This window comes from Bacillus sp. SW14, from assembly GCF_047608225.1.
Lineage (GTDB): Bacteria > Bacillota > Bacilli > Bacillales > Bacillaceae > Bacillus > Bacillus subtilis_G.
This window is the reverse complement of record NZ_JBLKRW010000001.1, coordinates 1157501-1388186: the sequence shown is the minus strand read 5'-3', so window position 1 is coordinate 1388186 and position 230686 is coordinate 1157501. Positions and strand designations below refer to the sequence as shown.

Below are 230686 nucleotides of genomic sequence, written 5' to 3'. Positions count from 1 at the left end.
CATTGTGACAGCAAATCCCGGCTGCCTGCTGCAGATGAAGCTAGGCATTGAACGTGAAGGACTAAACGGTAAAGTCAAAGCCGTTCACCTGGCTGATTTGCTGCTGGAAGCAGCTGGACACCAAACATCATAAGAAAGCCCAAAACAGAAATTGTTTTGGGCTTTTGTGCATTATTCCATCGGACTGCAAATTTCAATATAATGTCCATCTGGGTCGGAGATATAGGCAACCGTCTGCCCCCATGGCTTCACTTTCGGCTCCCCAATAATTGTGACACCCTGTTCTCTTACCCTTTTGATAACCGCTTCTACATTTTCAGTGACAAAACCAATTTCAAATGTGTTCGAAGCAGATGTATCTGGAATGTCTAGCGGCGTGATTTCTCTGGCGCTTTGTCGCGTATTAAGCGCCAATATCGCAGAGCCTGTTTCAAATTCAATATACGTGCCGTGCTCAGCACGAATCGGCAGTCCTAAAATATTCTGATAAAAATGAATAGCCCGCTTGCTGTCCGAAACGTATAGAATCAGATATTTCATTGATAATTTCATCGCCAATCCTCCTCAACATTTCATTAGTCCTTCTATCCCGGTATAGATGCTTCCATCCTTAAGCCCGGATCTCTCCACATCTGCGCCCATTTTTTCACAGCCGCCACGATAATGATGAAGCCTAACAGCAGCATGATGATCGATAGTACGCCATTCAATACACTGTAGCCTGCTGCTTCAGGATTGAGATACACATTGCGCACCATCCAATAGCCCGCATAATTGACAGTGACATATAAATAGGCAAGCGGGATAAGGCAGGTCAGAATGTAACGGCGTTTATCGGCGATTTTCAGCACGATGGTCGCTCCAATAATCAGCCCCACTGAAGCCATCAGCTGATTGGACACGCCAAACAGCGCCCAAATGGAACCGATATCCCCTGAATACAGCAGATAGCCCCACATCAGGCAGGCGAGCGCGCTGGCAAATACAGATCCCGGAATCCAGTCTGTTTTCTTCAGCGGTTTATACACCTCTCCGAAGAAATCCTGAATCAGATAACGAGCAACACGTGTGCCGGCGTCAATCGCTGTTAAAATAAATACGGCTTCAAACATAATGACAAATTGGAAAAAGTATGAGGCCAAATGGCTGAAAAACGGCATTCCGGTAAAAATATAAGTCATTCCCACCGCAAGCGTAACGGCTCCCCCTGTTCTTCCTTCTAAGTCCAAACCGATTTCCCTGCTCAATTCAGGCAAATGGACGACATTCATGCCGAGCGTACGGAAAACCTCAGGCGTGCTGTTAATCGCAAAGTAATCAGCAGGCTGCAAGGCGGTCGCTGCAATCAGCGCCATAATGCCGACAAGACACTCGACAAGCATTGCCCCAAACGCAACCGGCTTCATATCACTCCATTTATTCAGCATTTTCGGGGTCGTACCTGAACCGACAAAGGCGTGAAATCCCGAGATCGCACCGCAGGCGATAGTGATTGAAATGAACGGCCAGACGGGTCCTGCCAGCACCGGCCCGCCCCCTTTTACGAATTCTGTAAACGCAGGAAACGGGATGGACGGATTGACGACAAATACCCCGGCAATCAAAGCGATAAAAACACCGATTTTCATAAAGCTGCTTAAATAATCACGCGGTGCGAGAAGCAGCCAAACGGGAAGCGCCGCTGCAAAAAATGCATAAATAGGAAGTGCGATTGCAAGCGTTTTCGTATCTAGCGATAAAAAGTCACCGAGCGCGGTAGTCTGCACCCATGGGCCAATAAAGACTCCTGCCATTAAAAAGAGAAAGCCGATCGTTGACGCAAGCTTTAAATTTCCCGTTTTCTTATAAAATAAGCCCACGCCCATCGCAATCGGAATTGTAATTCCTACCGCAAATGTGCCCCACGGATTGCGTTCAAGCGCGTGCAGCACAACCATCGACAGCCCCGCCATCGTAATCGTGATAATAAACAGCATGGACAGTCCCGTGCAAAATCCGGCAACAGGGCCAAGCTCATCCTTCGCCACTTCTGACAGCGACTTTCCATTTTTGCGCATTGATGCAAACAGCACAACAAGATCATGGACGGCTCCCCCGATTACCGCCCCGATTAACAGCCATAATAACCCCGGCAAATAGCCGAACTGCGCCGCCAAAATCGGTCCGACCAGCGGCCCGGCCGCTGCGATCGCTGCAAAATGGTGGCCGAAAGAGACCCATTTATTTGTAGGCACATAGTCTTTTCCATCCTCAAACGCGTGGGCAGGTGTCGGCTTGTCATCGTTCACTTTGAGGACCTTCACCATCATAAATGTTCCGTATAAACGATAGGCGATAGCCAAAATACACATTGACGCTATCACAATTGTAACCGCATTCATTTTCTCTCATCCCCTTTGCTGTTTTTCATAAATATATCATAATTTCATGGTGATAAGCGGTCATTTTTTCCTATACAGAAAAGCCGGCTGGAATTGGCCGGCTCGTCGCAGTTAGTTTAGTTCAATGTCTCCAGAGGTTGTGCGAATGTTTAAATGATTAGAGGTTTCGCTATCACCTATATATCCTGTAATGCGCTTCTCTGATTTTTCTTGATACATAATTTGATCTAGGTTAACTGACGTCTCACCTGAGTCAGTCTGACAATCCATTGCTAAGGCTGCAGGTTCTTTCTGATATTCTACGGACACACTTCCGCTCGTTGTGACGATGTCAATTTCTTTGTTCTGACTCTCCTGTAGAAGGTCAATATCTCCGGAGGTTGTCTTATAATTCACCTTTCCAGCTGTTGTGCGGCTGCTTTCTATTAATCCACTTGTTGTCTTTACCACACCTTGGCCGAATGAATTTTGGTTTTCTTGAATATCTCCGCTCGTTGTTTTTAGCGTCAACTCGTTTTCGATGCGTGCATGCTTCAGCTCAATATTTCCTGATGTAGAGTCAACAGCAGTTTGATCCGCGTGCACATTTTCAATGAGAATATCCCCAGAGGTTGTCGTTACCGTTAACTCACCATACTTCTTTTCCGGAATAATGATTGTGATTTTCATATCCTTTTCGCTGTCCCACGGTATAAAAGAGATGATATTCTCGCGTGCTATTTGATTGATTTTTAATGACTTGCCATCTTGGCTCACATCGAACAGCTTTTTGCTTTTATCACTGACTTTCCCTTCAGCCGCTACCTGAATATCATCCGTTTGCCCAATTTTGACCTCTGCATTCATCGAGCTCGTTGTTACCTCAATTTTTTTAATATCTGTGGCAGAATATGTTTCAGCAGCTGTCACCTCGTCTCTTGTAAAATCAGAAGCAGCTGCAGTGATGACAGCTCCGATGACCCCGACTGCAAATACTGCGATTAATCCTATTATGATTTTTTTCATGTCCGCGCCCCCGTCACCAGCTTTAGATTATATCTGATATATCGTAAACCCATGCCATACAGCAGCTTTCCTAAATGCGACAGCCCTATACAAGATAGTAGCCCCAGACTGCCAAACACGAGTGATAAAAAGAACTCCAGCATCATGTGCGTATTCGTTTGAAACATCAACATGCCGATAAAAATAATCGGTGACACAGAAAGTGCAAGCGCCGCCCCGCATAACCCCACGTACACTCCTAAAATGCCAATAGCCGGTCCCAGCACGAAAATCATATTTAAGAAGCTTATCGCTGCTGCTGAACATGCCATGTGAAAAAGATTCTTTTTAGGGCGTTGCTCTGCTGGAGCAGTTTCCGTGACATCTTGCATCAATTCCTTTGCAATTTGTTTTGGAGAGCCGAGTTCCCTGATGATGTCCGCTTCCAGCCGGCCTTCTTTCATCCCTTCGGTCATATGTTCTTCAAAATCAAATAAGATCTCATTCCGCTCTTCTTCTGAAAGCGGCATTAATGCTTTACTTAACTCCTGCAAAAACAGTTCTTGATTCATTGTTCTCCTCCCCTTGCCACGTCGATGATTTGATTGACAGATGCTGTGAACTGTTCCCATTCTGCCAGCAGCAGTTTCATTCGCATGGAACCAAGCTTTGACATCGTGTAATATTTTCTGGCAGGACCTTCGGTAGACGGCGCCATATATGTTTCTAAATACTCTTCTTTCGTCAGTCTTCTTAGAAGAGGATATAAGGTGCCTTCAGCAATCGCCATGTGCCTGGAAATGTTTTGAGAAAGCTCATATCCGTATTGGTCTTTTTCAGATATGAATACAAGCACACATAGCTCTAATGCTCCCTTTTTGAATTGAGCATTCATCATAAAATCCTCCCCGAAGCTCGTTAATTTTGTTTATATTTTCCACTATTTATTCATATAGTAACATCCACTACTGAACATTACAAGGTACTGAATCATATCTACCTCCAAAAAAAGAAAAACCGGAGAGCGATCTCCGGCTAATGTTTCACTTTATGACTGTTTTTTCAAGCGGATCACATTCCAGGAAAGCGGCGTGAAATGCGCGGTTAAGCCGTTTTCGCTGACAGATGATGTTCCGTTGGAATGCGGGACGACATTTTTTCTGTTTTGCTGGTTTGTCGCTTTGATATCCTGATGCTCGAGTACAATGTGCTCTGCGATTTGGAAGGATTCAAAGCCTCTGAGCGAAATCTCCGTCTCCATCTGATCTTCAGCTTTGTTTACCGCAAAAATCGTGAGTGTTTCTTCCTCTTCGGCATACACAACAGCGGCATCAACATATGGCACATCCGTAAAATCTGAGCAGTCGTACTTCGGAGAAGAAATAAGCGGCTTCAGTGACTCGCCTCTTCCGTAAACAGAAGCATGCATGTATGGATAGAAGATTGGCTGTCTCCATGCTTCCCCGCCTTTTTCCGTCATGATCGGCGCGATGACATTTACAAGCTGTGCAAGGCACGCGATTTTCACACGGTCTGCGTGCTGCAGCATCGTAATAAGCAGAGAGCCGACCAATAAAGCATCTTCAAAATTATAAATATCCTCTAAAATCGGACGCGCAGTAATCCAAGGCTCGACTTTTTTATCCGCCTCATTTGAGTGATACCAGACATTCCATTCATCCAGAGAGAGATTGATTGTTTTCTTGCTGCGGGTTTTTGCTTTTACATAGTCACAGGTTGCAGCGACAGATTTAATAAAATGATCAAGATCCATGGAACGGGCCAAGTAGTTTGGCAGATTGTTATCCCGGTTTCCGTAATACGTATGGAGAGAGATATAGTCGACATGCTCGTACGTATGCTCCAGCACCTTCGCTTCCCAATCGATAAAGGTCGGCATGCCGCTGTTTGAACTGCCGCAGGCAACAAGTTCAATTGTTGGATCAACCCACTTCATGACCTTTGCAGTCTCTGCGGCAAGCCGTCCGTATTCGTCAGCTGTTTTATGGCCGATCTGCCACGGGCCATCCATTTCGTTTCCTAAGCACCATGTCTTGATGCCGTACGGCTGTTCATAGCCATGCGATCTTCTTAAATCACTCCAGTAAGAGCCTTTCGGGTGGTTACAGTATTCAACGAGATTGCGGGCGGCATCTATGCCTCTTGTGCCAAGGTTGACTGCCATGTTGACCTCAGTGTTCACCTTTTTTGCCCAAGATAAAAATTCATTTGTCCCCACTTCATTCGTTTCTGTCGTTTGCCATGCCAAGTCAAGCCGTCTTGGGCGATTTTCAACAGGTCCGACACCGTCCTCCCAGTTGTATCCGGATAAAAAGTTTCCGCCCGGATAGCGGATGAGCGGAACCTGCAATTCTTTGATCAGCGACTGGACATCCTTTCTAAATCCGTCTTCATCCGCTTGAGGGTGATCAGGCTCATATATGCCTTCATAAACCGCACGCCCCATATGTTCGATAAACGAGCCGTAAATCCGCTTGTCTACTTCACCGATTTTATATTCTTTGTCTACAATCACTCGCGCTTTTTTCATCACACGTTTCCTCCTTCATTAACCTTTGACTCCCCCTACCGTTAGGCCGGAGATAAAGTATTTTTGGAAAAACAAGAAAATGATAATGACCGGCAAAATCGCAAATACTGAGCCGGATATGAGCATGTCATAGTTGTTTCCGTAAGGGCTCAGCAAGCTGGACAGCCCAATTGGAAGCGTAAACATTTCTTTCGAACGAAGCACAATCAATGGCCATAAGAAGTTGTTCCAGCTGTTCAAGGACTGGAGGATAATCATCGCGCCGAAAGCCGGTTTCATCAGCGGCGCCATAATCCGGAAAAAGATCCCGAATTCCGTACAGCCGTCCATCCTTGCAGAGTCCAGCAGATCTCTTGGAAGACCGAGGGCATACTGCCTGAAAAAGAAAACAGCTACCGGCGAAACGATGAACGGCAAAATGACACCGGTATATGAATCAATCAAGTGCAGTCCTACGGTCAGCTTAAACAACGGAAGCATCATCACTTCAAGCGGAACCATCATAATAATCAGCACAAGAACAAAGATGATATTCCTGCCCTTAAACTCGTAAACCGCAAGTCCGTACCCAATCATCGAAGAAAAAAACAGAGTGAGCACGGTCGTGAAAATCCCAAGCACAAGACTGTTAAAAAACCATTTGAAATAAATGCTGCCGCCATTAAACAGAAATGTGTAGTTATCTAAACTCATCACTTTTGGATCAATATCAACATTCAGCCCTACACGCAAAAGCTCAGATGACGGCTTTAATGACCCTAAAAGCAAACAGAAAATCGGAAAAATATACAATAGGCTCAGCATGATAAAAAACAGGGTAAGCGCGATTTTGTAAACGCTGTACTGAGGACTGTGCCGCAACATTTATCCCTCCCCCTTAAACGAGCCTGACAGCTTTAACGAAATCAGGCTGACAACAAGTATCACAATCAAAAGCACAATGCCGATGGCCGCTCCGTATCCCATTTCGTTGTAGGCAAGCCCCTGCTGATACAAATATCCGACAAGCGTCAAGCCGATATTACCCGGGGAATTATTTTGCCAAAGGACGTAGCTTTCCTCAAACATCCTGAATCCGCCGATGATACTGATGGTTAGCACATAAACCGTTACAGGCTTGAGAAACGGCAGCGTAATGTGCCGGAATTTTTTCATCGTATTCGCGCCGTCAATATCGGCGGCTTCGTACAGCTCTTTCGGCACATTTTGCAAACCGGCCAAAAAGTAAAGGATGTTGATTCCCATCCATCTCCACGAAGCAAGCAGCACCATTAAAAACATGCCGGTATGTTCATTGTTCATCCAGTTCTGAGGTGAAAAGCCGAGTTTGAGTAAGATGGAATTGGCCAGCGACGTTTCCATTTCTCCGAAGATCAGCCGAAAAATGATCCCCGCCACAATGGTGGAAGTCAATGCCGGAATAAATAGCGCTGATTTGAATATATTTCTGAATTTGACCAGCTTTGAATTCAGGAATATGGCCAGCAGCAATGGGACAGGAATCAGCACAATCAGTGTCCAAAAGGTGTATTCCAGTGTATTCCAAAGGGCGGTATAGAACGTCGGATTGTTTAGTGCAGTGTAATTCGACAATCCGACAAACGTCACCTCTCCCGGCAATATTCTTTGAAAGCTCATGATGAAGACGCTAATGATGGGGTATAAAAAAAATACGAGAAAGGATAAAACGAATGGCGCTGTAAACAGATAGGGCGCCGCTTTTTTCGAATAAAATAGATCTCGCCAGCCTGATTGTTTCGCAGCTGAGGGAACGGGACGAACCGTTCCCGTTTTCACAGGTTTCATGAGAACCTCCCCGCTTTCACTTTTTGAATGGGATTCTATTTCTGTTTCAGTTCACCTGCCGCTCTGTCCAAGGCTTGCTTAGGCGTTTTTTGCTGAGATTTAAGTGCGTCGAACAATACGCTTCTGTTGACAAGGTCTGAAGCCTTGGCAAAATCCTCGTGTAAATAAATCGGATTGATTTCGTCCTTGATATCGAGCAGCATTGAAAAAATGCCTGTTCCGTTTTGGAAGTAATCCGTGTATTTGTTTTTCTCCTTCAATTCCTGAGAACTCCAGACATCCCAGCGAAGCGGGTCAAACCCGAGTACGCTCCAAAGCTTTTTGTTTCCTTCTTTAGAGCCCTTCGCAAAGGCCAAAAACTCTTTTGCTAACTCAACATGCTTGGATTGCTTCGGCACAACAGTTGCCGTACCGCCCAAACCTGCCGAACGGTCGCCCCCCTCTTTCCACGCCGGAAGCGGCCGGATGGCAATCTTCCCTTTCAGATCAGGCATATAATCTATGAATCTTCCCATATACCAAATCGGCATCAGAACCGACGCTGCTCCGCCTTGGTTCATAAAGCCGTAATATTCTTCACTGTGATGCCCGCCGCCCGGTGCGGCAATCATCGATTTATCATTAATCATGTCCTTTAAAAATTGAATTGTTTTTACATTGGTGTCATTATTAAGGATCAACTTGCCGTTTTTATCAAAATAACCTGATTTTTGCTGTGAAATCATGGATAAGAACGTTGCGGAATCATTTGTTTCCACCGTTCCCATCGGCTTTCCGGTCACTTTGCGCACTTTCTGCCCGGCTTTATGGTAATCATCCCATGTTTTGATATCATCAGGATTGACGCCGGCTTTTTTCATCACATCCATGTTATAAAACATCACTGTCGTTCCTACATGCGTATCCAGCCCGTAAAGCTTGCCGTTTTTGCTGTACAAGGTAAGCCGCGCCTCAACGAATTTATCGCGGTCCTTTTCAATCAGCGGAGTCAGGTCGGCAAGCGGTATGTCAGAGCCCTTTAAAAAGTTTGAAAAACGGGCCAATTCGACATCGGCAATATCAGGGACGCCTTCTCCCGCAATTAAGGAGATAGACAAATTATCGTGCATTTGCCCATATGGATAAACGACCGTATTCAGTTTAATTTTGCGGTCAGGATATTTTTTGTTCCATTCCTTCACCATTTCCACATAAAACTGCTCATGAAGTCCATTAAATGTCCAAAAGGTCAGTTCGGTTTCACCCGATTTCCCGGATGATCTTTCTGCTGAACACCCAGCAATGAATAATGTCAGCAGCATCATGAGCACAAGAAAACAGGCAGTCATTTTTTTCATTTGCGTTACCCCTTCCATTCGAGGTGCGGGCTATTCATATAGACCATGATTGATCAGCGTTTTGTTTTCATTGATGATTCTTAATCCGGTGCAGCGGTCTCTTAAGGTGTGCGCGTGTCTGAAGGCATTCTTGACGGAATCCTGCCCGACACCGATTTCGTCAAAAAACGCAGGGCCTCCTGCTGATCTCAGCCAATCGGCAAGCACTTCTCCTTCCGGGAGCGTTTCATAAGCCGATTGAATGGCTTGCCGCCGGCGCGGAGAAAATTCGTTCAGTCCGTCATCCTGGGCGAGCTTTCTGTATGTGTCAGTTAATAACACAGCGGCACAGCCCACCTTTGTCCCATGGAGAATTTGAGGCCGGTTTTTCTTCATTAATTCCATCTCAATCCAATGAGAAATATGATGTTCTCCGCCTGATGCCGGGCGGGAATGATCTAAAGCCAGCATGACAAGACCTGATACAATTAAAGATTCCATTAAAACCTGTATGCCTGTTTCCGTTTTCATCGCAATGTCTTCTGTGTGTGCGATACAGGCTTCCAGCGCCTCCTGAACGATCTTAGCCCCCGTTGGAGAATAAGGCTCGCCGGCAAGGTGGCGGGATATTTCCCAATCAGCTAAAGATGTGATTTTCCCGAGCATGTCGCCAAATCCAGCCGCAACCATTGACTGGGGTGCCGCTTTTAATAGATCCAGATCAGCGAACAGCGCGGACGGAGCCTTCGTTTGGATGGTTGTTTTCGTACCGTATAAAATAAGCGGCGCCCCGGCTGACGTAAATCCGTCTACAGATGGAGCAGTCGGATAGGAAATAAACGGAAAATCCCTCTGAAACGCTGCGAAGCGCACGATATCATGAATCGTGCCCGAACCGACCGCGATCATAACATCTGTTGTTTTTTTCGTATGGATCAGCGCATGAATGAGCGAGCGTTCATCAGCTGTCACATCTCCGGCTTCATTTCCCGGAATGATCAGGCACTCAGCCTGAAACCCTTCTTGATGCAGGCGTTTTTCCAAATCAATTCCCACAATGCGATGTGTATTCGAGTCGCAGACAAGGACAATCTGTTTGTTGTTTTTTCTTTTTACATAATCCAATAGCGAATCAGCTGCTTGTTTGCCGATAACAATTTCTTCAACTTCTATAGGAAGTGTCTTTTCTCCGGCGAGTTCAAAAGCTTGCTCAACGTCAGCTGCGATACGATTCATAACAGAATCCCCTCCTCAGCCAATTTGGTTATATCCTTAATGGATTCCAGCACATAATCAGGCGTGTACAAACGCTGCTCACCCGGTTTCGCAGAACCAGTAAGCACTAAGGCGCTTTTCATGCCATAAAGCTTTCCCATCGCAATGTCAGATTCAATACTGTCTCCGATAATCAGGCATTCATGTGCGGACAGCCCCATTGCTGTACAGGCAGCCTCCGCCATCAGCCATGACGGCTTTCCGACAACAAGCTCTGTTTTTGCTTGAGCGGAAGCCTCTATCGCTCCGATCATACCGGCCACATCGATCGCATTGCCGTCTTCATTCGGAAAGGAGCGGTCTTTGTTCGTAGCCATGATACGAGCGCCGCCGGCGGCAGCTTGAAAGGCCAGATTTAAATCTTCGTACGTGAGTGTTTCATGAAGGGAGATCACCAGCCAATCCGCTTCCTTCGGTTCGTTCGCGTGCTCTACACCGGCCAGTCTCAGCTCGTCTGCCAAGCCTTGTTCTCCAAGCACCCACACTTTTGAAAAACGATAATGTTTCTTCAGAAAATCTGCTGTGACGCTTGACGACAGAACAATGTCGTTTACATCAGCTTCAATCCCCGCGCCGAGAAGTTTTTTTCTGCACATGGCACGGGAAATATTCCCCCGATTGCTCAAAAAGACGATTTTCTTCCCCATTCCCCGAAGCGTACTGATCGCTTCTCTTGCCCCTTCAATCAATTCATTTCCTCTGAATACAGTACCGTCCAAGTCAATCAGAATGCCGGCCGGTGACACAGCGGAATCATGACTGGCCATAATACGCATTTGCTCCGTGTTTTCGATAAAAATGCTTTTCGTGAAGGACTGTATTGATTGGGTTTACATCCTTGTTCAGCATAACGGAGTGATAGGCCATTTCCGCAACTGTTTCTAATACAACTGCGTTATGGATGGCATTTAAAGCGTCCGTGCCCCAGCAGAACGGGCCGTGGTTATTCACGAGCACGCCCGGCACCTGTTCGTAGTTATGGTGCTGAAAGGTTTCAGCTATGACTTTTCCTGTATTCAGTTCGTAGTCATGAATGATTTCTTCATCGTACATTTCTCTTGTACATGGAATCGCACTGTCAAAATAATCAGCATGTGTCGTGCCTAAAGGCGGTATGTCTCTGCCCGATTGCGCCCAGCTTGTCGCCCATTGAGAATGGGTATGGACAATTCCCCCGATGTTCGGAAAGGCTTTGTACAAATAAACATGAGTAGGTGTATCTGAAGAAGGCTTGAGCGAGCCTTCGACGACCTCTCCTTCAAGGTTCAAAACAACCAAGTCATCAGCTGTCAGGTCGCTGTATTCGACTCCGCTAGGTTTGATGACAATTCTTTCTTTCTCACGGTCAATGCCGCTGACATTTCCCCACGTAAAGGTTACCAGCTGATGCTCTTGAAGCTTCAGGTTGGCTGCCAGCACTTCTTTTTTTAATGTTTCAAGCATGCTCCATCACCCTTTATGAATTCTTTTTGGCGGCAGATGAAAATTGAAGATTTTTGATTGTTTTCAGACGCTTCATCACATGATTTTCTTTTCCAAAGTAGTGAACCAGTTCTTTATATTCAGCGTACAATTTTTCATACACCGCGGCGTTTTCGGCGTTTGGCGTATAAGATATATCTTTCAGTTTCCCCATGTGCGCCGCTGCCTCTTTGATGTCATTGTATCCGCCGTTTTCTTTACCTGCGGCAAGCGCGCCGAAAATGGCAGATCCTAGGGCTGGCGCTTGCGGGGAACCAGAGATTTTAATGTCCATATTTGTCACATCCGCATAAACCTGCATGACAAACGGGTTTTTCTCAGCAATTCCGCCGGCTGCGTACAGCTCCTCAATCGGAACCCCGCTTTCTTTGAACGTTTCGATAATCATCCGGGTTCCGTAAGCTGTCGCTTCAACTAAAGCTCTATACATCTCTTCAGGCTTTGTCAGCAGCGTCATCCCAAGCAGCATTCCTGTTAAATCAGCATCAACAAGGGTTGAACGGTTTCCATTCCACCAATCCAAAGCAAGCAATCCGCTTTCACCCGGCGCTTGAAGGTTTGCTTTTTCACTCAGCAGCTCATGAATGCCAATGTTTTTTTCCTCTGCTTCCTTTTGATACGCTTGCGGGACACATGTCTTCACAAACCAGTCAAAATGATCGCCGACACAGGACTGCCCGGCTTCATAGCCCGCGTAGCCCGGAAGAATTCCGTTGTCCACAACACCGCACATACCGGGCACGATATGTACGTCTTCGCCTAGAAGTACATGGCACGTCGAGGTTCCCATAATCATCAGCATTTTCCCTGGCTCTGTGATGCCGACCGCTGGTACTGAAACATGAGCGTCCACATTGGCAACCGCAACAGCTGTCCCTGGAAGAAGGCCTGTCAGCTGTGCCATTTTTTCAGTCAGTCCACCGGCTCTTTCCCCTACTGAGTGAATAGAACCTGCTAATTTGTCCTTTGTAATCGTTTTCATTAAAGGATTTAATTTGTTAAAGAAATCATCCGACGGATAGCCCGCTTTTTCACTCCAAATCGCTTTATATCCTGCTGTACAATTACTTCGCTTGAGCGAGCCGCACAGCTGGTACACGATCCAGTCTGCAGCCTCGATGATCCGGTCAGCCGCTTCATAAATGTGAGGCGCTTCTTCGGCAATCTGCATGACCTTCGGAATCATCCATTCTGATGAAATTTTTCCTCCGTACCGCTGTAAAAAAGCTTCTCCTTCTTGTTCCGCGATTTGATTGAGCCGATCAGCATGTTTTTGAGCCGCATGATGCTTCCAGAGCTTCACATAGCTGTGCGGCTCCTCTTCATATTCCGGCAGCATGCATAACGGCTGTCCTGTACTGTCAACAGGCAGGATCGTACATGCCGTAAAATCAATGCCGATCCCGATAATGTCTTTCGGCTCAACACCCGTCTGTTCGAGTAAAGACGGAATGGTTGTTTCCAAGACTTCGAGGTAATCAGCCGGATCCTGCAGCGCCCAGTCCCGCGGCAGCTTATGACCCGTTTTTGGAAGGACTGTATCGATGACAGCATGCCTGTATTCTTTTACAGCAGCCGCCAGTTCCTCCCCTGTTTCGACATGAACGAGCACCGCTCTTCCTGATAAAGTTCCAAAATCAACTCCTATAGTGTAAGCCAAGTGGCATCCCCCTTCCTACTTTTGAAGCCGGTAAAGCGCCTCGTTCCATTTTAATTCGTGTTTCAGCTTGTGAATTGTCGTATCACGGGAAATGAGAACACTTTCGATTCCCGCCATTTCTGCCCAATCGAGCATTTGCTCCACTGTCAGTTCATAAGACAAGCAGGTATGGTGTGCGCCGCCGGCTAAAATCCATGCCTCCGCCGCTGTTTTCAATGATGGCTCCGGCTTCCAGAGAACACGGGCCACTGGCAGATGCGGCATATCTTTTTCAATTTCTTGTCCGTTAACTTCATTCAAAACAAGGCGGAAACGCCCGCCGATATCAACAAGGCTTGCTTGAATAGCTGAACCGCTGATGCCGTTAAATACAAAACGTGCAGGGTCCTCTTTTCCCCCGATAGAAAGCGGATGAACCTCAATTTTCGGTTGATCCAAAGCGACAGTCGGACACACTTCAAGCATGTGCGAACCTAGTATCATTTCATTACCCGGTTCAAAATGGTACGTATAATCTTCCATGAAGGACGTTCTTTTTCCTTCAGCCATGATTTTCATCATTCGTACAAGGGCCGCCGTCTTCCAATCTCCCTCACCGGCGAATCCGTAGCCCTTCTCCATCAGGCGCTGAACGGCAAGCCCCGGCAGCTGTTTCATTCCGTGCAGCACTTCAAACGATGTCGTAAACGCCGTGTATCCGCCTTGTTCAAGAAAAGCGGTTAATCCAAGTTCAATTTTCGCCTGTTCTTTAATGGACGCTACCTTTGCTTCGTCACGTTTTGTTTCCTCGCTGATCACATAGAGCCTGTCATACTCCGCATAGAGCGTGTCAACCTCGTCGTCGGTGATGCGGTTCATCACCTCTACAAGGTCTCCGATGCCATACCCGTCAACCTGCCAGCCAAATTGAATATGCGCCCCCACCTTGTCTCCGTCCGTTACTGCGACGTGACGCATGTTATCTCCGAATCTGGCAACCTTAATATGTCTGCTTTCATTTAATGCAGCCGCCGTATCCATCCACTGGGAAATCTCTTTCTTCACTTCTTCATCATCCCAGTAGCCTGCAACGACTTTCCGGCTCAGACCCATTCGCGAGTTGATGTAACCGTACTCACGATCGCCATGTGCGGATTGGTTGCTGTTCATAAAATCCATGTCAATCGTCCCCCAAGGGATATCGCGATTATATTGAGTATGCAGATGCATGAGCGGTTTTTGATAAGAAGAAAGACCTTCTATCCACATTTTTGCGGGAGAGAATGTATGCATCCATGTAATGATGCCGGCGCATGTCTCACTGTACTCCGCTTCTCTTAACAGCTGTCTGATGGTTTCCGATGAAGTGACGACAGGCTTGTGAGTGATTTTATATCTGGAAGAAACCCCGCTGAGCCCCTCGCAAATGCTTTTCGCATGCTGATCCACCAGTTCCAGTGTCTCTTCCCCGTATAGATGCTGGCTTCCTGTTACAAACCAGAATTCATAATCCTTTGTCTGAAGCATGTAATCTGCCCCTTTCTTCCTATAGTAAAACGCTTTCAATTACCCAAACAGATACGGACTAATAACAAAAAATAAACTATTAACAATTAATTTGTACGAACAACTTCATTATATTAGTAGGTTTATTTACTGTCAATCATTTTTGTATTCTTTTACAAAAAGAAATGATTTGTTACTAGGTTTTTAGGTGAAAAAATGCGTTCTTAAAACTATGATTTTTCTGTCAATTAATCTTCCGATTCCTCTTTCCATTAGAAAAAGCCCTGATGTATCAGGGCTAAACAAAGAGAATCAGATGTGAACGATTGGCTTTATCTTAATAAGAGGGCCAGCCTGAGCTCCAATTCAAATCATTGATTAACATCTTTGGAGTTCCGTTGTCTTTTGCATCATAAGCATGGCGCACGAGTATGTTCCCGTTTACGATATCCTGTCCGCCCGGCCCTCTCCACTGTTCATTGCCGGCATCAAGAATCGTACCTCCTCCATTCATCATGCTTCTACCGTTTCTGTCTACATAAGGACCTGTAATATTTTTCGATCTGCCATAAGCAATTTTGTACGTACTATTTACGCCTTCACAGCATTTATCGAATGAAACCATTAAGTAATAGTAGCCATTATTGTATGTTAATGTAGGGGCTTCCAGAGCGCCGCCGTTATTTGGTCTGGCCGCTATTGAATATAATGAACCGGTTGGTTTCATCGTATCTTTGTTTAATTTCGTTAACTTAATTCCGCCCCAAAATGAACCGAATGCAAGCCAAGGGTTTCCATCTTTGTCAATGGTTAATTCAGGATCAATGGCATTATAATTATTGGCACTTGTTGTCCGAGTAACAAGCCCTTCATCCTTCCAGCTGCCCGAACTGAGATTAGTTGCTGAAGCAAGCCCAATTAAAGAGGTATTGCTTCCAAACGAAGAAACCGAATAGTAAAGCCAGTACTTTCCGTTGTAGTATGTCACATCCGGCGCCCATTGGTTTCGTTCGAAATTAGGCACATATTGACGCCACCACGATAAAGGACTGGTAAAAATTGATTTTTGAACTCTCCATACCCCGTTGCTGTCCGCTTTCAGTACACGAAGTCCGTTTTCCTCTGCAAGCCCAGTCCCGAAAGCATACCAAGTATTTCCTTCCTTTGCCATCGTCGGATCATGCAGAAGCTCGTTCGATGCTCCCCAAAAAGCGGCTGATGCCGGTAAAGCGGACAACATTAAAGCACCAGCTGTTAAAGCTGCGCAAGAAAAACGCAATAATCCAGAAAACGCTTTCTTTTTCATATTCATTAAATCCTCCTTTTTTTGAGATATAGAAAACTTGCTTATCAACCAGACTAGCACATATTTTCTATATATATCCTTATTGTAGAGTTACTTATTGAATTTGTACAGACAAATAAATAGAATCCGCCTTTTATAGCGGATTCAAATGATTTTTATTCATATGTGATTTGGTCAACTGTCTTTCGGTCTAATTTCTTAATCACTTCTGTAATTAATTTGACCGCATTTTCATAATCGTCACGATGCAGCATAGCCGCGTGTGTATGAATGTAGCGGGTTGCAATGGTAATGGACAGCGCGGGAACACCATTTGCCGTCAAATGGATGGCTCCCGAATCAGTTCCGCCGCCGGCAATGGCATCAAATTGGTACGGAATGCCCGCTTCCTCCGCCGTAGCGACAACGACATCTCGCAAACCTTTGTGAGAAACCATGGATGCATCGTACACGATAATCTGGGGCCCTTCGCCCATTTTACTTTGCGCTTCTTTCTCAGAAATCCCAGGCGTGTCTCCTGCTATCCCTACATCAACACCAAACGCAATATCAGGCTGAATGGTGTATGCTGCTGTTTTCGCTCCTCTCAGGCCGACTTCCTCCTGCACAGTTCCCACGCCATACACAATGTTTGGATGAGCTGTGTTTTGTAAATTTCTTAACACATCAATGGCAATCGCACAGCCGATGCGGTTGTCCCACGCCTTCGCCAAGAGGAATTTTTCATTGTTCATGACTGTAAATTCAAAATGAGGAACGATCATATCTCCCGGAAGCACACCCCATTCCAAGGCTTCTTCTCGGCTTGAAGCTCCAATATCAATAAACATCTCTTTTATTTCCACTGATTTTTTTCTCGCTTCAGGAGATAAAATATGAGGCGGCTTTGAGCCGATAACCCCTGTGATTTCCCCTTTTTTCGTCACGATGGTTACACGCTGGGCCAGCATCACCTGAGCCCACCAGCCGCCAACGGTTTGAAAACGGATAAAGCCTTTATCAGTGATTTGCGTCACCATAAAACCGACTTCGTCCAAATGCCCGGCAATCATAATTTTCGGGCCGTTTTCCGCACCTGTTTTTTTGGCGATTAAACTGCCCAGACGATCTGTTGTCACTTCATCAGCAAATGGTTCTATGTATGATTTCATCACTTGCCTTACTTCTCTTTCATTGCCCGGTATGCCTTTTGCATCTGTTAAATCTTTCAGCATGGTCAATGTTTCATCTAATTTTGCCATGTTCCATAACCTCCTTCATCAGTCCTGCATTCTTATTATACAAAACCTGACGCTAACCATACGACTATTTCACTTGAAAATCGGGTATATGTTTTTAGAACTTTTTTTTAAAAAAAGTGAAACCTTTTTCTATGCTCTTCGTATTACATCAGATCATCACAATAAGGGAGGTGCCTTCACACAATGTTTGTCATGGTTCTAAGGATTATATTACTTGCACTTTTTGCTTATTGTATTTATGCCGCGGTCAAATATGTCGCCAGTCCAAAGAGAAGGCTCAAACTGGCCCAATCAAAAGAACATTTTTATATTATTGATGAACAGAACAATGCCCGTAAGAACTTTCAACTGACGTATAAAGGCGTGCTTTTTGAAGGAGAAAAGCATATTCCTTCCAAAGATCATCCGCTGTTTATCCATACCATTTTTGTCTGGACAGAATCTCCTCAGAAGCTGAAGCATTTGTCTGCAAAAGATTTTGAGAACATTGAAGAAAAAGTGCTGGAACGCTATCCGAATTGTAAGATTGACTGGGACCAGCCCATTAAACTCGCCAAAAAAGCAGAAGAGCGCTAAAACGCTTTTCTGCTTTTTATAAATCAAACGGGCTGTAATAAATGCCAATCAAGACCGCTTCAATCAATAAAAGAAGCGGCACTCCATACTTAAAAGAGGCGTGCTTCGTTTTATGTCTGAAGGTTTGCATGCCAAGCCAGACACCGAGCGCTCCAAACACGATCGCTATCAGCCACAGCCGGTCTTCAGAAATTCTCCATTTGTGCTGCTGCGCTTTTCGTTTGTCAGCCCCCATCACCCAAAAACCGCACAGATTCATCAGCACCAAATAAACAGCAATAACCATGTTGCCCCCATCCTTTATATAAAAAAGCCGCTCTGCTGGAGAGCGGCTCTATGTGATTACTTGTTTAATTGAGTTTTAGCAGTATCAGCAAGCTGATTGAATGCAGTAAGATCGTTTACAGCAAGATCAGCAAGCATTTTACGGTTTACTTCGATACCAGAAAGCTTAAGACCGTGCATTAAACGGCTGTAAGAAAGACCGTTCATGCGAGCAGCTGCGTTGATACGAGTGATCCAAAGCTTACGGAAATCACGTTTTTTCTGACGACGGTCACGGAAAGCGTAGTTTCCAGATTTCATGACCTGCTGGTTTGCTACTTTGTATAATCTATGTTTTGAACCGAAATAACCTTTTGCTAATTTAAGAACTTTTTTACGACGCTGACGCGACACAGTTCCGCCTTTTACTCTTGGCATTAAATTTCCCTCCTAATTGTTCCTTGTCCGATTACTTGATGTTAGCAAGCTGTTGTTTGATGCGTTTGAAGTCTCCTGCGCTTACAACAGCACTCTTGCGAAGCTTACGCTTTTGCTTTTGAGATTTGTTGGCGAATAAGTGACTTGTATATGCGTGAGAACGTTTTAACTTCCCAGAACCTGTCTTTTTAAAACGTTTAGCAGATCCGCGGTGAGTTTTCATTTTTGGCATGGGATTTCCTCCTTATTGCTTTTCGTTTTTCGGCGCGAGCATTAAGAACATGCTGCGGCCGTCCATTTTTGGTTTTGTTTCGACAGTCGCAACGTCAGCACAAGCTTCAGAAAAACGGTCTAACACACGCTGGCCGATTTCTTTATGAGTGATTGCGCGTCCTTTAAAGCGGATAGAAGCTTTCACTTTATCGCCTTTTTCAAGGAATTTAATCGCATTTCGCAATTTCGTGTTAAAGTCATGCTCATCGATTGTCGGACTTAACCGAACTTCTTTTAAGTTAATGATTTTTTGATTTTTGCGTGCTTCTTTTTCCTTTTTCTGCTGCTCAAATCGGAACTTACCGTAGTCCATGATTCGGCAGACAGGCGGTTTTGCATTCGCTGCAACTAACACAAGGTCAAGATTTGCGCGGCCGGCGATTTCAAGTGCTTCCTGACGGGACTTGATTCCAAGCTGGTCGCCATTTTGTCCGATTAGACGGACCTCACGTGCACGGATACCCTCATTAACCAATTGATCTTTGCTAATAATGAGCCACCTCCATAGTTTCTTCGAATTGATTCACAACTCATTTTGACTGCATTCTGCAGGCAAACAAAAAGTGCGGGCATTATAAAACACCCACACTACGAACATCTGTATCAATAAAAATGTACGGTCAACCTGCCAACTACATGCATGTGTCAATCAGGTGAGAAGCGGGTGCTTCTGCTTGTGATTTATATTCAATTCAATAACTATTCTACACAATGCCGGATCTTTAGTCAAGGATGACTTCTCCGGAACAACTTTCTCATTGTAACATGGGTTTTCTATGAGTGCAAGAAAGAAAAAGAAAATCTTTGCATTCTCATCCAGAATGTAAAGTGTCCGAACAGTCAGCTACACATCAAGTGTTTTGTTGAATAACATCGATTCAGCCAGCGAATACTCCATGGCCGATCCCCCGAAATGCTGAAAATAGCTGATTTGCTGTACCGCAACCAGCCGCTGATACCCCCGCCATGAATAAAGACCGTGAGCCGAGGGTGGTGCACACCTGATTCTGTTAGATGAAGAACCAATAGTCTCCCCCATCCTTCTCCTTATTTCGCAATTTACCACGCAACCACTGACAGGAAAAAATGTAAAACAAAGTTAATCTCTAACCGATATAAGAAGCAGAAGGGAGTCTGATGTATGAACAAACTGATACAGCTTGCTTTATTTTTCACATTGATATTGACCGGTTGCTCGAATAGCAAAAGCACACCTTCCGAACCAAAAGCTGAAACTGTTAAAACAGCCGCAGCATTTCATCAAAAGGAACTGGAGAAAGAGCTGAAAAAACTAAAACCCGTTTCAATGAAAATAAAGTTTGAAAATCCGCTCACTGCTGAATTAGGAAAGCTGAAAGCAAAAGAAGAAGCAGAGAAACAAAGACAAATCGCCGCCGCAAAAAAACGAGAAAAAGAGCGAGAGGCGAAACGAAAGAAACAGCAGGAGGAAGAAGCGGAGAGACAGCGATTGGCAGAAGCTGAAAGACAAGCTGAACTTGAAAGACAGCGGCAGGCAGCAATCCAAAAAGAGCAGGAAGCAAATGCTGAAAAAAAGCGGCACTCGCAGGCACAACGACAGCAGACCGAGGCACCCTCATCTAATAGCCAACATTCACCGTCATCCTCGAACCAGACAGATGGTACCGTTCAACAGCCGGCTTCAGAGCTTCCTGATGACGACGGCTATGGTTATGAAGAACGAAAAAAGTGGCATGATGACCAAGTCGAATGGGGCATTAAACAAGGATATATCGATCCCGAAGACGCACCATAAAATAGACAAATCCAAGGCTATCAGCCTTGGCTTATCCTCCGATCAGCTGCACGAACACAGGGATGACCAGAACCGTTACAACTCCTACTACGACAACAGCAATACTTGCCATCGCCGCTTCGACCTCTCCCATCTCGATCCCGACAGCTACACCGAGTGCATGCCCGGACGTTCCGAGAGCCAATCCTTTAGAGATGGGATCCTTTACTTTAAACACCTTCAAGAACAACGCTCCGAGCGCATATACAATGACAGCGTTAAAGATAACCGCAAAAGCTGTGATGTTGCTGATGCCTCCGATGTCTTTTGATAAAGGTAGCGCAATTGCCGTTGTAGCCGCCTGCGGAAGCATGCTTTTCATCACTGACGCATCGAGGTGAATGCCTTTTGCGAGCAAATAAACAATCGTGACAGAGCAAATAGAGCCAACGATAATAGAGGACATGATTTGCCACCAGTATTTTTTCAGCTTATCTCTTTGTTTGTACAAAGGAATGGCAAAAGCGATCGTCGCCGGTTCAAGAAAAAACTTAATGATTTCTCCCCCGTTATTATAGTCCGCGTAGGAAAAACCGCCGATTTTTAAAAATGCGATCCCAAGCACCATGGCAACAAACAAAGGAGTGAAAAGGAAGAAGCCTTTCGTTTTCTTAAATAAAAAAGTGCCGATGCCGAATGCAGCCAGTGATACGACAATTCCGAAATAAGGACTCATTGTGCTTTCCATCTGTTGAACCTCCTGTTTCCTTAATGGTGAACGAGTTCGTTATTGTTCTGCGGGCTTTGCACTGTTTTTGTTTTCATGTCCGCTGCGGATTTGCGTTTTCCGCTTAGCGAAAGAATCAGCTGAGAAAACAATCCTGTAGCCCCCAGCAATATAATCGTTGCGAGCAGAATGACAAGAACAATTTGCAGGCCGTATTGCTGCATCACACCAAGCGAATTCATAACAGATATACCTGACGGGACAAATAAAAATCCGATCAGAGAGGTTAAAGACGCTCCGAGCGTTTCTACTTGTTCCAGTTTAATCACTTTTAAACATAATAGGAGAAATAATAAGACTAACCCTACAACCGATGCCGGGATAGGAATTGGGACAATAGCGGCAATCATATTGGAAACCAGCATAATGACGGCAAAAATAAATGCTTGTGTTAAAAACCCGTACACTTTTTTAGCACTCATTTTCTTCACCTCTTTCTCTTTGGTACTCCCATTATAAATAACAATCCTCTGTTATGAAGCGCTTACAAGATAACATGCCGAATAGCGGGACTGAGTTGCAGAATGAAATGGCTGAAATGCAAAAAGCCGCCCATCAAATATGGAGCAGCTTTTTCAATTCCTTCGCATATGTCCGGCTGACCGGTATTTTCGATCCGTCTTTCATGATCAGATTATATGTAGAATTAAACCATGGCTGAATTTCTTTAATATATTCGGTATTGACGACAAAGCTCCGATGGACGCGGATAAAATCAGCATCAGGCAGCTTTTTCTCAATGACAACGAGCGTATCGCTGACTGTATAAGAATTCTCGAAGGTTTTTACATTGACATGACCATCTTCCGTTCCGGCATAGACAATGTCCTTCGTATCTACGATCACAATTGATTCACCAACAGATAACGCCAGTTTGTGCTGGCCGGCATGGCTGCTCTGATCTGTTTCAACAATATCCCGATTGACTTTTTTATATTTTTTTAACGTTTGCTGAATTCTTTCCTCATCGAAAGGCTTGGTTAAATAATCTAAAGCGTCCACCTCAAACGCTTTGAGCGCATATTGGTCATACGCCGTCGCAAACACAACAGCAGGAGGATGCTTCATTTTCTTCAATCGCTTAGCGATATCAAAACCGTTTTCTCCCGATAAATCAACGTCTAAAAACAGCAAGTCAGGTTTTTGATCCATCATTTGGTCAAAAGCAGATTCGATATTTTCCGCTTCATTGATTTCCATTTCCTCATTGGTCCGCTTGAGCAAGTAAGCCAATTCATCCCTCGCCAGCATCTCATCATCAACTATTAACACCCTGAGCATGTTCTTCTCCCTCTTTCATCTGTTGCGTTGGGACTTGAAAGGACACCTCTGTCCCTTTTTGAACCTCACTCCTGATATTCAGCGCGGCCTGCTGTCCGAATAAACCGATCAGCCGCTGATTCAGGTTATAAAGCGCTGTACCGGTACCCTCCTTAGACGGAAACGGTTTCTTTCCGAGTTTCGGCAGGACGTCCGGCGGAATTCCACGTCCGTTATCCGTCACCTTCATATAGACGGAAGTATCATCAGATAAGACACAAACCGTAACTTTGCACATGTCTTGTTTTTTTGGAAATGCGTGCCGAAGCGCATTCTCCACAAGCACCTGTAAAACAAACGGAGGGATTTCAACCTGCTCCAGTTTGCTGTCGATATTGAGCTCAATCTTATATTTCCCGGGAAAACGCGCCTGTTCTAATGACAAATAGGCGTGAAGGTGGTTCAGCTCCTTTGAGAGCGGAATCAGCAGCTGTCTCGCTCCTTGAAGGTTTGAACGAAAATAAACACTGAGCTGCAATAAGAGCTTACGGGTTTTTTCAACATCCGTGCGGCATAACGCAGAAATCGTATTGATCGCGTTAAATAAAAAATGCGGATTCACCTGCGCCTGAAGCGCTTTGATTTCAGCATCTTTGAGAAGCTTGCTTTGCAGCTCTGCTTCCCCAAGCTCCAGCTGTGTCGAAAACAGCATGGCCAGCCCCTCAGCAAGCTCCTCCTCTACCTGACTCAGGCCTGCCGGGCTTTTAAAGTACATTTTTAAGGTGCCGATTGTATTGCCGTTTGATGTCAGCGGCAGGACAATCGCCGCGTGCAAGGGACATTCAGCATGCGTGCATTCAATCTCTTCCTGAGTAACCGCCTTCATGATTTCTCCTGTTTTGATCACCTTTTTGGACAGGCCGGTGATCAAGCTTTTTGATGGAATGTGATGATCTATTCCCGCGCCGACATGCGCAAGGATCTTCTCATTATCAGTGAGAGAAACAGCATCTGTTCCGGTCAGCTTATGGATAATAGCCGCCACACTTTTACAGGAGCTTTCATTTAATCCTTGGCGAAAAAACGGAAGCGTCTGGTCAGCAATCGTCAGCACTCTGTGCGTTTCAAGCGCCCTTGCCTGCTCTTCCTTGCGAATGATCGCTTGAATGATGGATAGGAAAATAAAACTGCCTGTTCCATTGATGAGTATCATCGGAATCCCGATCATGCTGACAAGCTCCCAAGCGTCACTGAACGGCTTCGCCATCAGCAAAATAATCACCATCTGCAGTGACTCCATACCGATTCCCACAAGAGCGGCGATTCGAGGTGTCGGCATTCGGTAGCGCTTCGTAAAATACCGTCCGATCAAACCTGCTAGAACACCCGCTAAAACCGATGATACCGCACAGCTTATGGCCGTGCTGCCGCCGAGCGAAAAACGGTGAAGGCCCGCCAGTACACCGATTCCCGCCCCTACAAGCGGACCTCCGAGAAGGCCTCCGATTTCCACGCCTAAAATACGGGTATTCGCGATAGAGCCCGACGGATCTATCGCAAACACCCAGTCATTGTTTACAATCATATTTTTTTGAATTTCGATGCCTGTATAATTGCTGATGATGCTGAAGAGAGAAAAAATAGAGATTAAAACCGCTTTTCCTTTATAGCCGTCCTGATTTTGCAAAGCTTGTCTGAAAAGCTTCGTATGGGCGAGAATAAACCCCAAAATCACAATAATCCCTACCCTTTCAAGCATCATAATCATTAAATGAATCATGCGTGTCACCTATTCTTTCCGTTTTCATTCTAGCATGTTTTCAGTCAATGAGCTTTACGGCTGACTGTTTTTTTAAAATCATCTGAAAACATATTTCACAAGGCTTTTATCTATTGTAAAATAAAACATGAGCCTTTTGGCTGAAAGATTTGAATCTGAAGCAGAGGAGAAGATCATGAAAGCCGTATTTTTTGATTTAGACGATACACTACTTTGGGATGAAAAAAGTGTCAGAACAACATTTGCAGAAACTTGTTTACAGGCGGAAAAAAAATATGGCCTTGACCCGCAGGCATTTGAAGAAGCTGTTCGCGAAGCGGCGAGAGAATTGTACATGTCATATGAGACGTATCCATATACAGTGATGATCGGCATTAATCCGTTTGAAGGACTATGGTCCAATTTCTCAGAACCGATCAGTGAAGGCTTTCAGAAGCTGAACAAGATTGTGCCGGAGTACAGAAGAAACGCATGGACAAACGGACTAAAGGCGCTTGGCATTGATGATCCCGCATATGGCGAATACTTGGGAGAGTTTTTCGCGGCAGAGCGCAGAAAACGCCCATTTGTATATGATGAAACATTTGCTGTACTCGATCAATTAAAAGGCAAGTATGAACTCCTGCTTTTGACAAACGGCGATCCGAGCCTGCAAAAAGAGAAGCTCGCCGGCGTGCCAGAACTCGCCCCTTATTTCAATGAAATCGTCATCTCGGGCGCTTTTGGCAAAGGGAAACCGGATGTTTCCATTTTTGAACATTGCCTTGAGCTGATGAATATTGAAAAAGACGATGCAATAATGGTCGGCGATAACTTGAATACCGATATTTTGGGCGCTTCAAGGGCCGGCATCAAAACCGCTTGGGTCAACCGCACGGATAAGAAAAATGAAACCGATGTGACGCCTGATTACATCATCAGCAGCCTTCATGATTTGTTTCCTATAATAGAGAAATAAAAAAAAGCATGATCTCTTCAACGAGATCATGCTTTTTTAGCTTATTTTTTCGCTTCAGCTACTGCTTTTTTCACAAAATCATCGAGCGAAATGGTTGCAGAGTTCTGCTCTCCGTACTTACGGACGTTTACCGCTCCGTTTTCTGCTTCTTGATCACCGACCACAAGCATGTACGGGATTTTTTGCATTTGCGCTTCACGGATTTTGTAGCCGATTTTTTCATCACGGATGTCGACTTCTACACGAAGGCCTTCACGCTGCAGACGTTCCTGCACTTTTTTCGCGTAGTCTAAATGCACAGCAGGAGAAACCGGGATGACTTGGAATTGAACCGGTGCAAGCCATGTTGGCAGCGCGCCTTTATGTTCTTCAATTAAGAAGGCAACAAAGCGTTCCATAGTTGATACGACACCTCTGTGAATCACAACCGGACGGTGCTGCTTGCCGTCTTCACCGATATAAGTCAGATCGAAACGTTCAGGCAATAAGAAATCAAGCTGAACCGTAGACAATGTTTCTTCTTTGCCGATCGCTGTTTTTACCTGAACATCAAGTTTAGGGCCATAGAATGCCGCTTCACCTTCTGCTTCGTAATAGTCATGGCCGATTTCATCCATTGCCTCTTTCAGCATGGATTGCGCCTTGTTCCACATTTCATCGTCATCAAAATATTTCTCCGTGTCTTCAGGATCACGGTAAGACAGACGGAATGTGTAATCACTTAAGCCAAAGTCTTCATATACGTCCTGAATTAAACGGACTGTACGGATAAACTCGTCCTTAATTTGATCCGGGCGCACAAAGATATGTGCATCGTTTAATGTCATGCCGCGCACGCGCTGAAGGCCTGACAGCGCACCTGACATTTCATAACGGTGCATCGTTCCCAGCTCCGCAATCCGAATCGGAAGTTCACGGTAGCTGTGAATGTCTTGTTTGTAAATCATCATATGGTGCGGACAGTTCATTGGACGCAGCACAAGGGTTTCGTTGTCCATTTCCATCGGAGGGAACATGCCTTCCTGATAATGCTCCCAGTGCCCTGATGTTTCATACAGTTCTTTGCTTCCAAGCACTGGTGTGTATACGTGCTCATAGCCGAGACTGATTTCTTTATCGACAATGTAGCGCTCGATGACGCGGCGGATTGTCGCCCCTTTTGGCAGCCAAAGCGGCAAGCCTTGTCCGACTTTTTGAGAATTCGCAAACAGCTTTAACTCTTTGCCGAGCTTTCTATGGTCACGCTCTTTCGCTTCTTCAAGCATGCGAAGATGCTCTTCCAGATCCGCTTTTTTGAAGAAAGCTGTGCCGTATACGCGCTGAAGCATTTGGTTATTGCTGTCACCGCGCCAGTATGCGCCTGCAAGGCTTAACAGTTTAAACTCTTTGATTTTTCCTGTTGAAGGAACGTGTACGCCGCGGCACAGGTCAAAGAATTCACCTTGCTCATAGATCGAAACGGTTTCTCCTTCCGGAATCGCATCCAATAATTCAAGCTTCAGGTCATCGCCGATTTCAGCAAAACGGGCTTTCGCTTCTTCGCGGCTGACCTCTTTTCGAACGATCGGGAGGTTCGCATTAACGATTTTTTTCATTTCTTTTTCAATTTTCGGCAGATCCTCCGGCGTAATCGCTTCTTCCATTTCTACATCGTAGTAAAAACCGTTTTCGATGACCGGACCGACACCGAATTTGACATCTTTGTAAATGCGTTTAATCGCTTGAGCCAGCAAGTGAGCCGTACTGTGGCGCATTATTTGAAGGCCTTCTTCGGAACCTTCTGTAATGATTTCCACTTTACCGTCTTCATTGATCGGCATTTTCAAATCGATTTCTTCTCCGTTCAGTTTTCCGGCTAATGATTTTTTCTTTAATCCCGGACTGATGGATGCCGCGATATCCTCTGTTGTTGTTCCTTTCGCAAACTCCTTGACTGCTCCATCAGGAAATGTGATTTTTACCATATCTGACATCTATGTCACTCCTTTTTTTGCATATAAAAACCCCGCCCCCTATGAAAGGGACGAGGTTGAATAAACGGAATCGTGGTTCCACCCTTTTTTCCGCAAAGCCAATATTCCGGCACTTGCGGCTCTAATCTCTGTAACGGGAGTTCCCGTCAGCCATTACTGCTCCTTAACAAGGAGGGGTTCACAGCTGAAGTTCAAAGGCGGTAAAGCGAATGGTCCTTAGCTAGGAAGCTTGCAGCCGGGGCTTCCCTCTCTTTGAGCCGGTATCATTCCTTCATGTCCTTATCAATACGTGTGTCTTTCTTAATCTCCTATGTATTATAAATTGTTCATTCCAAAAAATCAACACGATCGCATTTCCTTTTTTCCAAACCGACAGCCCTATATATACAGGCTGCCGGCCCTTATCCTTCTGAGTGCTCTACCGGTATTTCTGCGTCTGAAAAAGCATGCAGCGGAAGCAGTTCCAGTCGTTCTTGAAATACGTTTTGAATGGTCCTTGCCATCATATGCTCGGGCTGGTCGGTATAAAGCACCACTTCATCAGGCGCGATGGAGATCAGCGGCGCGAGCAAATGAGAATCAATGTACATAGGATGATCCCGGACAAATCGCCTGTCTATGTATTTCATTTTTTCCCGTTCCTGCACATAACGCAGCTCCCAAATTGTAAATGAACCGTCATGGACAATATGCACCTTTTTGATTCGCGGCTGTTTGGCCATTACATATTCTCTGAGTGTTTGAATAAAGTTTTGATATTCCTGTTCCATTTTATATTCATCTATCGCCGCTTCCGTAATGTCTCTCAGCTGCTTGTAGTATTGTCCGAGCCGGAAGGTCTGAAAGGAACGAATGGAAAATAAGCCTTCCTCTAAACGAATCGTTTGGAGTTCATCCAAAATTGATTGTTTCCGCGAAAGCTTTAGCGGCTCAAACGGAAGATCGTCCGCTTCTCCTTCAATAATACTATGGGCAAGCTGAAGGATTTGCTGCTGTTCATCCTGGTCCGTGAAGCAGTATGTTTCCTCAATCAATGACAGCATATGTTCGTCTTCTTTGCACTCTAAAAAAAACTTGACCAGAATCGGCTCCATAAAACGCTGAATAGAGATAGCCGGCTTAGCTTTTTCAATCCCGATTTTTCGTATGCCTTCCCGGACAATGATATAGTTCCGATCGTCCGAATGCTGAATGAGATGTAAAAAAGCGGCTGCATCATGGTCATCTTCAAAGATTATTTCAAGCATGTTTGTCCCCCCTTACGGCATCTGTTACAAGTATATGGGGGATGTTTTTAAAATAGACGTAAAGGTCATTGGCAAATGTTAATTTGACTCTTGGAACAAGTTTTGCATTTTCTTTCTGAAGATAAACGGCAGCGAGATAAAAACGCTATACAAAGCGAGCACCATAAAGAAAGCGGGCAGATTTCCAGTTGAAAAGCTCGCTCCCAGCACATTCAGCGCGATGGTCCCAGGAATGATTCCCGCGGCCGTCGCCGCAAAATACGGCAGCGCTTTGACATTGGAAAGGCCTGCCGCATAGCTGATGAAATCAAAATTGATCGGCATGATTCTTAAAAGAAAGATATAAAAAAATCCGTTATCTTCCATCTGCTTCTGAATGGCTTCAAGCTTTTCGTAATGGCCGTTCTTTTTCGCCGCAAACAAACCTGCGGCAAAAAACGAAACAGCTGAAGCGCACATTGAACCGAATAACGTGTAAAGCGTGCCGAGAAGCGGGCCAAATGCGAGTCCTCCCGCTATAGAAACAACAGATACGGGAAATAAAATAAGAGGCCTGACGATGGATATCCCGATAAACATCAGCGGTGCAAAGGCCCCGAATGACAATACCCATATCCTGATCTCTTTCGGCGATAAATTCAAATACGTTTTATTTCCCCAAAAGATTACACCTGCACCTGCAAGCACTGCCAGCCATTTAACAGCTGTTTTTCGTTTCATACCCTCAGTTCCTTCCCCTTTGAACCGCAGCAGTTACGGATGTCGGCGGTTTTCTCCGTCCAGGCGGATTGGAGCAGCTAAATATAAAATTCGCTCCATAAGTCTTGCCGCTTTTACTTCTTCCTTTTCTCCCCTTTGCGAATACGTAAAATGATGCTTCAGCTCATCAGGTGAGAAATTAGACGAAAAGAAAGTCGGCAGCTGCTGGGACATTCTGTGCTGGAGCACTGTTCCGATGACTTCATCCCTAACCCAGCTCGTCATTGATTCCGCTCCGATGTCATCAAGCATCAATACGGGTGTTGATTTTACCATATTGAGTTTCTCTTCCAATGACTTGTCTTGCAGCGAATTCTTAAGCTCTCTCACAAATTCGGGCACATAGACGATCATCGAGGAATACTCTTTTTCCGCCAGCTCATTGGCAATCGCAGCGAGCATAAACGTTTTTCCTACCCCGAATTTCCCGTGTAAATACAGCCCTTTCCCTTTTCCCGTCTCATTATAGCTTTTCAGAAAATCCGTCACATGCTGGAACATCGCGAGCCTGCTCGGGTCACTGATATCAACTTGCTGGAAAGTCGCTCCGAGAAGATCCTGCTGGATATACATGCTTTTCATAAGGGACTTCTGTTTTTTCTGCTTATCGAGTTTCCGTTTAACCGAACATTCATAATACTCAATATCAATAGATTGGCCATTGACAACAAGCTTCGGATGGTAGCCCTCCAATAAATTGTTGCAATCTTTATCTTCCGAACAATAGGAGCATTTCTTGCTTTGGCCGATATATTCATAAAGCTTGTTTAAGCTCTTTTCGATCATTTTTTGATCAATCACTTCTTCGTTTTCCTTCAAAAATGCCTGAACATCTTGATCCTTCATGACTTTTTCCTTCATTTGTTCAAGACGTTTTTGGAAATCCGGCCTGCCGGTTACGCCCTGCAGGGAACGGCCGATTGGTTCCATCTATTCCTTCACCCCGCATCTCTGTCTTTAATAGGCAGAGTATTTTTTCAGTTTTTTCATTTCTTCCATCATCTTTTTCTTCTGTTCTTCCAAGTCCTGCGGATGCAGCTTCTCCTGTCCGGATTCTGACTCGGAGGCTGTCTCTTTTTCTCCCATCCAGTCAGGAAGTTTTTCTTCGCGAATCACTTTTTGGTTTCGTTTCGAAGGCTGATTTGCTTTTCCTTCAGCCCATTCAAGGTATTGGCGGTTTTCTTCTATCGCGAGCTTCATCGCTTCTCTGACCGTTTTTACCTTTTTACGCGCCCAATGCGAGGCGATCTTTTGGATATAATTTTTCGACAGCTTCATGTCGGTTTTCAGCATGACATAATAAATTAACACATTTGTAACGCCTGGCTCGAGCTTCTGTTCAAACATAATTTCTTCTATGATTTTCAGGTCAGCTTTTGACGGCTCTGTTCCGTCGGCAATGTCCTGCAGAAGCTTCTTCGGAGAAATCGTCTCCAGCAATGCGATCAGCTTCCCGTCCAGCGAATCCTCTTTTGCCGGTTTTTCGCCTTCTCGCAGATGCACCGGCTGTGTTTTTTCAACGACGTCTGGCAGCTGTCCGTTTCTTTCGATTTGATACCAGTCGCTGGCCGCTTTTCTTAAAGCTTCCGACGTAATTATGTCACGCTCATCAATTGCACTCATCACGACATTTTGCATCTGCAAAGGGTCTATACCGTACAGATAAGAAAGCTTTTTGATGGTGTCCCGCACCTGCTGGGTCATCGCTTTTCTCGGAATCATCGTCTCAGAAAGTCCCGCTAAAAACAAATCAAAATCAAACACATCCTCTGTTATGGTGTAGGACGGAGCCTGTCCGACAGAAGTATATTCTGTGCCCTCCGCAAGTCTCACCGTTTCCTCCATGTCAGATGTAAGCTTCCATTCACTCGGCTGCAGCGATTCAAACGCATGATTAAACGGCCGCGTAATGTCCTTCGCATCCTCTGAAATGGCCGGATGCGTGAAAAATTGTTTTAATTGCTGGTATTTTGTTTTTCCGACTCTATTGTACAGAAAAACATTCAGCATTCCGTCTTCAAAAAACTCATTTGGCCTGAGCGGCGGAAGGAGTTCATATATAAAGAGGCGCTCCTGCCGCTCGGATTCTTTCATATATACTTTTAGCAATCCGATGCCCTCGAGCTTCCCTTGTTCCTGATGGATCGTTTTTAAATTAGACTGTGTCATCCCCATCAGCTGTCTATGTGTGGACTCGCCGCCCCACAGACGGTTTTGTTCCAGCTCTCCCCACAATGTCATATAAAGTGAGAATGCAACAGGGCCGATTAAGGGCTGGTACAGTTGTGTGATTATTTGTCTGTCTATATCCTGAAGCATCGATCTGCTTTTGACCGCATAAGGATCTACAGGCAGTACATCTTTCCAATAGTCAGCCATACATTCTCAAACCTTCCGAATTTGTTTCTACCTTTCATTTTACACCGTTTCTTATATCTATCAAATGCCAATTTTGCACATGAGAAAAGAGCTAGAAGAATCCTCTTAGCTCTTTTAACGCTCTTTCTTTATTAAGTCTTTTAATTCGTCGATAAAGACGTTTATATCTTTAAACTGCCGATAGACAGACGCGAACCGCACATATGCGACTTCATCAATCTTAGCCAGCCGATCCATGACCATTTCTCCGACGAATTCGCTTTTCACCTCAGAGCAGCCTTGATTGCGAAGTTCTTTTTCAATATCAAAGCACATATCTTCAAGCGTTTTGAGTGGAACGGGTCTTTTTTCGCATGCTTTTATGAGGCCGCGCAGCATTTTTTCCCTGCTGAATTCCTCCCGCACGCCTTCTTTTTTCACGACGATAAGCGGGGTTTCCTCCACTTTTTCAAAGGTGGTAAACCGGTAATGGCAGCATTCGCACTCGCGTCTTCGGCGAATGGATTTCCCATCATCCACAGGCCGTGAATCAAGGACCCGCGTTCCGTTATGCTGGCATGAAGGACATTTCAATAAAATCAGCTCCCAACTATTTCGTTCCCTGGAATGTATTTTCGGCAGCCTCCGCCTTTTAAAAATAAATGTGACAGCCATCTGTCAGGAGAGCCGTTGTGAGTAAAGCTGTATCTACAGCATCAGGTGGTTTGTGAAAATCTCTTTCTATTTTACAAAAAAAATGAAAAAAGAAAAAGCTGACCGCCCTTGTTTGTTTATAAAAATAAAAGGAGCATAAGCTAAAAAGCGCATAACGGCTTTCTAGCTTCAGCTCCCTTTGTGTTCGTGTTTACTTTATAGTACTTTCGCTTGCGCCTGTTTAATTTGCACAGGCCCCATTCCTCTCGGTATTTCAATGTTTTCTCTTGTATCAGCATGTAATGCCTCTGCGATATAGTCAGCAGCGACATTAGGATCTAAGTCTCCACAAGTATAAACATCAATGCTCGCATATCCGTGCTCAGGAAAACTGTGAATCGTTAAGTGTGATTCAGAAATAATCACAACTCCGCTTACGCCTTGCGGTGCAAATTTGTGAAATGCAACCTCGCGCACCTCAGCACCTGATTTTAGAGCAGCATTTACAAACGTTTTTTCAATAAAATCCATGTCATTCAGCTTATCAAAATCGCATCCCCATAGCTCGGAGATAACGTGACGCCCCATTGTTTCCATAGTCATGGACCCCCCTTAACAAGAATTAAAAAGTGAAATTCCAACAACTGGGTCGGCCATTTACCACGGGGGAAAGTTAGTCCGGAGAGGTCCTAACCCTTTAAGTAATTCCGAAACAGTCTCAAGCAAGAAGTTCACGAAAAATAGTATACTGTGTTTAAGTCTAATTTGCAAGGTGCGTTTTTTTAGAAATATGCTGTTAAGGGTTTTTTCTTCAAAATATGTCCACGACCTTATTTTATACAGCAGACGGATGTTTCATTCGTGCCGCTACATGGCGGATCAGATCCACGACTCTGCACGAGTAGCCCCATTCGTTGTCATACCATGCGAGCACCTTTACTTTACTCCCTTCCATTACCATTGTTGTCAGCCCGTCAATGACCGCAGAATGCGGATTCGTATTATAATCAGTCGAGACGAGCGGTTCATCTGAATAATCAAGCACGCCGTACATCGAAGTTTTGGCAGCCCGTTTAAATGCCTCGTTTACCTCTTCAGCCGTCACATCCATTTTCAGATCGACAACGAGATCAACCAATGAGACATTCGGAACCGGGACACGCAAGGCGAGGCCGTGAAGCTTTCCTTTCAGATGCGGCAGCACAAGCGAAAGCGCCTTTGCCGCTCCTGTTGTCGTCGGAATGATGGATTCACCGCATGCCCGCGCCCGTCGCAAATCTTTGTGCGGATTATCAATATTTTTCTGGTCATTCGTATACGCGTGAACTGTAGTCATCAGCCCGCTCTCAATGCCAAACTCTTCATCCAGCACTTTTACAACAGGCGCAAGGCAGTTTGTCGTGCATGATGCATTTGAAATAATGACATGGCGGTCAGCGTCGAATTGGTCCTCATTTACTCCCATCACAATGGTAACGTCTTCATTTTTTCCCGGAGCAGTCAAAATGACTTTTTTTGCGCCCGCTTCTATATGGCCCATCGCTTTATCTTTTGAATTAAACTTCCCTGTTGCTTCGACGACTATGTCAATATCATATTCCCGCCAAGGCAGCTGTTTTGGATCACGGCTGTTTAACAAAAGCACTTTCTTTCCATTTACAATCAGGCTGTCTTCACCGGCCACAACCTCTTTGTCGTACCTGCCGTGATTTGTGTCATACTTTATTAAATGAGCCAGCGTTTCTGCGGAATAGCTGGCGTTTATGGCCACTACTTGAATTTGATCGTCTAACATCGCTTTTCTAAAAACCATTCTTCCGATTCTTCCAAACCCGTTGATCGCTACTTTTACCTTCATGTTGGACACCCCTTATCAATTATGCCATCCTAATTTGTTGTTATCTGAAATTAGTATAACACATTAAAACGAATTCGCCAGTACATATTGATAAAAATCAACGATTATAACGCTAATTTATGATGCATGATATCTTTTCTTGCACACAATTTCAGTCCTAAGAATCAAAAAGCAGCCAGCGCTCCGCACTGACTGCCATTATTTTTTATGATTCCTGTTTTAACTTATCATTGAGCACACTTTCTTCTAACACTGAAAATGTATACCCGTACACTTTGTTAATATGATTCGCTCCCCAAGCACACACTCCACTTTGGGAGGAAACTGATTATATACGATCTGGTTAATGACACCGTCCGTTTCCAGCTCACGAAGCTGCTGAGTCAGCATTTTTGGCGTAATGTTGGGCATCAGGCGCTTTAATTCACTCGTGCGTTTTTTTCCGTGCGTCAGATGGCATAAAATGACGCATTTCTATTTCCCGCCGATTACTTCAAGAGTCGCTTCAACAGAAATGTTATATTTTTTCTTCTCCTTACAGGCACCAAAAAGTGACTATAGCACTTTAAAGTACGTACTTTTCTTTCTTGGTGATATCTTTCATAATCACATTTGCCGGCTGGTTTGAATCTGCTCTTTTTTATTTATACGGCACATCACACAAAGGAGGAATATGAGATGAAGGCTTGGTCACATTTAATGCAGGGACAGCTGCTTGACCACTCTGTACTGGCAGGCATCGCTCAAACATATAACAAATCTGCAGCATGGCACGATTCCTAAATCAACGAAGGAACAACGCATAAAAGAAAACGCCAGCGTATTTGACTTTGAATAACACAGGATGACATGAATCGCATCGATGCGCTGAATGAAAACCTGCGCGTCAGTCCTGATCCGGACAACTTTGATTTTCAATCACAAAAAACACCGTTCATATTGAACGGTGTTTTGCATTATGCCCAGCTGCTGATGGTGTCATCAAGCTGCTGTTTGGTCTCTTCGAGCGTGCCGCTGTTATCGATGACTTGATCTGCTCTTGCTGTTTTTTCCTCTAATGGCATTTGAGCGCGGATTCGGCTGACCGCTTCTTCCTTCGTCAGCTGGTTGCGATTCATCAGACGCTCAAGCTGGAGCTCTTTTGTGACACTAACCACAATAATTTTATCAACTAAAGATTCCAATTTGCTTTCGAACAATAACGGGATATCTAAGACAACAAACGCTTCCTGATTTGCAATGGCTTCATCACGGCGCTTAAGCATTTCCTGCCTGACTGCGGGATGAACAATTGCATTTAAAGCAAGGCGCTTTTGTTCATTTGTAAATACCAGTGCCCCAAGCTTTTTTCTATCTATATCACCGTTTGGGAGCAGAATGTCTTCACCGAATTCGTCAATGATTTGCCGGTGGGCAGGCGTCCCTTTTTCTACCGCTTGTTTGGCGATGATATCTGCATCTATAACTGTTATTCCTTTTTCAATCAGCATATTGGCAACCGTGCTTTTGCCGCTGGCTATTCCTCCCGTTAAACCAATGACTAAGGTCAAGAGATCCACTCCTTTTTACAATTTCCAGAGCCCAATCGTGATCAGCAGAAGCCCCGGCAAAAACGCCATTTTATCAATCCATTTCCACTTAGACAGAAAATGGCCGGCGTTAATTCCGATTGATACAAACAGCGAACTCATGATTGCCACGGCGATGCTCATCATAATCGGTGAAAAACCGAGAATGGCTGCGCCTATACCTGCTCCGAAGGCATCAATCGATAAGGCAAATCCCAATAAGACCGCCTCGATTCCATTAATCACGCCCGATTTGTCGATATCCGCACTCATAGGTTTTCTCAAAATATGAATCACAATCCCTAATGACCGAACCTCTAAATTAAGCAGCGTTTTTTCATGCAATAAGTATTCTTTGTCTTTTGCCGGTTTGAAAAATTGATACAGAACCCATACACCAATTCCGACCAATATCAAACCGCCAAGCTTCTCCGTCACATATACAGGAAAAAACTTTGTAAGAAAGCTCCCGATCAGCATGGATATAAACATGACAGCACCGGAACAGCAGGCGATAACCAAAATCGCTTTAAACGGTATTTTCATTTTTCTCAATCCGTACGTAAATCCGACTGAAAAACTGTCCAAGCTGACAGCCAACGCCAGCAGCAGTATAGAAACCATTTGCATATCCGTTTCTTCCTTTCTGTTGGTGCTCTTGTATCAGATGTGAAATGCCCGGGATTCATCACAATCATGTATATGGTAAAGTGAAAAATCCGTGTTTCGAAAATGGCATCCTCTATTACAGAGATACTGATATATGCACCGACAGCTTGGACGATGAAGCATTATGCTACTATTTTTTCTGGCACTCCGCGCAAAAATGCGTGCCCCTGCCTCCGACAACAATTTTTGAAATCATCGTTCCGCAATTTTTGCACGGCTCGTCTTTTTTTCCATACACAAAATGCTGCAGCTGGAACATTCCGATTTCCCCTTGGGAGTTGATATACGAACGGACTGTGCTGCCGCCCGCGTCAATCGCCTCCTGCAGGGTGTTTTTGATTTCAGCGTGAAGTGTTTTGATTGTTTTGTCTGACAATTCATTTGCTTTTGTCTCAGGATGGACACCCGCTCTGAAAAGAGCCTCGTCTACATAAATGTTCCCCAGTCCGACAACTGTTTTCTGATCCAACAGGGCGGTTTTGACAGCACGGTTTGTTTTGGCAAGCCGTTCTTTCAAATACACACTCGTAAATTCTTCTGCATCCGGCTCCGGCCCTAACTGAGAAAGCGGGAGCTCGCCCGCTTCCTCTCCCGGTTTAAATAAATGCATGGTCCCAAACTTCCGCACATCCCGGTAACGAAGCTGGGTTCCATCTGTCATCGTGAATATGACATGCACGTGTTTATCGTCCGGCTCCTCCGCTTGATGAAGCCCGTATTTCCCTTCCATTCGCAGGTGGGAAACCATAACATAATGATTTAAATGAAACAGTAAAAACTTTCCCCGTCTACCGATAGACTGTATCGTTTCTCCTGCTAGATTTCGCGCAAATTCCTCCGGTTCGGCAGGACGTTTGATGATATTCGGCCATCTGATCTCTACCGATTTGATTGTTTTTCCCTTTACAAGCCCGGTCAGAGTGCGCCGGACCGTTTCAACCTCTGGTAATTCCGGCACATCCATCACTTCCTATCTCTGTTTATTTCGCATCATACCAAGATGGTCCTGATGAAAAGTCCACCTTTAACGGGACATCTAATGCAAGCGCATGCTCCATCACTTCAGGAACAAGCTTTTCAAGGATTTCAATTTCTTCCTGCGGCGCTTCAAAAATCAATTCATCGTGCACTTGAAGCAGCAGTCTTGTTTTCAGCTGTTTTTCTTTCAGCTTGGCAGCCATATCAATCATGGCTTTTTTGATTATATCAGCGGCGCTACCTTGAATCGGCGTATTCATTGCCGTCCGCTCCGCAAAACTGCGGATATTAAAGTTTCGGCTCGTCAGCTCAGGAATGTAACGGCGTCGATGCATAAGCGTTGTCACGTAGCCTTTTTGCTTAGCGTCCTGAACCGAGTCCTCCATGTACGCCTTTACGCCTTGGAAGCTTTCCAAATAACGGTCGATGAATGCTCCGGCTTCCTTTCGGGTAATGCCAAGGTTCTGTGACAGCCCGTAATCGCTGATGCCGTATACGATGCCAAAGTTGACCGCTTTCGCCTGGCGTCTCATCGCGGATGTCACTTCATCCTTCGCGACATGAAACACATCCATTGCCGTTTTTGTATGAATATCCATATCATTTGTGAAAGCTTCGATAAGATTTTCATCCTTTGAGATATGGGCTAGCACCCGCAGCTCGATTTGAGAATAATCAGCTGCAAAAATGAGCCAGTCTTTTTCAGACGGAACAATAGCTTGGCGGATTTTGCGCCCTTCTTCAAGTCTGATCGGAATGTTTTGCAGATTCGGATCAGTAGAGCTGAGGCGGCCTGTTTGCGTTAAAGCCTGGTTAAACCGTGTGTGCACCTTGTGTGAATCCGGTCTTGTCACCTTTAGAAGCCCTTCAATATATGTCGATTGAAGCTTGCCAATTTGTCTGTACTGCAAAATGTAGTCGACAATATCATGCTTGTCAGCCAGCTTTTCAAGCACGTCGGCAGACGTTGAATAGCCTGTTTTCGTTTTTTTCACGACAGGCAGGCCGATCTTTTCAAACAAGATGACACCAAGCTGTTTAGGAGAATTGATATTAAACGGTTCTCCCGCAATCTCATGGATTTTTTCTTCATATTCTTTCAGCTTCGCGCCCAGTTCATCACCCATCCGTTTTAAACGGTCAACATCAACCTTGACGCCAGTTGATTCCATTACGCCCAGAATAAGCGCAAGCGGCATTTCAAGCTCTTCAAACAGTTCAAGCTGATCGTTGTTCTCCAGCCCCTGAACGAGTTTCTCCCGAAGGCTTTGAATGGCTAACGCTTTTCTGACAAGATGCTCAGACAGTTCGTTTTCTGACGGCACTGCCCGTTTTGCTCCTTTGCCGTAAACTGATTCATCGCTTTGAACGATATGCAAGCCGTAATCCTTAGCCACGCTTGCGACATCGTCATATGAATTGCCGGGGTTGATGATATAAGCCGCAAGAAGCGTATCAAACTCCGCCCCTTTCAGTTCAATGCCCTGCCAGCGCAAAGCGACAACAGCCCGCTTACTGTCGAAAACCCATTTCTTCTGCTCGTCATTTTCCACCCATTCTTTAAACACCTCAGACTCCACGGCAATGTCTTTCGGAATAAAATAAGATCCCGTTTCATTTGCGATCGAAAATCCGAGAATTGGCTCTTCGTGATAATTGTCGCCAATCTGTTCAACGACAAATGCGGATGGAGAAACCAATATACCGCTTGTTACGTCTGTGACGGTTTCGACATTAATTTCTTCTAACGCCTGATCCTGCTCCGCTTCTTCACTGTCTTCCCCAAGACGTTCAAGAAGCGTGCTGAATCCAAGATCTTTAAAGATGGAAATGACCTGTTCACGATTAAAGCCTTGATATTCCAGGCCGGAAACGGATACCTCAATCGGCGCATCCGTCATGATCGTCGCAAGCTCCTTGCTCATCAATGCCTGATCCTTAAATTCCTCAAGCTTTTCCTTCAATTTCTTTCCGCTCACCTCGTCAATGGACTCCAGCAGCTTTTCAACGGAGACGAACTGTTTTAATAGCTTAATCGCTGTCTTTTCCCCTACGCCGGGCACACCCGGAATATTATCTGAGGAATCGCCCATCAGACCCTTCATGTCAATGATTTGTTCAGGCGTAAGCCCGTATTTCTCTTTGACGTGCTCCGGTGTGTAAAATTCAACATCGGTAATTCCCTTTCTCGTAATGGCAACTGTCGTTTTGTCTGTTGCCAGCTGAGTTAAATCCTTATCTCCTGAGAAAACCTTTACTTCAAATCCGTCTTTTTCAGCCGATTTGGCCAATGTGCCGATAATATCATCGGCTTCGTATTGTTCCAGTTCGTAGCGGCTGATCTGATACGCATCCAGCAGCTCACGGATAAACGGCATTTGTTCGGAAAGCTCAGGCGGGGTTTTCTGTCTGCCGCCTTTATATTCTTTAAATGTGCCGTGACGAAATGTTGTTTTCCCGGCATCAAATGCAACCAGCATGTGCGTCGGTTTTTCATCCTCAAGCATCTTCATCAAAATCATCGCAAAGCCGTAGACGGCATTCGTATGAACACCTTTATCATTGCTTAACAGCGGCAAGGCAAAAAACGCTCGGTAAGCCAAACTGTTTCCGTCTACAAGCACTAATTTTTTTCGTTCCGTCATTCAATATCCTCCTAAGAAGCCTCAGGCTTCCGTTCATCTCTTACATAGTCATTCGCTCCTCTTATTTTAACAAAGTTCAATTTGAAAGGAAAATGACGTGAACTAAAGGAGAAAACACAAAAAAGGACGGGAACACAAAAAGGTTCCCGCCGTCAAAATTGGCTCCTTGGATGAAGGGGTTCTACTACATCCTACCAGCATAGGTTTAACAGTGCATGAAGATATTGTTAAACCTTTGTAAACATTAGGCGGATTTTTCAGCAGCACGTTTCAGCGTCACGGTAAAGACGGTTCCCCGTCCAGGCTCGCTTGTGACATCGATTTTCCCTTCATGAGCCTCTATTAAATGCTTGACGATCGCAAGGCCTAAGCCTGTTCCGCCAGAATTCCTGCTTCTGTCTTTATCTACACGGTAAAAACGTTCAAAGATACGCGGAATTTCTTCTTTCTGAATTCCGATTCCAGAATCGGCAACTTGAATTTGAATGTCTTTTTCTCCGGGCTTTACATTGATAGCTACAGAGCCCCCCTCAGGCGTGTAGGTTAACGCATTGTTTACGAGATTAAGAAATACCTGTTTCAGCCTGTGCGGGTCACCCGATACATAGAGCGGATCTTTCGGGACATTCAGTTGTAAGGAGATGCCTTTCTCATCGGCCTTATGCTTTAGAAGCGTTTCAATTTCACTAAGCATTTTGGTCGACTCAAATTTTTCGATGCTGAGTGTGAAATTTTGCTGCTCTATTTTTGAGAGATCGAGCAGATCCTGAACCAAAGACTGAAGCCTTTCGCTTTCCTTTAGAATAATAGAGAGAAACTCAGAAAGCGCCTCTTTGTCCTCCATCGCCCCGTCCAATAACGTCTCTGTAAACCCTTTAATAGACGTAATCGGCGTTTTCAGCTCATGAGATACATTGGCCACAAAATCCTTTCTCATCTGCTCTAATTTCTTGGTCTCCGTCATGTCATGGAAAACGAGCACAATTCCTTTCCATTCATCGTCCGGTCCCATAATCGGAACGCCGTCAACCTCAAAATAACGCCGTTCAATCTTGATCGTAAGCCTTAACAGCTTGCATTTCTTTGTCTCCGTCATAAAAATGTCTTCGACAAGCTGGATCACTTCTTCATGTTCAAATGCATCATGATAAAGACGGCGCAGCATCTGATTCGGATTGATATGGAACTGCTTGGCGTAAGACCTGTTCACGAGATTAATAAAACCTCTTCCATCAATCATAATCAGCCCGGAGCCGATATTTTCAATGACTGTTAACAGCCGGTCTCGCTGCATTTCTTGCGTTCTCGTCATTTCCATCAGATCAACGGCAAGGCTGTTCATCGCACGGCCGAGCTTATCAGAGCGCCTGATATAGCCGCCGTACGTTCTGGCATCGTAGTTTCCCTTGGACAGTTCTGTTGCTACATTTGTCGCTGCTTCAATTGATCTTTTGTAACGTGAGGTCATGCTGGAATAAAAATAAATAATGACGATAAATGCGGTACAAAGACTGGCCGTCAGCATCCCCCACATTTCGCCTTTCAAGCCGTAGCTTTTTTCAGAGGCAGAAAGCAGCACATATCCTGTTTTTTCACCTTCACTTCTAAGCGAAAGTCCGTAATAAAGCTTGTTATTTGCTTTTGAAAGAACACCCTCATGGCCAGAAACAAGCGCCTGCACCTTTTGAGAATCTGCCGCTACCCCGTTTGACCCGTACAGCACCTTGCCGTCTGTATCGATAACGGATGCGCTCACATCGAGCGCGCCGCCTGCATCTTTAATGATTTTCTTATTTTCTTGATCATTCAGATTGCCGGCATCAAGAAGCGAAGCCATGTATTTGGCTTCTTTTTCAATGTGTTCCTCTGCTTTCCTTTGACCAGTTGTTTCAAAGAGCTGCTGCAAAAACAGTCCGAGGACACTAAACACCAGAATCATACAGACTACAAGTACAGAAAAAAGGCGCACACGGTATTTATTCATTCATTTTTGGCTCCTCCAGTTTATAGCCCAATCCCCTAATCGTTTTGATATAGATCGGTTTTTTTGTATTGCTTTCAATTTTGTCGCGGAGATGGCTGATATGCACATCAACAATTCTCGTATCTCCGGCAAAATCATAATTCCAGACAGCGCTCAGCAGCAAATCTCTCGTCAGCACTCTGCCTTTATGTCTGCCCAAATACAGCAGCAGTTCGAACTCTTTCGGTGTCAGCTCAAGCTGATTGTCTTTAAAGTACGCTTCATAATGATCAGGCAGAATTTTCAGTTCGCCAATGACGATCTGGCCTTCCATTTCATCATTCTTCATTTCACTAGAGGGCGCAGCCATTTCGGAACGCCTTAAAATCGCTTTGACTCTTGCATTCACTTCCCTTGGACTGAACGGCTTGGTCATATAATCATCAGCACCGAGCTCGAGTCCTAATACTTTGTCGAATTCCTCATCCTTCGCTGTCAGCATTAGAATCGGAAACATCAGTTTTTGCTGTCTCAGCTGCTTGCACACTTCGATTCCGTCCAGTTTTGGAAGCATCACATCCAGCACAATCAAATCAGGCTTCTCTGTTTCCGCTTTTTTGAGTGCTTCTTCCCCGTCCGAGGCGGTAATGACATCATAGCCTGACCGTTCCAAATTGTACTGCAAAAGAGTAACAATAGATTCTTCATCATCCACAACTAAAATTTTCTTGTTCATGCTGTGCCTCCAGTATTAAATTCCCCGACATCCTATTTCTCTATTTTATGTCATCTTAACATGTTTCATGATTTTATTTTAGCGAAAGCAAGATATTCCGGCAATTCGCCTTTTATATCATTTTTAAACGAAATAAAGAATTGTTTGATAACGCTTACATTTATAACAAAAAGAGAAAGGCTCTATCAAGCAAGCCTTTCTCTCTTTTACTAAGATAATACTTTCATGACATTTTTGACAGATTCAACTGATTGATTCAGCTGTGCTCTTTCATAGTCTGTCAGTTCAAGTTCAATGATTTGCTCAAGACCGTTGCCGCCTACAATTGTAGGAACACCAAGGTAGATGCCTTCATAGCCGTATTCTCCCTCAAGATAAGCAATTGTAGGAAGGACGCGGCGCTGATCTTTCAAGATCGCTTCGACCATTTCTGCCAGAGAAGCCGCAGGCGCATAGTACGCGCTTCCGTTTCCAAGAAGATTCACGATTTCGCCTCCGCCTTTTCTTGTGCGCTCCACAATGGCGTCAATCCGTTCTTTCGGGATAAGAGTTTCAAGCGGGATACCGCCGGCATAAGAATAACGCACAAGCGGCACCATATCGTCACCGTGTCCGCCAAGAACGAAACCTGTCACGTCTTTGACTGATAGGTTTAATTCTTCTGCCACAAATGTTCTGAATCTTGCCGTATCAAGCACACCGGACTGGCCGATGACGCGCTCTTTAGGGAAACCTGATTCTTTGTACACCGCGTATGTCATTGCATCAACAGGATTTGTCAGCACCACAATGATAGACTCAGGAGAATATTTCACGATTTCTCGTGTAACGCTTCTCATAATTTTTTCGTTTGTAGAGACTAGATCATCTCTGCTCATACCAGGTTTTCTAGCGATACCTGCTGTAATGACAACAATGTCAGAACCCGCTGTATCCTCATAATTGGATGTTCCAGTAACTTTCGCGTCAAAGCCTTGAACAGGGCTTGCTTCAAGCATATCAAGCGCTTTTCCCTTTGTCGGGTTCTCCAATTGCGGAATATCAACAAGCACAACGTCTGCCAATTCTTTTTGAGCGATTAAAAATGCGGTTGTCGCTCCGGTAAAACCTGCTCCGATAACAGAAACTTTTTTACGAGTATTTCCCATGTCTCTCTTCTCCTTTATGGCTAATTTTAGGCTGTTTCCTTGCTTAGTCCATGTTTTTAATCAGTTCTTCACCGAACTCTGAACATTTCACTTCAGTCGCGCCGTCCATTAATCTGGCAAAATCGTAAGTTACGACTTTAGAAGCGATTGTGTTTTCCATAGATTTGATAACCAAATCAGCCGCTTCATTCCATCCTAAATGCTCAAGAAGCAGAACGCCTGAAAGAATAACTGAAGATGGGTTTACTTTATCAAGGCCCGCATATTTAGGAGCCGTTCCGTGCGTCGCCTCAAAAATCGCATGTCCTGTTTCATAGTTAATGTTTGCTCCAGGTGCAATACCGATTCCGCCGACTTGTGCAGCAAGAGCGTCAGAAATATAGTCTCCGTTAAGGTTCATTGTCGCAACAACATCAAATTCGCTTGGACGTGTTAGGATCTGCTGAAGGAAAATATCAGCGATGCTGTCTTTGATAATGATTTTGCCTGCTGCTTCTGCTTCGCTTTGCGCTTTATTAGCGGCATCTTTTCCGTCTTTTTCAGCAATGCGGTCATATTCAGCCCATGTGAAGACTTTATCGCCATACTCTCTCTCTGCAAGTTCATAGCCCCAGTTTTTGAAGGCGCCTTCTGTGAACTTCATGATGTTTCCTTTGTGAACAAGCGTTACAGACTTGCGGCCGCGCTCGATCGCATAATCAATTGCTGCTCTGACCAACCGGCTTGTTCCTTCTTCAGAAACAGGCTTAATGCCGATACCTGATGTCTCAGGGAAACGGATTTTGTTGACGTTTAACTCATTTTGCAAGAAGCTGATGAGCTTTTGCACTTCTTCAGAACCTTTTGCGTACTCGATGCCTGCGTAAATATCTTCTGTATTTTCACGGAAGATGACCATATCAGTATCTTCAGGGCGTTTTACCGGTGACGGCACCCCGTTAAAGTATCTTACAGGTCTTAAGCAGACGAATAGGTCAAGCTCTTGTCTGAGCGCTACGTTCAATGAGCGGATACCGCCGCCGACAGGTGTCGTTAACGGCCCTTTAATCGCGATGAAATATTCACGGATAACATCTAATGTTTCAGCTGGCAGCCACTCACCTGTTTTATTATAAGCCTTTTCTCCGGCATAAACTTCTTTCCACGTGATTTTCTTTTCGCCTTTGTATGCTTTTTCAACTGCTGCTTCCAAAACCTTTGAAGCAGCGTTCCAAATATCAGGACCGATTCCGTCTCCTTCGATAAACGGGATAATCGGATTGTTTGGTACGTTTAATACTCCGTTAGAGACTGTAATTTTTTCACCTTGTGCCACAATAAAAACCTCCCAGTATGTAATTCATATTTAGAAAACATTTTATTTTTCTTCTATAAAAAACAAAATGATTTTTCCCAATATTCAATTTAAATTGTAAACCACTTTTGCTGTTCTGAACAAGAGGCTAACTTCATTAACGCAAGCCAGCCTCCAATGGTTCTTTAGGCTCTTTCTTCAACCGGAACGAAAGTTTGTTTGTCAGGGCCTGTGTAATCTGCGCGCGGGCGGATCAGACGGTTGTTGTCATACTGCTCAAGAATATGAGCGATCCAGCCGGACATTCTGCTTACAGCAAAAATGGGTGTAAACAAATCATGGTCAATGCCGAGGCTGTGGTAAACAGAAGCCGAATAGAAATCAACGTTAGGCGGCAGCTTTTTCTCTGATGTGACGATCTCTTCTATACGAATCGACATCTCATACCATTTGCTTTCGCCTGTCAGGTTGGTCAGTCGCTTGCTCATTTCTTTTAAATGTTTGGCGCGCGGATCGCCATGCTTATAAACGCGATGGCCGAACCCCATTATTTTTTCTTTCTTTTCCATCTTGGTGCGAACGTAAGGTTCTGCATTCTCCACTTCGCCGATCTCTGTCAGCATTTTCATGACAGCTTCGTTTGCACCGCCATGAAGCGGCCCCTTAAGTGCGCCGATCGCTGCAGTAATTCCTGAATAGATATCCGAAAGTGTTGCAACGCAGACCCTCGCTGTAAACGTTGACGCGTTCAGCTCGTGATCGGCATGTAAAATCAGTGCTTTGTTGAAGGCTTCGATCTCAATCGGCGAAGGCTCTTCCCCATTTAATGTGTAGAGAAAATTCTCGGCAATGCCGTAGTCTTCTCTTGGCTCAACGGGTTCAAGACCCTTGCGGATTCTGGAAAACGCTGCGACCAAACCAGGCACCTTTGCCTGAAGGCGGATCGCCTTTCTGTAGTTGGCTTCCGGGTTCATGGTATCAGCCTCGCTGTCAAACAGGCCTAGTAAAGAAATCGCTGTCCGAAGAGCAGCCATGGGATGAACATTTTCGAGGGAATAAGATTTGAAGTGCTCAATAATTTCTTGCGGAACGGCAGCTTCTTTTGCTAACTGCTGTTTTAACTCATCAAGCTCTTTTTTGTTTGGCAGCCTTAAGTGCCAAAGTAAGTAAATGATTTCTTCAAAGCTTGCATTCTCTGTCAAATCATCGATATCATACCCCACATATGTAAGGGTATCATCAATAATAGAACTCACAGATGATGTTGTTGCTACAACCCCTTCAAGACCGCGTGTCGCTGTCATATATAACATCCCCTTTTCAATAAATTTCCCCTTTAAGAGTGTTGTAAAAACATGAGGCTAACTTAAAAAGCATGGTGTAAGTATTTCTCCCCCCAAAAAAGTAAATGCTTACATTTTAATGCCTGCTGGTACTGAAACCGCTTGCTTATGAAAGACCATAACAAATTCTTATAAGCTTATTTAAGTTTATGCCTATTCTCATTATAAACAATAATCAGACATTTGTTAAATGTTTACCTATAATTTTTTTTTCATTCTGTGATTTCCCCGAAAAAACGCCTTTATTTGCGGGTTTTTGCATATAAAAAAAAAGCGGCTTTCGGGCCGCTTTTTTCATGAAGAGAACAGTTTTACAATCTGCATGGCAATATAAGCAATCCCCGCTCCGATCAGCGGTCCCACCGCCACACCGCCAAAAAGCGCGACTGCGAGAATGGTCCCGATCACGAGAGCAGTTGTAATATGCGGGTCATTTTCCAGCAGAGTCAGACCGTTTTTGGCAATCAGCGCCACTGCGATTCCCGCTCCCAAGGCGATCCATGCATATGAAGACCGCATTGCTTCTCCAAGCTGCTTGAACCCGATTTCTCCCGTCGCAATCGGAACAAGAACGGCGATGGTAATAACGGTCACACCCCAGTTAATGCCTTTTGACTGGATGGTTGGTAATAATTTCTGATCAAGTCCAACGATTTTGATAATCAAAAGGACGGATACAGCAAAAAGCAATGATTGATTTTTTGCGATAAGTGCGATAGCCAAGAGTAAAATTAAAAATAAATTCGCTTGTGTAAACACATGCCATCCCTCCTTTAAGATGTATGTATTCATATTCAGCCGGAGCGTGAATATATATATAAATAGGACATGCTGACGGGAGGAGGACCGTTTTCGTGAACCAATCTTATATCACTATTTTCTTCAGAACCCTCTTTGTCATATCAATTACCGCAGGATCGATAGCTGCGGCATATTATTCGTTTCCGTTAACTTATCCGTTCCTGATCGCCCTTATTCTTTCATCAGCGATTCATCCTGTTGTCGATTATTTGGACAAAGTGACAGGATTCCCGCGAACGATAAATGTTCTGGGCGTGCTTGCTTTTTTTCTGCTCGCAGCCTTTGGTGTACTCACCATTCTGGTAGCCGAAATCGTCACGGGAACAGCCTATCTTGCAAAAACGCTGCCTCCGCATATCAGCACGTTTATCTCATATTGCGAAAAATTGTTTACGACTCATATCCAGCCGCTCTATAACGAACTGACCCTTTTGTTTCAAGAATTGGAGACCAATCAGCAGGCTTCCATCGTCACTCATATTCAGACACTCGGTGATTCCGCGGCTAAAAATGCCGGACTGCTGCTGTCCCACATATTAGAAATGATTCCGAGATTTTTCGGACTTCTTCCAAATACAGCGGCTGTTCTCGTTTTTTCTCTTTTGGCAACTTTTTTTATGACAAAGGATTGGCACAAGCTGAAAACCATGTTCGTTTCGATTCTGCCGGATCGGGTTACAGCCAACAGCAGAGCGATCAGCAATGAATTAAAAAAAGCAATGACCGGTTTTATCAAAGCGCAGGCCGTTCTCGTTTTCATTACGATGATCATTGTATTTATCGGCCTTGCTCTCTTAAAAGTTGAACATGCCGCAACAATTGCTTTTTTAATAGGACTTGTTGATCTTCTCCCTTATTTGGGGGCGGGCTCCGTATTTGTGCCGTGGATTTTGTATTTATCGATTACAGGCCAGCTGCCTCAGGCAATCGGAATCGGCATACTGTACCTTGTTGTTCTTATTCAGCGGCAGCTGACAGAACCTAAAATACTTAGTAAATCAATCGGGATCGATCCGCTGGCAACGCTCATCGCCCTGTTTGCCGGTTTTAAATTATTCGGGTTTTTAGGACTCATTGCCGGGCCGGCTCTTCTCGTCATGATCCAGGCTTTCATCACAACAGGCACATTAAAGGAAATATGGTCCTATATCACCGTTCAGCAAAAATAAAACAGCAGCCCATATTTATGGCTGCCGTTTTTTATTTGATGATGATCCGTTTGTTCTTCGACATTCCTTTCAGCCACTTGAACAGAATCGGCTTACACCAGCTGCGGGTAAGCGGGATAAGCAAACAGGCGCCGGCCAAATCTGATAAAAAGCCCGGAAGCATCAGCAAAAGACCGCCAATGAAAATGCACAGGCCGTCAGCAATCGCTTCCCCCGGCATCTGGCCATATTGAAGATCACGCTGAACCTTGTAATACACTTCGGTTCCTTGTTTTTTTGCAGCTGCTGCGCCGATAATGCCCGTCAGAATCATTAAAAAGACCGTCGGCAAAATGCCGATCAGCTTGCCTGAAAATAGGAATATCCCGATTTCTAATGCCGGAAACACAATAAAAAGCAAAAATAAAAATCTCATATCCGGGCCCCCACACGTGTAACACACCTCTGTTCAACATAAGGCAAGATAAAGAGAAAAGGAAGGGATTCCCCTTCCGTTTTCACCTGTGACTAAAGAACGCTCGCACGGCCTTGGTAGACTGCGCCTCTGGATGCGTCAACTGTAATATCCTGGCCGTCTGTTAAAGTAGATGTCGCATTTTCCAGCCCAACGATAACCGGAATGCCGAGGCTTAATCCGACTACCGCAGCATGGCTTGTCAAGCCGCCTTCTTCTGTAATAAGAGCAGACGCTTTTTCAAGAGATGCAATCATATCACGGTCAGTGCTTTTTGTAACAAGTACCGCACCGTCAGTCATTTTTTGCTCAGCTTCTTTTGCATTTTGTGCAATGACAACCGGACCGAAAGCTGATTTGCGTCCGATGCCTTGGCCTTTAGCAATGATGTCACCGACAGTGTAAACTTTCATTAAGTTCGTCGTGCCAGACTCACCAACAGTGCCTGCTGTAATGACGATCAGATCGCCATTTTTTACAAGTCCGCTGTTCAATGATTTTTGGACAGCATCCTCAAGCATCTCATCTGTTGAGTTCGCATTTTGGCCGCTTTCCGCGAATACGCCAGATACGAGCGCAAGTTTTCTGGAAACAGAATCATTTACAGTAACCGCAATAACCGGCGCCTGCGGACGGTATTTCGCGATCATGCGCGCAGTATGGCCGCTTTCAGTCGGCGTGACAATCGCAGCTGCCTCCAGATTGATCGCCGTGTGCGCGACAGATTGTCCAATTGCGTCTGTTATCGTCATGCCTACTTGGTCTCTGCGTTTTGAAAGAATTTCTTTATAATTTAAAGCTTCTTCAGAACGGGACGCGATGTTGTGCATGGTTTGAACCGCCTCAACCGGATAGCTTCCGGCAGCTGTTTCACCAGAAAGCATGATCGCATCTGAGCCGTCGAAGATCGCGTTTGCAACGTCACTTGCTTCCGCACGGGTCGGACGCGGGTTGCGCTGCATGCTGTCAAGCATTTGTGTCGCTGTAATAACAGGCTTTCCAAGCGCGTTGCACTTTTTAATCAGGTCTTTTTGCACAAGCGGCACTTCTTCAGCTGGGATTTCCACACCTAAGTCTCCGCGTGCAACCATTAAGCCGTCAGACACTTCAAGAATAGAATCAATGTTGTCAACGCCCTCTTGGTTTTCGATTTTAGGGATGATTTGAATATCCTGAGCATTGTGCTCTTCTAGAAGCTCACGGATTTCAAGCACGTCAGTAGAACGGCGTACGAAAGACGCTGCGATAAAGTCTACTCCTTGCTCAATACCGAAAACGATGTCTCGTGCATCTTTTTCAGTGATACCAGGAAGGTTGACACTTACGCCCGGTACGTTAACACCTTTTTTATTTTTGAGTGTTCCGTTGTTTAATACTTTTGTTTTGATTTCGCGTTTAGCGGCATCAACATCAAGTACTTCAAGGCCGATAAGCCCGTCATCTAACAGAATCGTTGAACCTTGTCCAACGTCATCGACTAAACCTTCATATGACACTGAAATTTTGTCTGTTGTCCCTACAACCTCGTCCATTGAAACGATAAGCTCTTTGCCTGTTTCAAGCTCAATGCCGCCGTTTTCCATCGTATGTGTGCGGATTTCCGGACCTTTTGTATCAAGCAGGATACCAACGTTTTTGCCAAGTTTTTTGCTTGCTTCACGGATATTTTTAATTCTTGCGCCGTGCTCCTCAAAATCTCCGTGAGAAAAGTTCAAACGAGCCACGTTCATTCCTGACTCCATTAATTTCGTAAGCATTTCAATACTTTCACTTGCCGGACCGATGGTACAAACAATTTTAGTTTTTCTCATTTGGTTCACTTCCTTCTGAAATCTTCAGCCTTCAGCTGCACATTAAATAGACAGTTCTTTTGAAAGCTGATACATGTTTTGCTCTACTGTGTGTTTTGTATTCAGTATTTCTATAATATCATGGTCTACAAGCTTATTGTTTTGTATACCCACACAGCGTCCGCCTTTTCCTTCAAGCAGCAGTTCAACTGCATATGCGCCAAGACGGCTTGCCAGCACGCGGTCAGCAGCGCTCGGAGAACCTCCGCGCTGAATATGGCCCAATACAGATACCCTAGTTTCAAGATTTGTTTCTTCTTCAATGCGTTTTCCGAATTCAACACCGCTGCCTACACCTTCGGCAACAATAATAATACTGTGCTTCTTGCCGCGTTCGTGGCCGCGTTTTAAGCGGCCAATGATTTCGTGCATGTCGTAGTCTGCCTCAGGGATTAGGATTGATTCCGCACCCCCTGCAAGGCCGGCCCACAATGCGATATCACCGGCATGGCGGCCCATTACTTCAATCACATATGTACGTTCATGAGAAGTCGCTGTATCGCGGATCTTATCAATTGCGTCAATTACTGTATTTAAAGCTGTATCGAAACCGATTGTAAAATCAGTGCCCGGAATGTCATTATCAATTGTACCCGGTACACCTACACACGGAAACCCATGTTCCGTTAATTTTTTCGCACCCATATAGGAACCGTCTCCGCCGATGACAACAAGACCTTCAATACCAAGCTTCTTCAAGTTCTCTATCCCTTTTTCACGGCCTTCAACCGTTTTGAATTCAGGACATCTTGCCGTATAAAGCTTTGTTCCTCCGCGATGTATAATATCGCCTACAGATCCGAGTTCAAGCTTTTCAATCTTTCCGCCGATCAATCCTGAGTATCCGTTGTAAATGCCGTAAACTTCAACGTCATGATAAATCGCTTTTCTGACTACTGCGCGAACTGCTGCGTTCATTCCCGGGGAATCCCCGCCGCTCGTTAATACCCCTATACGTTTCATTCTCCATTCACCTCAGCAACATATATGATTAAACATAACATGATCATTGCCCTAAAAACAATGAAAAGGGATCTCCATCCTCCCTATGAAACCTTACCTATTATACAATTAAATAAATTGTTTTTAAATAAAATTTAAAGAATGTCACAAAAAATAAACGTGAGCCAAAGGCTTCACGTTTATTTAGTTTACCCCGATATATTGGTCTTCATTCGAGACTTTGCCAATTGCTTTATATTTTTCATAGCGTTGCTGAACTAATTCTTCTTCATCCAGCTTCAGCAACGTTTTTAGCGATTGCTTAAGGGTTTCGTCCATATAGCTTGCCTGCAGCTTAACATCGTGGTGCGCTCCGCCTTTTACTTCTTTTATCATATGATCTATAATACCTAATTCTTTTAAATCCGGCGCAGTGATTTTCATTGTTTCTGCTGCTTTTTTAGCAAGACTGGAGTCCTTCCATAAAAGTGCCGCGGCACCTTCCGGAGAAATAACAGAATAAGTAGAGTTTTCCAGCATATGCAAGTGGTTGCCGACACCGAGACCAAGGGCTCCGCCGCTTCCTCCTTCACCGATGACGATGCAGATAACAGGCACTCGAAGGCCGGCCATCTCAAAGAGATTTTTGGCAATGGCTTCGCTTTGTCCTCTTTCCTCCGCTGCTCGTCCCGGGTATGCTCCCTTCGTATCAATAAAACAAATAATCGGTCTGTTGAATTTGTCAGCCTGCTTCATGAGACGAAGCGCTTTTCGGTAGCCTTCAGGATGCGGCATCCCAAAATTGCGGACAAGGTTTTCCTTCGTGTCTTTACCGCGCTGATGCCCGATTACCGTTACAGGAAGGCCATGGAACTTCGCGATGCCGCCGACAATGGCTTCATCGTCTCCGTAAGCTCTATCTCCGTGACATTCAAAAAAGTCGGTAAACAGGTGTTCAATATAATCAAGCGTTGTCGGACGGTCCGGCAGACGCGCGATTTGAACACGGTCCCAAGGCTTCAGATTTTTGTGGATTTCATCCTGAAGCTTAGCGAGACGGTCTTCGAGCCGTTCAATTTCCGCACTCAGATCCATATCTGAATCCTGGGTGAATTTTTTCAATTCAGCGATTTTCGTTTGCAGTTCAATCACCGGTTTTTCAAATTCTAATCTTACAGCCACTCAAAGTCACCTCCCACTTGATGCATATCCAGCAGATTTTCTAACGTTTGTTTCATGTCCTGGCGGTGAATAACCGCATCAAGCTGTCCATGTTTTAATAAAAACTCTGCCGTTTGGAAGTCCTCAGGCAATTTTTCACCTATTGTCTGTTCAATAATCCGTCTTCCTGCAAAACCGATGAGCGCGCCAGGCTCAGCAAAATTATAATCGCCGAGTGAAGCAAAGCTAGCCGATACACCTCCGGTAGTCGGATGGGTCATAATTGAAATAATAAGGCCCTGTTCTTCACTGAACAGTTTTAAGGCAGAGCTTGTCTTAGCCATTTGCATCAAACTTAATACGCCTTCCTGCATTCTCGCACCGCCTGAAGCCGTAAAAATAATAAACGGAACTTTATCAGCTTTTGCTTTTTCAATCGCAAGCGTGATTTTTTCACCGACGACTGAACCCATGCTGCCCATTCTGAATGAAGAATCCATGACGGCGACAACAGCCGGGTATCCGCCAATGGCGCCCTTGCCCGTCACAACAGCCTCGTTTAAGGATGTTTTCTCGCGGTCTTTTTCAAGCTTTTCCAGATATCCCGGGAAACCTAGCGGGTTTTCTGATAACATTCCCTGGTTAAATTCCTCAAAGGATTGTTCATCCATCAAGCTTTCGACACGCTGTTTTGCGTTCATCGGGAAATGATAATCGCAGTTCATGCATACCCGCATATTTTTATCCAACTCTTTAGTGAGCATGATTTTTTTACACTTAGGACATTTTGTCATAATGCCTTCCGGAACGTCGTGCTTCGCTTGCTCAGACGGTACGGAAGCATACTTTTTCTTTTTCGTGAATATATCCTTTAACACATGATTACCTCCCTTTTGTGAAGGGTTCTCTTCACCGCATGTCATCAAACAGATAGACTTGCTAATAACTTTACCGAAACTATTGTACTTTTTTTGTCAAACGCTGTCATCCTCAATTCGACAACTTTTTATTCAATGACGCAGTCGGGACGACTCGTATGAGATCAGATAAGACGTTGAACTGACAAGGTTGGTAACGCATTCAAAAATAATGTTAAACCCAGATGAAATTTTTTTAAGTCCAACCCCTAAAAAAATTTCAGCCGCCAGTTTAACTTGAGAACAGCGCGCCGGTCTCGTCCAACGCGCTGCCATTTTTGGAATGAATTAAAATGATTAACCAATAATCGTAAGTTTTCTCGTTTTTTCAGCAACTTCCTCAGGGTCAACAGTGATTCTTGCGACACCTGTTTCCATCGCCGCTTTAGCGACAGCCTTCGCAACAGCAGGTGCAACACGTTTATCAAACGGGGCAGGGATAACGTAGTCTGCGCTAAGCTCATCTTCTGAAACCAATGAAGCAATAGCTTCAACAGCTGCGATTTTCATTTGTTCGTTAATGTGAGTGGCGCGAACGTCAAGCGCTCCGCGGAAAATACCAGGGAATGCAAGAACATTGTTTACTTGGTTCGGGAAGTCAGAACGGCCCGTTCCAATAACGCTTGCGCCAGCTTCACGCGCATCTTCCGGCATAATTTCCGGATTGGGATTTGCCATCGCAAAGATAATCGGATCTTTTGCCATGCTTTGCACCATTTCTTTTGTTAACGCTCCTGCTACAGATACACCGATAAATACGTCAGCATCAGCGATGACATCTTTCAGAGAACCGTCTTTGCGGTCTTGGTTTGTGAATTTCGCCACTTCGTTTTTGACATCGTTCATGCCTTCCGGACGCCCTTCATAAATCGCTCCTTTTGAATCGCACATCACGATGTCACGTACGCCGTAATGGTGAAGGAGCTTGATAATCGCAATACCAGCCGCACCGGCGCCATTTGCGACAACTTTAATGGATGACATTGATTTTCCAGACAGTTTCAGCGCGTTTACAAGACCTGCTACCGTTACAATGGCAGTACCGTGCTGATCATCATGGAAAACCGGGATGTTTGTTTCCTTTTTAAGGCGCTCTTCAATGATAAAGCAGTTTGGCGCTGCGATATCTTCAAGGTTGACACCGCCAAATGTCGGTTCAAGCAATTTAACTGTTTCGACGATCTTATCAACATCGTTTGTGTTTAAAGCAATCGGGAACGCGTCTACGCCTGCAAAGCTTTTGAATAGAACAGCTTTCCCTTCCATAACAGGAAGCGCGGCTTCAGGGCCGATATTTCCAAGGCCAAGAACAGCTGTACCGTCAGTCACAACTGCTACCATGTTCCCCTTCATTGTATAATCATATACTTTGTTAATGTCTTCATGAATATCCTTACACGGTTCTGCAACACCCGGAGAATACGCAAGGCTTAAATCTTTCGCGTTTCTGACTTCTACTTTCGATTTAGACTCCAGTTTCCCCTGATTGACTTTATGCAGGTGTAATGCTTCTTCTCTTAATGACATTCTCCTAAACACTCCTTATGGATATTTTTGATTCGTATACTGGTGCGTTGATTGCTGCATTCTGCGGAGTTAATCTATCTAAATATTTAAACAGGATGACATAATTGCTCCAATTGTATAACAAAAAATGCATCGTTACCACTGTTTTAAAACGACGTTTTTTTGACCCAACAGCTCTTTTAAGCGATATAACACCTGGTAATCCGCATTGATATGAAACGACTCAGGAAGCTTAATCGTCTGTTTTTGCTTTTCATAATAAAGATAAACACCTATTTCCCCTTTATGCTCCAGCAAAATGCGCTTAATTTTTGCCAGGATCTCCTGGCTGTGCTGACTGCTTTCTATTTTTATATACACCGATGGCGCATTTTCCGCATCCATATTTTCTAATAATTCTGCCCGGGACATGATGAACTGGACCTTATCCTGCCTTACTTCACATTTGCCTGCTGTGAATAAAAGAGCGCCTTCTCTTAAAACAGGAGAAAGCTGTCTGAATTGTTCAGGGAAAACAACGGCTTCTATTTCACCGGTTTCATCACTGAGCGTTAAAAACGCCATGTTTTGACCTGTTTTCGTCCGAATCGTTTTGATCTTCGACAGCAGGACCCCGAGAGAAAGCTGCCTTTTGACCGTCTGCTGGGCCTGCAGAATGGTCGCTGCTCCGTGTACAGCCAGCTGTTTTCGGAAGGCAGAGAGCGGATGATTTGAAAAATAAATGCCGAGCGTTTCTTTTTCAAACGCAAGTAAATCCACAAGCGGAAGCTCCTCTGTCTCCACATACTTCGGCTTAATCGAGAATGATTCATCTAAAAACAATCCCATTTGGTCATCGTCCGCGGCGAATAGCTCTGCATGTTCCAAAGCAACGTCAATGGATGCGAGCAACGTCGCCCGGTTTTGGCCGAATTCGTCCATCGCACCAGAAAAAATAAGTGCTTCAAGCATTTTGCGATTTACGTTTTTTGACGGCACACGAAAACAGAAATCGAAAAGATCTTCAAATGGTTTCTCTTTTCTCGCTTTATATATATCTTTGACTGCTGAGACGCCTACACTTTTTATCGCGCGGAGGCTGTATCTGACAGATCCGTCTTCAACTCTAAACGGAAAACTGCTTTTGTTCACTGACGGAGGAAGGATACGAATCCCGCTCCCCTTTGCTTCGTAAAGATATTGAGCTATTTTGTCCTCATTGCCAATGACGCTTGTCAGTAATCCGCACATAAAATATAACGGATAATGAGCTTTCAAATAAGCAAGCTGGCAGCCGATCATGCTGTATGCCACCGCGTGGCTTCGGTTAAAGCCATAGTTTGCGAATTTGACGATTAAATCGTAGACTTCAGTTGCAGTGTCTACAGAATACTCCTTTTTTAAGCACCCTTCAACAAAATGGCTTCGCTCTCTATCCAGGATTTCTTTTTTCTTTTTGCTGACCGCCCGTCTCAGCAGGTCCGCTTCTCCTAAAGAAAACCCTGCCATACGGGAAGCTATCATCATAATTTGTTCCTGATACACAATGACGCCATATGTATCTTCCAAGATGCTCCTTAAATCTTCATGGGGATAGTGAACAGGCGCCTGGCCGTGTTTACGGTCGATAAATAACGGAATATTTTCCATCGGACCAGGCCGGTACAGCGCATTGACCGCCACAATATCCTCCATGCCTGAAGGCTTAAGCCGCTTCAGGACGCTTCTCATCCCTGTAGATTCAAGCTGAAAAATCCCTGTCGTATCCCCTTTCGACAGCAAGGAGAACGTTTTGTCATCCCTGTAGGAAATATTCGAAAGATCTATTTTGATGTTTTCTTCTTTTTCGATCATTGAAGTGATGGACTCAATGAGCGTCAGGTTGCGTAAGCCTAAGAAATCCATTTTTAAAAGACCCAAGTCTTCAAGATGATCCATCGCGTATTGCGTCAAATATATCCCTTCATGCCCTTCCTGAAGCGGAACAATATCTGTTAACGATTCTTCACTCAGGACAACGCCGGCTGCATGGGTCGAGGTATGCCTTGGCAGCCCTTCTATTTTTCGGGCAATTGTAAAGACTTGCTGAAGCAGACTTGACTCCCGAAGCCGCTTATTCAGCTCCGGCGATTGCTGTCTCGCTTCATCCAGCGTCAAGCCCGGCCTTGAAGGAATGAGTTTTGCAACCTGATCTGCTTCCTTCGGGCTGACACCGAATACTCTGCCGACATCCCGAAGCGCCGCTTTTGCCGCAAGTGTTCCAAAGGTGATGATCTGCGCGACGTGCATCGCACCGTATTTCTGCTGAACGTATTGAATAACTTCATCCCTTCTTGTATCCGGAAAGTCAATATCAATATCCGGCATACTGATACGTTCTGGGTTTAAAAAGCGTTCAAACAGCAGGTGATGTTTAATCGGGTCAACATCTGTGATATACAGGACATAAGCCACAAGAGATCCTGCCGCAGAACCTCTTCCCGGTCCTGTAACGATCCCTTTTTCATGAGCGTGCTTCATAAAATCCCATACGATCAGAAAGTAATCGCTGAACTTCATCCGTTTGATGACATCAAGCTCATATTGAAGACGGCGGAGGTATCGTTCATCAGGCGTGCCAAAGCGGCTGCGAAGACCTGCCATACAGATGTCCGTTAAATAATCGTCAGCGGACGTTCCGTCTGGAGTTGGGAAGGACGGGAGACGGGTCTGCCCGAGGCTGACGTCAACCCGGCATTGTTCCGCGATCTCAACAGATGCTTGCAGTGCTTCGGGATGCTCTTGATAAATGTTTTGCATTTCTTCGATGGGTTTCAAATCGAGATCAGGCAGATTTTCGGCGGGGGCATCCGTCAGTTTTTCACCTGCTTTAATCGCTTTCAGACAACGGTAGGCAGCCTTATCTTCTTTCCTTATGTAATGCACATCACCTGTTGCCGTAACAGGGATACCTGTTTCTTCAGACAGCAGCAGAATCTGTTCAGATAAGACTTGATTCTCTTTAAAAGGCTGATAGGAAAAATAAAAGGCCCCCTCTCCGAATATAGACTGAAATTCAAGTGCTGCTTGAGCGGCCTGTTCAAACAGCCCTCCTTCAAGCAGCGTTTCAATATATCCTTTGTCGCCGGGCGTTATCGCGATAATGCCTTCCCGATAACTGTGAAGCCATTTGGGCTTTAGCCCGCCTTTTGATTTCGATTGCAGGACGCTGCTGATTTTCAGCAGGTTTTGATAGCCTGTATTTGATTTGGCCAGCAGGACAAGCGGGTAGGCTTCAAGCTCGTTATCATCTGTAAAAACAGAAGCCGTCAAACCGATTATCGGGTTGATCCCTTTCGCCTTGCATGCTTTATAAAATTGAATAGCTCCGTACATGACATGATCATCTGTCAGCGCCAAAGACGCATATCCGAGCCTGTCAGCTTCCTTGACGAGCTCTTCCACAGCCGCGGCGCTGTTTAGCAGGCTGTACCCGCTATGCACTTGCAGGTGAACAAAAGACATGCTATCACCTCTTTCTCCATTACGATCCGTTTCTTTCTTCATTATAAGTCGGGTTTTCAAAAGAAACAAATGTTCTTTTTCGAGTCGGCATCATACTTGTCCTGAAAGCTCAATATGATATAAAAGGTGAGGTGATCAAGATGGATCAGGAAGCTGGTTTTATGGTAAATTTCATCAACAGTTATTTTATCGCATTAGGGGTGCTGATCGGAGGCGCACTCATCGGAGGCCTCGGAGCATATTTGGCAGGCGAAGCCCCGCTTACGGTCATTACAAAGCTTGCCAACAGATTAAAAATATGGGCGCTGGTCGCCGCTATCGGCGGTACATTCGATGCGGTATACAGCTTTGAACGAGGCATTCTTGAAGGCAATACGAGAGATTTATTCAAGCAGATTCTTCTCATTATCTCGGCCATGGGCGGGGCGCAAAGCGGCTGGCTTATTATTTCATGGCTGACCCAGGAGCATATTTCTTCATGAGGGTGCCACAGCATTACAAAAAACCGGGGTGGCAGCGTTTTTTTGCGGGAATGATGTGCGGAGCCGTGATCAGTTGGTTCTTTTTCCTGTTTACTTACGGTACATTCCAAGAGGAGCAGGTCAGCCTCATTGAAAAACAAAAAGAGCATGTCAAAGACTTAAACAATCAAATTTCGATCTATCAGGAAGACCTCCATAAACTGAACGAAGATAATAAAAGAAAACTGCTGATCCAAAGCGTCAGCGTTAAATTACAGAATGGGGATAAATATAAAATATCACAGCCGGATAAAACGAAATTCGAGGAGCATGTAAAGGATAATATTTCAGAGGTGATTACAAAAGACATAGAGAGCGTCTATCAAACAAAGGATCTTTTAAAACGGACAATCGAAAATAAAGTCTATATGATCAATGAAAAAAAATACGAGGCAACCGTCAAAGAATTAATTATTTATACGAGACTGACAGTAGAACTTGAAATATCATTTGCGGCGTAATTATGGATTTTTTTTAAATTCTCTAAACTTCTGTCGCTTTTTCCCATTCTTTTTTATAAACTATATGTGAGAGGCTTAATGGCAAAAGGAAGGAGGAAGGGAAATGGAGGTTTACAGTGACCGTCAGTTAGCAAAAGATCAAGCAGCCCGGCTCAGACAAGGTTTTTCTGCATATGCCGAAACAAACTCACTCGCTTCCCTCATAAAAAAAGAACTTCAATTTCACAATCTCCAAGTCTACGAGGACCTTACTGATTTCGGCTGCTGGTTCATCCCCGTCACAGATGAACACTAAGAGAGAGGGTCTCCCCTCTACTTGTGTTCTTTACATAGTGTTTCCAGATCAGCTAAAATCCGATCAGCTTCATCCCAGCTGTAAATAGAGGCGCCTGAAGCAAGCGGATGGCCTCCGCCGTTATATTTCCGGGCAAGTCCGTTAATGACAGGACCCTTCGAACGGAATCTGACTCTGATTTGATCATCTTCTTCTACGAAAAACACCCAAGCGCGAATACCTGAGATATTGCCGAGCGTCCCGACAAGCTGTGACGCTTCAGAAGCCGTGGTGCCGAACTTTTCAAGCGTATCCTTTTTGATGAAAACAGAAGCGGCGCCGTTTTCGGACAATGACACATTTTGAAAGATAAAGCCGTTAAGCTTCACCACATTCAGTTTTGTTTCATACAATTGATTAAACAACTCTGAGGAAGAGAATGGATACTGAATGAGCTCGCCTGCATATTTTAATGTTTTTTCCGTTGTATTCGGAAATAAGAAGCGTCCGGTATCTCCGACAATGCCGGCATAGATCAGCTCTGCCGCTTTCGTATTCAGCTTCCAGCCGTGCTCTTTTCCTTCTAAATACAGCTCGTAAATCATTTCACTTACTGAGCTGGCGCTTGTATCGACCCAGAGAAGGTCACCGTATGGATCTTCGTTCGGATGATGGTCGATTTTCATCAGTTTGGCGCCTGAAGGATAACGCTGATCGTCGACTCTTTCCTGATTTGCCGTATCGCAGACAATGACCAGTGCGCCTTCATATGTTTCATTGTCCACCTCATCAAGGGAATATAGGAAAGAGAGGGACGGTTCAGGCGTGCCGACCGCAAAAATATTTTTTTCTGGATACGTTTCACGCAGGATTTCCGTAAGCCCGCACTGAGATCCATAAGCATCCGGATCAGGGCGCACATGTCTATGTAAGATAATCGTGTCATATAATGATATGGTTCTGATTAATTCTGTTTTCATTTGATACTCCTTTATTGTTTTTATTCATTAAATCACATTCTCTGCCGACGGAAAAGAAAAATAACGTCAAAACCAAGCCCGTTTTTGTATAGAATGGGTTTGTAAACTTTTACGATGGAGGATTTCATTTATGCTGGTTCTTGTTTTTTTGATTGGGCTTTCAGCCTGCTTTTATGTGTACTATAAAGTAAAAGGCGTACGGACAAAGCAAGCTTTGGAAAAAGAAATCTGTTCGGCAAAATCAAGCATGGCCTTAGGGTCACTGGTCCTGTTCTACGGGCTCAACCAAATGATATTATTCCATTCAGTATTAACATTAGTAATCGGCGGTATCTTTATCGTCATAGGAGCAGGAAGCGCTTGGGCAGGTTATAAAGCCTACAGGCATTACAATCCCCTTCACGCCAAAGAAGCTGAAAGAGATCACGCGTAAGGGGCGCCTGAACGTCCCTTAGCTTCTTTCCATCAGCTGAACCATCAGCATCGCTTTAGACGCGATATGGCCTTGGCTGTGCACTTCAACTTCCATTTTTCCAAACTTTCTGCCGGCCTCCAAAATGCGCGGTTTGACTTCGATGACCGATTCCATCTGCACAGGCTTTAAAAAGAAAATGGTGATGCTTTCTATTACGAGTTCACCGCGTTTTTTCGAGCGCAAAAACCGGTTTGCCGCTTGCGTCAAAATGGTTGTAAACACACCATAAGAAATTGTTCCGAGCTGGTTTGTCATCTGCGGCGTGACTTCATACTCGTAAACCGTTTGACCCTCTTTATCATCATCCTCATCTTTAAATCCCCTTGAAACGATATCATCAAGCTTTTCCCCGACCTGCGGCTGCTTTTGAATCATTTGAAGGGCTTTTAACACGTCTTGGCGGCTGATCATGCCGATCAGTTTTTGGTGGCCATCAGTAACGGGAAGCACTTCAATCCCTTCCCATACCATCATTTGCGCCGCCGAGGCGACAGATGTTTTCCCAATAACCGTGACGGGATTTTTGGTCATGACCTTTTCGATGGATGCGTTTCGCTCATGGCCGGCAATATCTTTCGATGTCAAGATGCCGTGGATTTTCATCTGATCGTCGACAACTGGGAACCGGCCGTGCCCCGTTTCAAAGTTTTTCTCATACCATTTTTCAAGTTTATCCTTAGGCGAAAGATATACCGTACGGTCAGCTGGCGTTAGAATGTCCTCCACCAAAACGATTTCTTTTTTGATCAGCTGGTCATAAATCGCCCGGTTAATCATTGCGGCTACTGTAAAGGTGTCATAGCTCGTGGATAAAATCGGCAGCTCAAGCTCATCTGCCAGCTGTACAATACTGTCATCCGTGTTGAAGCCCCCGGTCACCAATACAGCCGCGCCCGCTTCAAGCGCCTGTCTGTGCGCATTGATTCTGTTTCCGACAATCAGAAGATTCCCCGCTGCGGTGTATCGCATCATCGCGTCCAGTTCCATCGCGCCGATGACAAATTTATTTAATGTCTTATGGAGTCCGGCCCGGCCCCCGAGCACCTGTCCGTCTATGACATTTACAACCTCTGCATAGGTAAGCTTTTCAATATTCTCTTTTTTCTTTTGCTCAATCCGGATTGTGCCCACACGTTCAATCGTGCTGACAAACCCTTTATTCTCTGCTTCCTTGATCGCTCTGTATGCGGTCCCTTCGCTTACTTTCATTTCCTTTGCAATTCTTCGCACAGAAATTTTTTCACCGACAGGGAGTGAATCAATATACGTTAAAATTTGTTCATGCTTCGTTGCCAAGCCTTTCACCTCTAAGGACAGTCTTCTGCTTTTATTATAAGGGCTCGGAGGATTTGTACGCAATGAGCGGGAAAAATAAAAAAAACATCTCCTGATGAATCAGGAGATGTTTTCAGCCGGTTAAAGCTCAATCGTCTCACCGACCGCCATGACTTTACCGACTCCGCCCGGCAGGCTGTCAGCGAATGCCTCAGGGTCTTGTTCGATGACCGGGAATGTATTGTAATGAACCGGCACGACCTGTTTTGCCCGCAGCCATTCAGCGGCAAGCTTGGCGTCTTCAGGCCCCATCGTAAAGTTATCGCCAATCGGCAGGAAGGCAAGGTCAATATGATTCAATTCGCCAATCAGCTTCATATCAGAGAAAAGAGCCGTATCGCCGGCGTGGAAAATCGTTCTATCTTCCACAGTCAGCAAAATACCGGCTGGCATGCCTGTGTAAGTGATCGTTTTGTTTTCTTCATCTGTGATGGCTGATCCGTGAAAAGCCTGTGTGAGCTTCACTTTTCCAAAATCGAACTGGCGGGAGCCGCCGATGTGCATTGGATGAACATTCAAGCCTTTCCAGCCTAAGTACACGGCGAGCTCGTTCGGAGCTACAACCAGCGCGTTGTTTTGCTTGGCAATTTGTTCTGTGTCGCCGACATGATCATTGTGTCCGTGCGTCAACAAGATGACGTCTGCTTTTACATCCTCCGGCTTTAGATCCGTTAACGAATTCCCTGTCAAAAACGGGTCAAATATCATATGATGCTCCTTCGTTTCCACTGTGATAACAGAATGTCCGTGATATGTCACTTTCATTTCTTTCACCTCGTCACATTATGTTGATTTTATATTTTCCCTTTTCAAGAAACTGAAAAACTTATGTCGATTGATTCTTATTAATGACATTGAGGCCTCCGGTGGCTTCAATGACAGTCCCTGTCACAAGGTCTGAGTTCCCTTCACACAAGAAAGCGATAATCCGGGCGATATCCTCGCCTGTGCCCGACCTTCCTATCGGCGTTTTTTCTTTGCCAATTCGCTTTCTGGCTTCCTCTATTGACGCTTCCTTCATATCGCCCACAATATCTCCCGGGCAAACCATGTTGGCGGTTATGCCGAATTCGGCTTCTTCAATGGCAATGGTCTTCGTCAAAGAAGCCAAACCCACTTTCGCAGCGCCAAATGCCGATCGGTGAAGCCAGCCTGGCGCGTGCGCCGCACCTTGAAATCCGTATGTGATGATGCGTCCGAACTGTTGTTGTCTCATGGTCGGAATAACCGCTTTGAATAAATGAAAGACGGCGCTTAAATTCCCTTCCAGCATACCGTACCATTCATTATCAGTATAATCGGCTAACTTTTTACGTTCAAATATGTATGGTCCCGCGTTGTTAATCAAAAAGTCGATCCTTCCGAAGCGGTTTAAGGCAGCCTCTGCAATACGGAGCAGATCTTCTTTTTTGGTGACATCACCTTTTACAAATTGCAGCCGGTCAAGGCAATCAGGACAGGCTTCCTTCAGGCGGCTGACAGCCTCCTCATCCCGCCTGTAATTGACTGTTACTGAATACCCCTTTGCAAGCAACATCTCAGTCACTTTTCGGCCTAAACCCTTCGAACCGGCAGTAATTAAAGCATGTCGCACATGAATACCTCCCAAAGCAACGTCGCCGCTTTCAATAAAGTGTTTCTTCTTCTACTTTACTATAAAAGGCCTTCAATATCACTTTTTACACTTTGACATACAAAAAAAGCTGCCTGTACAGACAGCTTAATCCTCAGAAGATGAAGGCTCCTGATCAGACATACCCACATAACCGCTTTGATATGCTTCTGAAATGAGCCTTGTTGTCTCCTGACTTTCTTGATCATCATAAATATAGCGTTCCGGTTCTTTTTTCATCATCCTGCCTCCCATCATTATAGAAATAGGTTGGCTATAATGACGGGATTTTATGAAGGAAATTTTAACAAACGCCTGCTGCCACGCAAGCTTTCGCTTTTCCAAGCGCCTGCTCTACCTGTTTGAACCCGGTGCCTCCGGCGCTCATTCTTTTTTCTACTGCGTGGTAGGGGTCTAACACAGTGTAAATATCTTCTTCAAAGAGCGGGCTCGCCTGCTGAAAATCGCCAAACGGCATATTGCTTAAATAGATCCCTTTTTCGATGCATGTGTACACAAGTTTCCCGACCACTTCATGCGCCTCTCTGAACGGCATTCCTTTTTTCGCTAAATAATCGGCCAGTTCTGTCGCATTTGAAAAGTCTTGTTTTGTCGCTTGCTTCATATTCTCTTTGTTTACAGTCATTGTTTCGATCATGCCTGTGAAGATTTGCAGGCTCCCCTCGACCGTTTTCACCGTGTCAAACATGCCTTCTTTGTCTTCCTGTAGGTCTTTGTTGTAAGCGAGCGGAAGGCCTTTCATGATCGTAAACAGCCCCATCATATCGCCGTATACGCGTCCCGTTTTGCCGCGGATCAGCTCTGCCATATCAGGGTTTTTCTTTTGCGGCATCATGCTGCTTCCCGTTGCGTACGTATCGTCAAGCTCGATGAATTTAAACTCCTGAGAGCACCAGAGAATGATCTCTTCAGAGAAACGGGATAGGTGCATCATCAGCGTACTGCTGTTGCTTAAAAACTCCAAAATGAAATCTCTGTCGCTGACGCCGTCCAGGCTGTTTTCATAGATGGAATCAAAACCGAGCAGTTCTGCTGAATAATCACGGTCGATCGGGAAGGTTGTTCCCGCGAGCGCTCCGCAGCCAAGCGGAGATTTGTTAATCCGCTTCATTGAATCCTGAAAGCGCTCCTTGTCGCGCTCCAGCATCCAGAAATACGCAAGCAAATGGTGAGCGAATGAAATCGGCTGGGCGCGCTGCAAATGTGTGTAGCCCGGCAGAATCGTTTCGACATTCGCTTCCGCCTTTTCGATCAGCGCGTTTTGGAACGCCTCAATCAGCTCAATGATGTGATCGACATGATTTTTCAAATATAAATGCATGTCAGTCGCCACCTGATCATTCCGGCTTCTTCCGGTATGCAGCTTGCCTCCGAGAGGGCCGATTTCGTCAATAAGCATTTTCTCAATGTTCAAATGAATGTCCTCATAATCGACTGAGAATTGCAATGCCCCCTCCTCTGCTTTTTGCAGAAGGGTATTTAGTCCCTCACGGATTTTCAGCTCTTCTTCCGCTGTAAGGATTCCGCATTTTTTCAGCATGGCAGCATGTGCGAGAGACCCTGTAATGTCTTCATTCACTAAATTTTGGTCAAATGATATGGACGCGCCGAACTCGTCGACCCATTTTTCCGGTGTTTTTTGGAATCGGCCTCCCCAAAGCTTTTTCATGCTTTCATCTGCTCCTTCTTTTTCACGATGCTGTTCACTTTTGTCGGAAGTCCCCAAAGCTCGATAAACCCGATTGCCGCATGGTGATCAAACGCATCGTCTTTTGTATATGTTGCAAGTTTTTCATCATATAGAGAGTATTCTGATTTGCGTCCTTCTACAATCGCATGGCCTTTAAACAGCTTGACGCGAACAATGCCTGTGACATGCTGTTGCGTTTCTTTTAAGAAAGCGTGCAGCGCGTCTTTTAACGGAGAAAACCATAAGCCGTTGTAAATGATTTCTGACATTTTTTGCTCGATGATCGGTTTAAAGTGGGCTACCTCTTTTACCAGCGTCAAATCTTCCAATTCTTTATGCGCTTTGATCAGTGTCATTGCACCTGGGCATTCGTATACTTCACGGGATTTAATGCCGACAAGGCGGTTTTCCACGTGGTCGATACGACCGACACCGTGAGCGCCTGCCATTTCATTCAGCTTCAAAATCAGTTCAGAAAGCGAGTAGGCTACGCCGTCAATGGATACAGGCACGCCTTGCTCAAACGCAATTTCAATCACTTCCGGCGTGTCCGGCGTTTTTTCCAGCGGAGCTGTTAGATCGTATGCACCTTCAGGCGGAGCCGCCCATGGATCTTCTAAAATGCCGCACTCGTTTGCGCGTCCCCATAGGTTTTGGTCGATAGAATATGGGCTGTCAAGATTGATCGGAATCGGAATGCCGCGGCTTGCCGCATATTCAATTTCTTCTTCACGTGACCATTGCCATTCCCGAACCGGCGCGATGACTTCAAGATCAGGATTTAATGATTTAATAGAGACCTCGAAACGAACCTGGTCATTCCCTTTCCCTGTGCATCCGTGCGCAATCGCCTGTGCATCTTCTTTTTCAGCGATTTCAACCAGTTTTTTCGCAATCAGCGGCCGAGATAATGCGGAAACGAGCGGATATTTTCCTTCATACATCGTATGAGCCTGCAAAGAGATAAGCGCGTAGTCCTGTGCGAATTCTTCTTTTGCATCGATCACGTAGGAGTTTGTCGCGCCTACTTCCAGCGCTTTCTGCTGAACAAATGCCAAATCCTTGCCTTCACCGACGTCCAGGCAGCAGGCGATCACATTATACCCTTGCTCCTGAAGCCATTTTATTGCAACGGAGGTATCAAGGCCTCCTGAGTATGCTAATACAACTTTTTTCTGTTCTGACATGATAAAAATCTCCTCTCAGCCATGTTTCTTTTTTGTATAAAAATAAATTTTATTTAATAAAAATACATTTTGTATGTATACACTTTAACAAGTACTTTTCGTTTTTTCAAGCCTTTTATTAAAAAAACTTCACCTGAATTTCCAGGTGAAGTTTTTTAGTATTTATTCATTTACTTGTCTTTTCTGATTTCTCTGACGACATGTGCAAGTTCGGGAATAATCAGCTTATTCATTGCCAGCTTTACCGCGCCGCTTGAGCCTGGTGTTGAGAAAACAGCTGTATGCTGGATAACGCCGGCAGTCGCTCTCGATAGGATTGCGGCTGAGCCGATATCCTCTGTATAACTCAGCATTCTGAATATTTCTCCAAAGCCGGGCAGTTCTTTTGAAAACAGCGGCGAAATGGCTTCAATGGTGACGTCCCGATTTGCTATGCCAGTCCCTCCGTTTAAGAGTACCGCGTCTGTCTGTTCATCCATGCAGCCGGCAAGGACAGCCCGCTGCAAAGCATCCTTTTCATCTTTTACAATTTCATAGGCGGCAATGTGATGACCGGCTTCTTCTAAAAATGAGATCATCAGCTTGCCGCTTTTATCCGTTTCTTTCGTCCTCGTGTCACTGACTGTGATCACTTTGCACCGAACGATATCGGGCGCTTCTTGTTTATGCTCTTGAACGCTCATCAGCTCACCTCTTTTATTTTTTCTGTCATTATCATGCATGAACAAAAAAGCACATTCAAGTGAATGTGCTCTTTAAAAACGATTTATTTTGCTAAACGGGTAACGTCGCGCGCAATCATGACTTCTTCATCAGTCGGAATGATCATGACTTTTACTGGAGAATGCGGATAGCTGATGAAAGCTTCCTCGCCGCGTACGTTATTAAGCGCAGTATCCCAGTAAACGCCCATGAATTCTAAGCCGCGAAGAACGCGCTCTCTGACTTCCACACTGTTTTCACCGATACCGGCAGTAAAGATGATCGCATCGACACCGCTCATTCTTGCAGCGTAAGAACCGATGTATTTGTGGATTCTGCTCGCGAAGACTTCAAGGGCCGTTTCTGCACGCTCATTTCCTTCTTTGGTTGCTTCAACGATGTCACGAAGATCGCTTGAGAAACCGGAGATGCCGAGCAGTCCGCTTTTTTTGTTTAATGTATTCAGTACTTCGTCAGCTGTCTGGCCTGTTTTCTCCATGATGTATGGGATCAGGGCGGGGTCGATGTTTCCAGAGCGTGTACCCATTGCCACACCGGCAAGCGGCGTAAAGCCCATAGATGTATCAATTGATTTTCCGCCTTCAACAGCAGCAATACTAGCGCCGTTTCCAAGGTGGCAGGAAATCAGGCGTAAGTCTTTTAACGGACGGCCAAGAAGCTCTGCTGCACGCTCAGTCACATATTTATGTGAAGTGCCGTGGAAGCCGTATTTACGGATGCCGAATTTTTCATAGTATTCATAAGGCAGGCTGTACAGGTAAGACTGTTCAGGCATAGTTTGGTGGAATGCCGTATCAAAAACAGCAACCGCAGGAACATTTGGAAGCACTTCTTTGAACGCTTTAATTCCAACGATATTCGCCGGATTGTGAAGCGGTGCCAATTCAGAAATATCTTCAATTTCTTGAATGGTTTCATCACTTAATAAGACAGAATCGCTGAATTTTTCTCCGCCGTGCACGACACGGTGGCCGATTCCGTCAATTTCATTCAAATCTTTAATAATGCCGAATTCCGTTAGCTTATTCAGCAGCATTTTAACCGCTACCGCATGATCCGGAATATCAGTTACTTCTGTATTTTTTTCGCCGTTTACAGATATCGTAAATACACTGTCGGCGATACCAATTCGTTCAACTAAACCCTTCGTTAAAACCGTTTCTGAAGGCATTTCGAAAAGCTGAAATTTCAAAGACGAGCTTCCTGCGTTAATTGCAATAATTTTGGACATGATTGACGCTCCTTTATACTCTGTATCAACAACTTCTTTTTTTCGTACTTTTTTCCCGGTGAATATCATCTTCTTCTCCGAAAAATATCTGACTTTTCCATTTAAACATTGTCATGTCGGCATTTCAAGTCAACTTGTATATTGATAACGCTTACAGTGAGAAGTCGTTATTTTCAGACATATTACCTATAGGTTTTGAATTGACAAACGCTTACATCTTGCGGTTTTCCCTTCTATATTTTGTGTTTCAAAACTTGATTCAATTCGCCCGTCCGGTCATCAAGTGCCACAATAAAAACAGCTTAGGCATCCATCGTATGACGGCCGCCTAAGCTGCTATTCGACATCTATTTTTCTTTTCCAACCCACGCATCTATTTGAGCCATCATATCAAGCATCGCCTTCTGATTGGAGAAAGACGGAAGATTCGCAAGCAGAATTTGCCCCGGCGTTTTCGTCCCCTCTCCTTTTTTCTGGAGCACAAGGATGCTTTTGGCATGAGCCTCTTCTTTAAAAATAGACTTTGGCAGCTGCAAAAGGGCGTTGATATGAACCTTTTCTTTAAAAAACTGTTTCAGCTTGTCGCTTTGGGAGCTCTCAAACAAATGATTCGGGATCATAAAAAATAAATAGCCGCCCGGTTTGGTATGTTTGAGGCTCTGTTCTATAAACAGATGATGTGCGAAGGAATGGCCTTCGTCCGCTTTGAGCTCAAACGCTTCTGCTCCTTCGTCATTCGGATAATAGCCGACCGGCAGATCGCATATGACCGTGTCAACAGGATCGATAAACAGCGGCTCAAGGCTGTCCTGATGGAACAGCTCAAGCTCTTTTTTCAAAAGGTTCGCTTGGGCATACGCGATCTTCAGCAGTACGTCATCAATTTCAATGCCAAAGCTATTCGCCGTTTTTTCAGACAGCTGGTTCAGCACGGTGAACAGAAGGTTTCCCGTTCCGACAGCCGGATCAAGGACCGTAAGTTCCTTTTGGCCCGCCATAAACTTATTCACCAAATAACTGATGAAAAGCCCGATCGTGTCCGGCGTCATCTGTCTGTTCGGATGAGAGATATCTTTCAGGCCTTTCAGGACAGACAGCTGAAAAGCTTTGCGCACCCACTCGTGCTCATATGTGCCGAATTCCGCTTTTTCAAGCAGAGCCTGAAGCTGTTCGGTTTTCTCATCAGACAGTTTCAGCTGATTCGTTTTTTCAAGAAAATACATTTCTCCCGCTTCAGCCAGCGCCTCTATATATGAAATTTGCCATTCATTCTTTATGATGATCGCGGCTTCGTCTAACAGCTCGTACACCGCGCCCACATGGTCTTTTTGCATATGTGTTCCTCCTTGCCATAAAAAAAGCTCCGGCGGCAGCCTGGAGCTTCTTCCCTGCTTACTTCACTAATGCCTTGGCAGCCTCGATTGGCTCTTCATAGTTCGGGTGGTTTGTTGCTTCACTTACATATTCTGCGTAAACGACTTTTCCATTCTCATCAAGGACAAATACGGAACGCGCAAGCAGACGAAGTTCTTTAATATACACACCGAACGCTTCGCCAAATGACATGTCTCTGTGGTCAGACAGCGTTTCTACTTTGTCAATTCCGTTAGCGCCGCACCAGCGAGCTTGTGCAAATGGAAGGTCTGCACTGATTGTGTAGACGTTGACATCTCCAAGCCTTGCTGCTTCTTCGTTAAAACGGCGTGTTTGCGCATCACAAACACCTGTGTCAATTGAAGGGATAACAGAAATAATCGTTACCTTTCCTTTCATATCAGCTAACGATTTTTCTTCAAGGCTGTTAGTCAGCACTGTGAAATCAGGAGCTTGATCCCCTACTTTCACTTCTTGTCCGACAAGTGTAACCGGACCGCCTTTAAATGTAATTTCAGCCATTATAATTCCTCCCTTTTGTATGTATGTCTCTATCATAGTAAAGTTTCCTGCAAACTGCAAAGTTTATGCCAAAAAAAAGTTAACTGCGGCGGCCGCAGTTAACCCTTCTTTAATAATTCATATTGTTCATATTGTTCATTTGATTTGGGTTTTGGTTTTGGTTTTGGTTTTGGCCTTGGTTCTTGTTGTTTTTCTTAAACATTTGCTGGATGCGCTCTAGTGTTTGAGGAGCTGCGTCTAAAATTTTCTCGATCAAATGAGTGTTTTCATCTAAATGAAGCATTCTGATGCCGGTCGATCCGACAATTAAAAACGCGATCGGTGTAATGGACACACCGCCTCCGCTTCCGCCTCCGAAAGGGAGTTTTTGTTCTCTTGTCTCATCGTCTCCGGATTTCTTTTCTGCCGGCTTACCGCCAAACTCACTTCCGCCTGCAGCGAATCCGAATCCAACTTTAGAGACCGTTAAAATCACGCTTCCATCCGGCGTTTCCACCGGGTCTCCGATGATGGTGTTAACATCAATCATTTCCTTCAAGTTTTCCATTGCGGTTTTCATTAAACCTTGAATGGGATGGTCTGCCATATACGCTTCCTCCTTAAACTGATGAATCATTCTTTGAAGTCATTCGAGACGACGGATTCTTCTTTAATGCGGATAACTCCCGTCCGTATTTGACGAATTTGAAAGCTGCAAGCATAGCATGTCCAAAGCGAAAAAAGAATATACACTGAAAATGGGTCTTGGAGACAGGGACTTGAAACGACGGGATCACTTCATAGACGGGTTTCTCCACAAAATCCAGATGCTCATACAGCATCGCAGCGATACCGCCTTTCACACCCCATACAGCACCTGTTAACACGCCTGTTACTGCTGCGTCATGAATTCCCACGATTGTAACCCATTCGAGTTTTGTGATATGTAAATGCGCCAAAAAAGTCGCGTTGATTTTCCGTAAATTTTTGACCTGGTGCAGAAGCATTTCGATTTTATGGATACTTTGCTGCACATCATCAAATGTGATTTTTTGCTTGCCGCTGCTTTCTTTCACTTTGGATTTTGATTTTTGTTTGATGTCAACTGTTCCGTCAGCTTTGTTCACCTTAATGGCCGGGATTGATTTTTTGACCCGGATCAGGCCAAACAGCGTCGTAATCTTCAAGGTCAGTTTGTCGTTATCCTCGGCATGAAGATACTCGACCGCAACATGTACTTTCATTCTGAGAAGCAGCACGATACCTATAAGAATAAGAATGGCTGTCAGCACATATACCATATTCTTCACTTCCTCTAGGAGCATTATCGCCAATCCAGAAAAAAATAAACCCGGACGAGGTCCGGGTTTATCGGTTATTTGCGATATAGTTTTTCATGCACCACAGTCGTGTCCGCGATGTAGTCATGAATCCCCTGTTTTGTAGGTGAAAAAGCAACGACGATATATAAAATCCAAATCTTATCAATATACCGTCCGACTACTTCACGAAAAATCACTGTACTCCATGTCAGCTTATGGTCCGGTTTCACAGAAACCACTTTGAGGCCGAACACCATTTTTCCAAGCGTCTGCCTGAAGAACTTTGTCAGCAGGGCAAAATAGGCAAGAAACACTACAAGCGTAGTCACACTGTAGGCCGAGAAGGTAAACATGCCGGATGTTTTCGGCAGATCCAATACGGTAAAGAGGGGAGAAACAAGTAAATGGTTTAATCCCCATACAACGAGCCAATCAAGCAGGAAAGCCCAGAAACGAACCCAAAAGCCCGCATAAGCATGTGTCAGCTGCTCCGCTTCTTGCGGGCCTTTGATGTCATTGCGCTCAAACTCTTCATATGTCACATCCATTATTGATCCCTCCTACTTCGCATAGAGATACATCATTCTCGGCGAACCGGATTGTGAAAGAATTTCTCTCATATTAAGAAAATCGATTTCACTCTTAAACATTTTGTTGGCGCCCATGGAAAACAGCGAGCCTAATCCTAAGCTTTCCTCGTAAGAAATGACAGAGGCGTTTTTTAAATCCTTATGATCCTTTTTCATCGCTGAAATGGTATCGTCATAAAAACCAAGTTCATCAACGAGCTTCAGTTTTTTCGCCTGCCGTCCGTCATACACACGTCCGTCCGCAATTTTCTTTACCTCCGCTTTCGACATGCCGCGGCCTTCAGAAATGACATCAACAAATCCTTCATAAGAATGATCAACCATAGATTGCATGATGTTCTTTTCTTCTTTCGTCATCTCACGGGAAGGAGACATAATATCCTTATGGGCCCCGCTCTTAATCGTTTCAAAAGAAATTCCGAGCTTATCAGAAAGCTTAGAATAATTAACACTTTCCATAATGACGCCGAGTGACCCAGTTAAGGTTTCCGGGGTCGCAAAAATCTTATCAGCCGCCGTCGAGATGTAATAGCCGCCGGATGCTGCCATCGATCCCATTGACACGTAAATCGGTTTTTTTGTTTCTTTCTTGATCTCTTCCAGCTTCTTATGTATTTCAGCACTTTCATATACTCCGCCGCCCGGAGAATTCACTTTCAGAACGATGCCTTTAACTGTCTTGTCTTCTTTTGCACGCTCAAGGTTTTTTAAGAACGTTCTGTGGTTATATCCGCCTGATCCGAGCAGACTGCTTGAATCCCCATTATCCTGAATGGTGCCGCTGACCTCCAATACGGCAATTTTACTTGAGAGACTGCCGTTTTCCAGCGTCTTTTCCTGCGATTCATCCGTCAGTGATGAGAGATCCGTTTGAGCGCTTTTGACGCTTTCAAAGAAACTCATTGAGATACTGACGATGATGGAAACGCCGAAAATCCCCAGGGCAATCACTAATGCGATCCATCTTTTTGCATTCATTTTTTTCTCCTCCTTTTTCCCAAACTCTCTCATAATACGATTCAATATCAAAAATGTTTCAATCAATGAGAAAGCTCTGGCTTAACGGGCTGCCGCCAAACGTGGTACACTTATGGCCAAAGGTATTTTATCACAAATACTAAATGACAGAAAAACTTAAATATGACAGCTAAAGGGGAAATGGGATATGACCGATCAACGCCGTAATGTTTATTTTTTTCACAAACAGGACCAGAAAACAAACGAACAAACCAGCATGTTAACACAATTGGCTGAAGAGCATGGATTTACGGTTGTGAATCAGCCTTCAGACGCCAATATTATCGCAAGCATTGGCGGGGACGGCACATTTTTGCAAGCAGTCAGAAAAACGAATTTCCGTGACGATTGCTTGTACGTCGGCATTACCAAAAAGGGGAAAGCTCATTTATATTGCGACTTTCATAGTGATGATCATGGAAAAATGGTCGATGCAATGACGTTTGAACAAATAGAAGTCAGAAAATATCCGCTGATTGAAGTGACAGTGGATAACGCCAGCCCTTTTCACTGCTTAAACGAGGTTTCCATCCGTTCAAGCATTATTAAAACCTTTGTGATGGACGTGTTGATTGATGATCTGCACTTTGAAACGTTTAGAGGAGACGGTATGATCATCTCAACGCCGACAGGCAGCACCGCATATAACAAGTCTGTCGCAGGAGCAGTTGTTGACCCGCTGCTTCCGTGCATACAGGTATCTGAGCTTGCATCCCTTAACAATAACACCTATCGGACACTCGGCTCGCCATTTGTCCTCAGCTCTGACCGAAAGCTGACCCTTCGTGTAATGCAAGACGGCAATGAGCACCCGATCATCGGTTTGGACAATGAAGCACTCAGTACGAGAAACGTGAAAACGATCGAAATCAAACTGTCTGACAAAAAAATCAAAACAGTCAAACTAAAGGACAATTCATTTTGGGAGAAAGTGAAGCGTACTTTTTTATAGAAAATGAAAAGGACAGGCTGCCCGCCTGTCCTTTTATGACTTCTCATATACAATCTGGCCGTTGATCACGGTTTTTTTAATGTCCAGAAGATGAAGCTGTGCAGGATCAATTGCAAATGGATCATCGCTGAGAACCGTAAAATCCGCGTCATAGCCCTCGGCAATTTTTCCGCGTGAATTGTCTTTATAAATGATCCCGGCGCTTCCTTCTGTATAGAGCTTAATCGCTTCATACACCGTTAAACATTCGCTTTCATTATAGCTTGGCCCGTTCTGTTCACGGGTGCTTTTTCGGAGCACCGCGGACTGGATGCCAAGAAGCGGGTCAGCAGGCTCAATCGGGGCGTCTGAGCCGCCCGCGCATAAAATGCCTTTGGACATCAGCGTTTTCCATGCAAAGGCAGTTTTCATCCTGCCTTTTCCGAGACGGTCAATGACCCAAGGAAAATCACTGGTGACGAAATGAGGCTGAATATCAAGTGCGATCGGCATGCGTGCCGCTTTTTCAATTAATTCGTCATTGAGCACTTGAGCATGAATCAGCCGATCATGCCGGCCGTTTCGGGGCGGTTGCTTTTCAATTGCGTTCAGCACTTTTTCAAACGCAAGATCGCCGATCGCATGAACGGCAACCTCCATGCCTTTTTCTCTCGCTTTTCGAATAAGCCGGCCAAGGGTTTCATCATCATGAACCTGAACACCATTAGTGGATGGATCGTCGTGATATGGTTCTTTCAATAAAGCCGTTCTCCCGCCAAGCGCCCCGTCAGCAAATATTTTCATGGCACCGAATTCCACATACGGGCCCGACGGCTTCTCCAGCTGCTCCCATCGATCGACCGCTTCATGATGAACGAGCAAATGACAGCGAAACGGATACTTTCCGCTAGCGGCAGTTTTCTCATAAGCTTTCATCGGCACCGAAACATCACCATAATAGGACAAGTCTTCCGAATGTCCGCCCGTCAGGCCTTTTGACCAGCAATCCTCTATCGCAGCTGTGAGCGCCTCATCAACATAGTGCTGGGAGACTGGCGGGACAGCCTTTAGAATCAGATCCTGCGCCTTATCAAACAGAAGCCCGGTCGGCTCTCCATTTTCATCTTTTACGATGACTCCGCCGTCAGGGTCAGAAGTGTTTCTTGAAATCCCTGCCGCTTGAAGAGCCGCAGAATTAACAGTTATTGCATGCCGGCATACCCGCTTAAGCAAGACGGGCCTGTCTGGAAATAAACGATCAAGATCATGCTTGGTCAAATAGTCCGGTGTCTCAAATTGATTTTCATTCCAGCCTTCTCCAATGAGCCAATCGCCTTCAGGATACTGACGCTCTCTTTCCTTGACAGCCTGTAAAACAGCTTCTTTCGACGTCAGCGCAGACAGATCGAGCTGAAGCTGTTTCTCGCCGTGGCCGATCAAGTGTAAATGGCTGTCGACAAATCCGGGAAACATCACTGCCCCGTTCAGGCTGATTTCTTCTGTGTCCGGGGACCCGTATTTTTTCTTCAGACGCTCATGGCTGCCGGTGCCTTTTATGACACCATCCTCAACATAAACCGCCTCTGTCCGATCGCCTTCTTCGAGCATCGTATAAATGAAACCGCCGTGCCATATCGCCTTCACTTCACGTCCACTCTCTTTCTTTACGCCTTTTTATTAGCTTTGAGCTGTTCTTCACGTTTTCTTAATTCCACTCGTCTGATTTTTGCAGAAGCCGTTTTCGGCAGGCTTTCCACAAATTCAATTTCTCTAGGATATTTGTACGGAGCGGTAATGGTCTTCACATGATTTTGCAGGACTTTGACAAGCTCATCACTGCGTTTTTCGTGATCCTGCAGGACAACATACGCCTTAACGATGGAACCTCTGATTTCATCAGGGCTTGCGACAACAGCACATTCTTTTACTTCGGGGTGCTTAACGAGCGCGTCTTCCACTTCAAAGGGCCCGATCGTGTAGCCGGAGCTGATAATGATATCGTCGTTTCGGCTTTCAAACCAAAAGTAACCTTCTTCATCTTTTTTTGCTCTGTCTCCTGTTAGGAAATAATCGCCGCGAATTTGTGTTTTCATTCTTTCCGGGTCTTTGTAATATTCTTTAAAGAGCGCCGGCGTGCTGAGGTGGACAGCGATATCGCCAACCTCACCAGTTTTACAGATTTCACCGGCTTCATTAATGATCTCCACCTGATTTCCCGGTGTCGGTTTTCCCATGCTTCCTGGTTTAATATCCATGTCTTTTAAGACACCGACTAAAAGCGTGCTTTCTGTTTGGCCATATCCGTCCCGCACCTTAATGCCGAAGTGCTTTTGAAAAACATCAATGACTTCACGGTTAAGCGGTTCGCCTGCGGAAACGGCACTGTGCAGGGCGGAAAGATCATAGCGGTCCAAGCCTTCAACCTTCGCCATTAAGCGGTATTCCGTCGGCGTACAGCAGAAGACATTGATTTTGTAGCGGCTTAAAAGTTCTAGATATGTTTCTGCTTTGAATCTGCCTTGGTACACAAAACCCGTTGCTCCGCTGCCTAGCACAGCTAAAAACGGGCTCCATACCCACTTTTGCCAGCCTGGTGCAGCAGTTGCCCAGACAGTATCCTTTTCAGAAATATCAAGCCAAGCGCCGGCCGATGTTTTTAAATGAGCAAATGCCCAACCGTGCGTATGTACAACACCTTTAGGCTGACCTGTTGTTCCGGAGGTGTAAGATAAGAAGGCCATATCTTCTCTTGTTGTGTCAGCTGTTTGGAATCGGCTTCCGTCCGCTTCAATCGATAAGAGATTCTTCCAGCCGGCATCGTTTTCGCCAATAGACAGCTTAATCAGTTTGTCAGCAGTACTGACATCACGGAAGGCGCCGATAAACGCAGAATAGACAATAGCGCCTTTCACTTCTGCATGTTCAATTCGGTATTCAAGATCTTTCGCACGAAGCATTTCGGAGCACGGAATGACAACCATGCCTGATTTCAGGATAGCCAGATAAACCGCATATGCTTCAAGCACCCGCGGAACCATTACAATCAGCTTGTCGCCTTTTTTAAATCCAAGATCAGCCAAAGCCGCTCCGATTTTATTTGTTTCTTCCATCAGCTTTTCATATGACCAAGATTCTTGCTTGCCAGACTCATCCTCCCATAGAAGAGCGGTTTTTTGTCCAGCGGCACTGAATTTTTCAATCTCATTCACTAAATTATATTGCATAGGGGCAATTAAATCTTCTCGTTTTAACACGAACAACTCCTCACTTTCTCCTCCCATTATACATAAATACAGGCTCTTCCCGTAAGGATTTGCCTAAAAACCAGCTCGATAAACATATGTTTTTATAGGTCGGATGGTCCTTTTTTATATATAAAAACGAAAAAGAGTGGGGGAAAACCCCACTCCTAAGCCATTATGTGAAATTGTAAATTAGAATTGTCCTCCGCCCATGTTTTGTTGAGCAAAAGAAACAAGACGTTTTGTGATCTCTCCTCCAACAGAACCGTTAGCGCGAGAAGTTGTGTCTGCTCCAAGGTTTACACCGAATTCAGAAGCGATTTCTAATTTCATTTGGTCGATGGCTTGAGCAGCTCCTGGTACTAGGAGTTGGTTACTGCTGTTACCGTTTTGACTGTTTTGTGCCATGTGTCTCACCTCCTTGTGAGTATAGAATGTGTTAAAACACATGGCTTCATACAGAAAAACTTTGGTAATTACAGACAGAAGCTTCGGCTGGTTAAAAGAGTTCCGCGAATTTATCGTTTGCTTCTTGTTCGCTATACAGCGTCATTGTCTCAATGTTTTCAACAGCTTCTTGGATATACGGCTCAAAATCAACAAAGCTTTCATAGTGTTCAATTTTTTCTTTTTTAGGACGTGTTTTCGGGCTTGGCGGCGTAAAGATCGTGCAGCAGTCTTCAAACGGCTGAATGCTTGTCTCATATGTGCCGATTTCCCGTGACTTTTCGATGATGTCTGTTTTATCCATGCCGATCAACGGACGCAAAATCGGTGTTGACGTCACCGCGTTTATCGCATACATGCTTTCAAGCGTTTGGCTCGCTACCTGACCGAGGCTTTCTCCTGTAATGATGGCAAGTCCGTTTCTCTTTTCTCGGATTCTGTCGGCAATTTGAAGCATGAGGCGGCGGGTTGCCGTCATTGTGTAGTTCTCAGGAATTTGTTTTTGGATGAGCTCTTGCGTTTTTGTAAACGGAACGATATGAAGCGTCATGCTTCCCCCAAAGCGGGACAGGCATTTTGCCAGATCCATTACCTTTTGTTTTGCGCGCTCGCTTGTGTATGGCGGGCTGAAGAAATGAACAGCTTCTACCGACAGTCCCCGTTTCATCGCATAAAAACCGGCCACAGGGCTGTCAAAACCGCCGGAAAGCATGAGCATTGCTTTGCCTGCTGAACCGACTGGCAGGCCGCCTGCACCTTTTTCATCGCGAATCGTCAAAAAGGTCGCTTCCTCCCTGATTTCGATTCTGAGCGGGATGTCAGGGTTGCGGACATCGACCGTCAATCCTTCTGTATTTCTCAAAATATGGCCGCCGATTTCAGCGTTCATTTGGTTTGTATCTAACTCAAATTGTTTATACGCTCTCTTCGTCGCGACTTTAAACGTATCACCAGGCTGATACTGATTCTTAATAGCATGGAGAGCAGTTGCCTTAATATCATCAAGGCGGCTGTCACACTTAATCGCCAGGCTGAAGCTTTGAATGCCAAACACCTGCTTTAAAAGAGGAAAAAGAGCCTCCGGATCTTCTCCATTTAATGTAATCGTCATGCGGTCACGATTGGAAAAGTATTTTAAGTTCGGATAGTCTTTCAAAACGAGTCTGACGTTTTGCTTTAAACGCGCAATAAAACTTTTTCTGTTTTTGCCTTTGGTTGATATTTCCCCAAAACGAATTAATATATGATCGTAATTCATGTTCTACCTCATCATTTTCTTTAATTTTTTGATGCCGGGACGAAGCGCGTTCATAAACGGTTCTGCCACATCGCTTGTCTGGCTGTAGTTTAAGCTGATTCTGATGCTGCTTCCGGCAATTTGCTCTCCCTTGCCCATCTGTAAGAGAACTTTGCTGGGCTTATGTTCTTTTGCTGAGCAGGCCGATGTTGTTGAGACGAATATATCCTGTTCTTCGAGCATGTGTAAAAGCACCTCTGCTTTAATCCCAGGAACCGAGAAATTAATAATGTGCGGCGCACTATCTATTTGCGGCGTGTTGACAACGACGCCTTCAGTTTCACTCAGCTTTTTCATAAACCATTCTTTTGCGGCAGTCATCGTGCCAAGCCTCGTTTCAAAATCGGCAGCCGCAAGATTAATGGCTTTGGCAAGCGAAACCGCACCCGCAATATGTTCCGTCCCGGCCCGAATGCCTTTTTGCTGAGAGCCACCCGTTATCAGCGGAATAAGGCGTGTTCCTTCTTTTACGATAAGCGCGCCTGTCCCCTTCAGGCCGTGAAATTTATGCCCGGAAATCGAACAAAGATCAATGCCGGCCTTTTCAATGGCCAAAGGCACTTTATAGATGCCCTGCACATAATCGACGTGGAACAAAATGTTCGGGTGCTCTTTCAGCACTTCCCCCGCCTCTTCAATCGGCTGCACGGAACCGACTTCATTGTTCACATGCATCATGCTGACAAGCACGGTATCCGGGCGGATGGCTTGTTTCAGTTCTTCAATTGAAACAAATCCGTCTTCATTCACCGAAAGATAAGTGACGTCAAACCCGAATAACTCTGTCAGCTGTTCTAACGATTCCGCCACAGACGGATGCTCGATAGAAGTGGCAATGATATGTTTGCCTGCTTTTATTTTTGACAAAGCGGCTCCTTTTAAAGCCAAATTATTAGCTTCTGTAGCGCCTGACGCAAATACAATATCATAATTCTTTAGACCTAAGGCCCTTTTTATCTGATGTTTAGCTGCCTGAAGCAGCTGTTCCGTTTCAGCTCCATACCGGTGCAAAGATGAAGGATTTCCAAAATATCGTCTGCTTGTTTGTTCATATGTATTCAAGACTTCATCGTAAGGTTTAGTCGTTGAACTATTGTCTAAATATAACATCTTTTTACTCCTTTAATATGAAAGCGATACAAAACTAATTTTATATGTTACCATAACAAATTAGTGCTGAAAAAGTAAATAAAATTACTATTGACTTCTTCATACATTCACCTATAATTAAATTTGTTACTTTCGTCATATTATCTGACAATTAATTGACAGAATATTCTACCATAGTGAAATTAGGAGGATTTATACGTTATGAAATCAACACTATCAGCCAAGGAAACGATCGCCATCGGGCTTATGCTCTTCGCTTTGTTCTTTGGCGCAGGAAATATGATATTTCCGCCGGAACTTGGACAAGCGGCCGGCGAAAATGTTTGGAAAGCGATGGCAGGATTTCTCGTGACGGGTGTCGGTCTGCCGCTTTTAGGTGTTGTCGCTGTTGCATTAACAGGTACGGATGCCAAAGGCCTTGCTGATAAAGCACATCCGGTCTTTGGAACTATTTTTACAGTTGTTCTTTATTTAACAATCGGACCGCTTTTTGCGATTCCGCGAACAGGCACTGTTTCTTATGAAATTGCGGCTGTACCTTTTGTAGACGGCATGCCGTCATGGCTCACACTTCTTCTGTTTACGCTCATTTTCTTTGCTATTACGTACTATCTAGCTTTAAACCCTACAAAGCTTGTTGACCGGATCGGCAAGGTATTAACACCTATTTTACTTGCTGTTATCGCAATTGTAGTCATCAAAAGCATCGTGACGCCGATGGGGGGCATTCAGTCACCGCATGAAGCGTATGTTTCCGGATCATTGTTTAAAGGATTTTTAGAAGGCTATAAAACAATGGATGCACTTGCTTCTATCGTGTTTGGAATTGTCGTTGTTAATGCCGTTAAGGACAGAGGCATCACCAATCGTAAATCAGTTGCTTCCGTATGTATTAAAGCGGGACTTGTTGCAGCAGCAGGACTCGGTCTTGTTTACGTTTCACTCGCATATTTAGGGGCAACAAGCACAGAATCTATCGGTCTGCTTGGTGCGGGAAGCAAAATTTTATCAGCATCATCGCAGCACTTGTTCGGGTCTTTGGGAAATATCATTTTAGGTGTCGCTATCCTATTCGCGTGCTTGACAACAAGCATCGGCCTTGTCTCTTCATGCGGAAATTATTTCTCAAAGCTGATTCCTTCTTTATCTTATAAAACCGTTGTAACGATTGTCACTGTGTTCAGCTTTATTATTTCTAACTTTGGGCTGTCAAATATCATTTTATTCTCAGTTCCTATTTTATCAGCTATTTATCCATTAGCAATTGTTATCATTTTGCTTTCGTTTATTGAAAAATTATTTAAAGGCAGACGTGAAGTATATATTCTTTGTTTAATCGCCACTGGTATTTTCAGTATTATCGACGGCCTGAATGCCGCAAGCATTCCGCTTGGTTCTTTAAATAAAGTTCTCAGCAATACGCTACCGCTTTACAGCTTAGGATTCGGCTGGGTCATCCCTGCTATCATTGGAGGCATTGCCGGTTATCTGATTTCTCTTATCAGTTCGAATAAAAAACCAGCTGATATCAACTAGTGAAAACGAAAAGCCTTTTTGGATCTAAATCCAAAAAGGCTTTTTTATATTCTCAATACATACAAAAGGCCAAGCACTTATGCTTCGGCCTTTTGTATACACTTTATTGATATTGATGCTCTTTAGTCTTTTGTGATTCTATTTTTTGAACAGCACCCGGAGCCGCTTTTTCAACCGTGGATGCTGCAATTTCATACGCTTCACTGTAATCAAATTCATAAAAACGTCTTTCCGCTTCTTTCAGCTGTTCAGATAAAATATGATTCTGGCTTCTGAACCGGTTTCCAAACTGAATGATTTTTTCAATGAGGATGACCTGCTCGACAAGTTCCTCTGATTCCCGGCTTGCCCTGTTGACGATCTCTTCTGCTTGCTTCAAATGGGCTCCGGCTTCTTCCATATTTAATGGAAGATCGTTTAGTTGGTTGACTGTTTCTTGAATGTGATGATGCGCGTTTTCCAGCATTTCTTGAATATGACTCGGAATGCCTGGAATATTGCTTGTCTTCAGCAGTCTTGCTGTCTCAGAAATTGTTTTTTTCAAATTGCTGAGCGTCTCTCTCGCTTGAAGCTCTTCTTTTCTCAGCGCTTGCAGCTTTTCACGGTATTCAGCATGCTCTTTTTTCACTTCTTCAATCTGCTTCTCTATTGAAGCAACTTCTTCTACTAAGAGTGAGTAGGCGACATGCTCTGCATCGAGCTTATCTTTAACCGAGGAGAGCAGCTTGCCAATTTCATCAAGGCGCTTTTCAAAAGCCTGCTGTTTGCCGAGCTCGCCGGCTGTCAGTCTGTAGCTTTCCTTCACCAGCTCAGTTTCCGCCTTTGTATGCTCTTCATCCTCTTTCAGCTTGTCATAAGCAATGATCAATTCAGGCATTTTGCTTAGCACAGATTGGCCGGCATCGACTTCACCTTCCAACTGCTGGTACACAGATTGAATATTTTCGTCTATGAGCTGCAGGATCGCGGACGCTTCATCGATATCCAGCTCAGTCATCAAGACATGCTCCGCCCGTTTCAACTGATTTGACAGATTTTCTAATTCCTTATCAAGCTGGATATGCTCAAGCTTATACCCTTTCTCTTTCATTTCGCGATAGCCGTCCTTGAGCTTTGCAATCTGGCCGGGTACCGTCTGCTTGCAGTCAGCCAGCAGCTTCGGCACGTCATCTATATATGACTGAAGCCGTTCAAGATTGCGGTCCTGCTCAAGCAGCACTTTTCGTGCGGTAATATAGTTTCCGCCTTCTGTTTCTTCTTCATATTGTTTGATTCCGCTCCAAATTTCGTCAAGATCCTTTTCAAGACTGTCATAAAGCTCCCCGTAAAGGTGGCTGTAAGCCAACAGGTTTTTTCGCGATTTTGAATAGCGCTCTCTCACCTGTTCAATCTCTTCGCGGCTCTTTTCCTCACTTGTGACAAGGTCGCTGATTTCCCGCAGAATCTTTTCAATGTTTGATTCCGCCGCGGTCAGCAGGTCGTCGATATGAACGAGCACTTGATTGGCCTTTTTAAATCGGTATTTGTCTGCATTTTCCTCAGCATCATAAAGGAGCTCTTCAACTTTCGGCATGTGAGCTGTGACAATCTCATCCCATTCTTCACGCCACTTTTCAAAGAACTCTTCTGTCTGACCCGTCATTTTTAAATGTTTAATTTTGGACATTTCTTCCACAATCGACCGGTTCAGAATTTCAATCTTCCACGATTCCAGCCGGTCAATATCAGCGTAGATTTTTTTCCTGAAAAAGTAGCCTGCCGCAAACAGGGCAAGCAGTACAATTAATAATCCAATGACAAACTCCATAATGAGCCCCCTTGCTGTTAACCTTAATCTGTCAGGGTGTTTTATTTATTCAGAAAGATTTCAGGATATGTATTGAGAAAAACTGTCGTTTTCATTGTTATTATGATACCATGTAACCAACATTTTTTGACCAGAATTCAAAAACTTTTTGTGCAAAATCGGCAGGATTTGACTATTTTTTCACGGGGTGACGCCAATGCAAAAGCGAGACGGGCATATTCACACACCATTTTGCCCTCACGGCTCAAACAACACACTCAGACAATATGCAGAAGAAGCCTTAAAAAAAGGCTTTGAATCGATTACTTTTACCGAACACGCCCCATTGCCGCCCTCTTTTACTGATCCGACGCCGCAGAAAGACAGCGCGATGGCGCAAGCCTCTTTGGAACGCTACATCGATGACATTTCCGGATTAAAAAAAGAATATCGCGGGCAGCTTGCCATACATACGGGGCTTGAGGTCGATTATATTGCTGAATTTGAAGATGAAATTAAATTATTACTGGACACATACGGGCCATATTTAGATGACAGCATCATATCCGTTCATTTTTTGCGCGCAGGTTCTTCCTATCTGTGCCTTGATTATGATGAGCATACCTTTAAAGAGCTGATTTCAGCCTGCGGAAGCATCGAAGCTGTATACGAGCGGTATTACCGCAGCATCTATTCCTCCATTGTATCATCTCTTGGCAGCTATAAGCCAAAAAGAGTCGGTCACATCACACTCGTCCAAAAATTCATCAAGCTGTTTCCGTACAGCATGTCTGAACATATTCGCGGAATCGTTTTTCAGTGTCTGGATGCCATTGCAGAAAACGGAATGGAGCTCGACTTCAATACTTCCGGCTTAAGAAAAACGTACGCAGGAGGCATTTATCTTGAGGATTGGATGATGAATGAAGCGAAGCAAAAGAAGATCCCGCTTGTGTTCGGGTCTGATGCCCATCAAGCGGGAGATGTCGGATACGCATATGAGGCGTTTGCGGAGCAGGCTAATTGATAAGCGCCACGTCCCCTGTCCGGAAGACGCTTCTGATCCAAATCTTGATTTCTTCAAAATACATTTTATAAAAGTACGGCTCGTGCGGCTGCATGTAGAGCACTTCTGAAATATATTGAGGCTGGAGATAGGGCATCATCAAGAGAGATTTTAATTGGAGAATAAAATGGGGCAGCGGCAGCGTTAAATGTTCACGCTGTTTTTCTCCTTCCTCAATGATCAGCTGGAAGATATACTTTTCCTTCATTAGATATGTCGACATAATTTCTCTGATTAACGTGGAGTCAATCGTGACTTCCCGATAGACAAAACGAGTTAATTGACGATGATTGTGCTGATAGGATAAAATATCGAAAACCAATTGAAGAAGCTGTTCTTGCGTGCTTTGAGAAGAGATATTGCCTGCCGCTGTTTCAAGCGTTTTACTGTAGCCTTCGTAAAACTCTGAAACTAAGTGTTCCATCAAACCTCCCTTGCCTTTAAAATAGTAGGAGATGTGCGCAACATTTACATCAGCTGACTTTGCGATTTCACGGACAGACGTGCCAGAAAATCCTTTTTGGTTAAAGAGCATGACAGCAGATTCAATAATTTTGTCTTTGGTGCTTACTTTCATTCGGCTCACTCCTTCCTCTTGATACAATTCAAGCAGAAGGCCGCTGTTCCTGTAAGAACTTATCGACAAATGCCGGCAGAAAAGCCGGAACTTTGTTTTATATTATAGAAAAAGTGAGGGTTTTCCATGTTCCATGTCGAAAAACAATCTGGAGATAAAGAAAAAGACTATCAGCTTCTGCTAAAACAGCTCGAAGCCATGACCGAAGACGAAACAGATCAAATCGCAAACTATGCGAATGCCTCAGCGCTCCTGTATCATTCGCTGCCTGAAGTCAACTGGGCGGGTTTCTATTTTGCCAAAGAAGAGGATGGACAGCTTGTGTTAGGACCGTTCCAAGGTCTGCCGGCATGTGTTCGGATTCCTTTCGGCAGAGGCGTTTGCGGCACAGCCTATGCAAACGGAAAAGTGGAGCGTATAGAGGATGTAAACGCGTTTCCGGGACATATCGCCTGCGATGCAGCGTCTCAATCAGAAATTGTGCTTCCGATTCATGTAGGCGGAAAAGTTGTCGGCGTCTTGGACATCGACAGCCCAGTGAAAAACCGTTTCGACGAAATCGACGAAAAGTATTTATCACAGTTTGCCGAAAAGCTTGAAAAAGCGTTAGCACAGTAATATAAAGGCCCAAAACTCATAGTGTTTTGGGCTTTTGTTATTTTATTGATTCGTGTATCATCAAGCGGTTTTTTCCGTTTCGTTTCGCGCTGTAGAGGGCTTCATCAGCCTCATGCACAAGCTCTTTCAGTGACTTTCTTGTTTTTGCCGTCCAGCAGGAGATACCGCATGAAATGGTCACCTCGGGTTTCGTGTTTTTTCTGACTGCATAAACCAGTCTCTCAGTAATCCGTTTCCCCACCGCAACCGTCACATTCGGCAAATAAATCGCCAGCTCCTCGCCTCCCCAGCGGGCGCCGACATCATGCTTTCGGATGTTGCTTTTAATAACCGAAGCGACTTGAATTAAAATCTCGTCCCCAGTCTGATGACCGTACGTATCATTTACATTCTTGAAATTATCAATATCAACAAGTATAAAAACACCCTTTTGGTGGATCTTCATACTGTATTGAATTTTTTCATCTAAATACACCCTCGAATACAGCTCAGTCAGCTGATCTGTTTTGACGAGATGCTCAAGGCGGTCGCGGAGCATTGAGTTGGTTACAGCCAGAGTTGCGTGCCGAATCAGCGCCTGAAACAGCTTGTACATTTCAAATGTAAAAGCGTACATTTCCTCTTTCAATAAAACCGCGAAACCTAAAAGCCTGTCATTCTCAATCATCGGAACAGCCATCAGCGAGCCGTAGCCGGCCTTTCCGAAAACAGACTGGCCATTTCCGATGAAAACTCCTATTTCCCCTTCATACAGCTTTTCTTTCATTTCATTAAAAAATTCAGACGGCTTCGCTTCCTTAAAAAACGCTGTGCTGCCGGGGAGCAATGTCAGGTTTTCAAAATGGTCTATATGAAAAAAACCCACTTCTTCCGCCTGAAACGATTCTGCCATTCTCACAGCCAGGTCATTCATCGTATCGGCCAGTGTCAGCCGCTGATTCAGGCGGCGTGACGTTTCATTAATCAATTCCAAATTTGCGATGCTTGCTTTGGATTGCTCATAGAGCTGAGCGTTTTCAAACGCTTTTCCCGCCGCGTTTGCTATCAGCGACATTTCATCAAGATAGGCGTCATTAAGAAAACTGCCGCCCGTTCCTTCAGCCTTCAACACCCCGTACGTTCCCTGCTGTCCTTTGATCGGAATATAAGCGGCAGATTCATTTTTCCGCAAAATATCCCCGGATAAATACACTTTGAGAGCAAAGGAATCGGATTTTTCCCCTTCCATATAAAGCTCTTTTGCAGGAACACCTAAACATTGATCTTGATCGTGCGATATATATAGAGAAAACTCAAACATAGAAAACGTGCCGGTTAAGCTTTCTAAAAGCTGCTTCAGCACTTCTGTCTGATCAAGCAGTGAATGGAACAGCTCTGTCATTTTGTATATCTTTTTTTGATAGATCGTTTTGATATAGAGTTTTTCCTGTTTCATTGACTGGTTTAAAAATGATGAAACCAAGTCGGGAAGCCCTTCAGGTATCTCTACCTCCTGCCTGCATGTCAGATGATAGCGCCTGCCGCCGGTGTCCTCAATCAGGTAAGATGAGGCGTTTATTTTCGAAGCGGAAAATCGAACTTCATCATCCGCCTGTTTTGAAGCAGAACCGACGGATGGTGTCGGTGTAAGCGAAACACATAGGGATGAAAAATAAGTTTGAATAGCCGAAGTCAGCCATATGAAAGAGTCGGTGAAAGTGACTTTTTCAGATTTGGTTAATAAGAAATCGAGCATATGATAATGAAAGGCGGATAATTGTTCTTTTGTTTGTTCTACCATGTTTTTATCACCTGAAAGTTTACCACTAATTTTTGTTTATTATATCATAAACGGCGAAGCAATAATGAAGGAATGGTTGACTTCAAATCAAATAAATTATATAATGACCTTTGTGTGAAATATTGCAGCCTTTTTGTTCAGCTTCTATGTTTTCATTTTGTTCCTTATTCATAAGGTGTATCGTGTAACTCTCTGCTGCTGGAGCGAGGATACATGAAAACAAAATGTACATGGTCGAATAGAGCAGACGGTTTTTATTTTCCACAAAAATAAAACCAAAGGAGGAGTCACATTATGGCTCGCTATACAGGTCCATCTTGGAAACTGTCCCGCCGTCTAGGAATCTCTCTTAGCGGTACAGGAAAAGAATTAGAAAAACGCCCTTACGCTCCAGGTCCACACGGTCCAGGACAACGTAAAAAATTATCAGAATACGGTTTGCAATTGCAAGAAAAGCAAAAGCTTCGTCACATGTACGGTGTAAACGAACGCCAATTCCGCACTTTATTTGACAAAGCTGCTAAACTAACTGGTAAACACGGCGAAAACTTCATGATTCTTTTAGATTCTCGTCTTGATAACGTTGTGTACAAGCTAGGTTTAGCACGTACTCGCCGTCAAGCTCGCCAATTGGTTAACCATGGTCATATTCTTGTTGACGGAAGCCGCGTTGATATCCCGTCTTACCAAGTAAAACCTGGTCAAACAATCGGTGTTCGCGAAAAATCAAGTAACCTTTCTATCATCAAAGAATCTGTAGAAGTGAACAACTTCGTTCCTGAATACCTTACTTTCGACGCTGAAAAGCTTGAAGGTACATTCACTCGTCTTCCTGAGCGTTCTGAACTTGCTCCGGAAATTAACGAAGCGCTTATCGTTGAGTTCTACTCTCGTTAATCGTTTTAAAAACCCCTGCCGCTATGCGGTCGGGGTTTTTTTATCGTCTGTTTCGTCTGGTGCCTCTTGCTGGCCAACACTATCTCGCGTCTGATGCTCCCAATAATCCCGCTGGAGCCTTTCTTTTGCAATCGTACACATAAGATTCATGGTCAGCGCTCCTTTCTTAAAAGGTGGTGCTTGGAGGTGCTTGGAGGTGCTTGGGAGGTGATTGGTCGTGTTTGCCCTATCTAATATACTCTTTTCCTGTCATTCCTATGCGATAAACCAAAAAAAGATCCTTTGCCCATATCGGCAAAGGATCTTTTTTTATTTATACGTCAAAAGAAAGTATTTTTTCTTCCCGCGGCGCAGGACAGTAAATTGGCCTTCGATACGGTCTTCAGCAGATAAGAGATAATTGATTTCCGTCTGGCGTTCGCCGTTAATGTAAACAGCTCCGTTTTGAATGTCTTCACGGGCTTGGCGTTTTGAAGGAGATAATGCAGATTGCACCAATACATCTACAAGTGAAAGCTCCTGGCTGCTGTCAGCTTCCATGGAAGGGACATCCTTAAAGCCCACTTTTACGTCCTGGGCAGAAAGCTCTTTAATATTGCCGCTGAACAACGCTTGGGATATGTTGATGGCTTGCTCCAGCGCCTCACGTCCATGAACGAGCGCTGTCACTTCTTCTGCGAGGCGTTTTTGCGCTTCCCGCTTTTCTGGCGCTGTTTCTGTTTTCTCAGCGTATGCTTCAATTTCTTCTTTTGATAGGAATGTAAAGTATTTTAAGTATTTGACAACGTCACGGTCATCTGTGTTGATCCAGAATTGATAAAATTCATACGGCGATGTCTTTTCCTTATCAAGCCAGATCGCGCCGCCTTCCGTTTTTCCGAACTTCGTGCCGTCTGCTTTTGTGACAAGCGGAATGGTAAGGCCGAACGCTTTTGCCCCTTCTTCTTCTGATTTTCTGATCAGTTCAAGGCCCGCTGTAATGTTGCCCCACTGATCGCTTCCGCCAATTTGCAGCTTACAGTTTTTCTCTCTGTACAGATTTAAGAAATCATAAGATTGAAGAATCATGTAGCTGAATTCCGTGTATGAGATGCCGGATTCAATTCTCGAGCTGACCGTGTCTTTTGCCAGCATGTAATTGATACCGAAGTTTTTACCGACATCACGAAGGAAGTCGATCACATTCATTTTGCCGATCCAGTCAAAGTTGTTCGCGATGACAGCAGGGTTTTCTGCTGCATCAAAATCCAGAAATCTGGACAGCTGGTTTTTGATTCTTTGGGACCATTCGGATACGATGTCAGCAGTGTTTAATGTACGCTCCGCTTTTTTTCCGCTCGGATCGCCGATGAGGCCCGTCGCCCCGCCCACAAGCGCAATCGGATGATGGCCCTCAAGCTGAAAACGGCGAAGTGTTAAAATAGGCAGCAAGTGTCCGATATGCAAGCTGTCCGCTGTCGGATCAAAGCCTGAGTACAGGCGGATTTTTTCTTCATTCAGCTGCTTATTTAATCCTTCTTCATCCGTCATTTGCTGAATCAATCCGCGGAAGGATAAGTCTTCAAGTAAGTTTGTCATAAGATAAAGCTCCTTTTTGATTAAAATAAAAAACGCCCCTTCGTTTACACGAAGGGACGATTGATTATCGCGGTACCACCCTACTAATAAGAGAACGCAAAACATTCGTCTTATCACTTTGCCTGATAACGGATCAGGTCCGTTCTTTCACTACTGGAAGCCTGGCCGGCTTTGTTTGCAAAAGCGGTTCATGAGTGTATTCGATATATCCGTCTGTGCTGATTTTCACCGGCCATCAGCTCTCTGGAACGTAAGGATAGTCTACTTGTCTCAATCTTTACCTTTTCATATGAAGCTATATCATTTTTAACATAAATAAAATCCTGTGTCAACGTCGCCTTTTAATCCTCCATCGTTGACAGATCTCCTGCCGGCAGATTAAGCTCCCATGCCTTCAGCACCCGTCTCATGATCTTTCCGCTTCGGGTTTTCGGAAGCTTATCTTTAAATTCAATCTCACGCGGAGCCGCATGGGCTGCAAGACCCTGCTTTACAAATAGGCGAATCTCTTCTTTCAGTTTATCGGACGGCTCATATCCTTCTCTGAGTGCGATAAAGGCTTTAATGATTTCTCCCCGCACCGGATCAGGCTTACCGATCACGCCTGCTTCTGCAATGGCCTGATGTTCGACAAGCTTGCTTTCCACTTCAAATGGGCCGACGCGCTCACCAGAGGTCATAATGACGTCATCGACTCTTCCTTGGAACCAGAAATATCCCTCATCATCCATGTAAGCAGAATCCCCGGACACATACCAGCCGCCCGGCATAAAATACGATTCGTACTTTTCAGGGTTATTCCAAATGGTATGCATCATGGAAGGCCAGCCCTTTTTAATGGCGAGATTGCCCATTCGGTACGGCGGAAGTTCATTGCCCTGGTTGTCAACGATTGCCGCCTCCACACCGGGAATCGGCTTACCCATTGAACCCGGTTTGATATCCATGCAAGGATAGTTGCAGATGAGCTGGCTGCCCGTTTCTGTCATCCACCATGTATCATGGATTCGTTTGTTAAAAACCTTATGCCCCCATCTGATGACTTCCGGGTTTAACGGCTCACCGACACTGAGCACGTGCCGGAGTGAGGTTAGATCATATTTCGCAGCCATCTCATCTCCCGCTCCCATCAGCATTCGAAAAGCGGTCGGCGCGCTGTACCAGACGTTGACGCCAAGCTGTTCAATTGTTCCATACCAGCTTTCAGGGCTGAAACGCCCGCCGACGATGACATTTGTCGCTCCGTTCAGCCATGGTGCAAAAATGCCGTATACCGTACCTGTCACCCAGCCCGGATCTGCTGTGCACCAGTATATGTCTTCCTCCTTTAAATCAAGGACCCACTTTCCTGTCTGATATTGCTGAATCATCGCTTCATGGACATGCAGCACACCCTTTGGCGTTCCAGTAGAACCCGATGTATAGTGAAGCAGATAGCCGTCTTTTTTGTCCATCCATTCGATATCCAGTCTTGTGCCCTCCTGTTTTGCTGCTTCATCGTAATTGATGATGTTTGCGCCGCTTTCAGCCTTTCCGCCGACTACGAATATATGCTGCAAGTGAGGCAGTGTATCAGCCGGTATTCTCTCCAGCAGCTCAGGCGTCGTGACAACTACCTTCGCCTCGCTGTTTTCAAGCCGGTCTTTCACCGCTCCCTCCATAAATGCTTCGAACAGCGGCCCGGCGATGGCGCCAATTTTGATAGCGCCAAGCATTATAAAATATAGCTCGGGTGATCTCGGCATAAAAATAAAAACGCGGTCCCCTTTTTCCACATTTCCATACCGTTTCAGCACATTCCCTGCCCTGTTTGTTTCTTCCTTCATTTCTTTAAATGTGTATTTTTCATCCCGGTTTGCGTCTTTATAATAAAGCGCTACTTTGTTTTTTCGAAACGATTCGGCATGGCGGTCAATCGCTTCATACGCCGCATTCAGTTTCCCTGTCTCATGCCAGGAGAAATGTTTCTCTGCCTCGGCCCAATCAAAATGCCGGTACGTTTCTTCATAATTTTTTAAATGAAAATCCCCTTCTACTGCTGGTAACGCTTTCAAATTCATGCCCAAACATCCCCCTTTGCTGAAGTTGTCACAATTATTATATTATATATTCATATTGTTCTCAATTTTTAAAATATAAACCATATTGAAAACGCTTTAAAATTTGTTATTCTTAAAGAAGCATGTATTTTTATAAGAATTGATGGGACGGTGGATCAGTGGAACATCATAAAACATACCATTCAGCAAACATCAAAACAGCAACCGGCTCCTTACTGATAGAAGGGCCTGTCTCTCCAGAGGATCTGGCAGGTTACGAGTTTCATACAGATTTAACCGCATTTCGCCCGCCCCGCGAGCAGCATGAAGCGCTAGTCGACATTGCCGGCCTTCCCGAAGGGCGTATTATCATTGCCAGAGACGGCAGAACCATTATCGGCTATGTGACGTATTTATATCCTGACCCGCTCGAAAGATGGTCTGAAGGAAATATGGAGGATTTGCTTGAGCTCGGGGCCATCGAGGTGGCGCCGGCCTATCGGGGATGTTCTGTCGGAAAGACGCTTTTGACCGTCAGCATGATGGATGAACAAATGGAAAACTACATCGTGATGACGACGGAATATTACTGGCATTGGGATTTAAAAGGGATGAAAAAAGATGTGTGGGAATACAGAAAGCTCATGGAGAAGATGATGAATGCAGGCGGATTGGCCTGGTTTGCGACGGATGAGCCAGAGATCAGCTCCCACCCTGCAAATTGTCTGATGGCACGCATCGGAAAAAACGTCAGCCAAGAATCAATTGAACAATTTGACAGACTCCGTTTTTATCATCGCTTTATGTATTAACTGACACTGACAAAGGGGAAAAAATAATGATTGTTGAGCAGATCATGAAAAGGGATGTCATTACATTAACAAAGACGGATACGCTTGAAACAGCAATATGCAAACTGAAGGAATTCCATATCAGGCATCTGCCTGTTGTAAATGAAGACCGCCATGTGATCGGCATGATTACAGACAGAGACATGAAACAGGCCAGCCCGAGTATTTTTGAAGAAAGCAAACGAAGCCGATTTCTTACACGAAGCGTAGATTCAATTATGAAAAAAGATGTCGTGTGCGCCCACCCGCTTGATTTTGTTGAAGAAATTTCTGCGGTGTTCTACGAACATGGCATCGGCTGTCTGCCCGTGGTGCAGCACCAAAAATTAATAGGCATTTTGACAAAAACCGATTTGTTGCGGACATTTGTCAAATTGACAGGCGCTGACCAACCGGGGTCACAAATTGAAATAAAAGTAAACAACATCACCAAAAGTCTTGCGGAAATCAGCAGCCTTTGCCAAGACCTCCAAGTGAAAATATTGAGTGTGCTCGTCTATCCGCATGAAGATCCCGGTGTGAAAGTGCTTGTCTTCCGTGTAAAAATGATGAATCCGCTGCCGTTTTTGCAGGCATTACAAAGAAATGGGCACCACGTCGTTTGGCCGTCAGAGCAAAGGGATTTGCTATGAGAGACAGTGTATTTATTTATTCTCCATCCTATCAAACCTATATGTTTCATCAGGAACATCCATTTAATCAGCAGCGGGTTCTGTTAACATATGATTTGCTCAAGACGATCAATGCCTTTGATGATGGAGACATTATCAGCCCGAGACTCGCGACAGAAGAGGAACTTGCCCTTGTCCACACGGACGATTACATTCAGGCGGTAAAGCTTGCGGGTGCCGGTAAACTTCCCGCTGAAGAAGGAGAAAGCTATGGGCTCGGCACTGAAGATACACCTGTCTTTGCCGGCATGCACGAAGCGGCATCACTCTTAGTCGGCGGCACCTTAACGGCCGCAGACTGGGTGATGTCAGGACAAGCCCTGCATGCTGCCAACCTTGGAGGAGGCCTTCATCACGGATTTCGGGGAAGAGCTTCAGGATTTTGCATTTACAACGACAGTGCTGTGGCGATTCAATATATCCAGAAAAAATACAGAGCCAGAGTGCTTTATATTGATACGGACGCCCACCACGGGGACGGTGTGCAATTTACGTTTTACGATACCCCCGGCGTATGCACGCTGTCTATCCATGAAACAGGAAGGTATTTATTCCCCGGAACCGGCCAGATTCAGGAAAAAGGAAGCGGAAAGGGATATGGCTATTCCTTTAATATCCCGCTTGACGCTTTCACAGAGGATAATTCTTTTCTCGAAGCTTATCGGACAGCAGCTTCCGAAGTCGCCGCTTATTTTCAGCCGGATGTGATTATCAGCCAAAACGGTGCCGATGCCCATTACTATGACCCGCTAACGCATTTATCTGCAACGATCAACATCTACGAAGAAATTCCGCGGCTTGCACACACGTTAGCGCATCAATATTGCGGAGGGAAATGGATTGCCGTCGGAGGCGGCGGATATGATATATGGCGTGTAGTGCCCCGCGCCTGGGCCAGAATATGGCTCGAAATGAAGGGAATTGATCCGGGGCACGATATTCCTCCTGAATGGATCGCTAAATGGCAAAAACACTGCCCTGTCACCCTTCCGTCCAGCTGGAGCGATCCGGCCGATTTATATCCTCCGATTCCCCGCAAGCCTGAAATCACAGAAAAAAATGCCCAAACCGTCAGCAAAGCATTATATGCAATACGATCCGAGCAACAGCAAAGAACGAAGTAAAAAAACGACCTTCACGAAGAGGTCGTTTTTCATTTTTTGATAACAATTTCCACACGCCGGTTTTCCTTCATGTGTTCGTTTGTCTTGTTATCCTTTACAGGTTTTGTATCCGCATAACCAACAGCGATAAAGCGCGTTGAGGGAAGTTTCTCTTTTGATGTGAAGTATTGAATGACTCCGCTTGCGCGTGCTGCTGACAGCTCCCAGTTAGACGGATATCGGTATGTCGCAATATTTCGGCTGTCTGTATGGCCCTCCACCTGAATGTCATTTGGAATGGTTTTCAGAAGAACGGCAATTTGGTGAAGAAGTGTTTCAGCATTTTTCAGCACCTTGGCCTCCCCCGAATCAAACAGCACAGACTCCTGCAGAACGAGCACGACACCGCGTTCATCCCGTTTAGCTGTCATTTGGGCCTTCAGGTGGTGGTCTTTTATATATGTATTTACTTTCTTGAGAAGCTGATCCTGCTGATCCTTTTGCTTCTTTGCATTGGCTGGCGATGTGTTCTTTTTTTCTATGGACGTTTGGTCAGGCTGGATCCCGCCGCCTTCCTTTTGGATCGATTCGACTGCCGCTTTAAATTTTTGCAGATCGATTTGGGACATCGAAAAAAGTAAAATAAAGAACACAAGGATCAAAGTGATCAGATCTGAAAAGGTGACCAACCAGCTGGATGAAGATTGTCTTTTTTTCCCGCTTCCTTTCCTTCTTTCAAACCGTTCTCTTCTAAGCTTCATGTATAGATCCCTTTTTTGTTTTTACTTGATTTGGCTGCTTCCGCCATTCTTCCCGGGAGCTGAAAACGACGAGCTGGCTTTCGAGGTTACGAGGGTTTTTTCCGGATTGGATTCCGATAATGCCTTCCACCATTACTTGCTTGATGAAGATTTCACTTTCTGTTTTTTCTTCGAGTTTGGCGGCAATCGGGTTGAATACCATGTTTGCCAGCAATGAACCGTATAAGGTTGTTAAAAGGGCAACGGCCATATTCGGTCCAAGCATGTGCGGATCATTTAAGTTTTTAAGCATCAGCACGAGCCCGACGAGTGTTCCGATCATTCCCCATGCCGGAGCGAATTCACCCGCTTTTTCAAAAACACGCCGTCCTTTGCGGTGCCGTTCCTCCATTGCCGCGATCTCTGAATCCATGACGAGCCGAATCGTTTCTTCATCCCAGCCATCAATTGCTAAAAGCAGCCCTTTTTTCAAGAATGGATCTTTGATTTCCCGGGCCTGATCATCCAATGATAAAAGCCCGTGTTTTCGCGCGTGATCCGAAAGAGAGACAAAGGTTTTCACAAGATCTTTCACATTGTCTTCCTGGCGGATAAATGCCTGCTTTAGCACAGAGGGCGCTTTTCGCAGCTCTCTCGGCGGAAAACTGATAAAAACTGCAGCGCATAGCCCCCCTGTAACGATGAAGAAAGAGGTCAGATCTAGAAAAGAGCGGAAACCGCTTATTCCTGATCCCGAAATTATTCCGATCACAATCATAATCGTTCCTAACACAAAACCAACAGGTGTAAGATAATCAAAACGTTTCATCATTTCTCCCCATGAAAAAAGCAAGAATTCACCTTAGAGGTGAAGCTTGCTTTCTAGTTTTTCTTATGACTTGGTTGACTGCCTTAGCTCTATACGGTGCGGCAGTTCGACAATATGCTCTTCAACCGGCTCTTTATTCATGAGCTTCGTCAGCAGTCTCATCGCAACGGCGCCAATATCGTATGTCGGCTGAACCACTGTTGAAAGCTGCGGACGAACCATAAGGCTTAATCTCGTATTATCAAAGCCGATAATGTCGAGATCCTCAGGAATGGATAAGCCTTGATCCTGAGCCGCATGGATAATGCCGAGTGCCATTTCATCAGTTGCAGAAAGAATGGCTGTCGGTTTTTTGTCCAGGCTCATCAAATGCTGCAGCGCTTCAAGTCCGGAATCGTATGTGTAATCCCCTTCAGCAACAAATTGTTCATTAAACGGAAGATTCGCTTCTTGAAGCGCACGTTTATAGCCTTGAAGTTTTTTCGAGCGGTTGATCGGTTCTGTCATTGGTCCGGAAACGAATGCGATGTCTGTATGTCCTTTATCAACCAAAAGCTTCACTGCATCATAAATCGCCTCTTCGTAATCGATCGCGACTGACGGTGTTTCCTCCTGCTCTTCTACAGAAGCGGCAAGTACGATCGGCACTGGGGAACGCTTAAATTCCGCAACATGCTCGTCCGTAATGTTTCCGCCCATAAACACGATGCCGTCCACTTGTTTGCCGAGCATTGTGTTTAACAGGTGCAGCTCTTTCTCCATGTTTTGGTCCGAGTTGCTCAAAATGATGTTGTATTTATACATTGTCGCGATATCTTCAATCCCGCGTGCAAGCTCTGAATAGAAAATGCTTGAGATATCGGGAATGATGACTCCTACTGTTGTTGTTTTTTTGCTTGCCAGTCCTCTTGCCACCGCGTTTGGACGGTAACCGAGACGGTCAATGGCTTCCAAAACTTTTTTCCGCGTTGTCGGTTTTACATTCGGGTTGCCGTTCACGACACGGGAAACAGTTGCCATGCTTACATTAGCTTCTCTCGCTACGTCGTAGATCGTAATATTGCTCATCCTAAAACCACTCCTTTTACTGGATACACTTATCCTTATCTATAGCATAAACACTTTATGTAGAGAAATGTCATAATGTCCAAATTTATGTCGTTTATGATTTGTAAGCGTAAGTCAGTAGTTTACATTATTTTTCATTATTCATCAAATTTAAATACTTCTCATGAAATTATACACGTTTTTATAGATGATGAAAACGTATACTTGGATTTTATAACTAAATAAACGAGAAAACACAAAAAAAGGCCGCAGACGCGGCCTTTTTATTGTTTACTAAGCGTTGACTTTCACCATTGGTTTCAATTCATTCAGCCATTTTTCGAATTCAGGAATCGCCATTTGCTGAGCAGAGTCAGAAAGTGCGACTGACGGATCAGGGTGAACCTCAGCCATTACGCCGTCTGCGCCGATCGCTAAAGCAGCTTTAGCTGTCGGAAGCAAGAGGTCGCGGCGGCCAGTTGAATGCGTCACATCAACAAAGACAGGCAAATGCGTTTCTTGTTTCAAAATCGGTACAGCAGAAATATCCAGCGTGTTTCTCGTTGCTGTTTCATATGTTCTGATACCGCGTTCACAAAGAATGATTTGATCGTTTCCTTGTGACATGATGTATTCAGCGGCATTGATGAATTCAGAGATCGTTGCAGCAAGTCCGCGCTTCAGAAGCACTGGCTTTTTCACTGAGCCGGCCGCTTTCAGCAATTCAAAGTTTTGCATGTTGCGCGCTCCGATTTGAACCACATCAATGTAGTCCAGCGCTTCTTCGATATGAGCCGGAGTTACGATTTCACTGATCACTGCCAGATCAAATTCGTCCGCTACACGTTTTAAAATTTGAAGGCCTTCAACACCAAGACCTTGGAAATCGTATGGGCTCGTACGAGGCTTAAAGGCTCCTCCGCGCAAAATTTTAATTCCTTGTTTTTTCGCAGCTGCAGCCACTTCAGCCACCTGCTCGTAGCTCTCTACCGCACATGGCCCGACAATAAATCTTTGCTGGCCGTCTCCGATTTTTTCACCTTTAATATCTACAATTGTATCTTCAGGTTTTTTCTTGCGCGAGACAAGCAGCGCTTTGCTGTGATCTTCTTCTTGAAGCTCTAAACCGGCTTTGAATATCTCTTTAAAAATGTGCTGGATGGTGGAGTTTTCGAAAGGACCATCATTGTTTTCAATGATATTGTTTAACATTGTGCGTTCTCTGACAGGGTCAAATCGATTGACACCCTGTGCTTCTTTCGCTTTACCGATCTCTTTTACAACATTTCCGCGTTCGTTGATTAATTTTAAAATTTGTAGGTTTAATTCGTCTGCTTTCTGCCTTAAAAGCTCTAACTCTGTGTTGCTCATTTTTTTCATCCTTTCCCTGCACATTCATTTTTTATTTTGTAGTTATCATGCATCTTACTATAAGTAATTCCAAATGGAAATACTGAAATAAAAAAAATTTTATAAAAACTCCTCTTTATTACCCAAACGCTTTTAAGTGATAAAGTGATCTATGAAGCTATCCTACATCATGTGAGGGCAATGTTCAAGGGTTTTTTCAAAAAAAAAGCGCCAGATTGAATCTGGACGCTTTTTTCTATGACAAATGCTGCTTGATGCCCGCTTCTGTAATTTGTGAATGTGAGGTATGCCATTTCACTTCACCGTTTTGGATGACGAAAACCTGAGGGCTTTCGTGCTTTACGCCGTATGTTTCTGCGATGAAATTTGACAGCGGCCGGGCTTCTTGTACTTGCAGATAGTAAGCCGGCACATCCTCATGCTGATTTGCAAAGGCAACAAACTCATGAAATGCTGCCTGGCTGATCGGGCATGTGGTACTGTGTTTAAAGAAGACGAAAGTGCCTTCCTGTTCTGCAATCCGTTTAAATTCTTCCTCAGATTGAATAAGCTGTTTTGCCATGGCTCAAGATCTTCCTTCCCGGCTCAGCGATTGATATGCTCAGCCTGTTTTTGCGCATCTTTCAGTTCGTCTTTTACATCTTCTTTCGTTTGAAGGACCTGATCTTTTGTTTCGCCGGCCGCCTGCATCGCTTCTTCTCTCATTTCTTGCATATCAGTTGATGAATCCGTTTTTGCAGATTTAGACCGGTCTCTTAAATCCTTCACCTTGTTCATGATCTGCCCTGACTGATCCGCTACAAGCTGTGTGATGTTCGATGTTTTGTCTTTTGCGATGCTGACATATTGCGTGCCTTTTTCCTTCGCATCTGCCGTCATTTTGTCAGTTTTGTCCCGCAAAGCAACAGCTTGGCTGCCAAGATCGTCACGAAGTTCTTTGCCTGATTTCGGCGCTAGAAAAAGAGCGGTAGTGGCACCGATGATTCCCCCGATTAAAGTTCCGATTAAAAAATCTTTACTATTAATTCCATCTTTGCTCATCATTATTCCTCCTCATAGTGTTTTTTCTCTTACAGAGCCGACTTTTTCTTTTGCTTCCATTTCTCCCAAATTTCCATTGCTGCTTGGCTCCATGTGACAACTTGATTGATCTTGTCTTGATTTTCTCTTACTGATGCCGATACAGACCCCGCCGCCTGTTTCATGGATGTATTGAACTGCTGTACAGAAGTGCCCACTCCTTGAACAGCATGGACGACCGTGTTCAACTTTTCTGATTTTTCCTGAATATCTTCAGCCAGGCGGTTGGTCTTATGTAAAAGCTCGGCTGTTTCAGTTGTGATGCCCTTCATTTGTCCCTCCAGCCCTTCGAGAGTGGATGCGACATGTTTTAGGGTCAGCTGCAGTGACTTCAATGTCTTAGACAAGTAGATCACTAATACGAGAAATGCGACTGCGATGAGTGCAACGCTTAAATAAAGAATAATAATCATCTTAAACCTCCTTGCTGCAGGATATACTGCTGTTTACCCGTTTTCATAAATCATAAACATGTATACTGGGCTGTATACATAGTATTCTCCATTATGTAAGAAAATCCTTTAACAAGCTTTCCATCAGATAAATAAAAAGCAGTGAGAACACTGCTTTTTTATTATGCCATGACGTTTTCGTAGGCTCTCATATATTTTTGAATATCTCCTGCTCCCATAAAGATGAGAACGGCTTTTTCATGAGCTTTTAAAACAGATGTATCATGTTCTTCAATGAGCTTTGCATTATGAATTTTTCCCTGCAGGTCACCGATCGTCAGCTTTCCTGCATTCTCCCGGGCTGAGCCGAAAATATCGCATAAATACACACAATCAGCCCCGCTCAGGCTTTCTGCGAATTGGTCAAGGAATTGGTGCGTCCGCGTAAATGTGTGAGGCTGGAATACCGCGACGATTTCACGATCAGGATATTTCTGTCTTGCCGCCTCAATTGTCACTTTTATTTCTGTCGGGTGATGAGCGTAATCATCAATCAGCACTTGATCCCCGAGCTGCTTCTCATTGAATCTGCGTTTGACGCCGCCGAATGATTTGAGGGCATGCTTAATGATGTTGGAATCAATTTCCTCATAATGGCATAACGCAATGACCGCCAATGAGTTTAATACATTGTGGTGGCCGTACGCAGGAATATAAAACGTATCATAGAATGTATTGCGGACAAATACATCGAAAGTTGTCCCTTCCGTGCTTTTTACGATGTTTCTGGCTTGAAAATCATTTTCTTCCCCAGTGCCGTAATACACAACCGGGACGTTCGCATGAATTTTCGGCAGATGCTCATCATCTCCGCAGGCAATAATGCCTTTGTTGACTTGAAGAGCCATCTCTTGGAAAGCGTCAAACACATCGTCAATGTTTGAGAAGTAATCAGGGTGATCAAAATCAATATTCGTCATGATCGCGTAGTCAGGCTGATAGCTTAAGAAATGGCGGCGGTATTCGCACGCTTCAAATACAAAGTATTCGCTGTTTTCATTTCCCTGGCCCGTTCCGTCCCCGATTAAGAAAGAGGTCGGTTTTGCGTTTTGGATCACGTGAGCCAGCAGGCCCGTAGTCGACGTTTTTCCGTGTGCGCCCGTAACGGCAACACTGGTGAATTTTTTCATATAGTCGCCTAAAAACTTATGATAACGTATCACCGGAATTCCTTCAGACATGGCTTTTTCAATCTCTGGATGCGTGTCTGGGAATGCGTTTCCGGCAATGACTGTCATGTCGGGTTTGATATTATCCGCGCTAAAAGGAAGAACCGTAATATTTCTTTTTTCAAGCGCTGTTTGCGTAAAAATAAACTTTTCGATATCCGATCCTTGGACAGTATATCCATTATCATGAAGTATTTGGGCAAGCGGACTCATACCCGTCCCTTTTATTCCAACAAAATGATAAACAGTCATAATTGTACCTCCAACAAACGTCTATCTGTTCCCCAGTATATGACGCTCATTTCAATTTGCGACCGCGGCGGCGAAAAGCCGCCCTTAGCGGCGTATTTTTATATGTTTTGTTATGTTCAGTATCCGGTTATTTCTTTCCGATTAAACCTAGATATCAAGATTTGTCTATGCGCATCTCCTGTAAAGCGGCATAGCTGTTAAATGCTCTAAACACTATCATACCATGTTTGGTGTGAAAATGAACCCATATTATTCGTTTATTAAATCACTTGCTGTGATCAGCACCTCACGAGGTTTGCTTCCTTTTGCCTCAGAGATCATGCCTTCCGCTTCCATCATATCAATCAGCCTTGCCGCGCGATTGTATCCGATTCTGAATCTTCTTTGCAGGCTTGAAGTGCTCGCGCTGTTTTGCTCAACCACATACTCACACGCTTCGTCAAACAGTTCATCCTCTTCTTTCAGGGCTGAGCCTTGTCTTACCAGCTCTTCTTGTTCAAATAAATAGGTTGGCGGCATTTGATTTCTGACGTGGGAAACGACGCGGTCGATTTCGCGGTCCGATACAAAGTTGCCTTGCAGGCGGACCGGTTTTCCCGAGCCGTTTTCCAAAAAGAGCATATCGCCTTTTCCGAGAAGCTTTTCCGCACCGGCTATATCAATAATTGTTCGGGAATCAACCTGGCTTGAGACAGAAAATGCGATTCTCGTCGGGATATTCGCCTTAATCAGACCGGTAATGACATCGACTGACGGCCGCTGAGTTGCGACGAGCAGATGGATTCCGCACGCTCTGGCTTTTTGGGCAATCCGCGCAATGCTCTCTTCTACATCATTTGGAGCCACCATCATCAAATCAGCAAGCTCATCAATAACCACAACTAAATAAGGCAGCTTTTCGCCCGTGTGATGATCTGCAGTTAATTGATTAAACCGGTCAATGTCGCGGACTCCCGAATGGGCAAACAGCTCATAGCGCCGCTCCATTTCCTCAACGACCCATTTTAAAGCAGCCGTAGCCGCTTTGGCGTCAGTGATGACCGGGCTGACGAGATGAGGAATTTTATTGTAGGGAGCCAGCTCTACCATTTTCGGATCAATCAGCAGCACCTTTACTTCACTCGGATCAGCTTTATACAGCAGGCTGACTAATATTGTATTGATGCATACGCTTTTCCCCGAGCCCGTAGCACCGGCAATCAAGCCATGCGGCATTTTCTTCAAGTCGATGACGACAGGATTTCCTGAGATATCCAATCCCAGTGCTGCCGTAAGCGGTGACTTGCTTGTCCTGAAAGCTGAGCTGCGAATCATCTGGCGTAAATCAACCACCTTGCTCGTGCGGTTCGGAACTTCAATTCCGATCGTGTTTTTCCCCGGAATCGGCGCTTCGATCCGAATATCTTTTGCGGACAGGCTGAGTTTAATATCATCAGACAAGTTGGTGATTTTATTCACTTTTACGCCTGGCTCAGGATGCACTTCGAATCTTGTGACAGACGGCCCCTGAGTCACATGGACGACATTGGCGCGGACATTGAAATTTTTCAGGGTCAAATCAAGAAGCTGGCGCTGTTCTTCGATCCACGCAGTATCATCTTGAACTTGCGCTGGCGGGACGTCAAGCAGTGCAACATTCGGAAACACATAGCTGCCGCGGCGCTCCTCTGCTTTTTGCTGTTTGTGCGTATCTCTTTTCAGCATCATGACATTAAAAGGAACGGACGGCCCTTTTTGAGGAGATGCGCTTTGTTCAGTATGTTTCTCCTGCATGACAGGCCTTTTTTGCGATTCATCTGCAGCTGCATGTGTCTCTTCTTCACGGATCTCCCTCGGGTTTTCACGGGCTTCAGAAAACGGTCTGGAACCCAGTTCCATGTTGTCATCGTGCTCCGATTCTATATGATTGTCTGGCTGAACATCTATCTTCGTGTCCTCAGTTTCTATTATGCTGCCTGATGGCTCTTCTGATTCTTTGGCTTCTGTTTCTGCTTGAGTCAGAGCCTCAGATGCTGAACGCCCATAGCCAGCATGCGAGAAAGGCTCTTCCTGTTGAATTTCTATTTGCTCTTCTCGAACAGCAGGGGTCTCAGCAGTTTCTGGCGCGCTTGCGCGTTCATTATTTACTGCGCTGTCTGACGGCTCTTCTGATAATTCAGCCTCAGATACTGCCTCTGTCAGAGACTCAGGTGCTTTTTGTTCCTCATCATATTCAGCTTGGAAGACAAGTTCTTCTAATTTCTCAGGCTGTTTTACTGCTAGTTCTTCTTGATTCTCAGCCGTTTCAGTGTCTTCAAGGTTTACCCTGCTGTCTGACGATTCTTCTTGTCTCTCGGTCACGGTATTTGTCAGTGTCTCAGGCTTTTCATCAGGTTCAGCAGCGAAGAAAGACGCCTCTTTTTCTGGCTGCTGAATGCCGGATGCAGCTGGCCCTTTGTTATCTGACGGCTCGGCTGGGTTCTTCGCCAACACTTCATCACACTCTGCAGACTTTCCGTTTAAGACACCAGAAGGCTGTTCTTCAAATTGGGTATCCCGGAGGAAAGACCCTTCTTTTACGTGCTGTTCCGCTCTGTCAGCAGCTGGATCTGTATAGAAGCGTTCACGTTCAATTTCTTCAGACAGCAGTGTTACCTTCTCTTTTTCAACAGATTTGTCCGGTGCCTTCAATGCGTCGGAAGGCTGTTTCGGCACATCCTTATTGACGGATGGTTTTTGATTGAATCCATATATAGGCGAAGGGATGTTTGTCGGTTTAAACGGTTTCTTCGCCGGCTCTGATGTTTGATATGTATGCTGCTCTTTTTCATTTTTCGGGCGGTCCTTGTGCGGTGCGGCGCTTGGTCGGGGCGCGGATTGCGGCTTGTCCGATGGTGCGCGGCGCCTTCTCAGCTCATGATTGTTGTATCCATCAGGCACGACTGGAAAACGGAACTTGCCGTTTGGATATTCATAATATATTTTAGGATCTTCCAATCTTTTTAATTGTCCTTCGGAATGATGTACTTCTTGTTGCTGCGGAATTTGAGCGGGTTTTGTTTCCCGTTCAGCATCCTCTTTGCTCTCGCCTAAAAACAAATCAAAAAATTTATGAAGCCAACTCATAATTTATCTCTAACTCCCTTATAGTTTTATGGGACGTTTTTTAGTATACCATTGCTGGTCTGCCCAGAAAAGATTAAGCTTTCAGCAAAACAAAGCCGCTAAACAAGGGCTTAGCGGCTTTTCACATGATTCGTTTTTTTGGGCGGATTTATGGGAGTCTAAAACTGAAATGCGTCTCCCGCCTCATGGTCTCCTTCTAACACAAGGATTCCTTTTTCAGCCGGGGCATCCGGCAAAGCGAGCTCTTTTGCTGAACAGATCATTCCGCTTGACGGAACGCCGCGAAGCTCAGCATCCTTAATGACAAGTCCGCTCGGCATCACAGCTCCGACTTTGGCAACGACCACTTTTTGTCCTTGGTCAACATTAGGCGCGCCGCAGACGATCTGAAGCGTTTCTTCTCCTACATTGACTTTACATACGCTTAATTTATCCGCGTTCGGATGTTTTTCTTTTGATTCCACATATCCAACAACAAACTTCGGAGATAAATCAACGACTACTGTTTCTTCAACGCCGTTTCGGTTTAGAATCTCATTTACATCTTGCACGAACGTTTCTGAGAGCGCAACAGGGCCGTTTTCATCAATGGTCAAGTAAGAAGACGCGTTGAAAATGTTGAAGCCCGTTGTTTCCTTTGTTTCGTTATTAAAAATCTTAACGACATCGCCGTGTTTTTCATAGCCTATTTGTTCGCGTGTCACATCTTGAAGAGAGATCAGAAGCGTATCTCCCACACCTTCATTATTATAAAATGCGTTCATAAGTAAAAATCCTTTCTAATCCTTTTTCGGACGGCTTTTCGCCAGGATAAACACCGGTTCCAGCTTTCCTTCATTGTACAAAAATGAAAGGGCTGTAATGGGAACGGTGCCGCCAGCAAAGAAGCTCATCGACATTTGCCCTAGAATATCATACCCCGATTCATTCCGGATGTCAGCAAGAATCAGAACGTCCTGATGCGGAACAGAGATCGCCAGCTCACCTTCTGCACGTTCCTTGTACTCATTTAAAATCGCTTCGTTCAGAATCCGGCTGGCGTCGTAACCGTCGTTTGCTCTGAAGAAATAAAAGTGATTGCCCGCAACTGTATCCTCTTTGACAACCGCCGGCAGGGAACGGAGATTAAATGCAGCCGTCTCTCTGATCCGCTCTTTTGTCCAGTTTTCTTTCTCAAGCATGCGCTGATCGATTAAACGGTAGGTTTTCCCGAGGTCAAGCGCGTAATAAATTCTTGTCTCTGCGGTATGATCATCATAAATGAGCGGAATATCTTCGCTGGACTTGTCCGGGAAAGAAGTCGAGCGGATCACCGGGTAAATACGGCTTTCTTTTCCGGACATTCCCTGAGCCTTCCCTTCCATTGCCGTCATTGCTTCTGAGACGTAATACACAATTTCATCAATGGCTTCGTCTTTTTTCAGCTCCCATTTTGCAATAATCGGCGGCAGGTCGAGCGTAATTCCTTTTTTGGTTGTTTGATCCTCAACACGGAGGGTGTCTTTTTCTCTGTCAAACAGAAAGGAGCGATTCACGTGCTGAAGGCGCTGTTTCAGGATATCTGACAGCTTCCTTGAGGTCATTTTCAAATCGATGTCCTCCTTTACGCTTTAGCGAGAGAGTCTGTTAAAAATTGTTCAATTTCTTCTTTTGTTTTGCGGTCTTTGCTCACAAAACGATTCACTTCTTTTCCTTCATTAAATACAACAAAGCTTGGGATTCCGTAAATTTCCCACTCTGCACACGTATCAATGAATTTGTCGCGGTCTACGTAGTAGTAAGTGAATTCAGGGAAGTTCGCTTCCAGTTCAGGCAGAAAAGGCTCTACAAAACGGCAATCAGGGCACCAGTCAGCTGAAAACATAAATACCGCCCAATCATCCTTTACCGCTTTTTCCAGCTCTTGAGTTGATTCAATTTTTTTCATTTCTTATCCCTCCAGTTGTTATTCTTACATGTTGGTTTATCGATACTCGTCCATTTGGATCATACCAAACTGCTTGCGGCAAAACCACCTATATGCAACGAATGAATATGTAAGATTGGCTTTCTCATTATCATTATCATATTTTATTTGCATTATCAAGCTCGTTTCGTTTAACATCGTGTTCATGAGGGTCAAATTTACAGCTGGACATACATAAGGAGGGATTCAGTATGAAGTTTATCGTCTATTTAGCTGGAGAAATCCACAGCAATTGGCGGGAAGAAATCAAAGAGAAAACAAAATCACTGAAGCTGCCGATTACGTTTGTCGGCCCGATGGAGAATCATGACCGCTCAGACAATATCGGAGAAGAAATTGTGGGCGTTCAGCCAAATGCCGTTTTGAAGGATGACAAAGCCTCTGACATGAACAACTTCAGAACCGCTGTCCTGATGAATAAAGCAGACTTTGTGATCGCTCTGTTTGGCGAAAAATACAAACAGTGGAATACGGCAATGGATGCCTCATATGCGATTGCAAAAGGAAAACCCCTGATTATCATCCGGCCGGAATCGCTCCATCATCCTTTAAAAGAGCTTTCCAACAAAGCAAATATAACGGTTGAAACCGTGAATCAAGCCATTAAAGCCCTTTCCTATCTATTTGAAACAGAATAAGAAAAAAGCTTGTCGAGCCGGGCTTACTGCCCCGTTCAACAAGCTTTCATAAAATCTTACATATTTTCTTTAATCGCATCCACCGTCTGCTTATCGCAGGCTGTCACAAGTTTGATGAGCATTTCTTTAGCAGCAGCATAATCATCAATATGAATGATCGAAGCGTTCGTATGAATGTAGCGTGAACAAATTCCGATAACCGCTGACGGAACGCCGCTGTTCGAAATATGAACTCTGCCCGCATCCGTTCCCCCGCCGGATACAAAATATTGATACGGAATGTCATGCGTTTCCGCCATATCAAGAACAAATTCTCTCATTCCGCGGTGCATGACTGTCGTTCTGTCAAGAATGCGAAGCAAAAAGCCTTTTCCAAGCTGGCCAAATTCGTTTTTGTCTCCGCTCATATCGTTTGCCGGGCTGGCGTCAAGGGCGAAAAACAAGTCCGGTTTAATCATATGGGAAGCCGTCTGCGCGCCCCTGAGCCCTACTTCTTCTTGAACGGTCGCACCCGCATAGAGCGTGTTCGGAAGTTCTTTTCCGTGCAATTCCTTCAGAAGTTCAATGCTCAAGCCGCAGCCATATCGGTTATCCCATGCTTTTGATAAAAGTTTCTTTTCATTCGCCATCGTCGTAAACGGACACACAGGCACAATCTGCTGTCCCGGTTTTATGCCGATTTTAATAGCGTCTTCCTTATCATCCGCTCCAATATCGATCATCATGTTTTTGACATCCATCGGGCGGTTTCGCTGAGCATCTGTCAGCAGGTGAGGCGGTATGCTTGAAATCACACCCGGAACCGACCCGTTATCTGTTTGAATTTCAACTCGCTGCGCCAGCAGCACCTGGCTCCACCAGCCCCCAAGCGTCTGAAATCTGAGCAGCCCGTTGTCTGTAATGGATGTTACCATGAAGCCGACTTCGTCCATATGCCCGGCTACCATGATTCTCGGTGCGCCCTCTTCACCCTTTCTGACTCCGAAAACACTTCCCAGTCTGTCCTGAACGATGTCATCGGCATATTTGGCCAGCTCCTGCTTCATAAAAGCACGAACCTGATGCTCATTGCCCGGCGCGCCGGGAAGCTGCGTCAGTGTTTGGAAAAGCGCTTTCGTTTTTTGATTCATGTTTTCCCCTCATTTCTATGTAGTCCCTTTATTTTATTCGAAAAAATCTAGTTTTCCAAGCACCGTGACCGAATCTGCTCCATCAGCTGCGTATTGCTTAACAGGATTTGGCGGTTTCTGTATAATGAAAAGTACGATCAACCAGGAGGTGCTTTATTATGAAATTGCGTCATCTTCTTTTAGGAGCAGGACTCGGCATTTGTACGGCCGTCGTTGTGAAACAGTATGTGATGAAGCCTTATATTTCTTCAGAAAAAGCGCTTCGAATTGTAAAATCCGCTTTTAAGCAGCGGGGACCGATTGACGGATCATGGATTTACACCCAGCCGGAGCCTTATAATATGAACGGAGAAACGGTACAGGTATACAAAACCGGCATTACACGATCCGCTTTCGGAGAATTAGAGCAGTATGAAGTCATGGTGGATGCGAAAACAGGGGAAATTGTAGATGTCATTGATACAATCGCCTCCTAACGCCGGACAAGCATAAAATAGAAGCCGCTGCTCATGCAGCGGCCTTTTTTATGATATCGCGCGGATCGGTTTATATACCGGATACCACATCGCATCCTGCACAGCCTGTATGATGTCTTCAGGCTCTTCCGTCGCAACGCCTTCCTTAATCGCGGTTTTAGCCACTTCCACCGCAACAGTTGCCGATACAGTCCGCAAATCCTCTATCTTCGGCAGCATCGGCGCGCCCGGCACTCCGACATTGACCATACTTGCGATCGCCCGGGCACATGCTTCAAACATGCCATCGGTTATTAATTTTGATTTGGTGACAATCGTTCCAAGCCCAAGTCCCGGGAAGACAAGCGCGTTGTTTGCCTGGCCGATATGGTACGTCACGCCGTTATATTCCACTGGCGGGAACGGGCTTCCTGTCGTGACAAGCGCGCGGCCTTCTGTCCATTCGATCAAATCCTGAGGTTTCGCTTCAGAAAGAGCTGTCGGATTCGACATTGGCAAAATGGCCGGCCGTTTCACATGTGAAGCCATTTCTTTTACAATTTCTTCAGTAAACGCGCCTGAAACAGTTGATGTCCCGATCAGAATCGTCGGTTTCGCCTGCCGGACCACTTCAAGGAGATCAATACCTCCGCCTTCTCCCTTTCGCTGATAATCCTTGACCTCATCAGCCGAACGTGCGTATGGCTTTTGGAAATCAAAAAGCTGTTCCATATCATCTGTTAACAATCCGTTTCGGTCTATGCACCAGAAGCGTTTGAAAGATTCTTCCTCACTCAATCCTTCTCGCACCAAAGCCTCGCGCAGCTGTTCAGCAATCCCGATACCTGCCGTACCCGCTCCGAAGATGACGACTCTGTGATCTCTCAGCGGCACTTTAGACGCTTTTGCACAGGATAAAACGGCCGCCAGTGAAACAGCGCCTGTACCTTGGATATCATCATTAAACGTACAAATCTTATCTTTATACCGTTTCAAAATGCTGCGCGCGTTTTTCGCTCCGAAATCTTCCCAGTGCAGCAATGCATTCGGGAATGTCTCTCTCGCCAGCGCAACATAATCGTCAATAAATTGGTCATAGCGTTCCCCGCGCACTCTGGAATGCTGGTTGCCGACATAAAGCGGGTCGTTCAAGAGGCTCTCCTGGTTTGTCCCCGCATCTAAAACAACAGCCAGCACTCTGCTCGGATCTATGCCGGCAGCCGCCGTATAAACCGCTAGCTTGCCGATAGAAATCGCAATCCCGCCGACACCCCAGTCTCCGATTCCTAAAATACCTTCCGCATCAGTTGCTACAATTAAATCGATCGTATCGCGTTGATCTTTATACTGTTTAAATGCTTCTCTCATACCGTCCGGGTCATCGATTGACAAATAAAGCCCTCTTGGCTTTCTGTATTCATGGCTGTATCTCTGGATCGCCGTTCCCACTGTCGGAGTATAGACAATGGGAAGCATTTCCCCTAAATGGTCATTTAAGAGTCGGTAAAACAGCGTTTCGTTCCGATCGTGCAGCGCGGTTAAATAGACATTTTTGCTCAAATCATCAGGCTGTGCGGAATATTGTTCGTACGCTCTTTTCGCTTGATCTTCAATCGTTAATACCTTTGGCGGCAGAAAGCCTTTTAAACCTAGTTCTTTTCTTTCTTCCTCAGTAAAAGCAACACCTTTGTTCAAAAAAGGAACAGAGAGTACTTCAAGGCCTCTTAACGTTGTTTGAATGTCTCCTTCGTTTGTTACTTTGAATTGTTTCACCCTGCCTCTTCCTTTCTGAGCATAATTAGTACTAGGTTTGCATTATTAGCCGGAAAACATGCAGGGCAAACATTAAAATATGCTATGGCTTCTTGCGCTTGACTGCATCTTTGATGCTTCCATCCTCATCCCATTTCAGCGCGTGATACTGGGCGTCATGGTAAAAAATAAACCAAGCGTCTTTTTCCGCCGCAAATGCCTGCCATTTCTGCTTTTGCGGTATAGAGGTCATTGGATAATCATCATAAGCCAGCACCCATAGCGGATTGCGGTGGGCGTGTGTCGGCATTAAATCTGCCATATGTACGGCGGTTTCACCCGCATCCTCGCATATTAGCACACTGTGTCCGTCACTATGTCCCCCGGTATGATGCATTGTAATCCCCTCTGTGATCGTTAAGGTGTCTTCAAAGGTTTTGACTTGGCCGGCAATAGCCTCCCAGTTTTCTTTCCAATACGTATTTTTCGATCTGATATTCGGATGGCGCATTTCATTCCATTCAACAGCCGATGCATAAATCACTGCATTCGGAAAGACAGAGACGAGCTGTTCTCCTTCATATTCTGTTAAACCGCATGCGTGGTCGAAATGAAGATGTGTCATAGCAATCACGTCTATATCATCAACCGTTAATCCGAGTGCCGCTAATGATGGTTTCACATTCGACTCTTGTGTCACGCCATAGTTTCGTTTTTGTTTTTCAGACATCTTTCCGGACCCGATTCCTGCGTCGACGATGATATTGAGCCCGTCCTTTTGAATGAATATAGGGTCTGTCCTTAGTTCAATCTGGTTATTTTCATTGACTGGATATTTTTTAGACCATAACGGCTTTGGAACGACGCCAAACATGGCGCCTCCGTCCATATGTGTCACGCCTCCGTCAAGCCAGGTCAACGTGATATTTCCAATTTTCATTGTTTTCATTTTCATCCCCCCTGTCATCATGGTAGCAAACGGCCCATAAAAAAAACAGACTCCTGTCAGAGTCTGTTTTACGTTCTCCATTCAACCTCAGCCCGATAGATCGGCTGGCCAAGCGCTGAAAATTTTTCTTCATATTCTGTCATAATGTTGCCTTCCAGATTGCTGTTATGCAAATCGAGACTGACATATGTCAGCAGCAGGCCGTATTCAGAGAAGCTTTTCAAAGAGTACTCAAACAAGCCGCGGTTGTCCGTTTTAAAATGAATCGCTCCGCCTTTTCCCATCACTTCTTCATATTTTTTGAGGAAGTGGGAATACGTCAGACGGCGTTTTTCATGACGGTTTTTCGGCCAAGGATCAGAAAAGTTCAAGTAGACCCGATTGACTTCACCCGGCTCAAATACATCCGTCAGCGTGTCCGCATCTATATTCAGAAGCTTTACATTCGTTGCTTCGCTATCTTTTACTTTTTGGACGGCTGTCACGATGACGCTTTTAAATAACTCAATCCCAATATAATTGATGTCTGGATTTTGTTTGCCCATTCCAGAAATGAATTGCCCTTTTCCTGTCCCAACCTCGATATGAATCGGATTGTCGTTGCCAAACACTGTGTTCCATTTCCCTTTATAATCAGCAGGGTTGCTGATGGCAATATGTGCGTTTTCAGCCAAAAAGTCATCAGCCCAAGGCTTGTGGCGCATTCTCATATGATTGACACCTCTATCTATTATTTCGACTAACAACATACCATGAATTAAAAAGACCCGCAAGCTCGTTTTTTAAAGCGTGCCCGCTAAAGCTGAGTATATAAAAAAAAGAGGTTTCCGTCTGCCGGAACACTCCTTTCACATGTATAAAAACGCTCTGTTTTGAACAATTTAACCCGTATGATACTGAAGGGATGTGTACCGCTATGGGTTTACATTATGAGCATCAAGTTCATTTATTAAAGGATATATTGACTGACCATCAATTGGACTGCTGCGGAACCGTCGCAGAGTACGAACAGCTTGAGCGTGTGATTAAATCGCTGATGGCAAACACCGAGCTTGATTCAAACTTCAAAAACGTGCTGGAAGATGTTTACCGCTATAGCCAATCAGGAATATCGTCGAAATCCATCGACTCACACATACAAGAGCATCAGAACAGCCTGTCTCAATGGGTAGAGCAAATGAATTCGCATTCCTGATTATTCAACGATGCGTTTCATGAGAATATGCAGTTCTTCCATTGCATCATGAAATTCTTTATCATTGCCTTTTGCTTTATGCCAGGCAATGAAAGTGATTGTTTCAGATAACACATACCAAGCCATTCGTAAGCGCAGGCTCTCTGTTAACTCAATGCCGTACATGCTCAGCCAGCTCTCCCAAGCTGGCTTTTCGACGTAGTGGTACAGCAAAGGCCCTAGATCCATCGCCGGATCAGCGATCATGGCGCCGTCCCAGTCAATTAAATACAGCTGGTTGTCTTCAGACAACAGCCAGTTATTATGATTGACATCACAATGGCAAACGACTTTCTCACCGAAATGCACTTCATGCAGATGTTCTTCTAAATACTTGATCCCTTCTTGAATCAGCGGTGAAGATTGCTGCACAGCAAATACAGCCTGCTTGAGCTGAGACAGAAGAGCCCCCGGGTTCAGCGGTTCTTTTCCAAGTCTCTTCAGCATGTCCAGCAAGGCTTTTGATGTGTGTATTTTACGAAGCAATTCAGCAACGGGCCGTCCGCTCATATCTTTAGGCTTCAGCTCTCTGCCGGTCATCCAGTGCTGGGCCGTAATCACGTCCCCATTTTCCATCCGTTTTGTCCAAACCAGCTTCGGAACAATGCCTTCGGCGGATAAAACAGCTAAAAAAGGTGAGCTATTACGTTTTAAAAAAAGCTGCTGCCCGTTATGTTTCGCATAATATGCATCTCCTGTAGCTCCTCCGGCGGGGAAGATCTCCCAATCGCTACCTAGTAATTGTCCCAACCAGTTCATATCAATGTTCAACCCATCATTTCTTAAAATATTTTAGAATAAAGGCTAATCGTCTCTAGTCTATCCAGCGAGTGCCTTTTTCGTACGAATCGTATGAAAATAAAAAAGACAGCTATTGAGAGTCTCATATGCTAATCAATAGCCGTCCTTTAAATTTTAGCGCTATAGCACAAACTTCGTCAAGCAAAACTCTTAAGATCTGATGCTAAATATAAGATAACCGTTCCGATGCCGTTTACCGCAACCGCTTTCTTGATTTCTTTCGGGTCATGCCGAAAACCTGATGTATCACTTAAAAGCCGGTACGTTTTGTCGTTTGGCAGCTTCCATTCAACAGTTTCCGGACTCGCGTGGTGGATAACGATGATGTCTTCCCATTCATCAACCTCGCCGAGATCAGAAAGCCTGAATGCAATGAGGTGTTCTTTTAGCGTCAAACATTCAAGATGGCGCTGGATATCTGCAGCCGACCTGAGACGGAACGCCGGATGCGTTTTTCTCAGCGATATCAGCCTGCTGATATAGTCAACATCTTTTTTGAATGTGTCACGGCGATCCCAATCCAGCTGGTTAATGCTGTCACTGGATTGATAACTGTTTTCCACTCCCTGCTTCGTCCTGAAAAATTCCTGGCCGCTGTGTATGAACGGCACTCCTTGGGCAAGCAAGATAACCGCGGCTGCAAGCCTTTGCCTGCTCCTCTTAAGGCTTTCAGTTTCTTGAGGAAGCGCAAGGGCCATTTTATCCCAAAAAGTGTGATTGTCGTGTGACTCAACATAATTGATGGACTGGCTGGGTTCAGGAACAATTGGTGCAAATGCCTTCCATCCCGAAGACCCGGCAATTCCGTGCATAACGGCTTTCGCTGCTTCACCGCCGCCGAGCGCAAAGCCCGCTGCCGTAAGGTGAAAGGTGTTCCCTTTCACAGCATCACGAAACGTATCATTGAAAAAGCCGATGCCCGGCATTTTTGAAGCGTTCGCCAAGGTCGCTTTCTGTTCATGCGGCAGCGGTGTCGCCAAATCCCAGCCTTCCCCAAAAAGCAGGATTCCGGGCTTTACCGCAGTTGCTTGTTCTTTGATGTAAAGCACGGTGTCAATATCTAAAATACCGAGCAGATCAAAGCGGAAGCCGTCGGCATCGTATTCCTCAATCCAGTAGATGACGCAATCCGCGATGAATTTTCTAGCCATCCGCCTTTCTGAGGCGATGTCATTTCCAACACCGGTGCCGTTTGACGGCATCCCAAATTCGTCATGCCGAAAAAAATAACCGGGCACTGTCTTTTCAAACGATGACTTCTCCCGTTCATACACGTGGTTAAAGACGACATCCAGAATGACTCGCAGGCCATGCTGGTGAAGGGTGTTGACCATATGTTTTAGCTCTGTTTTTCTTGTTTGAGGATCATGAGGGTTTGAGGCATAGCTTCCCTCCGGGGCAAAGAAATGGAGCGGGTTATACCCCCAATTGTAAGCATCAAGCGGCTTCTCTTCATCAACTCCGGCAAAATCATTCACCGGCAGAAGCTCTACATGTGTAACGCCGAGCTCTTTTACATACGCCAGTCCGGAAGAACAGCCATTTGCGGTTTGCGCTTCTGTTTCCGTCAGCGCTAAGTATCTCCCCTTGTTTTTCATGCCGCTGTTTACATGGATGGAAAAGTCGCGGATGTGCATCTCATAGATCACGGCATCCACAGGGTTTGAGAATGGTTCGGCCGAATCAGCCCATTTTATCTCCTCCGGGCGCAGGACGACGCCCTTCTCTCCATTTACCGTCACGGCCTTTGCATACGGATCAACGGTTTCCGTCCATTCTGAATTGTTGCAGATGCAGAACACATACTCATATCCGTGGAGGTCGCCGGTGACCGTAACGGTATAAACGCCTTTTTCCATCCGAATCATTTGGAAGGTGCGCCCGTTTTTTTCAGGATGAGAAAGCTTGACAGCAGCTGAGGCTGCGGCAGGCGCCCATACTTTAAATTCAGTATAATCCGCAGTATAAACAGCCCCCAGCTCTCCGTCATAATAAAATGCATCATCAAACGCGTCCGTCCGGATGACCGCGCCTATTTGGAGATCCGTTTTGTCGCCGCTGGACGCTCTCACAGCATGTGTTGTTCCGAGAGTCACTGGACGGTCGGATACGCAGACATACTTGTATTTTCCTTCAAGCGGATATTCCTCTCTGACAGCCAGAGGAATATCTGTTGTTTCTGTCTCAAGCCGAAAAGGCGGTTTCATGATGCCTTTTTGTTCAGCAGGAATTAGAACGGTAATGATATTCATGTCATCGACATACGCTTCGAAGCTGCGGCGGATGCTGACCATCGGAAGCTCTCTCCTCCAAACACGTTTTAAGTTTTGATCCTTAGGGGTGAAGGACTCGATGCCAAACGAAACGGGGTGGTGCCCATGATTTCTCCGTCAGCATGAAACGGAATTTTGTCCTTCGTGTAAAACGTAATGTCCTTTGCTTTAAACATCGTAACGCCGTCCATTTTGATATGCTTACCAAATGCCATCAGACATAATAGCCAATATTTTTTTAAAAACGGCTGATTTTCAACGATCACGATATCAAACGCTTTTTCGCGCGGATTTGCAAGAGGTGCCGCCTTCATGCCGCCCCTGTAGAATGGGTGGTTGGATACGACCGCAAACCAGACATCATGAAATTCTTGTGTTTCTCCTTGAACTGTACAGGCTAACGAAAACGGCTTAAAGGTGGCGGAGGCGCGCAAATGGGAAAGCGGATAAACAAGAAATCGAAGGCGCAAAAAAAGAAAAACCCGTCTTAACGGAAATTCCAGCGCCTTTTTATTGACATATGCGTCAAACCCGATCCCGATATGATTCATAAAATAAAGAACCTGCGATTTATCCTGAAAGAAATTGACGCTCCCTAAATGAAAGGATCGGGTTAACGGGCGCTTCTGCTTCCTGATTTCGTGCATCAGATCCATTTTTTTGATAGAGAATCCCCGCGAAAAATCATTATACGCGCCCGCCGGCACAAAGCTCAGTTCAATATCGTCAACATCTTTCAGCCCGTTGACAACTTCATGCATAGTTCCGTCTCCGCCAATGACAATCAGCCGCTTCAGCTTATATTCCTGTATCGTTGAAATCTGCCTGGCGAGCACCTCGGCGTGCCCCGGATGTTCAGTTAAAAATGAACGATGCTCAACCTTGCGTTTGATCAGTTCCTTTTGAATGGACTTCCAAACACGCAGGCCGTTTCGGCGGCCTGCTGTCGGATTAATAATAAAAAACCAATGGCTCATCTTTCTCACCTGCTTATGTTATGAGAAAACCGCTCATATCGTTCTCTTTCACTCCAGCCACTCTTGTCTGCGATAGGAGTCAGACATGCAGTAAGACAGCAGAGCCTTTGCAGCCTTTACCTGATGATGTTTAATCGGGGCAGTGTTTTTCTTCTGCCGCTCAATCCATTCTTCCGCGCCCCGCTTATCCGCTATTTCTAAGCCGTATGGCGGCTCCGGATAATCGATGTACGACGTTCTGCTCAGAAGCAATTTTCGAACCGGAATATCAGCCTGTTTTTCCTTTATGATCTTTGAGACAACGGATTCCGTACGAAACAGGCTCAGCCCCGGATTTAACACTGATGCAGTCTGAGAAGCTGTTTTCTTCTCCCAAAAACGATTTTTAGACCCTATGTACACACTGTCTTCCTCCGCCTCTAAGAAAGAAACGCAATAAATCTCAAGGGGAGAAATAATCACAATGCTTAATTCAACCGCCGCCTGCTGAATTTTCAGCACAGGCTTATACATAACGAAATAAGAATCAGGCAGCTGCTGGGTCAGATAACGCAAAATGCGGTCCTGCTTCACCTGGTTTGAGAGATGGGATATTTCTGCAAGAGTAGAGCTAGCCCATTTGAGCTGAAATTCATATAAATGTCTTTTATAAAAGGAAGCAAGCGCCATCCTGCTCTTCGGCAGCCTTACATGTAAATTGTCTTCTTCCTCAAACCATTGGTGTCTCTCTTCTTGTATATCGGCTTTTATCTCTTCTTTTCTTCTTTTCAAAGAAAATTTTTTTCGTTTCTGCACCGGTTCCGGCTCTTCGGCACTGGCTTGTTTTTCTTCATGCTGGCGCTCCGCTGCCTCTAATAGTGAAAGCCAGCGCTCTTTTTTCAGCCGTACAAACTGGTTTATATAATGGTACGGATCAAGCTCATATCTTGATATATAATCATGAATTTTGATGATTTGTGCCATGTTTGTTTCTCCACTCCGCAATGAATTAAGTTAAATGAAATTTGAATAGTTCCTCATACTTTGGTGATTGATTCAAGTGTATTTGAAAAAGCGAGAATCGTTCAGCCATCATCGAAACCTCGCCGCTTTCAAACGGGACATGTGCCGGAAATCCTTCTTCGCCTGTCCATTTTCTGGCCAGCGTCATATGAGGGTGGTACGGTCTCTTTTCCACTTGAAAGCCGGCTTGAAGAACAGCCTGTTTTGTATGTTCCCGCAGCATTTCAAGTGTTTTGTTTTTCTTTGGCTCGAGGTGTAAAACACGCGGCCTTCTGCGGTCGCCGAATACATCAATTTTGCCAAACTCAATCGGAAACGGATCGGTTTCTGAAGCAATCGCAGCTAGCGAGCCTTCAAGCTGCTGGATTTGTGTCTCATCCGCCGCTCCGAGAAAAATCAACGTGATATGATAGTCAAGCGGGTGCACCCATTTTTGAAACGTTAAAACCGGCTCGTTTTTCGCAGCCTGGTCAATCGGATTCGCAATTCCTTCAGGAATGGGAACGCCGATGAAATAATGAGGCCGTATATCTGGCATCCGTCTGACACTCCCTTCAGTAACAGCTATTATTTTATCAATAAAGAGGCTGTGCGGATAGAGGAACAGTGTATGAAAACACTCTCGCACAAACGTTTATTATGTTAGGATATTATACGACACTTGTTTTATTCAGAAAGGAATGACAATGTTGAAAATCGTTGAAAATACAGCTGATCTGATTGGAAATACACCGCTTGTGAGATTGAATCGGCTTCAGCCGGAAAACGCGGCACAAGTCTATTTAAAGCTTGAATTTTTCAATCCGAGCGGCAGTGTGAAAGACAGAGCTGCTTATCATATGATGATAGAAGCAGAACAAAACGGTTTGCTCAAACCGGGATCAGTGATTATCGAGCCGACAAGCGGAAATACCGGAATCGGACTCGCCATGAATGCGGCCGCGCGCGGCTATAAAGCGATCTTAGTCATGCCTGATACGATGACGAAGGAACGGATCAACCTTCTTAAAGCTTACGGCGCAGAGGTTGTATTAACACCCGGAGTGGAAAGAATGCCGGGCAGCATCAAAAAAGCGAAGGAGCTTGCCGAACAAATTCCGAACAGCTATATCCCAATGCAGTTCGATAACACCGCAAATCCTGACGCGCACCGAAAAACAACGGCGCCTGAAATTGCCCGGGCAATAGAGGAAATCGGAAAGCCGCTCGGCGCTTTTGTCGCCTCTTCCGGAACGGGAGGAACCATTACCGGAACAGGTGAAGCGCTCAAAGAGCTTTTCCCGGATATCACGGTTCATGTTGTCGAGCCCGCGGGTTCGCCTGTATTATCCGGAGGAAAACCCGGCGCACATAAGCTTGTAGGGACGAGCCCAGGCTTTATTCCTCCGATTTTAAATCAAGACGTCTATGACGAAATTATCAAAATATCTGATGAAGACGCCTACACGACGACAAGACGCCTTGCTGCAGAAGAAGGAATTCTTGTCGGGCCCTCATCAGGTGCTGCCTGTTTCGCGGCAATCGAAACAGCGAAACGCCTCTCTCCTGACCAAGTCGTGGTCTGTATGACAGCCGATACGGGAGAACGGTATTTATCAACTGATTTATGGTCATTTGTTTAAAAAAGGACGGGCTTCAGAAAAAGCCCGTCCTTTTATTTTGCAAGTTCGTAGATCGCCTGCGCATATAACGCTGTCGATCTCAGCAAATCATCGATTTCAATATATTCATCCTTTTGGTGTGCGCTGTCAGGACGTCCGGGGAAGAGCGGGCCGAACGCGACACCTGCTTTTAAAGATCTGGCATAAGTCCCCCCGCCGATTGAGATTAAATCAGCTTTTCTGCCCAGCTGGCCTTCATAAACCTTTTGCAGGGTTTTGACTAACGGATGGTCTGCTGACACATGATGCGGCTTGCTGTCTTTGAATTCTCCCAGCTCAAATTCAGATGCGCTTTCGAATGCATCGCGGATCACTTTGCTTTCCGCGGTCACAGGATAGCGGATATTGATCCCGAGTTCGCCTCCTTGCCCTTCCGTATAGCGGAGTGTTCCCACATTTAATGTCAGCTCGCCGCTAATGTCATCTTCACAATCAATATTCAGTTTCTTTCCTCTCGTATCGCCTGAAAACTTGTCTGTGACGACTTGCACAAATCGCTGTCCTGCTTCGTCAAGCTCAGCCTGCTGCAGAAATTCACACAACAAAATGCCGGCATTGATTCCATTGTTCGGTTCCATCGCATGGCAGGAAAGCCCGTACATACGCAAAATGAGCTGTCCGTTATTGATGTCAGCTTCCCCTTTTTGATCCGTCGTGCGAAGCATGTCTTTAAACGAAGCAAGAATCTCTTCTTGTTTCGGCCCTTCAATGACAGCTTCCGCAGCGTCAGGCACCATGTTCAGGCGAAGGCCCGACTGAATTGAGACAAGCATTGCCTCAGAATCGGTTTGGTTTGAGTGGGGCGGGATAAGTAAAGACGCATCAATGATCCCTTTTTCCGCGTTAATAATCGGAAAATCGGCGTCAGGGGCAAATCCCAGTGTCGGCATTTCTTCATGCTTGAAATAATGCTCTACACATCTCCAATCGCTTTCTTCATCTGTTCCGATAATAATTCTGACGCGCTTGGACAGCGGCAGATTCATGTCTTTCACGATTTTCAGCGCGTAGAATGCGGCCATTGTCGGACCTTTGTCATCAATGGCCCCCCTTGCATAAATCCGTCCGTTACGGATATCAGCTGAAAACGGATCACTCGTCCAGCCGTCTCCGGGCGGCACGACGTCAACATGGCATAGTACGCCGACAATGTCATCGCCCTCGCCCCATTCAATATGACCTGCGAAGCCGTCAAGATTTTTTGTTGTAAAGCCTTCTTTTTCTCCAAGCTCCAGCAAGGAAGTCAGGCTGGCGTTTACTCCTTCTCCAAACGGTTTGCCGGTCACTGCGGTTGTTTCATCCATTACACTGTTGATTCTCAAAAATTCCTGGGTATCACGAATTAAATCCTCTTTTCTTCTGATCACTTCAACTTCCCAGTTCATAACGTTCCCCTTTCCGCAAGAAATCACTTGCAAAAACCAAATAAAACGAATAATATTAATGGTGTTTTGTTAAAACGTTCGTAATTGGAGGATACTATGTTTCATCTAAAAGAGCAGAAAACATCCATAAAGCAAGAAATCATAGCAGGGCTGACGACCTTTTTCACAATGGTCTATATCGTCGTGGTCAATCCGGTCATTCTGGCTAACGCCGGGGTTCCTTTCGACCAGGTTTTCACCGCAACGATTATTGCCTCCATTGTCGGAACGCTGTGGATGGCCCTGGCAGCAAATTATCCGATTGCTATTGCGCCCGGCATGGGCTTGAACGCTTATTTAGCCTTTCATGTCGTAAGCGCCAGCGATGGCGGCATCACATACGCGACAGCTTTCAGCGCCGTATTTACAGCAGGGGTTCTCTTCATTATTCTATCGTTAACGCCTTTAAGAAAACAACTTATTGAGGCGATTCCAAACAATTTAAAATACGGAATCACAACAGGCATCGGGCTGTTTATCGCTTTTATCGGTTTGCGGCAGGCGGGAATTGTGGCAGCTGATGAGTCAAACTTGGTTACTCTCGGCGATTTGCATTCACCTGGTGTGATTTTAACGCTGATCGGGCTTTTGATCAGTGTGGTCTTGATGGTCCTGAACGTAAGCGGTGCCTTATTTATCGGAATGGCAGCGACCGCTTTGATCGCCTTTTTTACCGGCCAGCTGCATTTACCGAAGGGGTTAATGTCGCTTCCTCATTTGCCAGACGGCCTGATCATTTCAAATCCGTTTTCCGCTTTTGGCGATGTTGTACATCACGGCCTGTACGCTGTTGTCTTTTCTTTTCTTCTGGTCACGATATTTGATACAACAGGCACGATGATCGGTGTTGCTGAGCAAGCCGGGCTGATGAAAAATAACAAGCTGCCGAACGTGCGAAAAGCGCTGCTGGCTGATTCAACTGCGACAACAGTAGGAGCGGTTTTCGGCACAAGTCCAACGACGGCATTTATCGAGTCATCCGCTGGTGTCGCAGCCGGGGGAAGAACGGGGCTTACAGCTTTGACTGTTGCGGTGCTGTTTGCGGTTTCAATGTTTTTCAGTCCGCTTGTCAGTGCCTTATCCGGCATAGCCGCCATCACCTCTCCTGCTTTAATTATCGTCGGCAGCCTGATGATGCGCTCGGTGTCCAATATGAACTGGAAAGAGATGGACGAGGCATTCCCTGCGTTTCTCGTCATTCTGTCGATGCCTTTGACATCCAGCATTTCTACAGGAATCGCGCTTGGCTTTATTTCGTATCCGATTGTAAAAGCAGCGCGGGGAAAATGGAAAGAGATTCATCCGCTCGTTATCGTTTTCGCTATTCTGTTTTTCATCCAGCTGTTTATTTTATAGCACATACAGAAAACCCAAACGTCAGCCGTTTGGGTTTTTTATGTAAACAATAAAGAGACAGCAGCCGCTAAAAAACAGCATGCGGCAAATGGATAGTGCAGGGTGTTGATACAGCTTTTTCTGGCCCGGTAATACTCATCACTTTCCTTATCGGCGCCAATTAAAATAGGCGCATCCATCACTTTGTCAAAGATAAGCGTAAGGATATAACGGCAAACACCTATATATACCAAGAGCGCAATCAGCTTCAGCCAGATCGGGGAGACAAAGATTAGAACGGCGAAAGCTGACAACAGCATACACATCCGTCTTATATACTCGCCATTCCTCAGCAAAACTTTGAAAAACAATTCCTTATAGCCTGTGTAGATTGTTCTTTTTTTAAATATCCTTCTTGAATTCCGGAATAATAATGGTTTTCTTCTCATCCTGTCTTTCACTTTCGGCATTCCCGCCTCCTGGCTCATCATCATCACAAGCCCGGCAAGCGCCAGCCTGCTTTTTTTCTCTTCAGTCACCTCTGCTTCAAAAGCCGAGAACGAAGCTGTCTTTTTCAAACTGCGGACGAATACGAAAATGAAAAACAAAATGCCAAAAAGCGCAAGCAACCCCCACTCAGTGAAAATGATTAGGCCAGCAGAACCAGCAAAAAGAACGGCTCTGACAAGAATTTCAGCAACACGCCCCGAAATGGAACGCGGCTTTCTGATTCTGTCTTGCTTTAAGGATAAGAAGAACATATGAAGGCCAAACAGATAACATAATAAAGCCGCGCTTTCTGCCAAGGTGATGTGAACAGAATGACTGATAAAGGGAAGAACAATAAAAAAGAGCAGCAGCCATTTGCCGAGCGTGACCAAAAAAGAATACACCAGCGCGTACCGTTTTAGCTGGTAGATCAGCTCTTTCTTTTGCAGCAAAAACACGTTGTCCGCTTCCATTAAAAACGTATGGATCGAGCCTGTGCACACGATCAGCACACACACGGCGTACAGCCATCTCCATTCCATCACCTCAGACCACTCATAAAAAAGGCCTCTTCCGTTCATCAAATCGATATACTGATAGATGACAAAAGCAAGCGCCGGCAAAACAATGTAGAGAGCGACTGTCCAGTCAATGACCGCATGCAATACTTTAAACTGATACCTGTAATAGTCAAACAGCCTGCGAAAAAAGAGCGATCGCCCGTTCATGGCCGGTCACCTTGGACCGCCTTATAAAAACAGTCAAGCAATGACTGCCCCTCTGATCCGGTCTGTTCCTGAATATCTTGTAACGTGCCCTGGAGAAACAAAGAACCTTTCTCAATCATGTAAAACCGGTCGCAGATTTTTTCTGCGGTATCGAGTACATGTGTGCACATGAGAATGCCGGCTCCCCTTTGTTTTTCATCCTTAAGCATGTCCACAAAACGTTTCGTTGATATCGGATCAAGGCCAATAAATGGTTCATCAATCACATACATATCCGGCTTAGAGAGAAAAGCTTGGATAAGCATCAGTTTTTGCTGCATGCCTTTTGAAAAGGTGATTGGCAGCTCATGCATAACGTGATCAAGCGAAAATGTCTGCAGCAGGCTTTCTGCCCGAGGCGCAAATTCACGCTCATCAATACCGTGCAGCGTGCTGACCAGATCCAAATGCTCCCACAGCGTCAGTTCTTCGTAAAAGGACGGGTGCTCCGGAATGTAGGCAAATGAAGAGTCATTCCAAGCAATATGGCCTTTAAAGTCTTCTGAGAGGCCGAGTATCGCCTTGATTGCGGTGCTTTTCCCGGCGCCGTTTGCTCCGATCAGCCCGACTATCTCCCCTTTTCCGACTTCCAGAAAAACATCGGTGAGCACTTTTTTTCGGCTCGTATACCCCGCCTGTTCTATTGAAGCCTCAAGCATTTTTGCCAAATCTCACTCCTCCTCCAAAATTTACTACGAAACAGAATAAAAAAAGTTTCTTTAACCATAATAATATTGTGCCGAAATACATAGTAATCCAACAAGGATGGCTGCACAGCTCAAATTGGAAAAAATTAATAGGAGTTATCCCTAGATTCATCACTGCGATATCGTGTATAATGAGGGCGAATTATCTAAAAACTATAATATAAAATGTCTGCCTTTGTTGCTATTTCGTACGCAGTTGATAGTCGTGAGTTGTGGTTAGTCAAGTCCATCCGATCTTATGATAGGGAGTGGTTTTTTGAAACCTTCAACAAACCGTATGCTAACTCGAATTAAATCAGTTTACATGTTTATCCAAGAAAAAGGCCTTGTGACAACACAGGAACTGGTTGACGAATTCGGCATTACACCTAGAACAATTCAAAGAGACTTAAATGTGTTGGCATATAATGATCTTGTTCATAGTCCAAGCCGTGGCAAGTGGGAGACAACAAGAAAGAAAGTAAAGATTACATCATAAACATTGAAAATTACATAGGGCCGCCTGAGAGCTGCCTGATAGATACAAGGCGAAGAACCTTCTGAGCCTTGTTTTTGTGTGCTTACTTATATATAAAAAATCCCGCATTAAAATGCGGGATTTCATTTTGTCATCTTTTCAGCGTGATTGAAAACCCTTGAAGTCTAGGAAAGGCGAGCATGGGAGCAGAGCGAATGTTTTAATTCGTGAGCACCAACACGCAGACTTGACAACGAATGCGAGGGTTTGTCGACACGCTGAAATCCCGTATTTAATGCGGGATTTCTTCATGCCTGCGGTTCATTCAGCCAATGAAGTTCTTCTTCTGTAAGCTCACGGTATTCTCCCGGTGACAAGGCAGGATCCAAGGAAACACGCCCCATTGATAACCGCTTCAGATAAATCACTTCATTGCCGACCGCCTTTGCCATCTGCTTGACCTGATGGTATTTTCCTTCCGTAATCGTCAGGAATATCACGGTATCGCCGTTGTCGTTTGTCTTGATTTCCGCTTTTGCCGGCTTTGTTTGATAGCCGCCTTCTATGTAGACACCCGCTTCTAAATCCGAGATATCTTCCGGTGAAATCTGTGATTGTAAATGGACTTCATACGTTTTTGGAACATGCTTTTTAGGCGATAGGAGCCGATGTGCCAGCTGGCCGTCATTGGTGAGCAGTAAAAAGCCTTCTGTATCCTTATCAAGCCTGCCGGCGGGAAAGGGTTCAAATCTCATCTCTTCCGGCGTCAGCAGATCGACCACTGTTTGCTGACGGCTGTCCTCAGTCGCCGACAGCACTCCCTGCGGCTTATTCATCATGAGATAAATGAACTCGCGGTAATCAACCGGTTCTCCGTATACGGTAACCTCTTGCGTATCAGGATCAACGTGCGCCTTTACATCTTTGGCCGGTTTGCCGTCGACCATGACGGCCCCCGCCTTCACAACGGCTTTGACTTCTTTTCTGGAACCATATCCGCTGTTGGCAAGCAGCTTATCAATTCTCATTCCCGATCTCTCCTTTATAAAAGAAAGCCCGCAGCATGCGAGCCCTCTGTTTCTTGATTATCTAGTTCATCAGCCCGCATGTCTGCCTTTCTTTAAGAACCCGGGCAAACGGCGGCCTAATATTTTCTGCAAAAATCCTATTCGGTAACCGCAATACAGGTAGACAGCTCCGCCGACAGCGGCCGCAATGACTACAACGATCGCAGCTTGCACTTGACCATCCTGGTAGGAAATAAAGAAGCTTAGTACCCACTGTACGATTTTCACAGCTATCCCCATAATGGCTGACAAGACCAGCATCAAAACAGCCCGTTTGACTAATATTTTATACGAATAGCCCGCGTGGCGTTTGATCATGATAAATCCGTATAAAAGCGACGCGCTATATCCAAGCGCCGTCGCTAAAATCGCGCCGTCAGCCTGCATCAGCTTGATCAGCGGAACATTCAGCACAAGTTTGATCACGACGCCGATCACAAGGCTGACAACCGCAAATTTTTGTTTATTGATGCCCTGCAGAATCGCTGCGTTGACCGTAAATAAAGAGAACAAAATCGCGACTGGCGAATACCAAAACAGAATGTTTGCCCCCAGTTCAGGAAGAAGACTCTCTGATCCGTAAAAGAACGTATACGTCGGTCCTGCCAACACTGAAATCCCAACAACTGCCGGAATAATTAAAAACAGGATCGTCTGCATCGTTTGATTAATCTGCTGATTCAACAGCTTATAGTTTCCGCTAGTAAACGATTCAGTAATCGTTGGAATCAATGTCAATCCAAAAGCTGTTGCAAGGGAGACCGGAATCATCACGAGCTTCTGCACATACAAGGTAAGAATCGCCATCATGTCCTGGCTGATGGCTTGATGGCCGGCTTCGATCATCGCTTTGTTAAACGTATTTGTATCAATATAGTTATACAAAGGGATGGCTAGTCCGACAAAAACGTACGGAGCGGCATAGCTGAACAGCTCGAGAAACATTTTCTTGTAGCTTAAGTTTGCTGTCGGCCCCGTATTCGGCATCATCGCCAGCAGGCTGCCCTTCCGTTTATTCCAATAAATATACAGTACGATCAGTCCTCCGAAGGCGCCGATCAGCGCTGCGAAGGTCGCATAACCTACAGCGATCACAAGGCCGCCGTTCAAAACCTTCAAGATCAAGAATGTCGCACTCAATAAAAAGATGATGCGGACAATCTGTTCAACAACTTGGGAAACAGCCGTCGGCCCCATCATTTGGTGCCCTTGAAAGAATCCGCGGACAAGGCTCATAATCGGCACGACCAAAAGCGCTAAGCTGACCATGCGGATGACATAAACGACATGATCAATTGTCAGGCCGTTATTATCCTTGCCTCCCAGCGATATTTCCGCAAAAAACGGAGCTGATAAATACAGAATGAAAAAGGCAATCATACCGGTGACAAGCATAATCGACATACCCGCCTTAAGCATTTTTCTGCTTGTTTCATAGTCCCCTTTGGAATTATATTTGGAAACAAATTTAGAAACGGCGGCTGGAAAGCCCATCGTGGCAATATTCAAAAATAATGTGTATTGGTTGTATCCATATTGAAACAATGCACCGCCTGTCGCCCCGACCATAATGCTGAAAGGAATTAAATAGACCATTCCAAGAATCCGCGATATATATGTACCGAGCGTTAACACAAACGTGCCTCTTAACAGTTTGCTTGACATGTTTCTTCATCACCATTTTCTACGAAGATTCAACTTTTCTATTTTACCACAACTGGGCATTTAGACGGTAATAAATACAAAAGCAATCTTGTGAACGATTCAGGTTCGCGGCAAAAGACGTTTAAGGAGAGGCTTTCTTTCGCTATAATAGTACTGCGGGCGGGGTGTCCGCAGACGAAACAGAAAAAGAAAGTTGATGATAAAGATGAAACAGTATGACGTTATCGTAATCGGCGGAGGCCCTTCAGGTTTGATGGCCGCAATTGCAGCAGGAGAACAGGGCGCTGATGTTTTGCTGATAGATAAAGGAAATAAGCTAGGCCGGAAACTCGCGATTTCCGGGGGCGGCCGCTGCAATGTGACGAACCGCCTTCCTGTGGAAGAAATTATTAAGCACATTCCAGGCAACGGCCGTTTTTTATACAGCGCGTTTTCTGAATTTAATAATGAAGACATTATCAAGTTTTTTGAAAATCTCGGCATTCAATTGAAGGAAGAGGATCACGGCCGGATGTTTCCTGTGACAGACAAAGCGCAAAGTGTCGTCGACGCGCTGTTAAACAGGCTGAAACAGCTGCGCGTAACCATCCGAACGAACGAGAAAATTAAATCTGTCATCTATGAAGATGGACAGACAGCAGGGATTGTGACGAATAACGGCGAAATGATCCATAGCCAGGCAGTCATTATCGCTGTCGGCGGTAAAAGTGTGCCTCATACCGGAAGCACGGGAGACGGCTATGAATGGGCTGAAGCTGCAGGCCATACGATTACAGAGCTGTTCCCGACAGAGGTGCCCGTCACATCTTCCGAACCGTTCATTAAGCAAAAAACACTTCAGGGCTTATCACTTAGAGATGTTGCCGTCAGTGTGTTAAATAAAAAAGGCAAACCGGTCATCACACATAAAATGGACATGCTGTTTACCCATTTCGGCCTCTCAGGACCGGCCATTCTCAGATGCAGCCAATTTGTCGTGAAAGAGCTGAAAAAACAGCCGCAAGTGCCAATTAAAATTGATCTGTATCCTGATATCAATGAAGAAACGTTATTCCAAAAGATGTATAAAGAACTGAAGGAAGCACCGAAAAAAACCGTTAAAAACGTGCTGAAGCCTTGGATGCAGGAGCGCTATCTTCTATTCTTGCTCGAAAAAAACGGCATCTCTCCGAACGTATCGTTTTCCGAGCTGCCAAAGGAGCCTTTCAGACAATTTGTAAAGGACTGCAAGCAGTTTACCGTACTTGCAAACGGCACACTGTCTCTTGATAAGGCATTCGTCACAGGCGGCGGGGTATCTGTAAAAGAAATTGACCCGAAAAAGATGGCTTCTAAAAAAATGGAGGGGCTGTATTTGTGCGGTGAAATTCTGGACATCCACGGCTACACAGGGGGATACAATATTACCTCCGCCCTTATCACAGGAAGGCTTGCGGGGCTCAATGCCGGTCGCTTCGCCCGCTCTTGACCAGACCTTTCAATTTTTTACAAAACGCTGAACATTTGAAAATTCTCCGCATTCATGGTACGGTGAGACTTGTTTTGTTTCACCTGATTGCGGGGTAATTTTAAGAGAGGAATGATTTGCCATCGTACGACCATACTAAGCCTGCGAGCAAGATATAGGCGTACACAAAAAATTTAGAGGGTGAGAATATTTGAAAAATATATCTAGTGTATTTTGGATTGTGATTGTGATCACAGCTGCTGCTGTATTGTGGGGCGTTGTGTCTCCTGACAGCCTGCAAAACGTAACCCAATCCGCGCAAGCTTTTATCACCAATTCGTTTGGCTGGTATTATCTTTTAGTTGTGTCATTATTTGTCGGGTTCTGTCTGTTTTTGATTTTCAGCCCGATCGGAAAAATTAAACTCGGTAAGCCCGATGAAAAACCGGAATTCGGGTTATTATCATGGTTTGCCATGCTGTTCAGCGCAGGCATGGGAATCGGCTTAGTATTCTACGGTGCGGCTGAACCGATCAGCCATTACGCAATTAGCTCTCCATCAGGTGAAACAGAAACCCCCCAAGCCTTCAGAGATGCGCTCCGTTATACGTTTTTCCACTGGGGTCTGCACGCTTGGGCCATCTATGCCGTTGTGGCATTATGCATTGCATATTTCCAATTCCGAAAAGGCGCTCCTGGATTAATCAGCAGCACGCTGTCACCGATTCTCGGTGATAAAGTAAACGGCCCGATCGGAAAACTGATTGACTGTATCGCTGTTTTTGCCACAGTCGCCGGGGTAGCGACAAGCCTTGGTATCGGGGCAACTCAAATCAACGGCGGATTGAATTACTTATTTGGTATACCAAATAACTTTCTCGTTCAATTTATTTTGATCGCTGTTGTTACGATCCTTTTCTTGGTTTCTTCGTGGTCCGGACTCGGAAAAGGCATTAAGTATTTGAGCAACACCAACATGGTATTAGCTGGACTGTTAATGCTGTTTGTGCTGTTTGCCGGGCCTACCGTATTGATTATGAACTCTTTTACAGATTCTATCGGACAGTATATACAAAACATCGTGCAAATGAGCTTTAGACTGACGCCGTACGATCCTGAGAAACGTGAATGGATTAACGGCTGGACGATTTTCTATTGGGCATGGTGGATTTCCTGGTCTCCATTTGTGGGCATTTTCATCGCCCGGGTATCCAGAGGACGGACGATCCGTGAATTTTTAATTGGTGTCTTGGTAACACCATGTATTCTCGCGTTCCTATGGTTCTCTATCTTTGGCGTATCGGCTATGGATATTCAGCAAAAAGGCATCTTCAATGTAGCGAAACTGTCAAGTGAAACGATGCTGTTTGGAACACTCGACCACTATCCGCTGACGATGCTGACATCTATTATGTCATTGATCCTGATCGCCGTGTTCTTTATCACGTCTGCCGACTCCGCAACATTTGTGCTCGGTATGCAGACGACATACGGTTCATTGAACCCGGCCAATTCAGTAAAATTCAGCTGGGGCATCATTCAATCTGCCATGGCTGCTGTCCTCCTTTATTCCGGCGGACTTTCCGCTTTGCAAAACACAGCTATACTCGCGGCGCTGCCGTTTTCTATCGTCATTCTGCTAATGATTGTCGCTCTTTATAAATCATTGGCAAAAGAAAGAAAAGAGATCAGAAAAGCAGAGAAGCTTCAGAAACCGAGAAGCCCGAGAGTGAAAAAAGCTTAATCACAAAAAAGATCTTTCCGCTTGTGCGGGAAGATCTTTTTTATTTGCGATATAGAATAAGGGCGGAAAAACAGTAAAGCTGCTCGCCGTCTGGGTCGCACGCCGCCGAAACCGTATATTTGATATCAATCAGCTGTTCCTCCGCTATCCCTTTTAAAAACGAATTAATTTCCGTCTGTAAGTCTTTTTCATGCTCTTCATCAAATACCGCCACCTTCAGCATCTTATCCGCTCTCCTTTCTCTATCAATCTATTCCGCTTGGGACAGCGTTATGATAGAGAAATCTTGATTATCTCGTCTCCGGATAAAAAGCCTGTGTATGGCGTTTCTTCTGCGGCTCATCTTCTTGCCGCTCCACTTTGAGGAGCACGGCATAAACAATTCGCATATGACAGTAGCTGATCAGGCTGACGCTGAAAAAAGGGACAATGCCGGGCAGGTACGCAAGCAAGAAAAAGAGAGCGACAGTCAGCGCCAGCATGACGAGCGTATATTGCAAATACGCCACACTGAGCAAGAGCGAAAACTTCACATACAGACGTTTTTTCCATTCAAAATGGACAAGCAGCGGAAACACATAAAAAAGCATGGATACGAACAAAAATCCAAATATCATAATGGCAAAGCGGAGGACATGCAGAAGGAAATGGCTCGGATAAATAAAAGCCAAATCGATATAGATGATCAAACCGATGATCACCAATACTGCGCCGATCAGATTTGAACGGAGAAATTCAGCCTTGTATTCTCGCCAAAACGTTTTTAAAACAGGGACGTTGTCCTGCCCCTGAACCCATTTCCTCATGACAGCGAATAAAGCCGTGGTCGCGGGCATGATGCCGAACAGCCCGAGACCGATCAGCGTAAAAAACAGCCAAAGCAAGTTTGTATACGCAAATCTCATGATCCACTCACAAAAGCGCAGCACCCGCCCCATTGAACCATCATGCTCCACGGAGGTCCCTCCTTTTCGCATTATACATTTTGCATCTGAAACAGCCTCTTAATGTTGATCGGCTTCTTTTCGGCAACCGAGCGCCACATCCCCTCACCAACCGCGATGGAGTAGGCTCCTGCTTCAGCTCCGGCTAAAATGTCATAGCGGCGCAGCGGGTCTTTTCCTAAAAAAAAATCCTCAAGCAATAACGGATCACCCCCGCCGTGCCCGCCCTCGTTTTTGACCACTTGTATCGTCTGCTTTGATTCAAAAAGCGGATAGTATTCAATTGTCTGCTCAGGAAAAGCAAACGGAATTCTGGAAGGTTCGTGAAATTCATTTGATTCGATACGCCCTTTTGTGCCATTGATCGTCAGCCGGTAGCCTTCATACGGGGCGGAAAATATGATCGAGTAGCTTAAGAGCGCACCGCCGTCATATTTGACAGCCGCCACGTACGTATCCTCAATGTCAATCTCCTCGTCAAAAATACACGCGTCAGGCCTGTACGCTGTATACAAGCTGGACTGGTCTCCCGCTTGAAGATGATCATCCTTTACAGAGGCTATAGAAGAACGGGAATGCCATCTTGAATAGTAATGACATTTTTCTTTGACACGGCACGTCCCGCAAAAACGCCCGTCTTCTTCCGGCAGCGGGTTCCACTCACTGTCCGCCCCATAGTAATTCAAGGCGCCATAAGCAAATACCTCAACCGGTTTTTGCCCAAGCCACCAATTGACGAGATCAAAGTGATGTGTTGATTTATGGACAGAAAGACCGCCGGAAAATAGCCTCGACCGGTTCCAGCGTTTAAAATAACTGGCGCCGTGATACGTATCAATATACCAATTCAAATCAACAGAGGTGACCCTACCTATTTTTCCATCCAGAATCATTTCTTTCATTTTCCGATGAAACGGGCTGTAGCGATAGTTAAACGCGACGGTGACTTTCCCTTTGCTTTTCGCCTCCGCCTCAAGCACCCGATTCGCATCCCGCACCGTCGTCACCATTGGTTTTTCTGTCATCACATCCGTATCCCACTGAAGGCTTCTTAAGATATATGTGACATGTGTGTCATCCCTGCCTGCCACAATGACAATATCAGGCTTTGAAACACACATCATCTCATCAAAAGTGTCTTCGTTGTACTCCGGTACGTGGGCAAGCTCGGGAAACCTCTTCTTGCAAACGGCAAAACGTTTTGGATCGGCATCCAGCAATCCCGTAATCTCATATTGTGTTGAAAACCGCTCCAACAGCGGTTTGATAAACATACTGAGCGCTCTGCTGCTCACTCCGCAAATGACGATTTTCTTCAATGTCCTCACCTCTATCGGGCTTCAGTTAGTTGGGAAATCAGCTGCAGCGCTTCCTCTGTTTTTTTAGCGTACACAGGGATAAACGCCGCCATATTGCGATTCAATCGAAAAGAATAGCCGTTCAGCTGTTTTTTCCCTTTTTTGATCTGAACGGCATAGACCGTTTTTTCTCCTGTTTTTTGATCAACAGTTGTATAGGGAGATGTTTTTTCAGGCGGCAATCCATCTAACGGCTGAAAATTTTCCGGATCATCATACGCTTGAAACATGTCTTCAGGCACGATGAAAACATCTCCCTCACGAGCGGTGATTTCAGTCAGCAGTTTTTCCGGAAAGGCTGGAAAGATATCCACCTTCCCGGCCTTCTGCCCAGCGGCCTCTTTTATGTTTTCCTGTACGCCAGCCTGCATATCAGAAAAGAGGATGACATGCAATCCGTCCTTCCTGCTTGAGCATGATGCCAAAAAGAGCACTGAGACGATCACACACAAAGCCGTACGTATAGATGTTGTCATTTCCCCGCCGACCTAAAAAGAGGCTCCAGCTCTGTCATGGCCAAAATAAACGCGCCGGCCCCATGCAGGTCGTTTATGCTTCTCTCGCGGCTGACATAATAGTCATAGAAACCGGCCGACGTGCCGACACATATATCTTTGACGAGAAACGCACCATCTTCTGTTGTTTCAGTTTTCTGCTGAATCAAACCTTGATACGCTTTTAACAGTGTTGTTTCGTAAGCTCTGTCAAGATATCCTTTTTTGATTCCTTTCGCGATTGCGTACATGTACAGACAGGAACCTGAGCTTTCCAGCCAGTTATCGGCTCTGTCGCCTTTGTCAACGATCTGGTACCATAATCCTGACTCCTTGTCTTGATAGCGGCAGATGCTTTCGATCATGTCCTGCAGCGTTTTTTTCCACACGTGACGGTTTGGATGCTTCTTCGGCAGCTCTTCAATCATGTCAGCAAGAGACATCACGTACCAGCCGATAGAACGCGCCCAGAATTCCGGAGAACAGCCTGTCTCTTCATTGGCCCAAGGCATTTTTTTCGCCTCATCCCAGGCGTGATAAAAGAGCCCGGTTTTTGGATCCTTTGTATGCTTTCTCATCAGCGACTCCTGGAGCACGACCTGATCAAACAGCTCCGGCTCCTGCTTCAGATTGGCATATTTCAGCGCGAACGGCCCGCCCATGTATAAGCCGTCAAGCCACATTTGATAAGGATAGCCGTCCTTGTGCCAAAAACCATCCTCAGACGTCCGGTTCAGTGTCCCGTACAAGCCGCGCAGTCTTTTTGCCGCGTTTACATACCGCTCATCCTTCGTCGTTTCGTATAATGGAAAAAGAAGAAGACCCGCTTGAATGGCGTCAAGCTCATCTCTTCTAAATAATAGATTGCCATAATCATCAATTAAGAGATCTGCGTAGGCCTTTACATACTCAAAATACCGCTTTTCCCCGGTTGCTTCCCACAGCCGCAATACCCCGCATAAGAAAACACCCTGATGGTAGTGCCAGCGGTTTGCAGGCGGCAGCTCCTCCACTGTGTACGTGTCCATAATGGTGTTTGCCAATGCCTCCGCGTACGTAAGAGGCGATTTTACAGCGATTGATTGATCCATTGATCCCATCCCTTTCTTAATAGATTCCTTCCTCGCCAAATTTCTTCGCCAAACGATTCGCAAGCATAACCAAAATCAGCCCGACCGCCGCTTTAAATACGCCGACTGCTGTACTGTAGCTGAATTGGCCCTGTTTCAGCCCCGCAGTATAAACGTACGTATCAAAAATTTCGGCCACTTCCCTGTTTGTCGCATTTAACAGTAAATACACATGCTCGAAGCCAAGCTCCAGCGTGTCCCCGATTTTTAAAATCAGCAAAACGACGATGACACTTTTGATGGCGGGCAGCGTAATATGCCACATTTGCCGCAGCCGTCCCGCTCCGTCCATTTTCGCCGCTTCATACAGCTGAGGGTCAACCGCTGTAATGGCCGCAAGATAAATGATCGTCGACCAGCCCGCTTCCCTCCAGATGACCTGCAGAATATACAAGGGCCGGAACCATTCTTCATTCAGCAGAAAATTGATTTTTTCACCGCCAAAAAACACAATCAGCTCATTAATCATGCCTCCGTCTACTGTTAAAAGCACAAACGAAAGCGATACAACGATGACCCAAGACATAAAATGCGGAATATAAATCAGCGTTTGAACAAATTTTTTAAAGAGAGCCAGCCGCACTTCGTTTAATAGAAGCGCCAGCAGAATCGGCACCGGGAAAAATATAACCAGGTTTAAAGCAAATAACACGAGCGTGTTTTTTAACAGGAGAAAAAAGGTAGGCTCTGTAAACAGCCTGATAAAATGCTTCAGCCCGACCCATTCGCTGCCCAAAATGCCGAGAAACGGCTGATAATCCTGAAACGCAATCACAATTCCCCACATCGGGACATACTTGAATAGAAAAAAATAAATACAACCCGGCAAAATCATCAAATACAAATATTTCTGCTGGACCAGCTTATTTAGTAAGCGCTTTCTTTTTTCTTTTTTTAAAATGACTGCATCAACAGCCGGCACTTGCGCTTCTGCTGTTTTCATCTTTTCCAAGCCTCCTTTCACGGGTTCTTGCATTCACTGTAGCGCAGCAGGCAAAAGTCCGTCTACAATCATATGATCACATCCTGTCTTAGCCCTTTATGATCAAGGATTCAGCCGTTCCATCTGAAAAAAAGACACCAATATTAGAAAATGATTATTGACAATATCTATCAATCTTTGGATTAATTGTATTAAGATGAAAGCCGATGTTATGAAATGGGGGGTTTTATGAAAAGAAGCCAATACAAGTTTTATGACAAACTGATCACGTTTTTCTGTCTGCTCAGCACCATTCCGGTCATTCTGGTCGGATTGTTTTCGTACGAGCACTCGCAGAAAACGGCTATCTCCAACGTTTCGGAGGAAAAACTCGACACACTCCAGCAGACCCAGCAAAGCATCGAGCATATATTAAAAACCGTTGATCACTCTTTAACCCACTATGTGAGTTCGCCGCCTCTCCTTCGCACACTGTCCGAGCCTATGCACTCTGATCAATTTCAAATCTATAACCAAGTGAACCAAGAGCTCAACTACCTGCAAAGCTTCGATACCGACCTGTCGAACATGACGCTAGTCAGCTATATGAAACAATGGTACATGAACAATTCCGGCTTGTACCGTTTGAATACAGACTCTCTTCATGAAGCAGCCGCAGCATACACAACACACAAAGCGAGCCGCTCGTATTGGACGCTTGACGAAAACAATCATTTAATTTCGACAAAGGAAGGGACCTCAGAAAACTGCCGCTACAATATCAATTTAATTAAACAGCTTCCTCTGAACAGCACAAATACAAAGGGATTGGCCGCCGCAAGCATCCCGAGCTGTTCGCTTGTCAAAAACATGCCCGACTATTCAAATGCCAATAACCTGTTTATCATTAATGAAAAAGGCCGCATCATCCTGCATAACAACATGTCTGACATCGGTGAATCTCTTCAGAACGACGACTTTGTCCAAAAAATGCTGGCGCAGACCGCCAAAAGCGGGCAGTTTGAAACCGTTATTGACCGGATTCATTATAAAGTCACCTATCAAAGATCCGACTATAACACATGGACTTATTTCTCTCTCGTTTCCTTGCCTGAACTAAAAAAAGAAGCCAAGTCAATCGGCTGGATCACTTTTACGGTATGCTTTATTTTGTTAGCGCTTTCATTATTATTCTCTTGGCTTGGCTCCCGCCATTTTTACAAACCGATCCGTCTGCTTTACGAATCATTCGCAAGGCATGGTGCCATACCAGAAAAACAGCCGCCTCAAAATGAATTTGAGTTAATTGAACAGAGCTTTATGCAGCTGAAGGACAGAAATGACGACCTTGAAGAAACGATGAAACAGCAGGCGACTCATCTGCAGCAATATTTTATGGTCAGGCTCATGCTTGGAAAACTGACGGATGAGGAGGTCAATAACCGTTTTGAAAGCCTTGGTTTAGAGCAAAATTGGCGGAATCTTGCCCTGCTCGTGCTTCAAATTGATTCGCTGAATCATACGCCTTATGAGAAAAAAGATATGGATCTGCTTTTGTTTGCCGTCAACAGCATGATTGAGCGAAACATCCCGTCGGACAAACATCTCGCACCCGCTGTCGTTGACAAACAGCAGGCAACGATTTTGATCAATCAGAACGGGACAAAGGAAGCATTCATGGCTGAGCTGAATGAGACTGCAAGGATGGTACAGGATAAGGCGGAAGCGGAGCTGCAACTGTCTGTCAGCATCGGCATCAGCCAGCCGTTTGATGCGCTGATAAACGCGAAAACAGCCTATACAGAAGGATCAGAAGCGTTGAAATACCGGCTCAAAGCGGAAAACAAATCGATTATCTTTTACGAAGACCTTGACCAGAAAAAAACCTTCAACACCCATTTTCCAAAACAGCTTCAGCATGAGCTGTTTGATGCCATAAAAGAGGGGGACAAGGAGAAAGCGGACATATGCCTGCACGCAATTTTGCAATCGATCTTCACCCAAAACACCAATCCGTACCAATTCCAAATCGCAATCGCCCGCTTTTTGAACCATGTGATTGAACTAATGCATGTACTCGGGATCGAATTGTTTGAGTTTGAAGAAAATAAAATGCTGTACGATCAAATTTTCGAGCTGAAAACGTTCGAGGATACCGAAAACTGGCTCAAGAATGAGTTCATTGATCCGATGACAGACAAAGTGAACGCCCGCGCGGATGCCCAGTACAAAAACATTTCCGACAATATCATTCATATCATCCACCATGAGTTTGAATCCGATTTGACATTGGATGAAATCGCCCGCAGGCTGCATTACAACCCAAACTATTTAAGCAGCATATTCAAAAAAGAAATGGGCATTTCATTCAGCGATTATGTCTCCGGCTACCGCCACCATATGGCGAAAAGCTGGCTTGCCGAAACCGACATGGCGGTAAAAGACATTGCCGAAAAACTAAAATACAAAAACTCGCAAAATTTTATCAGGTCATTTAAAAAGCTGGAGGGGATTACACCGGGAAACTACCGCCAGCAAAAAAGAAGCATGTAAAAAACCCAAAACCGTGTTTTGGGTTTTCACATGTTATTTTGCCTGTTTAAACGCTTCTTCGTATTCCTGAATAATCTGCTTCCCGCCGCTTGATTCCCATTTTTCCACTTCTTTATCAAACTGGCTTTCTGTGATATCTCCTATTATATATTTATAGGTCGCGTCATCAATAATTTTCTTCAGTTCATCTCCCCGTTCCGACTCCGCGGCGGAATACAAGCTTTCAGCAGGGTTTGAGACGATGATCTTTTCATTATCTTTTGTCAGCTCCTCGTACGCCGTCCGAAGCGGATCCCCAGTGTTTTTTAAGTAGGCTTTATCAATAGCGATTAAGGCGGACAGTGGCTGAATATCAGTCTGCCAGTCTTTCACTTGGCTTTCCTTGCGTGTGAACGTTTTGCCTTCTCCTTTGTTGTAATGAACGCCGTCAATACCGTAAGTCATCAGGCTATAGACGTCTTCTTCAGCGGCTCGGTCGAAAAACGCCAAAATCCTTTTAAGCTCCGCTTCTGTTTTCACACTCGTTTTCGGGAAAGCAAACACGCCGTTATGGCCCCCTGATGCCCACACCCGCTCTTTCCCATCCGGGCCTTTTATGCGGTTGATGATCTCAAGGTCCATAGACTTATCAGAGGCATGGTCGCGAAGATTGACCGCATCTACCATATTGCCAATGTAGATGCCGGCTTTTCCTTGAGAAAACAGCTCCTGCTGCTGGGTTTTGCTTGTGACGGGAAAATCCTTATTCATATAGCCGTTATCACGCAGTTTTTTCATGTAGTTCATTGTGTCTTTGTATTCCTGCGTCATGAAATCAGGCGTGAACTTGCCTCCTGATTCCTTCCAGTCTGTCGGCATGCCTTCATACGAGCCAAGTGTTTTAAACGCGCCGTAAATGAAGTCATTGCGGTCTGTCAGTCCGAATGTATCGTCTTTCCCATCCTTATCCGGATCATCCTCCGTAAACGCTTTGGCCACTTCATAAAGCTCATCAAGCGTTTCCGGCGTTTTCAAATTCAAATTGTCCAGCCAGTCCTTCCGAATGACGATCCCTTGTCTGGAGAGCGGACGTTCTCTGTATACCCCGTAGAGCTTGCCGTCGATCGTCACGTTTTTATTAATAAGTTTGTTCATTTTGCTTAAGTTGGGGTAATCTTTGATATAATCGCTAATTTCCCAAAACATTCCTGATCTGAAGGCATTCATGACTGACGAATTTTTAATATCCTGGATGGTCACGATTTGCGGAAGATTGCCGGCTGCAAGCGCCGCATTCAGCCTGTCTTCTTTCACCGCGTCAGGAACCCAGGTGATGTCCAGTTCTGTATTTGTCAGCTTTTCAATTTCTTTAATCGCCCTGTCTTTCGGCGGCTGCTGGTGATACAAAATCGCCATCCAAGACAGCTTTACCTTTGAATCCGAGTCAGCTTTACCCTCAGCCGAAGACTGATCAGCCCCTTTACAGCCCGCCATCACTCCGCCGAGTGCAAATACAAGCACAATCAAAAGCACCCTCCATTTGTTTCCCATCGTACCCCTCCGTTTCATATTCTTTATCCTTTGACAGATCCCAGCAAAGCTCCTTTTGCAAAATGCTTTTGTATAAAAGGATAGACAAGCAAAACCGGGATGGTCGCCACCACTATGACCGCCATTTTGATAGTTTGCTCGGGCGGCGGGCTGCCCGACCCCATTTCTGACATATCCCCCTGCATCCCGCTTGATACAATTACGATTTGGCGCAGAAGCACCTGAATCGGCCATTTTGCTGAATCATTTAAGTACAAGATCGCTGTCATATACGTGTTCCAATACGTGACCGCATAAAATAGTGATATCGTTGCGATCGCAGGAAGAGACAGCGGCAGCACAATTTTAAAGAAAATGCCCAGGTCATTGCACCCGTCAATTTTCGCGGACTCTTCCAGACTTGACGGGATATTTTGAAAGAAGTTTTTCAGAATGATCAGGTTAAAGGCATTAATGGCTGTCGGCAAAATGAGCGCCCAGTAAGAATCGAGCAATCCTAGCGATTTGACCACAAGGAAAGTCGGAATCATGCCGCCGCTGAAGAGCATCGTAAATACGACGAGAAACATGAGCGGCTGCCGGCCGATTAACTCGCGGCGGGATAACCCGTAAGCCATCAGGGAAGAAAGAAACATGCTGGCCGCAGTGCCTATCACTGTCACAAACACAGAAACAAGCAAACTCTTATAAATAATATCTGTTGAAAAAATGTAACGATAAGCATCTAGCGAAAAAGTAGACGGTATTAAAATGAATTTTTTCGACACAACTTCTTCTACTGTGGCGAAGGATGCCGCGATGACATGAATAAACGGAAGTACGCATATTAAAGCGAACATCAGCAAAAACCCGCAAATCAAAATATCAAACAGGCGACTTTTCAGTGAATGTGCGATAGCTCCCACCTCTTTTTTGTAAGCGTTGCCATTGTTTTTTAAACGAGCTGCAGCACGTGACGATATCGTGTCTAAAATGTAGCAAATCTGTCATTATCATGTCTATAATCATTTGAACAGAGTCCCCGGTCTGGCGGGGAATCTCGTGAAGAAAAAGCCGATGATAAAAGAAAAAGAGCATCATCTTAGAAAATGATTATGCTCCGTTCTCTTCCTCTTCCAGAAGTTCGGATGTATTGATTTGGGGCGAAAAACCGAGTTCGTTAACAGCGGATGCAATAGACCACGGCCGGCCCTGGTTGTCAGAGACGGCGTAATACGTGCCGTACCGGATATTGGTTTCAATGGCGGCTTTGAAAATCGACAGCAGATCAAGATGAGAAAGCAGTGTCTTTTTCGTCCGTTCTTTTTCATGCAGCGTATCCACTTCATCTGTGACGACTGTTCCTATTCGAAGGTTGATTACTGAAAGCTTATTTTCCAAATAAAATAAATGGCCGATCTGTTCAGAGGTCAGCTTTAATACACCGTACAAGTTTTTTGACAGCGGATAATCGCTTGTTGTGATCTCACGTCCTAAGAGCGAACGCCCGTCTTTTTCATACACATCTGTCACATGATTGCTGCTGGCGAACACGAGCTTTTGAATGCCGAGCTCCGCTGCGGCGCGGCACAAGTAATAGCTTGCCCTATAGAAAACATCCGTCATTTTCTCAAATTCATTGATGTCCATGACATCGTATTTGATTTTAACAGCCAATAAATTCAAGATCACATCTGTATCTTTCGGAATCTTCTTCAACAGCTCCCCATAATTTGCCGCGTCAGCCTGAATGGAAGAAGCTTTGCCATCGAAATGATCTTTATCAAGCACTGTCACTTCATAATCTGCTGTAAGCCCTTCAGCCAGCAGTCTCCCAATCACACCATTTCCGCCGGCGATCAGCACTTTTTTCACTGTGTTCACTCCCCTTTTTTATAGATTGCCCATTTTCGGCGGGGCTGACACTTTTTTCACTCACAGGCTGGTTTAGTCAAAAGTCACCGGCAGCTCTTCAAGCGCCCGAAAGCCAAAAAGCGGCCGGTATCGGCATTCAGAAACAGCGAGCTTAAGACCGGTCATTCGCTGCAGCAGGGTATGAATCGCAATTTGTGCTTCTAATCGTGCCAGCGAGGATCCTAGGCAAACATGATGGCCATGTCCGAATGAGAGGTGCGGATTAGGGCTTCTGGTTATATCGAAGACATCTGCCTGCGTGAATATGTTTGGATCTCGATTGGCAGCCCCTAATAAAAGATAGATTTGTTCCCCTTGACGGATCGTCACCCCGCTGATGTCAATATCTTCTGAGGCAACTCTGGCTGTCATTTGCGTGGGGCTCTCATAGCGTAAACATTCCTCAATTGCGGTACCGATCAGATCAGGGTTTTCTTTTAGCTTCAAAAGCTGTTCTGGATGCCGCAGCAGACAAAGGATTGAATTGCTGATAAGATTGACCGTTGTCTCATGTCCGGCAATCGCCAGGAGTATGCACGTAGATGCCGCTTCCTCTTCCGTCAGCTTATTCTTTTCTGTCCCATTCAAAAGCATGCTGATCATATCCTGTTTAGGATGGCGTTTCCGCTTTTGAATCAGCTCTCTAAAATATGCCATAGCCTGTACAGCGATATGATTGCCCTCTGTTAAAGCCTTTCTTGACCGGGTAAAATCAATCGTTTGAACGAGACTTAAAGCCCATTCTTTTAATTGCTCCCTATCTTCGGCCGGCACACCTATCATGTTAGCAATGACGTAGCTTGCCAAAGGAAAAGCAAAGTCCGAAATGACCTCCATCTTTTTTTCACCTTGCACTTGATCAAGCAAGTAGTGGACAGTTTCATCGATATACGGGCGATAGCACGCTGACATTCTCGGGGTAAACGCTCCGCTGGCCATCGTCCGCAATCGCCTATGATCAGGCTGATTCTGAAACAGCATCATTTGATTTTGTACATGTTTAAGATCTTGATATTTGATTGACGTTTCCGGCAGCGGAGCACGAACTTTGAATCTCGCATCTTTTAAAATAGCTGCCGTTTCTTCATATCCTGTGACATACCAGCCCGGATATTTCAAGAAACTCCCTTTATATATAGGATGGACAGCGCGCATTGTTTCGTAAAAAGGATATGGATTTTTCAAAAACTCAGATGGTGCAGCTGTAAATGCAATTGTCATATGATCTTTTCTCCTTTCTGTCTAAAAATAAAAGCAATCGACATTACACCGACTGCTTTTATTGATTCTTTTAGCTTTTCACGCTTAAACTAGCCTTCATTTCTTCGACTGATTCGACTTCAAAGCCTACATCACTCAGCATTTTATGGTCCTCCGTCTCCTCCTGTCCGGCAGTTGTTAAGTAATCTCCGACAAAAATGGAGTTAGCGGCGTAAAGACCCAATGGCTGCAATGAGCGTAGATTGACCTCTCTTCCTCCGGAAATGCGGATTTCTTTTGACGGGTTGATAAAACGGAACAGCGCCAGCACTTTTAAACAATACAGCGGATTTAATTCGTTAACGCCTTCTAATGGCGTGCCGTCAATCGCATGTAAAAAATTCACCGGAATGGAATCCGCATCAAGGACCTTCAAGCTTTTGGCGATGTCGATGACGTCCTGTTTCGTCTCCTTCATTCCGATAATGGCGCCTGAACACGGAGACAGCCCTGATTCTTTTGCCACTTCAACCGTATTGACCCTGTCATCGTATGTATGTGAAGTCGTGATGTTGGAATGGTTTCTCTGTGACGTATTCAAATTATGGTTATAGCGGTCTACTCCGGCTTCTTTCAGCCGCTTCGCCTGCTCCGGCTTTAACAGCCCGAGGCACGCACAAACCTTCAGTCCATACGTCTCTTTAATTTCCTGCACCGCGTCTACGACCTGATCCACTTCTCTGTTGGACGGCCCCCTGCCGCTTGCCACGATACAATATGTGCCAATATTCAGATCGTGCGCCCGCTTTGCGCCTTCGAGAAGCGTATCCTTATTCACCATCCGGTAAGCCTGAATCGGCGCTTTCGAAATCGAAGACTGTGAACAATAGCCGCAGTTCTCCGGACAGAGTCCCGATTTCGCATTCATAATCATATTGAGCTTTACTTTTTTGCCGTAAAAGTGTTTTCTGATTTGAAAAGCTCCATGCATCAAAAGCAAGATGTCTTCATCTGGACAGTTTAATATCGAAAGCGCTTCTTCGTTGGTCACTTCTGTTCCAGCCAGCACCCGGTCTGCGAGTTCCATCCATTGATTCATTCTCATACCCCCACTTGATTCATCAGTAATGATAGATTGATATGGTCTTTTACCATATGTAGAACGGTTTCTTTCGTCACATTGGCAAGCTGTGGCGTAACCCCTAAAATCGGCACACCGCATAAGCGCTCAATCATTTCAGGATTGGTTTTTTCATCATCAGCAGGAGAAGCACTGATTCCATTGATGACAATTCCGGCGATTGGCAGACCCATGCTTTTTGCATATTGGACAGTTAAAAATGTATGATTAACCGTCCCAAGATGAGGACGTGCCACAATGATCATGGGAAGCTGCAGCGCTTTTATGACATGGCTGACTAAAAAATCCTCTCCCAACGGCACAGAAATACCACCCGCACCTTCTACGATGAAGCATTCATGTTTTTCTCTTATCCGCTCCCAATGGCTTAAGACCTCTTCCATGGTGACAGCCTTTCCCTCCAGCTTCCCTGCAACGTATGGTGCAAGCGGCGCTTTGAAGGCAAAAGGTGTAATGTCTTCCTGAGAAAGACTCGTCTGCGACATGGACTTCAGCAGACTTGTATCGCTATCCGGATGATGGCGAGATATGCCGCTTAAAAATGGTTTAAACACCCCGACATCTCTGTTATGTTCTCGTAATAAAGCGGCAAGACCGCTAGATATAACCGTTTTCCCCACTTCTGTATCTGTTCCTGTCACAAAAAAACCCCTCAAATGATGTGCATCTCCTTTCCAATTGAATGAAATGATGTCAGCAAATGATCAATATCACTCATTCTGTGGTCAGCGGTGATTGTTAATCTGATCCGGCTTTCACCTGGCGCAACGGTCGGCGGCCGAATGGCCGGGGCATAAATTCCCTTGTCCTGCAGCTTTTCAGCAAATGTGACCGTTTTTCGGGCATCGCCGATGACCACAGGAATAATCGGCGTGTGATCCCCTTTTACCAAATACCCCATGTCCTTCAGACTAGTTCTGATCATGTTGATATCAGAAAATAAAAGCTGCCGTTTTTCCCTGCTGGCTTCAATGATGTTGAAAGCTTCATAAGCAGCCGCACAGCTGGCTGGCGGAATGGCGGTTTGAAAGATAAATGTTCTGGCATGGTTGAGCAAGAAGTCGATGGCGACCGCTGAACCTGCGGCGAAACCTCCCTCTGCGCCAACCGCTTTGCTTAAGGTGCCGATCACAATATCAGGACAAACGCCAAAGTATTCACTCGTTCCCCCTCCCGAATCACCCAAAACACCTGTGGCGTGGGCATCATCAACGATCACGAAGGCATGATAGCGTTTCGCAAGCGAGATGATCTGATCAAGAGGGGCAATCGTGCCATCCATGCTGAAGACCCCGTCTGTTACGATAAAACGGTGCTGATAACGCTGTGTTTCGTTCAGCTTGTTTTCAAGATCATCCATATCAATATGCCGATAAACAACTGTATCAGCCTTAGACAGCCGGCAGCCATCAATAATACTCGCATGATTTAATTGATCACTTAAAATGACATCTTCCTTTTCCGGCAATGATGAAAGGACACCGGCATTGGCCAAATAACCGCTCGAAAACAGCAAAGCCGCTTCCGTCCGTTTAAAGCCGGCAATCTTTTTTTCAAGCTTTTCATGCCAAACCGAATTGCCTGTCGTTAAACGTGATCCGCTGCTTCCCGCCCCATATTGCTGCAGTGCTTCTTGGGCCGCAGAGATCAAGCGGCTATGGCTTGCGAGTCCTAAATAATTGTTTGAGGACCAGACCGTTTGATTCTTGCCGTTCATTTTCCTCTCTGGAAACGGAGCCCCATTCATTGCCCGCAAATTACGGTATACGCCGGCTGCCTTCACTCTGTCTAACCGCTCGTTTAACCAGGCGTCAAGCTTCAAGGCTTGTAACCTCTTCGATTGCTTGTTTCATAATGTCAATCATTTCAGCGAGCTCTTCAGTTGTGCTGGCGAGAGGAGGCAGAAATGCAATCACGTCCCCAAGCGGCCTTGTCAGCATGCCAAGCTCTCGCATTTTTAAGGAAACTTTGTATCCGACCCGCCGATCAGCAGGATAAGGCTTTTTGCTTTCCTTTGATTGAACAAGCTCGGCGCCGCACATAAAGCCCAGCTGCCGAATATCCCCCACATGAGGAATAGCGTACAGATCTTGAAGAAGGAAATGGAGTTTTTCACTTTTTTGCGCTACTTGTTCAACAATGTTTTCAGATTCAAATAATGCCAGATTTTCAAGCGCTACCGCACAGCCAAGCTGATTTCCCGTATAGGAATGGCCATGGAAAAAAGTTTTTTGGTTTTTATAATCATCATAGAATGCCTTATAGATGTCTTCAGTGGCAAACGTAACGGCGATTGGCAAATAGCCTCCCGTAATGCCTTTGCCGGCAGCCATCAGATCAGGCTGGACATGCTCGTGCTCACACGCAAACATTTTTCCGGTACGGCCAAAACCTGTAGCGACTTCATCAACGATCATTAACACATCGTGTGTTGTACATAGCTCGCGCACACCCGCCAAATATCCTTCCGGCATCACAATCATACCGGACGCTCCTTGAACCATTGATTCAATGGAAAGCGCGGCAATTTCCCCGTGATGTTCCTCGAGCAGCTGTTCAAGCTCTCGCAGGCATTCATCACGGCACTCGTCAGGATCGCCGCTTTCAGAACGGTACACATAAGGAATCGGAGCTTTGTAGCTATCAAACATTAACGGGCCGTATACGTGGTGGAACAGCTCAATTGAACCGACACTGACGGCGCCAATCGTATCACCGTGATAGCCATTTTTCATTGCAATAAATGTTTGTTTCTCAGGCCTTCCGATGTTTTTCCAATATTGAAACGCCATTTTCAAGGCGATTTCCATCGCTTCTGCACCGCTGTCCGAATAAAAGACCCGCGTAAGGTTTTTCGGGCTGATGTTGATTAATGTTTCGGCAAGCTGGGTTGCAGGAACATTGGTCATGCCCAATAACGTGGAGTGCGCGATTTTTTCGAGCTGTTTTTTTATGGCGTCATCTAATTCCTTTTTGCGGTGCCCATGGACATTAAGCCAAACAGAAGAAAAACCGTCATAGTATTCCTTGCCGTTTATGTCTTTGACTTTGATTCCATTGCCGCTTTCGATGATTAATGGGTTTTCATCATAATCTTTCATTTGGGTAAATGGCAGCCAAAGGTGCTTTTTACTGTTTTCTATCAAATCATGAGTCATGGTCTTCCTCCCACTCTATCAAAATAGGCTGTTTCTCCAGTTCATGTATGTACGTGTTGACATCTTCAGAGCCATCAATAAAAAAGATGCGGCAGCCCTCTTCAATCCCGTATTCTTTCATTGCTGTAATACGCTGATAGCCCATTTTTTTACCCGCAACGTAGCCTGTTATGTAATCAGGGTCATCTGACCAGCATAATTCCGCAATGGTTATCGGGTGCCGGCTAACCTTTGAAGCAAGTGCAAGAGCTTCTTTTATTCTTGGATGTGCCGGCACGTGAAAGCGAATCGCCCATTTTTCAAAATTGGCGTCCGTCCAATCTATTCTGGACACCCGCGTTTGATCAACCCGCTTCCCTGAGTGAATATCAAACACAACTGCTCCTCTGACACCCGACCATTCAGGGATTTGTTCATATGCTTTTTCAATCATTTCCCGTGAAACGCCTTCTCTTTCCAGTAACAATCGGGCAAGCACTTGTCCCTCTTCCGGGGAGCTCACTTCGTGTGTATGAACTGGCAATGGCTGAATAGCTTTAATCGGTTCATGAACCTCTTCGAATTGTATTTGCATAAAATCCGGTTTTCCTCTTGAATGGGATAATCCTTTTTCTAATAAGGCATTGACTGTGCGCTTCATCTCATGAAATGGAATAAGCCGTTCTCCGCCGGATATATGCTTTCCGCCATCCTCATGAGATCCATTCATAGAAGCCCTCATTCTGACACTATAAAATGTTTCTTCTTGCATCCCATCTCGCCCTTTCACTGATAACTGAAGAACGTATATCCTATCCTATTCTAATTGTTAACCTATTATAAATAAAAGTTAACAATTAGAATATTATTATTCACATATGATTCTGTCAATATAAGAAATCTTCATTTTGTTTTGAGACTGATTGTTGAAACGAGCAAAAAGACCGTTTTACAGTAAAACGGTCCTAGCCTTAAATGTCTATTCCTCTTCGTTTTTTACGATTTTTATACTTAATGAACAAGCCGATCCCATTTACCATCACCAGCCCAAAAATCGTATTGCCTAACGGCGCCCAGCCATTCTCGCCTGTGAAAAATAAGGAGAGGGCCACCTTCCCAGCGAGTGTCACATTCAATAGGATTAAACCAAATACAAGCGACCGCTTCCAGAAAGCAGCCAAAATAAAACCGAGAAAAACCATCATGAAAGAAATTGTTAAAACAGCCGAGACCGGACTGCTTAAAAGTATTTGCTCGAATTCGAGCACTTTTTGCATTTGCAAGTGAATCTTCTTAGGTTCTGGAAACCAGACCATACTGCTCATCATCAATACAAAAGTGATGATGATGCCTTTCCAGCTGCGCTTATACGCAGCATAAACCAGTACTAGTAAAAAGAGGGGACGAATATACCAGCTTAATGGATTAAGATGCCGCCGGAAAGCCCAATCCAAAATATCTTGTACTTCCATTGGTTCCACATCCCTCGCTCAAGTCTGCGTCTTTCTGCCAGTTTCCCGTAACCGTCACAGCCGCTTTTGCAAAAACCGGACAGCTTCATGCCTCATGACGGCCGTTTCGAAATGCCCTGAAGCGGAACGGGCCACCCGATAACAATCAGTAGCTCCCTGTTCAGCATATACAGCTGACAATTCTTTTTCGATTTTGTTCACACCCTCAGCCGGCGTTAACAGGTCGTGTGCACCCACAAGGCTAAGGTGCGGGCGCGGCGCGATCAGGCTTTGGATTTCAGATGCGGAAAAATATTTTGCAAGCGACGGGACATAATAATAAAAGCCGTGCCGGTCAAGATTTTGTGTTTTCATCAGCACATGATGATCTACCTGGCTGCACAAATCCACACACACCTTGATCCGGTCATCAAGCGCCGCTGTCCACCACGCCATCAATCCTCCCATAGACATGCCGATGGTTCCGATTCTGTCAGGCTGAACATCAGGGCGAGACTGCATATAATCTAGCGCTCTTAAACTGTCATAAATCATCATGCCCCACATCACTCTTCCGGTAAGAAGCATTTCTTTAAAAATCTCGCTTTCCGCTTTTCCCCGCCGATCCCCAAACCCCCAATGATCAATCGCAAGCACGCTATACCCGAGAGAAGTCAGCTCACTGGCAAAAGAAGGTGCTTTCAAGTAGTCTGCTCCTTCAATCAGTTCACTTTTTCCCTTGTCATACCGCCCCCCATGCGAATGCTGAAACAATACGGACGGACACGGTCCATCTGCGGACTCCGGCTTCACAAAATAAGCAGGCACCTTTTCATGTCCGTTTAAGTCGAGCAGGAGCGTTTCAATGATATTTCCTTCTCTTTCTTCAATACGCAAGGTCTCCGCCCTCATTTGCCTCCGATCAGGCAAATCTCCAAGCAATCGAAACAGCTGCTTTCTTCTTTCCTCTCTCATTCCATCATCCTTCCTTATTCGCTTACTTCACATTTACGAGACAGAACTGGTTTCCCCTTTATTTTTTCAAACTAAATCGCATTATTTACTAAATGTTTAGTAAATATAACGAAATATTCCGAAGATAATTATTGTAACCGCTTACTTTCACATGATAATATCAATTTATCAAAAACAGACGAGTTCATATTTTACTAAATAGATGAGAGGGATTACCATGGTTCGGATTAAAGATATCGCCTTAAAAGCTAATGTTTCCAGTGGGACTGTTTCCAGGATTTTAAATGAAGATGAGTCGCTTTCTGTTGCGGGCGAAACGAGACAAAGAGTCATCAATATCGCTGAAGAGCTCGGCTATCAAACGGTTGCTAAACGCCGGAAAGCCCGCGGGCAAAAACAGCGGACCCAACCACTGATCGGCGTACTGAGCTGTCTGTCCCCTGATCAGGAACGGCAGGACCCTTATTTTTCTTCGATTCGCAAAGGCATTGAAAAAGAATGCTTTGAACAGGAAATATTCATTACAAATTCGATTCATCTCGGTTCCTTTCAGGAGCATATCTTTCGGGAACTGGATGGTGTCATTGTCATCGGCCGTGTTCATGATGAAGCAGTTAAGCATATCAGCGGAAGGCTGGAGCATGCCGTATTTATCAATCATTCTCCTGATCCGCAAACATACGATTCGATTGGCATTGATTTTGAATCCGCTTCACGCCAAGCGATTGATCACCTTTTCGGCCTTGGTTACAAACGGCTAGGTTACATTGGCGGACAGGAAAAAGAGCATACGCTGAAGGACGGCCAAAGCATCCGCAGAACGATTGAAGACAAACGGCTGACCGCCTTTTTGGAGTCCGCCGTCCCCCAGCCTGAGCATGTGCTGGTCGGAGAATACAGTATGCGTGAGGGTTATCGCCTGATGAAGAAAGCAATCGCTCAAGGCAATCTGCCGGAAGCATTCTTTATCGCCAGCGATTCCATGGCGATCGGCGCATTAAAAGCGCTCCAGGTAGCCGGACTGCAAGTGCCGCGGGATACAGCGATCGTCAGCTTTAACGGCATTGAAGAAGCTGAATTTGCCAGCACGCCATTAACAACGGTGAAGGTGTACACAGAGGAAATGGGCCGTACAGGCGTAAAACTGCTGCTTGACCGCCTCAATGGCCGAACGCTTCCTCACCATGTCACCATGCCCACAACATTAATCGTGAGACAAAGCTGCGGCTGTACAACTAAGGAGGTGACATAAGAAAACAATCATCACGATGATAAGGAGGAAAAGATGAAACACACTTTTGTTTTATTTCTCTCTCTTATTCTAGTTATTCTGCCCGGCTGCTCAGCAGAGAAAAGCTCAGCAGATACCGAAAAAAAGACGTTAACCATTTATTCTACAATGTCAACGGACAGTGAAAGAGCTACGTTCAGAAAACTGGCGGCAGCGTTTGAAAAGGAACACAGTGACATTCGTGTCAGCCTTCATTTCCCAGGCAATGACTATGAAAATATGATGCGTGTCAGAATGGCAGCCAATGACTTGCCTGATCTTTTCGATACACATGGCTGGGGGAAAATCAGGTACGGAGAATATACAGCGGATCTCCGGGATATGGAATGGACTCAAGGTCTCGATCCCAATTTAAACAGTATCCTAAAAAATAAAAGCGGAAAGGTGTATGCCTATCCGATCAATCAGGCAAAAGACGGTCTGGCATATAACCGCAATATGTTAGACCGTTACGGCATTGCCCCGCCGGAAACGATGGATGACTTTTTGAAAGCACTGAGAACGATTAAAGAAAAGAGCAAAGGAAGCATCGTTCCCTTCTGGTTTGCCGGATATGACAAAAGCTCATTTGCCCAATATTACGACCAATTCGCTACGCCTCTTCTCATCACAGATCCTGCCCATAATGAAAAAAAACAGCTCATCAACGGCACCTTTAATTGGAGCAAATTCACTTATTTATCAGACATCCTTAAACAAATGCAGAAAGAAAAACTGATTAATATTGACGCTGTAACCGCAAAAAAATCACAACTCATTGAATTAATGGCTCAAAACAAAATCGCCTTTACAATGCAAGGCGGCACACTCGGCCAAGACGTTGCCCAGATCAATCCGAACGTCAAGGTTGGCATGATCCCGACACCTGCCATACATGCCGGAGATGATCCGATATGGATCGGCGGTGAACGCTATACGCTTGCAACCTGGAAAGACTCGCCTCATGTAAAAGAAGCGAAAGAGTTCATCGCATTTATGGCCCGTCCGGCCAATGCCAAACAAATGGCTGAAGCCACATCGCTTCCATCAGGGCTGACCAATGTAAAAGCTGATATTTTCTACGCAAATGACTATGAGCATTATCAAGATGTCAAAGTCGAGCCTTACTTCGACCGTTTATACCTGCCAAACGGAATGTGGGACGTTCTGGGCACGGCCGGGCAGGAACTTGCTGCTGACATTTTGACGCCTCAAGAGATTTCAAAGAAGCTGGGAAGAGAATACAAACGACTACGGGAGCAATCGGAAACACAGGGAGCTGAAAACAATGAGTGATATCGCAAGAGACGTTCATGTGAAACAGGTTAAGCCGAAAAAGCAGTCCTCACTTTGGTGGATGTACATTCCTGCTTTGCTCTCCGTTCTGGTCTTTATGATTTATCCGTTTGTGAAAGGCGCATTGATCACCTTTACAAACTGGAACGGCTTTTCACAAATCTACCAATGGGTGGGATTCGCGCAATATGAAAGGCTGTTTTCTGATCCCGATACTTGGCACATCTTAAAAAACACGCTGCTTTACGGGCTCGGCAGCACCTTTTTTCAAAATGTGGTCGGACTCCTGTACGCCCTGCTCTTGAATCAAAGCATTAAAATGAAAGCGATAACAAGAACAATTGTCTATTTACCGGTCATGATCAGCCCGCTCATCATGGGCTATATTTGGTACTTTTTCTTCTCCTACGACGGAGGCGCGCTCAACGATTTGCTCGGTGTATTTGGCATCGGCCCGATCAATGCGCTCGCCAGTCCGTCGCTCAATCCGTGGCTCATTGTCATGATAAACACGTATCAATATGTCGGGATTGCTATGGTTGTCTACTTAGCCGGCCTGCAAAGCATTCCGAAAGACTACTATGAAGCTGCGCAAATGGATGGCGCGAAACAAGGCCAGCAGTTTTTCAGCATTACACTGCCGCTATTAATGCCCTCGATCACAATTAATATGGTCATCAACATTATCGGAGGCTTAAAGCTGTTTGATGTTATTATCGCGCTCACCGCGGGCGGCCCCGGAAATGCGTCACAATCCATGTCCACGTTTATGTATGATTTGTATTTCAAACGGCAGGATGCCGGTTATGCCGCAACGCAAGGCATATTTATGGCATTTGTCATTTTGATCATCAGCTTTTGCGCGCTTGCGTACTTTAAAAGAAAGGAGACGGAAATGTCATGAAAGCCGCCCGTTCAAAAAAACTGCGGATCGTTACGCTTTTTGCCGCCATTGTAGCCTGTGCGCATTTTATTCCTTTTTACATCCTGCTGACCACTTCATTGAAAGCAAAAGGAGACTACAGTTCAAAATGGCTGTTTCCAGCCGACATCTCCTTTCACAATTTTTCAGAAGCATGGGAACGCGCTTCATTAGGAAACTCTTTTATAAACACCATCATCATCACAAGTTTTTCTGCCTTGTTATTGATCATATTCGGCTCTCTTGCCGCCTACCCGCTTGCCCGGCGGGAAACGAAGCTGAATAAAGCCGTTTTTACCTTGCTGATTTCCATTATGATCATTCCTCCGTTAACATCCATGGTCCCCTTGTACAGAATGGTTGTGGACGCCGGCATGGTTAATACACACGCAATCGCCATTTTGATCAATACAGCGGCTTATATGCCGTTAACCGTATTCTTGTATTCAGGCTTTATCCGTTCGACCATTCCAAAAGAGCTGGAAGAAGCCGCACGAATAGACGGCGCAGGCATGCTGAACATCTTTTTTACGATCGTGTTTCCTCTGCTGAAACCGATCACTGCGACCATCTGTATTATTTCTTGTGTCTTCATATGGAACGACTATCAATTTGCGATTTTCTTTTTACAAGATCAAAAGGTTCAGACATTAACAGTGGCCATGGCAGGGTTTTTCGGAGAAAACGCCAACAATCTGCATTTAGTTGCCGCAGCTGCGCTTATGGCAATGCTGCCGATGGTTATTCTGTTTTTGGCGCTGCAAAAATACTTTATTGCCGGCCTGTCATCCGGAGCGGTAAAGGGATAACATTAAAGGGGGAAGCCATATGAAAAAGATTACATTTATCGGTGCAGGGAGCACCATTTTCGCCAAAAATGTTTTGGGAGACTGCTTGTTAACAGAAGCGCTGAATGGATTTGAATTCGCCCTTTACGACATTGATCCGAAACGCCTGAAGGAATCCCAGCTGATGCTTGAAAATCTGAGAGACCGTTATAACCCGAGTGTGGCCATCAATAGCTATGATGATAGAAAACTCGCCTTACAGAACGCAAGCTATGTCATCAATGCCATTCAGGTTGGAGGATATAAACCGAGCACAGTCATAGATTTCGAGATTCCTAAACGGTACGGGCTGCGCCAGACGATTGCCGACACAGTCGGCATCGGCGGGATCTTCAGATCACTCAGAACCATCCCAGTCTTATTTGATATCGCAAAAGATATGGAGGACATGTGCCCGGATGCGTGGTTTTTAAATTATACAAATCCGATGGCCTCTCTTACAGGCGCCATGCTTCGCTATACTAGTATCAAAACAATCGGGCTCTGCCACAGTGTCCAAGTGTGCACGAAGGATTTATTCAAATCTCTTGGAATGGAGCATGGCGGAATCGAGGAGCGCATCGCGGGCATCAACCATATGGCTTGGCTTTTGGAAGTCAAAAAAGACGGCGTAGATCTATATCCAGAAATCAAAAGGAGAGCAAAAGAAAAACAAAAAACAAAACATCATGATATGGTGCGGTTTGAATTGATGGATAAGTTCGGCTATTATGTCACGGAATCGTCCGAACACAACGCAGAATACCATCCATACTTTATTAAACGGAACTATCCCGAGCTGATCAGCGAGCTGCAAATCCCACTCGATGAATATCCAAGAAGATGCGTCAAACAGATTCAAAATTGGGAGAAAATGCGGGATGAAATCGTCAATAATAAAAACCTTACGCACGAACGCTCAAAGGAATATGGTTCAAGAATTATAGAAGCAATGGAAACGAACGAGCCGTTCACCTTCGGGGGAAACGTCTTGAATACAGGGCTGATCACCAATCTTCCTTCAAAAGCGGTTGTGGAAGTGACATGCGTCGCCGACAGAAAAAAAATTACCCCGTGCTTCGCCGGAGAACTGCCTGAGCAGCTTGCGGCCTTAAACCGGACGAATATTAATACACAGCTGATGACAATTGAAGCCGCTGTCACACTGAAAAAAGAAGCGGTTTACCAAGCCGCAATGCTTGATCCGCATACAAGCGCGGAACTTTCCATGACTGACATCATCTCCATGTGTGACGATTTATTCACAGCACACGGCGATTGGCTGCCGGAATACAAATAAAAAACTAGGGGACCGCTCTCCCCTAGTTTTTTGGTTTTGTTTCGCCTTCCCAGGCCATCATGCCGCCTTCAACGTTGACGGTTTTAAAGCCCTGCTCATCCAAGTACCTGCAGACATTCATGCTGCGCATTCCTGAGCGGCAGATAAACACGTACTCTTTGCCTTTATCAAGGGTGTCCATTTTTTCAGGAATATCCCCCATGCGAATATGAACAGCTTGCGGAATCATGCCTTCCGCCACTTCTTCATCTTCTCTGACATCAATCAAATATAACTCTTCCTCCGCCTCAATTTTTTCTTTTAAAGCGGCTGTGCTGATTTCTTTTATCTCCAAAGAAAACACTCCTATTCACAATGATCATGTTCAGTATAGCAAAGTCAGCCGGGCGATTGCTATTCAGAGACTGATGAAAAAAATCCCCTTTTGATAAAGGGGATTTTTTCTCAGGCTTAGTTTGCCACAATATTGACAAGCTTGCCAGGCACCGCGATGATTTTTCGAATCGTTTTGCCTTCAAGCTGCTCTTGGACCTTTTCATCTGCTTGAGCAAGCTGTTCCAGCTGTTCTTTCGTCGCATCGGCAGGAACCTGTAATTTCGCTTTTACTTTTCCGTTCAGCTGAACAACGATTTCAACTTCATCATCCACAAGTTTTGTTTCATCATATACAGGCCAAGCTTCGTATGCAATCGTGCCGGAATGGCCAAGCTTCTCCCATAGCTCTTCCGCTAAGTGAGGGGCGATTGGAGAAAGAAGCTTTACGAAGCCTTCCATATATTCTTTTGGCAGATCTGACGCTTTATAAGCTTCATTAATAAAGACCATCAGCTGGGAAATACCCGTGTTGAAACGAAGGCCTTCGTAATGATCTGTGACTTTCATGACCGTTTCATGATATACGCGCTCCAATGTTTCACCAGCGCCTTCAACGATTTTGCCATTAAGCTCACCGCTTTCTTCAACAAACAGGCGCCATACACGGTCAAGGAAGCGGCGCGCGCCGTCTAAGCCTGATTCAGACCAGGCGATTGAAGCATCAAGCGGTCCCATGAACATTTCGTACAATCTTAGCGTATCAGCGCCGTGAGAGGCAACGATTTCGTCAGGGTTGACAACGTTCCCTTTAGATTTACTCATTTTTTCGTTGTTTTCGCCGAGAATCATTCCTTGGTTGTACAGCTTTTGGAATGGTTCTTTCGTCGGCACTACACCGATATCATAAAGGAACTTATGCCAGAAGCGGGCATACAGAAGGTGAAGCACGGCATGTTCTGCGCCGCCGATATACATATCAACCGGAAGCCATTTTTCCAATTTCTCTGGTGATGCCAGCTGATCCGGGTTACGCGGATCAATATAGCGCAAGAAATACCAGCAGCTTCCCGCCCATTGCGGCATTGTATTCGTTTCTCTTCTTCCTTTTTTCCCTGTCTCAGGGTCTGTGACTTCCACCCACTCTTTGATGTTCGCAAGCGGTGATTCGCCTGTTCCGCTCGGTTTGATTTCATCCGTTTTCGGCAAAATCAGCGGCAGCTCCTCTTCCGGCACAGCCGTTGATGTTCCGTCTTCCCAATGAATGACCGGAATCGGCTCGCCCCAATAACGCTGGCGGCTGAAGAGCCAGTCGCGCAGACGGTATGTCACTTTCTTCTCGCCGTTTTTCGTTTCTTCCAGCCAAGCGATCACTTTCGCAATTGCTTCCTGCTTGTTAAGGCCGTTTAGAAAATCAGAGTTCACGTGTTCGCCGTCGCCAGTGTACGCTGCTTCCTCAACGTTTCCGCCTTTCACAACTTCCTTCATCGGAAGGCCGAATGTTTTGGCGAATTCAAAATCACGCTCATCGTGACCAGGAACCGCCATGACAGCACCTGTTCCGTATGATGCAAGAACGTAATCCGCAATCCAGATCGGCAATGTTTCTCCGTTTACAGGATTGATCGCATAGGCTCCTGTGAAAACGCCTGTCTTTGTTTTCGCAAGATCTGTACGCTCAAGGTCACTCTTTGATTGAATTTCTTTGATATATGCTTCTACAGCTTCTTTTTGCTCTGTCGTTGTGATGTGTTCCACCAATGCGTGTTCCGGAGCAAGTACAGTGTATGTAGCGCCAAACAGCGTATCTGGTCTTGTCGTAAATACCGTAAAGGATTCATCATGTCCATCTACAGCAAAATGAACGTGCGCACCTTCAGAACGGCCGATCCAGTTGCGCTGCATATCTTTAATGCTTTCCGGCCAGTCAAGCTCTTCCAAGTCTTCGAGAAGCCTGTCCGCATAGGCGGTGATTTTCAGCATCCACTGCCTCATCGGGCGTCTCTCTACCGGATGGCCGCCGCGTTCGCTCTTGCCGTCAATGACTTCTTCATTGGCAAGAACCGTACCTAAAGCAGGGCACCAGTTTACAGGCACTTCGTCAACGTAAGCAAGGCCTTTTTCGTATAGCTTTAAGAAAATCCACTGCGTCCATTTATAGTATTCAGGGTCAGTCGTATTGATTTCACGATCCCAGTCATACGAGAAGCCAAGCGACTGAATTTGGCGGCGGAAATTATCGATATTCTGCTTCGTAAACACAGCGGGATCGTTCCCTGTGTCAAGTGCGTATTGTTCAGCCGGCAAGCCGAATGCGTCCCACCCCATTGGATGAAGGACATCGTGGCCCTGCATACGCTTCATTCGAGACAGGATATCCGTGGCTGTATACCCTTCAGGATGGCCGACGTGCAAGCCCGCTCCTGACGGATAAGGGAACATGTCCAGCGCGTAAAATTTTTGTTTTTCATTATGATCAAGAGTGGCAAATGTTTTGTTTTCAAGCCAGTATGTTTGCCATTTCTTTTCTATCTCTTTGTGCTGAAAACTCAAAGTGAAAACCTCCTTCTGATTGAATACGGCGTGTATGGTTCAAGTATTGACGGGAAGGAGAGAATTATATTCAGAATATTCCCAAACTAAAAAAAACTCCCTCATCCCAAAAAGGGACGAGAGACTTTCGTTTTCCCGCGGTACCACCCTCGTTAGCGCGGCATGCGCCGCACTCACTTGATACTTTTAACGCAGTTATGCGTCAGCGGCTTTTCACCGCTGCAACTCTGAGGTGAGTTCGGAAACAAACTTGATTGACTTTCACCAGCCGTCAACTCTCTGCACAATATCTGTTTCTTACTGCTCCTCTTCATTGTTCTTATCGCAACCGTAATCTTAACTGTATTTTATAGAATTCTGTTCATAAGTGCAAGCAGGTTTGTATACAATGGGAATGTACCCTGAACGGGCGGAGATTGAGGACAATTATTCGGGTGGAGTTTTGGTTTGACGTTTGGACTCGGCCGGTTCGCCGCCGCTGTTCATTTCTCTCACAAAGTCAAAACTTCTGAGAACAGCTTCACCGCCGTAGCCTGAGATAATGGATAAGATGACAAGTTGAATTCCTGAATCGGGGTCAGCGGATAATACAAGTAAAATGGAAGCTGTCATTCCGATAAACCAATCTTCCAAAAATCCAAGGTAGATAAACCGCTTCGTCATTCTGGGTTTCTCCAGTCTGCCTCTCTTTTTCACATGACCGAGAATCCCCATGATTCCTCCAATTACACAAGCAATGAGTACCTGATGCAGCATCTTCATCATCACCTTCCTAAAGCCCTTATTTCGTAAAGCGACTTCAGGCCATCCAGCCCCCTTAAACGATTCCGATGATTTTCGATATCTACATACTGGCAAATCTGAAAAAAGCTTGTTTCTTCCATTATATGTGAACACATGATCGGTAAGCTTGATGCATTGGATTCATTTTTCACCCAGTGACATTTACCTAGTCACTCATTAAGCTTCTATAAACTTTCCGTTCATATGTTCAATTTCTGTTCTTATTTTTAGTGTATACGAGGACAAGCCTTGATGACAAACAACAAACTACACGCTTGCTTGAATCAGAACATGTGTTGTGCTACGGTTACTGTATAATTCATTGTAAAAAGGGGAATACAAGGCTTTCGCACAGTAAGCTGGCGGCCTAAGGGGGATTTATATGGCTAGTTTTCAATCATTTGGAATACAAGGACAGCTGGAAGTCATCAAAAAAGCGCTTGATCATGCGCGAGTCGGTGTGGTCATTACAGACCCCGCACTTGAAGATAATCCTATTGTCTACGTAAACCAAGGCTTTGTTCAAATGACCGGCTATGAAGCCGGAGAGATTTTAGGAAAGAACTGCCGCTTCTTACAGGGGAAACACACAGACCCCGCTGAAGTAGAAAACATTAGAACCGCTTTACAACATAAAGAGCCGGTTACCGTTCAGATCCAAAACTACAAAAAAGACGGAACGTTATTCTGGAATGAATTGAATATTGACCCGCTCGAGATTGAAGGCAAGGCCTATTTTGTCGGCATTCAAAAAGATATCACCCAGCAAAAAGAGTATGACAAGCTTCTCGAGGATTCCCTCACAGAAATCACTGCACTTTCAACGCCTATTGTCCCGATTCGCAACGGCGTTTCGGCTCTTCCGCTAGTCGGCAACCTGACAGAGGAGCGATTTAATTCCATCGTCTGCACATTGACGAATATCTTATCAACATCCAAAGATGATTATTTGATCATTGATTTATCAGGGCTGGCACAAGTGAATGAACAAACCGCCGATCAAATTTTCAAGCTGAGCCATTTGCTGAAATTAACCGGGACCGAATTAATCATTACCGGCATTAAACCCGAATTGGCCATGAAAATGAATAAACTGGACGCCAATTTTTCATCGCTGCAAACATATTCAAATGTAAAGGATGCCGTTAACGTGCTTCCGATCATGTAAAAAGATCCCGCTCATCCGGCGGGATCTTTTATTATTAAGAGATTGATGCTTGTTTATTTGTTTCCTTAGCCGGTTTTATCCGTTTGTCATATAAAAGCGTTGTGGCGATACTGATCATCAGCAAAACCAAAAGAGACAAAACAAGAGCCTGAATGCCGAAATGATCGACAAGCAAACCGCCGAACAACGGACCAATCATTCTGCCGCCTGTCGCCGCGCTGTTGACAAAACCTTGATAAAATCCTTCCTTCCCTTTAGGGGCAAGCTGGTTGGCTATTGTCGGCACCGCAGGCCAGACAAGCATTTCCCCGATGGTCAGGATCACCATGGCAGCCAGAAACATCGGGAAGTGCTTTGCCGTCAGCAGCATACTGAAGGATACAATAAAAATGATAAATCCGATGACCATTTGCGCCTTCAGAGACTCCGCCCACTTTTTCACCACAAAGCTGACAAGCGGCTGGCCAAATACAATTAAAATTCCGTTGACCGTCCACAGCACACTGTATAAGGAAAGGGATATCCCAATGCTTTGCGTGTACGAAGCAATCGTGGTAGACCATTGAGAATAAGCCAGCCATCCGAGTACGTAGCCGCTGCTTAATATGATGAGCGCGGCAAATTTCGCTTTGCTGTTTACAGCATCATAATCAAGCACAGACGTTTGGGACGCATCCTTCGTCTGAATATTTCGAAATCCGAAATATACGATAAAGAAAAAGGCCATATACAATACAGCATTCGCCAAAAATACATATGAAAACGAGAAAGAAGCCACGGCACCGCCAAGTGCTGAGCCGACGGCCACACCCGCGTTTTGTGCGACATAGATCGCATTAAATGCCTTTCTTCCCCCTTCAGGCCACACCGATCCAGCCATTGCATAGCTTGCCGGAAAAACAACGCCGGAACCAAATCCCACAATGGTCAGCAGCACAATGTAGGCCGGCCAATCATGTAAAAAGACAAGGCCCAGCAGGCTTGCCAACGTAATCGCAATCCCGAGCATAATTGATTTAAAGCCGCCGATTTTATCAAACAAAAAACCGCCGCTTAAATTCCCGACCACACTGGCGCCTGAATTCAGCATCAAAACAAGCCCGGCTACTGTTAACGACTTCCCTAAATGATTATGGATATAAATCGTATTCAGCGGCCATAAAAAAGAAGCACCCGTCACATTAATAAACATTCCAATAACTAAAATTTTAAGAGCACGCGGCATACTCATCCCCCTTTCTCGCCTAAAAAAGCTCATGAAAAAAACGAAACCTAAAACGGCTCCGTACGAATCGAGTGATCATAGCACATTCATTCTATCTGTCTATTTCACATTTTTCAACTGATGAGCGTGAAAAAATCTAACAAATATTGTTTAAAAAATGTAAAATAAATAGAAAAAGGGGTAATGTTATGGAAATGGTATTATTATTCTTAGGATTTCTTGCATGTCTCATTTCGCTTGGCTATGGATTGTATCATCTTGTCAGATATGTGCTAAAAAAGGAAAAATGTTTCTCTAAGAGACTCTTTTGGCCGCTTTTGATAGGAGGCCTGGTGCTGCTCGTCACCGGAGCAGCATTGACAGACCCAGACGCTGCAGCAGCAAATGCCGAGAAAAAATATTCAGCGCTAAACGCCGAATATAAAAGCCTTACAAAAGAGCATGAAGCACTAGAGAAAAGAATATGAAGCGGCCAGTTCTAAAGCAAAGAAGTTGAAGGACAACACAAAAGACCAAGACAAACTACAGCAGCTTGAAAAAGAAAATAGTGATCTAAAAAAGACTCAGAAATCATTAAAAGCAGAAATGAAAGAGCTTCAAGAAAATCAAAAACAGCTCAAAGAAGATACAAAAACAGTAAAGGCTGAAAATGAAGCACTGCAGCAAGATAAAACACAGCTTGAAAAGCAATTAAAAGAGACGAAAAGCCAAACTGCAAGTTCACAAGAAAACGCTGGAAGTTCTTCTAGCAATACGAATAAAAGTAATGAAACCAAAACAGCTGCCACAGCAGAAGGCTGTAATATAAAAGGCAGCAAAAGCGGCATCTATCACACACCGGGCAGTACATACTATGACCGGACAACCGATCCGGCTGAAATGTTTTGCTCAGTTGAAGAAGCTGAAGCCGCCGGTTACCGGCCGCCAAAACGATAAACGAAAAGCTACAGAACCTCTGGAGCTTTCAGATTGTTGACAAAATCCTAAAACGGTTTAGTTTTAGGATTTTGTCATCTTTTCAGCGTGGTTGAAAACCCTTGAAGTCTAGGAAAGGCGAGCATTGGAGCGGAGCGAATGTCCTAATTCGTGAGCACCAACGCACAGGCTTGACAACGAATGCAAGGGTTTGTCGACACGCTGAAAGCTCCAGAACCTCTGGAGCTTTTGCTGTTTCACAACGACGATTTAATAACCTTCTTATAATAAAGAACGGACAGAAAGCCAAAAATGGAGTAGAGCGCAGTGTATAACACCATCACCAGAATCATCGGCGTCCACACCTCAGATCCGAATAAGAACCAGCCGGATTGGACGGCAAAATAGCTGTGGAAAAGCCCGACAACCAGCGGAATGCCGAAGTTATACATTTGTTTGATGCGTATCCCCCTTATCAAGTCGCCTTGTGTAAAACCTAGTTTTCTCAAAATCGTATAATTCGGTTTTTCATCTTCACTTTCACCCATTTGTTTAAAATAAAGGATACAACCTGATGTAATCAGAAACGTTAAGCCTAAGAAGCCGACGATGAACATCACGATACCAAACAGTGATTTTTGCGCAATGCTTGCATCCAGCCTTGATAAATGCTGATCTTTCTTGTTCACCTTTTGAAAAAGCTCATTCGCTTTTTCCAGCTGGTCTTCATGTTTCACATTGATGCCGATAAATTCAGATTGGGTGAGCTGAATACGGGGATCTTTGTTTTTGTTCAGATATTGAAACAGGCTGTCATCCACTATGACAGCGGGCAATCCCCCGCTTGTAAACGGAAAGGATAGAAGAAACTCTTTTCTTAACCCTTTGTATTGTAGAGATGTCGTCTTATGCTCGCTTTTCACTTTAATGCCGCCTGCATCTTTTAATACCATGATTTTTTGCAGAATATCGTTATACCCCGATAAAACGGCTTCCCCTTCTGGCACATCGACCTGTTCCACCTCTTTGTCACTCACAACCGCAAGCTGCATGTTATGGGGGTCACCCTGCATTTCCTTCGGGTCTCCATCCATAATATTTGCAATGTCAACATTCGCTTGCAGGAAAGGGGTTTCTTTTTTCACATATGAAATATTGCGTTCATTCAAACTGCTTTCAAATGTTTTGGCATCTTTCTCATTCATAAATGAAAAATCAGCCGCTACATTTTGTTCAGCGGTCTTTTCGGCCGAGTAATACGAAATATAAGCAAGTGATAGCAGCCCAATGGCGAGCGCTGAAACGGTTGTAATAATCGTCAATAACAACGCGTTCGATTTCATTCTGAACATAATTGATGACAGTGACAGGACTTCGGAGATATTTAAGTAGCCGCCCTTGCTTTTTCGGATGATATTCGAGATAAAGGTCACCGAACCTTTATAAAAGAGAAACGTTCCGACAATGACAGTCCCCAGAATAAAGCTCATCGCGCCGAACAGTTCATTCATGGTCTTAAATTTACCGCCAAACAGCTCTGAAGACACATAGTATCCTGTCAAAATCAGCACAATGCCTAAAGCGCCGATCAGCATCTGGAAAAATGATATTCTCTTCACTTGGTCTTCAGTAGATGACGTCACTTTAAACAAAGATAAAATACTTTGTTTTTTGATAAACGTATAATTCATCACCATGATTAAAAGGTAAATGCCGCAGAATACAATGATCGTTTGGATCAAGGCCTGACCGGAAAAATGCAGTTTCGCATCAGCTTTGACGTCGACAATTTTGAACAGAATCATCAGGACAAGCTTCGATATCGAAAACCCCGCAGCTACCCCGATCGCTAAGGAACTGAAATACAGCATAATATTTTCCGCACTTAAGATGCGAAAGATTTTATGCTTCGTCATTCCGATTAATTGAAAAAGCCCGATTTCTTTACTCCGTCTCTTAATAAAAATCGTATTGGCATATAATATGAAGATCGACACCACGACCACAAGCAAAATCGAAGCGGTTTTAATAGCAGCGGCTCCCTTGATTGAAGACTTCACTTCATTAATCGCAGGATCATATTGGAGTGTGACAAAGGCGAAATAAAGCGCCACGCTAAAAATCAGCGCAAACACATACAAATAGTAATTCCGAAGATTCTTTTTCAGATTTCTTAGGATGAGCTGATTAATGTTCATGCTGCACCCCGCCTAACACGCCTTGCGTTTTCATGATGTCCTGGAAAAACGTTTGTCTGTCTTGGTCTCCTTTATTTAGCTGTGTATACATTTGCCCGTCCTTAATAAAAATCACTCTTCCGCAGTAGCTGGCAGCGACAGGGTCATGGGTGACCATGATAATCGTAGCATTGCGTTTCTGATTGAGCTGGCTCAGCTTGTTTAATAGATCAGAGGCTGATTTTGAATCAAGCGCGCCCGTCGGCTCATCTGCGAAAATAATGCTCGGTTCATGAATAAACGCTCTCGCGGCAGATGTGCGCTGCTTCTGGCCACCGGAAATTTCATTTGGGTACTTATCACGGAGTTCATCAATGCCCAGCTCTTTCGCCACCTCTTCGAACTTGCGAATCGCTTCACTTTTGGGCATTTTTGTAATCGACAACGGCAGGAGGATATTCTCTTTTACTGTCAACGTATCCAGCAGATTGTAATCTTGAAAGATAAAACCTAAATGCTGTTTTCTGAATTCAGCCAGCTGCTTTTCCTTCATTGATGTCATGTCATTTCCGTCAATGTTAATGGTTCCGTCACTGACCTGATCAATGGAGGACAGAACATTGAGCAAAGTTGTTTTCCCAGAACCTGACGCCCCCATAATACTGACAAATTCACCTTTTTGAATATGAATATCAATGCCTTTGAGTACTTCTTGTTTATTCAGCTTGTTTCCATAGCTTTTTCGAATTTTATTTGCTTGTAAGATCATCATTCCTATAATCTCCTTTATATTGGATACTCTCATTATAAAAAGGATTGCCGGGCTTTTCCTTCGATACGGCGAACAAAAAAGAAAAGCATGTGACATTTTCGTCACACGCCTATGACTCGTTCAAATTGATTCCGTTTGGGGAAAGTTAATGTAAAAACGGTTCCCGCACCGGACTCCGAACGTACATCAATATGGATCATTAACGGGGCCGCGGCTTTTTTCGCCAAGTACAGCCCCATGCCAGTGGACCCTTGATTATGGTGGTCCGTTGTGGATGTAAATCCTTTATCAAAAATGCGGGGCACATCTTTGAGATCAATGCCCCTGCCAAAGTCCTTCACTTCAAGCTGCGTCTGCTCCCCTTTTTGAACGCTTTTGATTTCAATGTCGGAGGCTTCGCTGTATTTCACCGCGTTTGTCAGCAGCTGCCTGATGATAAACGCCAGCCACTTTGCATCGCTCAGCACTTCCTCAGCCTCCAGCTGAATATCAAAGCCAATCCCTTTTTGGATACACCACGACTGTAAATCTTTGATCTCCTTGAAAATTAGAGGCTGAAGCTGAATGCATTCTACAGACAGATCGTTTTCAATAAATGACATGCGCTTTTGATGAAGCTGTTGATCTAGAAGCAGGTGAATTCGCATCCATTCATACGATAGCTGGGCTTTCAAGGCTTGGTCTTCCATTCTGTCAATGATTAAATGCATCGCTGTTAATGGGGTTTTGACCTCATGGATCCATGCCATCAGCTCATCTTTTTCATTTTCTAATGCCAAGCGATGCCGGGCTGCGGTTTGTTTCAAATGCTCCGTTTGTCCGGTAATGCTTCTATCAACCATCGATTCAAACGGCGTTTCCGGTTCATTTATGGCTGTCACATCAAGATTGTTCTCCCAAGTTTTCAAGCTTTTATAAAACGCCGTTTCTTTCAGATAGCGGACCCAAATGAAAATGATAAAAAACAAGACACACAAATACACCATATAAAGAACATTTTTAAATGAAATGGAGGAATCAACAAAAGCAATGAAGAGCATCAAAACCTGCTGAAACAAAAACACGGCAATCCAGCTTCGCCTTTCAGTAAGGAATGCTTTAATCATAGAAATGATCCTCTTCCTTCGCCATGTAACCTTGGCCGACTTTCGTCTCGATATATGTGCCAAGCTGCAGGGCGTCCAGTTTTTTTCGCAGGCGATTGACATTGACGGTCAGCGTATTATCACTCACAAACCGCTCATCGTTCCACAAGCTTCTGATCAGCTCTTCACGGCTGACAATCTTGTTTTTTTGTTCTATTAATTGTTTGAGAATGAACATTTCATTTTTCGTCAGTTCAACAGAGCCTTTGTCATTGCTGACGAGATTCTGCTCCGCGTCTATGGCAGCCCCGCACCACGTTTTGAGCGTGCTCGGCTCTGTATTATAATGATACACACGCCGGAAGATCGCTTGGATTTTCGCAATCAGCACATCAAAATGAAACGGCTTTTGAATAAAGTCATCTGCCCCGAGCTGCATGGACATCACCATATCAGCAGGATGATCCCGGGAGGATAAAAAGAGAATCGGAACATTTGACCGGGAGCGGATCAGCCGGCACCAATGAAACCCGTCAAATTTAGGCAGCTGAACATCAATAATGACACAATCAGGCTTAACCGCTGCAAATTCCTGCAGTACTTGACTGAAATCTTGAATGCCATATACATCATAAGACCATCCCGTTAAACGATCCTTGATTTCATGAAACAGCGATTCATCATCTTCAATCAGCAAAAGTTTAAACATCAACTCACCGCGCTTTTTCCTTTTTTTATTCAAGTGTATAGCAAAACACCATCATACGCCATAGAGAAAGCCGGCTGTCTCAGCCGGCTCGTACGCATTATAATTCTCTTCTTAACGCTGTCAGCACGTTGGTTTTGGTCGCTTTTCTTGCCGGGTTCATCCCGGAAATCACCGCAACCCCTCCGCAAATCACAACAGCGATGATCACAAGGCTGGCCGGGATGTAGGAGAAGGTGTAGTTCAAATCGCCCGCATCACTTCCGCTTGTCGCCGCGAGAATCATCGGGACAGCCAGATTGACAAGGAAGCTTACGCCGTAAGAAATAATAATCCCAATCACACAGCCTAAAATTCCGATATACGCGCTTTCCATCAGGAACATTCGGCGAATGATGGACGGACTCGCCCCAATCGCTTTCATAATGCCAATCTCCTGCGTTCTTTCTGTCACCGCCATCGTCATCGTGTTAAAAATGCCGATTGCTGAAATGATAACCGCGATACATCCGACAAAGATCAGGCCGATTTTGAAGACCATGAAGAAGGTGTTGGCTCCCTCAAGCTCGGTAGTAACTGATGTGACATAGTATCCATCATCTGTCAGATCATTTGTCAGCTGTTCCACGTTCTCAAATTTATCAGCAAAAACGCCAGTGTTTTTTTCAACATTTCCGCCTTTGAAATCTAAGAATTCCGAAAAATCCTTCTTGAATTGATCACTGATGAAAATGTTTGAGTCCTCCATCCAATCTTGAGATGGCTTTTTTGTAATACCGACAATTTTAAAATCATATGTTTTTGTTTTTTCAACATCCCCTGTTTTAGGATTTGTTTTTGATACACTTAATTCAATCGTTTTGTTCAGAATATCTTTCGTATAGCCATCTGGTTCTTTTATATCTTCCGGATTTCCTTTTGCTTCCTCAATTTTTTTGTTATACGCTTCCGATTCTTTTTTCGTCAATAATCCCTTTGCAAAGTCGTATCCTACTACAATTTCATTTTCCGACTTTGCGACTCTTCCTTTTTCCAACTCCATATTGGCCTTTAGTTCATCGTTCATATTGGTAAAGATGAGATTAGAGCTTTCATTTGTGCGATTGCCTAAAGTTGCTTTGTTTGGTTCATACACTTGTGTTCTTTCTACAACTGACCTCACATGATCATACTTCTCTAAATCAGCTTTTTTAATGGGCTTATCGCCTTCCTTTCCCATTACACTGACTTTCGTCACAACCTGCTGGCTCATCGTCATATCCGTAATCGTCTTTTGAATCCCGAATCCAACCGACGACAGCACAACCAAAAACGCACACGCCATTGTTGTCGCAAGAATTGTCATAAAGACACGGAGCCTGTTTTTCTTCATATTTCTTCTGATAAAATGAACCTGATCCTTAAACCTCAACCGTAATTCCTCCTTTTAACACACCGTCATGAAGCTGAAATTTTGAATGTCCAATAGAAGCGACTTCATCATCGTGGGTAATGATCACAAATGTAATGCCCCGCTCGCGGTTCAGCTGCTGAATCAAATCCAGCACTTCCTGTTCCGTTTCTGAATCAAGGCTTCCCGTCGGCTCATCCGCTAAAATAATGGATGGATTTAAAATCAACGCTCTCGCAATACTGACACGCTGCTGCTGTCCGCCTGACAGTTCATTCGGATAATGAGCGGCGTGATTCTCCAGACCGACGCGTTTCAGCATGTCCTGCACCTTTTGCTTGCGCTCAGACGGTTTGATCCCTTTTAACGCCAGCGGCATTTCAACATTTTCATATGTTGTTAACCCCGGGATGAGCTGAAAGCTTTGAAAAATAAACCCAAAGTGTTCAAGGCGGAACTGAGCCCATTCCTTTTCATTAAAGCCAGTGACATCAGTTCCGTTAATGACAATCCGCCCTTTTGTCGGCGATATGTAGCCGGAAATTAAATTCAAAAGCGTTGACTTCCCCGACCCGCTTCGTCCGACTATACAGGCGATTTCACCTTTCGCCACGCTTAATGAAACATCTTTCAATACTGGCACTTCATTCTCACGGCCTTTTTTTCCGATCGTGAAAGAATGGTCGATATGCTGAACATCAATCATATTTTTCTCTCCCTTACACATGTTTTGTTTTTTTATAAATCGCAAAATAACTGATGAAGAAACCAATTACCGCGCCTGCAGCCATGCCAATGAGATAGCCTGCAAAGCTCTCGCTGGCAGAAAATCCAAAATAGCCAAATCCCATGATTCCTATGATAATAACGATGATCTGCACCGGACGGTCAAGCGGCTTCCATAAGAAGAAGTACCCGTTTCTTTCATTAGACAGTTTGACAAAACTAATATAGCCGATGATGTAGAAGATGATAGTCATGATAGCCGGAATCACTAAATAATGAGGTGAATTCTCCACCCATTTCGAGTCTACATAGGTTATTGGAATGAAATACTGCACCCATTTAGGTATTGGACCATGGATAAAATCAATTGATCCGCCAAAAAGGATCTCGAGGTTGATCGCAGGCAGGCTGATGAGTAAAAATGGCGAAATGGCCACGGTAAATGAGACCAAAAGCTGTGCAAAAATATTGCCTGTCAGAGCTCCTCCTGCCATAACAAGCGAATAAGCCAGCATGCTGACAATGATCATTCCAAGGCTGTAATTGTGAAAATAAACGGCCTGATCTGGCTTCAAAAGCATGATCAGCAAAACAGACAAAACATAACCTATGAGCTGCGGCACCACAATCACCATTCCGCCGGTAAGGAACTTCGCATTAAATATCTGCCCGCGTGTATAAGGAAGACTTAATGTAAAATCAAAGAGACCCTTGCTTCGTTCGATCCCAAGCTGGCTGACCGCCAAAACGACTCCCCAAATCCAAAAGAATGAAATGAATGTGCCGTTTAAGTAATCAACACTGAATACGCAGGGGCCGACCCAACTTTCTTTTCCGGTGACACAGCCTTGATAGGTAAGATACATATTGAAAATCGATAAAGGATTACCTAGAATAGAAACCAAAATAGCGATTACTAACAGAGCTTTATTTTGCCTCCACTCTTTATAAAGCAGGCCGTAATACGGCATTTGTATTCCCCTCCAAACTCTGAGCCGTTTCTAATGTCTTATTTTTTTATAGATGGAAAAATAACTGATCAAAAACCCTATGACTCCCCCGATAATCATTCCGATAATATAACCCACTATGGATTTGCCTGTAGAATACCCCACTAAACCGAAACCAAGGATACCTAACACAATGACAAGGATCTGTATAGGCCTATCCAATTTTCTCCACAAAAAGAAGTGTCCATTTCGTTCAATATGATTTTTTTTAAAACTGATGGATGCAATGAGATAAAAGAGAATACTCATCACTGCAGGAATAAGCAATAAATATTTACTCTCCGACACCCAACTTGAATCCGCATAAAAAATTGGTGTAAAGTCCATCAGTTTATGGTCAAATTCATAAGAGAAAAAATTCCAAGCTTGAATCCCTGAAAGGATGCCTATATGATAAATCGGCAACGTGATAATTAAGTATGGCAATATCGCAGTTGCAAAAGCTGTCAACAACTGAGCAAAAGCATTCCCAGCTAATGTCCCAGCGGCCATTACTAATGAATAAAACATAAAGCTGGTGATGATCATACCAATGCTTCCATGTTCAAAATAGTTTACCTGTTCGGGTTTTAAGATTAAAATAAGCAACCATGCCAATAAAAACCCAATTAATTGTGCAAATACAATAACAACAGCGCCTAACCAAAATTTCGTTTGAAAAATTTTACTTCTTGTATACGGTAGACTTAACAAGAAATCAATTGTGCCTTTCGAACGTTCAAGCCCGATCAAGCAAACTGCTAATATAATTCCTATCACCCAATTGATTTGAATGTTACTGTTTATGTGGTAATTTAGGGTGAAAGCACAATATTGTGGATCTGAATGCGCTAGACATGCCTGACTGATTGAATATGTGTGATAAACCGTTAAAGGATTTGCAAACACTAAAAACACAATACTAAGCAAAATCACCACTTGATTCTGTTTCCACTCTCGATAGAGGAGACCTCGGTCTACCATCTCCGCTTCCCTCCAAACTTCGCAATGAACACTTCTTCCAAGTTGACAGGAAGCTCGTTCCACACTTTTGGCTTCAGTTCTCTTAAAAAGCTCATTTTCTCCTCGTCACTTTTCGGAATCAGGACCGTATAGAACACGCCGGCTTGATCGAGCATCGGAATGTTTTGTTCTCTGATCTCCAAGTTGACATCTGTATCAAACGCCATTTGAATTTTGATGTATTCTTCTTTTAGCTCATCAAGATCCATCACATTCGTCAGCCTGTTATCTTCGAGAAAACCGATTCGGTTGCACATCCGCTCTATGTCCTCAAGCCGGTGGGAGGTGATAAGGATGCTCGTATCACGCTCCGCCACTTCATCGACCATCAGCTGGAGCACATCATGCCTTGTCACCGCGTCTATTCCATCCGTCGGCTCATCAAGGAGAATCAGCGCCGGTCTCGCCGCAAACGACAGAACGAGCGACAGCTGTTTTTTCAGGCCCGTCGACAGCTCACGGTACTTTTTCGTTTCTGGAATTTCGTATCTATTCATCAACTCATTCGCGTACGTGACGTCAAATTTCGGATAAATTCTTCTCAGGATGTCGACAAGCTGCTTATATGTATACTTGTCGTAGAAAGGGTTTTGAACGGGCATGTAGATCATATTTTGTTTGACCTTCGGATGCTTTTTGATTTCTACGCCGTCAAACAAAATCGTCCCGCTGTCTGCGAAAATGATTTGCTGGATTAAACGGAGCATCGTCGTTTTGCCTGACCCATTGCGGCCGAGCAGCCCGAAGATTTCTCCTTTTTCAATCGTTAATGAAACATCTTTTAATACTTGATTGCCGTCAATCGTTTTTGACAGCTGCCGTAATTCAATCATCCTCTTGCCCTCCTTTCACATCCATGCTGATTTCCTTCATCCATTCCTGCAGTTTTTCCAGCTCAACCCCTGCATAATGGGCATCGATGATGAGCTGTTTAAGTTGCTCTTTAATCATCGTCATCTTCCCTTCAACCAAAGTTGTTTTCGCTTGCTCCGAAATATAGGTCCCTCTGCCCCGCAGCGTCTCGATAATCCCTTCACGCTCAAGCTCTTTGTACGCTTTGCTGACAGTGTTCGGATTCGCAATAATGATCGTCGCCAATTCTCTGACAGAAGGAAGCTTATCACCGGGCTCCATGATCCCTTTTAAACAAAGCTCTTTCATTTGCTGAATGATTTGTTCGTAAATGGGTGTTGAGCTTCTTGGATCGATTTGAATCATTTACTTCCCTACTTTCTATACGATCTGAACCTTTTATAAATAAAACTGATCAATTATACTTTTTTGCCATTCAAAACCGATCATCACTAGAACAAGAAAAAAAGAACAAGCGATCACAGATGCCGCGATCAGCATCGGCAAGTTACGTTTGTTTCGTTTTTTATGTTTCATAACTGCCTCCTTCATTTCAAACTAAATAAATGACTAATCTATCTTGAAGTGTCTATAGTGTATTACATCAATTAGTACACTCAATACAATAAATACTTTTACGCCTAAAGTCAATCCTTTTTTTACAAAAAAACGGACCCTTAGTCAAAAGGGTCCGTTTCTTACACATCAAGAGGGTGATGCAGGATCATATTATTTTGTAAAGCTTGAAGCTGAAGCCTCATTCTGTACAGCTGTTCTCTCTGCTGGTCATTTGACGACAGCCACAGCTTATTTAAAGCATTTACCGCATTTTCAAGCTGCATTTGCGCGTCACTGTATTCTTGGTCGTTATAATGCTCTTGTTTTGAAGCGAGTTTAAGCTGTTCTTCAGCATCATCATACGCCTGCATACATTGCTGGAGATGTTCATCTACTGATTGTCTTGTTGCCACAGTAACCCCTCCTAAGAAGAAGAATCACCTATAGTTTGCTTCCAAAAAATTATGTCATGAGCAGTTTTTCTAGGTAAACAACCCAATTCTTTATTTACATATAACGAATTGATCATGGTTTTGTGGATAGCCTAATATTAATCATTTACCATCAGGCTATGATGCAAATCATGCAATAGCAAACGAACGGTTTCTGCGTCTAAATAATAGTAAGTTCTATTTTGTATTCGTGTTGTATGAACCAATCCATGAACAGCCAATATTCTCATATGATGTGAAATTGTTGCGTTTGACAGCTGTAAGGATTCAGCTATTTCGTTTGCGTATAATTTTTTATTCCTCAGGAGCATAAGAATTTTAAATTTACTTTTATCTGAAAGTAGTTTCAAAATACCAATCATTTTTTCAACAGTTTCATCATTTTGGGTTATAAAAAATGTATCAGCTGAGTAACCAAGTCCTAAATAAATTACATTTCTATTTTTTGCAACAATCGCAGTAAATGGATTTAGAATAGGATACATATAAACGTCACAATTGTCCAAATAATGCTTTCCTTTGATGGTTTCAATAATATGTATCGGAAGGTCCTTTTCCATTTTGTTTAACTGAGCAATCCACTTTTTCTGTTGAGAGCTCAATTTTGATAAAGCTTTATCAAGCTGTTCATTGATTTTCAATAATGTTTCACAAAAAGATTGTATATAAGCTGTTGGCTGCTTTATAACCTCAAATACATTCCATTTTGATTCACTGGTAATCGCTAGTTTTTTTAGCAAAAGAAAAAATTCCTCTTGAGTTTCTGCATACCCCTCCTCACCTGCACTTGACTGTCCCTCTAAGTATAAGAGTGACTCGGCGATATTCATTCTTATCTTTTCTTCAGGGCTTTCTCTCAACATCTGAATAATGTCATAAAAGTTTTTATCATAAAGATCAGAAATTCTAAAAAAAGTTGTTGCTAAACAAAAAATATTGCCGTTTACAACATCCCCATACTGACGAAAACTACTGAAATAAAAGTCCAAAAACTCACTGTAATCTTTTTTAATTCCTTTTAATTCTTCTAATGCTTGAAAATACTCAACCTCTATTTTCACATTTAGTTTTTGCCAGTATTCCTTATAAAATGATTCATGTTTAACAAAAAGTAAAGCAGATATTTTATCTAAAAACCCTGACACTGTGTCATTCACTTTTACCTCCATGTGTAAAACTCCTTTCGAACCCAGTTATATTATTATAAATCATTCATTCGGTTATTCCGAGCGATTGACAAATACAAGGAGATTTCCTATTATTAGATGATGATGAAACAACAGTTAGATCATAATCTAAATTAGGAGGCACAGATGAAATTTAAAAATCAATTATCATTAATATCTTTATTGATAGGCACATTTATTTCTGTAATGGATACAACGATAGTAAACATCGCACTGCCTGAAATGTTATCTGATTTTTCCTGCACACTATCTCAAGTGGCCTGGGTTGCTACAGGCTATACACTAGCATTCGCTGTTATGTTAGTTGCTGCATCTAAATTAGCTGATCATTTTGGAAGAAAAAAAGCATTTATATTTGGGCTAGCCCTTTTTATTTTCACATCATTTCTGGCGTGTATAAGTGGGTCCATTGAAATGCTGATTGCAGTTCGAGTCATTCAAGGCTTATCAGCTGCTTTTATTGTTCCAGTAACAATGCCAATTGCTCTCGAAATTGTCCCCGAAGAAAAAAAAGGAATGATTATTGGAATTTGGGGAGCTTTTTCAGGGCTTGCCGCGACATTAGGCCCTGTTCTCGGTGGATTGTTAACTGAAAATTTTAATTGGCAATCTATATTTTTCATCAATATTCCTCTAGGCATTATCGCTATCTTTTTTGCTGCTATATTCATAACGGAAAGCTATGATAACTCAGTCAATAAAAAAGTTGATTATATTGGTATGCTCATTTTATCTGGAGCTCTATTCTGTTTAACATTTGGTTTTGCTAAAGTATCAGATTTAGGCTGGACATCTTCCACATTTCTTATTTTTATGAGTGTATCAATGTTATTACTGATATTATTCTTCTATATTGAATCAATAATAAAATACCCAATGATCCCTTTATCAATGCTAAAGGTAAAGACATTCACTTTTAGTTCATTAACACTTTTTATGCAAGGGTTAGGACTAACGAGCGGAACTCTTATCATCACTTTACTGCTTACTAATCTAATGGGAAAAACAGAATTAGAGGCAGGTCTAATTGTATCTGTTTTAGCTTTATCTTCTATGTTTACCTCTGTTCTATCTGGAAAGTTATCGGATAAACTAGGAGGCGCTTTATTTTCTTGTTTAGGTATGACGGGGTTAACAATATCTACTTACTTCTATAGTTATATAAGATATGACAGTTCTATTTCATTTGTAATCATTCTTCTATGTATATCCGGCTTAGCTTTAGGACTTATCATTGGGCCTGCTATGGGTTCAGGAATTCGGTTAATTCCCACAGAAAAAATCGGTATCGCATCAGGGATTTTAAATATGATGAGGACTGTAGGACAAGCAGTTGGGATCGCTATTCTTACTAGTGTCCTAACAACAAGCATCAATCATCATGTAGATTCCGCGACAAAAGAAGCTGTAAAAATTACTGAAGATAATCCTGCATTTGATGAAATGGCCAAAAAAGAAATGATCGCCCATTTGCGCCAGTCAGACAGTAACACATTTGACCAGGAAAAAACAATGAAAGAACTAAATCAAAAAGAAGAAGAACTTCTCTCTAAAACACCCAAGCCATACAAAGATACAGTTAAAGAAACGTTTAAAAAGCAAAGAGAGCAAGTCATCATTCTTCAGGACAAAATAGCAGGACTTTATAACGAGAAAATCAGTGACAGCTTCAACTTTACGTTTAAGATTGGCAGCATTATTCTTGTACTTGGAATTATTTTTTCTCTATTCAGTGATATATCTCCAAGAAAACAAAGAGTGAAGCAAGAAAAAACAAGTTCCTTATAACGTTTACGTATGGAATTAGTTTGTCCCGTATCTTCTTTCGTGCTACAATTTTAGGATGCAATTGTACGCAAGGAGGCACATGAATTGTGATGCAGAACAATCCTTTTCCTTATTCAAATACGGAAAAACGCTATCATACATTGAATTATCATCTTAGAGAACATTTCGGCCATAAGGTGTTTAAAGTGGCGCTAGACGGCGGCTTTGACTGTCCGAATCGGGACGGCACCGTTGCCCACGGCGGCTGCACTTTTTGCAGCGCAGCAGGTTCAGGCGATTTTGCCGGAAACCGGGCCGATGATTTAATTACGCAATTCCATGACATCAAAAACCGCATGCACGAAAAATGGAAGGACGGAAAATACATCGCTTATTTTCAGGCCTTCACCAATACTCACGCGCCGGTTGAGGTGCTTCGTGAGAAATTTGAATCTGTCCTGGCCCTAGACGATGTGGTCGGCATTTCGATCGCCACACGTCCGGACTGTCTGCCCGATGATGTCGTTGACTATTTGGCAGAACTGAATGACCGCACGTATTTGTGGGTAGAGCTTGGGCTTCAAACGGTTCATGAACGGACTGCTCTTCTGATCAACCGCGCACATGATTTTAACTGTTATGTGGAAGGCGTCAATAAGTTAAGAAAACACGGCATACGTGTCTGCTCCCATATTATCAACGGACTGCCTTTGGAAGACCGGGACATGATGATGGAAACCGCAAAGGCCGTCGCAGATTTGGACGTCCAGGGCATTAAAATCCACCTGCTGCACCTATTGAAAGGCACGCCGATGGTCAAGCAATATGAAAAGGGAAAACTGGATTTCCTTTCTCAAGATGAATATGTGCAGCTCGTTTGTGATCAGCTTGAGATCATTCCGCCGGAAATGATCGTCCACCGCATTACAGGTGACGGACCAATTGAGTTGATGATCGGGCCAATGTGGAGCGTCAACAAATGGGAAGTACTAGGCGCCATTAATAAAGAACTTGAAAATCGCGGCAGCTATCAAGGGAAGTTCTTCCAACATCTTGAGGAGGAATCAGCTCTATGATTTTGAAAAAAATCCTTCCTTACAGTAAAGAACTGCTGAAAATGGCAGCGGGGGAAGGAGATATCGTCATAGATGCAACGATGGGCAACGGCCATGATACGCAGTTTTTAGCGGAGCTCGTCGGTGAAAACGGCCATGTGTACGCTTTTGACATCCAAGGATCAGCCGTGTCCAACACGAAGGAACGGCTCGGTAAGACATATCAAGGGCGAACAACGTTATTTCACAAAAGCCATGACAAAATCGCTGAATCCCTCCCTCCTGAAACACATGGCAAAGTGGCTGCCGCTGTGTTTAACCTTGGCTATCTGCCGGGCGGGGACAAGTCGGTTACGACCAACGGAAATTCAACCATCAAAGCGATTGAACAGCTTCTAAGCATCGTGAAAGATGAGGGCTTGATTGTTCTGGTTGTTTATCATGGCCACCCGGAAGGCAAAGCTGAAAAAAACGACGTGCTCGATTTTTGCCGAGACTTGGATCAGCAAGCAGCCCGTGTGTTAACTTATGGATTTATCAATCAGCAAAATGATCCGCCATTTATTGTCGCCATTGAAAAAAAAGCTCAAATCAGCAAATGATTTGAGCTTTTTTCTTTGAGTTTTTCATCCAAGCTATTTTTTGAAATTTTCGATAGGCTCTGCCGTTGATATAAAAGAAAAAGGAGGTTTTTCCGCTGGCTTTGATCAGCTTCTTCGCGAGCCGGCCCATTTCCTTTTGGCCCGCCACTTTATCATCTGACAAATAAACGCCCAGCAAGCCGCGATTGATTAAACGATGGAAGTTTTCATGCGGAATGCCGTGCAAATGTTCATCGGCTTTTCGGATAAAGTGTTCAAGCCGCTTCATCATTTCTTCATGCGACTGATAATACGAGCAGAAATTCAAGTCCCCTTCCAGCAAGTCCTCCTCCTGATCAATCAAATAATCGAGCAGAATGTGAAGACCTTGTATGTAAGGAAAATAACTATTGTGAATTTTTTTAGCGGTTGTTTCCGTGAAATCAGGCTGGAATGAATACGCAACAAGACAGAAAATGCCTAATGTAGAGCCTGCACAAGCCGAAAATTCATACCATTCCATCTCAGGAAGCTCTGATTCATATTGAGTAAACCACTTCTCAAGCCTCGGAACACGTTCATGCTCAATGACGTGCTTATGCACCTGCAAATCGCAATAATAGCCGCATAGTTCAAGCAGATACGGTTTAATCATGTCGTAGTGCTCAATTGAACCAAGAACACGCTGACACGTTTTGACCAATTCATGCAAATACCCGCTGTCATCCTGTTCTTCTCTGAATTGATAATAATTGCGCGGCTCCGCTCCCACTGTCAGTGCGTCCTGCATTGAGGCGTGGAGCATCCGAAAATCCTGCGGGTCAAGTGAGGTGCTGCGGTCGCACAGATTGTCCAGATAATCACTGATCGTTTGATACGCGATGATAAACTCGACACATTTTTGCTTTTGATTGCCTGATAATAACGCCAGTATGCCGCCGCCTTCACAGTGGAATGTTTTGTCTCGAATACTTGCGGTTGCCTGTGCTTTTAATTCACTGTTATGAATTGATTCTGATTTTCGCTTCCATATGTCCAGCTCTTGATGAACGAGCGGAAAAATATCTCGATATACTTTTGCCATCAGTCCAAAAGGATGTTCCGGTACTGTCAACACATGCACCCCCAATTCGTTCAAATATATTGATCAGTAAACACTCTTGCTGCTTTAAAGACATCTTCTCTTTCAGGTTCATTAAATATTTCATGATAAAGTCCTTCCCACTCTCTGTACGCTTTATTTCGGGAAGCAACACCTGAAAACCACTTGATCACCATCGTTTTGTCAACAAGCTTGTCGTCACCTGCCTGCATCACAAGAAGCGGCACTCTCAAAAACGCATCTGTCGGCACCATCGCTGACTCAATTGTTTTCAATAGTTCTCTGTACCACCTGACAGATACTTTCCTGACGTATAACGAGTCGTTTTGGTCGGCCTCGATGACATCCTCATTACGCGTCGCCATATCAATTGATAAACCCGAATCAACCCTAAGCGACGGAGCGATGACATTTAGGCCTCTTGATGCAAGATCAAGCGCTTTATTGACTTTAATTTGCAGTCCGAGACACGGTGATGATAAAATAATTCCCGTGATCCGGGGATTTCTTTGCCGTTTAAACCATTCAATCGCGATCAGGCCGCCCATGCTGTGTCCAAGAAGAAAAACCGGCAGCTCAAAGGTTCGTGCTTTATCTATCCAAGTATCTACTTCATCAATGTATTCTTGAAATGAGCGAATATGACCTCTTGCCCTTGTCGTTGTTCCCTGACCCGGCAAGTCGCCCATGACAACGTGATAACCCGAAGATCTCCACATTTCAATCAGCCATTTATATCGTCCGTGATATTCACTTGCACCGTGAATCATCACAATGACTGCAACAGGTCTGTCTGCTTTCCAGGTCCACATGCTCTTCACCTCATACGAAATTTAAATAGAGAAAGAAGGATGAATATTATGATCTACCCTTATAAGAAACACATGCCAGATATCCACCCAACAGCCTTTGTAGCTGATAACGCAACAATTACCGGTGATGTTGTTATCGGAGAACAGTCCAGCATTTGGTTTTCTGTTGTCATAAGGGGAGATGTCGCGCCGACCAGAATCGGAAACAGAGTCAATATTCAAGATTTAAGCTGCCTCCATCAAAGCCCGAACCGGACGCTTCTCATTGAAGATGACGCCACGATAGGCCATCAGGTTACACTTCATAGCGCTATCATCCGCAAGAACGCCTTAATCGGCATGGGCTCAATCATCTTGGACGGAGCCGAAATTGGCGAAGGCGCCTTTATTGGTGCCGGCAGTCTTGTGCCGCCGGGAAAAACCATTCCGCCTGGCCATCTCGCCTTTGGCCGTCCTGCAAAAGTCATCCGCCCTTTGACGGAAGAAGACCGGCAAGATATGCAGCGAATACGGTCGGAATATGTAGCAAAGGGCCAATACTATAAATCACTTCAATAAACATAAGACCTGCTTCGTCTTACTTTACCATTTTTCAAATTATGTTTGAAAGCAATAACCATCGGTTACCCGGGCGTAATGACCGTTCGGGTTTTGATTTTTCCATAAAACATTCACATATGGCATCAAACGTATGACTTTTATCTTATCATAAAACATGATTCACAACTGTAGGCAGCCGCTCAAAAACACATTCCTATTCTTTCCTGTTCTTGATTTTCTATGAGCACACACAAAAAGAGCTCACTGTGAGCTCTTTTTGTCAACTGATATTTCGTTCGCTGGCAATAGACATTTTTCTTATGGAAACCTTTTGCATAATACAGTAAGTAAGATGAGAAACCAAACCGGTCCGACAATCACGGATCCTCCTGTATCAGAACTGTAAGCCATAAGAATAAAGATAAATGCTAAAAATGCCAATGATATTTAAGACGCAAACAGAAAAAAACGGATTGGTAATCAATAATGATGGAGAAATAAAGGTATCATAACAAGGCTTTCGACAAATCGAAAGCCTTGTCTGTTACACAAAGATGACTTCTTTAGGCTGATGGTTCAGCTCTTCAGGCATATAGCGTTTTTCGATATTGATGCTATGCCAGATCATAAAGATCAGTACAGTCCAGATTTTACGGCTGTTATCTGCCTTGTCCGCACAATGGTCTTCAAGAAGCTGCAGGACATACTCCTTGTGGATATAAGCATCCGTTTGGCTTTCCTGAATAATATTCCGCACCCATTCGTTCATTTCGTTTTTCAGCCAATGACGGATCGGTACAGGGAAACCGAGCTTTTTGCGGTTTAATACGTGTTCAGGCACAATTCCTTCAGCGGCTTTGCGAAGAAGATACTTCGTCGTGCCGTTCTTCGTTTTCAGCTCATCAGGAATTTTCGAAGCAACATCAAATACAACTTTATCCAAGAATGGCACACGGAGTTCTAAAGAATTCGCCATCGTCATTTTATCCGCTTTTAACAGAATGTCCCCGCGCATCCAAGTGTGGATATCGACATACTGCATTTTATTAATATCGCTGTATGAGCTGCTCTCTGTAAAGTAAGTCTTCGTCACATCGCGATATGAAAGGTTCGGATTATAATGCTTCAGCAGCTGTTTTTTGACAGACTCTTCGAAGATCTTCGCGTTACCGATGTAACGATCTTGAAGCGGTGTGCAGCCGCGTTCAAGCAGGCTCTTTCCTCTCATGCCCTCAGGCATAACAGCCGCAACGTGCAGAAGCATCTTTTTCAGGCCGGACGGAATGCGTTCAAACGGTTTAAGGGATAGCGGCTCACGGTAAATGTTATATCCGCCGAAGAGCTCGTCCGCACCTTCACCTGATAAAGCAACCGTTACATGTTTTTTCGCTTCTTTTGCAACAAAGTACAATGGAATCGCTGCCGGATCAGCAAGCGGATCATCAAAATGCCATACGATCTTTGGAAGCTCGTTCATGTATTCCTCAGGCGAAATGACTTTGCTGATATTCTCAATGCCTAACGCCGCGGCGGTTTCTTTCGCTACATCAACTTCACTGAAGCCCTGCTGCTCAAATCCGACAGAGAATGTTTTTAAGCTCGGATGCAATTCCTTCGCTACAGATACAATAAAGGAAGAATCAATTCCGCCAGACAGGAATGAACCGACAGGAACGTCACTTCTCATATGAACATTTACAGAGTCATAGATCGCATCTCTGACTTCTTTCACAAGCTTATCTTCTTCAGTCTGAACTGGTTTGAAGTTCGCTTTGAAATACGTTTTGAATGTGATATCGCCATCTGGGCGGATTGTAAACTGTGAACCCGGCTCTATTTTTTTCACATTGGCATCAAGCGTGTTTGGTTCAGGAACGAATTGGAATGACATGTACTGCTGCAATGCCTCTTTATCTATTTCAATATCATTTTGAGCAACCATTAAACTTTTTCTCTCTGAGGCAAAATAAACCTGATCATTGATCGTTGTGTAATACAATGGTTTAATGCCGAACGGATCTCTTGCTCCATACAGCACATGATCGTTTTTATTCCAAATCAGAAAGGCAAACATACCGCGCAGTTTGGACGCGGCTTCTTCTTTGTAGTGACGATAAGTCGCAAGAAGAACCTCTGTGTCCGAATCCGTGTTGAATGTATACCCCTTTGCTTCAAGTTCTTCTCTCAGTTCAATATAGTTATAGATTTCTCCGTTAAAGATAATCCAATAGGTTTCATCTTCATATGATAAAGGCTGTCCGCCATTTTCTACATCAATAATGCTGAGCCGTCTGAATCCGAATCCAACGTGCTCATCATGGAAATATCCATCACTGTCAGGACCGCGGTGAACGATCATTTGGTTCATTTGTTTGATTAGTTCTTCTTGATCAGCGGTTTGAGCTAACGGATGCTTGTTAAAAACCCCGACAAATCCACACATAGTATTGCCTCCATAATTAAAATTGTCATCATTGAACCCCTATTTATAGACGCTGTGAATAGTATTTGGTTTCACAGTTATGTAAAAATATAAACATGAATACAACGATAAAAAAAGGAAAGCCGCTTAACCAGTAAGCGGCTATAAAATTATTCTCCTAACGCTTCTTTGCGCAGCTGCTCCGCTTTGTCTGTACGCTCCCACGGAAGATCAACATCGTGACGTCCGAAGTGGCCGTACGCAGCAGTTTGTTTGTAGATCGGACGGCGTAAATCAAGCATTTTGATAATGCCGGCAGGTCGTAAATCAAAGTTATTGCGAACAACTTCAATCAGTTTTTCCTCAGAAGCTTTTCCGGAACCGAATGTGTTGATTGAGATTGACACAGGCTGTGCAACACCGATCGCGTAAGCAAGCTGCACTTCGCAAGAATCCGCAAGCTCAGCCGCAACGATGTTTTTCGCAACGTATCTCGCTGCATAAGCAGCAGAACGGTCTACCTTCGTCGCATCCTTGCCTGAGAACGCGCCTCCGCCGTGGCGTGCATAGCCGCCGTACGTATCAACGATGATTTTGCGTCCTGTAAGTCCCGCATCCCCTTGAGGGCCTCCGATAACGAAACGTCCTGTAGGGTTGATGAAATATTTTGTTTCTTCATCAATCAGCTCTTCAGGAACAACCGGATTGATAACATGTTCTTTAATGTTGCGCTGGATTTGCTCAAGCGTAATTTCAGGGTGGTGCTGAGTTGAAATAACAATCGCGTCAATACGGACAGGTTTGTTATTTTCATCGTATTCAACGGTTACTTGTGTTTTGCCGTCAGGGCGAAGGTACGGAAGAATATCTTCTTTACGGACTTCACTCAGGCGGCGGGCCAATTTATGAGCAAGTGAAATCGGAAGAGGCATAAGCTCTTTCGTTTCGTTGCACGCATAACCGAACATTAAACCTTGGTCACCCGCACCGATCGCTTCAATTTCTTCATTGCTCATTGTGCCTTCACGGGCTTCAAGCGCTTGGTCTACACCCATCGCGATATCAGCAGACTGCTCGTCAATTGATGTTAAAACCGCACAAGTTTCCGCATCAAATCCGTATTTCGCACGTGTGTATCCGATTTCTTTAATGGTTTGACGAACCGTTTTCGGAATGTCAACATACGTAGATGTTGTGATCTCTCCGCTGACAAGAACCAAACCGGTTGTCACTGACGTTTCACAAGCCACACGCGCGTTAGGGTCTTTCTTTAAAATTTCATCTAAAATGCTGTCAGAAATCTGGTCGCAGATTTTATCCGGATGTCCCTCCGTAACAGATTCTGATGTAAATAAACGACGATTTTTACTCATGATTTGCTTCCTCCTGCACAAGGCCTCCCGATAGACCTTGTATATATGATACGGAACTCGCTCCCTCTTATACAATGTAACGTTATATTAGAGAATGTTAATTGGCATATTTTATGAAATAAAAAAACCTTTTCCATCGAGGAAAGGGTTTGGTCTTTGTGCCTTTCACTCTTATCGCTCAAGGAATCATACAACCTTGCAACAGGTTAGCACCTTGGTTGTCTCACACAGCTGAACCTAATAAATAACAGAGAAACCGGTTGCTGGGCTTCATAGGGCCTGTCCCTCCGCCAGCTCGGGATAAGAGTATCCGCTCAATGAAATATCTTATCGTAAAAGGGTTTGCAATGTCAATATGATTCAGAAGAAATAGGCACCTATATCAAGGGAAAACAATGGAAACGCACACACAAAAAACGATAAATAGTATAGACTATTTGAAAATATATGTTATACTAATTCACAATTAGCAAAACACAAAAAACGATAAAGGAAGGTTTCATATGAACTCAGTTGATTTAACCGCTGATTTACAAGCCTTATTAACAAGTCCAAATGTGTGTCATAATTTATCAGCAGCACAGCTTACAGAAAAAGCACTGTCCCGAAACGAAGGCATTTTAACATCCACGGGTGCCGTTCGGGCGACAACAGGCGCTTACACAGGACGTTCGCCTAAAGACAAATTCATCGTGCAGGAAGAAAGCACGAAAAATAAGATCGATTGGGGTACGGTGAATCAGCCGATTTCAGAAGAAGCGTTTGAGCGGCTGTACACAAAAGTTGTCAGCTATCTGAAACAGCGGGATGAGCTATTTGTTTTTGAAGGATTTGCCGGAGCAGATGAAAAATACAGACTGCCGATTACCGTCGTGAATGAGTTCGCTTGGCACAATTTATTCGCCAGACAGCTGTTTATCCGCCCGGAAGGCCATGATAAGAAAACAGTTGAACAGCCGTTTACCATTCTTTCCGCTCCGCATTTTAAAGCAGATCCAAAAACAGACGGCACACATTCCGAAACGTTTATTATTGTCTCTTTCGAAAAGCGGACGATTTTAATCGGCGGAACAGAGTATGCCGGAGAGATGAAGAAATCCATTTTCTCTATTATGAATTTCCTGCTCCCCGAAAGAGATATTCTATCCATGCACTGCTCTGCCAATGTCGGTCAAAAAGGCGATGTCGCCCTTTTCTTCGGACTATCTGGAACAGGCAAGACCACCCTGTCAGCCGATGCTGACCGCAGGCTGATCGGCGACGATGAACACGGCTGGTCTGACACAGGCGTCTTTAATATTGAAGGCGGGTGCTACGCCAAATGCATTCATTTAAGCGAGGAAAAGGAGCCTCAAATCTTTAACGCGATCCGCTTCGGGTCTGTTCTCGAAAATGTTGTTGTTGATGAAGAGACACGCGAAGCCAATTATGATGATTCCTTCTATACCGAAAACACGCGGGCGGCTTACCCGATTCATATGATTGAAAACATCGTCACACCAAGCATGGCAGGCCATCCTTCAGCCATTGTATTTTTGACGGCTGATGCATTCGGAGTCCTGCCGCCGATCAGCAAACTGACGAAGGAGCAGGCGATGTACCATTTCTTGAGCGGTTATACGAGCAAGCTTGCTGGAACCGAACGCGGTGTGACGTCTCCTGAAACGACGTTCTCCACATGCTTCGGCTCACCATTCCTGCCGCTTCCTGCTCATGTCTATGCTGAAATGCTAGGCAACAAGATCGATGAACACGGCGCAGACGTTTTCTTGGTCAATACCGGCTGGACCGGCGGCGGCTACGGCACAGGCGAACGTATGAAGCTTTCTTACACGAGAGCGATGGTCAAGGCAGCGATTGAAGGCAAATTAGAGGATGCAGAAATGACGACTGACGATATTTTCGGCCTGCATATTCCGGTTCACGTTCCCGGCGTACCTGATCAGATCCTTCAGCCGGAAAACACATGGAACAACAAGGAAGAATTCAGAGAAAAAGCGATCTACCTTGCAAATGAATTCAAAGAGAATTTTAAAAAGTTCGCACATACAGATGCCATTGCACAAGCAGGCGGCCCTCTCGTTTAAAAAGCAAAAGCCAAGAGCATTTACGCTCTTGGCTTGTTTTAATTGACAGAATGCAGGGACGTCAGCTTGTACGTAATGATGGTCCGGCCGTCTTCCCATTGAAGCTTCTGCACTTCAGCTGTGCCCGACTTTTCGCCGAACTTTGTTTTACGCACGTCCATCGGAATCTCCATCGGACACACACGATATCCATCTTTTTCCAACGTGAATATATTTTCATCTATGCGAACTTCTTTTCCTTTTGTCACAATCAGTGTATTAAATTCAACAGGCATTCCCAAAGTGAAATCCCCTTTCGTTCTCTTTTTTCTTTATCATAACATATTTCACCGTCAGCGGTTTTTCATCCATTGTGTCAGCTGCCGCACGATACGCCGGTTTTCTTTTGGCGGAAAATAATGTGTGAATTTACTGTAGTACCACGTCTCCACCGGCTTATGCAGCTGTTTTAGCTTCTCTTCAAATAAATAGGAATGCCGAATCGATACATTTTGGTCTTTTTCTCCATGGATTAACAGCACGGGAGCCTGAATTTTGTTTATTTGGTCAAACGGTGTTCTCCATTTATATGCCTCAGGCACCTTTTTCGGTGTTCCCCCGATGACTCTTTTCATCATTCGCCGCAAATCGTGCCGCTCCTCATATGTAAGGATCATATCGCTGACGCCTCCCCAGGAAACGAATGAAGCCGCATGCCGGCCCATTTCAATCGCAGTGAGCATTCCCATCATTCCGCCGCGGGAAAAGCCGAAAATATGAATTCTGTCCTTTTTGACATTCGGATGCTGCTGGAGCAGGCGAAAAGCAGAAAAAGCATCCTCCCTGTCTTCTCCGGCAAAATCCTCGTTGCCCTCGCCTCCTTGATTTCCTCTGTAGAACGGAGCAAACACAACAAATCCTTGGGACGCAAACTGGATAATCCGGCCCGGCCGAACCATGCCCACGCTTTTAATCCCGCCGCGCAAATATAAAAATCCGTCATACTGTCCCGGTGCCGCCGGCTCAGCAAGAAGCCCCTTTATCCGTAAGCCATTTGAAAGATAGCAAATCGTATACAGACGCACATGCTGACTTGGCGACGGAAATCTCCTTTTCTCGACAATCAAAGCAAGCCGCCTCCTTTTCTATATGTTTTCCTTACTCTAAACTTACATCCGGCGAACCTGATTAGGCATTCACACATTTTTATACCCATCATACGATATGTAAAGCAAAAAAGGATATTAACTTGATGCTAAATAAGGAGGTTGTCTATGTGAACAAATGGTTAAGGCTGGGATGCGCCTGTGTTGGCAGTATATTTCTGATGATCGCTCTGGCAGCTTGCAAGCAGGAAGAAACACTCACCAAAGTCAAAGTAGCCGAAGTGACCCATTCGATTTTTTACGCGCCTTTATATGTCGCTGAGTCTAAAGGATTTTTCAAGGAAGAAGGGCTTGATGTCAATGTAAGCACGACATGGGGCGGCGACAAAACGATGACCTCGCTTCTTTCAAACGGCTCCGACATCGCCCTTGTTGGATCAGAAACATCTATTTATGTCGAAGCGCAAGGAGCTAAAGACCCCGTCATTAATTTCGCCCAGCTGACTCAGACAGACGGAACGTTTCTTGTCGCGAGAGAAGATGCTGAACACTTCGACTGGGATCAGCTGAAAGGAAAAACGTTTCTCGGCCAAAGAAAAGGCGGCATGCCGCAAATGGTCGGCGAGTATGTACTGAACAAACATAAGATTAACCCGCATAAGGATGTTGATCTCATCCAGAACATAGACTTCGCCAATATCGCCAATGCATTTGCTTCTGGAACCGGCGATTATGTACAGCTCTTTGAACCGCAAGCTTCGCTGTTTGAGAAAAAAGGCATCGGCCATATCGCGGCTTCGTTCGGAGAAGAATCAGGCCAGGTTCCTTATACGACTTTTATGGCGAAACAAAGCTACCTGAAGAAACATGAAGACACAGCAGTCAAGTTTACAAAAGCCATTTATAAGGCACAGCAATGGGTGGAAAATCACTCTGCGAAAGAAATCACAGAAGCCATTAAAGGTGAATTTGATGATACTGATCCAGAAGTCATCGAAACATCCATTGACCGCTATAAAAAACAGCATTCGTATTCGCCGGACCCTCTGCTCAACGAAAAAGAATGGGAGCTGCTCCAAACCATTATGGATCAATCGGGAGAACTGCCGAAGCGCATTCCATACAATCAGCTTGTAAATAAACAAATTGCCGAAAAAGTCACCTCGGAAAAATAGGAGGCGCCATCTATGTCTTTCTTACATGTCGACCATGTAACCCATACTTATTTTTCTATTAAAGAAAAAACGACGGCCGTGCGGGATATTCACTTCGAGGCCGAAAAAGGTGATTTCATCTCATTTCTCGGCCCAAGCGGCTGCGGAAAAACAACGCTGCTTTCCATTATCGCCGGCCTGATTGAGCCAGCGGAAGGCAGAGTTCTGATTGAAGGCAGTGAGCCGAATCAAAAAGAACATAACATTGGCTACATGCTTCAGCAGGATTACTTATTTCCCTGGAAATCTATCGAGGAAAATGTGCTTCTCGGTTTAAAAATCGCTGACACGCTGACGGAAGAAAGCAAGGCTGCTGCACTCGGCCTATTGTCTGGGTTCGGTCTCATAGATGTGGAGAAAAAATATCCGAAAGAGCTGTCAGGCGGTATGCGCCAGCGGGCCGCGCTTGCAAGAACTCTTGCGCCAAATCCAAGTCTGCTTTTGCTGGATGAGCCATTTTCCGCGCTTGATTTTCAGACAAAGCTTTCATTGGAAAACCTGGTATTCCGCACATTAAAGGAGTATCAAAAAACAGCGGTGCTAGTCACTCATGATATTGGGGAAGCGATAGCGATGAGCGATACGATCTTTTTATTTTCAAATCAGCCGGGCAGCATTCACCAGATTTTTACGATCCCTAAAGAATTGGCCGCGATGATGCCTTTTGACGCCCGTCAGGAGCCATCCTTCCAAACGCTGTTTCAAACGATATGGAAGGAGCTGAATTCTCTTGAGAAACAGCAAAGAAACCATTGATCTGCTTCACGAGCAATATCAATTCAAACAGAAAAAGGAAAAACGGAATGTCTATTCCTTTCAGCTTGCCATATTTATTCTCTTTTTCTCGGGGTGGGAAATCTCCAGCAGGCTCGGCTGGATCGATCCGCTGATCTTCAGCTCTCCTTCAGCTGTATGGAACTTATTGCTGGAGAAGCTCGGTGACGGGTCTTTACTGTCACATATCGGCGTCACTTTATTTGAAACAGTGCTTGGCTTTTTGCTTGGGACGTTTATGGGTACGTGCCTCGCTGCTTTGTTATGGTGGTCCAACCGGCTTGCGAGGATTTTAGATCCGTATCTCGTTATTTTGAATGCAATGCCGAAAGTGGCGCTGGGCCCGATTCTGATTGTCGCGCTCGGCCCCAGTTTGATCAGCATTATTGCGATGGGGGCCATCATCAGCGTCATTATCACAACCATCGTCGTGTACACCGCCTTCCAGGAGGTTGACGAAAACTATATAAAAGTTATGAAAACATTCGGCGCAACGAAATGGGGCATTTTTAAAGAAGTGATTCTGCCCGCATCCTCCCCCGCTATTATCTCAACTCTGAAAGTAAACGTCGGTTTATCATGGGTTGGCGTCATTGTAGGCGAATTCCTAGTTTCCAAGATCGGATTAGGATACATGATTATTTACGGTTTTCAGGTCTTCAATTTTACGCTCGTCTTCTTAAGCCTGCTGATCATCGCCATATTCGCCACTCTGATGTATCAGGGCGTAGAGCTGCTGGAAAAGAAATGGACGAAGGGCAGGACATAAAAAAACCCGGCACATGTGCCGGGTTTTCAGCGTGTCGGCAAACCCTCGCATTCGTTGCCAGGCCTGCGCTTCGGTGCTCACGTAAAAAAGATCATTGGCTATACGCTAGAGCGTCCTTCCTATACTTCAAGGTTTTCAATCACGCTGAAAAATGACAAAATCAGAAAACCTGATACTGCCGGGGTTTTTATTCAATCCATCCAGCTTCTTTCAATTTTTTTAAACTGATCGGAAGAACGGAATCCTTCATAATAAAGCTGAATTTTTTATTACGGGAAAGGTTTTCCGGCAGCTGATGAAACAAAACCGGACCTTTCGTTTCAAAGTAATCAGCTTGCTTTTCAAGCTTTTCTACATCTGCAAAATATATATTTTTCACAATTACTTTTTCTTTACCGAGAACTTTATACTGTCCGAGGTACTTGAGGCTTTTCACTCTCGCACCCGTCTCTTCCTTTACTTCCCGGAGCGCCGCTTCTTCTGCGCACTCCATCGGCTCTACTTTCCCGCCTGGAAACTCATAGCCTCTGTCCTCATGCTCTGTTAAAAGCCATTTGCCGCCAAAACGGCAAATCACCCAGACATGCTTCGGGCTGTCCGAGAAAGGCTGATCGTCAAAGGAAAGCTGAACAGTATTCTGATAATAATCTTTAAACTCGTACATGTTTATCCCTCAAATCCGTTCCTAGCTATCTTCCATACATCATACCACAGTTATGTTTCTTCGGAAGCCCTTTAACAAAAAATAAGGGAAACCCAGCACGCCATCAGGGTCTAAAAGCATACAGACTAGCTCGTACAGATTTTGCCTTGCCTTTTGCCAAGATGTGCGACTGACGCTCTGGGCTTTATTATGACCTGTGAATAGCTAAAAGTTACGGTTTGCGCTTGAATTTATTTTTTAACGTTTCTAAAAGATCGACAAGCATTTGAGGAACCGGTATGCCGAGAGAGCTGGCTGTCACTACAATTTGCACAGATTCATAAAGAATATAAAACATAATAGCCAAGTCACGTATTGACCCCTGTGTATTCAGCAGCTGATCAAAAAAGTGGCATACAGAGATCAGAGCCAGCGTGACTAATTTTTTAACAAGCCGAGCAAATACCTTTTTAAACGCCAATTTGTGAATAATCGTTTCCTTCAAGGTTGTACTGATAAATTCAATTGCCATAAGAGAGAGCAAAATCAGGAATGAATACTGAAAACCGCCAAAGAAAAAACCCGCTGCTGAAACGCTGACTGCTAAAAACGAAAAGATGCCAAAGTCTCTATCCATTATCCCAACATCCTTTCACAGAAACGGCCTTACGATATTCTATGGAAAACAAGCCGAACGGATTGGATTTTTCAGAAAAATGGACTGGTTGTCGCCTATTTTTTCAGATACAACATCAAAAGCCGGACGTCTTTTATAAGACATCCGGCCTTTCTTTTTTTGAATTTATCCTAGGTAAGCTTTCAGCATCCAGTTGTGTTTTTCAATATTTTGATGGATCGCAAGAAGCATATCCCCTGTTGTTTCGTCACCAACTTCATCAGCTAAATCCATGCCGCTTTTCAGCTCTTCCGCGATGACTGTGAAATCATCATATACACTCTGAACCATTTGTTCAGCTGATTCATTTCCTTCCGCTTCTTTTACAGAAGCCGTTTCCAAGGATTCCTTCATTGTCGCAATTGGTTTTCCGTTCAGCGCCAAAAGACGTTCTGCCAAGTCATCAATATAAGTTGCTGTTTCGTTATACAGCTCTTCAAACTTTTCATGAAGAGTGAAAAAATCTTTCCCTTTCACATACCAGTGATAATTATGTAGTTTCACATACATGACTGTCCAGTTGGCTACTTGTTTGTTCACTGCTTGAATCAATTGTTCTGACATGATTATCTTCCTCCTTGTTTATATGAATATGTATACCCTCTATATCGTACGCTAAAACCTCTTTTTTACCCTTATCCGTTTTCACTATGTTACAATTGTTAAAAAACGGGAGGTGGAATATCATGACGCTTCTCATTACGGTAAGTATGTTGATTGTGCTGGCTGTTTTGCTTATAACCATTTGGTCGACTGTGAAAGCCTATAATGTAAAGCACACCATTGATCCTCCGCAAGAAACTCGTTCGGATTCAAAAAATCAATGATTGTGTGAATGCTCGTCTTCAGACTGATTGCCGGCAGCATCGGCGTTTCCGACTTGGACTTTTATGGTCGGCATGCTATGCTGTTTTTTTGCTGTGACATGGGATTGGACAGTGTATACACCATCTTCCTTAAACGTTGTTTCCAATCGGTATAAGCCTTTTTCTTGCTTTGCTTTAAACATGTGGCTGGCGTCTTTTTCTCCTTCTTTCCACACTTCAAACTCCACTTCATCGGCATCCGTCACCGCTTCGTCGCCATATGATACCGCTGCTTCATAAGCGGCGCTTTCTCCTGCATTTACTTTTTCAGGTCCGGTCAGTTTGACATCCAATACCTCGGGCGTCTCATCAGTATTTGCTTTGTTTTCACCAGATCCGCACCCGTTAAGCAGAAAAGCAGAAAAAAGCAGAACAATCCACATCTTTTTCATGCCATCACCCTTTCATTGTTTACCTAAATAGTAGCAAACGCTTACAGCAAATGGTACACAAAATATGAGACGTCACAAAAAAGACCTTTTTGCTTAAGCGCAAAAAGGTCTTTTTATATTTAGCCAAATACTTTTAGCAATTCTTCTTTATCCTGTGACAGCCAGAAACGCATTAAACGTTTAGCGCCTTCCAGATCATGAAGCTTCGCCTGTCCGCACTGCTTTTCGTTCGCAGCCGGAATTTCGGTAATCTCTACCGCTTCCTTCATTGTGTCTTCAAGCAGATCAGCAATTTCCGCAGGTGTCGGCTCTCCGCTCACAACAAGATAATAGCCTGTTTGGCAGCCCATTGGAGAAATATCAATAATATCAAAATGATCATATTTCTCAGCGTGAGAACGAATCGTAAACGCGAGCAAATGCTCAAGTGTGTGAATGGTGTCAGGTTTCATCGCCTGTTTATTTGGCTGGCAAAAACGAATATCAAATTTATTTACAACGCCGTCTGTTCCTACTTTATGCACGCCGCAATGTCTTACGTATGGAGCAACAACCGCATTATGATCAAGCTCAAAACTTTCTACTGAAGGCATAATGGCACTCTCCTCTTTTTTTAAAATGTAATTTCATTATAACATACCTTTCCGATGAGAATTATCGAATAACTTTTCAATCTGTGTTTTTTTTCTTATACTTGCATCAGAAAGGTTGCTGAAGACATATGAAAACCCTATTTATCGCTCTGATCAGAGGATATCAAAAATTCATCTCGCCGCTAACGCCGCCAACATGCCGCTTTTATCCGACTTGTTCCCAATATGGAATCGAAGCGATTAAAACGCATGGCGCTTTAAAAGGCGGATGGCTGACCATCAAACGGATTTTGAAATGCCACCCGTTCCATCCGGGAGGAGTCGATCCTGTTCCTGAAAAGAAACGAAAACATTAATCGTTATAGCCGTTTACGACAAGATCCAGTTTTCCGGTTTTAGGATCAATGACTAATCCATGGACAGGAACGTTTTCCGGGAACAGCGGATGATGTTTAATAACGTCTACGCTGTCTTTCACACTCGCTTCCACTGAATCAAAGCTTTTAAACCATTGATCAAAGTCCACACCGGAGTACTTTAATGTTTCGATGCGTTCTTCCGTAATTCCTCTTTCTTTGATTTTATCAAGCATGCTTTTGCTGCTGATTTTGCTCATGCCGCAATCGTGGTGCCCGATCACACATACCTCATCGGCGTTCAGCTCGTACACTGCGACAAGCAAACTTCTCATGATGCTTCCGAATGGGTGTGTCACAAGCGCACCGGCACTTTTAATGATTTTCACATCACCGTTTCTCATATTCATCGCATGCGGCAGCAATTCTACCAAACGAGTGTCCATACAAGAAAGAATCGCCACTTTTTTATCTGGAAATTTTGAAGTCTGATACTTTTCGTATTCCCTTTGATCAGTAAATGTTTTGTTAAAGTCGAGAATATCATTTAGCAGGCTCATAACTAGTTGTATCCTTTCTGGTCTTTTTACTCATCAATATATCACAGCATTTGTCTTTTCGTCATCTTATCGAAAACAAACGAGGACAGAAAAAAAGACAAACCCTCAGGTCTGCCTCATTTCCCCATGTTATAGCGTTTTTTGAACTGCTCCACTCTTCCGCCTTTTTCATTAAATTTCTGGCGGCCTGTATAAAACGGATGCGTATCAGAACTGACCTCTACTTTAATGACCGGATATGTGTTGCCGTCTTCCCACTCTGCCGTTTCATTGGATGTTTTAGTAGAGGTGCTGAGAAAACGGTAGCCGCTGTTGACATCCTGAAAAATGACTTTGTGGTTCTTTGGATGAATACCTTCTTTCATATCTATCTCCTTCTTTCAAATCGTAATAATTACGTTTTATTCTATATTATCAAAAACGTTTTGTCAATCTTCTTACATCCTTCCCTGCGTTTCCATATCGTAAACCTCATGGGCATTTAAGAACAGGAAGAATAATCTAAACGAGGAAGCAAATAATAAACCCAAAATACATATAGAACGTCTTTTGAGAAAGGTGGTTTACGATTGTGGATGATTTAGTTTTGGCCAGAAGCCTTTTTGGCACGACAATGGGCTTTCATATCATTTTCGCAACGCTTGGAGTCGGTCTGCCGCTCATGATTTTAGTGGCTGAATTGATCTATCAAAAAACGAAAGATGACCATTATGCGATCATGGCGAAAAGATGGACGAAAGCACAAGCCGTTTTGCTGGGGGTCGCCATACCGACCGGGACGATTGCGGGCACCCAGCTCGCGCTTTTATGGCCGGGATTTATGGAAGTCATCGGCCGGGTCATGTCTCTGCCGTTTCAAATTGAAATCTATGCTTTTTTTGTGGAAGCCCTATTCATGTCGATTTACGTATACGCCGCAGACCGCTTATCACCGGCTATGAGGATTGTTGCCGTTTTCTTTGTATTAGTCGGAGCGGCAGCGTCAGCTGTTCTAATCACGAATGTTCATGCCTTTGAAGGCACACCTGCGGGTTTTAAAATGGAAAATGGAAAAATTACTGATGTTGATCCGTGGGCCGCGTTTTTCAACCCGAGCTTTTTTATCACCGCCGGCCATGTCGTGGTGTCCGCGTTTATGACGGGGGCCTTTATCGTCGCTTCTGTTGCCGCATACAAGATGATCCGGTCGCAAAAAAAGGAAAACATCTATCGCTTTCACCGGAAAGCGCTTTTGCTTTCATTGACAATCGGCGGTATTTTTTCATTGTTGACGGCATTGAACGGCCACGAATCAGCTCAGATGCTGCACGAATACCAGCCCGAAAAATTAGCCGCGGCCGAAGGTTTGTTTGAAACAACGTCTCACGCCCCGCTTGCGATCGGCGGTTTTACCGACCCGAATGAAGAAAAAGTAAAATGGGCCATCGAAATTCCATGGGCGTTAAGCTTTTTGGCAGCCGACCGTTTTGACACTGTTGTGAAAGGATTAAACGCGTTTCCAAAAGACGAATGGCCGCCGCTGTTCGTTCACACGCTGTTTAATGCGATGGTCGGAGTGGGTATGCTGCTTATTCTCTATTCCATTATCGGTGTGGTATGGAAAAAGGTGCTGAAGAAAGACCGTTTCCCAACGTGGCTTTTGGTCATTTTTATGACGGCAGGCCCTTTTAGCATCATCGGCATTGAATTCGGCTGGATTTTCGCCTGTACGGGGAGGCAGCCATGGGTCATCTATCATCTCCAGAAAACTTCGGATGTGGTGACGACGACCGGCTCGATCGGGATCCTCTTCTTATTTTTCACATTCGTTTACGCCGTGTTAGGCGCGGCTGTCGTTTACGTGCTGCTGTACTATTTCCGCAAACACCCGGTTGACGAAGATTTAAATACAGCGGATTCGTAATGGCTCCGCAAAAAGGAAACCAAACGGAAGGAAGATCGACAAATGGACATTACAACTGACGCTCTGATCGCCATCTCAATTATCTGGGGCTTTGTGTTTATCTACGCCGTCATGGCGACAATGGATTTTGGAGCGGGATTTTGGTCTATGATCTATTTAAACAAGGAGCACATGAAGGCCACCGATATTGCGAACCGATTTCTGTCCCCGACTTGGGAGGTCACAAACGTCTTTATTGTGGCCATCGTCGTGGCGCTTTTCAGCTTTTTTCCGGGCGCGACATTTGTGCTCGGAACTGTTTTATTAATTCCCGGCAGCATGATTTTACTGTTTTTAGCGATCCGAAGCGGCTTTCTCGTTTTTTCAAACACAGCGAAAGAACGAAAAACGCTAAGATATATTTCCGGAATCTCCGGTTTTCTCATCCCGGCTATTTTAATTTTGGTTCTCCCTGTGACACACGGAGGGTTTATCGAAAAAACGGGCGGAATCTATCATTTGAATATGTCTAAAATCTTTTCAAGCCCGAACGCCTATTCATTCATGGGGTTTGCGATTTTAAGCACTTTATTTTTGTCCTCGCTTCTGCTTGCTGATTTTTCAAATGTAGCGGAGGAACAGGATGCGTACAGCGCTTACAGAAAAAGCGCCTTGATTACCGGCCCGATTTCACTCCTGTTTGCTATATGCATTATGCTGACAATGCGAAATGAAGCCAACTGGCTGTATAGCGGCATGATGAATGATCTCTCCTGGATGATTGCATCGTTTATTACATTTGTCATTGCGGGAATCGCTCTTTTTCTGCCTAACAAGAGCTTTGGCCAAAACATCGGCAAGCCGCGGCTTGCACTTGTCGCGATTGCGGTACAGTATTTTCTCGCCAGTTACGCGTACGGGCGGGCGCATCTTCCGTACATGATTTACCCTGATGTGACAATTATGTCTGGTTTTACAGAGCCGGCAACGTTCAGAGCGCTGTTTGCGACGTATATCGTTGCATTTATCATCCTTTTTCCCGGCTTCTTTTTCTTCTGGAAAATGTTTATGAGGGATAAGCGTTATATCCGCCAGGAGGAATAGAGGACAAGTCTGCCGGCTATACTAAGCCAGAACCTTTATAAGGAGGGGATGGCATGGAGCAGAAAATTCTATGCGAAGTCAACAACTGTTCTTATTGGGGCAAAGGAAACAAGTGCACCGCTGATGCCATTTATGTTGTCAGCCATACTGGTGATACGGCTGACAACAGCCGGGAAACGGACTGTAAAACGTTTAAGCCGCATGATTTGTAATCAAAAGAAAGAGCTGCATCAGCCAGCTCTTTCTTTTCGTATGTTTTGTGTCCTTATCTTTTGTGTCACGACCCCGTTTGCAGGTGAGAACAATAAGGCGCCTGCATACCATACACCTGTCATGGCCGCCATCGCTCCGGAAATTGAAACATTAAGCCACGTTGCGAAGAAATAGCCCATGACAGCTGACAGCCCTCCAATCACAGCGCTGAGAATCAGCATATACAGCAGCCGGTCTGTCAGCAAATGAGCCGCAGCAGGCGGGACAATCAGCATAGCCACAACCAATACAGCACCCACCGAATCAAAAGAAGCGACGGTCGTGAGTGAGAGCATGCCCATTTGCACATAATGAATCAGCAACACGGGTATTCCCAGCGCTAAAGCCATTTGCGGATCAAACGAAGCGATTTTGAACTCCTTATAGCACACACTGATCAACACTACATTTAAAACCAAAACAGATGCCAGCATCCAAAACGCTTTCGGCCCGATGTCAGCTCCGAATACCGTGATCGTATTCCACGGCACAAAAGCGATCTCTCCCATCAACGAGTGCTCAATATCGAGATGGACATTCGCTCCATACACAGATAGCAAAATGACGCCCACCGCAAATAAAGATGTAAAAACAACGCCTATAGCGGCATCTGATTGAACCCCCTTGCTGTGGAGAAGCTGAACCAAAAATGCCGTTAACAGTCCAGATACGGCCGCGCCGATAAACATAGGTATCCCGTCAAGACTTCCTGTCACAAGAAAAGCACTGACAATGCCAAGCAACACTGTATGGCTGATCGCGTCGGCCAGCATCGCCATTCTTCTCAACACAAGAAAGGTGCCGATCAATGCGCAGCTTACACCGACTAATACACCAGTAGCTATTATCCAAGCTTCAAAACTCATTTGCGATTTGTCCCTTCTCTGAATCAGGAGATGCTTTTTTTTGAAGCTCAGGCATCCGTCCATACAGCTTTAAGAGTGAAAAAAGCCGTTCTCTCGTTTCCTCAGGCAAACGATCCGGGACAAAATGATCCTGATCGAATTCTATATTCGCTAGCTCCATTTCATGCATGAGGTACACTTCATACATTCGATGCTTCAAAGCGATGTGATAGCCTTTTTCTATTCCAGCTCGTGTCATTTGCCAAATCCCATTTTCAACACGCACGATGCATCGCTCTTTTTCTAATTCATTCAATACCTTATGGCATAATGAAGGGGATAGCCGCCTTTTCTTTCTTACACCTTCATCCGTTACATAAAGATCGTTCTTTTCATACTGCTCGTAAATCGTCAGCAGCACCTGGTCCCGGCTTGTTTTGCGCCGCAGCCTGATCAGCCTTATTGCTTTTGCTGCCAATCCCCGCTTTGGCGCGCAGATCATTGAAAATAGAAAGATCATCGTTGCTGATAAGATCATTAATGGCCCTGTCGCCATACCCTTCATCGTCGTGCTAAGCAAGGTTCCGGCTACGCCGCTTACACCGCCTATGAAACCGGCAATGACCATCATTCGGGTTAATCGCTCGGTCCAATATCTTGCAGCTATGGCAGGCGTAATCAGCATAGCAGCCATTAAAATCACCCCAACTGTCTGAAGCCCGATAACAACAGCACAGACGATCAGGCAAGACAAAAGCCCGTTTAAAAAACGCACCGGCATTCCCAATCCCTTTGCAAACGCGAGATCAAAAGTAATCAATGTAAACTCCTTAAAGAAAACAATACAAAGAAGCAATAAAACTGCGGATATTCCTGCAATCAGCATGATATCCCGCCTGACCAATGAAGCCGCCTGGCCGAATAAAAAAGAATCAAGCCCGCTTTGGCTTCCCGTCCCTTGTTGCTGAATATATGTCAGCAGTATGATTCCGACGCCAAAAAACACAGAGAGAACAATCCCGATCGCCGAGTCCTCTTTTGTTTTTGAAAGCCGCGGAATCAGCTGAATACACCACGTTCCAAGCAGCCCGGCAATTGCTGCCCCGAGCAAAAAGAAAGGCAGTGATTTTTGCCCGGTGAACTGAAAAGCGAGACACACTCCCGGCAGAGCTGAATGGGCCATCGCATCACCGATTAAACTTTGCTTTCTCAGCAGCACAAAACTGCCCAAAACCCCGCTTGCCGCTCCGAGCAAAAGCGTACCCGCCAGCACCCACTGTGTATTCGGATGCTGGAGCTGCAGCCACAAACTTTCAAACAATGCGCTCACCCCTTAAGTCCTTCTGCCAGCACTTTATCTTTTAGAAAAGTCAGCCTTCCTCCATACGTTTTTTGCAGGTTTTCGATCGTAAAAACGTTCTCCGCCGGCCCGAAAGCGATTTTTCTTAGATGCAGCAGTAAGATCCAATCGAAATAATCCTCGGCAGTCTGCAGATCATGGTGGACGACAAGCACTGTTTTCCCTTTTTCTTTGAGTTCTGCCAAAAGCGTCATAATTGCCCGCTCCGTCGCTGCATCAACGCCGGCAAACGGTTCATCCATAAAATAAACATCGGCGTCTTGGCATAGCGCCCGGGCAAGAAACACCCGCTGTTGCTGGCCTCCTGACAGCTGGCTGATCTGCCTTTTCGCATAATCAAGCATTCCTACTTTGTCTAAAGCGGCTTTCGCCATTTCCACATCAGCTTTTTTGGACCTTTTCAATAAGCCAATCCGGCCGTATCGCCCCATCAGCACGACATCGAGCGCGTTTGTGGGAAAATCCCAGTCAACTGATCCGCGCTGCGGAACGTATCCGATTCTTGTCCGTTGATTCTTATAGTCTTTGCCGTAAATAGAGATGTCTCCTGAAGCCCGGGGCACAAGACCGAGAATGGTTTTGATCAAGGTTGATTTTCCCGCGCCGTTTGGACCGATAATGCCAATTAGCTTTCCTTCGGGCACCTGCAGTGAAATGTCCTGCAGAACAGGCTTTTTATGATAAGCGACCGTTACATTTTCGAGCTCAACAGGGAACATATCCATCACCTCTTTTCTTTATTTAAGCGCTTTGGTAATTGTATTGATATTGTGGCGGAACATCCCTTCGTATGTGCCTTCTTTTGTGCCCTTTTCACCCATGGCATCCGAATAGAGCTGGCCGCCGATTGTGACTGTATGGCCCTTTTCTTTAGCCCCTTCCGCCACTGCATTTATTGATTTTTCAGATACGCTGCTTTCGACAAAAACAGCTTTTATTTGTTTTTCTGTCAGGAGATCGACCAGCTCCTGAACATCCTTCAATCCGTAATCAGAATCTGTGCTTAGCCCCTGCAGGCCTTTCACTTGAAATCCGTACTCTTTCCCAAAGTACGCAAAGGCATCGTGAGCGGTGACCAGCACACGGCTTTTCTCCGGAATGTTCGCAATCTCTTGACGCGACCACTTATCTAAATATTGCAAATCCTCTTTGTACTCTTTGGCCTTTTTCTTAAAATCTTCCGCATGCTCAGGCATCGCTTTGCTGAATTGCGCTTCAATTTCATCCACCGCATAGATCCATAACGGAATGCTGAACCAAACGTGCGGATCAAACATTTTGCCTTCTCCGGCAGAAATAAGCTTGTTTTTCGGTATGGCCTCAGTGACAGCCGCTGCTTGTTTTTGTTCGCCGATCTTTTGAAGAATGTCCTCCATTTTCCCTTCCAAGTGCAATCCGCTGTACAGAACGACATCGGCTGACATCAATTTTTTCGTGTCGCCTTGTGACGCTTTATAAAGGTGCGGATCGACTCCCGGTCCCATTAAAGCGGTCACTTTCACATGTTTTCCTCCGATGTTTTCGGCTGCATCGGCAATTTGGGATGTTGTTGCTGTTACCTGCAGGCGCTTGTCAGCGCTTTTTCCGGCTGAATCCGTCTCGCATCCCGTTAAGGCAATGCAGGACAAAAGCACTGCTGCCATCAGTCCCTTTTTCATATTTTCCCTCCTCTTTGCCATCAATGTCAGATTGTATTATCTTATGTTTTCATTTCTTAGACATGTGACATAAAATTAGACAAAAGCATATTTTGTTTAAACGAGACAAAAAGTTTCCTTAATGCAAAACTATCGCGTTTGTCCACTTTTGTCAAGCGTAATTTACATACAAAAAAACCGGCTGGGTCAGCAGCCGGTCCAAACGAGAAGGGATGTATTCAACGAACGCTTTTACTATAACAGCACATTGACATTCTCTCAAAATGTCAAAATGCTTTTTTCTTATCCATGCTGCGTGAAAACATCCATTTTGGTCACATATGTTCGCATAATGTCCTGATTCACTTCAACCCCTAAACCAGGCTGTTTGGACACAGAAATAAATCCATTATCAATACGGATATCCGGGGTCACAATATCCTCATCCCAATAGCGTGAGGATGAGGATATATCCCCAGGTATTGTGAATTGCGGCAGTGAAGCCAGCGCCACGTTCTGCGCTCTTGATATGCCTGTTTCCAGCATTCCGCCGCACCAAACCTGCATATGATGCTCTCTGCATAAATCATGAATTTTTAAGGCTTCTGTTAAGCCGCCGACACGGGAAGGTTTAATATTAATGATTTTGCAGCTTCCGAGCTCAATCGCCCGTCTCGCATCATCAAATGAACAAATACTTTCATCAAGGCAAATGGCGGTTTTCAAATGTTTCTGCAAGTGGCGGTGGTCAACGATGTCATCAGCTTGCAGAGGCTGCTCAATCATCATTAAATGATATTCATCAAGCTCCTTTAACCGGCTGATGTCCTTCAGCTCATAGGAAGAATTAGCGTCGGCCATGAGCGGAATGTTTGGGAACCGGCTGCGGATGGCCTTGATTAATTCAACATCCTGTCCAGGCTGAATTTTAATTTTTATTCGTCGATAACCCTCTTTTTGATAACTTTCAATTTCCTTCAGCATATCGTCAAGTGGCGCCAAGCCGACAACCACCCCGGCAGGGACTTTATCTCTTGTCCCGCCCAATGCCTCGGCGAGAGACATGCCCTTCTTTTTCGCATAGATATCCCAGACAGCCGATTCAAGTCCCGCTTTTGCCATCCGGTTGCCTTTATAGCGCGCCAGGCTGTCCGGCACGTCGGAAGGGTGACTGAATTCACGCCCGACAACATTGGGAATAAAAAAATCCTTAAGCATGTGCAAACATGTTCCAATGGTTTCCTCGGTGTACCAAGGCGAAGAGAACGCAGATACTTCTCCCCACCCTGTGACACCGGATGTATCAATGGCTTCCACGATCAGAAATTTACGCTCTTGAAGCGTTTCAATACTGCTTTTAAATGGTTTCTTTAAATTCATACTCAAATGGTAAAGCGTAATTTTCTCTATTTCGATCATAACAGTTCTCCTTTACGCGCATCCTTCAGCTGGTTTCGCAAGAGCTTATTAGACGCATTGCGCGGCAGGCGGTCAAGTTCAAAAAATTTCGCCGGAATTTTATACTTCGCCAAACGTTCTTTGCAGTAGGCGGTCAATTCTTCTGCGCTTACAGGCTTGTGCAGGACAAGATAGGCGTGGGGCACTTTCCCCCATTTTTTGTCCTCAGCCCCAGAAACACCAGCTTCGGCCACAGCGGGGTGTGAAAGCAGCACTGATTCCACCTCAGCCGGATAAATATTTTCTCCGCCTGAGATGATCAGGTCTGAACGCCTGTCTAATACATATAAAAAGCCTTCACTGTCCAAATACCCAAGATCACCTGTTTTCAGCCAGCCATTTTGAAAGGATGCTTCATTTGCGCTCTCCCGGTTAAAATAGCTTTTCATGACATTCGGGCCTTTGACCAAGATTTCACCGTGTTCAAACGGTTCACATGCCTGTCCGTCCCGTTCTATTTTGATCTCACATGAAAACAGCGGTTTACCCGCAGAGCCGAGCTTTTCCATACTGAATTCCGGTGACAGGGCCACAATTTGCGAACATGTTTCTGTCATTCCATATGACTGAAAGACAGGGAATCCTTTCTCACGGCATTCCTCAAGCAATGGCCGCGGGGCAGGACCTCCGCCTAGCAGAATACATCTGATGGATTCAGGACAGCGGCTTGTTTCGGCCAAAAGACTGGCCAGCATCGTCTGCACTGCAGATATCATTGTCACTTGATGCCTGTTGATAGAATCCAGCACATCGCTTACTGAAAAACGCTGGTGAAGCACGACGGCCATTCCGTAGATCACAGATTTAAATAACGCGGACAATCCGCTGATGTGAAAGAGCGGCAATGCGATAAGCCAGCGGTCTTGTTCTGTTATACCCAAATTAAGCGCGGATGACACCGCACTGAAATAATGGTTTCCGAATGTCTGCTGAACCCCCTTGGGCTTGCCTGTCGTACCTGATGTATACATCAGCGTTGCTGTTTCTTCCAATTTCATGTAGGCCTGGATTTCAATTTCCTCTGCGGCTTCTTTGGCAAGCTCGTCCACATCAATGATTTGAACAATGTGCTCATAATTTTGCTTGTCAAAGCTTGAATCTGTCAGTAAAAAGCGGGCGTCGGAATCCTCCAGCTGAAACAGCCTTTCATGTGTTGACAGCTTCGTATTCAGAAGCACCGCCTTAACACCAAGCAAAAAACAAGCGTGAACGGCGTATACCATTTCTGCACGGTTTTGGAGCAAAATAGCCGCGGTGTCTCCTTTCCGAACCGAATAAGCAGCAAGCTGCGCCGCCATTCGCTTAGACGCCGCAAACAATTCTGCAAATGTGACGGTTTGGTCTCCATAGATGAGAGCGATTCTCTCAGGTGTCAGCTGGGCCCGCTGCATGAGCCAATTGGGCTGTTCTGTCAGCATGTCATCATCTCCGAGGTAAAATGTCTGTATTGAAAAGAAAACAGCTTGGACCGCAAAGTCTCAAGCTGTTTGTTGACTAAGTATTGCTGATCACGGGAAACGAGGGAACTGTCCGAAATCAGGTTTGCGTTTTTCCTTAAAGGAATCACGGCCTTCTTTTGCTTCATCAGTTGTGTAGTAAAGAAGGGTAGCATCCCCTGCAAACTGCTGAATTCCAGCAAGTCCGTCTGTGTCCGCGTTAAACGCAGCTTTAAGAAAGCGCAGTGCGGTCGGGCTTTTTTCAAGCATTTCTTCACACCATTTAATCGTTTCTTCTTCAAGCTGTTCCAAAGGAACGACTGTGTTGACAAGACCCATGTCCAGCGCTTCCTGTGCGTTATACTGACGGCACAGATACCAGATTTCACGGGCTTTTTTATGTCCTACGATTCGAGCCAGATAGCCAGAACCGTAACCAGCGTCAAAGCTTCCCACTTTAGGGCCTGTTTGTCCAAAAATCGCGTTGTCGGCAGCGATTGTCAAGTCACATACGATGTGAAGCACATGGCCTCCTCCGATCGCATATCCGGACACCATCGCGACAACCGGTTTCGGAATGACGCGGATTAAACGCTGAAGATCCAGTACGTTTAAGCGCGGAATTTGGTCGTCTCCTACATAACCGCCGTGACCGCGCACTTTCTGGTCCCCGCCAGAACAGAAGGCTTTGTCTCCTGCACCGGCAAGCACGATAACGCCGACATTTTGATCGTCTCTCGCGCGAGCAAACGCATCAATCATTTCAGCAACCGTTTTAGGAGTAAACGCGTTATGTACCTCAGGGCGGTTGATTGTTATTTTTGCAATACCATTATACGTTTCATACAATATTTCATCGTATGTCCGTTCAGTTTTCCATTCTACAGCCATGATATGACCTCCTCTATTTTCCATGTGAACGAGTTATAAGCTTGTCAAAAACTCACTCACTATTTTACCAAAAATACGCGGCTGTTCCACATGTACCGTATGTCCGGCTTCAGGAACAATCTCTATTTTACTAGATGGGAGCTTCTTATGCACCTCTTGATTGATGGCGCAAAACTTTTCGTCCCACTCCCCGCAGATCAGAAGCACAGGCACGGCTATTTCTTCTACACGGCTCCACAAGGAAGGCTGTGAACCGGTGCCCATACCGGTTAAACTGTTTGCAAGCCCAACCTTATTGTTTCGCAGACGGCCCGACCGTATCCTGTGCCGAATATCTTCAGCCAGCCGCTGCTGGGATGAAAACAAAGGGATACCCTCCCAATACTGCATAAAAGCTTTGATCCCGTTACGCAAAATAAAATCAGCAAGCTTCCGGTCCCGTATGATCCGATCCCGCCGTTCCTCAAGCGTTTTAAGCCCCGGCGTTGTGCTTTCAAGCACAAGTGCCGATACCCGTTCGGGATAAGCCGCCGCAAACGAATAAGCAAGCCTTCCTCCCATAGAATACCCAATCAATTTCACTTTGTGAAGTTTTAATTGATCAAACATCTCGACAAGATCAGAAACTTGCCGGCTTGTGCTGTATCTTTTCCCATTCAGCGGGGCATCTGTTTCACCATGCCCTAAACAATCCATTTTGATCAAACGGGAATCAGGTAGCATCCCATCAAGAAAAGTCCATGATTGTTTGCTGCCGGTAAACCCGTGCAGACAGACGACCGCTTCTGAAGCGTTCGGCCGGTCGTCTGTCATAGCATATCGGACACCATCTGAAACTGTTATGTTTACAGTTTCCATTGTTTTTTCACTTCCCGCACAGCCTCATTCAGCATATCGCGATGAAGCTGGACTCTTGACTGGCGATCCGTTTTGATTTCTATCAAATGGAGTCCGGGTTTGTCTGCCTGCGGGGCGTAAGCTGCTTTGAATTCATCCCACGAGGCCGGACATGAATACGTTCCGCCGTATAGTGCAGCCGCATGCTTGAAATCAAGCCCTGTCGGCGTGCCGAACAAATCTTCAAAGTGTGCCTTCTCAGAAGCCTGCGGCAAAAATGAGAAAATCCCCCCGCCGTCATTATTCACGAGAATCACAGTAAGAGGAATACCCAGCTTTTTGGCCGCCAGCAGTCCGTTTAAATCGTGATAAAAAGATAAATCGCCAATCACGAGGGTAACAGGCGCTTTTGTTCCTTCACATACCCCCATGGCAGAGGAGACAACACCGTCTATCCCATTTGCGCCCCGGTTTGAATAAATCCGGAAAGGGCGTTCCTGCTTTTCAAAAAACGTATCAACATCTCTGATCGGCATGCTGTTGCCGACAAACAACGAGCTGTTTTCAGGCACAAGATGCTGCAGGATTCGATAGAGATTGCCTTCAAACGAAACCTCTTCACTGCTGATTGTTTGCAGATGCGCACGGAACCTCTCATTGACAAACTGCCACTTTTCCAGCCATTCTGGTGATCTGATCATGTCAGCATGTTCGGTCATGATCGCTTCGGCAAAAACGGATGCATTGCAGTGAATCATATGTGCGCTTGCCTGTGTCGGATCTCTCCATCCTCCATCCTCGTCAATCACAATCTGCTCGATCGACGGGTCATCCTTAAGCCATAAAAAAACCGGTTTTGTAACAGGCATCGGTCCAAAACGGACGACAACATCAGGACGCAGTTTCGACTTCAGCTCATCATCTTTTAAAAATGAATCATACGCATCAATGACAGTGCTTTTATCATGAACACCGTTCCGCAGATTAGACAGCGGGTCAGCTAAAATCGGATACTGAAGCGCCTTAGACAGCGCAATAATGCTTTCCTTATCCGTATCACTGTGGAGTTCTCCGCAGACGATTATTCCTTTTTCAGCCCCAGCCAGCATCGCAGCCACATCAGACAGAGATTCGCGGTCAACAGATTGTATACCCGTTTTCACAGACACGTGACGGTCTGTTTTCATTCTTCCAAACGGCTCATCCGAAAGATCGGGCATAAGCGGTTCGCGCAACGGCACATTCACATGCACAGGCCCCATCGGGCGCTTTTGTGATTCTCCGGCGGCGCGGCCGGCCAGCGTTCGGATATATCTCAGCATATGAGGTGACGCTTCTGGAAGAGCTGAGTCTGTGAAAAACTTAACAAAGTTACCGAATAAGAAGTGCTGATTTATAGCCTGCGGCGCGCCTACTTCGCGCAGCTCGTGAGGCCGATCAGCAGTTAACACAATAATGGGCACTCTCGAATAATGGGCTTCAATCACAGCCGGATAAAAGTTAGCCGCGGCTGTTCCTGATGTGCAGATCAAAAGAACGGGATGCTGCTTCGCTTTTGCCAGCCCGAGAGCAAAAAACCCGGCAGATCTTTCATCAATTTGAACATGGACGTTGATATCAGGATGCGCGGCTGCAAGAATAGCCAGCGGTGTAGACCTTGAGCCCGGACAAACGACGGCGTCCGTAATCCCGGAAAGGGCGAATTCATCAATAAAACTTCCGATATAGTGAGTAATCGGGTTGGCTGTCAACGCCTCACACCTCCTAATGCAGAGATCATCGGCTTCAATTTAATCTGCGTTTCTTCATATTCAGACTGCGGGTCCGAGTCTTCCACAATGCCGCACCCAGCAAACAGCCTAGCTGTGCTGCCCTCGATCAGTCCTGAACGGATGGCTACTGCGAATTCCCCGTTATTCTGGCTGTCAATCCAGCCGATAGGAGATGCATACCAGCCGCGGGACATCGGCTCGATCTCTCTGATCACTTCAACAGCTTTTTTCTGAGGTGCCCCCCCAAGCGCCGGTGTGGGATGCAGTTTCTCAATTAAGTCAAAAAACGAATCAGACTCTCGAAGCTGACCGACAATCGGCGTAAATAAGTGCTGGACACTTTTTGTTTTGTACAATACAGGTCCGCTAGGCTTTTCAACATCCGAACAGCTTGATACAAAAGCGTCATGGATCATGCCGACCACAATATCATGCTCCAGCAGGTTTTTCTTATCGTTTAATAATTCAAGGCCTATGAGGCGGTCTTCTTCTTCATCCTCGCCGCGTCTAATGGAACCGGCCAGACAAGAAGACATGACAGTGCTGCCGTCTTTTTTGATCAGCCTTTCCGGAGACGCGCCGACAAAGGTTTTTCCTTCCTGCTCGATTGCAAAAACATAGCTTGTCTGCTGATCGTTCAGAAGCGTTTTAAGCACCGGTTCAATTTGGACCGGGCCGTCAAACGTGAGCAGCAGCTCTCGGGCAAGAACCACTTTATCGTATTGTTTCTCTTTCATTTGGCTTGTTGCCGTTTCAATCGCTTTGAGCCAATCATCCTTATCCAGCTCTTCTGATGCCGCCATCACAGCCTGATTTCTTTGATCTAAATCTGAAACCATAAATTCCGCTGCAAAAGCAATTAAGCCTTCCAAAATACCTTCTGCGTCTTCCTCTCCGCTTACCCATCTGTTGACTGTTAAGAAAGGGCCATCAGCAGTCATCGTCAGCATAAGCGCAGGCACAAAGAAATCCCCTTCCGAGAAATGGTCCCATTGTGTACCTCTTTCTTCGCAAGGGTCAAAAGAAAATCCTCCGAATAACACAGGTCCCACTGCAGAATGCTGCAGCTTTTCTTCTTCACAAATATGAAAAGCCGTCTTTTTAAAGCGCTCCCATTGGTCAAAAACCTCGCGATATCGCTCGCTGTTTTTTTGATTTGTCTGGAAAATCGCTTCTTTGCCAAGACCGACTATTGTCAATTCACTTTCAGGATCTGACCAAAAAAATCGATTGCCTGTATATTTTTTTGCTCCGTAATTGAAAAATGATAGAGGGTCAAGAGACTCGATTTGTCTCGAATAGCTTATTAAGACAGCATGGTTGACTTCTTTGGCTTTATGTAATGCATGTAGAACTCCTTTTCGGAACGTACGCTGCACCGTTGTCACCATGAGGCATTCCTCCATAATCCTTAAAATGCTTTTAATACCATACACCTGTGTCTCCTTTGTGTCAAACACACAGATCATGCAGTCCAAATGGCCTGCCTTACCTATTATAAACCTAATTACAGAAATGAAAAAGAAACAAACCTTAAAATTATTTCTCCGCTGAAAGCAAAGGTTGTATCCGCTTACCATATAAGGGAAATCTCCTAGATTCCTCCACCCGTCATTTATGAAAGTTCTCAGGCGATCTGTTCATACTAAAGGTATGCATCACAGAGAAACGAGGCGATTACAATGCTTACAAAAGACCAGCTTCAGCATTTGAAACATGAACTGGAACAAACAAAAGAGGATATCTTAAACCGTTTCAAAGACAATGACCATTTTCAGCTCAATTCAGCCTTTCCATATGATTCAATGGGGGAACTTTCGGCTTACGACAACCACCCCGGAGATCATGCAACCGAACTTTATGAGCGGGAAAAAGACATCGCTCTCGACTTGCATGAACGAGAGCATCTTCGGGACATTGAGCATTCATTGAAGGCGATAGAAAACGGCACATACGGTATTTGTGAAGTCAGCGGAAAGGAAATTCCATACGAACGTCTTGAAGCGCTTCCGACCGCCACGACGCTCGCAGAGTATTCGTCGCAGGATATCATTTCTAAAGACCGTCCGATCGAAGAAGAAACACCTTTCGGGCAATTTGAGTTTGACAATGATGAAGAAATCAGAGCTCCATATGACAGTGAAGATTCTTACCAAGACGTCGAAAAATACGGAAATTCATCAACACCGCAGGATATGGAAAACCCGCCCCTCAGCTATGATGATATGACGATGAATGCCGAAGAAAATATCGGCAATACAGAGTCGTACGAAAATTTCATTGCTACAGATATCACAGGCAAAGAAATTACCGTTTATCAAAGCAGAGCCCATGAGCGTTATGAGGAAGAACTCGACGAAGAGGGAATCATGACAACTTTCGGCGATCTCCACGCTGATTGAACCCCCAGTTATGGGGGTTCTTTTACGTTTTCAGCATATCTGTGATCAGCTTCAGATAATCCTTTTGCAGTCCGATGTCATACCGTTTGCCCTCCAAAATTTTTCCGTAAACGCTCGAAATCCCGAGTGAAGATTTAATCGCATCCGTTACCTGCACTTCTCCTCCGGCATCAGCTTCCAATGTCTCCAGCTTATCAAAAATATCAGGTGTGAAAATATAACGCCCTGCTGAGGCAAAATGAGATGGCGGGTTTTGTTTAGGCTTTTCCACAATATCCTGAATACGATAAAGCCCTTTTTCTACAGATTCCCCTTTTATCACACCGTAATGGTGCAAATCCTCCGTTTTTGTTTCTTTTAAACCGATCACACTGCACTGATATTTCGTATACGCCTCAATCAGCTGCCCCAGGGCCGGCTGATTAGCGGAGAAGATCAGATCATCCGGCAAAACGACGGCAAACGGCTCTTCGCCTGCAAATTGCTTTCCAAAAGAAATCGCGTCGCCAAGACCTTTTGCATAAGGCTGGCGCACATAATGAATGCGTATATCCGGAACCGGATGTTCGCTGAGTAAATGCAGTTTGTGCCGGGAGGCGAGAAAAGCTTCAAGCGCTAAAGAAGAATCAAAATAATCGACAATCAGATTTTTATGGCTCGATACAACCATCAAAATATCTTCAATGCCTGACTCCTTAAGCTCTTCCACAATATAATGAATGACGGGTTTAGATCCTACCGGAAACATTTCTTTCGGAATTACCTTCGTCACCGGCAGATTCCTCGTTCCGAATCCGCCGGCAGGAATGATTGCTTTTTTTATCATGTTATTTTCCCCTCAGCTCATGTTTATTACATGATATTCCAAGACCGCACCCCGATGTTTGTACACCTGAAATTAGGCAGATGCAACTGGGCTGAAAACGGAATCACGAACCAGCCCTTTTTTAATAGGATATTGATATATGACCAGTAATCTTGTAAAGGAGCTCAGGTGATGAAAATTTGCGTGGTTGGCGCCGGATATGTCGGTTTAACCCTATCAGCGGCACTGGCATCCATCGGACATGACATGATATGCACAGACAAAGACGTCAAAAAAATCGAGCAGCTGAAAAATGGAGACATTCCCTTTTACGAGCCTGGGCTTTCAGATGCAGTACATCATTGCGATAATCTCTCGTTTTCTTCCGAAGTGAAATTAAGCATGGAGGAATGTCCCGTCATTTTTATCGCAGTCGGAACCCCTCCGCGCTCGGACGGATCAGCAGATACGAAAGCGCTGCAGTCCGTTATCAGCGATTTGAGCCAGACGATCCGATCGTATAAAACCATCATTACGAAAAGCACTGTTCCCCCCGGGACAAATGAAAACATAGCAAAACAGCTGATTGCCTCCGGCGTTTCAGCAAATTCATTTAACATCGTATCCAATCCGGAGTTTCTGCGGGAAGGCAGCGCTTTGCATGACATGCTGTATCCTGACAAAACAGTTATCGGTATTCAGAAAGGAGATCACGTATCGGCAGCAATCGTCAAATCCATTTACAAACACATTAACACTCCTTATATCATCACAAGTTTAGCAGGAGCAGAGCTGATCAAATATGCCAATAACTTCTTTTTAGCAGCAAAAATTTCGTTCATTAATGAAATGGCCCGCATATGTGAAGCCTACCAATCAGATATCACAGATATTTCCCGCGCTATCGGACTTGACCCGAGAATCGGGGAGCACTTTTTGCAGGCCGGCATTGGATACGGCGGCTCTTGCTTTCCAAAGGATCTGCAGGCGCTGCAATTCGCTGCCATTGAAAAAAACACGGAGACCTACCTGCTTCAAGCCGTTCAGCACATCAATGACACCCAGCTCGGCCTGTATGTCAAAAAAATAAAATCTTTCTTCGATACACTTCACGGCAAAAAAGCGGCTATACTCGGCATTTCCTTCAAACCTCATACCGATGACATTAGGAATTCTCAAGCCGTCAGGCTGATGGAAAGGCTGACGGATCTGGGGTGTGATGTCCATGCTTATGACCCTGAAGCTGTTCTACCAGAACATTTGCGGCAACATGTGACCCAGCATTCTCAAGCTTTTGACGCGATAGAAGAAAGTGACTTTTTATTTTTGGCCACAGAATGGCCCGAGTTTTTAGCGATTGATTGGAAAAAGGCCGCAGGCACCATGAAAGGGCGTCTGGTGATCGACGGGCGCAACGTATTGAAAAAAGAATCTCTGGAGGCTTGCGGTCTGATCTGCACGGGGGTTGGCCGCCCATGAAAATACTCGTCACAGGAGCAGCGGGATTTATCGGCTCCCACCTCTGCGAAGAATTGCTGAAGGATGAAACACATCACGTTATCGGAATCGACGACTTTATCGGACCGACACCATTTTCATTAAAATTAAGAAACCTTGATGCCCTGCTGCCAGAAAAACGATTTACGTTCATAAAGGAAAATCTGCTGACAGCAGATCTTTCTCCTTTGCTGGAAGATGTGAACGTCATCTTTCATTTGGCAGCCATACCGGGTGTCCGTTCAAGCTGGGGCGATCATTTTCACCCATATGCCGCACATAATATCCAAGCGCTCCAAAGGCTCCTTGAGGCATGCCGAAAACATCCGGTTCAAGCGTTCGTCTTTGCTTCCACCTCTTCCGTCTATGGCGAAAAACAAGGGAAAGTCAGTGAAGATGCGGCGCTTTATCCTTTATCTCCGTACGGGGTAACAAAGCTGACGGGAGAAAAGCTTTGCCATGTATATCAACAAAGCTTTGGCATTCCAATTGTGATTCTCCGTTTCTTTACCGTCTATGGGCCGAGACAGCGGCCGGACATGGCATTTCACCGGCTCATCAAACAGCACCTTCTGAAAAAGCCGCTCACCATCTTCGGTGACGGACAGCAGTCAAGAGATTTCACCTATATCAGCGACTGTGTCAAAGGCATCACCGCTGTTCTTGGGAACCCCCATCTTATTGGTGAAACAGTGAATATCGGCGGCAGAGAACGTGCCTCAGTCTTAAAGGTTGTTTCCCTCATTGAAGACATTTCCGGTAAAAAAGCAACACTGCACTTCTCGGACAAAGTAGCAGGGGAACCAAGCAAAACGTGGGCGGATATTTCAAAAGCAAAACAGCTCTTGCATTACGATCCCGCCACATCCTTAAACGATGGTTTGGCTAACGAAATCGCCTATTTATCGTCGCTGTATCAGGGGGAATGAAAATGAAACTTGCCTTTATCTGTACAGAAAAGCTGCCGGCGCCAGCGGTACGCGGCGGCGCTATTCAAATGATGATTGACGGTGTCACGCCTTATTTCAGCAGCCGGTACGATCTGACCATTTTTTCAATAGAAGATCCATCACTTCCAAAAAGAGAAACGAAAGACGGCGTACAGTATATCCATTTGCCAAAAGAGCATTACCGCGAGGCGGTAGCCGAAGAGCTGCGGGCCTCTTCCTTTGATCTAATCCATGTGTTTAACAGGCCTTTAAATGTCTCTTTATATAAAAAAGCTTCACCAAACAGCATGATTGTTTTGAGCCTGCATAACGAAATGTTTTCTGAAAAAAAGATGACCTTCGCGCAAGGAAAAGAAGTACTCGACAATGTCACCATGATCACAACCGTCAGCGAATTTATTAAACAAACGGTCATTGATCGTTTCCCGGAAGCCGAGGACATCACAAAAGTCGTATATTCCGGCGTTGATATCCGCTCCTATCCGCCTGTCTGGACGATGCAAGGTTCGGCTGTCAGAGAAACATACAGGAAAAAGTACGGCATTGAGGATAAAAAAGTTATTTTATTCGCCGGCCGTTTAAGCCCAACCAAAGGGCCCCACCTTCTCATTCACAGCATGAAACGGATTTTGCAGCAGCATCCCGACGCTGTGCTGGTCATAGCAGGCGGAAAGTGGTTCAGCGATGACGGCGAAAACCAATATGTAACCTATCTGCGCAAGCTGGCGCTGCCATACAGAGAACACGTGATCTTTACGAAATTCATTCCCGCAGACGACATTCCAAACCTCTTTCTGATGGCGGATGTATTCGTGTGCAGCTCTCAGTGGAATGAACCTCTGGCCCGTGTGAATTATGAAGCAATGGCAGCTGGCACCCCCTTAATTACCACAAATCGTGGCGGAAACGGAGAAGTCGTAAAACACGAAGTCAACGGACTTGTCATCGACAGCTATAACAAACCTTCTGCATTTGCGAAAGCAATTGACAGAGCCTTTACAGATCAACAATTAATGAATAAAATCACAAAAAACGGCCGGCACCGTGTAGAATCTTTATTTACCTTTACCCATGCTGCCAAACGGCTCAATGCTGTTTATCAATCCGTTCTGACACCGGAAAACAAACAATTTCCGCCGCCTCTTCTGACGAAAAACCTTGATTTATCATTTATAAATCAGCTTTTTGTGAAAGCAAAATCATAATTCCTACAGCTCGTGTTGCAGATACGAGCTGTTTTTTTGCTGCAGGTACGCATAAAAAAGGCATAAATGTGATTTTATGCCTTGCGCTTTACAGTTTGAGAAATCCATGGGGCTGGTGCGGATTTACTTGGAAGAACAATGATTTCTACATTAGCTTCCTCCGCTGATTCTTCATCCTCTTCTTCAATTGGAGGCGCTGATCGTTTAGAATCACGCTCTTCATCAAGCTCTCCAATGGTTTTCAATTTCGTCTTTTCATCATCCATGACTTTGTGGTTTGTTTCCGTTTCCTTTGTTTCTTCTTGAGAATCTCTCGGTGCAGTGATGTTAGGGAGCTCTCGGATCCGGCCCGCAGCCAAATGCTCCTCTTCTTCATTGTCAGCCGTGCTTTTGTCATGAGCCTGCCATCCCATCGATCCGGGCGGTGTAAATACGAATTGGTCGAGATCGAGTTTAGAAATGGAGGCTTTTTGTCTCGATGACCTCATGTCAATTCGCCTCCCGATACGCTTTTATTTTTTTATACAGTTCCGGCAGTTTATCCAAAAACGCGTCTTTAGATTCTTCAACGGAAATCATATTTTGCAGCGCCCAGTTGTACTTCTCATCTGACCATGTTTTCTTTTGCTTCAAATAATATTTATGGCCGATTGCACAGAACAAATGCGGAAACGCCAGATCAATCCATAGCACTTCGTACTGTTTTTCTGTGAGCGGATACACTGCATCATAGGCTGCAAGCAGCGCAATCATGAAATCCGCATCCCATACAGAAAGCTTAACCATGACTTTATTCAGCAAAATGCGCAGATCTCTTGACGGCAAATCGTACGTAATCGAGTGAAGCTCCTTTAAAAAAGGCTCTCCGTCTACCTCAGTTAACCGCGCCAATGTAAAATCCTGAAAACAGAATCCGCCATGTTCATGCGTTTCTTTCGTCCAGTTTTCATACTCTGACTCATCAAGTGCTTGCAGTGCTTCTTTACCTCTGGCCAGCATTTTATCAGCATGTTTTAAGAAAGTTTGTGAAAATATGTCTTCAGGATAAGAGGCCGCGATCTGCATATTCCCTTCTAATTCCTGCAGCTTCCAGCGATACAATTTATGCCATTTGCCGAGCCTGCTTCTTTTCTTGCTTTCATCTGTGCAAACATATCCTTTTGACGCATGATGAAAATGGCCGGCAAATGACATGACTTTTTTCATTTGCTCTGCATCATAGTAAATCATTTCTTTACCTGTCACTTTGTCATATAAACTGTAAGAGACCCGATCCGTGCCTAAGCAGCTTCCGCCATTTTTTGTTTGATGAATCGGCGCTACCGGCAGCCCTTTCTCCTGTAAATGGGCATGTGCCTGAGTGATAAAAAGCATCCGCTCCGGCTTCATCTGCGCTTCTTTTAATAGCTTTGGGCCTTGATCAGTTTGTATCTCCCAGATTTTGCGCCCGCTTTTGTTTGATTTCAGTGCCACATGTTCGAAATGGAACGGATAATAGCTGAGAATATCGGATACAATCTGTTCTTCATGCTCTTTTTGGTACACTCTGTTCACCCCTTCTATCTGTTTCTTTCATACACACTGAGCAGATTTTCCGCCACCCTCTGCCAGCCAAATTGGCTTTCTGCCTCACGGCGGCTGTATTTCCCAAGCCGTTCGCGTTTTTCAGAACTGCTGAGCAAATCATTGATATGTTGGGCATATTGTTTAGGATTTTCAAAGTCATGAATGATATAGCCGTTTTTCCCTTCTTCTATGACTTCTGGATTGCCTCCTCGATTGCTTGTGATAATAGGCAGTCCAGCGGCCATCGCTTCATAATGCACCCTCGCTAAAGGCTCCTGCCATTGCGAAGAGCACACAAATACATCTGACATGGTATAAAGGCGCGGGATGTCCTTTGGCTTCACAAATTGAATAAATGTGACATGATCCTTTTGCATCGCACCGAGTGTATGAAGATGTTTGACATAGTTATTTAATTCATTATCTCCGAACCATTTTGACCCGATAAACACCATCATGACATCGGGATGCTCCTCGATAATGTCCGGCAAAGCCTGCAATAAAATGTGCGGGCCTTTGACTTTGCTGAGCCGGCCGACAAACAGGGCGATTTTTTTGCCGTGAAGATCCAGCTCGCTTCGCATATCATCACGAGCCCGCTGCCCTTCTTTCGTCCAGCGGGGATGGTACGCTTTCAAGTCCACACCGGAATACACGGTTTTTGTTTTTGATCGTGCTGACGGAAAACGGCTTGTGATCGTCCGGCCGATATAATCGCTGACCGTAACAATCTGCGCTACAGAATCAATGCAAATCTCGCCTTCTGTCTGGCTGATTTTATCGTAAGCGAACATTTCATTGTGAACGCTTAAAATAAAAACAGCGTCTGGCGCCTTTTTCTTCAGTTTCTGCACCCAGCTTGGGCGATTACAAACATGCACAAGATCAAAACGGCTCTTTTTCAGCTCTTCCCCAACAGCTTCTTCATAACGGTCTTCATCCAAGTGCACATAATGGACTCCGTCTGCCGTCTCTCTATCAGCAAGATTCGGATCTTTAATCGAAAACACCGTCACCTCATGTTTTTTGGCAATCAAAGGGGCAACCGCTTCTAGGTAGATTTGAATGGCGCCTCCTCGAACCGAGGGGACAGGAAGCTTCTCTGTGGCGATCAGTGCTATTTTCATACATAGCCTCCATTCCTGCATGTTTTTTAACTAGTTAAAATCATGATACGGCTGAACAACCAACTTGTGCGGAATAGGACTGCCCCAAAAACAAAACGGGTAAACAACCATATTCTTTTATACATATAGTCAAATATCTCAATCACTTTTTTCATTTGATTCATAAGGTAGGAGTAAAACAGGTAAGGATGTGTCCTTTAATGGCAGAAAACCAAGAAGTCATGGAGGAGGGGAATTCATCAGAGCTTCCTTTATCAGCAGAAGATGAAAGAAAATTAACGGAGCTGGCTGAAAATGTGCTTCAAGGATGGGATGTTCAGGCTGAAAAAATAGACGTCATTCAGGGTAACCAGATGGCGCTTGTGTGGAAGGTTCACATAGGATCCGGTGCGGTTTGTCTGAAACGAATACACAGGCCCGAAAAGAAAGCCTTGTTTTCCATTTTCGCACAGGACTATTTGGCAAAAAAAGGCATGAATGTTCCCGGCATACTCCCAAACAAAAAAGGCAGCCTATATTCCAAGCATGGCTCCTTTCTATTTGTCGTATATGACTGGATCGAAGGAAGACCGTTTGAGCTGACTGTAAAGCAGGATTTGGAGTTTATCATGAAAGGCCTTGCTGATTTTCACACAGCTTCCGTCGGGTATCAGCCGCCAAATGGCGTTCCCGTATTTACGAAATTAGGGCGCTGGCCGAATCACTACACGAAACGGTGCAAACAAATGGAAACGTGGAAGCTGATGGCGCAGATGGAAAAAGAAGATCCTTTCTCACTGCTTTATCTTCAGGAAATAGACAGCTTTATTGAAGACGGACTGCGCATCAAAGACCGGCTTTTGCAATCGTCCTATGTTCCATGGACTGAACAGCTGAAAAAAAGCCCTAACCTCTGCCACCAGGATTACGGAACAGGAAATACACTCTTAGGGGAAAATGAACAGATTTGGGTTATCGACTTAGATACCGTATCATTTGATCTGCCTATTCGAGATTTGCGCAAAATGATTATCCCGCTTTTGGATACGACAGGCGTTTGGGATGAAGAAACATTTCATGTCATGCTGAACGCTTACGAATCCAGAACCCCATTAACTGATCAACAAAAACAAGTCATGTTTATTGATATGCTTTTTCCTTATGAGCTTTACGATGTCATTCGCGAAAAATACGTCCGCAAGTCCGCTTTGCCAAAGGAAGAGTTAGAGTCAGCGTTTGAATATGAACGCATTAAAGCAAACGCATTGCAGCAGCTAATTTAAAATAATCATTCCCCCTGCATATCGGGGGTTTGATCTTTATAAGATAAAGGGGAAGGATAAGTATAAATGTAAAATAAATACATACGGAGGTTGCAAATATGAAGAAAATTCTCGGCGCCATAGCGGTTTTTGTGATTACATACGCACTGTTTTCAGCCGCAAACTATCTGTTTCCAATTGACCAAGAATGGTACAATTCACTAAAAAAACCGGACTGGACGCCACCCGGCTCCGCGATCGGCATCATTTGGGCCATTCTGTTTGCGCTGATCTCCCTTTCAGCTGCCCTTGTGTATGCCGCGTTTTCATTTAAAGACGCGAAAAACTTTTGGTTTATGCTTTTGATTAATTATGTGCTTAATCAGGCATTCAGCTATTTTCAGTTTACGCAAAAGAACCTGCTGACTGCATCGATTGACTGCCTGCTTGTCGCCATTACAGCATTCATATTAATGATCATAGCAAAAAAATACAGCAGAGCCGCAAGCTATCTTCTGCTGCCTTATTTTTTATGGAGTGCATTTGCGACGTTCTTATCCTTTACAATCTATTCAATGAACCTGTGAACAAAAAAAGCCGCTCTTACAGCGGCTTTTTCACATCATCGGCTGGATTCCCCAAATGTCTTTCGCATATTCCCGGATCGTGCGGTCACTGGAAAAATAACCTGAATGGGCAATGTTTACAATCGACCGCTCAGACCATTTCCGCCGATCGCGATAATCAGCTTGAATACGCTCCTGCGCATCCGCATATGAGCTGAAATCCTTGAGCACAAAATACTCATCATTATGCGGAAGCAGCGAGTCATAGATCGATTCAAATTCATCTGCTTCCCCTTCAAAAAAACCATTAATCAGCTGATCCGCCACCTGTCTGATTCTGCGGTCATGCTGATAATATTCCCTCGATCTATAGCCGCCGTTTTCCTGATACGATAGAACGTCATCCGCCTTTAAACCGAATGTGTAAATACAATCTGATCCCACCCGCTCAAGAATCTCAATATTTGCGCCGTCATGTGTGCCGATCGTCAAAGCGCCGTTCATCATGAACTTCATATTTCCTGTACCAGACGCTTCCTTGCTTGCGGTTGAAATCTGTTCACTTACATCCGACGCCGGAAAAATCCGCTCAGCCATAGAAACTCTGTAATTTTCCAAAAAAACAACCTTAATCAGCTGTTTGACTGCCGGGTCATAGTTAACCTTTTCTGCGACAGAATGGATCAGCTTAATGATTTTCTTGGCATAATGATAGCTTGGTGAAGCCTTTGCCCCGAAAATAAAGGTTTGCGGATAGATAGAAAATCCCGAGTCCTCCTTTAGACGGTTATACAAATACATAATATGAAGAACATTCAGCAGCTGCCGTTTGTATGCATGAAGCCGTTTTACCTGTACGTCGAATATGCTGTCAGGGTTCACAACCACCCCAGCCTTACAAAAAATCAAATCAGCAAGCTCTTGTTTTTTCCTGCTTTTGTTGTTTTGAAACTGCTCAATAAACGAGGGATCTGAGGCGTACGGTTCTAAGCGGATCAGTGATTCCGGCCGTTTTACCCATTCATTGCCGATCGCCTCCGTGATGACAGCAGACAGACCTGGATTCGCTTTTAGAAGCCAGCGTCTGTGGGCAATTCCATTCGTTTTATTGTTAAAACGATTCGGGAACAGCAAATGAAAGTCGCGCATCTCCCTTTCCTTTAAAATATCAGAATGGATTTTGGCAACGCCGTTGACACTGTAGCTGCCCACTATGGCCAGATGAGCCATTTTGACAACACCATGCGCCGTAATCGCCATGTCCTCTATCCTTTTCCAGTCTCCGGGATACTTTTCCCAAACCGCACGGCAAAACCTTTCATTGATTTCTTCAATAATCATATACATTCGCGGAAGCAGCGGCTTAAACAAATGAATCGGCCATTTCTCAAGCGCTTCTGACAATGTCGTGTGATTTGTATAAGAAATCGTATGTACGGTGATATGCCAGGCCTCTTCCCAGCTCATGTTCTCTTCATCAAGTAAAATCCTCATCAGCTCAGGCACCGCAAGCGCAGGATGGGTGTCATTAATATGAATGCTTACTTTTTTATGCAGGCCGGACATCGATTTATTCGTTTTGCGGTAATTGTTCACAATGCTTTTTAAGCTTGCGCATACTAAAAAATACTGCTGCTTCAGCCGTAAAATTTTCCCCTCGTCATGGGTGTCATCAGGATATAAAAATTCTGAAACGGCTTCTGTTTCCCGCTTATAAGACAAAATATTGCCGCCATGATAATGCGCATAGGGCTCGGCATTCCATAGCCTCAATGTATTGACGGTCCCCGTTTCATAACCGATAATCGGAATATCATAAGGAACAGCGGTAACGATTGTAGCTTGTTCATGCCGAAAATGCAGACGCCCGTTTTTTTCTGTCACATGCACCTCGCCCCAAAACGGCACGTCAACAGCCTGATCCGCATTTCTTACTTCCCATACGTTTCCGTTTTTCAGCCATTGTTCAGGCAGCTCCACCTGATGCCCGTCTACAATTTTTTGCTCAAACAAGCCGTGCTTATAACGAATGCCCATCCCGTGTCCCGGCAAGTTCAACGAAGCGAGAGAATCTAAAAAGCAAGCGGCCAAGCGCCCAAGCCCGCCGTTGCCCAGACCTGCATCGCTCTCTATCTGAAGGATCTCCTCTAAATTGATGCCGATATCTTTCAAGCCTGCTTCTACCACATCACGAACACCAAGATTCATTAAATTTTGTTCAAGGAGCTGACCGAGAAGAAATTCGATTGACAAATAATATGTCTGCTTTCCGGAATTGGACCTGCTCTTTTCATTCGTCTGGATCCACTCAGCGCTGATATACTCTCTGACCATATTGCCCAACGTTTTATATTGGTCGAGCTTGGCAGAGTCTCTAAAGCTTTTTCCGCACGTCATTTCCAGACGCTTTAAAAATAAGGCTGCAAATCGTTCTTTACTCGAGAACATCCCGTCCACTCCTTGTCACATGCTCAAAAATGCGCTGATACTCTTTCGCTGACTGCTCCCAGCTGTAATCTGCGTTCATTGCGATCTTCATGAGGCTCTTCCATACATCCTTTTGGCGATAAAACGACAGCGCCCTTTCAATCGTATATTTCAGATCATGCGCATTGAAGGCGGAAAACGTAAACCCATTGCCCGATCCCTCTTCCTCCTGATAGGAATGAACAGTATCATAAAGACCGCCCGTCTCCCTGACAATCGGAATGGCGCCATATTGGAGAGCAATCAGCTGGCCCAAGCCGCACGGCTCAAATTTCGAAGGCATCAAAAACAAATCAGAGCCCGCATAAATTTGATGGGCAAGCGGCTCATCAAATCCAATATACGCTCGGCACTTCTCATGAAAAGCAAATTCTGCATACCGGAAATAGTCTTCAAATTCACGTTCCCCTGTCCCCAGCACAATCAGCTGTATGTCCTGCTCCTCAAGGAGTTCGTGCATAATCCTGCGCACAAGATCAAGTCCCTTTTGCTTAGTGAGCCTAGTCACCATACTGATCAGCGGAATATCGTTTCGCTCTGGAAGCCCCATCCGCCGCTGAAGCTTCGTTTTATTTTCTTCCTTGCATGCAAGATGCTCCGAATCGTAATGCACAGCTATATAAGGATCGCTCTTCGGCTGATATAAAGAATCATCAATGCCGTTTAAAATGCCGGTTACATCATTTTCCCTATATCGCAAAACCTGATCCAGCTGTTCACCGTAATAAGGCGTCAATATTTCATTTCTGTAAGTCGGGCTTACAGTTGTCACATGATCAGCCGCAATGATGCCCGCCTTCATAAAATTAACGAATCCGTTGCATTCTAACTTTTCATAATGAAAATGATCCATCTCAAGCCCTAGCAAGTCATGTGTGACATCAGGCGGAAAAATGCCCTGAAACTGCAGGTTGTGGATCGTGAGCACACTTTTCATCTGTTCATAAAAAGGATGTTTCCCGTATTCCTCTTTCAGCAAATAATTGACCATCGCTGTATGCCAGTCGTGAGTATGAACAATATCGGCTTGAATATTTACAGCTTCGACGGCCTCCAGCACAGCTCTAGAAAAAAAAGCAAAGCGTTCACCGTCATCATCATACCCGTACAACGAATCCCTGTTAAAATAATATTCATTGTCAATGAAATAATAATTCACATCATCTGCGGCCATATGTTCAATTCCGCAATATTGCTGACGCCAGCCGACGGCTACCGTACACTCAGCCGCTTTTCTCATGCGCTTTTTCCAGCGTTCAGGTATTTGGCTGTACTTTGGCAATATCACAGCTACTTCATTGCCTAATCGCGCAAGTGCCTTTGGCAGAGCGCCGGCTACATCGGCAAGACCTCCTGATTTAACAAACGGGGTGCATTCAGATACAGCAAACAATATCTTCAAGAATTCATCAGCTCTCCTTGCACCAAACCTTTTCTTAATACAAGCGGCTGCTCGGCTGTTCCCGCAGCCTCAGTCGAATTGCCGATTTTAACGTCCTTATCAGAAATAACCTGCTCAAGCAGACACTCCTCGCCAATCTGCGTTTTTTGCATAATAATGCAGTTTTTTAGCTTCGTTCCCTTTCCGACATGAATCCCCCTGAACAAAATGCAGTTTTCAATCTCTCCTTCAAGCACACAGCCATTTGCCACCAAGGAGTTTTTAACAGTGCTGTGTTTTCCGTATTTCGTCGGCGGCTCATCTTTCACTTTTGTATAGATCGGCTGCTGCGGCAAAAACACCTGCTGCCAAAACCGAGGCTGAATGAGTTCCATACTGTGGGTATAATATTTTTCCACCGAATCAATAACAGCAGCATAACCTGAATATTCATAAGGGCAAATGGTCAAGGCGGCTGATTCTTTTTCAACAGCCTCCTGAATGGTTTTATAGCCTTTTTCACAATGTCCATAGATCAGATCCTTCAAAAGCGTTGTAGACATGATATAGATTTGCAGCGACTGGCCGTCCTGAAATACCTCTGTGATGTCGCAGCCAACCTCCTGATGGCGTTTCAGCACAAATTGAAATTGAATGTTGCAAACGGTATGACTGTTGGAGATGACAGCATATTGCTGTGTGCTTCTGTGGAAGTAATCAAGATGGTCTGAAAACTGGCGGAAAGAACCGAATTCATCATATTCTTGATGAAGGTGGGGCGACGGGAAAAAAAAGAGACCATCCTTTTTTCGATGCAAATCCCATTCCTTACCCGCTCCAAGATGATCCATAAGCGAACGGTAGCGATACTTCGGAAAAATCGCGACACTCCTAATATCCGCATTTACCATGTTGGAGAGCATAAAATCGATCAGACGGTACCTGCCGGCAAAAGGAATTGCCCCCAGCGACCGCTGTGCCGTTAAATCCTGAAGAGAATGCTTATATGTGGTTTCATCTATAACACCTAACATTTGATTATTAAACACTGACTCTGCCCCCTCTTCAGTATTAGATCCATTCTTTTTCTACAAATTCCCCGGAAACGAGCAGCACCTCCTGAATGTCTTTTTCAGACTGAATTACTGCACCATCCGGAAGCACCAAACCGTTAGGAACAATGGCATTTTCAATCACTACATGCTCGCCAATCGTCACATCCGGCATAATAACCGACGACGTGACAGTCGCATGCTTACCGACAGTAACACCTTGAAAAAGAACGGAATGAGTCACATTTCCATACACAACACACCCTTCATTCACAAGCGAATCATGAACCTGTGCGTCAGATGAAATAAATTGCGGAGGCTGATTCGGATTGACGGAGTAAATTTTCCATTTCCGTTCAAAAAGCTTCAGCTCCGAGTCCTCTTGTAACAAATCCATATTGGCTTCCCACAAGCTCTGCACTGTTCCGACATCCTTCCAATATCCTTTGAACGGATAAGCAGATAGCTTCTTTTTCTCCTCTAAAAGCATAGGAATAATGTCTTTGCCGAAGTCGTGGCTTGAATAAGGGTTTCGGTCGTCCATCTCAAGATACTGTTTTAAAAGCGGCCAATTGAATATATAAATTCCCATTGAGGCAAGATTGCTCTTAGGGAATTTGGGCTTTTCATCAAAATGTGTGATCGTCCCATCTGCATTGGTCTTCATGATACCGAACCGGCTTGCTTCCTCCCAGCCCACTTCGATGACAGAGATCGTTACATCCGCTTTCTTTTCAATGTGAAAATCAAGCATTTTGCCGTAGTCCATTTTATAGATGTGATCTCCTGATAAAATCAGCACATACTCAGGATCATACTGATTCAAATAATTGAGATTTTCATAAATGGCGCTTGCCGTCCCTTTATACCATTTGACTTCTGATGACTCGGCATAAGGGGGTAAAACCGTCACGCCGCCATTATGTCTGTCAAGGTCCCACGCACTGCCGATTCCAATATAGGAATTCAGCTCAAGCGGCTGATATTGTGTTAAAATCCCGACTGTGTCTATGCCTGAATTGGAACAGTTGCTGAGGGTAAAATCAATAATTCTGTATTTTCCCCCGAAAGAAACAGCCGGTTTGGCCATATTTTTAGTTAATCCGCTGAGACGGCTGCCCTTCCCGCCGGCAAGGAGCATGGCTACACATTGTTTTTTCATCTTTTTATCTCTCCTCTTTTTTTAACCGCCCGTAAAATCGAAATGCCGTAAGGGGGAATGGTCATCGTGATATAACCCGGTTTATGATGTAAAGCTCCCTTTTTGGACGCTAACGGTTTTTTGTTGATTTGTCCTGAGCCTCCATATGTTTCACTGTCGCTATTCAGCACTTCGATGTATTGGGTAAGAAAAGGAACTCCAACATCATATTGATGATAGACCGCGGGTGAAAAATTACAAATGATGACAAGCGCCTCACCGTGCCTTTTGCCATATCGAATAAAAGAAAAAATCGATTGTTGGTCATTATGGACATCAATCCATTCAAATGACTGTGCACGATGATCATGTTCATAAAGGATTTTGCTTTTTTGATAAAAACGGAGAAGATCTTGCGTAAAAACGCTGGCTTTCCGATGCATGGGGAAGGAGTCCAAAAACCAATCAAGCTGCTCTGTGTCTTTCCATTCATCAAATTGGGCAAATTCTGTTCCCATAAAAATCAATTTCTTTCCGGGATGAACCGTCATATAACCGAGCAAAAGCCGATACTGGGCAAATTTCTGCCAATAGTCGCCAGGCATTTTATTAAGAATTGATTTTTTTCCGTAAACGACTTCATCATGAGAAAATGGCAATACAAAATGTTCACTAAACGCATACAGTAATGAAAAAGAAATAAGCTGATGACAATACCGCCGTTCTTCTGGCCGCGTCTCCATGTATTTCAGTACGTCATTCATCCAGCCCATATTCCATTTAAAATGAAAACCGAGCCCCCCTTCCTCAGCGGCACCTGTCACTTGAGGCCATTCCGTCGAATCTTCCGCAATCATCATGACATGCGGATATGCCTCTCTCATCGTTTGATTGAGTTTTTTTAAAAACTCAACAGCATATGGATTCGTGTGGCGTTCATGCTGATTTGGCCAATACAGGATATTAGCCACTGCATCAACCCTAAATCCATCTATATGATAGAGTTCCGCCCAGTACAACGCATTAGAAATTAAAAAACTATGAACTTCCGGTTTTCCCAAGTCAAAGTTTGCCGTTCCCCATAGCCAGTTCTCCCGATCACGTTCATCTTGATATTCATAAAGAGGCCCTCCATCAAACATATAAAGGCCATGTGCATCTTTACAAAAATGTCCGGGGACCCAATCCAGAATGACTCCGATGTTTTCTTGATGGCATTCATCGACAAACCTCATCAAATCATGAGGCGTGCCAAACCTGCTTGTCGGGCTGTAGTACCCCGTTCCTTGGTATCCCCAGGAACGATCATAGGGGTGTTCATATACCGGGAGCAGTTCGATATGGGTAAACCCATGCTTTTTGATATAAGGAATAAGCGACTGACTTAAATCTTTATAAGAGTAAAGCCTGCCATCAGAATGTTTCTTCCAAGAACCGAGATGAAGTTCATAAATAAAAAGTGGTTTCTCATACAGCGTCTTAACCTTTTGTTTCTTTTGCCATTTTTGATCTTGCCAGCTGTATCCTGCCAGATCATAAGTCAGTGACGCTGTATGAGGCCGGACTTCTGAATAAAAGGCGTATGGATCTGCTTTCAGCCTGATCTCACCGCTACGAGTCACGATTTCATACTTATATCGTTCCTGTTCTGCCAAGCCCGGAATAAATAAAGTCCAAATACCATTATCGTTCACTCTATGCATCACATGCTGTTCTCCTGACCAGCTGTTAAAATCCCCAGCTACTCGAACTTCTGACGCATGAGGCGCCCACACACAGAATTCATATCCGCTTTGGCCATTCAGCTCACGATAATGCGAGCCAAATAGCTGATAGCTTCTAAAGAGACTGCCTTCGTGATAAAGATAAACATCATGTGCTGTCGGGCTGGCAGCGGTCATGTAATCATCCTTTCTGACATCATAGTTTTTATATATAGTATTTATTCGAAGAAATAAAAAAAAGCCCTTTCATGAAAGCGCTTATACTTATTGACATTTAAATTCATTTTCTGAAGAAAAACGAAATATATGGAGATTTTTGTTGTTTTTATAGAATAAAGCATGAAATCTATCATGAATTATATAAAATAATGATCACCCGTGATAACGGGTGGTTTTCTCTGCGACTGAAAGCCTTGTTACTGACCAAATCCTAAAGGGATTCTGAATGGTTCGCCATATGTACTACTTATGCTGGCCAGACCTCAAAGGCCTTCTCCCTATTTCCTTTTCTTTTTCTTGACCTCTTCACCTGTGAATGGATCGATATATTCCATCATTGTTAATTGTTCTGCCACGATATCGTCTTGTATCTGATTTCGTATATATTCTTCGATTACCTTTTTGTTTCTCCCAACCGTATCTACATAATATCAAGTACACCAAAATTTCCGGTTCCCATATCTGTATTTCAAATTTGCGTGAGGATCAAATATTATTAAACTACTTTTTCCTTTCAAATATCCTATGAATGCCTATTCACTTATCACTGGCGGAATGCTCACTAACATATGGATGTGATCTTTGCACGCTGTTGCTTCGATAACCTCGACACCTTTTCTTTCACGTAGGGTACCGAAAATTTCCCCTATATCTTTTTTGATTTTCCCATAAATGACTTGTCTTCTGTACTTCGGGGCAATTACGATGTGATACTATGTGTGTGCTAGACTATTACTGTCTTTTGACATTATAACTCCTCCGTATGCTCATATTTTGGTTGGCGATCCAAAAATATTTAGCACCTCGGAGGAGTGTTTTTTATACCACGCTGGAAGCTTTTTGGAATCTCAGGCCTAGCCGAGGGTTTTCTTTTCCACAATAAAAAACCTTGCATATTCTGCAAGGTTTTTGGATGACCCGTACGGGATTCGAACCCGTGTTACCGCCGTGAAAGGGCGGTGTCTTAACCGCTTGACCAACGGGCCGATGATTGAGAATTTCTAACTGTAATCATATGGCGGAGAAGGAGGGATTTGAACCCTCGCGCCGCTTACACGACCTACACCCTTAGCAGGGGCGCCTCTTCAGCCACTTGAGTACTTCTCCATTTGGCTCCACAGGCAGGATTCGAACCTGCGACCGATCGGTTAACAGCCGATAGCTCTACCACTGAGCTACTGTGGAATATAAATCATGGTGGGCCTGAATGGACTCGAACCATCGACCTCACGCTTATCAGGCGTGCGCTCTAACCAGCTGAGCTACAGGCCCATGACAATATAAAAATGGAGCGGGTGATGGGAATCGAACCCACGACATCAGCTTGGAAGGCTGAGGTTTTACCACTAAACTACACCCGCAATTTTTATTTGGGGCGATTGATGGGAATCGAACCCACGAATGCCAGAGCCACAATCTGGTGCGTTAACCACTTCGCCACAACCGCCAAAACATATATATTGATAAATGGTGGCTCGGGACGGAATCGAACCGCCGACACACGGATTTTCAGTCCGTTGCTCTACCAACTGAGCTACCGAGCCTAAGTATTATTTAAATGGCGGTCCGGACGGGACTCGAACCCGCGACCTCCTGCGTGACAGGCAGGCATTCTAACCAACTGAACTACCGGACCATTTTTTGGTTGCGGGGGCAGGATTTGAACCTGCGACCTTCGGGTTATGAGCCCGACGAGCTACCGAACTGCTCCACCCCGCGATGATTAAGAATATATATGGCGGAGGAAGAGGGATTCGAACCCCCGCGGGCTTTGACACCCCTGTCGGTTTTCAAGACCGATCCCTTCAGCCAGACTTGGGTATTCCTCCGTATAGTGGTGGACCTTGTAGGACTCGAACCTACGACCGGACGGTTATGAGCCGTCTGCTCTAACCAACTGAGCTAAAGGTCCATTGGTAGCGGCGGAGGGGATCGAACCCCCGACCTCACGGGTATGAACCGTACGCTCTAGCCAGCTGAGCTACACCGCCAAATATTTATTAAAACCAAGTGGAGCCTAGCGGGATCGAACCGCTGACCTCCTGCGTGCAAAGCAGGCGCTCTCCCAGCTGAGCTAAGGCCCCAAGAATGGTCGGGAAGACAGGATTCGAACCTGCGACCCCATGGTCCCAAACCATGTGCTCTACCAAGCTGAGCTACTTCCCGATTACATGTATATCATGGCGCGCCCGAGAGGAGTCGAACCCCTAACCTTTTGATCCGTAGTCAAACGCTCTATCCAATTGAGCTACGGGCGCAAAACTTAATGCCGAGGGCCGGACTTGAACCGGCACGGTAGTCACCTACCGCAGGATTTTAAGTCCTGTGTGTCTGCCAATTCCACCACCCCGGCGTGGATGGTTAGTTGGAGCGGAAGACGGGATTCGAACCCGCGACCCCCACCTTGGCAAGGTGGTGTTCTACCACTGAACTACTTCCGCAGAAATGATGCGGATGAAGGGACTTGAACCCCCACGTCTGTAAAGACACTAGAGCCTGATTCTAGCGCGTCTGCCAATTCCGCCACATCCGCAAGATGTAAATGGTGAGCCATGAAGGACTCGAACCTTCGACCCTCTGATTAAAAGTCAGATGCTCTACCAACTGAGCTAATGGCTCTTCTTACAAGAGACTTGAATATTATATCATATAAAAGTGGTGCCGGCAAGAGGACTTGAACCCCCAACCTACTGATTACAAGTCAGTTGCTCTACCAATTGAGCTACACCGGCATATATGTAAAACCGATATGTATAATGAAAAATGGTGGAGGATGACGGGCTCGAACCGCCGACCCTCTGCTTGTAAGGCAGATGCTCTCCCAGCTGAGCTAATCCTCCATAATTGCACTATCGTGCAATTGCTTGGCGGCGTCCTACTCTCACAGGGGGAAACCCCCGACTACCATCGGCGCTGAAGAGCTTAACTTCCGTGTTCGGCATGGGAACGGGTGTGACCTCTTCGCTATCGCCACCAAACAAATGCCTTCAGGATGAAGGTACTGGGCGTTTCTCACAGGATGTGAGAGCCCTTAGCGGAGTTTCCTTGCTTTTCCGCCTTTTAGA

The 230686-nt window shown here is 44.8% G+C and carries 219 protein-coding genes, 21 tRNA genes, 1 rRNA gene, 7 pseudogenes, 1 riboswitch and 3 other annotated features (1 of these 252 only partly in view); of the genes and pseudogenes, 53 read left to right on the top strand and 195 right to left on the bottom strand.

The annotated features are described in order from the left end of the window. Positions 1 to 133, top strand: the 3' portion of a protein-coding gene (locus ACMX2I_RS07080; protein WP_414956559.1) for a (Fe-S)-binding protein. 1202 nt of this gene lie to the left of the window's left edge; only the last 133 of its 1335 coding nucleotides appear in the window; its start codon lies off the left edge, out of view; it ends in the stop codon at positions 131 to 133. 38 nt (positions 134 to 171) lie between these two features. Here the strand turns inward: ACMX2I_RS07080 and ACMX2I_RS07075 are convergent, their stop codons facing one another. From ACMX2I_RS07075 to ACMX2I_RS06995, 17 genes and pseudogenes are all read right to left on the bottom strand, one after another. Then, positions 172 to 540 (bottom strand): VOC family protein, encoded by a 369-nt coding sequence (locus ACMX2I_RS07075; protein WP_414958307.1) that lies wholly within the window; start codon positions 538 to 540, stop codon positions 172 to 174. Continuing rightward, positions 455 to 642, bottom strand: a pseudogene (locus ACMX2I_RS07070) (hypothetical protein). Before ACMX2I_RS07070 ends, ACMX2I_RS07075 begins: the two are co-directional and overlap by 86 nt. After that, a complete protein-coding gene (gene cstA, locus ACMX2I_RS07065; protein WP_333561461.1) occupies positions 585 to 2381 on the bottom strand; it encodes a carbon starvation protein CstA in 1797 nt (598 codons plus the stop codon). The pseudogene ACMX2I_RS07070 and the gene cstA overlap by 58 nt, the downstream one beginning before the upstream one ends. A gap of 111 nt (positions 2382 to 2492) precedes the next feature. Further along, the gene (locus ACMX2I_RS07060) at positions 2493 to 3386 is read right to left on the bottom strand and encodes a DUF4097 family beta strand repeat-containing protein (RefSeq protein ID WP_414956558.1); all 894 of its coding nucleotides are present in this window, start codon (positions 3384 to 3386) and stop codon (positions 2493 to 2495) included. Then, a complete protein-coding gene (locus ACMX2I_RS07055; RefSeq protein ID WP_414956557.1) occupies positions 3383 to 3937 on the bottom strand; it encodes an HAAS signaling domain-containing protein in 555 nt (184 codons plus the stop codon). The genes ACMX2I_RS07060 and ACMX2I_RS07055 overlap by 4 nt, the downstream gene beginning before the upstream one ends. Next, entirely contained in the window at positions 3934 to 4260 is a 327-nt protein-coding gene (locus ACMX2I_RS07050) for a PadR family transcriptional regulator (RefSeq protein WP_414956556.1), read from the bottom strand. The genes ACMX2I_RS07055 and ACMX2I_RS07050 overlap by 4 nt, the downstream gene beginning before the upstream one ends. Before the next feature lie 153 nt (positions 4261 to 4413). Beyond that, positions 4414 to 5916: an alpha-L-arabinofuranosidase AbfA gene (abfA, locus tag ACMX2I_RS07045; RefSeq protein ID WP_414956555.1), complete on the bottom strand. Its 1503-nt coding sequence runs from the start codon at positions 5914 to 5916 to the stop codon at positions 4414 to 4416. Positions 5917 to 5934: 18 nt separating this feature from the next. After that, positions 5935 to 6780 carry an arabinose ABC transporter permease AraQ gene (gene araQ, locus ACMX2I_RS07040; protein ID WP_394715768.1) on the bottom strand — a complete coding sequence of 282 codons (846 nt, stop codon included), beginning with the start codon at positions 6778 to 6780 and terminating at the stop codon, positions 5935 to 5937. After that, entirely contained in the window at positions 6781 to 7722 is a 942-nt protein-coding gene (locus ACMX2I_RS07035) for a carbohydrate ABC transporter permease (RefSeq protein ID WP_414956554.1), read from the bottom strand. A 35-nt stretch (positions 7723 to 7757) separates the two neighbouring features. Beyond that, positions 7758 to 9059 carry an ABC transporter substrate-binding protein gene (locus ACMX2I_RS07030; protein WP_394715767.1) on the bottom strand — a complete coding sequence of 434 codons (1302 nt, stop codon included), beginning with the start codon at positions 9057 to 9059 and terminating at the stop codon, positions 7758 to 7760. A gap of 30 nt (positions 9060 to 9089) precedes the next feature. Beyond that, positions 9090 to 10274: a sn-glycerol-1-phosphate dehydrogenase gene (gene egsA, locus ACMX2I_RS07025; protein ID WP_414956553.1), complete on the bottom strand. Its 1185-nt coding sequence runs from the start codon at positions 10272 to 10274 to the stop codon at positions 9090 to 9092. After that, on the bottom strand, positions 10271 to 11089 hold the full coding sequence (locus ACMX2I_RS07020) for an HAD-IIA family hydrolase (protein WP_414956552.1): 819 nt from the start codon (positions 11087 to 11089) through the stop codon (positions 10271 to 10273). Before ACMX2I_RS07020 ends, egsA begins: the two co-directional genes overlap by 4 nt. Next, a complete protein-coding gene (araD, locus tag ACMX2I_RS07015) occupies positions 11067 to 11756 on the bottom strand; it encodes an L-ribulose-5-phosphate 4-epimerase (RefSeq protein WP_010329719.1) in 690 nt (229 codons plus the stop codon). Before araD ends, ACMX2I_RS07020 begins: the two co-directional genes overlap by 23 nt. A 13-nt stretch (positions 11757 to 11769) precedes the next feature. Next, complete coding sequence (gene araB, locus ACMX2I_RS07010; protein ID WP_414956551.1) at positions 11770 to 13455, bottom strand: ribulokinase; 1686 nt, start codon at positions 13453 to 13455, stop codon at positions 11770 to 11772. A gap of 15 nt (positions 13456 to 13470) precedes the next feature. Then, entirely contained in the window at positions 13471 to 14961 is a 1491-nt protein-coding gene (gene araA, locus ACMX2I_RS07005; RefSeq protein WP_414956550.1) for an L-arabinose isomerase, read from the bottom strand. Positions 14962 to 15277: 316 nt separating this feature from the next. Continuing rightward, positions 15278 to 16246 (bottom strand): glycoside hydrolase family 43 protein, encoded by a 969-nt coding sequence (locus ACMX2I_RS07000; RefSeq protein ID WP_414958306.1) that lies wholly within the window; start codon positions 16244 to 16246, stop codon positions 15278 to 15280. 155 nt (positions 16247 to 16401) lie between these two features. Then, positions 16402 to 17487, bottom strand: coding sequence for a M42 family metallopeptidase (locus ACMX2I_RS06995; RefSeq protein WP_333517288.1), 1086 nt, complete (start codon positions 17485 to 17487; stop codon positions 16402 to 16404). Positions 17488 to 17670: 183 nt separating this feature from the next. Between ACMX2I_RS06995 and ysdB the strand changes: the two genes are divergently transcribed. Next, positions 17671 to 18063: a sigma W pathway protein YsdB gene (gene ysdB / locus ACMX2I_RS06990; protein WP_087992397.1), complete on the top strand. Its 393-nt coding sequence runs from the start codon at positions 17671 to 17673 to the stop codon at positions 18061 to 18063. Positions 18064 to 18079: 16 nt separating this feature from the next. Here the strand turns inward: ysdB and ACMX2I_RS06985 are convergent, their stop codons facing one another. The 5 genes from ACMX2I_RS06985 to ACMX2I_RS06965 form a co-directional block, all read right to left on the bottom strand. Beyond that, positions 18080 to 18349: a DUF1294 domain-containing protein gene (locus tag ACMX2I_RS06985; protein ID WP_087992398.1), complete on the bottom strand. Its 270-nt coding sequence runs from the start codon at positions 18347 to 18349 to the stop codon at positions 18080 to 18082. Positions 18350 to 18405: 56 nt separating this feature from the next. Beyond that, entirely contained in the window at positions 18406 to 18765 is a 360-nt protein-coding gene (gene rplT, locus ACMX2I_RS06980; protein WP_414956549.1) for a 50S ribosomal protein L20, read from the bottom strand. A 31-nt stretch (positions 18766 to 18796) separates the two neighbouring features. Next, a complete protein-coding gene (gene rpmI / locus ACMX2I_RS06975; protein WP_003184267.1) occupies positions 18797 to 18997 on the bottom strand; it encodes a 50S ribosomal protein L35 in 201 nt (66 codons plus the stop codon). Between the two features lie 12 nt (positions 18998 to 19009). Then, positions 19010 to 19531, bottom strand: a complete 522-nt coding sequence (infC, locus tag ACMX2I_RS06970; protein WP_414958305.1) for a translation initiation factor IF-3 — start codon at positions 19529 to 19531, stop codon at positions 19010 to 19012. Between the two features lie 58 nt (positions 19532 to 19589). Next, positions 19590 to 19720 (bottom strand) — a sequence feature (ribosomal protein L20 leader region). 162 nt (positions 19721 to 19882) lie between these two features. Further along, entirely contained in the window at positions 19883 to 20077 is a 195-nt protein-coding gene (locus ACMX2I_RS06965) for a hypothetical protein (protein WP_414956548.1), read from the bottom strand. Between the two features lie 102 nt (positions 20078 to 20179). Between ACMX2I_RS06965 and ACMX2I_RS06960 the strand changes: the two genes are divergently transcribed. Next, positions 20180 to 20812 (top strand): hypothetical protein, encoded by a 633-nt coding sequence (locus ACMX2I_RS06960; protein ID WP_414956547.1) that lies wholly within the window; start codon positions 20180 to 20182, stop codon positions 20810 to 20812. Positions 20813 to 20843: 31 nt separating this feature from the next. On the opposite strand, the gene lrgB is transcribed toward ACMX2I_RS06960, so the two are convergent. From lrgB to lytS, 4 genes are all read right to left on the bottom strand, one after another. After that, positions 20844 to 21539, bottom strand: coding sequence for an antiholin-like protein LrgB (gene lrgB, locus ACMX2I_RS06955; protein WP_414956546.1), 696 nt, complete (start codon positions 21537 to 21539; stop codon positions 20844 to 20846). A 20-nt stretch (positions 21540 to 21559) separates the two neighbouring features. Continuing rightward, positions 21560 to 22000: an antiholin-like murein hydrolase modulator LrgA gene (gene lrgA / locus ACMX2I_RS06950; RefSeq protein ID WP_414956545.1), complete on the bottom strand. Its 441-nt coding sequence runs from the start codon at positions 21998 to 22000 to the stop codon at positions 21560 to 21562. Between the two features lie 133 nt (positions 22001 to 22133). Further along, complete coding sequence (gene lytT / locus ACMX2I_RS06945; RefSeq protein WP_367386904.1) at positions 22134 to 22859, bottom strand: two-component system response regulator LytT; 726 nt, start codon at positions 22857 to 22859, stop codon at positions 22134 to 22136. After that, entirely contained in the window at positions 22837 to 24618 is a 1782-nt protein-coding gene (lytS, locus tag ACMX2I_RS06940) for a two-component system sensor histidine kinase LytS (protein WP_414956544.1), read from the bottom strand. Before lytS ends, lytT begins: the two co-directional genes overlap by 23 nt. 175 nt (positions 24619 to 24793) lie before the next feature. Between lytS and ACMX2I_RS06935 the strand changes: the two genes are divergently transcribed. Further along, entirely contained in the window at positions 24794 to 25576 is a 783-nt protein-coding gene (locus tag ACMX2I_RS06935; protein WP_414956543.1) for an HAD family hydrolase, read from the top strand. 41 nt (positions 25577 to 25617) lie between these two features. Here ACMX2I_RS06935 and thrS read toward each other — a convergent pair whose 3' ends face one another. The 9 genes and pseudogenes from thrS to ACMX2I_RS06890 all read right to left on the bottom strand — a co-directional run bounded on the left by thrS (position 25618) and on the right by ACMX2I_RS06890 (position 34941). After that, a complete protein-coding gene (gene thrS, locus ACMX2I_RS06930) occupies positions 25618 to 27549 on the bottom strand; it encodes a threonine--tRNA ligase (protein ID WP_414956542.1) in 1932 nt (643 codons plus the stop codon). A 401-nt stretch (positions 27550 to 27950) separates the two neighbouring features. Continuing rightward, positions 27951 to 28796, bottom strand: a complete 846-nt coding sequence (gene ytxC / locus ACMX2I_RS06925; RefSeq protein ID WP_414956541.1) for a putative sporulation protein YtxC — start codon at positions 28794 to 28796, stop codon at positions 27951 to 27953. Positions 28797 to 28874: 78 nt separating this feature from the next. After that, a complete protein-coding gene (locus ACMX2I_RS06920) occupies positions 28875 to 29516 on the bottom strand; it encodes a TVP38/TMEM64 family protein (RefSeq protein WP_414956540.1) in 642 nt (213 codons plus the stop codon). A 33-nt stretch (positions 29517 to 29549) separates the two neighbouring features. Further along, positions 29550 to 30485, bottom strand: a complete 936-nt coding sequence (dnaI, locus tag ACMX2I_RS06915) for a primosomal protein DnaI (RefSeq protein WP_414956539.1) — start codon at positions 30483 to 30485, stop codon at positions 29550 to 29552. Positions 30486 to 30512: 27 nt separating this feature from the next. Then, positions 30513 to 31934, bottom strand: a complete 1422-nt coding sequence (gene dnaB, locus ACMX2I_RS06910) for a replication initiation membrane attachment protein DnaB (RefSeq protein ID WP_414956538.1) — start codon at positions 31932 to 31934, stop codon at positions 30513 to 30515. A 114-nt stretch (positions 31935 to 32048) separates the two neighbouring features. Then, positions 32049 to 32507, bottom strand: a complete 459-nt coding sequence (nrdR, locus tag ACMX2I_RS06905) for a transcriptional regulator NrdR (protein WP_087992410.1) — start codon at positions 32505 to 32507, stop codon at positions 32049 to 32051. A gap of 276 nt (positions 32508 to 32783) precedes the next feature. Continuing rightward, positions 32784 to 33164 (bottom strand): adenosylmethionine decarboxylase, encoded by a 381-nt coding sequence (speD, locus tag ACMX2I_RS06900; RefSeq protein ID WP_003223584.1) that lies wholly within the window; start codon positions 33162 to 33164, stop codon positions 32784 to 32786. A gap of 238 nt (positions 33165 to 33402) precedes the next feature. Continuing rightward, positions 33403 to 34425, bottom strand: a complete 1023-nt coding sequence (locus tag ACMX2I_RS06895) for a glyceraldehyde-3-phosphate dehydrogenase (RefSeq protein ID WP_087992411.1) — start codon at positions 34423 to 34425, stop codon at positions 33403 to 33405. A gap of 205 nt (positions 34426 to 34630) precedes the next feature. Continuing rightward, positions 34631 to 34941: pseudogene (locus tag ACMX2I_RS06890) on the bottom strand (winged helix-turn-helix transcriptional regulator). A 159-nt stretch (positions 34942 to 35100) separates the two neighbouring features. On the opposite strand from ACMX2I_RS06890, the pseudogene ACMX2I_RS06885 reads away from it, so the two are divergent. Next, positions 35101 to 35340, top strand: a pseudogene (locus tag ACMX2I_RS06885) (aldo/keto reductase); the annotation flags it as partial. 41 nt (positions 35341 to 35381) lie between these two features. Here ACMX2I_RS06885 and coaE read toward each other — a convergent pair. The 10 genes and pseudogenes from coaE to ACMX2I_RS06835 form a co-directional block, all read right to left on the bottom strand. Next, positions 35382 to 35975, bottom strand: coding sequence for a dephospho-CoA kinase (gene coaE, locus ACMX2I_RS06880; protein ID WP_087992412.1), 594 nt, complete (start codon positions 35973 to 35975; stop codon positions 35382 to 35384). A 15-nt stretch (positions 35976 to 35990) separates the two neighbouring features. After that, a pseudogene (gene ytaF, locus ACMX2I_RS06875) lies at positions 35991 to 36641 on the bottom strand (sporulation membrane protein YtaF); the annotation flags it as partial. 151 nt (positions 36642 to 36792) lie between these two features. Beyond that, positions 36793 to 37620, bottom strand: coding sequence for a DNA-formamidopyrimidine glycosylase (gene mutM / locus ACMX2I_RS06870; protein WP_253268472.1), 828 nt, complete (start codon positions 37618 to 37620; stop codon positions 36793 to 36795). 22 nt (positions 37621 to 37642) lie between these two features. Next, positions 37643 to 40285: a DNA polymerase I gene (gene polA / locus ACMX2I_RS06865; RefSeq protein WP_414956537.1), complete on the bottom strand. Its 2643-nt coding sequence runs from the start codon at positions 40283 to 40285 to the stop codon at positions 37643 to 37645. A gap of 244 nt (positions 40286 to 40529) precedes the next feature. Beyond that, a complete protein-coding gene (phoR, locus tag ACMX2I_RS06860; protein ID WP_414956535.1) occupies positions 40530 to 42269 on the bottom strand; it encodes a sensory box histidine kinase PhoR in 1740 nt (579 codons plus the stop codon). Then, a complete protein-coding gene (phoP, locus tag ACMX2I_RS06855) occupies positions 42262 to 42984 on the bottom strand; it encodes a two-component system response regulator PhoP (RefSeq protein ID WP_087992417.1) in 723 nt (240 codons plus the stop codon). Before phoP ends, phoR begins: the two co-directional genes overlap by 8 nt. A gap of 209 nt (positions 42985 to 43193) precedes the next feature. Beyond that, positions 43194 to 44132 (bottom strand): malate dehydrogenase, encoded by a 939-nt coding sequence (mdh, locus tag ACMX2I_RS06850; protein ID WP_087992418.1) that lies wholly within the window; start codon positions 44130 to 44132, stop codon positions 43194 to 43196. A gap of 43 nt (positions 44133 to 44175) precedes the next feature. Next, positions 44176 to 45447, bottom strand: a complete 1272-nt coding sequence (icd, locus tag ACMX2I_RS06845; RefSeq protein ID WP_087992419.1) for an NADP-dependent isocitrate dehydrogenase — start codon at positions 45445 to 45447, stop codon at positions 44176 to 44178. Positions 45448 to 45611: 164 nt separating this feature from the next. Continuing rightward, the gene (citZ, locus tag ACMX2I_RS06840) at positions 45612 to 46730 is read right to left on the bottom strand and encodes a citrate synthase (protein WP_087992420.1); all 1119 of its coding nucleotides are present in this window, start codon (positions 46728 to 46730) and stop codon (positions 45612 to 45614) included. 333 nt (positions 46731 to 47063) lie between these two features. Continuing rightward, on the bottom strand, positions 47064 to 47528 hold the full coding sequence (locus tag ACMX2I_RS06835; protein WP_087992421.1) for a DUF441 domain-containing protein: 465 nt from the start codon (positions 47526 to 47528) through the stop codon (positions 47064 to 47066). 95 nt (positions 47529 to 47623) lie between these two features. On the opposite strand from ACMX2I_RS06835, the gene ytvI reads away from it, so the two are divergent. Beyond that, positions 47624 to 48739: a sporulation integral membrane protein YtvI gene (gene ytvI / locus ACMX2I_RS06830; protein WP_394715744.1), complete on the top strand. Its 1116-nt coding sequence runs from the start codon at positions 47624 to 47626 to the stop codon at positions 48737 to 48739. A gap of 31 nt (positions 48740 to 48770) precedes the next feature. On the opposite strand, the gene ACMX2I_RS06825 is transcribed toward ytvI, so the two are convergent. The 7 genes from ACMX2I_RS06825 to dnaE form a co-directional block, all read right to left on the bottom strand. Then, the gene (locus tag ACMX2I_RS06825; RefSeq protein WP_394715743.1) at positions 48771 to 49154 is read right to left on the bottom strand and encodes an FxsA family protein; all 384 of its coding nucleotides are present in this window, start codon (positions 49152 to 49154) and stop codon (positions 48771 to 48773) included. A 92-nt stretch (positions 49155 to 49246) separates the two neighbouring features. Beyond that, on the bottom strand, positions 49247 to 51004 hold the full coding sequence (gene pyk / locus ACMX2I_RS06820; RefSeq protein ID WP_202326936.1) for a pyruvate kinase: 1758 nt from the start codon (positions 51002 to 51004) through the stop codon (positions 49247 to 49249). A gap of 42 nt (positions 51005 to 51046) precedes the next feature. Then, entirely contained in the window at positions 51047 to 52006 is a 960-nt protein-coding gene (gene pfkA / locus ACMX2I_RS06815; RefSeq protein ID WP_087992425.1) for a 6-phosphofructokinase, read from the bottom strand. A gap of 183 nt (positions 52007 to 52189) precedes the next feature. Further along, the gene (gene accA / locus ACMX2I_RS06810) at positions 52190 to 53167 is read right to left on the bottom strand and encodes an acetyl-CoA carboxylase carboxyl transferase subunit alpha (protein WP_414956534.1); all 978 of its coding nucleotides are present in this window, start codon (positions 53165 to 53167) and stop codon (positions 52190 to 52192) included. Next, positions 53158 to 54024 carry an acetyl-CoA carboxylase, carboxyltransferase subunit beta gene (gene accD, locus ACMX2I_RS06805; RefSeq protein ID WP_414956533.1) on the bottom strand — a complete coding sequence of 289 codons (867 nt, stop codon included), beginning with the start codon at positions 54022 to 54024 and terminating at the stop codon, positions 53158 to 53160. Before accD ends, accA begins: the two co-directional genes overlap by 10 nt. 336 nt (positions 54025 to 54360) lie before the next feature. Continuing rightward, a complete protein-coding gene (gene maeB, locus ACMX2I_RS06800) occupies positions 54361 to 55590 on the bottom strand; it encodes an NADP-dependent malic enzyme (RefSeq protein WP_289347864.1) in 1230 nt (409 codons plus the stop codon). 135 nt (positions 55591 to 55725) lie between these two features. Beyond that, positions 55726 to 59073, bottom strand: a complete 3348-nt coding sequence (gene dnaE, locus ACMX2I_RS06795) for a DNA polymerase III subunit alpha (RefSeq protein WP_414956532.1) — start codon at positions 59071 to 59073, stop codon at positions 55726 to 55728. Between the two features lie 140 nt (positions 59074 to 59213). On the opposite strand from dnaE, the gene ytrH reads away from it, so the two are divergent. From ytrH to ACMX2I_RS06780, 3 genes are all read left to right on the top strand, one after another. After that, on the top strand, positions 59214 to 59555 hold the full coding sequence (gene ytrH / locus ACMX2I_RS06790; RefSeq protein ID WP_024122464.1) for a sporulation membrane protein YtrH: 342 nt from the start codon (positions 59214 to 59216) through the stop codon (positions 59553 to 59555). Further along, a complete protein-coding gene (gene ytrI, locus ACMX2I_RS06785; protein WP_141113413.1) occupies positions 59552 to 60055 on the top strand; it encodes a sporulation membrane protein YtrI in 504 nt (167 codons plus the stop codon). Before ytrH ends, ytrI begins: the two co-directional genes overlap by 4 nt. 103 nt (positions 60056 to 60158) lie before the next feature. Continuing rightward, complete coding sequence (locus ACMX2I_RS06780; RefSeq protein WP_087992431.1) at positions 60159 to 60350, top strand: hypothetical protein; 192 nt, start codon at positions 60159 to 60161, stop codon at positions 60348 to 60350. Between the two features lie 17 nt (positions 60351 to 60367). Here the strand turns inward: ACMX2I_RS06780 and nrnA are convergent, their stop codons facing one another. Next, complete coding sequence (gene nrnA / locus ACMX2I_RS06775; RefSeq protein WP_087992432.1) at positions 60368 to 61309, bottom strand: bifunctional oligoribonuclease/PAP phosphatase NrnA; 942 nt, start codon at positions 61307 to 61309, stop codon at positions 60368 to 60370. A 130-nt stretch (positions 61310 to 61439) separates the two neighbouring features. Between nrnA and ACMX2I_RS06770 the strand changes: the two genes are divergently transcribed. Next, positions 61440 to 61742 carry a YtpI family protein gene (locus ACMX2I_RS06770; protein WP_087992433.1) on the top strand — a complete coding sequence of 101 codons (303 nt, stop codon included), beginning with the start codon at positions 61440 to 61442 and terminating at the stop codon, positions 61740 to 61742. Positions 61743 to 61760: 18 nt separating this feature from the next. Here ACMX2I_RS06770 and ACMX2I_RS06765 read toward each other — a convergent pair whose 3' ends face one another. The 14 genes from ACMX2I_RS06765 to sppA all read right to left on the bottom strand — a co-directional run bounded on the left by ACMX2I_RS06765 (position 61761) and on the right by sppA (position 74348). Then, entirely contained in the window at positions 61761 to 63080 is a 1320-nt protein-coding gene (locus ACMX2I_RS06765) for a DRTGG domain-containing protein (RefSeq protein WP_414956531.1), read from the bottom strand. A gap of 120 nt (positions 63081 to 63200) precedes the next feature. Next, on the bottom strand, positions 63201 to 63884 hold the full coding sequence (locus ACMX2I_RS06760; protein WP_289347867.1) for a metal-dependent hydrolase: 684 nt from the start codon (positions 63882 to 63884) through the stop codon (positions 63201 to 63203). 61 nt (positions 63885 to 63945) lie between these two features. Next, positions 63946 to 64713: an SDR family oxidoreductase gene (locus ACMX2I_RS06755; protein ID WP_414956530.1), complete on the bottom strand. Its 768-nt coding sequence runs from the start codon at positions 64711 to 64713 to the stop codon at positions 63946 to 63948. A gap of 126 nt (positions 64714 to 64839) precedes the next feature. Beyond that, positions 64840 to 64971: a hypothetical protein gene (locus ACMX2I_RS06750; RefSeq protein WP_414956529.1), complete on the bottom strand. Its 132-nt coding sequence runs from the start codon at positions 64969 to 64971 to the stop codon at positions 64840 to 64842. Positions 64972 to 65035: 64 nt separating this feature from the next. After that, a complete protein-coding gene (gene argH / locus ACMX2I_RS06745; protein WP_414956528.1) occupies positions 65036 to 66421 on the bottom strand; it encodes an argininosuccinate lyase in 1386 nt (461 codons plus the stop codon). Beyond that, positions 66418 to 67629: an argininosuccinate synthase gene (locus ACMX2I_RS06740; RefSeq protein WP_148962333.1), complete on the bottom strand. Its 1212-nt coding sequence runs from the start codon at positions 67627 to 67629 to the stop codon at positions 66418 to 66420. Before ACMX2I_RS06740 ends, argH begins: the two co-directional genes overlap by 4 nt. A 170-nt stretch (positions 67630 to 67799) precedes the next feature. Then, positions 67800 to 68312 carry a MogA/MoaB family molybdenum cofactor biosynthesis protein gene (locus ACMX2I_RS06735; protein ID WP_414956527.1) on the bottom strand — a complete coding sequence of 171 codons (513 nt, stop codon included), beginning with the start codon at positions 68310 to 68312 and terminating at the stop codon, positions 67800 to 67802. Between the two features lie 83 nt (positions 68313 to 68395). After that, positions 68396 to 69583, bottom strand: a complete 1188-nt coding sequence (locus ACMX2I_RS06730; protein ID WP_087992440.1) for an acetate kinase — start codon at positions 69581 to 69583, stop codon at positions 68396 to 68398. Between the two features lie 347 nt (positions 69584 to 69930). Continuing rightward, positions 69931 to 70917, bottom strand: coding sequence for a class I SAM-dependent methyltransferase (locus ACMX2I_RS06725; protein WP_414956526.1), 987 nt, complete (start codon positions 70915 to 70917; stop codon positions 69931 to 69933). A 58-nt stretch (positions 70918 to 70975) separates the two neighbouring features. Further along, positions 70976 to 71479 carry a thiol peroxidase gene (tpx, locus tag ACMX2I_RS06720; RefSeq protein WP_414956525.1) on the bottom strand — a complete coding sequence of 168 codons (504 nt, stop codon included), beginning with the start codon at positions 71477 to 71479 and terminating at the stop codon, positions 70976 to 70978. Positions 71480 to 71588: 109 nt separating this feature from the next. Further along, positions 71589 to 72065: a GerW family sporulation protein gene (gene ytfJ, locus ACMX2I_RS06715; protein WP_414956524.1), complete on the bottom strand. Its 477-nt coding sequence runs from the start codon at positions 72063 to 72065 to the stop codon at positions 71589 to 71591. A 13-nt stretch (positions 72066 to 72078) separates the two neighbouring features. After that, entirely contained in the window at positions 72079 to 72759 is a 681-nt protein-coding gene (locus tag ACMX2I_RS06710) for a DUF2953 domain-containing protein (RefSeq protein ID WP_394715731.1), read from the bottom strand. 74 nt (positions 72760 to 72833) lie between these two features. Next, entirely contained in the window at positions 72834 to 73328 is a 495-nt protein-coding gene (locus ACMX2I_RS06705) for an RDD family protein (protein ID WP_087992445.1), read from the bottom strand. Between the two features lie 12 nt (positions 73329 to 73340). Then, positions 73341 to 74348, bottom strand: coding sequence for a signal peptide peptidase SppA (gene sppA / locus ACMX2I_RS06700; protein WP_414956523.1), 1008 nt, complete (start codon positions 74346 to 74348; stop codon positions 73341 to 73343). Between the two features lie 187 nt (positions 74349 to 74535). Here sppA and ACMX2I_RS06695 point away from each other — a divergent pair, with 187 nt between their 5' ends. Next, positions 74536 to 75339 (top strand): NAD kinase, encoded by an 804-nt coding sequence (locus tag ACMX2I_RS06695; RefSeq protein WP_414956522.1) that lies wholly within the window; start codon positions 74536 to 74538, stop codon positions 75337 to 75339. A gap of 33 nt (positions 75340 to 75372) precedes the next feature. Here ACMX2I_RS06695 and ACMX2I_RS06690 read toward each other — a convergent pair whose 3' ends face one another. From ACMX2I_RS06690 to ACMX2I_RS06670, 5 genes are all read right to left on the bottom strand, one after another. Next, positions 75373 to 76962: an amidohydrolase gene (locus tag ACMX2I_RS06690; protein WP_414956521.1), complete on the bottom strand. Its 1590-nt coding sequence runs from the start codon at positions 76960 to 76962 to the stop codon at positions 75373 to 75375. Positions 76963 to 76982: 20 nt separating this feature from the next. Then, positions 76983 to 78572, bottom strand: coding sequence for an acyl-CoA synthetase MbcS (mbcS, locus tag ACMX2I_RS06685; RefSeq protein ID WP_414956520.1), 1590 nt, complete (start codon positions 78570 to 78572; stop codon positions 76983 to 76985). A gap of 180 nt (positions 78573 to 78752) precedes the next feature. Then, complete coding sequence (locus ACMX2I_RS06680; protein WP_010329658.1) at positions 78753 to 78968, bottom strand: alpha/beta-type small acid-soluble spore protein; 216 nt, start codon at positions 78966 to 78968, stop codon at positions 78753 to 78755. 91 nt (positions 78969 to 79059) lie between these two features. Then, positions 79060 to 80265: a tRNA uracil 4-sulfurtransferase ThiI gene (gene thiI, locus ACMX2I_RS06675; RefSeq protein ID WP_414956518.1), complete on the bottom strand. Its 1206-nt coding sequence runs from the start codon at positions 80263 to 80265 to the stop codon at positions 79060 to 79062. Positions 80266 to 80268: 3 nt separating this feature from the next. Continuing rightward, positions 80269 to 81414, bottom strand: a complete 1146-nt coding sequence (locus tag ACMX2I_RS06670; protein ID WP_414956517.1) for a cysteine desulfurase family protein — start codon at positions 81412 to 81414, stop codon at positions 80269 to 80271. Between the two features lie 201 nt (positions 81415 to 81615). Here ACMX2I_RS06670 and brnQ point away from each other — a divergent pair, with 201 nt between their 5' ends. Further along, on the top strand, positions 81616 to 82950 hold the full coding sequence (brnQ, locus tag ACMX2I_RS06665) for a branched-chain amino acid transport system II carrier protein (RefSeq protein WP_414956516.1): 1335 nt from the start codon (positions 81616 to 81618) through the stop codon (positions 82948 to 82950). 103 nt (positions 82951 to 83053) lie between these two features. Here the strand turns inward: brnQ and ezrA are convergent, their stop codons facing one another. After that, the gene (ezrA, locus tag ACMX2I_RS06660; RefSeq protein ID WP_414956515.1) at positions 83054 to 84757 is read right to left on the bottom strand and encodes a septation ring formation regulator EzrA; all 1704 of its coding nucleotides are present in this window, start codon (positions 84755 to 84757) and stop codon (positions 83054 to 83056) included. Positions 84758 to 84953: 196 nt separating this feature from the next. Here ezrA and hisJ point away from each other — a divergent pair, with 196 nt between their 5' ends. Continuing rightward, positions 84954 to 85763 carry a histidinol-phosphatase HisJ gene (gene hisJ / locus ACMX2I_RS06655; RefSeq protein ID WP_202326912.1) on the top strand — a complete coding sequence of 270 codons (810 nt, stop codon included), beginning with the start codon at positions 84954 to 84956 and terminating at the stop codon, positions 85761 to 85763. Here the strand turns inward: hisJ and refZ are convergent. Then, the gene (refZ, locus tag ACMX2I_RS06650; protein WP_003223478.1) at positions 85756 to 86379 is read right to left on the bottom strand and encodes a transcriptional regulator RefZ; all 624 of its coding nucleotides are present in this window, start codon (positions 86377 to 86379) and stop codon (positions 85756 to 85758) included. The two genes, hisJ and refZ, sit on opposite strands and share 8 nt — an antisense overlap. A gap of 126 nt (positions 86380 to 86505) precedes the next feature. On the opposite strand from refZ, the gene ACMX2I_RS06645 reads away from it, so the two are divergent. Then, positions 86506 to 86997, top strand: a complete 492-nt coding sequence (locus ACMX2I_RS06645) for a GAF domain-containing protein (protein ID WP_087992455.1) — start codon at positions 86506 to 86508, stop codon at positions 86995 to 86997. Positions 86998 to 87034: 37 nt separating this feature from the next. Here the strand turns inward: ACMX2I_RS06645 and ACMX2I_RS06640 are convergent, their stop codons facing one another. Next, the gene (locus tag ACMX2I_RS06640; RefSeq protein WP_414956514.1) at positions 87035 to 88777 is read right to left on the bottom strand and encodes a diguanylate cyclase domain-containing protein; all 1743 of its coding nucleotides are present in this window, start codon (positions 88775 to 88777) and stop codon (positions 87035 to 87037) included. Positions 88778 to 89071: 294 nt separating this feature from the next. On the opposite strand from ACMX2I_RS06640, the gene rpsD reads away from it, so the two are divergent. Further along, positions 89072 to 89674 (top strand): 30S ribosomal protein S4, encoded by a 603-nt coding sequence (rpsD, locus tag ACMX2I_RS06635; protein WP_087992458.1) that lies wholly within the window; start codon positions 89072 to 89074, stop codon positions 89672 to 89674. A gap of 21 nt (positions 89675 to 89695) precedes the next feature. On the opposite strand, the gene sr7p is transcribed toward rpsD, so the two are convergent. From sr7p to acsA, 3 genes are all read right to left on the bottom strand, one after another. Continuing rightward, positions 89696 to 89824 carry a small protein SR7P gene (gene sr7p, locus ACMX2I_RS06630; RefSeq protein ID WP_277986961.1) on the bottom strand — a complete coding sequence of 43 codons (129 nt, stop codon included), beginning with the start codon at positions 89822 to 89824 and terminating at the stop codon, positions 89696 to 89698. A gap of 159 nt (positions 89825 to 89983) precedes the next feature. Then, entirely contained in the window at positions 89984 to 91252 is a 1269-nt protein-coding gene (tyrS, locus tag ACMX2I_RS06625; protein WP_394715719.1) for a tyrosine--tRNA ligase, read from the bottom strand. Positions 91253 to 91301: 49 nt separating this feature from the next. Then, positions 91302 to 91539 (bottom strand) — a binding site (T-box leader). 54 nt (positions 91540 to 91593) lie between these two features. After that, positions 91594 to 93312 carry an acetate--CoA ligase gene (gene acsA, locus ACMX2I_RS06620; protein ID WP_414956513.1) on the bottom strand — a complete coding sequence of 573 codons (1719 nt, stop codon included), beginning with the start codon at positions 93310 to 93312 and terminating at the stop codon, positions 91594 to 91596. Positions 93313 to 93470: 158 nt separating this feature from the next. On the opposite strand from acsA, the gene acuA reads away from it, so the two are divergent. From acuA to ACMX2I_RS06605, 3 genes are read left to right on the top strand one after another with little or no spacing between them, the layout of a single operon-like run. Next, positions 93471 to 94103, top strand: coding sequence for an acetoin utilization protein acetyltransferase AcuA (gene acuA, locus ACMX2I_RS06615; protein ID WP_087992825.1), 633 nt, complete (start codon positions 93471 to 93473; stop codon positions 94101 to 94103). A gap of 26 nt (positions 94104 to 94129) precedes the next feature. Next, entirely contained in the window at positions 94130 to 94774 is a 645-nt protein-coding gene (locus ACMX2I_RS06610; RefSeq protein WP_414956512.1) for an acetoin utilization AcuB family protein, read from the top strand. Beyond that, a complete protein-coding gene (locus ACMX2I_RS06605) occupies positions 94771 to 95937 on the top strand; it encodes an acetoin utilization protein AcuC (protein ID WP_414956511.1) in 1167 nt (388 codons plus the stop codon). The genes ACMX2I_RS06610 and ACMX2I_RS06605 overlap by 4 nt, the downstream gene beginning before the upstream one ends. Before the next feature lie 29 nt (positions 95938 to 95966). Here the strand turns inward: ACMX2I_RS06605 and motS are convergent, their stop codons facing one another. The 13 genes from motS to ACMX2I_RS06540 form a co-directional block, all read right to left on the bottom strand. Beyond that, positions 95967 to 96677, bottom strand: a complete 711-nt coding sequence (motS, locus tag ACMX2I_RS06600; protein ID WP_414956510.1) for a flagellar motor protein MotS — start codon at positions 96675 to 96677, stop codon at positions 95967 to 95969. Continuing rightward, a complete protein-coding gene (motP, locus tag ACMX2I_RS06595; RefSeq protein WP_148962354.1) occupies positions 96667 to 97485 on the bottom strand; it encodes a flagellar motor protein MotP in 819 nt (272 codons plus the stop codon). The genes motS and motP overlap by 11 nt, the downstream gene beginning before the upstream one ends. Positions 97486 to 97548: 63 nt before the next feature. Then, positions 97549 to 98553, bottom strand: a complete 1005-nt coding sequence (gene ccpA, locus ACMX2I_RS06590; protein WP_087992830.1) for a catabolite control protein A — start codon at positions 98551 to 98553, stop codon at positions 97549 to 97551. A gap of 273 nt (positions 98554 to 98826) precedes the next feature. Further along, positions 98827 to 99903, bottom strand: a complete 1077-nt coding sequence (locus ACMX2I_RS06585) for a bifunctional 3-deoxy-7-phosphoheptulonate synthase/chorismate mutase (RefSeq protein ID WP_414956509.1) — start codon at positions 99901 to 99903, stop codon at positions 98827 to 98829. 235 nt (positions 99904 to 100138) lie between these two features. After that, on the bottom strand, positions 100139 to 100465 hold the full coding sequence (ytxJ, locus tag ACMX2I_RS06580; RefSeq protein ID WP_087992831.1) for a bacillithiol system redox-active protein YtxJ: 327 nt from the start codon (positions 100463 to 100465) through the stop codon (positions 100139 to 100141). A gap of 23 nt (positions 100466 to 100488) precedes the next feature. Beyond that, positions 100489 to 100944, bottom strand: a complete 456-nt coding sequence (locus tag ACMX2I_RS06575) for a YtxH domain-containing protein (RefSeq protein WP_087992832.1) — start codon at positions 100942 to 100944, stop codon at positions 100489 to 100491. A 29-nt stretch (positions 100945 to 100973) separates the two neighbouring features. Further along, positions 100974 to 101396, bottom strand: coding sequence for a DUF948 domain-containing protein (locus ACMX2I_RS06570; RefSeq protein WP_148962358.1), 423 nt, complete (start codon positions 101394 to 101396; stop codon positions 100974 to 100976). A gap of 161 nt (positions 101397 to 101557) precedes the next feature. Further along, on the bottom strand, positions 101558 to 102856 hold the full coding sequence (gene murC, locus ACMX2I_RS06565; RefSeq protein ID WP_148962359.1) for a UDP-N-acetylmuramate--L-alanine ligase: 1299 nt from the start codon (positions 102854 to 102856) through the stop codon (positions 101558 to 101560). A gap of 249 nt (positions 102857 to 103105) precedes the next feature. Continuing rightward, positions 103106 to 105961: a DNA translocase FtsK gene (locus ACMX2I_RS06560; protein WP_414956508.1), complete on the bottom strand. Its 2856-nt coding sequence runs from the start codon at positions 105959 to 105961 to the stop codon at positions 103106 to 103108. A gap of 158 nt (positions 105962 to 106119) precedes the next feature. Then, the gene (gene ytpR, locus ACMX2I_RS06555) at positions 106120 to 106725 is read right to left on the bottom strand and encodes a YtpR family tRNA-binding protein (protein WP_148962361.1); all 606 of its coding nucleotides are present in this window, start codon (positions 106723 to 106725) and stop codon (positions 106120 to 106122) included. A 15-nt stretch (positions 106726 to 106740) separates the two neighbouring features. Beyond that, complete coding sequence (locus ACMX2I_RS06550; protein WP_414956507.1) at positions 106741 to 107550, bottom strand: DUF1444 domain-containing protein; 810 nt, start codon at positions 107548 to 107550, stop codon at positions 106741 to 106743. 14 nt (positions 107551 to 107564) lie between these two features. Further along, positions 107565 to 107888 carry a thioredoxin family protein gene (locus ACMX2I_RS06545; RefSeq protein WP_003237915.1) on the bottom strand — a complete coding sequence of 108 codons (324 nt, stop codon included), beginning with the start codon at positions 107886 to 107888 and terminating at the stop codon, positions 107565 to 107567. Between the two features lie 36 nt (positions 107889 to 107924). Further along, positions 107925 to 108041, bottom strand: coding sequence for a hypothetical protein (locus ACMX2I_RS06540; protein WP_141113422.1), 117 nt, complete (start codon positions 108039 to 108041; stop codon positions 107925 to 107927). A gap of 77 nt (positions 108042 to 108118) precedes the next feature. Here ACMX2I_RS06540 and ACMX2I_RS06535 point away from each other — a divergent pair, with 77 nt between their 5' ends. Continuing rightward, the gene (locus ACMX2I_RS06535; RefSeq protein WP_087992838.1) at positions 108119 to 108565 is read left to right on the top strand and encodes a YtoQ family protein; all 447 of its coding nucleotides are present in this window, start codon (positions 108119 to 108121) and stop codon (positions 108563 to 108565) included. Between the two features lie 56 nt (positions 108566 to 108621). Here ACMX2I_RS06535 and ACMX2I_RS06530 read toward each other — a convergent pair whose 3' ends face one another. After that, on the bottom strand, positions 108622 to 109695 hold the full coding sequence (locus ACMX2I_RS06530; RefSeq protein WP_414956506.1) for a M42 family metallopeptidase: 1074 nt from the start codon (positions 109693 to 109695) through the stop codon (positions 108622 to 108624). A gap of 158 nt (positions 109696 to 109853) precedes the next feature. Here ACMX2I_RS06530 and ACMX2I_RS06525 point away from each other — a divergent pair, with 158 nt between their 5' ends. Continuing rightward, the gene (locus ACMX2I_RS06525) at positions 109854 to 110171 is read left to right on the top strand and encodes a PepSY domain-containing protein (protein ID WP_414956505.1); all 318 of its coding nucleotides are present in this window, start codon (positions 109854 to 109856) and stop codon (positions 110169 to 110171) included. 48 nt (positions 110172 to 110219) lie between these two features. Here the strand turns inward: ACMX2I_RS06525 and ACMX2I_RS06520 are convergent, their stop codons facing one another. The 3 genes from ACMX2I_RS06520 to trmB all read right to left on the bottom strand — a co-directional run bounded on the left by ACMX2I_RS06520 (position 110220) and on the right by trmB (position 113561). Then, entirely contained in the window at positions 110220 to 111923 is a 1704-nt protein-coding gene (locus ACMX2I_RS06520) for an NAD-dependent malic enzyme (protein ID WP_414956504.1), read from the bottom strand. An 82-nt stretch (positions 111924 to 112005) separates the two neighbouring features. Next, positions 112006 to 112851 carry a YtnP family quorum-quenching lactonase gene (locus tag ACMX2I_RS06515; RefSeq protein ID WP_333562020.1) on the bottom strand — a complete coding sequence of 282 codons (846 nt, stop codon included), beginning with the start codon at positions 112849 to 112851 and terminating at the stop codon, positions 112006 to 112008. 68 nt (positions 112852 to 112919) lie between these two features. After that, positions 112920 to 113561, bottom strand: a complete 642-nt coding sequence (trmB, locus tag ACMX2I_RS06510; protein WP_087992842.1) for a tRNA (guanosine(46)-N7)-methyltransferase TrmB — start codon at positions 113559 to 113561, stop codon at positions 112920 to 112922. A 206-nt stretch (positions 113562 to 113767) separates the two neighbouring features. Here trmB and ACMX2I_RS06505 point away from each other — a divergent pair, with 206 nt between their 5' ends. Next, positions 113768 to 114046 carry a YtzH-like family protein gene (locus ACMX2I_RS06505; RefSeq protein WP_394715710.1) on the top strand — a complete coding sequence of 93 codons (279 nt, stop codon included), beginning with the start codon at positions 113768 to 113770 and terminating at the stop codon, positions 114044 to 114046. Here the strand turns inward: ACMX2I_RS06505 and ACMX2I_RS06500 are convergent, their stop codons facing one another. The 5 genes from ACMX2I_RS06500 to thpR all read right to left on the bottom strand — a co-directional run bounded on the left by ACMX2I_RS06500 (position 114047) and on the right by thpR (position 119676). Next, positions 114047 to 114844 (bottom strand): phosphotransferase family protein, encoded by a 798-nt coding sequence (locus tag ACMX2I_RS06500; RefSeq protein WP_003223423.1) that lies wholly within the window; start codon positions 114842 to 114844, stop codon positions 114047 to 114049. Between the two features lie 179 nt (positions 114845 to 115023). Further along, positions 115024 to 117180: a type I pullulanase gene (gene pulA, locus ACMX2I_RS06495; RefSeq protein WP_414956502.1), complete on the bottom strand. Its 2157-nt coding sequence runs from the start codon at positions 117178 to 117180 to the stop codon at positions 115024 to 115026. A 26-nt stretch (positions 117181 to 117206) separates the two neighbouring features. Beyond that, entirely contained in the window at positions 117207 to 118136 is a 930-nt protein-coding gene (locus tag ACMX2I_RS06490; RefSeq protein WP_414956501.1) for a YegS/Rv2252/BmrU family lipid kinase, read from the bottom strand. Positions 118137 to 118184: 48 nt separating this feature from the next. Then, positions 118185 to 119099: a hypothetical protein gene (locus tag ACMX2I_RS06485; protein ID WP_087992845.1), complete on the bottom strand. Its 915-nt coding sequence runs from the start codon at positions 119097 to 119099 to the stop codon at positions 118185 to 118187. Positions 119100 to 119124: 25 nt separating this feature from the next. Then, on the bottom strand, positions 119125 to 119676 hold the full coding sequence (thpR, locus tag ACMX2I_RS06480; RefSeq protein WP_087992846.1) for an RNA 2',3'-cyclic phosphodiesterase: 552 nt from the start codon (positions 119674 to 119676) through the stop codon (positions 119125 to 119127). Between the two features lie 148 nt (positions 119677 to 119824). Between thpR and cysK the strand changes: the two genes are divergently transcribed. Then, positions 119825 to 120760 (top strand): cysteine synthase A, encoded by a 936-nt coding sequence (gene cysK / locus ACMX2I_RS06475; protein WP_414956500.1) that lies wholly within the window; start codon positions 119825 to 119827, stop codon positions 120758 to 120760. 32 nt (positions 120761 to 120792) lie between these two features. On the opposite strand, the gene pepV is transcribed toward cysK, so the two are convergent. After that, positions 120793 to 122184 carry a dipeptidase PepV gene (gene pepV, locus ACMX2I_RS06470; protein ID WP_414956499.1) on the bottom strand — a complete coding sequence of 464 codons (1392 nt, stop codon included), beginning with the start codon at positions 122182 to 122184 and terminating at the stop codon, positions 120793 to 120795. Between the two features lie 96 nt (positions 122185 to 122280). On the opposite strand from pepV, the gene pbuO reads away from it, so the two are divergent. Beyond that, positions 122281 to 123579: a hypoxanthine/guanine permease PbuO gene (gene pbuO, locus ACMX2I_RS06465; protein ID WP_414956498.1), complete on the top strand. Its 1299-nt coding sequence runs from the start codon at positions 122281 to 122283 to the stop codon at positions 123577 to 123579. A 38-nt stretch (positions 123580 to 123617) separates the two neighbouring features. On the opposite strand, the gene ACMX2I_RS06460 is transcribed toward pbuO, so the two are convergent. Both ACMX2I_RS06460 and ACMX2I_RS06455 read right to left on the bottom strand, forming a co-directional pair. After that, positions 123618 to 124775: an ABC transporter permease gene (locus ACMX2I_RS06460; protein ID WP_414956497.1), complete on the bottom strand. Its 1158-nt coding sequence runs from the start codon at positions 124773 to 124775 to the stop codon at positions 123618 to 123620. Further along, on the bottom strand, positions 124772 to 125482 hold the full coding sequence (locus tag ACMX2I_RS06455; protein WP_087992851.1) for an ABC transporter ATP-binding protein: 711 nt from the start codon (positions 125480 to 125482) through the stop codon (positions 124772 to 124774). The genes ACMX2I_RS06460 and ACMX2I_RS06455 overlap by 4 nt, the downstream gene beginning before the upstream one ends. Before the next feature lie 295 nt (positions 125483 to 125777). On the opposite strand from ACMX2I_RS06455, the gene ACMX2I_RS06450 reads away from it, so the two are divergent. After that, the gene (locus ACMX2I_RS06450) at positions 125778 to 125999 is read left to right on the top strand and encodes a DeoR family transcriptional regulator (protein WP_003152337.1); all 222 of its coding nucleotides are present in this window, start codon (positions 125778 to 125780) and stop codon (positions 125997 to 125999) included. A 287-nt stretch (positions 126000 to 126286) separates the two neighbouring features. Here the strand turns inward: ACMX2I_RS06450 and ACMX2I_RS06445 are convergent, their stop codons facing one another. After that, complete coding sequence (locus ACMX2I_RS06445) at positions 126287 to 127006, bottom strand: pseudouridine synthase (protein ID WP_414956496.1); 720 nt, start codon at positions 127004 to 127006, stop codon at positions 126287 to 126289. Positions 127007 to 127075: 69 nt separating this feature from the next. Beyond that, the gene (murJ, locus tag ACMX2I_RS06440; RefSeq protein WP_414956495.1) at positions 127076 to 128710 is read right to left on the bottom strand and encodes a lipid II flippase MurJ; all 1635 of its coding nucleotides are present in this window, start codon (positions 128708 to 128710) and stop codon (positions 127076 to 127078) included. A 205-nt stretch (positions 128711 to 128915) separates the two neighbouring features. Here murJ and ACMX2I_RS06435 point away from each other — a divergent pair, with 205 nt between their 5' ends. Both ACMX2I_RS06435 and opuD read left to right on the top strand, forming a co-directional pair. Next, positions 128916 to 130178: an NAD(P)/FAD-dependent oxidoreductase gene (locus ACMX2I_RS06435; protein ID WP_202327715.1), complete on the top strand. Its 1263-nt coding sequence runs from the start codon at positions 128916 to 128918 to the stop codon at positions 130176 to 130178. A gap of 190 nt (positions 130179 to 130368) precedes the next feature. After that, positions 130369 to 131901, top strand: coding sequence for a glycine betaine transporter OpuD (gene opuD / locus ACMX2I_RS06430; protein WP_087992854.1), 1533 nt, complete (start codon positions 130369 to 130371; stop codon positions 131899 to 131901). 40 nt (positions 131902 to 131941) lie between these two features. Here the strand turns inward: opuD and ACMX2I_RS06425 are convergent, their stop codons facing one another. From ACMX2I_RS06425 to rmgP, 6 genes are all read right to left on the bottom strand, one after another. Then, complete coding sequence (locus ACMX2I_RS06425; RefSeq protein ID WP_087992855.1) at positions 131942 to 132124, bottom strand: sporulation protein Cse60; 183 nt, start codon at positions 132122 to 132124, stop codon at positions 131942 to 131944. 67 nt (positions 132125 to 132191) lie between these two features. Continuing rightward, positions 132192 to 132857: a YesL family protein gene (locus ACMX2I_RS06420; RefSeq protein ID WP_414956494.1), complete on the bottom strand. Its 666-nt coding sequence runs from the start codon at positions 132855 to 132857 to the stop codon at positions 132192 to 132194. A 20-nt stretch (positions 132858 to 132877) separates the two neighbouring features. Continuing rightward, positions 132878 to 134164 carry a Gfo/Idh/MocA family protein gene (locus ACMX2I_RS06415; RefSeq protein WP_414956493.1) on the bottom strand — a complete coding sequence of 429 codons (1287 nt, stop codon included), beginning with the start codon at positions 134162 to 134164 and terminating at the stop codon, positions 132878 to 132880. Positions 134165 to 134175: 11 nt separating this feature from the next. Further along, positions 134176 to 134679 (bottom strand): lipoprotein YteS, encoded by a 504-nt coding sequence (locus ACMX2I_RS06410; protein ID WP_414956492.1) that lies wholly within the window; start codon positions 134677 to 134679, stop codon positions 134176 to 134178. Continuing rightward, positions 134676 to 135797, bottom strand: a complete 1122-nt coding sequence (gene rmgQ / locus ACMX2I_RS06405; RefSeq protein ID WP_414958304.1) for an unsaturated rhamnogalacturonyl hydrolase — start codon at positions 135795 to 135797, stop codon at positions 134676 to 134678. The genes ACMX2I_RS06410 and rmgQ overlap by 4 nt, the downstream gene beginning before the upstream one ends. 7 nt (positions 135798 to 135804) lie before the next feature. Beyond that, the gene (gene rmgP / locus ACMX2I_RS06400; RefSeq protein WP_414956491.1) at positions 135805 to 136770 is read right to left on the bottom strand and encodes a polygalacturonan/rhamnogalacturonan ABC transporter permease; all 966 of its coding nucleotides are present in this window, start codon (positions 136768 to 136770) and stop codon (positions 135805 to 135807) included. Between the two features lie 216 nt (positions 136771 to 136986). On the opposite strand from rmgP, the gene ACMX2I_RS06395 reads away from it, so the two are divergent. Beyond that, positions 136987 to 139302 carry a helix-turn-helix domain-containing protein gene (locus ACMX2I_RS06395; RefSeq protein ID WP_414956490.1) on the top strand — a complete coding sequence of 772 codons (2316 nt, stop codon included), beginning with the start codon at positions 136987 to 136989 and terminating at the stop codon, positions 139300 to 139302. A 33-nt stretch (positions 139303 to 139335) separates the two neighbouring features. Here ACMX2I_RS06395 and ACMX2I_RS06390 read toward each other — a convergent pair whose 3' ends face one another. From ACMX2I_RS06390 to ACMX2I_RS06340, 11 genes are all read right to left on the bottom strand, one after another. Then, positions 139336 to 140832, bottom strand: a complete 1497-nt coding sequence (locus tag ACMX2I_RS06390) for an extracellular solute-binding protein (protein ID WP_414956489.1) — start codon at positions 140830 to 140832, stop codon at positions 139336 to 139338. A gap of 23 nt (positions 140833 to 140855) precedes the next feature. After that, entirely contained in the window at positions 140856 to 141716 is an 861-nt protein-coding gene (locus tag ACMX2I_RS06385) for a carbohydrate ABC transporter permease (protein ID WP_414958303.1), read from the bottom strand. Positions 141717 to 141924: 208 nt separating this feature from the next. Next, the gene (locus tag ACMX2I_RS06380; RefSeq protein ID WP_414956488.1) at positions 141925 to 142686 is read right to left on the bottom strand and encodes an NAD-dependent epimerase/dehydratase family protein; all 762 of its coding nucleotides are present in this window, start codon (positions 142684 to 142686) and stop codon (positions 141925 to 141927) included. 72 nt (positions 142687 to 142758) lie between these two features. After that, the gene (locus ACMX2I_RS06375) at positions 142759 to 143946 is read right to left on the bottom strand and encodes a cytochrome P450 (RefSeq protein ID WP_414956487.1); all 1188 of its coding nucleotides are present in this window, start codon (positions 143944 to 143946) and stop codon (positions 142759 to 142761) included. A 70-nt stretch (positions 143947 to 144016) separates the two neighbouring features. Further along, positions 144017 to 145024, bottom strand: a complete 1008-nt coding sequence (gene bioB, locus ACMX2I_RS06370; RefSeq protein ID WP_414956486.1) for a biotin synthase BioB — start codon at positions 145022 to 145024, stop codon at positions 144017 to 144019. A 2-nt stretch (positions 145025 to 145026) separates the two neighbouring features. Then, positions 145027 to 145722: a dethiobiotin synthase gene (gene bioD / locus ACMX2I_RS06365; protein ID WP_333562032.1), complete on the bottom strand. Its 696-nt coding sequence runs from the start codon at positions 145720 to 145722 to the stop codon at positions 145027 to 145029. Beyond that, positions 145719 to 146888: an 8-amino-7-oxononanoate synthase gene (gene bioF / locus ACMX2I_RS06360; protein ID WP_414956485.1), complete on the bottom strand. Its 1170-nt coding sequence runs from the start codon at positions 146886 to 146888 to the stop codon at positions 145719 to 145721. The genes bioD and bioF overlap by 4 nt, the downstream gene beginning before the upstream one ends. After that, positions 146878 to 148224 carry an adenosylmethionine--8-amino-7-oxononanoate transaminase gene (gene bioA, locus ACMX2I_RS06355; RefSeq protein WP_414956484.1) on the bottom strand — a complete coding sequence of 449 codons (1347 nt, stop codon included), beginning with the start codon at positions 148222 to 148224 and terminating at the stop codon, positions 146878 to 146880. Before bioA ends, bioF begins: the two co-directional genes overlap by 11 nt. Beyond that, positions 148214 to 148975 (bottom strand): 6-carboxyhexanoate--CoA ligase, encoded by a 762-nt coding sequence (gene bioW / locus ACMX2I_RS06350; RefSeq protein WP_289347903.1) that lies wholly within the window; start codon positions 148973 to 148975, stop codon positions 148214 to 148216. Before bioW ends, bioA begins: the two co-directional genes overlap by 11 nt. Before the next feature lie 199 nt (positions 148976 to 149174). Further along, entirely contained in the window at positions 149175 to 149675 is a 501-nt protein-coding gene (locus ACMX2I_RS06345) for a hypothetical protein (protein WP_414956483.1), read from the bottom strand. Positions 149676 to 149729: 54 nt separating this feature from the next. After that, on the bottom strand, positions 149730 to 150629 hold the full coding sequence (locus tag ACMX2I_RS06340) for a dienelactone hydrolase family protein (protein WP_414956482.1): 900 nt from the start codon (positions 150627 to 150629) through the stop codon (positions 149730 to 149732). A 217-nt stretch (positions 150630 to 150846) separates the two neighbouring features. Here ACMX2I_RS06340 and ACMX2I_RS06335 point away from each other — a divergent pair, with 217 nt between their 5' ends. Genes ACMX2I_RS06335 through melA form a run of 5 tightly spaced genes read left to right on the top strand, consistent with a single transcriptional unit; the run spans position 150847 to position 156244 of the window. Continuing rightward, on the top strand, positions 150847 to 151881 hold the full coding sequence (locus tag ACMX2I_RS06335; protein WP_414956481.1) for a LacI family DNA-binding transcriptional regulator: 1035 nt from the start codon (positions 150847 to 150849) through the stop codon (positions 151879 to 151881). A gap of 33 nt (positions 151882 to 151914) precedes the next feature. Continuing rightward, positions 151915 to 153195 (top strand): ABC transporter substrate-binding protein, encoded by a 1281-nt coding sequence (locus ACMX2I_RS06330; RefSeq protein ID WP_414956480.1) that lies wholly within the window; start codon positions 151915 to 151917, stop codon positions 153193 to 153195. Further along, positions 153188 to 154099, top strand: a complete 912-nt coding sequence (locus tag ACMX2I_RS06325; protein ID WP_414956479.1) for a carbohydrate ABC transporter permease — start codon at positions 153188 to 153190, stop codon at positions 154097 to 154099. The genes ACMX2I_RS06330 and ACMX2I_RS06325 overlap by 8 nt, the downstream gene beginning before the upstream one ends. Beyond that, positions 154096 to 154926 (top strand): carbohydrate ABC transporter permease, encoded by an 831-nt coding sequence (locus ACMX2I_RS06320; RefSeq protein ID WP_414956478.1) that lies wholly within the window; start codon positions 154096 to 154098, stop codon positions 154924 to 154926. The genes ACMX2I_RS06325 and ACMX2I_RS06320 overlap by 4 nt, the downstream gene beginning before the upstream one ends. Positions 154927 to 154945: 19 nt before the next feature. Continuing rightward, complete coding sequence (melA, locus tag ACMX2I_RS06315) at positions 154946 to 156244, top strand: alpha-galactosidase MelA (protein ID WP_414956477.1); 1299 nt, start codon at positions 154946 to 154948, stop codon at positions 156242 to 156244. Between the two features lie 22 nt (positions 156245 to 156266). On the opposite strand, the gene ACMX2I_RS06310 is transcribed toward melA, so the two are convergent. The 3 genes from ACMX2I_RS06310 to ACMX2I_RS06300 form a co-directional block, all read right to left on the bottom strand. After that, entirely contained in the window at positions 156267 to 156578 is a 312-nt protein-coding gene (locus ACMX2I_RS06310) for a rhodanese-like domain-containing protein (protein WP_414956476.1), read from the bottom strand. Positions 156579 to 156694: 116 nt separating this feature from the next. Continuing rightward, a complete protein-coding gene (gene leuS, locus ACMX2I_RS06305; protein WP_289347910.1) occupies positions 156695 to 159109 on the bottom strand; it encodes a leucine--tRNA ligase in 2415 nt (804 codons plus the stop codon). Between the two features lie 109 nt (positions 159110 to 159218). Then, positions 159219 to 159432, bottom strand: a binding site (T-box leader). Between the two features lie 103 nt (positions 159433 to 159535). Continuing rightward, entirely contained in the window at positions 159536 to 159871 is a 336-nt protein-coding gene (locus tag ACMX2I_RS06300) for a DUF4257 domain-containing protein (protein ID WP_003223352.1), read from the bottom strand. A 403-nt stretch (positions 159872 to 160274) separates the two neighbouring features. On the opposite strand from ACMX2I_RS06300, the gene ACMX2I_RS06295 reads away from it, so the two are divergent. Beyond that, positions 160275 to 161060 (top strand): blue-light photoreceptor, encoded by a 786-nt coding sequence (locus ACMX2I_RS06295; RefSeq protein WP_414956475.1) that lies wholly within the window; start codon positions 160275 to 160277, stop codon positions 161058 to 161060. Positions 161061 to 161094: 34 nt separating this feature from the next. Here the strand turns inward: ACMX2I_RS06295 and ACMX2I_RS06290 are convergent, their stop codons facing one another. After that, complete coding sequence (locus tag ACMX2I_RS06290) at positions 161095 to 162285, bottom strand: MDR family MFS transporter (RefSeq protein WP_414956474.1); 1191 nt, start codon at positions 162283 to 162285, stop codon at positions 161095 to 161097. Between the two features lie 188 nt (positions 162286 to 162473). Between ACMX2I_RS06290 and ACMX2I_RS06285 the strand changes: the two are divergent. Then, positions 162474 to 163221, top strand: a pseudogene (locus ACMX2I_RS06285) (LMBR1 domain-containing protein). A 236-nt stretch (positions 163222 to 163457) separates the two neighbouring features. Here the strand turns inward: ACMX2I_RS06285 and ACMX2I_RS06280 are convergent. From ACMX2I_RS06280 to ACMX2I_RS06220, 13 genes are all read right to left on the bottom strand, one after another. Further along, positions 163458 to 165398 (bottom strand): FtsX-like permease family protein, encoded by a 1941-nt coding sequence (locus tag ACMX2I_RS06280; RefSeq protein WP_414956473.1) that lies wholly within the window; start codon positions 165396 to 165398, stop codon positions 163458 to 163460. After that, positions 165388 to 166149 carry a bacitracin ABC transporter ATP-binding protein BceA gene (bceA, locus tag ACMX2I_RS06275; RefSeq protein WP_087992883.1) on the bottom strand — a complete coding sequence of 254 codons (762 nt, stop codon included), beginning with the start codon at positions 166147 to 166149 and terminating at the stop codon, positions 165388 to 165390. The genes ACMX2I_RS06280 and bceA overlap by 11 nt, the downstream gene beginning before the upstream one ends. A 101-nt stretch (positions 166150 to 166250) precedes the next feature. After that, positions 166251 to 167255 (bottom strand): HAMP domain-containing histidine kinase, encoded by a 1005-nt coding sequence (locus ACMX2I_RS06270; protein WP_414956472.1) that lies wholly within the window; start codon positions 167253 to 167255, stop codon positions 166251 to 166253. Then, positions 167248 to 167943, bottom strand: a complete 696-nt coding sequence (gene bceR / locus ACMX2I_RS06265; protein WP_087992941.1) for a two-component response regulator BceR — start codon at positions 167941 to 167943, stop codon at positions 167248 to 167250. Before bceR ends, ACMX2I_RS06270 begins: the two co-directional genes overlap by 8 nt. Before the next feature lie 97 nt (positions 167944 to 168040). Beyond that, positions 168041 to 169351 carry an ABC transporter permease YtrF gene (ytrF, locus tag ACMX2I_RS06260; protein WP_289347917.1) on the bottom strand — a complete coding sequence of 437 codons (1311 nt, stop codon included), beginning with the start codon at positions 169349 to 169351 and terminating at the stop codon, positions 168041 to 168043. Further along, on the bottom strand, positions 169341 to 170036 hold the full coding sequence (ytrE, locus tag ACMX2I_RS06255) for an ABC transporter ATP-binding protein YtrE (protein ID WP_039074819.1): 696 nt from the start codon (positions 170034 to 170036) through the stop codon (positions 169341 to 169343). Before ytrE ends, ytrF begins: the two co-directional genes overlap by 11 nt. Positions 170037 to 170049: 13 nt before the next feature. Beyond that, the gene (ytrD, locus tag ACMX2I_RS06250) at positions 170050 to 171027 is read right to left on the bottom strand and encodes an ABC transporter permease YtrD (RefSeq protein ID WP_414956471.1); all 978 of its coding nucleotides are present in this window, start codon (positions 171025 to 171027) and stop codon (positions 170050 to 170052) included. Positions 171028 to 171057: 30 nt separating this feature from the next. Then, a complete protein-coding gene (locus ACMX2I_RS06245) occupies positions 171058 to 172029 on the bottom strand; it encodes an ABC transporter permease subunit (protein WP_414956470.1) in 972 nt (323 codons plus the stop codon). Further along, entirely contained in the window at positions 172023 to 172901 is an 879-nt protein-coding gene (gene ytrB / locus ACMX2I_RS06240; RefSeq protein WP_394715675.1) for an ABC transporter ATP-binding protein YtrB, read from the bottom strand. Before ytrB ends, ACMX2I_RS06245 begins: the two co-directional genes overlap by 7 nt. Next, the gene (locus ACMX2I_RS06235) at positions 172894 to 173286 is read right to left on the bottom strand and encodes a GntR family transcriptional regulator (protein WP_394715674.1); all 393 of its coding nucleotides are present in this window, start codon (positions 173284 to 173286) and stop codon (positions 172894 to 172896) included. Before ACMX2I_RS06235 ends, ytrB begins: the two co-directional genes overlap by 8 nt. A gap of 33 nt (positions 173287 to 173319) precedes the next feature. Next, positions 173320 to 173457, bottom strand: a complete 138-nt coding sequence (locus ACMX2I_RS06230; RefSeq protein WP_003223326.1) for a hypothetical protein — start codon at positions 173455 to 173457, stop codon at positions 173320 to 173322. A gap of 161 nt (positions 173458 to 173618) precedes the next feature. Further along, positions 173619 to 173891, bottom strand: coding sequence for a YtzC family protein (locus ACMX2I_RS06225; protein ID WP_087992891.1), 273 nt, complete (start codon positions 173889 to 173891; stop codon positions 173619 to 173621). A gap of 137 nt (positions 173892 to 174028) precedes the next feature. Next, complete coding sequence (locus ACMX2I_RS06220) at positions 174029 to 175099, bottom strand: ArsR/SmtB family transcription factor (RefSeq protein WP_414956469.1); 1071 nt, start codon at positions 175097 to 175099, stop codon at positions 174029 to 174031. A gap of 144 nt (positions 175100 to 175243) precedes the next feature. Here ACMX2I_RS06220 and ACMX2I_RS06215 point away from each other — a divergent pair, with 144 nt between their 5' ends. From ACMX2I_RS06215 to ACMX2I_RS06205, 3 genes are all read left to right on the top strand, one after another. Next, positions 175244 to 176905 carry an MFS transporter gene (locus ACMX2I_RS06215; RefSeq protein WP_414956468.1) on the top strand — a complete coding sequence of 554 codons (1662 nt, stop codon included), beginning with the start codon at positions 175244 to 175246 and terminating at the stop codon, positions 176903 to 176905. Between the two features lie 86 nt (positions 176906 to 176991). Then, on the top strand, positions 176992 to 177960 hold the full coding sequence (locus ACMX2I_RS06210) for a TIGR01212 family radical SAM protein (protein WP_414956467.1): 969 nt from the start codon (positions 176992 to 176994) through the stop codon (positions 177958 to 177960). Further along, entirely contained in the window at positions 177957 to 178541 is a 585-nt protein-coding gene (locus tag ACMX2I_RS06205; RefSeq protein WP_414956466.1) for a class I SAM-dependent methyltransferase, read from the top strand. The genes ACMX2I_RS06210 and ACMX2I_RS06205 overlap by 4 nt, the downstream gene beginning before the upstream one ends. On the opposite strand, the gene tbcS is transcribed toward ACMX2I_RS06205, so the two are convergent. Beyond that, positions 178531 to 179634: a tetraprenyl-beta-curcumene synthase gene (gene tbcS / locus ACMX2I_RS06200; RefSeq protein WP_414958302.1), complete on the bottom strand. Its 1104-nt coding sequence runs from the start codon at positions 179632 to 179634 to the stop codon at positions 178531 to 178533. The two genes, ACMX2I_RS06205 and tbcS, sit on opposite strands and share 11 nt — an antisense overlap. A 20-nt stretch (positions 179635 to 179654) precedes the next feature. Continuing rightward, positions 179655 to 180434, bottom strand: a complete 780-nt coding sequence (gene ytpA / locus ACMX2I_RS06195; protein ID WP_414956465.1) for a phospholipase YtpA — start codon at positions 180432 to 180434, stop codon at positions 179655 to 179657. 48 nt (positions 180435 to 180482) lie between these two features. On the opposite strand from ytpA, the gene ACMX2I_RS06190 reads away from it, so the two are divergent. Continuing rightward, a complete protein-coding gene (locus ACMX2I_RS06190; protein ID WP_414958301.1) occupies positions 180483 to 180992 on the top strand; it encodes a gamma carbonic anhydrase family protein in 510 nt (169 codons plus the stop codon). 262 nt (positions 180993 to 181254) lie between these two features. Here the strand turns inward: ACMX2I_RS06190 and ACMX2I_RS06185 are convergent. From ACMX2I_RS06185 to metK, 3 genes and pseudogenes are all read right to left on the bottom strand, one after another. Next, positions 181255 to 181421: pseudogene (locus tag ACMX2I_RS06185) on the bottom strand (amino acid permease); the annotation flags it as partial. A gap of 97 nt (positions 181422 to 181518) precedes the next feature. After that, complete coding sequence (asnB, locus tag ACMX2I_RS06180) at positions 181519 to 183417, bottom strand: asparagine synthase (glutamine-hydrolyzing) (protein ID WP_087992897.1); 1899 nt, start codon at positions 183415 to 183417, stop codon at positions 181519 to 181521. A 149-nt stretch (positions 183418 to 183566) separates the two neighbouring features. Beyond that, complete coding sequence (gene metK, locus ACMX2I_RS06175; RefSeq protein ID WP_414956464.1) at positions 183567 to 184769, bottom strand: methionine adenosyltransferase; 1203 nt, start codon at positions 184767 to 184769, stop codon at positions 183567 to 183569. 168 nt (positions 184770 to 184937) lie between these two features. Beyond that, positions 184938 to 185076: riboswitch (SAM riboswitch) on the bottom strand. A gap of 196 nt (positions 185077 to 185272) precedes the next feature. On the opposite strand from metK, the gene pckA reads away from it, so the two are divergent. Then, complete coding sequence (pckA, locus tag ACMX2I_RS06170; RefSeq protein ID WP_414956463.1) at positions 185273 to 186856, top strand: phosphoenolpyruvate carboxykinase (ATP); 1584 nt, start codon at positions 185273 to 185275, stop codon at positions 186854 to 186856. Positions 186857 to 186894: 38 nt separating this feature from the next. Here pckA and ACMX2I_RS06165 read toward each other — a convergent pair whose 3' ends face one another. Together ACMX2I_RS06165 and ACMX2I_RS06160 are read right to left on the bottom strand one after the other, a co-directional pair. Continuing rightward, on the bottom strand, positions 186895 to 187137 hold the full coding sequence (locus ACMX2I_RS06165) for a DUF2584 domain-containing protein (protein ID WP_414956462.1): 243 nt from the start codon (positions 187135 to 187137) through the stop codon (positions 186895 to 186897). 51 nt (positions 187138 to 187188) lie between these two features. Beyond that, positions 187189 to 187962, bottom strand: coding sequence for a prolyl oligopeptidase family serine peptidase (locus ACMX2I_RS06160; RefSeq protein ID WP_333562057.1), 774 nt, complete (start codon positions 187960 to 187962; stop codon positions 187189 to 187191). A 149-nt stretch (positions 187963 to 188111) separates the two neighbouring features. Here ACMX2I_RS06160 and ACMX2I_RS06155 point away from each other — a divergent pair, with 149 nt between their 5' ends. From ACMX2I_RS06155 to ACMX2I_RS06145, 3 genes are read left to right on the top strand one after another with little or no spacing between them, the layout of a single operon-like run. Further along, positions 188112 to 189116 carry an ABC transporter substrate-binding protein gene (locus ACMX2I_RS06155; protein WP_148962418.1) on the top strand — a complete coding sequence of 335 codons (1005 nt, stop codon included), beginning with the start codon at positions 188112 to 188114 and terminating at the stop codon, positions 189114 to 189116. Positions 189117 to 189128: 12 nt separating this feature from the next. Further along, positions 189129 to 189911, top strand: coding sequence for an ABC transporter ATP-binding protein (locus ACMX2I_RS06150; protein ID WP_087992902.1), 783 nt, complete (start codon positions 189129 to 189131; stop codon positions 189909 to 189911). Next, positions 189886 to 190698 (top strand): ABC transporter permease, encoded by an 813-nt coding sequence (locus tag ACMX2I_RS06145; protein ID WP_087992903.1) that lies wholly within the window; start codon positions 189886 to 189888, stop codon positions 190696 to 190698. The genes ACMX2I_RS06150 and ACMX2I_RS06145 overlap by 26 nt, the downstream gene beginning before the upstream one ends. Before the next feature lie 187 nt (positions 190699 to 190885). On the opposite strand, the gene ytkD is transcribed toward ACMX2I_RS06145, so the two are convergent. The 3 genes from ytkD to ACMX2I_RS06130 form a co-directional block, all read right to left on the bottom strand. After that, positions 190886 to 191362: an RNA deprotection pyrophosphohydrolase gene (ytkD, locus tag ACMX2I_RS06140; RefSeq protein WP_087992904.1), complete on the bottom strand. Its 477-nt coding sequence runs from the start codon at positions 191360 to 191362 to the stop codon at positions 190886 to 190888. 211 nt (positions 191363 to 191573) lie between these two features. Beyond that, positions 191574 to 191978, bottom strand: coding sequence for a holin family protein (locus tag ACMX2I_RS06135; RefSeq protein WP_014114879.1), 405 nt, complete (start codon positions 191976 to 191978; stop codon positions 191574 to 191576). A gap of 165 nt (positions 191979 to 192143) precedes the next feature. Beyond that, the gene (locus ACMX2I_RS06130; protein ID WP_087992905.1) at positions 192144 to 192581 is read right to left on the bottom strand and encodes a Dps family protein; all 438 of its coding nucleotides are present in this window, start codon (positions 192579 to 192581) and stop codon (positions 192144 to 192146) included. A gap of 122 nt (positions 192582 to 192703) precedes the next feature. Here ACMX2I_RS06130 and ytzI point away from each other — a divergent pair, with 122 nt between their 5' ends. Next, positions 192704 to 192844: a YtzI protein gene (gene ytzI, locus ACMX2I_RS06125; RefSeq protein WP_176365300.1), complete on the top strand. Its 141-nt coding sequence runs from the start codon at positions 192704 to 192706 to the stop codon at positions 192842 to 192844. Here ytzI and ACMX2I_RS06120 read toward each other — a convergent pair. Both ACMX2I_RS06120 and ACMX2I_RS06115 read right to left on the bottom strand, forming a co-directional pair. Beyond that, positions 192838 to 193275: a FixH family protein gene (locus ACMX2I_RS06120; RefSeq protein ID WP_414956461.1), complete on the bottom strand. Its 438-nt coding sequence runs from the start codon at positions 193273 to 193275 to the stop codon at positions 192838 to 192840. The genes ytzI and ACMX2I_RS06120 overlap by 7 nt on opposite strands. 119 nt (positions 193276 to 193394) lie before the next feature. Beyond that, on the bottom strand, positions 193395 to 193868 hold the full coding sequence (locus ACMX2I_RS06115; RefSeq protein WP_148962423.1) for an S-ribosylhomocysteine lyase: 474 nt from the start codon (positions 193866 to 193868) through the stop codon (positions 193395 to 193397). 128 nt (positions 193869 to 193996) lie between these two features. Between ACMX2I_RS06115 and yidD the strand changes: the two genes are divergently transcribed. Further along, positions 193997 to 194224: a membrane protein insertion efficiency factor YidD gene (gene yidD / locus ACMX2I_RS06110; RefSeq protein WP_087992909.1), complete on the top strand. Its 228-nt coding sequence runs from the start codon at positions 193997 to 193999 to the stop codon at positions 194222 to 194224. Here yidD and ACMX2I_RS06105 read toward each other — a convergent pair. Both ACMX2I_RS06105 and ACMX2I_RS06100 read right to left on the bottom strand, forming a co-directional pair. After that, the gene (locus ACMX2I_RS06105) at positions 194221 to 194784 is read right to left on the bottom strand and encodes a beta-class carbonic anhydrase (protein WP_087992910.1); all 564 of its coding nucleotides are present in this window, start codon (positions 194782 to 194784) and stop codon (positions 194221 to 194223) included. The two genes, yidD and ACMX2I_RS06105, sit on opposite strands and share 4 nt — an antisense overlap. 116 nt (positions 194785 to 194900) lie before the next feature. Beyond that, positions 194901 to 195149: a type B 50S ribosomal protein L31 gene (locus ACMX2I_RS06100; protein WP_003219346.1), complete on the bottom strand. Its 249-nt coding sequence runs from the start codon at positions 195147 to 195149 to the stop codon at positions 194901 to 194903. A 206-nt stretch (positions 195150 to 195355) separates the two neighbouring features. Between ACMX2I_RS06100 and ACMX2I_RS06095 the strand changes: the two genes are divergently transcribed. From ACMX2I_RS06095 to ACMX2I_RS06085, 3 genes are read left to right on the top strand one after another with little or no spacing between them, the layout of a single operon-like run. After that, positions 195356 to 196687, top strand: a complete 1332-nt coding sequence (locus ACMX2I_RS06095) for a cytochrome ubiquinol oxidase subunit I (protein ID WP_087992912.1) — start codon at positions 195356 to 195358, stop codon at positions 196685 to 196687. Between the two features lie 42 nt (positions 196688 to 196729). After that, the gene (locus tag ACMX2I_RS06090; protein ID WP_394715661.1) at positions 196730 to 197770 is read left to right on the top strand and encodes a cytochrome d ubiquinol oxidase subunit II; all 1041 of its coding nucleotides are present in this window, start codon (positions 196730 to 196732) and stop codon (positions 197768 to 197770) included. Between the two features lie 53 nt (positions 197771 to 197823). Then, on the top strand, positions 197824 to 197982 hold the full coding sequence (locus ACMX2I_RS06085) for a DUF1540 domain-containing protein (RefSeq protein WP_087992914.1): 159 nt from the start codon (positions 197824 to 197826) through the stop codon (positions 197980 to 197982). Positions 197983 to 198000: 18 nt separating this feature from the next. Here the strand turns inward: ACMX2I_RS06085 and ACMX2I_RS06080 are convergent, their stop codons facing one another. The 10 genes from ACMX2I_RS06080 to ACMX2I_RS06035 all read right to left on the bottom strand — a co-directional run bounded on the left by ACMX2I_RS06080 (position 198001) and on the right by ACMX2I_RS06035 (position 209649). Beyond that, positions 198001 to 198888, bottom strand: a complete 888-nt coding sequence (locus tag ACMX2I_RS06080) for a metal ABC transporter permease (protein WP_414956460.1) — start codon at positions 198886 to 198888, stop codon at positions 198001 to 198003. Continuing rightward, the gene (locus tag ACMX2I_RS06075; protein WP_414956459.1) at positions 198878 to 200188 is read right to left on the bottom strand and encodes an iron chelate uptake ABC transporter family permease subunit; all 1311 of its coding nucleotides are present in this window, start codon (positions 200186 to 200188) and stop codon (positions 198878 to 198880) included. The genes ACMX2I_RS06080 and ACMX2I_RS06075 overlap by 11 nt, the downstream gene beginning before the upstream one ends. Positions 200189 to 200193: 5 nt before the next feature. Continuing rightward, complete coding sequence (gene mntB, locus ACMX2I_RS06070; RefSeq protein ID WP_414956458.1) at positions 200194 to 200946, bottom strand: manganese ABC transporter ATP-binding protein MntB; 753 nt, start codon at positions 200944 to 200946, stop codon at positions 200194 to 200196. A gap of 18 nt (positions 200947 to 200964) precedes the next feature. After that, on the bottom strand, positions 200965 to 201885 hold the full coding sequence (locus ACMX2I_RS06065) for a metal ABC transporter solute-binding protein, Zn/Mn family (protein WP_414956457.1): 921 nt from the start codon (positions 201883 to 201885) through the stop codon (positions 200965 to 200967). Between the two features lie 282 nt (positions 201886 to 202167). Next, positions 202168 to 203283, bottom strand: a complete 1116-nt coding sequence (gene menC, locus ACMX2I_RS06060; protein ID WP_414956456.1) for an o-succinylbenzoate synthase — start codon at positions 203281 to 203283, stop codon at positions 202168 to 202170. Beyond that, positions 203280 to 204740, bottom strand: coding sequence for an o-succinylbenzoate--CoA ligase (locus ACMX2I_RS06055; RefSeq protein ID WP_414956455.1), 1461 nt, complete (start codon positions 204738 to 204740; stop codon positions 203280 to 203282). Before ACMX2I_RS06055 ends, menC begins: the two co-directional genes overlap by 4 nt. Positions 204741 to 204830: 90 nt before the next feature. Continuing rightward, complete coding sequence (menB, locus tag ACMX2I_RS06050; protein WP_010329489.1) at positions 204831 to 205649, bottom strand: 1,4-dihydroxy-2-naphthoyl-CoA synthase; 819 nt, start codon at positions 205647 to 205649, stop codon at positions 204831 to 204833. A 33-nt stretch (positions 205650 to 205682) separates the two neighbouring features. Next, a complete protein-coding gene (gene menH / locus ACMX2I_RS06045; protein ID WP_414956454.1) occupies positions 205683 to 206507 on the bottom strand; it encodes a 2-succinyl-6-hydroxy-2,4-cyclohexadiene-1-carboxylate synthase in 825 nt (274 codons plus the stop codon). Beyond that, positions 206495 to 208237 carry a 2-succinyl-5-enolpyruvyl-6-hydroxy-3-cyclohexene-1-carboxylic-acid synthase gene (menD, locus tag ACMX2I_RS06040; RefSeq protein ID WP_414956453.1) on the bottom strand — a complete coding sequence of 581 codons (1743 nt, stop codon included), beginning with the start codon at positions 208235 to 208237 and terminating at the stop codon, positions 206495 to 206497. The genes menH and menD overlap by 13 nt, the downstream gene beginning before the upstream one ends. Continuing rightward, positions 208234 to 209649 (bottom strand): isochorismate synthase, encoded by a 1416-nt coding sequence (locus tag ACMX2I_RS06035; RefSeq protein WP_414956452.1) that lies wholly within the window; start codon positions 209647 to 209649, stop codon positions 208234 to 208236. Before ACMX2I_RS06035 ends, menD begins: the two co-directional genes overlap by 4 nt. Before the next feature lie 291 nt (positions 209650 to 209940). On the opposite strand from ACMX2I_RS06035, the gene ACMX2I_RS06030 reads away from it, so the two are divergent. Beyond that, positions 209941 to 210660 (top strand): yteA family sporulation protein, encoded by a 720-nt coding sequence (locus ACMX2I_RS06030; protein WP_414956451.1) that lies wholly within the window; start codon positions 209941 to 209943, stop codon positions 210658 to 210660. A 22-nt stretch (positions 210661 to 210682) separates the two neighbouring features. Here the strand turns inward: ACMX2I_RS06030 and ACMX2I_RS06025 are convergent, their stop codons facing one another. Then, a complete protein-coding gene (locus ACMX2I_RS06025) occupies positions 210683 to 211486 on the bottom strand; it encodes a UTP--glucose-1-phosphate uridylyltransferase (RefSeq protein ID WP_414956450.1) in 804 nt (267 codons plus the stop codon). 171 nt (positions 211487 to 211657) lie between these two features. Here ACMX2I_RS06025 and ACMX2I_RS06020 point away from each other — a divergent pair, with 171 nt between their 5' ends. From ACMX2I_RS06020 to ACMX2I_RS06010, 3 genes are read left to right on the top strand one after another with little or no spacing between them, the layout of a single operon-like run. Beyond that, entirely contained in the window at positions 211658 to 212944 is a 1287-nt protein-coding gene (locus ACMX2I_RS06020) for a UDP-glucose dehydrogenase family protein (protein WP_414956449.1), read from the top strand. After that, positions 212941 to 213891, top strand: coding sequence for an NAD-dependent epimerase/dehydratase family protein (locus tag ACMX2I_RS06015; RefSeq protein ID WP_414956448.1), 951 nt, complete (start codon positions 212941 to 212943; stop codon positions 213889 to 213891). The genes ACMX2I_RS06020 and ACMX2I_RS06015 overlap by 4 nt, the downstream gene beginning before the upstream one ends. A gap of 2 nt (positions 213892 to 213893) precedes the next feature. Further along, positions 213894 to 215117: a glycosyltransferase family 4 protein gene (locus ACMX2I_RS06010; protein ID WP_414956447.1), complete on the top strand. Its 1224-nt coding sequence runs from the start codon at positions 213894 to 213896 to the stop codon at positions 215115 to 215117. Between the two features lie 74 nt (positions 215118 to 215191). Here the strand turns inward: ACMX2I_RS06010 and ACMX2I_RS06005 are convergent, their stop codons facing one another. The 3 genes from ACMX2I_RS06005 to cotSA are packed head-to-tail and all read right to left on the bottom strand — an operon-like array spanning position 215192 to position 217810. Next, positions 215192 to 215605, bottom strand: coding sequence for a hypothetical protein (locus tag ACMX2I_RS06005; protein ID WP_414956446.1), 414 nt, complete (start codon positions 215603 to 215605; stop codon positions 215192 to 215194). A 1-nt stretch (position 215606) separates the two neighbouring features. Next, complete coding sequence (gene cotS / locus ACMX2I_RS06000) at positions 215607 to 216662, bottom strand: spore coat putative kinase CotS (protein WP_289347942.1); 1056 nt, start codon at positions 216660 to 216662, stop codon at positions 215607 to 215609. 14 nt (positions 216663 to 216676) lie between these two features. Then, the gene (cotSA, locus tag ACMX2I_RS05995) at positions 216677 to 217810 is read right to left on the bottom strand and encodes a spore coat protein CotSA (protein ID WP_148962445.1); all 1134 of its coding nucleotides are present in this window, start codon (positions 217808 to 217810) and stop codon (positions 216677 to 216679) included. A gap of 188 nt (positions 217811 to 217998) precedes the next feature. Between cotSA and cotI the strand changes: the two genes are divergently transcribed. Both cotI and ACMX2I_RS05985 read left to right on the top strand, forming a co-directional pair. After that, complete coding sequence (gene cotI, locus ACMX2I_RS05990; protein ID WP_414956445.1) at positions 217999 to 219072, top strand: spore coat kinase CotI; 1074 nt, start codon at positions 217999 to 218001, stop codon at positions 219070 to 219072. A gap of 98 nt (positions 219073 to 219170) precedes the next feature. Continuing rightward, complete coding sequence (locus ACMX2I_RS05985; RefSeq protein ID WP_414956444.1) at positions 219171 to 219638, top strand: TspO/MBR family protein; 468 nt, start codon at positions 219171 to 219173, stop codon at positions 219636 to 219638. Between the two features lie 30 nt (positions 219639 to 219668). On the opposite strand, the gene glgP is transcribed toward ACMX2I_RS05985, so the two are convergent. The 28 genes and pseudogenes from glgP to rrf form a co-directional block, all read right to left on the bottom strand. After that, a complete protein-coding gene (glgP, locus tag ACMX2I_RS05980) occupies positions 219669 to 222065 on the bottom strand; it encodes a glycogen phosphorylase GlgP (RefSeq protein WP_414956443.1) in 2397 nt (798 codons plus the stop codon). Continuing rightward, on the bottom strand, positions 222052 to 223506 hold the full coding sequence (gene glgA, locus ACMX2I_RS05975; protein WP_414956442.1) for a glycogen synthase GlgA: 1455 nt from the start codon (positions 223504 to 223506) through the stop codon (positions 222052 to 222054). Before glgA ends, glgP begins: the two co-directional genes overlap by 14 nt. Beyond that, positions 223503 to 224534 carry a glucose-1-phosphate adenylyltransferase subunit GlgD gene (gene glgD, locus ACMX2I_RS05970; RefSeq protein ID WP_414956441.1) on the bottom strand — a complete coding sequence of 344 codons (1032 nt, stop codon included), beginning with the start codon at positions 224532 to 224534 and terminating at the stop codon, positions 223503 to 223505. The genes glgA and glgD overlap by 4 nt, the downstream gene beginning before the upstream one ends. 22 nt (positions 224535 to 224556) lie before the next feature. Then, a complete protein-coding gene (locus ACMX2I_RS05965) occupies positions 224557 to 225699 on the bottom strand; it encodes a glucose-1-phosphate adenylyltransferase (RefSeq protein ID WP_289347947.1) in 1143 nt (380 codons plus the stop codon). Further along, positions 225696 to 227579: a 1,4-alpha-glucan branching enzyme gene (gene glgB / locus ACMX2I_RS05960; protein ID WP_414956440.1), complete on the bottom strand. Its 1884-nt coding sequence runs from the start codon at positions 227577 to 227579 to the stop codon at positions 225696 to 225698. Before glgB ends, ACMX2I_RS05965 begins: the two co-directional genes overlap by 4 nt. A 320-nt stretch (positions 227580 to 227899) precedes the next feature. Next, positions 227900 to 228328 (bottom strand): annotated as a pseudogene (tnpA, locus tag ACMX2I_RS05955) (IS200/IS605 family transposase). A gap of 207 nt (positions 228329 to 228535) precedes the next feature. Continuing rightward, a tRNA-Glu gene (locus ACMX2I_RS05950) sits at positions 228536 to 228607 on the bottom strand. A 30-nt stretch (positions 228608 to 228637) separates the two neighbouring features. Further along, a tRNA-Ser gene (locus ACMX2I_RS05945) sits at positions 228638 to 228728 on the bottom strand. 3 nt (positions 228729 to 228731) lie between these two features. Beyond that, positions 228732 to 228806: transfer RNA gene (locus ACMX2I_RS05940), tRNA-Asn, on the bottom strand. 10 nt (positions 228807 to 228816) lie between these two features. Then, positions 228817 to 228893, bottom strand: a tRNA-Ile gene (locus ACMX2I_RS05935). Positions 228894 to 228908: 15 nt separating this feature from the next. After that, positions 228909 to 228982: transfer RNA gene (locus tag ACMX2I_RS05930), tRNA-Gly, on the bottom strand. Positions 228983 to 228992: 10 nt separating this feature from the next. Then, a tRNA-His gene (locus ACMX2I_RS05925) sits at positions 228993 to 229068 on the bottom strand. 21 nt (positions 229069 to 229089) lie between these two features. After that, positions 229090 to 229165 (bottom strand) — tRNA-Phe (locus ACMX2I_RS05920). 15 nt (positions 229166 to 229180) lie between these two features. Continuing rightward, positions 229181 to 229257: transfer RNA gene (locus ACMX2I_RS05915), tRNA-Asp, on the bottom strand. A gap of 6 nt (positions 229258 to 229263) precedes the next feature. Beyond that, positions 229264 to 229340 (bottom strand) — tRNA-Met (locus tag ACMX2I_RS05910). Positions 229341 to 229357: 17 nt separating this feature from the next. Continuing rightward, positions 229358 to 229450, bottom strand: a tRNA-Ser gene (locus tag ACMX2I_RS05905). 6 nt (positions 229451 to 229456) lie between these two features. Next, a tRNA-Ile gene (locus ACMX2I_RS05900) sits at positions 229457 to 229533 on the bottom strand. A gap of 2 nt (positions 229534 to 229535) precedes the next feature. Continuing rightward, positions 229536 to 229612 (bottom strand) — tRNA-Met (locus tag ACMX2I_RS05895). A gap of 20 nt (positions 229613 to 229632) precedes the next feature. After that, a tRNA-Ala gene (locus tag ACMX2I_RS05890) sits at positions 229633 to 229705 on the bottom strand. Between the two features lie 5 nt (positions 229706 to 229710). Further along, positions 229711 to 229787: transfer RNA gene (locus tag ACMX2I_RS05885), tRNA-Pro, on the bottom strand. A gap of 15 nt (positions 229788 to 229802) precedes the next feature. Further along, positions 229803 to 229879, bottom strand: a tRNA-Arg gene (locus ACMX2I_RS05880). A 9-nt stretch (positions 229880 to 229888) separates the two neighbouring features. After that, a tRNA-Leu gene (locus ACMX2I_RS05875) sits at positions 229889 to 229974 on the bottom strand. Positions 229975 to 229987: 13 nt separating this feature from the next. Then, positions 229988 to 230062 (bottom strand) — tRNA-Gly (locus ACMX2I_RS05870). Between the two features lie 8 nt (positions 230063 to 230070). Further along, a tRNA-Leu gene (locus ACMX2I_RS05865) sits at positions 230071 to 230154 on the bottom strand. A gap of 10 nt (positions 230155 to 230164) precedes the next feature. Beyond that, positions 230165 to 230240: transfer RNA gene (locus ACMX2I_RS05860), tRNA-Lys, on the bottom strand. Positions 230241 to 230277: 37 nt separating this feature from the next. Beyond that, positions 230278 to 230353 (bottom strand) — tRNA-Thr (locus tag ACMX2I_RS05855). A 32-nt stretch (positions 230354 to 230385) separates the two neighbouring features. Then, positions 230386 to 230461 (bottom strand) — tRNA-Val (locus ACMX2I_RS05850). A gap of 22 nt (positions 230462 to 230483) precedes the next feature. Beyond that, positions 230484 to 230599: ribosomal RNA gene (rrf, locus tag ACMX2I_RS05845) — 5S ribosomal RNA — on the bottom strand. Between the last annotated feature and the right edge of the window lie 87 nt (positions 230600 to 230686).

Bases quoted from the DNA above. Each gene is read 5' to 3' on its own strand.
- ACMX2I_RS07075 (WP_414958307.1), bottom strand. From the start codon at position 540: ATGAAATATCTGATTCTATACGTTTCGGACAGCAAGCGGGCTATTCAT.
- cstA (WP_333561461.1), bottom strand. From the start codon at position 2,381: ATGAATGCGGTTACAATTGTGATAGCGTCAATGTGTATTTTGGCTATC.
- ACMX2I_RS07060 (WP_414956558.1), bottom strand. From the start codon at position 3,386: ATGAAAAAAATCATAATAGGATTAATCGCAGTATTTGCAGTCGGGGTC.
- ACMX2I_RS07055 (WP_414956557.1), bottom strand. From the start codon at position 3,937: ATGAATCAAGAACTGTTTTTGCAGGAGTTAAGTAAAGCATTAATGCCG.
- ACMX2I_RS07050 (WP_414956556.1), bottom strand. From the start codon at position 4,260: ATGAATGCTCAATTCAAAAAGGGAGCATTAGAGCTATGTGTGCTTGTA.
- abfA (WP_414956555.1), bottom strand. From the start codon at position 5,916: ATGAAAAAAGCGCGAGTGATTGTAGACAAAGAATATAAAATCGGTGAA.
- araQ (WP_394715768.1), bottom strand. From the start codon at position 6,780: ATGTTGCGGCACAGTCCTCAGTACAGCGTTTACAAAATCGCGCTTACC.
- ACMX2I_RS07035 (WP_414956554.1), bottom strand. From the start codon at position 7,722: ATGAAACCTGTGAAAACGGGAACGGTTCGTCCCGTTCCCTCAGCTGCG.
- ACMX2I_RS07030 (WP_394715767.1), bottom strand. From the start codon at position 9,059: ATGAAAAAAATGACTGCCTGTTTTCTTGTGCTCATGATGCTGCTGACA.
- egsA (WP_414956553.1), bottom strand. From the start codon at position 10,274: ATGAATCGTATCGCAGCTGACGTTGAGCAAGCTTTTGAACTCGCCGGA.
- ACMX2I_RS07020 (WP_414956552.1), bottom strand. From the start codon at position 11,089: ATGCGTATTATGGCCAGTCATGATTCCGCTGTGTCACCGGCCGGCATT.
- araD (WP_010329719.1), bottom strand. From the start codon at position 11,756: ATGCTTGAAACATTAAAAAAAGAAGTGCTGGCAGCCAACCTGAAGCTT.
- araA (WP_414956550.1), bottom strand. From the start codon at position 14,961: ATGCTTCAGACAAAGGATTATGAATTCTGGTTTGTAACAGGAAGCCAG.
- ACMX2I_RS07000 (WP_414958306.1), bottom strand. From the start codon at position 16,246: ATGAAAAAGAAAGCGTTTTCTGGATTATTGCGTTTTTCTTGCGCAGCT.
- ACMX2I_RS06995 (WP_333517288.1), bottom strand. From the start codon at position 17,487: ATGGCAAAATTAGATGAAACATTGACCATGCTGAAAGATTTAACAGAT.
- ysdB (WP_087992397.1), top strand. From the start codon at position 17,671: ATGTTTGTCATGGTTCTAAGGATTATATTACTTGCACTTTTTGCTTAT.
- ACMX2I_RS06985 (WP_087992398.1), bottom strand. From the start codon at position 18,349: ATGGTTATTGCTGTTTATTTGGTGCTGATGAATCTGTGCGGTTTTTGG.
- rplT (WP_414956549.1), bottom strand. From the start codon at position 18,765: ATGCCAAGAGTAAAAGGCGGAACTGTGTCGCGTCAGCGTCGTAAAAAA.
- rpmI (WP_003184267.1), bottom strand. From the start codon at position 18,997: ATGCCAAAAATGAAAACTCACCGCGGATCTGCTAAACGTTTTAAAAAG.
- ACMX2I_RS06965 (WP_414956548.1), bottom strand. From the start codon at position 20,077: ATGGGGGAGACTATTGGTTCTTCATCTAACAGAATCAGGTGTGCACCA.
- ACMX2I_RS06960 (WP_414956547.1), top strand. From the start codon at position 20,180: ATGAACAAACTGATACAGCTTGCTTTATTTTTCACATTGATATTGACC.
- lrgB (WP_414956546.1), bottom strand. From the start codon at position 21,539: ATGGAAAGCACAATGAGTCCTTATTTCGGAATTGTCGTATCACTGGCT.
- lrgA (WP_414956545.1), bottom strand. From the start codon at position 22,000: ATGAGTGCTAAAAAAGTGTACGGGTTTTTAACACAAGCATTTATTTTT.
- lytT (WP_367386904.1), bottom strand. From the start codon at position 22,859: ATGCTCAGGGTGTTAATAGTTGATGATGAGATGCTGGCGAGGGATGAA.
- lytS (WP_414956544.1), bottom strand. From the start codon at position 24,618: ATGATTCATTTAATGATTATGATGCTTGAAAGGGTAGGGATTATTGTG.
- ACMX2I_RS06935 (WP_414956543.1), top strand. From the start codon at position 24,794: ATGAAAGCCGTATTTTTTGATTTAGACGATACACTACTTTGGGATGAA.
- thrS (WP_414956542.1), bottom strand. From the start codon at position 27,549: ATGTCAGATATGGTAAAAATCACATTTCCTGATGGAGCAGTCAAGGAG.
- ytxC (WP_414956541.1), bottom strand. From the start codon at position 28,796: ATGCTTGAAATAATCTTTGAAGATGACCATGATGCAGCCGCTTTTTTA.
- ACMX2I_RS06920 (WP_414956540.1), bottom strand. From the start codon at position 29,516: ATGAAACGAAAAACAGCTGTTAAATGGCTGGCAGTGCTTGCAGGTGCA.
- dnaI (WP_414956539.1), bottom strand. From the start codon at position 30,485: ATGGAACCAATCGGCCGTTCCCTGCAGGGCGTAACCGGCAGGCCGGAT.
- dnaB (WP_414956538.1), bottom strand. From the start codon at position 31,934: ATGGCTGACTATTGGAAAGATGTACTGCCTGTAGATCCTTATGCGGTC.
- speD (WP_003223584.1), bottom strand. From the start codon at position 33,164: ATGGAAACAATGGGGCGTCACGTTATCTCCGAGCTATGGGGATGCGAT.
- ACMX2I_RS06895 (WP_087992411.1), bottom strand. From the start codon at position 34,425: ATGAAGGTAAAAGTAGCGATCAACGGGTTTGGAAGAATCGGAAGAATG.
- polA (WP_414956537.1), bottom strand. From the start codon at position 40,285: ATGACGGAACGAAAAAAATTAGTGCTTGTAGACGGAAACAGTTTGGCT.
- phoR (WP_414956535.1), bottom strand. From the start codon at position 42,269: ATGAATAAATACCGTGTGCGCCTTTTTTCTGTACTTGTAGTCTGTATG.
- phoP (WP_087992417.1), bottom strand. From the start codon at position 42,984: ATGAACAAGAAAATTTTAGTTGTGGATGATGAAGAATCTATTGTTACT.
- mdh (WP_087992418.1), bottom strand. From the start codon at position 44,132: ATGGGAAATACTCGTAAAAAAGTTTCTGTTATCGGAGCAGGTTTTACC.
- citZ (WP_087992420.1), bottom strand. From the start codon at position 46,730: ATGACAGCGACACGCGGTCTTGAAGGGGTTGTAGCAACAACATCATCT.
- ACMX2I_RS06825 (WP_394715743.1), bottom strand. From the start codon at position 49,154: ATGAGATTTTTATTTTTGCTTTTTATTGTGTTTCCGGCATTAGAAATC.
- pyk (WP_202326936.1), bottom strand. From the start codon at position 51,004: ATGAGAAAAACTAAAATTGTTTGTACCATCGGTCCGGCAAGTGAAAGT.
- pfkA (WP_087992425.1), bottom strand. From the start codon at position 52,006: ATGAAACGTATAGGGGTATTAACGAGCGGCGGGGATTCCCCGGGAATG.
- maeB (WP_289347864.1), bottom strand. From the start codon at position 55,590: ATGTCATTAAGAGAAGAAGCATTACACCTGCATAAAGTCAATCAGGGG.
- dnaE (WP_414956532.1), bottom strand. From the start codon at position 59,073: ATGTCTTTTGTTCACCTGCAAGTGCATAGCGGGTACAGCCTGCTAAAC.
- ytrH (WP_024122464.1), top strand. From the start codon at position 59,214: ATGGATCAGGAAGCTGGTTTTATGGTAAATTTCATCAACAGTTATTTT.
- ytrI (WP_141113413.1), top strand. From the start codon at position 59,552: ATGAGGGTGCCACAGCATTACAAAAAACCGGGGTGGCAGCGTTTTTTT.
- ACMX2I_RS06780 (WP_087992431.1), top strand. From the start codon at position 60,159: ATGGAGGTTTACAGTGACCGTCAGTTAGCAAAAGATCAAGCAGCCCGG.
- nrnA (WP_087992432.1), bottom strand. From the start codon at position 61,309: ATGAAAACAGAATTAATCAGAACCATATCATTATATGACACGATTATC.
- ACMX2I_RS06770 (WP_087992433.1), top strand. From the start codon at position 61,440: ATGCTGGTTCTTGTTTTTTTGATTGGGCTTTCAGCCTGCTTTTATGTG.
- ACMX2I_RS06760 (WP_289347867.1), bottom strand. From the start codon at position 63,884: ATGAAAGTGACATATCACGGACATTCTGTTATCACAGTGGAAACGAAG.
- ACMX2I_RS06750 (WP_414956529.1), bottom strand. From the start codon at position 64,971: ATGAAAAAAGAACCGGAACGCTATATTTATGATGATCAAGAAAGTCAG.
- argH (WP_414956528.1), bottom strand. From the start codon at position 66,421: ATGAAAAAGCTTTGGGGAGGCCGATTCCAAAAAACACCGGAAAAATGG.
- ACMX2I_RS06740 (WP_148962333.1), bottom strand. From the start codon at position 67,629: ATGTCAGAACAGAAAAAAGTTGTATTAGCATACTCAGGAGGCCTTGAT.
- ACMX2I_RS06735 (WP_414956527.1), bottom strand. From the start codon at position 68,312: ATGAGCGTTCAAGAGCATAAACAAGAAGCGCCCGATATCGTTCGGTGC.
- ACMX2I_RS06730 (WP_087992440.1), bottom strand. From the start codon at position 69,583: ATGTCCAAAATTATTGCAATTAACGCAGGAAGCTCGTCTTTGAAATTT.
- ACMX2I_RS06725 (WP_414956526.1), bottom strand. From the start codon at position 70,917: ATGCAAAAAGACCATGTGGGCGCGGTGTACGAGCTGTTAGACGAAGCC.
- tpx (WP_414956525.1), bottom strand. From the start codon at position 71,479: ATGGCTGAAATTACATTTAAAGGCGGTCCGGTTACACTTGTCGGACAA.
- ytfJ (WP_414956524.1), bottom strand. From the start codon at position 72,065: ATGGCAGACCATCCCATTCAAGGTTTAATGAAAACCGCAATGGAAAAC.
- ACMX2I_RS06710 (WP_394715731.1), bottom strand. From the start codon at position 72,759: ATGGTATATGTGCTGACAGCCATTCTTATTCTTATAGGTATCGTGCTG.
- ACMX2I_RS06705 (WP_087992445.1), bottom strand. From the start codon at position 73,328: ATGGATGTGACATATGAAGAGTTTGAGCGCAATGACATCAAAGGCCCG.
- sppA (WP_414956523.1), bottom strand. From the start codon at position 74,348: ATGAATGCAAAAAGATGGATCGCATTAGTGATTGCCCTGGGGATTTTC.
- ACMX2I_RS06695 (WP_414956522.1), top strand. From the start codon at position 74,536: ATGACCGATCAACGCCGTAATGTTTATTTTTTTCACAAACAGGACCAG.
- ACMX2I_RS06680 (WP_010329658.1), bottom strand. From the start codon at position 78,968: ATGGCACAAAACAGTCAAAACGGTAACAGCAGTAACCAACTCCTAGTA.
- thiI (WP_414956518.1), bottom strand. From the start codon at position 80,265: ATGAATTACGATCATATATTAATTCGTTTTGGGGAAATATCAACCAAA.
- ACMX2I_RS06670 (WP_414956517.1), bottom strand. From the start codon at position 81,414: ATGTTATATTTAGACAATAGTTCAACGACTAAACCTTACGATGAAGTC.
- brnQ (WP_414956516.1), top strand. From the start codon at position 81,616: ATGAAATCAACACTATCAGCCAAGGAAACGATCGCCATCGGGCTTATG.
- ezrA (WP_414956515.1), bottom strand. From the start codon at position 84,757: ATGGAGTTTGTCATTGGATTATTAATTGTACTGCTTGCCCTGTTTGCG.
- hisJ (WP_202326912.1), top strand. From the start codon at position 84,954: ATGCAAAAGCGAGACGGGCATATTCACACACCATTTTGCCCTCACGGC.
- refZ (WP_003223478.1), bottom strand. From the start codon at position 86,379: ATGAAAGTAAGCACCAAAGACAAAATTATTGAATCTGCTGTCATGCTC.
- ACMX2I_RS06645 (WP_087992455.1), top strand. From the start codon at position 86,506: ATGTTCCATGTCGAAAAACAATCTGGAGATAAAGAAAAAGACTATCAG.
- ACMX2I_RS06640 (WP_414956514.1), bottom strand. From the start codon at position 88,777: ATGGTAGAACAAACAAAAGAACAATTATCCGCCTTTCATTATCATATG.
- rpsD (WP_087992458.1), top strand. From the start codon at position 89,072: ATGGCTCGCTATACAGGTCCATCTTGGAAACTGTCCCGCCGTCTAGGA.
- sr7p (WP_277986961.1), bottom strand. From the start codon at position 89,824: ATGAATCTTATGTGTACGATTGCAAAAGAAAGGCTCCAGCGGGATTAT.
- tyrS (WP_394715719.1), bottom strand. From the start codon at position 91,252: ATGACAAACTTACTTGAAGACTTATCCTTCCGCGGATTGATTCAGCAA.
- acsA (WP_414956513.1), bottom strand. From the start codon at position 93,312: ATGAATTTGAAAGCGTTACCAGCAGTAGAAGGGGATTTTCATTTAAAA.
- ACMX2I_RS06610 (WP_414956512.1), top strand. From the start codon at position 94,130: ATGATTGTTGAGCAGATCATGAAAAGGGATGTCATTACATTAACAAAG.
- ACMX2I_RS06605 (WP_414956511.1), top strand. From the start codon at position 94,771: ATGAGAGACAGTGTATTTATTTATTCTCCATCCTATCAAACCTATATG.
- motS (WP_414956510.1), bottom strand. From the start codon at position 96,677: ATGAAGCTTAGAAGAGAACGGTTTGAAAGAAGGAAAGGAAGCGGGAAA.
- motP (WP_148962354.1), bottom strand. From the start codon at position 97,485: ATGAAACGTTTTGATTATCTTACACCTGTTGGTTTTGTGTTAGGAACG.
- ccpA (WP_087992830.1), bottom strand. From the start codon at position 98,553: ATGAGCAATATTACGATCTACGACGTAGCGAGAGAAGCTAATGTAAGC.
- ACMX2I_RS06585 (WP_414956509.1), bottom strand. From the start codon at position 99,903: ATGAGCAACACAGAGTTAGAGCTTTTAAGGCAGAAAGCAGACGAATTA.
- ytxJ (WP_087992831.1), bottom strand. From the start codon at position 100,465: ATGGCAAAACAGCTTATTCAATCTGAGGAAGAATTTAAACGGATTGCA.
- ACMX2I_RS06575 (WP_087992832.1), bottom strand. From the start codon at position 100,944: ATGAGCAAAGATGGAATTAATAGTAAAGATTTTTTAATCGGAACTTTA.
- ACMX2I_RS06570 (WP_148962358.1), bottom strand. From the start codon at position 101,396: ATGATTATTATTCTTTATTTAAGCGTTGCACTCATCGCAGTCGCATTT.
- murC (WP_148962359.1), bottom strand. From the start codon at position 102,856: ATGACTGTTTATCATTTTGTTGGAATAAAAGGGACGGGTATGAGTCCG.
- ACMX2I_RS06560 (WP_414956508.1), bottom strand. From the start codon at position 105,961: ATGAGTTGGCTTCATAAATTTTTTGATTTGTTTTTAGGCGAGAGCAAA.
- ytpR (WP_148962361.1), bottom strand. From the start codon at position 106,725: ATGAACGCATTTTATAATAATGAAGGTGTGGGAGATACGCTTCTGATC.
- ACMX2I_RS06545 (WP_003237915.1), bottom strand. From the start codon at position 107,888: ATGAAAAAAATTGAATCAACTCAAGAGCTGGAAAAAGCGGTAAAGGAT.
- ACMX2I_RS06540 (WP_141113422.1), bottom strand. From the start codon at position 108,041: ATGCAAATAAAATATGATAATGATAATGAGAAAGCCAATCTTACATAT.
- ACMX2I_RS06535 (WP_087992838.1), top strand. From the start codon at position 108,119: ATGAAGTTTATCGTCTATTTAGCTGGAGAAATCCACAGCAATTGGCGG.
- ACMX2I_RS06530 (WP_414956506.1), bottom strand. From the start codon at position 109,695: ATGAATCAAAAAACGAAAGCGCTTTTCCAAACACTGACGCAGCTTCCC.
- ACMX2I_RS06525 (WP_414956505.1), top strand. From the start codon at position 109,854: ATGAAATTGCGTCATCTTCTTTTAGGAGCAGGACTCGGCATTTGTACG.
- ACMX2I_RS06515 (WP_333562020.1), bottom strand. From the start codon at position 112,851: ATGAAAACAATGAAAATTGGAAATATCACGTTGACCTGGCTTGACGGA.
- trmB (WP_087992842.1), bottom strand. From the start codon at position 113,561: ATGAGAATGCGCCACAAGCCTTGGGCTGATGACTTTTTGGCTGAAAAC.
- ACMX2I_RS06505 (WP_394715710.1), top strand. From the start codon at position 113,768: ATGGGTTTACATTATGAGCATCAAGTTCATTTATTAAAGGATATATTG.
- ACMX2I_RS06500 (WP_003223423.1), bottom strand. From the start codon at position 114,844: ATGAACTGGTTGGGACAATTACTAGGTAGCGATTGGGAGATCTTCCCC.
- pulA (WP_414956502.1), bottom strand. From the start codon at position 117,180: ATGGTCAGCATCCGCCGCAGCTTCGAAGCGTATGTCGATGACATGAAT.
- ACMX2I_RS06490 (WP_414956501.1), bottom strand. From the start codon at position 118,136: ATGAGCCATTGGTTTTTTATTATTAATCCGACAGCAGGCCGCCGAAAC.
- ACMX2I_RS06485 (WP_087992845.1), bottom strand. From the start codon at position 119,099: ATGGCACAAATCATCAAAATTCATGATTATATATCAAGATATGAGCTT.
- thpR (WP_087992846.1), bottom strand. From the start codon at position 119,676: ATGCCAGATATACGGCCTCATTATTTCATCGGCGTTCCCATTCCTGAA.
- cysK (WP_414956500.1), top strand. From the start codon at position 119,825: ATGTTGAAAATCGTTGAAAATACAGCTGATCTGATTGGAAATACACCG.
- pepV (WP_414956499.1), bottom strand. From the start codon at position 122,184: ATGAACTGGGAAGTTGAAGTGATCAGAAGAAAAGAGGATTTAATTCGT.
- pbuO (WP_414956498.1), top strand. From the start codon at position 122,281: ATGTTTCATCTAAAAGAGCAGAAAACATCCATAAAGCAAGAAATCATA.
- ACMX2I_RS06460 (WP_414956497.1), bottom strand. From the start codon at position 124,775: ATGAACGGGCGATCGCTCTTTTTTCGCAGGCTGTTTGACTATTACAGG.
- ACMX2I_RS06445 (WP_414956496.1), bottom strand. From the start codon at position 127,006: ATGAGAATTGATAAGCTGCTTGCCAACAGCGGATATGGTTCCAGAAAA.
- murJ (WP_414956495.1), bottom strand. From the start codon at position 128,710: ATGTCAAGCAAACTGTTAAGAGGCACGTTTGTGTTAACGCTCGGTACA.
- ACMX2I_RS06435 (WP_202327715.1), top strand. From the start codon at position 128,916: ATGAAACAGTATGACGTTATCGTAATCGGCGGAGGCCCTTCAGGTTTG.
- ACMX2I_RS06425 (WP_087992855.1), bottom strand. From the start codon at position 132,124: ATGCTGAAGGTGGCGGTATTTGATGAAGAGCATGAAAAAGACTTACAG.
- ACMX2I_RS06410 (WP_414956492.1), bottom strand. From the start codon at position 134,679: ATGACAACATCTATACGTACGGCTTTGTGTGTGATCGTCTCAGTGCTC.
- rmgQ (WP_414958304.1), bottom strand. From the start codon at position 135,797: ATGGGATCAATGGATCAATCAATCGCTGTAAAATCGCCTCTTACGTAC.
- rmgP (WP_414956491.1), bottom strand. From the start codon at position 136,770: ATGAAAACAGCAGAAGCGCAAGTGCCGGCTGTTGATGCAGTCATTTTA.
- ACMX2I_RS06395 (WP_414956490.1), top strand. From the start codon at position 136,987: ATGGGGGGTTTTATGAAAAGAAGCCAATACAAGTTTTATGACAAACTG.
- ACMX2I_RS06390 (WP_414956489.1), bottom strand. From the start codon at position 140,832: ATGGGAAACAAATGGAGGGTGCTTTTGATTGTGCTTGTATTTGCACTC.
- ACMX2I_RS06375 (WP_414956487.1), bottom strand. From the start codon at position 143,946: ATGACAATTGCATTTACAGCTGCACCATCTGAGTTTTTGAAAAATCCA.
- bioB (WP_414956486.1), bottom strand. From the start codon at position 145,024: ATGAATCAATGGATGGAACTCGCAGACCGGGTGCTGGCTGGAACAGAA.
- bioA (WP_414956484.1), bottom strand. From the start codon at position 148,224: ATGACTCATGATTTGATAGAAAACAGTAAAAAGCACCTTTGGCTGCCA.
- bioW (WP_289347903.1), bottom strand. From the start codon at position 148,975: ATGCAAGAAGAAACATTTTATAGTGTCAGAATGAGGGCTTCTATGAAT.
- ACMX2I_RS06345 (WP_414956483.1), bottom strand. From the start codon at position 149,675: ATGGAAGTACAAGATATTTTGGATTGGGCTTTCCGGCGGCATCTTAAT.
- ACMX2I_RS06340 (WP_414956482.1), bottom strand. From the start codon at position 150,629: ATGAGAGAGGAAAGAAGAAAGCAGCTGTTTCGATTGCTTGGAGATTTG.
- ACMX2I_RS06335 (WP_414956481.1), top strand. From the start codon at position 150,847: ATGGTTCGGATTAAAGATATCGCCTTAAAAGCTAATGTTTCCAGTGGG.
- ACMX2I_RS06330 (WP_414956480.1), top strand. From the start codon at position 151,915: ATGAAACACACTTTTGTTTTATTTCTCTCTCTTATTCTAGTTATTCTG.
- ACMX2I_RS06325 (WP_414956479.1), top strand. From the start codon at position 153,188: ATGAGTGATATCGCAAGAGACGTTCATGTGAAACAGGTTAAGCCGAAA.
- ACMX2I_RS06320 (WP_414956478.1), top strand. From the start codon at position 154,096: ATGAAAGCCGCCCGTTCAAAAAAACTGCGGATCGTTACGCTTTTTGCC.
- melA (WP_414956477.1), top strand. From the start codon at position 154,946: ATGAAAAAGATTACATTTATCGGTGCAGGGAGCACCATTTTCGCCAAA.
- ACMX2I_RS06300 (WP_003223352.1), bottom strand. From the start codon at position 159,871: ATGAAGATGCTGCATCAGGTACTCATTGCTTGTGTAATTGGAGGAATC.
- ACMX2I_RS06295 (WP_414956475.1), top strand. From the start codon at position 160,275: ATGGCTAGTTTTCAATCATTTGGAATACAAGGACAGCTGGAAGTCATC.
- ACMX2I_RS06290 (WP_414956474.1), bottom strand. From the start codon at position 162,285: ATGCCGCGTGCTCTTAAAATTTTAGTTATTGGAATGTTTATTAATGTG.
- ACMX2I_RS06280 (WP_414956473.1), bottom strand. From the start codon at position 165,398: ATGAACATTAATCAGCTCATCCTAAGAAATCTGAAAAAGAATCTTCGG.
- bceA (WP_087992883.1), bottom strand. From the start codon at position 166,149: ATGATGATCTTACAAGCAAATAAAATTCGAAAAAGCTATGGAAACAAG.
- ACMX2I_RS06270 (WP_414956472.1), bottom strand. From the start codon at position 167,255: ATGATTAAAGCATTCCTTACTGAAAGGCGAAGCTGGATTGCCGTGTTT.
- bceR (WP_087992941.1), bottom strand. From the start codon at position 167,943: ATGTTTAAACTTTTGCTGATTGAAGATGATGAATCGCTGTTTCATGAA.
- ytrE (WP_039074819.1), bottom strand. From the start codon at position 170,036: ATGATTGATGTTCAGCATATCGACCATTCTTTCACGATCGGAAAAAAA.
- ytrD (WP_414956471.1), bottom strand. From the start codon at position 171,027: ATGCCGTATTACGGCCTGCTTTATAAAGAGTGGAGGCAAAATAAAGCT.
- ACMX2I_RS06245 (WP_414956470.1), bottom strand. From the start codon at position 172,029: ATGGTAGACCGAGGTCTCCTCTATCGAGAGTGGAAACAGAATCAAGTG.
- ytrB (WP_394715675.1), bottom strand. From the start codon at position 172,901: ATGATTGAATTACGGCAGCTGTCAAAAACGATTGACGGCAATCAAGTA.
- ACMX2I_RS06235 (WP_394715674.1), bottom strand. From the start codon at position 173,286: ATGATTCAAATCGATCCAAGAAGCTCAACACCCATTTACGAACAAATC.
- ACMX2I_RS06230 (WP_003223326.1), bottom strand. From the start codon at position 173,457: ATGAAACATAAAAAACGAAACAAACGTAACTTGCCGATGCTGATCGCG.
- ACMX2I_RS06220 (WP_414956469.1), bottom strand. From the start codon at position 175,099: ATGGAGGTAAAAGTGAATGACACAGTGTCAGGGTTTTTAGATAAAATA.
- ACMX2I_RS06215 (WP_414956468.1), top strand. From the start codon at position 175,244: ATGAAATTTAAAAATCAATTATCATTAATATCTTTATTGATAGGCACA.
- ACMX2I_RS06205 (WP_414956466.1), top strand. From the start codon at position 177,957: ATGATTTTGAAAAAAATCCTTCCTTACAGTAAAGAACTGCTGAAAATG.
- ytpA (WP_414956465.1), bottom strand. From the start codon at position 180,434: ATGTGGACCTGGAAAGCAGACAGACCTGTTGCAGTCATTGTGATGATT.
- ACMX2I_RS06190 (WP_414958301.1), top strand. From the start codon at position 180,483: ATGATCTACCCTTATAAGAAACACATGCCAGATATCCACCCAACAGCC.
- asnB (WP_087992897.1), bottom strand. From the start codon at position 183,417: ATGTGTGGATTTGTCGGGGTTTTTAACAAGCATCCGTTAGCTCAAACC.
- metK (WP_414956464.1), bottom strand. From the start codon at position 184,769: ATGAGTAAAAATCGTCGTTTATTTACATCAGAATCTGTTACGGAGGGA.
- pckA (WP_414956463.1), top strand. From the start codon at position 185,273: ATGAACTCAGTTGATTTAACCGCTGATTTACAAGCCTTATTAACAAGT.
- ACMX2I_RS06150 (WP_087992902.1), top strand. From the start codon at position 189,129: ATGTCTTTCTTACATGTCGACCATGTAACCCATACTTATTTTTCTATT.
- ytkD (WP_087992904.1), bottom strand. From the start codon at position 191,362: ATGTACGAGTTTAAAGATTATTATCAGAATACTGTTCAGCTTTCCTTT.
- ACMX2I_RS06135 (WP_014114879.1), bottom strand. From the start codon at position 191,978: ATGGATAGAGACTTTGGCATCTTTTCGTTTTTAGCAGTCAGCGTTTCA.
- ACMX2I_RS06130 (WP_087992905.1), bottom strand. From the start codon at position 192,581: ATGTCAGAACAATTGATTCAAGCAGTGAACAAACAAGTAGCCAACTGG.
- ytzI (WP_176365300.1), top strand. From the start codon at position 192,704: ATGACGCTTCTCATTACGGTAAGTATGTTGATTGTGCTGGCTGTTTTG.
- ACMX2I_RS06120 (WP_414956461.1), bottom strand. From the start codon at position 193,275: ATGAAAAAGATGTGGATTGTTCTGCTTTTTTCTGCTTTTCTGCTTAAC.
- ACMX2I_RS06115 (WP_148962423.1), bottom strand. From the start codon at position 193,868: ATGCCTTCAGTAGAAAGTTTTGAGCTTGATCATAATGCGGTTGTTGCT.
- yidD (WP_087992909.1), top strand. From the start codon at position 193,997: ATGAAAACCCTATTTATCGCTCTGATCAGAGGATATCAAAAATTCATC.
- ACMX2I_RS06105 (WP_087992910.1), bottom strand. From the start codon at position 194,784: ATGAGCCTGCTAAATGATATTCTCGACTTTAACAAAACATTTACTGAT.
- ACMX2I_RS06100 (WP_003219346.1), bottom strand. From the start codon at position 195,149: ATGAAAGAAGGTATTCATCCAAAGAACCACAAAGTCATTTTTCAGGAT.
- ACMX2I_RS06090 (WP_394715661.1), top strand. From the start codon at position 196,730: ATGGACATTACAACTGACGCTCTGATCGCCATCTCAATTATCTGGGGC.
- ACMX2I_RS06085 (WP_087992914.1), top strand. From the start codon at position 197,824: ATGGAGCAGAAAATTCTATGCGAAGTCAACAACTGTTCTTATTGGGGC.
- ACMX2I_RS06080 (WP_414956460.1), bottom strand. From the start codon at position 198,888: ATGAGTTTTGAAGCTTGGATAATAGCTACTGGTGTATTAGTCGGTGTA.
- mntB (WP_414956458.1), bottom strand. From the start codon at position 200,946: ATGTTCCCTGTTGAGCTCGAAAATGTAACGGTCGCTTATCATAAAAAG.
- ACMX2I_RS06065 (WP_414956457.1), bottom strand. From the start codon at position 201,885: ATGAAAAAGGGACTGATGGCAGCAGTGCTTTTGTCCTGCATTGCCTTA.
- menC (WP_414956456.1), bottom strand. From the start codon at position 203,283: ATGATCGAAATAGAGAAAATTACGCTTTACCATTTGAGTATGAATTTA.
- ACMX2I_RS06055 (WP_414956455.1), bottom strand. From the start codon at position 204,740: ATGCTGACAGAACAGCCCAATTGGCTCATGCAGCGGGCCCAGCTGACA.
- menB (WP_010329489.1), bottom strand. From the start codon at position 205,649: ATGGCTGTAGAATGGAAAACTGAACGGACATACGATGAAATATTGTAT.
- menH (WP_414956454.1), bottom strand. From the start codon at position 206,507: ATGGAAACTGTAAACATAACAGTTTCAGATGGTGTCCGATATGCTATG.
- ACMX2I_RS06035 (WP_414956452.1), bottom strand. From the start codon at position 209,649: ATGGTGACAACGGTGCAGCGTACGTTCCGAAAAGGAGTTCTACATGCA.
- ACMX2I_RS06030 (WP_414956451.1), top strand. From the start codon at position 209,941: ATGCTTACAAAAGACCAGCTTCAGCATTTGAAACATGAACTGGAACAA.
- ACMX2I_RS06025 (WP_414956450.1), bottom strand. From the start codon at position 211,486: ATGATAAAAAAAGCAATCATTCCTGCCGGCGGATTCGGAACGAGGAAT.
- ACMX2I_RS06020 (WP_414956449.1), top strand. From the start codon at position 211,658: ATGAAAATTTGCGTGGTTGGCGCCGGATATGTCGGTTTAACCCTATCA.
- ACMX2I_RS06015 (WP_414956448.1), top strand. From the start codon at position 212,941: ATGAAAATACTCGTCACAGGAGCAGCGGGATTTATCGGCTCCCACCTC.
- ACMX2I_RS06010 (WP_414956447.1), top strand. From the start codon at position 213,894: ATGAAACTTGCCTTTATCTGTACAGAAAAGCTGCCGGCGCCAGCGGTA.
- ACMX2I_RS06005 (WP_414956446.1), bottom strand. From the start codon at position 215,605: ATGAGGTCATCGAGACAAAAAGCCTCCATTTCTAAACTCGATCTCGAC.
- cotSA (WP_148962445.1), bottom strand. From the start codon at position 217,810: ATGAAAATAGCACTGATCGCCACAGAGAAGCTTCCTGTCCCCTCGGTT.
- cotI (WP_414956445.1), top strand. From the start codon at position 217,999: ATGTGTCCTTTAATGGCAGAAAACCAAGAAGTCATGGAGGAGGGGAAT.
- ACMX2I_RS05985 (WP_414956444.1), top strand. From the start codon at position 219,171: ATGAAGAAAATTCTCGGCGCCATAGCGGTTTTTGTGATTACATACGCA.
- glgP (WP_414956443.1), bottom strand. From the start codon at position 222,065: ATGTTCTCGAGTAAAGAACGATTTGCAGCCTTATTTTTAAAGCGTCTG.
- ACMX2I_RS05965 (WP_289347947.1), bottom strand. From the start codon at position 225,699: ATGAAAAAACAATGTGTAGCCATGCTCCTTGCCGGCGGGAAGGGCAGC.
- glgB (WP_414956440.1), bottom strand. From the start codon at position 227,579: ATGACCGCTGCCAGCCCGACAGCACATGATGTTTATCTTTATCACGAA.